The sequence below is a fragment of the Streptomyces sp. NPDC048643 genome (genome assembly GCF_040650615.1).
Lineage (GTDB): Bacteria > Actinomycetota > Actinomycetes > Streptomycetales > Streptomycetaceae > Streptomyces.
The window spans coordinates 56,796-241,095 of sequence record NZ_JBEZHO010000010.1 but is presented as its reverse complement, the minus strand read 5'-3'; the positions used below and the strand labels follow the sequence as shown (position 1 = coordinate 241,095).

General features: G+C 72.5%; 151 protein-coding genes, 1 other RNA gene, 2 pseudogenes and 1 riboswitch. Of the genes and pseudogenes, 70 read left to right on the top strand and 84 right to left on the bottom strand.

What is annotated here, in order from left to right; all coding sequences use genetic code 11:
* Positions 1-69: 69 nt before the first annotated feature.
* Entirely contained in the window at positions 70-984 is a 915-nt protein-coding gene (locus tag AB0C62_RS13475; RefSeq protein ID WP_362972530.1) for a 2-dehydropantoate 2-reductase, read from the bottom strand.
* Between the two features lie 167 nt (positions 985-1,151).
* On the opposite strand from AB0C62_RS13475, the gene AB0C62_RS13470 reads away from it, so the two are divergent.
* Entirely contained in the window at positions 1,152-1,382 is a 231-nt protein-coding gene (locus tag AB0C62_RS13470; protein ID WP_355877186.1) for a DUF2277 domain-containing protein, read from the top strand.
* A 12-nt stretch (positions 1,383-1,394) separates the two neighbouring features.
* Here AB0C62_RS13470 and AB0C62_RS13465 read toward each other — a convergent pair whose 3' ends face one another.
* From AB0C62_RS13465 to AB0C62_RS13445, 5 genes are all read right to left on the bottom strand, one after another.
* Positions 1,395-2,027, bottom strand: coding sequence for a VTT domain-containing protein (locus tag AB0C62_RS13465; protein WP_362972528.1), 633 nt, complete (start codon positions 2,025-2,027; stop codon positions 1,395-1,397).
* A 248-nt stretch (positions 2,028-2,275) separates the two neighbouring features.
* The gene (locus AB0C62_RS13460; protein ID WP_362972526.1) at positions 2,276-2,731 is read right to left on the bottom strand and encodes a DoxX family protein; all 456 of its coding nucleotides are present in this window, start codon (positions 2,729-2,731) and stop codon (positions 2,276-2,278) included.
* Positions 2,732-2,815: 84 nt separating this feature from the next.
* On the bottom strand, positions 2,816-4,834 hold the full coding sequence (locus tag AB0C62_RS13455; RefSeq protein WP_362972557.1) for an FAD/NAD(P)-binding protein: 2,019 nt from the start codon (positions 4,832-4,834) through the stop codon (positions 2,816-2,818).
* A gap of 111 nt (positions 4,835-4,945) precedes the next feature.
* A complete protein-coding gene (locus tag AB0C62_RS13450) occupies positions 4,946-6,616 on the bottom strand; it encodes an alkaline phosphatase D family protein (RefSeq protein WP_362972524.1) in 1,671 nt (556 codons plus the stop codon).
* A gap of 147 nt (positions 6,617-6,763) precedes the next feature.
* Positions 6,764-7,408, bottom strand: a complete 645-nt coding sequence (locus tag AB0C62_RS13445) for an HNH endonuclease family protein (protein ID WP_362972522.1) — start codon at positions 7,406-7,408, stop codon at positions 6,764-6,766.
* A 595-nt stretch (positions 7,409-8,003) separates the two neighbouring features.
* On the opposite strand from AB0C62_RS13445, the gene AB0C62_RS13440 reads away from it, so the two are divergent.
* Both AB0C62_RS13440 and AB0C62_RS13435 read left to right on the top strand, forming a co-directional pair.
* The gene (locus tag AB0C62_RS13440) at positions 8,004-8,585 is read left to right on the top strand and encodes a TMEM165/GDT1 family protein (protein ID WP_362972520.1); all 582 of its coding nucleotides are present in this window, start codon (positions 8,004-8,006) and stop codon (positions 8,583-8,585) included.
* Positions 8,586-9,170: 585 nt separating this feature from the next.
* Positions 9,171-9,833, top strand: coding sequence for an HAD-IA family hydrolase (locus tag AB0C62_RS13435; RefSeq protein ID WP_362972518.1), 663 nt, complete (start codon positions 9,171-9,173; stop codon positions 9,831-9,833).
* A 231-nt stretch (positions 9,834-10,064) separates the two neighbouring features.
* Here the strand turns inward: AB0C62_RS13435 and AB0C62_RS13430 are convergent, their stop codons facing one another.
* Positions 10,065-10,253 (bottom strand): peptidoglycan-binding domain-containing protein, encoded by a 189-nt coding sequence (locus tag AB0C62_RS13430; protein ID WP_362972516.1) that lies wholly within the window; start codon positions 10,251-10,253, stop codon positions 10,065-10,067.
* A gap of 61 nt (positions 10,254-10,314) precedes the next feature.
* Here AB0C62_RS13430 and AB0C62_RS13425 point away from each other — a divergent pair, with 61 nt between their 5' ends.
* From AB0C62_RS13425 to AB0C62_RS13410, 4 genes are all read left to right on the top strand, one after another.
* A complete protein-coding gene (locus AB0C62_RS13425; RefSeq protein ID WP_362972514.1) occupies positions 10,315-11,064 on the top strand; it encodes a hypothetical protein in 750 nt (249 codons plus the stop codon).
* Positions 11,065-11,394: 330 nt separating this feature from the next.
* Positions 11,395-13,629, top strand: coding sequence for an MFS transporter (locus tag AB0C62_RS13420; RefSeq protein WP_362972512.1), 2,235 nt, complete (start codon positions 11,395-11,397; stop codon positions 13,627-13,629).
* Between the two features lie 194 nt (positions 13,630-13,823).
* Positions 13,824-14,510 carry a hypothetical protein gene (locus AB0C62_RS13415; protein WP_362972510.1) on the top strand — a complete coding sequence of 229 codons (687 nt, stop codon included), beginning with the start codon at positions 13,824-13,826 and terminating at the stop codon, positions 14,508-14,510.
* A 162-nt stretch (positions 14,511-14,672) separates the two neighbouring features.
* On the top strand, positions 14,673-15,611 hold the full coding sequence (locus AB0C62_RS13410; protein WP_362972508.1) for a hypothetical protein: 939 nt from the start codon (positions 14,673-14,675) through the stop codon (positions 15,609-15,611).
* 130 nt (positions 15,612-15,741) lie between these two features.
* On the opposite strand, the gene AB0C62_RS13405 is transcribed toward AB0C62_RS13410, so the two are convergent.
* Entirely contained in the window at positions 15,742-16,194 is a 453-nt protein-coding gene (locus AB0C62_RS13405) for a DUF1992 domain-containing protein (protein WP_362972506.1), read from the bottom strand.
* A 121-nt stretch (positions 16,195-16,315) separates the two neighbouring features.
* Here AB0C62_RS13405 and AB0C62_RS13400 point away from each other — a divergent pair, with 121 nt between their 5' ends.
* Positions 16,316-16,711, top strand: a complete 396-nt coding sequence (locus AB0C62_RS13400; protein WP_362972504.1) for a hypothetical protein — start codon at positions 16,316-16,318, stop codon at positions 16,709-16,711.
* A gap of 43 nt (positions 16,712-16,754) precedes the next feature.
* Here the strand turns inward: AB0C62_RS13400 and AB0C62_RS13395 are convergent, their stop codons facing one another.
* Both AB0C62_RS13395 and proP read right to left on the bottom strand, forming a co-directional pair.
* Positions 16,755-17,426, bottom strand: a complete 672-nt coding sequence (locus AB0C62_RS13395) for an O-methyltransferase (protein ID WP_362972502.1) — start codon at positions 17,424-17,426, stop codon at positions 16,755-16,757.
* Positions 17,427-17,626: 200 nt separating this feature from the next.
* Positions 17,627-19,018: a glycine betaine/L-proline transporter ProP gene (proP, locus tag AB0C62_RS13390; protein WP_362972500.1), complete on the bottom strand. Its 1,392-nt coding sequence runs from the start codon at positions 19,016-19,018 to the stop codon at positions 17,627-17,629.
* Positions 19,019-19,421: 403 nt separating this feature from the next.
* Here proP and AB0C62_RS13385 point away from each other — a divergent pair, with 403 nt between their 5' ends.
* The gene (locus AB0C62_RS13385; protein ID WP_362972498.1) at positions 19,422-21,470 is read left to right on the top strand and encodes a bifunctional glycosyltransferase 87/phosphatase PAP2 family protein; all 2,049 of its coding nucleotides are present in this window, start codon (positions 19,422-19,424) and stop codon (positions 21,468-21,470) included.
* A 148-nt stretch (positions 21,471-21,618) separates the two neighbouring features.
* Here AB0C62_RS13385 and AB0C62_RS13380 read toward each other — a convergent pair whose 3' ends face one another.
* Complete coding sequence (locus AB0C62_RS13380; RefSeq protein WP_362972496.1) at positions 21,619-22,863, bottom strand: cytochrome P450; 1,245 nt, start codon at positions 22,861-22,863, stop codon at positions 21,619-21,621.
* 374 nt (positions 22,864-23,237) lie between these two features.
* Between AB0C62_RS13380 and AB0C62_RS13375 the strand changes: the two genes are divergently transcribed.
* Positions 23,238-24,407, top strand: coding sequence for a steroid 3-ketoacyl-CoA thiolase (locus AB0C62_RS13375; RefSeq protein WP_362972494.1), 1,170 nt, complete (start codon positions 23,238-23,240; stop codon positions 24,405-24,407).
* A 431-nt stretch (positions 24,408-24,838) separates the two neighbouring features.
* Here AB0C62_RS13375 and AB0C62_RS13370 read toward each other — a convergent pair whose 3' ends face one another.
* The 6 genes from AB0C62_RS13370 to AB0C62_RS13345 form a co-directional block, all read right to left on the bottom strand.
* Positions 24,839-25,258, bottom strand: a complete 420-nt coding sequence (locus AB0C62_RS13370; RefSeq protein WP_362972492.1) for a transglycosylase SLT domain-containing protein — start codon at positions 25,256-25,258, stop codon at positions 24,839-24,841.
* A 371-nt stretch (positions 25,259-25,629) separates the two neighbouring features.
* Positions 25,630-26,484 carry an ECF transporter S component gene (locus AB0C62_RS13365; RefSeq protein ID WP_362972490.1) on the bottom strand — a complete coding sequence of 285 codons (855 nt, stop codon included), beginning with the start codon at positions 26,482-26,484 and terminating at the stop codon, positions 25,630-25,632.
* Positions 26,481-28,253, bottom strand: coding sequence for an ATP-binding cassette domain-containing protein (locus AB0C62_RS13360; RefSeq protein ID WP_362972488.1), 1,773 nt, complete (start codon positions 28,251-28,253; stop codon positions 26,481-26,483). Before AB0C62_RS13360 ends, AB0C62_RS13365 begins: the two co-directional genes overlap by 4 nt.
* Positions 28,250-29,500 carry an energy-coupling factor transporter transmembrane component T gene (locus AB0C62_RS13355; protein ID WP_362972486.1) on the bottom strand — a complete coding sequence of 417 codons (1,251 nt, stop codon included), beginning with the start codon at positions 29,498-29,500 and terminating at the stop codon, positions 28,250-28,252. The genes AB0C62_RS13360 and AB0C62_RS13355 overlap by 4 nt, the downstream gene beginning before the upstream one ends.
* Positions 29,501-29,509: 9 nt before the next feature.
* The gene (locus AB0C62_RS13350; protein ID WP_362972484.1) at positions 29,510-30,166 is read right to left on the bottom strand and encodes an SCO2322 family protein; all 657 of its coding nucleotides are present in this window, start codon (positions 30,164-30,166) and stop codon (positions 29,510-29,512) included.
* Positions 30,163-31,398, bottom strand: coding sequence for a prenyltransferase/squalene oxidase repeat-containing protein (locus AB0C62_RS13345; RefSeq protein ID WP_362972482.1), 1,236 nt, complete (start codon positions 31,396-31,398; stop codon positions 30,163-30,165). Before AB0C62_RS13345 ends, AB0C62_RS13350 begins: the two co-directional genes overlap by 4 nt.
* A gap of 134 nt (positions 31,399-31,532) precedes the next feature.
* A riboswitch (cobalamin riboswitch) is annotated at positions 31,533-31,596 on the bottom strand.
* A 99-nt stretch (positions 31,597-31,695) separates the two neighbouring features.
* Between AB0C62_RS13345 and AB0C62_RS13340 the strand changes: the two genes are divergently transcribed.
* Positions 31,696-32,364, top strand: a complete 669-nt coding sequence (locus AB0C62_RS13340; RefSeq protein WP_362972480.1) for a phosphotransferase — start codon at positions 31,696-31,698, stop codon at positions 32,362-32,364.
* Positions 32,365-32,602: 238 nt separating this feature from the next.
* On the opposite strand, the gene AB0C62_RS13335 is transcribed toward AB0C62_RS13340, so the two are convergent.
* Positions 32,603-33,745 (bottom strand): serine hydrolase domain-containing protein, encoded by a 1,143-nt coding sequence (locus tag AB0C62_RS13335; RefSeq protein WP_362972478.1) that lies wholly within the window; start codon positions 33,743-33,745, stop codon positions 32,603-32,605.
* Between the two features lie 293 nt (positions 33,746-34,038).
* Here AB0C62_RS13335 and AB0C62_RS13330 point away from each other — a divergent pair, with 293 nt between their 5' ends.
* Positions 34,039-36,111 carry an NB-ARC domain-containing protein gene (locus tag AB0C62_RS13330; protein WP_362972476.1) on the top strand — a complete coding sequence of 691 codons (2,073 nt, stop codon included), beginning with the start codon at positions 34,039-34,041 and terminating at the stop codon, positions 36,109-36,111.
* 106 nt (positions 36,112-36,217) lie between these two features.
* On the opposite strand, the gene AB0C62_RS13325 is transcribed toward AB0C62_RS13330, so the two are convergent.
* On the bottom strand, positions 36,218-37,297 hold the full coding sequence (locus AB0C62_RS13325; protein WP_362972474.1) for an MBL fold metallo-hydrolase: 1,080 nt from the start codon (positions 37,295-37,297) through the stop codon (positions 36,218-36,220).
* A 198-nt stretch (positions 37,298-37,495) separates the two neighbouring features.
* Here AB0C62_RS13325 and AB0C62_RS13320 point away from each other — a divergent pair, with 198 nt between their 5' ends.
* The 3 genes from AB0C62_RS13320 to AB0C62_RS13310 all read left to right on the top strand — a co-directional run bounded on the left by AB0C62_RS13320 (position 37,496) and on the right by AB0C62_RS13310 (position 40,132).
* Entirely contained in the window at positions 37,496-38,953 is a 1,458-nt protein-coding gene (locus AB0C62_RS13320) for an aldehyde dehydrogenase (protein WP_362972472.1), read from the top strand.
* A 2-nt stretch (positions 38,954-38,955) separates the two neighbouring features.
* Positions 38,956-39,189 (top strand): ferredoxin, encoded by a 234-nt coding sequence (locus AB0C62_RS13315; RefSeq protein ID WP_081216971.1) that lies wholly within the window; start codon positions 38,956-38,958, stop codon positions 39,187-39,189.
* A 79-nt stretch (positions 39,190-39,268) separates the two neighbouring features.
* On the top strand, positions 39,269-40,132 hold the full coding sequence (locus AB0C62_RS13310; RefSeq protein WP_362972470.1) for a tetratricopeptide repeat protein: 864 nt from the start codon (positions 39,269-39,271) through the stop codon (positions 40,130-40,132).
* A 62-nt stretch (positions 40,133-40,194) separates the two neighbouring features.
* Here the strand turns inward: AB0C62_RS13310 and AB0C62_RS13305 are convergent, their stop codons facing one another.
* Positions 40,195-40,908, bottom strand: coding sequence for a TetR family transcriptional regulator (locus tag AB0C62_RS13305; protein ID WP_362972468.1), 714 nt, complete (start codon positions 40,906-40,908; stop codon positions 40,195-40,197).
* Between the two features lie 238 nt (positions 40,909-41,146).
* Between AB0C62_RS13305 and AB0C62_RS13300 the strand changes: the two genes are divergently transcribed.
* Genes AB0C62_RS13300 through AB0C62_RS13290 form a run of 3 tightly spaced genes read left to right on the top strand, consistent with a single transcriptional unit; the run spans position 41,147 to position 44,456 of the window.
* Positions 41,147-42,616 carry a glycosyltransferase family 4 protein gene (locus AB0C62_RS13300; protein ID WP_362972466.1) on the top strand — a complete coding sequence of 490 codons (1,470 nt, stop codon included), beginning with the start codon at positions 41,147-41,149 and terminating at the stop codon, positions 42,614-42,616.
* Positions 42,610-43,383, top strand: a complete 774-nt coding sequence (locus AB0C62_RS13295) for a class I SAM-dependent methyltransferase (protein WP_362972464.1) — start codon at positions 42,610-42,612, stop codon at positions 43,381-43,383. The genes AB0C62_RS13300 and AB0C62_RS13295 overlap by 7 nt, the downstream gene beginning before the upstream one ends.
* Entirely contained in the window at positions 43,380-44,456 is a 1,077-nt protein-coding gene (locus AB0C62_RS13290) for a prenyltransferase/squalene oxidase repeat-containing protein (protein ID WP_362972462.1), read from the top strand. Before AB0C62_RS13295 ends, AB0C62_RS13290 begins: the two co-directional genes overlap by 4 nt.
* Before the next feature lie 58 nt (positions 44,457-44,514).
* Here the strand turns inward: AB0C62_RS13290 and AB0C62_RS13285 are convergent, their stop codons facing one another.
* Complete coding sequence (locus AB0C62_RS13285) at positions 44,515-44,808, bottom strand: hypothetical protein (protein ID WP_266613361.1); 294 nt, start codon at positions 44,806-44,808, stop codon at positions 44,515-44,517.
* Between the two features lie 160 nt (positions 44,809-44,968).
* Here AB0C62_RS13285 and AB0C62_RS13280 point away from each other — a divergent pair, with 160 nt between their 5' ends.
* Positions 44,969-45,541, top strand: coding sequence for a hypothetical protein (locus AB0C62_RS13280; protein ID WP_362972460.1), 573 nt, complete (start codon positions 44,969-44,971; stop codon positions 45,539-45,541).
* Positions 45,542-45,570: 29 nt separating this feature from the next.
* Here the strand turns inward: AB0C62_RS13280 and AB0C62_RS13275 are convergent, their stop codons facing one another.
* The 5 genes from AB0C62_RS13275 to AB0C62_RS13255 all read right to left on the bottom strand — a co-directional run bounded on the left by AB0C62_RS13275 (position 45,571) and on the right by AB0C62_RS13255 (position 51,315).
* Positions 45,571-46,581 (bottom strand): LLM class F420-dependent oxidoreductase, encoded by a 1,011-nt coding sequence (locus tag AB0C62_RS13275; protein WP_362972458.1) that lies wholly within the window; start codon positions 46,579-46,581, stop codon positions 45,571-45,573.
* Positions 46,582-46,695: 114 nt separating this feature from the next.
* Positions 46,696-47,505, bottom strand: coding sequence for a hypothetical protein (locus AB0C62_RS13270; protein WP_362972456.1), 810 nt, complete (start codon positions 47,503-47,505; stop codon positions 46,696-46,698).
* Between the two features lie 174 nt (positions 47,506-47,679).
* Positions 47,680-48,663, bottom strand: coding sequence for an N-acetylmuramoyl-L-alanine amidase (locus AB0C62_RS13265; RefSeq protein WP_362972454.1), 984 nt, complete (start codon positions 48,661-48,663; stop codon positions 47,680-47,682).
* Between the two features lie 109 nt (positions 48,664-48,772).
* Entirely contained in the window at positions 48,773-49,423 is a 651-nt protein-coding gene (locus AB0C62_RS13260) for a class I SAM-dependent methyltransferase (RefSeq protein ID WP_362972452.1), read from the bottom strand.
* Positions 49,424-49,569: 146 nt separating this feature from the next.
* Positions 49,570-51,315 (bottom strand): MFS transporter, encoded by a 1,746-nt coding sequence (locus AB0C62_RS13255; protein ID WP_362972450.1) that lies wholly within the window; start codon positions 51,313-51,315, stop codon positions 49,570-49,572.
* Between the two features lie 303 nt (positions 51,316-51,618).
* Here AB0C62_RS13255 and AB0C62_RS13250 point away from each other — a divergent pair, with 303 nt between their 5' ends.
* The 5 genes from AB0C62_RS13250 (at position 51,619) to AB0C62_RS13230 (ending at position 58,113) form a co-directional block, all read left to right on the top strand.
* Positions 51,619-53,910 carry an acyl-CoA dehydrogenase gene (locus AB0C62_RS13250; protein WP_362972448.1) on the top strand — a complete coding sequence of 764 codons (2,292 nt, stop codon included), beginning with the start codon at positions 51,619-51,621 and terminating at the stop codon, positions 53,908-53,910.
* Positions 53,911-53,950: 40 nt separating this feature from the next.
* Complete coding sequence (locus AB0C62_RS13245) at positions 53,951-55,144, top strand: lipid-transfer protein (protein WP_362972555.1); 1,194 nt, start codon at positions 53,951-53,953, stop codon at positions 55,142-55,144.
* Positions 55,145-55,237: 93 nt separating this feature from the next.
* The gene (locus AB0C62_RS13240) at positions 55,238-56,665 is read left to right on the top strand and encodes an MFS transporter (RefSeq protein ID WP_362972446.1); all 1,428 of its coding nucleotides are present in this window, start codon (positions 55,238-55,240) and stop codon (positions 56,663-56,665) included.
* A gap of 51 nt (positions 56,666-56,716) precedes the next feature.
* Positions 56,717-57,256: a SigE family RNA polymerase sigma factor gene (locus AB0C62_RS13235; protein ID WP_362972444.1), complete on the top strand. Its 540-nt coding sequence runs from the start codon at positions 56,717-56,719 to the stop codon at positions 57,254-57,256.
* Positions 57,256-58,113 (top strand): hypothetical protein, encoded by an 858-nt coding sequence (locus AB0C62_RS13230; RefSeq protein ID WP_362972442.1) that lies wholly within the window; start codon positions 57,256-57,258, stop codon positions 58,111-58,113. The genes AB0C62_RS13235 and AB0C62_RS13230 overlap by 1 nt, the downstream gene beginning before the upstream one ends.
* A gap of 30 nt (positions 58,114-58,143) precedes the next feature.
* On the opposite strand, the gene AB0C62_RS13225 is transcribed toward AB0C62_RS13230, so the two are convergent.
* The 4 genes from AB0C62_RS13225 to AB0C62_RS13210 form a co-directional block, all read right to left on the bottom strand.
* Positions 58,144-58,776, bottom strand: a complete 633-nt coding sequence (locus tag AB0C62_RS13225) for a response regulator transcription factor (protein WP_362972553.1) — start codon at positions 58,774-58,776, stop codon at positions 58,144-58,146.
* Positions 58,777-59,038: 262 nt separating this feature from the next.
* Positions 59,039-60,286 carry a histidine kinase gene (locus AB0C62_RS13220; RefSeq protein ID WP_362972440.1) on the bottom strand — a complete coding sequence of 416 codons (1,248 nt, stop codon included), beginning with the start codon at positions 60,284-60,286 and terminating at the stop codon, positions 59,039-59,041.
* A 14-nt stretch (positions 60,287-60,300) separates the two neighbouring features.
* The gene (locus AB0C62_RS13215; protein WP_362972438.1) at positions 60,301-61,020 is read right to left on the bottom strand and encodes an ABC transporter permease; all 720 of its coding nucleotides are present in this window, start codon (positions 61,018-61,020) and stop codon (positions 60,301-60,303) included.
* A complete protein-coding gene (locus tag AB0C62_RS13210; protein WP_362972436.1) occupies positions 61,020-61,931 on the bottom strand; it encodes an ABC transporter ATP-binding protein in 912 nt (303 codons plus the stop codon). Before AB0C62_RS13210 ends, AB0C62_RS13215 begins: the two co-directional genes overlap by 1 nt.
* 297 nt (positions 61,932-62,228) lie before the next feature.
* On the opposite strand from AB0C62_RS13210, the gene AB0C62_RS13205 reads away from it, so the two are divergent.
* The 3 genes from AB0C62_RS13205 to AB0C62_RS13195 all read left to right on the top strand — a co-directional run bounded on the left by AB0C62_RS13205 (position 62,229) and on the right by AB0C62_RS13195 (position 65,277).
* Complete coding sequence (locus AB0C62_RS13205; protein WP_362972434.1) at positions 62,229-63,086, top strand: MaoC/PaaZ C-terminal domain-containing protein; 858 nt, start codon at positions 62,229-62,231, stop codon at positions 63,084-63,086.
* Positions 63,087-63,138: 52 nt separating this feature from the next.
* Positions 63,139-64,215 (top strand): Zn-dependent alcohol dehydrogenase, encoded by a 1,077-nt coding sequence (locus AB0C62_RS13200; RefSeq protein WP_362972432.1) that lies wholly within the window; start codon positions 63,139-63,141, stop codon positions 64,213-64,215.
* Between the two features lie 105 nt (positions 64,216-64,320).
* Positions 64,321-65,277, top strand: coding sequence for a 3-oxoacyl-ACP reductase (locus AB0C62_RS13195; protein WP_362972430.1), 957 nt, complete (start codon positions 64,321-64,323; stop codon positions 65,275-65,277).
* A gap of 183 nt (positions 65,278-65,460) precedes the next feature.
* Here AB0C62_RS13195 and AB0C62_RS13190 read toward each other — a convergent pair whose 3' ends face one another.
* Both AB0C62_RS13190 and AB0C62_RS13185 read right to left on the bottom strand, forming a co-directional pair.
* Positions 65,461-65,643, bottom strand: a complete 183-nt coding sequence (locus AB0C62_RS13190; protein WP_362972559.1) for a hypothetical protein — start codon at positions 65,641-65,643, stop codon at positions 65,461-65,463.
* Between the two features lie 1,362 nt (positions 65,644-67,005).
* A pseudogene (locus tag AB0C62_RS13185) lies at positions 67,006-68,112 on the bottom strand (hypothetical protein); the annotation flags it as partial.
* A gap of 321 nt (positions 68,113-68,433) precedes the next feature.
* Between AB0C62_RS13185 and AB0C62_RS13180 the strand changes: the two are divergent.
* Genes AB0C62_RS13180 through AB0C62_RS13170 form a run of 3 tightly spaced genes read left to right on the top strand, consistent with a single transcriptional unit; the run spans position 68,434 to position 71,590 of the window.
* Complete coding sequence (locus AB0C62_RS13180; RefSeq protein WP_362972428.1) at positions 68,434-69,285, top strand: Nif3-like dinuclear metal center hexameric protein; 852 nt, start codon at positions 68,434-68,436, stop codon at positions 69,283-69,285.
* Positions 69,282-70,025: a C4-type zinc ribbon domain-containing protein gene (locus AB0C62_RS13175; protein WP_362972551.1), complete on the top strand. Its 744-nt coding sequence runs from the start codon at positions 69,282-69,284 to the stop codon at positions 70,023-70,025. Before AB0C62_RS13180 ends, AB0C62_RS13175 begins: the two co-directional genes overlap by 4 nt.
* 35 nt (positions 70,026-70,060) lie before the next feature.
* On the top strand, positions 70,061-71,590 hold the full coding sequence (locus AB0C62_RS13170; protein ID WP_362972426.1) for a bifunctional RNase H/acid phosphatase: 1,530 nt from the start codon (positions 70,061-70,063) through the stop codon (positions 71,588-71,590).
* Positions 71,591-71,640: 50 nt separating this feature from the next.
* Here AB0C62_RS13170 and AB0C62_RS13165 read toward each other — a convergent pair whose 3' ends face one another.
* Entirely contained in the window at positions 71,641-72,447 is an 807-nt protein-coding gene (locus AB0C62_RS13165; protein WP_362972424.1) for a helix-turn-helix transcriptional regulator, read from the bottom strand.
* 164 nt (positions 72,448-72,611) lie between these two features.
* Here AB0C62_RS13165 and AB0C62_RS13160 point away from each other — a divergent pair, with 164 nt between their 5' ends.
* Entirely contained in the window at positions 72,612-73,628 is a 1,017-nt protein-coding gene (locus AB0C62_RS13160) for an NAD(P)-dependent alcohol dehydrogenase (protein ID WP_362972422.1), read from the top strand.
* 40 nt (positions 73,629-73,668) lie between these two features.
* Here AB0C62_RS13160 and eda read toward each other — a convergent pair whose 3' ends face one another.
* On the bottom strand, positions 73,669-74,313 hold the full coding sequence (eda, locus tag AB0C62_RS13155) for a bifunctional 4-hydroxy-2-oxoglutarate aldolase/2-dehydro-3-deoxy-phosphogluconate aldolase (RefSeq protein ID WP_362972420.1): 645 nt from the start codon (positions 74,311-74,313) through the stop codon (positions 73,669-73,671).
* Positions 74,314-74,411: 98 nt separating this feature from the next.
* Complete coding sequence (gene yaaA / locus AB0C62_RS13150; RefSeq protein WP_362972418.1) at positions 74,412-75,212, bottom strand: peroxide stress protein YaaA; 801 nt, start codon at positions 75,210-75,212, stop codon at positions 74,412-74,414.
* Between the two features lie 135 nt (positions 75,213-75,347).
* Here yaaA and AB0C62_RS13145 point away from each other — a divergent pair, with 135 nt between their 5' ends.
* The 4 genes and pseudogenes from AB0C62_RS13145 to rnpB all read left to right on the top strand — a co-directional run bounded on the left by AB0C62_RS13145 (position 75,348) and on the right by rnpB (position 79,163).
* Positions 75,348-76,781, top strand: coding sequence for an RNB domain-containing ribonuclease (locus tag AB0C62_RS13145; RefSeq protein ID WP_362972416.1), 1,434 nt, complete (start codon positions 75,348-75,350; stop codon positions 76,779-76,781).
* Positions 76,782-76,937: 156 nt separating this feature from the next.
* Positions 76,938-77,789, top strand: coding sequence for an AraC family transcriptional regulator (locus AB0C62_RS13140; protein WP_362972414.1), 852 nt, complete (start codon positions 76,938-76,940; stop codon positions 77,787-77,789).
* Between the two features lie 75 nt (positions 77,790-77,864).
* Positions 77,865-78,644, top strand: a pseudogene (locus tag AB0C62_RS13135) (DMT family transporter); the annotation flags it as partial.
* Positions 78,645-78,762: 118 nt separating this feature from the next.
* An RNA gene (gene rnpB, locus AB0C62_RS13130) (RNase P RNA component class A) lies at positions 78,763-79,163 on the top strand.
* Between the two features lie 116 nt (positions 79,164-79,279).
* Here the strand turns inward: rnpB and AB0C62_RS13125 are convergent.
* Positions 79,280-82,285 (bottom strand): AAA family ATPase, encoded by a 3,006-nt coding sequence (locus tag AB0C62_RS13125; protein WP_362972412.1) that lies wholly within the window; start codon positions 82,283-82,285, stop codon positions 79,280-79,282.
* 227 nt (positions 82,286-82,512) lie between these two features.
* Between AB0C62_RS13125 and AB0C62_RS13120 the strand changes: the two genes are divergently transcribed.
* Entirely contained in the window at positions 82,513-83,154 is a 642-nt protein-coding gene (locus AB0C62_RS13120; protein ID WP_362972549.1) for a response regulator transcription factor, read from the top strand.
* 443 nt (positions 83,155-83,597) lie between these two features.
* Here the strand turns inward: AB0C62_RS13120 and AB0C62_RS13115 are convergent, their stop codons facing one another.
* The 3 genes from AB0C62_RS13115 to AB0C62_RS13105 all read right to left on the bottom strand — a co-directional run bounded on the left by AB0C62_RS13115 (position 83,598) and on the right by AB0C62_RS13105 (position 86,319).
* The gene (locus tag AB0C62_RS13115) at positions 83,598-84,920 is read right to left on the bottom strand and encodes a hypothetical protein (RefSeq protein WP_362972547.1); all 1,323 of its coding nucleotides are present in this window, start codon (positions 84,918-84,920) and stop codon (positions 83,598-83,600) included.
* Between the two features lie 329 nt (positions 84,921-85,249).
* Positions 85,250-85,711 carry a MazG-like family protein gene (locus tag AB0C62_RS13110; RefSeq protein ID WP_362972545.1) on the bottom strand — a complete coding sequence of 154 codons (462 nt, stop codon included), beginning with the start codon at positions 85,709-85,711 and terminating at the stop codon, positions 85,250-85,252.
* Positions 85,712-85,773: 62 nt separating this feature from the next.
* Entirely contained in the window at positions 85,774-86,319 is a 546-nt protein-coding gene (locus AB0C62_RS13105) for a DoxX family membrane protein (RefSeq protein WP_362972543.1), read from the bottom strand.
* 132 nt (positions 86,320-86,451) lie between these two features.
* On the opposite strand from AB0C62_RS13105, the gene AB0C62_RS13100 reads away from it, so the two are divergent.
* Complete coding sequence (locus AB0C62_RS13100) at positions 86,452-86,778, top strand: nuclear transport factor 2 family protein (RefSeq protein WP_362972410.1); 327 nt, start codon at positions 86,452-86,454, stop codon at positions 86,776-86,778.
* Between the two features lie 111 nt (positions 86,779-86,889).
* A complete protein-coding gene (locus tag AB0C62_RS13095; RefSeq protein WP_362972408.1) occupies positions 86,890-87,882 on the top strand; it encodes an aldo/keto reductase in 993 nt (330 codons plus the stop codon).
* 145 nt (positions 87,883-88,027) lie between these two features.
* Here the strand turns inward: AB0C62_RS13095 and AB0C62_RS13090 are convergent, their stop codons facing one another.
* A complete protein-coding gene (locus AB0C62_RS13090; RefSeq protein ID WP_362972406.1) occupies positions 88,028-88,801 on the bottom strand; it encodes an ABC transporter ATP-binding protein in 774 nt (257 codons plus the stop codon).
* Between the two features lie 90 nt (positions 88,802-88,891).
* On the bottom strand, positions 88,892-90,361 hold the full coding sequence (locus tag AB0C62_RS13085) for an ABC transporter permease (protein ID WP_362972404.1): 1,470 nt from the start codon (positions 90,359-90,361) through the stop codon (positions 88,892-88,894).
* Positions 90,362-90,751: 390 nt separating this feature from the next.
* Between AB0C62_RS13085 and AB0C62_RS13080 the strand changes: the two genes are divergently transcribed.
* Positions 90,752-91,942, top strand: a complete 1,191-nt coding sequence (locus AB0C62_RS13080; RefSeq protein WP_362972402.1) for a serine hydrolase — start codon at positions 90,752-90,754, stop codon at positions 91,940-91,942.
* A 388-nt stretch (positions 91,943-92,330) separates the two neighbouring features.
* Here AB0C62_RS13080 and AB0C62_RS13075 read toward each other — a convergent pair whose 3' ends face one another.
* On the bottom strand, positions 92,331-93,107 hold the full coding sequence (locus AB0C62_RS13075) for an SDR family oxidoreductase (protein ID WP_362972401.1): 777 nt from the start codon (positions 93,105-93,107) through the stop codon (positions 92,331-92,333).
* Positions 93,108-93,252: 145 nt separating this feature from the next.
* Here AB0C62_RS13075 and AB0C62_RS13070 point away from each other — a divergent pair, with 145 nt between their 5' ends.
* On the top strand, positions 93,253-94,899 hold the full coding sequence (locus AB0C62_RS13070; protein ID WP_362972399.1) for an alkaline phosphatase D family protein: 1,647 nt from the start codon (positions 93,253-93,255) through the stop codon (positions 94,897-94,899).
* Here the strand turns inward: AB0C62_RS13070 and AB0C62_RS13065 are convergent.
* Positions 94,886-95,914, bottom strand: coding sequence for a Gfo/Idh/MocA family oxidoreductase (locus tag AB0C62_RS13065; RefSeq protein WP_362972397.1), 1,029 nt, complete (start codon positions 95,912-95,914; stop codon positions 94,886-94,888). The two genes, AB0C62_RS13070 and AB0C62_RS13065, sit on opposite strands and share 14 nt — an antisense overlap.
* 82 nt (positions 95,915-95,996) lie before the next feature.
* On the opposite strand from AB0C62_RS13065, the gene AB0C62_RS13060 reads away from it, so the two are divergent.
* The 3 genes from AB0C62_RS13060 (at position 95,997) to AB0C62_RS13050 (ending at position 99,701) form a co-directional block, all read left to right on the top strand.
* Positions 95,997-97,373, top strand: coding sequence for a multidrug effflux MFS transporter (locus AB0C62_RS13060; RefSeq protein ID WP_362972395.1), 1,377 nt, complete (start codon positions 95,997-95,999; stop codon positions 97,371-97,373).
* Positions 97,319-98,500, top strand: coding sequence for a serine hydrolase domain-containing protein (locus tag AB0C62_RS13055; protein ID WP_362972393.1), 1,182 nt, complete (start codon positions 97,319-97,321; stop codon positions 98,498-98,500). Before AB0C62_RS13060 ends, AB0C62_RS13055 begins: the two co-directional genes overlap by 55 nt.
* A gap of 208 nt (positions 98,501-98,708) precedes the next feature.
* Positions 98,709-99,701, top strand: coding sequence for a small ribosomal subunit Rsm22 family protein (locus tag AB0C62_RS13050; RefSeq protein ID WP_362972391.1), 993 nt, complete (start codon positions 98,709-98,711; stop codon positions 99,699-99,701).
* Between the two features lie 70 nt (positions 99,702-99,771).
* On the opposite strand, the gene ddaH is transcribed toward AB0C62_RS13050, so the two are convergent.
* On the bottom strand, positions 99,772-100,593 hold the full coding sequence (ddaH, locus tag AB0C62_RS13045; RefSeq protein WP_362972389.1) for a dimethylargininase: 822 nt from the start codon (positions 100,591-100,593) through the stop codon (positions 99,772-99,774).
* A gap of 344 nt (positions 100,594-100,937) precedes the next feature.
* Between ddaH and AB0C62_RS13040 the strand changes: the two genes are divergently transcribed.
* Both AB0C62_RS13040 and AB0C62_RS13035 read left to right on the top strand, forming a co-directional pair.
* A complete protein-coding gene (locus AB0C62_RS13040) occupies positions 100,938-101,600 on the top strand; it encodes a TetR/AcrR family transcriptional regulator (protein ID WP_356165961.1) in 663 nt (220 codons plus the stop codon).
* Between the two features lie 182 nt (positions 101,601-101,782).
* Positions 101,783-102,520: a bifunctional DNA primase/polymerase gene (locus tag AB0C62_RS13035; protein WP_362972387.1), complete on the top strand. Its 738-nt coding sequence runs from the start codon at positions 101,783-101,785 to the stop codon at positions 102,518-102,520.
* Between the two features lie 40 nt (positions 102,521-102,560).
* On the opposite strand, the gene AB0C62_RS13030 is transcribed toward AB0C62_RS13035, so the two are convergent.
* The 7 genes from AB0C62_RS13030 to AB0C62_RS13000 all read right to left on the bottom strand — a co-directional run bounded on the left by AB0C62_RS13030 (position 102,561) and on the right by AB0C62_RS13000 (position 110,129).
* Entirely contained in the window at positions 102,561-103,583 is a 1,023-nt protein-coding gene (locus tag AB0C62_RS13030; protein ID WP_362972385.1) for a hypothetical protein, read from the bottom strand.
* Positions 103,540-104,415 (bottom strand): iron uptake transporter permease EfeU, encoded by an 876-nt coding sequence (gene efeU, locus AB0C62_RS13025; protein WP_362972383.1) that lies wholly within the window; start codon positions 104,413-104,415, stop codon positions 103,540-103,542. Before efeU ends, AB0C62_RS13030 begins: the two co-directional genes overlap by 44 nt.
* Positions 104,416-104,417: 2 nt before the next feature.
* Complete coding sequence (gene efeB / locus AB0C62_RS13020) at positions 104,418-105,701, bottom strand: iron uptake transporter deferrochelatase/peroxidase subunit (RefSeq protein WP_362972381.1); 1,284 nt, start codon at positions 105,699-105,701, stop codon at positions 104,418-104,420.
* A 22-nt stretch (positions 105,702-105,723) separates the two neighbouring features.
* Complete coding sequence (gene efeO / locus AB0C62_RS13015) at positions 105,724-106,860, bottom strand: iron uptake system protein EfeO (RefSeq protein ID WP_362972379.1); 1,137 nt, start codon at positions 106,858-106,860, stop codon at positions 105,724-105,726.
* Positions 106,861-107,050: 190 nt separating this feature from the next.
* Complete coding sequence (locus tag AB0C62_RS13010; protein WP_362972541.1) at positions 107,051-107,878, bottom strand: heme ABC transporter ATP-binding protein; 828 nt, start codon at positions 107,876-107,878, stop codon at positions 107,051-107,053.
* A gap of 53 nt (positions 107,879-107,931) precedes the next feature.
* Positions 107,932-108,951 carry an iron ABC transporter permease gene (locus AB0C62_RS13005; protein WP_362972539.1) on the bottom strand — a complete coding sequence of 340 codons (1,020 nt, stop codon included), beginning with the start codon at positions 108,949-108,951 and terminating at the stop codon, positions 107,932-107,934.
* A 125-nt stretch (positions 108,952-109,076) separates the two neighbouring features.
* Positions 109,077-110,129, bottom strand: a complete 1,053-nt coding sequence (locus AB0C62_RS13000) for an ABC transporter substrate-binding protein (RefSeq protein ID WP_362972377.1) — start codon at positions 110,127-110,129, stop codon at positions 109,077-109,079.
* A 72-nt stretch (positions 110,130-110,201) separates the two neighbouring features.
* Between AB0C62_RS13000 and AB0C62_RS12995 the strand changes: the two genes are divergently transcribed.
* The 3 genes from AB0C62_RS12995 (at position 110,202) to AB0C62_RS12985 (ending at position 114,151) form a co-directional block, all read left to right on the top strand.
* Positions 110,202-111,848, top strand: a complete 1,647-nt coding sequence (locus tag AB0C62_RS12995) for an HtaA domain-containing protein (RefSeq protein ID WP_362972375.1) — start codon at positions 110,202-110,204, stop codon at positions 111,846-111,848.
* A 64-nt stretch (positions 111,849-111,912) separates the two neighbouring features.
* Positions 111,913-113,406, top strand: coding sequence for an HtaA domain-containing protein (locus tag AB0C62_RS12990; protein WP_362972373.1), 1,494 nt, complete (start codon positions 111,913-111,915; stop codon positions 113,404-113,406).
* A 100-nt stretch (positions 113,407-113,506) separates the two neighbouring features.
* The gene (locus AB0C62_RS12985; protein ID WP_362972371.1) at positions 113,507-114,151 is read left to right on the top strand and encodes a PhzF family phenazine biosynthesis protein; all 645 of its coding nucleotides are present in this window, start codon (positions 113,507-113,509) and stop codon (positions 114,149-114,151) included.
* A gap of 231 nt (positions 114,152-114,382) precedes the next feature.
* Here the strand turns inward: AB0C62_RS12985 and AB0C62_RS12980 are convergent, their stop codons facing one another.
* Positions 114,383-115,075, bottom strand: coding sequence for a biliverdin-producing heme oxygenase (locus AB0C62_RS12980; protein WP_362972369.1), 693 nt, complete (start codon positions 115,073-115,075; stop codon positions 114,383-114,385).
* 211 nt (positions 115,076-115,286) lie between these two features.
* Positions 115,287-116,144, bottom strand: coding sequence for a type I methionyl aminopeptidase (gene map, locus AB0C62_RS12975; protein ID WP_362972367.1), 858 nt, complete (start codon positions 116,142-116,144; stop codon positions 115,287-115,289).
* 58 nt (positions 116,145-116,202) lie between these two features.
* Here map and AB0C62_RS12970 point away from each other — a divergent pair, with 58 nt between their 5' ends.
* On the top strand, positions 116,203-116,439 hold the full coding sequence (locus tag AB0C62_RS12970; protein WP_081216914.1) for a hypothetical protein: 237 nt from the start codon (positions 116,203-116,205) through the stop codon (positions 116,437-116,439).
* 363 nt (positions 116,440-116,802) lie between these two features.
* On the opposite strand, the gene AB0C62_RS12965 is transcribed toward AB0C62_RS12970, so the two are convergent.
* Both AB0C62_RS12965 and AB0C62_RS12960 read right to left on the bottom strand, forming a co-directional pair.
* Complete coding sequence (locus AB0C62_RS12965) at positions 116,803-118,128, bottom strand: MFS transporter (RefSeq protein WP_362972365.1); 1,326 nt, start codon at positions 118,126-118,128, stop codon at positions 116,803-116,805.
* 121 nt (positions 118,129-118,249) lie between these two features.
* A complete protein-coding gene (locus tag AB0C62_RS12960) occupies positions 118,250-118,852 on the bottom strand; it encodes a hypothetical protein (RefSeq protein WP_362972363.1) in 603 nt (200 codons plus the stop codon).
* Between the two features lie 114 nt (positions 118,853-118,966).
* Here AB0C62_RS12960 and AB0C62_RS12955 point away from each other — a divergent pair, with 114 nt between their 5' ends.
* The 3 genes from AB0C62_RS12955 (at position 118,967) to AB0C62_RS12945 (ending at position 121,212) form a co-directional block, all read left to right on the top strand.
* Positions 118,967-120,130 carry a sialidase family protein gene (locus AB0C62_RS12955; RefSeq protein WP_362972361.1) on the top strand — a complete coding sequence of 388 codons (1,164 nt, stop codon included), beginning with the start codon at positions 118,967-118,969 and terminating at the stop codon, positions 120,128-120,130.
* 68 nt (positions 120,131-120,198) lie between these two features.
* Positions 120,199-120,903 (top strand): NADPH-dependent F420 reductase, encoded by a 705-nt coding sequence (gene npdG / locus AB0C62_RS12950; protein WP_362972359.1) that lies wholly within the window; start codon positions 120,199-120,201, stop codon positions 120,901-120,903.
* 120 nt (positions 120,904-121,023) lie between these two features.
* The gene (locus AB0C62_RS12945; RefSeq protein WP_362972357.1) at positions 121,024-121,212 is read left to right on the top strand and encodes a hypothetical protein; all 189 of its coding nucleotides are present in this window, start codon (positions 121,024-121,026) and stop codon (positions 121,210-121,212) included.
* Here the strand turns inward: AB0C62_RS12945 and AB0C62_RS12940 are convergent.
* Positions 121,202-122,002 carry a site-2 protease family protein gene (locus AB0C62_RS12940; protein ID WP_362972355.1) on the bottom strand — a complete coding sequence of 267 codons (801 nt, stop codon included), beginning with the start codon at positions 122,000-122,002 and terminating at the stop codon, positions 121,202-121,204. The two genes, AB0C62_RS12945 and AB0C62_RS12940, sit on opposite strands and share 11 nt — an antisense overlap.
* Before the next feature lie 578 nt (positions 122,003-122,580).
* On the opposite strand from AB0C62_RS12940, the gene AB0C62_RS12935 reads away from it, so the two are divergent.
* Positions 122,581-126,129: a BTAD domain-containing putative transcriptional regulator gene (locus tag AB0C62_RS12935; protein ID WP_362972353.1), complete on the top strand. Its 3,549-nt coding sequence runs from the start codon at positions 122,581-122,583 to the stop codon at positions 126,127-126,129.
* A gap of 55 nt (positions 126,130-126,184) precedes the next feature.
* Here the strand turns inward: AB0C62_RS12935 and AB0C62_RS12930 are convergent, their stop codons facing one another.
* From AB0C62_RS12930 to panB, 3 genes are all read right to left on the bottom strand, one after another.
* Positions 126,185-127,009, bottom strand: a complete 825-nt coding sequence (locus tag AB0C62_RS12930) for an ABC transporter permease (protein ID WP_362972351.1) — start codon at positions 127,007-127,009, stop codon at positions 126,185-126,187.
* Positions 127,006-128,040 (bottom strand): ATP-binding cassette domain-containing protein, encoded by a 1,035-nt coding sequence (locus tag AB0C62_RS12925; protein WP_362972349.1) that lies wholly within the window; start codon positions 128,038-128,040, stop codon positions 127,006-127,008. The genes AB0C62_RS12930 and AB0C62_RS12925 overlap by 4 nt, the downstream gene beginning before the upstream one ends.
* 256 nt (positions 128,041-128,296) lie before the next feature.
* Positions 128,297-129,184, bottom strand: coding sequence for a 3-methyl-2-oxobutanoate hydroxymethyltransferase (gene panB / locus AB0C62_RS12920; protein ID WP_355870320.1), 888 nt, complete (start codon positions 129,182-129,184; stop codon positions 128,297-128,299).
* A gap of 259 nt (positions 129,185-129,443) precedes the next feature.
* Between panB and AB0C62_RS12915 the strand changes: the two genes are divergently transcribed.
* From AB0C62_RS12915 to AB0C62_RS12900, 4 genes are all read left to right on the top strand, one after another.
* Positions 129,444-131,054, top strand: coding sequence for an MFS transporter (locus tag AB0C62_RS12915; protein ID WP_362972346.1), 1,611 nt, complete (start codon positions 129,444-129,446; stop codon positions 131,052-131,054).
* A gap of 104 nt (positions 131,055-131,158) precedes the next feature.
* Positions 131,159-131,779 carry a TetR/AcrR family transcriptional regulator gene (locus tag AB0C62_RS12910; RefSeq protein ID WP_362972344.1) on the top strand — a complete coding sequence of 207 codons (621 nt, stop codon included), beginning with the start codon at positions 131,159-131,161 and terminating at the stop codon, positions 131,777-131,779.
* Between the two features lie 200 nt (positions 131,780-131,979).
* Positions 131,980-133,017 (top strand): endonuclease/exonuclease/phosphatase family protein, encoded by a 1,038-nt coding sequence (locus AB0C62_RS12905; protein ID WP_362972342.1) that lies wholly within the window; start codon positions 131,980-131,982, stop codon positions 133,015-133,017.
* Between the two features lie 168 nt (positions 133,018-133,185).
* Positions 133,186-134,406, top strand: coding sequence for an MFS transporter (locus tag AB0C62_RS12900; protein WP_362972340.1), 1,221 nt, complete (start codon positions 133,186-133,188; stop codon positions 134,404-134,406).
* A 106-nt stretch (positions 134,407-134,512) separates the two neighbouring features.
* Here AB0C62_RS12900 and AB0C62_RS12895 read toward each other — a convergent pair whose 3' ends face one another.
* The 4 genes from AB0C62_RS12895 to AB0C62_RS12880 form a co-directional block, all read right to left on the bottom strand.
* Positions 134,513-136,567: an NAD(+) synthase gene (locus AB0C62_RS12895; RefSeq protein WP_362972338.1), complete on the bottom strand. Its 2,055-nt coding sequence runs from the start codon at positions 136,565-136,567 to the stop codon at positions 134,513-134,515.
* A 175-nt stretch (positions 136,568-136,742) separates the two neighbouring features.
* The gene (locus tag AB0C62_RS12890) at positions 136,743-138,647 is read right to left on the bottom strand and encodes a S53 family peptidase (RefSeq protein ID WP_362972336.1); all 1,905 of its coding nucleotides are present in this window, start codon (positions 138,645-138,647) and stop codon (positions 136,743-136,745) included.
* Positions 138,648-139,023: 376 nt separating this feature from the next.
* Entirely contained in the window at positions 139,024-139,647 is a 624-nt protein-coding gene (locus AB0C62_RS12885) for a DUF305 domain-containing protein (protein ID WP_362972334.1), read from the bottom strand.
* Positions 139,644-140,312, bottom strand: a complete 669-nt coding sequence (locus AB0C62_RS12880; RefSeq protein WP_362972332.1) for a DUF3105 domain-containing protein — start codon at positions 140,310-140,312, stop codon at positions 139,644-139,646. Before AB0C62_RS12880 ends, AB0C62_RS12885 begins: the two co-directional genes overlap by 4 nt.
* A gap of 333 nt (positions 140,313-140,645) precedes the next feature.
* On the opposite strand from AB0C62_RS12880, the gene glnA reads away from it, so the two are divergent.
* The gene (gene glnA / locus AB0C62_RS12875; RefSeq protein ID WP_081216896.1) at positions 140,646-142,007 is read left to right on the top strand and encodes a type I glutamate--ammonia ligase; all 1,362 of its coding nucleotides are present in this window, start codon (positions 140,646-140,648) and stop codon (positions 142,005-142,007) included.
* 96 nt (positions 142,008-142,103) lie between these two features.
* Here the strand turns inward: glnA and AB0C62_RS12870 are convergent, their stop codons facing one another.
* From AB0C62_RS12870 to AB0C62_RS12855, 4 genes are all read right to left on the bottom strand, one after another.
* The gene (locus AB0C62_RS12870) at positions 142,104-143,123 is read right to left on the bottom strand and encodes a TolB-like translocation protein (protein WP_362972330.1); all 1,020 of its coding nucleotides are present in this window, start codon (positions 143,121-143,123) and stop codon (positions 142,104-142,106) included.
* Positions 143,120-144,628, bottom strand: coding sequence for an MFS transporter (locus AB0C62_RS12865; RefSeq protein WP_362972328.1), 1,509 nt, complete (start codon positions 144,626-144,628; stop codon positions 143,120-143,122). The genes AB0C62_RS12870 and AB0C62_RS12865 overlap by 4 nt, the downstream gene beginning before the upstream one ends.
* 1 nt (position 144,629) lies before the next feature.
* On the bottom strand, positions 144,630-145,517 hold the full coding sequence (locus AB0C62_RS12860; protein WP_362972325.1) for an alkaline phosphatase family protein: 888 nt from the start codon (positions 145,515-145,517) through the stop codon (positions 144,630-144,632).
* A 199-nt stretch (positions 145,518-145,716) separates the two neighbouring features.
* Complete coding sequence (locus AB0C62_RS12855) at positions 145,717-146,154, bottom strand: VOC family protein (RefSeq protein ID WP_362972323.1); 438 nt, start codon at positions 146,152-146,154, stop codon at positions 145,717-145,719.
* 147 nt (positions 146,155-146,301) lie between these two features.
* On the opposite strand from AB0C62_RS12855, the gene AB0C62_RS12850 reads away from it, so the two are divergent.
* On the top strand, positions 146,302-149,307 hold the full coding sequence (locus tag AB0C62_RS12850; protein WP_362972321.1) for a bifunctional [glutamine synthetase] adenylyltransferase/[glutamine synthetase]-adenylyl-L-tyrosine phosphorylase: 3,006 nt from the start codon (positions 146,302-146,304) through the stop codon (positions 149,305-149,307).
* 10 nt (positions 149,308-149,317) lie between these two features.
* On the opposite strand, the gene AB0C62_RS12845 is transcribed toward AB0C62_RS12850, so the two are convergent.
* Both AB0C62_RS12845 and AB0C62_RS12840 read right to left on the bottom strand, forming a co-directional pair.
* On the bottom strand, positions 149,318-150,178 hold the full coding sequence (locus tag AB0C62_RS12845; RefSeq protein WP_362972319.1) for a phosphatase PAP2 family protein: 861 nt from the start codon (positions 150,176-150,178) through the stop codon (positions 149,318-149,320).
* A gap of 108 nt (positions 150,179-150,286) precedes the next feature.
* Positions 150,287-151,321, bottom strand: coding sequence for a LacI family DNA-binding transcriptional regulator (locus AB0C62_RS12840; RefSeq protein WP_362972317.1), 1,035 nt, complete (start codon positions 151,319-151,321; stop codon positions 150,287-150,289).
* 467 nt (positions 151,322-151,788) lie between these two features.
* On the opposite strand from AB0C62_RS12840, the gene AB0C62_RS12835 reads away from it, so the two are divergent.
* The 7 genes from AB0C62_RS12835 (at position 151,789) to AB0C62_RS12805 (ending at position 164,708) form a co-directional block, all read left to right on the top strand.
* Complete coding sequence (locus tag AB0C62_RS12835; RefSeq protein ID WP_081216868.1) at positions 151,789-153,063, top strand: extracellular solute-binding protein; 1,275 nt, start codon at positions 151,789-151,791, stop codon at positions 153,061-153,063.
* Positions 153,064-153,167: 104 nt separating this feature from the next.
* A complete protein-coding gene (locus tag AB0C62_RS12830) occupies positions 153,168-154,172 on the top strand; it encodes a sugar ABC transporter permease (protein ID WP_351427624.1) in 1,005 nt (334 codons plus the stop codon).
* A gap of 13 nt (positions 154,173-154,185) precedes the next feature.
* Positions 154,186-155,094 (top strand): ABC transporter permease subunit, encoded by a 909-nt coding sequence (locus AB0C62_RS12825; protein ID WP_362972314.1) that lies wholly within the window; start codon positions 154,186-154,188, stop codon positions 155,092-155,094.
* Positions 155,095-155,373: 279 nt separating this feature from the next.
* Entirely contained in the window at positions 155,374-157,053 is a 1,680-nt protein-coding gene (locus tag AB0C62_RS12820; RefSeq protein WP_362972312.1) for a glycoside hydrolase family 13 protein, read from the top strand.
* Between the two features lie 229 nt (positions 157,054-157,282).
* Positions 157,283-158,665 carry an alpha-amylase family protein gene (locus tag AB0C62_RS12815; RefSeq protein ID WP_362972310.1) on the top strand — a complete coding sequence of 461 codons (1,383 nt, stop codon included), beginning with the start codon at positions 157,283-157,285 and terminating at the stop codon, positions 158,663-158,665.
* A 138-nt stretch (positions 158,666-158,803) separates the two neighbouring features.
* Positions 158,804-164,209 carry a pullulanase-type alpha-1,6-glucosidase gene (gene pulA, locus AB0C62_RS12810; protein WP_362972308.1) on the top strand — a complete coding sequence of 1,802 codons (5,406 nt, stop codon included), beginning with the start codon at positions 158,804-158,806 and terminating at the stop codon, positions 164,207-164,209.
* 142 nt (positions 164,210-164,351) lie between these two features.
* On the top strand, positions 164,352-164,708 hold the full coding sequence (locus tag AB0C62_RS12805; RefSeq protein ID WP_362972306.1) for a 5-carboxymethyl-2-hydroxymuconate Delta-isomerase: 357 nt from the start codon (positions 164,352-164,354) through the stop codon (positions 164,706-164,708).
* 21 nt (positions 164,709-164,729) lie between these two features.
* Here the strand turns inward: AB0C62_RS12805 and AB0C62_RS12800 are convergent, their stop codons facing one another.
* From AB0C62_RS12800 to AB0C62_RS12780, 5 genes are all read right to left on the bottom strand, one after another.
* Positions 164,730-165,431 carry a TetR/AcrR family transcriptional regulator gene (locus AB0C62_RS12800; RefSeq protein WP_362972304.1) on the bottom strand — a complete coding sequence of 234 codons (702 nt, stop codon included), beginning with the start codon at positions 165,429-165,431 and terminating at the stop codon, positions 164,730-164,732.
* Positions 165,432-165,488: 57 nt separating this feature from the next.
* The gene (locus tag AB0C62_RS12795; RefSeq protein ID WP_362972302.1) at positions 165,489-166,538 is read right to left on the bottom strand and encodes a PDR/VanB family oxidoreductase; all 1,050 of its coding nucleotides are present in this window, start codon (positions 166,536-166,538) and stop codon (positions 165,489-165,491) included.
* The gene (locus AB0C62_RS12790; protein ID WP_362972300.1) at positions 166,538-167,458 is read right to left on the bottom strand and encodes a metal-dependent hydrolase; all 921 of its coding nucleotides are present in this window, start codon (positions 167,456-167,458) and stop codon (positions 166,538-166,540) included. The genes AB0C62_RS12795 and AB0C62_RS12790 overlap by 1 nt, the downstream gene beginning before the upstream one ends.
* Before the next feature lie 139 nt (positions 167,459-167,597).
* The gene (locus AB0C62_RS12785; RefSeq protein ID WP_362972298.1) at positions 167,598-169,526 is read right to left on the bottom strand and encodes a hypothetical protein; all 1,929 of its coding nucleotides are present in this window, start codon (positions 169,524-169,526) and stop codon (positions 167,598-167,600) included.
* 50 nt (positions 169,527-169,576) lie between these two features.
* Entirely contained in the window at positions 169,577-170,086 is a 510-nt protein-coding gene (locus AB0C62_RS12780; protein ID WP_362972296.1) for a tetratricopeptide repeat protein, read from the bottom strand.
* Positions 170,087-170,243: 157 nt separating this feature from the next.
* On the opposite strand from AB0C62_RS12780, the gene AB0C62_RS12775 reads away from it, so the two are divergent.
* Positions 170,244-170,681 carry a hypothetical protein gene (locus tag AB0C62_RS12775; RefSeq protein WP_362972294.1) on the top strand — a complete coding sequence of 146 codons (438 nt, stop codon included), beginning with the start codon at positions 170,244-170,246 and terminating at the stop codon, positions 170,679-170,681.
* Positions 170,682-170,777: 96 nt separating this feature from the next.
* Here AB0C62_RS12775 and AB0C62_RS12770 read toward each other — a convergent pair whose 3' ends face one another.
* The 9 genes from AB0C62_RS12770 to AB0C62_RS12730 all read right to left on the bottom strand — a co-directional run bounded on the left by AB0C62_RS12770 (position 170,778) and on the right by AB0C62_RS12730 (position 180,374).
* Complete coding sequence (locus AB0C62_RS12770; protein ID WP_362972292.1) at positions 170,778-172,355, bottom strand: DUF1996 domain-containing protein; 1,578 nt, start codon at positions 172,353-172,355, stop codon at positions 170,778-170,780.
* A gap of 212 nt (positions 172,356-172,567) precedes the next feature.
* Complete coding sequence (locus AB0C62_RS12765) at positions 172,568-173,224, bottom strand: response regulator transcription factor (RefSeq protein WP_362972290.1); 657 nt, start codon at positions 173,222-173,224, stop codon at positions 172,568-172,570.
* A complete protein-coding gene (locus AB0C62_RS12760; protein ID WP_362972288.1) occupies positions 173,209-174,480 on the bottom strand; it encodes a sensor domain-containing protein in 1,272 nt (423 codons plus the stop codon). Before AB0C62_RS12760 ends, AB0C62_RS12765 begins: the two co-directional genes overlap by 16 nt.
* Positions 174,481-174,620: 140 nt before the next feature.
* On the bottom strand, positions 174,621-175,607 hold the full coding sequence (locus tag AB0C62_RS12755; protein ID WP_362972537.1) for an NAD-dependent epimerase/dehydratase family protein: 987 nt from the start codon (positions 175,605-175,607) through the stop codon (positions 174,621-174,623).
* 131 nt (positions 175,608-175,738) lie between these two features.
* Positions 175,739-176,335, bottom strand: a complete 597-nt coding sequence (locus tag AB0C62_RS12750; RefSeq protein WP_362972286.1) for a winged helix-turn-helix domain-containing protein — start codon at positions 176,333-176,335, stop codon at positions 175,739-175,741.
* A gap of 328 nt (positions 176,336-176,663) precedes the next feature.
* A complete protein-coding gene (locus AB0C62_RS12745) occupies positions 176,664-177,593 on the bottom strand; it encodes a hypothetical protein (protein ID WP_362972284.1) in 930 nt (309 codons plus the stop codon).
* Between the two features lie 105 nt (positions 177,594-177,698).
* A complete protein-coding gene (gene glnII / locus AB0C62_RS12740; protein ID WP_362972282.1) occupies positions 177,699-178,727 on the bottom strand; it encodes a glutamine synthetase in 1,029 nt (342 codons plus the stop codon).
* A 411-nt stretch (positions 178,728-179,138) separates the two neighbouring features.
* A complete protein-coding gene (locus AB0C62_RS12735; protein WP_362972280.1) occupies positions 179,139-179,825 on the bottom strand; it encodes a hypothetical protein in 687 nt (228 codons plus the stop codon).
* Positions 179,826-179,990: 165 nt separating this feature from the next.
* A complete protein-coding gene (locus tag AB0C62_RS12730) occupies positions 179,991-180,374 on the bottom strand; it encodes an ArsC/Spx/MgsR family protein (protein WP_362972278.1) in 384 nt (127 codons plus the stop codon).
* Between the two features lie 209 nt (positions 180,375-180,583).
* On the opposite strand from AB0C62_RS12730, the gene AB0C62_RS12725 reads away from it, so the two are divergent.
* Complete coding sequence (locus tag AB0C62_RS12725) at positions 180,584-180,892, top strand: hypothetical protein (protein ID WP_362972276.1); 309 nt, start codon at positions 180,584-180,586, stop codon at positions 180,890-180,892.
* A 128-nt stretch (positions 180,893-181,020) separates the two neighbouring features.
* On the opposite strand, the gene AB0C62_RS12720 is transcribed toward AB0C62_RS12725, so the two are convergent.
* Positions 181,021-182,217 (bottom strand): winged helix DNA-binding domain-containing protein, encoded by a 1,197-nt coding sequence (locus AB0C62_RS12720; RefSeq protein ID WP_362972274.1) that lies wholly within the window; start codon positions 182,215-182,217, stop codon positions 181,021-181,023.
* A 185-nt stretch (positions 182,218-182,402) separates the two neighbouring features.
* Here AB0C62_RS12720 and AB0C62_RS12715 point away from each other — a divergent pair, with 185 nt between their 5' ends.
* Positions 182,403-182,930 (top strand): hypothetical protein, encoded by a 528-nt coding sequence (locus tag AB0C62_RS12715; RefSeq protein WP_362972272.1) that lies wholly within the window; start codon positions 182,403-182,405, stop codon positions 182,928-182,930.
* Positions 182,931-182,935: 5 nt separating this feature from the next.
* Entirely contained in the window at positions 182,936-184,294 is a 1,359-nt protein-coding gene (locus AB0C62_RS12710; RefSeq protein WP_362972270.1) for a DUF2252 domain-containing protein, read from the top strand.
* Positions 184,295-184,300: the final 6 nt, after the last annotated feature.

The following is a 184,300-nucleotide window of genomic DNA, read 5'->3' as shown; positions in this document are numbered from 1 at the left end:
CTCTCGCGCCGCAACCAGTCCCTGATCGAGGCCGGCCACGGCCCGGGTGTTCGGGGCAGGAGCGCGCGGCTAGCCGGCTGATCCGGAGGACGGCGTCAGGTCCCGTACGAGACCGGACGCCACCGGCACCGGCACCCCGGCGCGATCCGCGGCCCGCAGCAACGCGCCGCCGATGGCGTCGAGTTCGAGGGTGCGGCCGGTCTCCGCGTCGCGCTGCATCGACGACTTGGCGCCCGGCGGGAACGCGTCGTAGCGGGCCAGGGCGGCCGCCGGATCGACCGGGGCACCGGACGCCCGGCTGACCGCCGCCGTCTCCTCGACCAGCGCGGTCAACTCGTCGCGGTGCAGCGTGCGTACGTCACCCAGCGGGAGTCCGTAGCGCGTCGTCAGCAGCGCGAACGGCGCGAGGAACGACATCTTCGCCCACAGCGTCGCCGCCTCCTCGGCCTCGACCCGGACGCCCACCCCGGCCTGTGCCAGCGCGGCGGCGAGCGCGTCGACCCGGGAGCGGGACGCCGTCTCGGCGGTCAGGTCGACATCGGCGAACGGACTGCCGTGCTCGATCACTCCCGGCGCGGTTCGCGTCGACTCCACGCGGATCACCGCGGGGGCCACCTGCTCGGGGCGGTGGCGCTCGCGCAGCAGGGCGGGGTGCTCGACGCCGTTCAGGAACGGGACGATCAGGGCCTCCTCGCCCAGCACCTTCGCCGGGACCCGCTCCAGGGCGGCGTCCAGGGAGGTCGCCTTGACCGCGATCAGCAGCGCGTCGACCGGCTCCCGCAGCTCGGTGTCCGCGGACACCCGGGCCGTGAAGTCCCCGAACAGGGCGCTGCGCACCTCGATGCCGTCGTCTGCCAGGACCCGCCCGGTGTCCTCCCCGGCCAGGCAGATCACCCGGTGGCCCGCGCGGGCCAGCACCGCCGCGAGGAGTCCGCCGACCCCTCCCGGACCCAGTACCGCCACGGTCAGCCGGTCGTTCGCCATAGGTCCTCGATCCTCCGTACGGGACCCGAGGAGAGCCACCGGGTCATGATCAACACAATCCGCGGGACCGGTGACGCTATTCCCGGGCCTGCGGGTTTCGCGTTCCCCGGGCCCGCGGGTTCGCGCGGGGGGCCACACGATCGCGCCGTCCGCGCGACACTGGACTCATGTGCCGCAGCATCAAGACACTCCGTCCGCCGTCGATCCCCGAGGAAGCGACCGACGAGGAGATCCGCGCCGCCGCTCTGCAGTACGTGCGCAAGGTCTCCGGGTTCCGCGCCCCGGCCGCCCACAACCAGGAGGCCTTCGACCGCGCCGTCGAGGCGGTCGCCGCCGCGACCACCGACCTCCTCGACAGCCTGGAGGTACGGGGCGTGCCGGCCCGGCGGGCCGGATAGCGTGCCGGACGCTCAGGCGCCGGTGCCCTGCTCGCGTACGGCGGGCTTGCGCACGAGGTAGGCCGCGCCCGCCCCGGCGATGAACAGCGCCCCGAACGAGACGCCCGTCGCCAGCCAGGTGGCACCCAGCCACTGGCCGCCGAAGTAGCCGAGGCCCACGCTGTACCCGGCCCAGGCGACGCCCGCGAGCACCGACCAGGGCAGGAACTCGCGGATCCGGCGGTGCGCCGCCCCCGCGCCGAGCGAGACGACCGACCGCCCGGCCGGTGCGAAACGGGCGACGACCACGAGCACACCGCGCGCCCCGCCGCCGCGCGCCAGTACGTCGCCGAGACGTTCCTGCGCCTGCGTGAGGCGGCGCGAGCGGGCGATGGCGCGGTCCAGGCGTTCGCCGCCGCGCCAGGCGAGGCGGAACGCCACCAGGTCGCCGAGCACCGAGGCCGTGGCCGCGCAGAGGGTCAGCACCAGCAGGTCGGGGACGGCGTGCGGAACGGCGCCGGTGGCGGAGCCCGCCGCGGCCGTGGCCGCGGTGATCACCAGCACCCCGCTCGGCAGGACCGGCAGGAACACATCAAGGACGACGGACATGGCGACCGCCGCGTAGATCCATGGGCTGCCCGTCAGCGACCCCACACTCTCCAGCACCGAAACACTCCCCCGGAATCCCCCGTAGGCACGGACCTTGCCGCGACGTCGCGGGGAGCGGCAGGGGCGGCCAGTACAGCCATACAGCGTACGCCGCGGGCCCGGCCGGAGATCCACGGGGGCCGCATGTGTCGGTCACATCACGTTCACCTTCCCGCACGCTCCGGTCACGGCCGGGCACGGCGGCGCCCGCCTCCCGTGACCGGGGGCGGGCGCTGTCGTGCGGGTGAGGGCGCGGTGCCCGTGGGTCAGACGGTGACGGGCTCCGAGGCCCGCTGCTCCTCCACGGCCGCGGAGGTGCGGGCGGTGAGCAGCCGGTCGAGGCCGAGCGCGCCGGAGCCGGTGAAGACGAGCAGGAGCATGGCCCAGCAGAACAGCGCGGAGAGTTCGCCGCCGTTCTGGATCGGCCACAGGGCGGCCGACTGGTGCACGTCGAAGTAGGCGAACGCCATCGAGCCCGAGGCGACGAACGCGGCGGCGCGGGTGCCGAGGCCGAGGAGGACGAGGGCGCCGGCGACGAGCTGGATGACGGCCGCGTACCAGCCGGGCCAGGTGCCCGCGTCGACGGTGCCGCCGTCGGTGCCCGCCGCGCCGCCGAGCACGCCGAAGAGCGAGGCGGTGCCGTGCACGGAGAAGAGGAGGCCGACGACGATGCGGAACAGGGCTATGGCGTACGGCTGGGCGCTGTTGAGGCGTCCGGTCATGTGGGGAACTCCTTCGGTCTGATCCGGCCGCGGCGGGCCGGACCGTGGGGACGGAACCGAGTGAGTCACCTACGTTAGGTGAGCCTAATCTATGCTTGCAAGTTCAACATTCGGCCACGGCCGGGCCTCCGTTTGCGGTTCCGCTTCGGCCGTCGCCGCACGTAGCGCGGCTCGCGCCACCGCGTCGGCGTCCGAGAGCGTGACCGAATCCACTCCAGGTCTCGCGCCCGCCGCCGTCACCCAGTGCACGCCCTCCGTGGGCACGCCGAACGCGAACCGCCGCGCGTGCGACCGGCCCTGACGATCCATCAGGCGATATGGTCGCTCGGTCACGTCCAAGCCGCCGGTCTCGTAGCCGTCCACGGTGTGCGGCCGGCACTCTCCCGTCTTCAGCAGCCGGGCCAGGAGTTCGTCGCCGGTCCGCCGCACATCCGGTTCCGGTAGCCGCGCCTCCACGAGAGCCGTCGCGCGGACGGCGGAGCCCGGCACGTCGGGTGAGTGCGCCACCCACGCGCCGTCCTCGGCCCGCACGTCGAGCCGCGGGCCGAGCACCTCCACGACGCCCGCCTCGATCAGGGCGGCCAGCTCCTCGACCCGGCGCCGGGGCGGCCCGATGGAGAGGAAAGCGTTCAACGGCGTATACCAGCGGTCCAGATGGGACCGGCGCGACGCTCCCGCCAGGCCGCCGTGGTCCACGATCCGCCGCAGCTCGTTGCGCAGGTCCCGCAGCACGTCCAGCGCCGCCTTCAGCGGGCCGGCCACGTTCCCGAGCGCGGCCTGCGCGGCGTCCTCGCGCAGGTGGCCGAGCAGCCACTCCCGCCACTGCGCGCGATCGGCGAAGTCCCGTCCCGCGTACGGGCGCGAGACGCGGTCCCAGGACCAGCGCTCCGCCTCCCCGATCCCGAACGCGCCGAGCACGGCCGCCTCTTCGGCCGCGCGATGGGGGGCGGCCAGGAAACGGTCCCGGAAGGAGCCGGCCCGTCCCGAGGACGCCAACAACCGCTCGTAGTAGACCGTCTCGACCTCCTTGGCGACCAACGGCCATATCTCCCGGAGGAAGTCCGGCGCGTCACCGGAGTCCGCGCGCTTGCGGAACCCCCCGATCACCTCGTCGGTCAGGACGAGCGGAACGTGCCGCCCGTACGGGCCCTTCGCGTTGTCACCGCGCGCCTGGTACGGGATGCCGCGCCGCGAACCCGCGTACACCCGCGGCTCGTCACCCGACGGCACATAGCGCAGCCCCCCGCCCTCGCGCACGAAACGCCCGCCGCGGCCCTCCGTCAACAGGGCCATGTGGTCGAAGAAGTTGAGTCCGAGTCCCCGCAGCAGGACCGGCTCGCCCGGTGCGACGGGGGAGAGGTCGACGTCGGCGGGGTTGGCCGGCGGGACGTGCAGCAGACCGTGCCGCAGCGCGTACGCGGAGAGCCGCTGCTGCGCCGCGTCCGGGACCACCGGCAGATGTCCCTGGGCGAGCACCACGGCGGCGAGGTCGTCAAGCGTGCGGCCGCCGGACAGGGCCAACGTCTGACGGCCGCCCTGACCGTCGGTGAGCCGCAGTGCCCGGGCCGCGTGCACCTCGACCCGCACCTCGGGCGGCGCCCCGCGCACCACCTCGCCGAAGACCCACTCCAGATAGCGGCCGTACTGGGCGCGGGTCGGATACACGTCCGGGCCCAGCTCGCCGCCCGCCCAGGTGTGCAGGCTCGGCCCCGGCCGGATCGGCCCCGAACAGTCCACGCTCTCGTCGGTGAACAGGGTCACCTGCGAGGCCACGGTGTTCATCAGCAGATGCGGGGACTGGCCGGTGCGCCAGACCCGGCCGGGGCCGGGTGGCGAGGGGTCGACGACATGGACCGTCAGCCGTGCGCCCGGCGCGAGGAGCTCGGGGGCGGACGCGCAGAGGCGCTCCAGGACGCTCGTACCGCGCGGGCCGGCGCCGACGAGGGCCACGGAGACCCGCGGGGACCCGGCGGGCGCCGGGAACCCCGCCGCGACGGGCGCGGCGGAGCACTGGGGGGACGGCTCTGCAGACAAAGGTGTGACTCCCGGGCGTGGGGGCGCAGGACGGCGGACCGCCCACTGGAAGCGGACGGTCCGCCTCATCATGCCGCCGGGCGCTGTGCGAACCGAGCCCCGGAGCGAAGGATCGGCACCCGGTGTGGGATGCGTCACGATCATCGGGGACAAACGGCACAACAACCGTGCGAAAAGGCCCTATTGCGGGGCGAGTACGGACTCCCGCACCGTCCGCAGCCGGACGCCCCCGACCGTCCCGCCGGCGCTGTCGCCGCGACTCCGCACCGCCTTCTCGAGACGCAGCGACGCCGAACGCCCCCGCAGGGTCAGCGTCATCAGCTGATTGCCGAACCAGGGGCCGCCCGACCGGTTCCAGTCGACCGAGGGGCGCGCGCAGCGGCCGTGCCGGGCGAGGCGGTTGCCGAGCCCCCGCGCGAGGCGGCTCCAGCCGAAGCGGAAGCCGAGCCGTATCTGCGGCGGGACGGAGTTGTGGACGGGGGAACAGGTCAGCTGGACCACCCGGGCCGCCGGCTGCCGTGCGGGTTCGGCCCAGACCGGCTCGGCGACGTAGGCGTGGTGCACGTCTCCCGACAGCACGCAGACGGTCGCGGGAGCGTGTTCCCCGGACCCGACGTCGGCGATCAGGTCGGCCAACTCCTCGAAGGACTCCGGGAACGCCGCCCAGTGCTCCAGGTCCGCCGTGCGCCGCAGCCGCTCGCCGAACCGCGCCCAGCGCGCGCCCCGCTCCCCGCGGCACAGCGCGGCGTCCCACGCCTCCGCCTGGTGGATCAGCGGGGGCAGCAGCCAGGGCAGCGACGTGCCGATCAGCAGGTGGTCGAGGCTCTCCGGCGCGTCCAGGGCCTGTTCGCGCAGCCAGGCCGACTCCCCGGGGTCGAGCATCGCGCGGTTCTGCTCGTCCAGGACGCGGGCCGCCCGGCTGTCGACCATCAGGACCCGGGTCCGACCGAAGTCACGGCGGTAGCTCCAGCGGACCGAGGCCGCGTCGGCGTCCGCCTGCGCGGCGAAGGCCCGCAGCACGTCCGTGCCGTCGGGCGTCTCACGCACCGCCGCGTACAGCGGGTTGTCCGCGAGCTCGTCGGGGGAGAGGTTGCCGAGGTGCTGGTGGACCCAGTACGACATCAGGCCGCTCAGGATCCGCTCGCGCCACCACGCCGTGGCGCGGATGTCCTTGAGCCAGGCGTCGCTGGTGTTCCAGTCGTCGATGACGTCGTGGTCGTCGAAGATCATGCAACTGGGCACGGTGGACAGCAGCCAGCGGATCTCGGGGTCGAGCCAGGACTCGTAGTAGAGCCGGGTGTACTCCTCGTAGTCCGCGACCTGATGGCCCGGCGGATCCGCCAGACCCCGGCGGGAGGCTATCCACGCGCGGGTCGCGTCCGAGACCTCGTCCGCGTACACCTGGTCGCCCAACAGCAGCAGCACGTCCGGGCGTTCGCCGTCCGGGTCCGCGGCGATGCGGGCCGCGAGGGTGTCCAGCGCGTCGGGCCCGACCGGGTCCTTCTCGTCCGCGGGCGGCGCCGCCCAGCGGCAGGAGCCGAAGGTGACCCGGACCGCCGCCTCGTCTCCCGCGAAGGTGCGGACCACCGAGGGAGGGAAGGGGGAGTCGGGCAGCGGCCACACGGTCACGTCGTCGAGCAGCACCTCGTACGCGGTCACCGTGCCGGGCGTCAGCCCGCTCACCGCCACCAGCGCGTAGTGGTGGCCCGCGACCTGGAACGTCGGGGCCGATCCCGAGGCCCCGTCCGCGCAGCGCACCTCGGCGGTGCACGGGCGGCTCGCCTCGACCCAGAAGGTCGCGGACGAGCCGTCGACGTACCTCAGCAGCGGCCCCAGGCGCAGCTCGGCCATGATGATCACCCTCCTCCGTCGCCCCGTACGGTACGGAACGACGGAGGCCGATGGCGAGCTTCCGGACACCGCGGGGGTGCCGTGGGGGGAGCGGTGCCCGGAATCTCACGGGGAGGCGGGCGTCCGGGACGGCCCTGCCGGCTCGGGTCAGCAGCCGCTCAGGACCGAGCTGAGCTTGGACTTCTCCGCGGAGTCGACCTTGAGGTTGTAGTAGTACTTCACCTGCACCCAGGCACGGACGTACGTGCAGGCGTACGAGCTGAGCGGGGGCATCCACTCGGCCGGGTCCTTGTCGCCCTTCGACTGGTTCACGTTGTCCGTGACGGCCAGCAGCTGCGGGCGGGTGACGTCGTTGGCGAAGCCCTGGCGCTGCGCGGTGGTCCAGGCGCCGGCGCCCGAGTCCCATGCCTCGGCGAGCGGCACGAGGTGGTCGATGTCGAGGTCGGAGGCGGCGGTCCAGTTGGCGCCGTCGTAGACGGAGTGCCACGACCCGCTGGTCGCCGTACAGGCCGAGTTGGTGACGACGCTCGTGCCGTCGCGCTTGAGGACGTACTCACGGGTGTCGCAGGTGCCGCTGATGGTGATCCAGGTGGGGAACAGATCGCGGTTGTAGCCGGTGCGGTTCTCCGTCGCGACGGTGAGGGACGCGAGGTAGGTGCGCGCGGTGGCCGCGCTGACCGGGGTGGGGAGGGCGGCGGAGGCGGTCGGGCCGTTGAAGACACCGGCCAGGGCTATCAGTCCGGTGGCGGCCGCGAGTATGCTCAGCCGTCGACGCGCGTAGACCTTTGGCATGCGAACTCCCTTGGGGTGTGGGGGCGTTGGAGTGCGAGCGAACGAATGCTCGCGGGGGTGTGTTACCGGGAGGTGAGTACGCGGTTAGAAGTTAGTGACGCGTACATGACATGACAAGGTGTGCGGCGGAAGTTTCGGCGGGCGCGGGTGGGGGCGTTCGCGCTTTTCGCGGTTTCGCGGCGTTCGGGGGCTTGCTCACCTCTTGCGGTGATCGCCGCGCTTGTGCCGCCGGGGTGGTTTCCGGGGGGAGCTTCCTCGGGGTGTTCCCAGGTCGCGGGACCTTCGGCCCTGCGGGGTCGCTGCGCGGGTCGCGTATGATGAACGGCGCAGAAGGGGAGTAGCTCTTCGCCGGACCGTCGACATACTGCTCAGCTCGTCTGAGCCGGCGCCCGGAGGCAGACCTCGTTCACGAGGCCGGCCAGCGAGACCTTCGGCAAGCAGTGCACATGCCCGCGCCGGGCCTTCCGGCAAGGGTTCTTCCGCTCGCGCCTCTCGGTGCGGGCGCCGCTGTGCGCTGCCGTGCCGAGGTGTCGCGCAGTCACAGCACGCGCAGTCGCAACACTCTCGGCGGGGCAGCCCGACCGATTGAGGAATTTTGATCAGCTTCAGCGTGATGGCGCTCGTCTTCGGTGTCGTCTTCCTTGCCGAGCTGCCGGACAAGACCGCCCTCGCCGGCCTCGTCCTCGGCACGCGCTACCGCGCCTCCTACGTCTTCGCCGGTGTCGCCGCCGCGTTCGCCGTGCACGTGGCCCTCGCCGTCGCGGCGGGCAGCGTGCTGACCCTGCTGCCGCAGCAGATCGTCCACGCGGTCACCGGTGTGCTGTTCCTCGGTGGTGCGGCCGTGCTGCTGATGAAGAAGGACGAGGACGAGGAGGAGGTCCGCAATCCGGAGAACCAGAGCTTCTGGAAGGTCTCCGGGGCGGGCTTCATGCTCATCCTCGTCGCCGAGTTCGGCGACCTCACCCAGATCATGACCGCGAACCTCGCGGCGCGTTACGACGACCCCCTGTCGGTGGGTCTCGGCGCGGTGCTGGCCCTGTGGGCGGTCGCGGGGCTCGGCATCGTGGGCGGCAAGGCGCTGATGAAGAGGGTGCCGTTGTCGCTGATCACCAAGGTGGCCGCGTTGCTGATGGTGGGGCTGGGGGTCTGGAGCCTGTACGAGGCCGTCGCGGGCTGAGGTGCGGCTGCGCGCCGGGCGGTGCGGGTGCCTCCGGCTGGGGTCCGGTGGGTGGGTCGGGGCCGTGCCGGTACATCCGCCCGTCGCCGTTGGATCAGACCTGGGTCATCAGCGCCAGGCTGCTCGATCCGGACGTGAGCGACGGGCATCCGATGTACCGGCACGGTCCCTCCCGCCGGACGCCGAGTGCGGGCCTTGGGGCTGGGGTGCGTCCCTTCCGTCGGATGTCGGGTTCGGGCCGTGCGTCCATCCCTTCGGTGGGAAGGTCCGGCGGGGAAATTCGGCCACCCAGCTCCTCGAACGCCGGAGAGCCCCGGGCGTGGGTCGGCCACGGGCGGAGGGGGCGAGGGGCGCTTCGGGTTCGTGTCCGGTGGGTGGCCGGGGGGTGTCGTTTTGGGGGGTCGGGGGTTGACCCTGTGGGCCGCATGACATAAGGGCAGGTCAGGGGCGGTGGCGCCGAGGGGGTCTTGTTTTGTATCGTGAAGGAACAAAGTGGCTCCCGCCCGCACCTCCCTGACCGGTGGGCGGGGCCGCCTTGTTCCCGGGGGATTCTTGAACCCCCTACCTGCACCCTGGAGCATGCCGATGACGACGGCCACGACCGTTCTGACCGCCCGCGCCCTCCTGCTCGACATGGACGGCACCCTCGTCAACTCGGACGTCGTCGTCGAGCGCTGCTGGCGCCGCTGGGCCGACCGGCACGGGCTGGACGGGGACGAGGTCATGCAGGTCGTCCACGGCCGCCAGGGCTACGCCTCGATGGCCGTGCTCCTGCCGGACCGGCCCATGGAACAGAACTACGCGGACAACACGCGGATGCTGGCCGAGGAGACCGCCGACATGGACGGCGTCGTCGAGATCCCGGGTGCCACCGAGTTCCTCGCCTCGCTTGCCGGCGTCCCCCACGCGCTCGTCACCTCCGCGGACGTGGCCCTCTCCAACGGGCGGATGGCCGCCGCCGGTCTCGAACTTCCCGACGTGCGGGTCACCGCCGAGTCGGTCGGGGCCAGCAAGCCGGATCCCGAGGGGTTCCTCAAGGGGGCGGCCGAGCTGGGGGTCGCGCCCGAGGACTGCATCGTGTTCGAGGACTCCGGGGCGGGGATCGCCGCGGGGCGGGCCGCCGGGATGCGGGTCGTCGGGGTCGGGCCCCGGGCCGGGTTCCACGCGCCGGACGTGCTCGTACGTGACCTCACCCAGGTGCGGGTCGAGTCCCTCGGCGACGGGACCCTTCGCCTTCACATCGGCTGAGGGGGTCGTTGGGGGAGGGGTGTGCCGGGTGCGTGGGTGGGTTTTTTCGCCCCCTCCGCCCCTACCCTTCCCGTACCTGGGGCTCCGCCCCAGACCCCACTCCTCAAACGCCGGAGGGGCTGAAATCCACGCACCCGGCCACGCGCGGCCCGCACCCGGCGTCCGGCACAGCCCCGCCCCACCCACCGGACCCCGGCCGCGGGGCGCCCGCCGTCGAGGGCGAGCCCCGGTTCACGGTGGGGACGTCTCCGACTCCAGGCTGGTGCGCGTGGCGGTGCCGTAGACGCCCGACGGGTCCGACGTGATGCCTCGCGCCCACTGGTACCAGCGCACGGCGTCTTCGAGGTGGCGGTCGAAGTGGCCGTCCGCATCGCCCATGTACATCCTCAACTGGCGCATGCGCAGCTGGAGTTCGGTCACCTCGGGACCGTTGTCGCCGCGTTGCAGGGTAGGTGCGGGGCCCAGGCCCTGCTGTCCCCCCGTGTCCCCCGCGGACCCCGTCGCGGTGGCCGACGCGGTCGGAGGAGTGGACGAGGGGGACGACGAGACCGACGCCGACGCCGACGCCGACGCGCTCGCCCCGGACGCCGACGGCGAGGGGCTCGCGCTCAGGGACGACGCCGGAGCCGCCGGTGCCGACACCGTGGGTGACGCGCTCGCCGACGGGGCCACCGACGCCGCCTTCGGCGACACGTCCGGCACGCTCGCCCGTACGTCCTCGGGCAGGGCCCCGTCCCGCGCGGGAGTGTCGTACGAGAGCAGGCCGCCCGCGAACCCCGCGGCCGCCACCATCGTCACCACGACTCCGGCCGCGGCCAGGATCCCGTTGCGCCGCCTGCGCCCCGGCCCGCCGGCCGCCGCGGCCGCCGCCCGGGACTCCGAGGGGCGCTCCTGGAACAGCCGTACGTCGGCGGCCCGCGGCTCCGACGGCAGCGCCTGCAGCCGCATGGTCGCGTCGGCCGGCAGGACCGCGTCAGCCGGTACGGCCGCCAGTCGCATGGTGGACGAGGGGTCCTCCCCTCCGGGCGGCGGTACGACCCCGGAACTGGTGGCGGCGTCCGTCGGCCCGGGCCGCGCACCGGAACCGTCTACCGGCCCGGCGCCCCCGCCCGTTCCCGCAAGCCCGCTTCCGCTCCCCGCGACACCCGCCGCCGTCGTCCCGGTCGGCTCCGGCCGCGGTGCGCCCCCCGGCACACTTCCGGCCGTACCGTCCCGGCTCAGCTCCACGTAAGGGCGTATGCGCAGTGGGTCGAAGTCCTCCGCCGCCGCGGCCTCCGCCGTGCGGGCGTCGCGGAGGGCGTCGGACGCGTGGCGGGTGCAGGCGCAGGACGGGGTGCCGTCCGGTGCGCGGTGGGCCGCGCACCGGGGGCAGACATGCCCGGTCTCTTGAGTCACGTGTGGGTCCCTCCCCCTGAGAACTCCAGAGATTATCCGGAGATCCTTCACGCAACCTTCAACGAGCCCCCCGGAATCCCGGATTCCGGACGCCTCGACAGGCCATAACCGGACACACCGATCAGGATGGGGGGTGATCGAGACCCTCGGGGCGCAGGGAGGCCGAATGACCGGGGACGCGCACGGTTCGCAGACGCCCGCCGGCCGCGGCACGGACGGGCCGGACGGGCCGACCGGTGCCACCGGCACGGGCGCCGGTGGCACCGGCGGCGACGGCGACGGGCAGGACGGCGGGAGCGACTTCACCGGTCCGATCAACCCGCACGAGTCCGTCGAGGCCAGTGAGTCCGCCGTGCGGCGCCGTACGGCGGCGGCCACGGACGCCCGCGACAGCGTGCACGGCAGTGTCGTCGTCTCCATCGGCGCGCTGCTGCTCGGCATGCTGCTCGCCGCGCTGGACCAGACGATCGTGTCGACCGCGCTGCCGACCATCGTCAGCGACCTCGGCGGCCTGGAGCACCTGTCCTGGGTGGTCACGGCCTATCTGCTCGCGTCGACGGCGGCCACTCCGCTGTGGGGCAAGCTGGGCGACCAGTACGGCCGCAAGCGGCTGTTCCAGACGGCGATCGTGATCTTCCTCATCGGGTCGGCGCTGTGCGGCATGTCGCAGAACATGGGCGAGCTGATCGGGTTCCGGGCGTTGCAGGGACTCGGCGGCGGCGGCCTGATGGTGCTGTCGATGGCGATCGTCGGCGACCTCGTCCCGCCGCGCGAACGAGGCAAGTACCAGGGCCTGTTCGGAGCGGTCTTCGGCGCGACGAGTGTGCTCGGGCCGCTGCTCGGCGGGGTGTTCACCCAGCACCTGAGCTGGCGCTGGGTCTTCTACATCAACCTGCCCGTCGGCGCCGTCGCGCTCGTGGTCATCGCCGCGGTGCTGCACATCCCGAAGAAGTCGGCCCGCCATGTCATCGACTACCTCGGTACGTTCCTGATCGCCGCGGTCGCCACCTGTCTGGTCCTGGTGGCCTCGCTGGGCGGCACCACCTGGGACTGGAACTCGCCGCAGATCATCGGTCTCGCGGTGCTCGGCGTGGTCCTCGGCTTCGCGTTCGTCTCGGTGGAGCGGCGGGCGGCCGAACCCGTCCTTCCGCTCAAGCTCTTCCGCGTCCACACCTTCACGCTGTCGGCGATCATCAGCTTCATCGTCGGCTTCGCGATGTTCGGCGCGCTGACCTATCTGCCGACCTTCCTCCAGGTCGTGCAAGGTGTGACGCCCACGTTGTCGGGTGTGCACATGCTGCCGATGGTCTTCGGACTGCTGCTGTCGTCCACGGTCTCCGGGCAGATCGTCAGCCGGACCGGCCGCTGGAAGGTGTTCCCGGTGGCGGGCACCGGCATCACCGTCATCGGCCTGCTCCTGCTGCACCAGATGGACGAGAACAGCAGCACCGGCGAGATGAGCGCGTACTTCTTCGTCTTCGGCCTGGGCCTCGGCCTGGTCATGCAGGTCCTGGTGCTGATCGTGCAGAACGCGGTGTCGTACGAGGATCTGGGCGTCGCCACGTCCGGCGCGACGTTCTTCCGGTCCATCGGCGCCTCGTTCGGCGTGGCCATCTTCGGCACGGTCTTCGCGAGCCGTCTCGGCGACAACCTGACGAAGGCGCTGGCGGGACAGAAGTTGCCGCCGGGCATCACGACGGATTCACTGAAGGCCGACCCGAAGGGGATCGGCGCCCTGCCCTCCGACCTGCGGCCACCGGTCCTGCACGCGTTCGCGACGTCGATCACCGACGTCTTCCTGTACGCCGCCCCGGTCGCCGTGGTCGGCTTCGCGCTGTCCTGGTTGCTGCGGGAGGACAAGCTGCGCGGCTCGGTCACGGCACCCGACGTCACGGAGACGCTCGCCAGCAATCCGGTCGAGCGGTCGTCGTACGACGAGGTGTGCCGGGCGCTGTCCGTGCTCGGAACCCGGGAGGGGCGGCGCCAGATCTACGAGGAGATCACCGAGCGGGCGGGCTACGACCTGCTGCCGGCGGCGAGCTGGCTGCTGCTGCGCATCAAGAAGTACGGGTGGGCGGAGCCCGCCCTGCTCGCCGAGAAGAGCACCGTGCCGCTGGGCGTCGTGCTGGCCGGCACCCGCCAGATCGAGGAGCGCGGGCTCGCCCGGCGCGAGGGTCTGGACCTGGTGCTGACCGACGAGGGACGCGCCGCCGCCAGGAAGCTGTCGCTGGCCCGTGAGGAGTCGCTCGCCGCGCTCCTCGGCGACTGGTGGAGTCCGGACCGGCCGACCGACCTCACCCAGCTGGTGGTGGAGTTGAACGAGGAGATGTGCGGCTCCGACGCGGAACGCCCGCACGAGGACGGGCCGACACCGGTCCGGCGCCTGGGAGAGCCGGCCTGAGTCGCCGGTCCGGTCGTGGCGGGTGACGGCTCCGGGCGGGTGACGGCTCCGGGCGGGTGGTGGCGGAGGGGCGGGCGGGAGCGCGGGTGGAGGCCCGGGCCCTACGCGCCGTGACCGACGCCGTTTGAGGAGCGACTTCCGGGCAACCCGGGTGAAGAACCGGCCCGTTGGGTCGAGAACCCCGGAAGGCATCCATGTCCACAGGCGTGATCATCGCTCTGATCGTGATCGTGGTGGCCGTTGCCGTCGTCGCGGCCGCCCTGACCCTCCTCAACCGACGGCCGCCCGGCGGCCGTACCCTTCGGCGGCGCTTCGGCCCGGAGTACGACCGTGCCGTCGCCCGGCACGACGGTGACACCAAGGCCGCCGAGGCCGATCTCGCCGAGCGGGTGAAGCTGCACGGCGGACTGCGTGAGAAGGCCCTCGACCCCGCGGACCGCGAGCGGTTCACGGCCGGCTGGACCGCCGCGCAGGAGCGCTTCGTCGACTCCCCGAGCGAGGCGGTGGCCGAGGCCGACCGGCTGCTCGGTGACCTGGCCGGAGCACGCGGGTTCCCCGACGTGGAGCAGTTCGAGGAGCAGGTCTCCGCCCTGTCCGTGCACCACGGACACCACGTCCACGGCTACCGCACGGTGCACCGGGCCGCGCTCGCCCGTACGGACAAGGACGGCACCGTCGACACCGAGCAGATGCGCGAGGCGATGCTGGAGGCCCGCGTCCTGTTCGAGGACCTGATGAGCTCGAACCGCGAGGACAAGTCCACCGCTCACGTGCGGGACACGGACGGCGCGGACGACGTGAGCGAGTCCCAGGACGACCGCTCCAAGCGCACCCGGCGGTTCGGCATGACCAAGGACGACCGGCACACCGAGCCCGCGTAGCCCGTCCACAGCGACGCGAGCACGCGAGCCCGCAGAGCACCGGGAGCACGGCGGACCCGCCGCGCACCGACAGCCCAGAGACCCTCAACCACGACACTCGCTCCCACCTGCCCTGGTCCTTCACCAGGCTCCAGGCGAAGGGAGTTGAGGAAGGTGAACGCGATGAAGCCCGAGCAGGACCCTGAGCGCAACCAGTCCGGCGATGCGGCCATGAAGGGCCGTGTCACCCCGGTGCCCCCCGAGCGTCCCGCGGACGACCGGGCGAAGGCGGCCGACAGCGCCTCCGACGAGGACGTGTCGCGCCGTGAGGCACTGAAGGGTCACCTGGACCCCGCGGCCGACGAGCAGACCCCGGGCGACCGGGCGAAGTCCGGCGGCGCCGCCGCGGTCCGGTCGGCCACGACGAGTGACGAGGCGAAGGCCCGCACCACCACCGGCACCACCACCGGCACCGGCGCCACCACCGGCACCGGCATCAGTGACGAGGCGAAGGCCCGCGCGGCCCGGACCGGCGACGACACCGCCGCCCGGACGACCGGGACCGGCACGCCGGCCCGCGAGAGCGCGGACGTCCGTACCGGCGAGCGCGCCGCCTCGCACGACGACCGGACGAGCCGCACCGGTACGGGCCCCTCCGTCACCTCCCGTGACACGGACCTCGACACCGACAACGTCAAGCCCGGTTCAGTGCAGCGCAACAGCGACACCGGGCGTGGTGACACCGCGGGAGCGCTCCCCACGAGCGGCTCCGCGGACACCGGGACCCGTACGGACGGCAAGGTCGGCCAGGACTCCGCCAAGGACTCCGCGAAGCACGGGGAGCGGCTGCTCCCGGGGGACGAGTACGACAAGTTCTCGCAGCGGATGCGGCACGCGGTCGGCGGGTTCGTCGACGGGCCCGAGGCGTCCGTCGAGGAGGCCGACCACGTGCTCGAGGAGCTCGCGAGCCGGTTCACGGAAGCCGTGTCCCAGCGCCGCCGTTCCCTGCGGACCGCCTGGCAGTCCGGCGGTGAGGGCAAGGCGTCGGCCTCCGACACCGAGAAGCTGCGGCTCGCCCTTCAGGACTACCGCGAGATGGCCGAACGGCTGCTGCACATCTGAGCCGCCCTCGGACACCGTAGGCACCGTGAGGCCGCGTCCCGGACCATGTTCCGGGACGCGGCCTCACGGCGTTCGCGCGGCCGGGACGACCGCGCCGTTCCTGCCGCCCGGGCCGCGGGCGTCCGCGGTCTCAGGCGGTTCCGCCGCTCTTCCGCCGCTCCGTCTCCACCCCGGTACTCCGGCCCTCGCGGGCCGCGCGCCACTCCTGGACGATCTTCTCAACGTCGTAGGGCTTGAGCCCGAGAGGTGGACCCGGCGGCGGCTTGAACATGACCTCGCGGATCTTGGCGTTGACGTCCTCGACGATCCGCCGCACGGTCCGCTCCGAGGGGGCCGCGGCCGCCGCGACGAGGGCGTCCTCCGCCTCCTTGCGCAGAGCCAGCGTGGGAGGCAGCACCGACAGGCCCTCGCGGGCCATCTTCCGCTTGATCCACCAGAGTTCGTCGTACGGCGTGTCGGTGACCGCAGGCAACGGCTTCCCCGCGCCCGGGAGTTCGTCGAACTCGCCGCGGGCCTCCGCCTCGCGGATCTGCCGGTCGACCCAGGACTCGAAGCTGACACCGGGTGGCTTGCGCTCCGTCATGGATCCATTGTGCCGGAGGCCGCACCAGGACGGGAATGGTCGAATTATCATGCGGCGGCGGCGTGGGAACCACACCGCGTGTCAGGACGCTGGGACCAGCACCCTTCACGAAGGAGCGCGCGTGCTCGAACTCACCATGGCCACGATGTCCGGCGGGGACGCCGGCGCGACGGCCGGGATGCTGATGGCCGACGCGCCGAGCGACCCCGGGGCCATGCTGCGGGTGGGCCGGGACCGGGCCGTGTGCCGGCTCGCGACCCCCGACGACTGGCTGTTCGTCTCCCGGGTCCACCTGGAGTTCCTGTGCGGACCCGACGGCTCCTGGCAGGTCACCTGGCTGCAGGGCTCCCACCCCGAGCCGTCGTCCGAGGTCCGGCTGGCCCTGGTGGGCCTGCAGCCGCAGCCGCTGCCGTACGGGGGCACGGCCCGGCTGCCCGCGGGCGGCTCCGGCGAACTCGTCATCCAGGACCGCACCGGACCCCGCACCGTGAACGTGGGTTTCTACCACGAGCCCTAGGGGGTGCGGGGCCGGCGGGATCGGCAGGGGCGGGCCGGGCGGTTCAGGCGCGTACGCGGGCCAGTGCGAAGCCGTCGTAGCCCTTGCTGCCCACCGTCTGGACCGCCGTGCCGTCGAGCCGGGGGTGCGCGGCGATGAGTTCGAGCGCGGCCCGGGTGCCCCGCACGCTCGGGTCGGTGCTCGTGGCGTCGGTGACCGCGCCGCCGCGGACGACGTTGTCGAGGACGATCACGCTGCCGGGCCGGGTGAGCCGGACCGCCCAGTCGAGGTAGTGCGCGTTGTTCACCTTGTCCGCGTCGATGAAGACGAAGTCGAAGGGCTCGGGGTTCTCGTCCGCCAGTTTCGGCAGGGACTCCAGTGCGGGGCCGACCCGCACCTCGGCGAGCTCGGCCAGGCCGGCCCGGGCGAGGTTGCCGCGGGCCACCTCGGCGTGCCGGGGGTCGTACTCCAGGGTGACCAGCCGGCCGTCGGCGGGCAGGGCGCGGCCCAGCCAGATCGTGCTGTAGCCGCCGAGGGTGCCGATCTCCAGGATGCGGCGGGCGCCCTGGATCTCGGCGAGCAGCCGGAGCAGCTTGCCCTGGTTCGGGGCGACGTTGATGGGGGGCAGTCCGGCCGCGTCGCTGTCGCGCAGCGCGGCGGTCAGCGTCTCGTCGGCGGGGGCCAGGAGGGTGGTGAAGTGGTCGTCGACGTCGATCCAGACCTGCGACTCGCTCATGCACCGGGCCTTTCGTATGCCTAGTTAGATGCGCTAAGTATCTCAGGGGAAACCTAGTCGCCCGCACCGGTGCCTGCCAGCCGGTTTCGGGCCCGGCGGTTCGACGGCGGCCGACGGGGGGACGCACGGCGAAGGCCGCGGTCGCGGGGCGTGGTGCCCCGCGACCGCGGCCTTCGGGATCCGGCCGGTGGAACGCGGCGTCAGTGGCGCGCGGGCGCGGGCTCCACCGCGGGCGCGGAACCCGGCAGCGGGCGGCCCGCCGACTCCGACATGAACCAGACGGCCACACCACCGATGACGGCGGCGGCCATCATGTAGTAGGCGGGCATCATCATGTTCCCGGTCGCGCCGATGAGGGCGGTGACCACCAGCGGGGTGGTGCCGCCGAAGAGCGAGACGGAGATGTTGAAGCCGATGGACAGCGAGCCGTAGCGGACCCGGGTCGGGAAGAGCGCCGGGAGCGCCGCCGGCATCGCGGCGGTGAAGCAGACCAGCAGCAGGCCGAGGGCGCCCATGCCGAGGGCGATCGCGACCAGGCTGCCCTGGCGGATCAGCAGCAGCGCCGGGACGGACAGGGCGAGGAAGCCCACGCAGCCCGCGGCGATCACCGGGCGGCGGCCGATCCGGTCGGTCAGCGCGCCGGCGAAGGGCTGCACGATCATCATCAGCGCCATCACACCGAGGACCACGAGCAGACCGTGCGTCTCGTCGTACTTGAGCTCGCTGGTCAGGTAGCTCGGCATGTAGGACAGCAGCATGTAGTCGGTGACGTTGAAGACGAGGACCAGGCCCACGCACAGCAGCAGGGCGCGCCACTGGCCGGTGATCATCTCGCGCAGCGGCACCTTGGGGCGGTCGGCCTCGGCCTTGTCCAGCTCGGCGGTGAACGCCGGGGTCTCCTCCAGGCGCATCCGCAGGTAGAGGCCGATGATGCCCATCGGGCCGGCGATCAGGAACGGGATGCGCCAGCCCCAGGAGAGCAGGTCGTCCGTGGAGAGCAGCGCGGTCATCAGGGTCACCAGACCCGCGCCGCCGATGTAGCCGGCGAGCGTGCCGAACTCCAGCCAGCTGCCGAAGAAGCCGCGCTTCTTGTCGGGCGCGTACTCGGCGATGAACGTCGAGGCACCCGCGTACTCGCCGCCGGTGGAGAAGCCCTGCACCAGACGGGCCGCGAGGAGCAGGATCGGGGCGCCGACGCCGATCGAGCCGTACGACGGGATCAGGCCGATCGCGAACGTGCCCGCCGCCATCATGATCATCGTGAGGGCGAGGACCTTCTGGCGGCCGATGCGGTCGCCGAGCGGGCCGAAGACCATGCCGCCCAGCGGTCGGACCAGGAAGGCCGCGGCGAAGGCGCCGAAGGTCGACAGGAGCTGGGCGGTCGGGTTGCCGGAGGGGAAGAAGACCTTGCCCAGGGTCACCGCGATGTAGCTGTAGACACCGAAGTCGAACCATTCCATCGCGTTGCCGAGCGCTGCCGCCTTCACAGCGCGCTTGACCAGCGCGGGGTCGGTGACGGTGACCTCTGGTGATGCCGGGCGGGCGGGGGCCGGGACGGATGTCGCGGGGGCTACGGGGGTCGCGGTGGGCAAGGGCCTTCCTTCCGCAGGGGACAGGGACGCGGCCCGCCCGGAGGCGGAACCGGGGCCTGCCCGGAGGCAGGCCGAAAAGCGACCTTAGAGCCACTCGTCCGGATGACGTGGAGTGGGCGCCCGGTCACCGAATGCGCCTAAAGGCGGTGTATGCAGGCAGGACGCGGCGCCCCGGGAGGCCCGGCGGACGCCCCGTCTGTGAGGTATGTCGCGGCCCCCGGACGGAACCGGCCTCTCGGACGACTATCGTCATTCGGACAAAAGGGAGCAGGGTGTCGGGTGGAGCGGGGGCCGCCTGCGTCTCTCGGCGGGGGCGGTGCAAGCCTCATAGGGTCCTGATAAGGACTGACGTACAGGGCGCACGTGACATAACGGAACAACGGGGCGGGAGGGTCGACGGGGCGTGGCGAACGTGGAGCACGGCGGACGAGCGGGAAATGCCTTCGCGGCAGGAGCGCAGACGGCCGGAGCCCGGCTGCGCGCGCTCCGCGTCGGACTCTGGGTGATCGCCGCCCTCCTCGCCGCACGACAGGTCGCCGCCGTCCTCGGCACCCCCAAGGCCGACCGGCTGACGGACCTGGAGACCTGGGTCGGACCCGACGGCGTCCTGCACGTGAAGGGCTCGCTGTACGACTCGACGCAGTTCACCGGCACCCCGTTCGGCGGACTCGTCCTCAAGCCCCTCACCCGGGCGGCCGAACAGGCCCTCGGCTGGGGCTGGACCTTCGGCACCCTGCTGCTGGTCGTCGCCCTCGGCCTGGTCACCGCACGCGCCCTGCCACGGCCCGTCAGCCGCCGTACGTCGTTGCTCGCCGCGCCCGTCGCCATCAGCCTGCTGATGCTGTCCCTGCCCGTGCGCAACGCCCTCTACCTCGGCCAGACCAGCATCATCCCGGTCCTGCTCGTCCTCCTCGGCTGCTTCGCCGTCCGCGGGGAACGGGCCTGCGGCGTCCTGATCGGTGTCGCGGCCGCCCTCCAGCCCACCGTGCTGCTCTTCGCCCCGCTGCTCTGGTTCACCGGCCGGCGGCGGGCCGCCGCCTCCACCGGCGTCACCTTCGCCGCCCTCACCGCGCTCGCCTGGGCGGCGATGCCCCACGACTCGAACACCTACTGGGTGCACCACCTGGCGGGCGTCGGCCTCGGCCGGGCCGCCGACGACCTCGCCAACCAGTCCATGCACGGCGCGCTGCTGCGCTTCGGCCTGACCGGCCCCCTGGAGATCGGGCTCTTCCTGGCCCTCGGCGCGGCCGTCGCCGTCCTCGGACTGCGCCGCGCGGTGTTCTACGCCCGCGACGGGCAGCTCCTCCTCGCCGTCGCCATCACCGGCTGCGTCGCCGTCGCCGTCTCACCCACCACCTGGCAGTACCAGCTGCTGTGGGTGCTGCTCGCCGTCGTGGGCCGGGTGGGCAGGAAGACCTCGGACCGCTCCATGTGGCCCGTCGCCGTCGTCCTGGTCATGACCCTGCCCGGGAAGATGATGCTGCCGAACATGGCGGCGCTCCACCCGGTGCGCGACAACGTGGTGCTGATCGCCGCGCTGGCCGCCGCCACCCTCGTACCCTTCCTGTCCCGCACCTCCGCGTACTACCGGGCGCCGGTCCCCACCGAGTACGCCGAGCCCGCGCCCACCCGGTGGAAGCGGGTGCCGCTGCTGCCCTTCCCCGGCCGCGTCCTCGCCCGTCCGAACCTGCTGGTCGAACTGCTCCTGATCCGCGTCGGCTACTCGGCCTACCAGCAGGTCAGGCTCGCCGCGACCGGCGGCACCAACGCGGGTGGCCGGGCCGCCGCCGAGCACCACGGCGACCAGATACTCGCCATCGAGCGGTTCCTGCGCATCGACATCGAGCGCTGGGTCAACCACGCGGTGTTCACGATCGGGTTCCTGCGCGACTTCTTCGACTTCTACTACGAGTCGTTCCACTTCTTCGTCCCGCTCGCCGTCCTCGGCGTGCTCTACGTCCGCCGCCCCGCCGACTACCGCTGGGCCCGCTCCGCCCTCGGCTTCGCCACCCTGCTCGCCCTCGTCGGCTTCTGGCTCTACCCGCTCGCCCCGCCGCGCCTGATGCCGGGCCTCGGCGTCATCGACACCGTGCACGGGGTGCAGGACTTCTCCAAGCCGGACTACGGCACGCTGACGGCGCTCACCAACCAGTACGCGGCGATGCCCTCGCTGCACTTCGGCTGGTCGCTCTGGTGCGGGCTCGTCATCGCGATCCTGGCGCCGAAGTGGTGGATGAAGGCGCTGGGCCTGCTGCACCCGTTCTTCACGGTCTGCGCGATCGTCGCGACCGGCAACCACTGGGTCCTGGACGCCGTCGGAGGCGCAGCCGTGGTCGCCGCGGGCTTCGGACTGACCTACCTCCTCCAGGGCCCCCGGCCCCGGACCCTGATGAATCCGGTCGAGGTCGGCGGTGAACAGCCGGTCCCGGCGACGGGCCGTCCCCGGAGCTGACGGCGGCCCGGAGCCGATCCCGCGCTCGACCTCGACCTCGGCGTCCGTCGCGGGGGAGGCAGGGGCAGGGCGTAGGGGATGCCCCTGCCTCCCGCGATACGGGCCGGCGGATGCCGGGAGGCCGCCGGCCCGAGCGATGCGGCGACCGCTACGCCCGTCGGACCTGGAGCTCCTTGACGCCGTTCAGCCAGGCGGAGCGGAGGCGGCGCGGGTCGCCGGAGAGCCGCAGGTCCGGCATCGCGTCGGCGATCGCGTTGAAGATCAGGTCGATCTCCAGGGTGGCCAGCGACTTGCCGAGGCAGAAGTGCGGGCCGCCGCCGCCGAATCCGAGATGCGGGTTGGGATCGCGGGTGATGTCGAAGTCCTCGGGGTTCTCGAACACCTCGGGGTCGTGGTTGGCGGAGGAGTAGAAGATGCCGACGCGGTCGCCCTTGGCGATCCGTTGCCCGCCCAGCTCGGTGTCCTGGGTCGCGGTGCGCTGGAAGGCCACGACGGGGGTCGCCCAGCGGACGATCTCCTCGGCGGTGGTCCTCGGACGCTCCCGCTTGTAGAGGTCCCACTGGTCGGGGTGGGTGAGCAGGGCGTGCATCCCGTGCGTGATGGCGTTGCGGGTGGTCTCGTTGCCGGCGACCGCCAGCAGCAGGACGAAGAAGCCGAACTCGTCGGAGGCGAGGTTGCCCTCGTCCTCCGCCGCCACCAGCGTGCTGACGATGTCCTTCGCCGGGCACTGCTTGCGGTCGGCGGCCATGTTCATCGCGTACGAGATGAGTTCGGTGGCCGAGTCGGCGCCGATCTCCTCCGTGATCGCGTACTCCGGATCGTCGTACGCCACCATCTTGTTGGACCAGTCGAAGATCTTGACGCGGTCCTCCTGCGGGACGCCGATCAGCTCGGCGATGGCCTGCAGCGGCAGTTCGCAGGCCACCTGGGTGACGAAGTCGAACGCTCCGTCGGGGCCGGCCTGCGCGAGCGCGTTCGCGACGATGGAGCCGGCCCGGTCGCGCAGCGCGTCCTCCAGCGAGCGGATGGCGCGCGGGGTGAAACCGCGCTGCACGATCTGGCGGACCCGGGTGTGCTCCGGCGGGTCCATGTTGAGCATGATGAGCCGCTGGACCTCGATCTGCTCCCGCTGGATGCGCTCGTTGAAGCGGATGACGGCCGTGTTGAGGAACGAGGAGAAGAGTTCGGGGTGCGTCGAGACGTACTTGACGTCCGCGTGCCGGGTGACGGCCCAGTAGCCGTCGTCCCCGAAGCCCGCGACGCCGTGCTGTTGCGGGATCCAGTGGACCGGTTCGGCCCGGCGCAGCTCGGCGAACTCCGGGAGGGGTACGCGGTGGTGCAGTACGTCGGGGTCGGTGAAATCGAACCCGTCGGGCAGCGCTGGACAGGGCATCGGCAACTCCAGGTCTCGCGCCTACGGTGGTGACGGCCCGATGCTTCGGGCGGCTCCGGTGGTTCTGAGGGCAGTTCTGACCGCAGTCCTGGCAGCAGTCCTGACGGTCCATCAGGAACAGGGAATCGCCGTGAAGGTAGTAACGGGTTCTACAAGTGGCAAGAGGCGCGGGGCCCCCAATTCCGTGCGGGATTCGTGCAGATCACGACTTCGGGAGCTGCACGACCCTTGCGGCGCGGGGGGTCCGCTCAGCAAACTGCACGCAGAACTGGTACGCGTTCTAGTTCTGCGCGGTGGGTGGGCCGGGACGCCCCGCGCTGCGCGGGTCAGCTGGGCCTGGCCGCCGGGCAGGCCTGAGGAGAGGACGAGCCCCCATGGCCGCGGAACCCGTGATCGTCGAAGCCGTACGGACGCCCATCGGCAAGCGCGGTGGCGCGCTCGCCAATCTGCATCCCGCCTATCTCCTGGGCGAGACCTACCGTGAACTCCTCGGCCGCACCGGCATCCACGCCGACTGCGTCGAGCAGATCGTCGGCGGCACGGTGACCCACGCCGGCGAGCAGTCGATGAACCCCGCGCGCACGGCCTGGCTGACCATGGGGCTGCCCTACGAGACGGCCGCGACGACCGTCGACTGTCAGTGCGGCTCCTCGCAGCAGGCCTCGCACATGGTCGCCAACATGATCGCGGCGGGAGTCATCGACGTCGGCATCTCCTGCGGCGTGGAGGCGATGTCACGGGTGCCGCTCGGGTCCGGCTCCAAGCACGGGCCGGGCAAGCCGTTCCCCGACGAGTGGAACGTCGACCTGCCGAACCAGTTCGAGGCGGCCGAGCGGATCGCGCGGCACCGCGGGCTGACGCGGGAGAACGTCGACTCCCTCGGGCTCATCTCGCAGGAGCGCGCCGCGATCGCGTGGTCGGAGGAGCGGTTCAAACGGGAGACGTTCGCCGTGCAGGTGCCCACCACCGAGGACGAGCAGGCGGCCGGGCAGGGCATGTGGCGGCTCGTCGACCGGGACGAGGGGCTGCGGGACACGTCGATGGAGGCGCTGGCGCGGCTGAAGCCGGTGATGCCGACCGCCGTGCACACGGCCGGCAACTCGTCGCAGATCTCGGACGGCGCGGCGGCGATCCTGTGGGCGTCCAAGCGGATGGCGCGGGCGCTGAAGCTGCGGCCCCGGGCGCGGATCGTGGCGCAGGCGCTGGTGGGGTCCGATCCCCACTTCCACCTGGACGGGCCGATCGACGCGACGCGGGCCGTGCTGGGCAAGGCCGGGATGTCGCTGAAGGACATCGACCTCGTCGAGATCAACGAGGCGTTCGCTTCCGTGGTGCTGAGCTGGGCGCAGGTCTTCGAGCAGGACCTGTCCAGGGTGAACGTGAACGGGGGCGGGATCGCGCTGGGGCATCCCGTGGGGGCCACGGGGGCTCGGCTGATCGCCACGGCGCTGCATGAGCTGGAGCGTCAGGACAAGGAGTTCGCGTTGGTGACGATGTGTGCGGGTGGGGGGTTGGCGACGGGGACGATCCTCCAGCGGCTGTAGGCGCCTTCTGGTGTGCCGCCGCCTCCGGCTGCGATCCGGTGGGTGGGCTCCGGTGGGGGGCGGGGCCGTGCCGGTACATCCGCCCGTCGCCGCTGGATCGGACGTGGGTCGCGAGGCGTGAGCTGCTCGCTCCGGACGTGAGCGACGGGCATCTGATGTACCGGCACGGCCCCTCGCGCCGGATCCCGGGTGCAGGTGCGAATATCTTGCTGCTCAGGCGCCGGTTTCAGCCCCTCCGGCGTGTGAGGAGCTGGGTCCGGGGCGGAGCCCCGGGGGTGGGAAGGGTAGGGGCGGAGGGGGCGAAAAACGCTTGTGGCCCGGGCGGGAGGGCGGTGTCGGGGCTGGGGGCGAGGAGGTGTGCCCGGACCCCGGGTATGCAGAAGGCGGCGGCCCCGGGGATCGGGGGTCGCCGCCTGCCTGGGTGGGGCTGATCAGTACCAGCCGTTGGCCTGCCAGAAGTTCCACGCGCCGGCCGGGCTGCCGTAGCGGGACTTCATGTAGTCGAGACCCCACTTGATCTGGGTCTTGGGGTTGGTCTTCCAGTCGGAGCCGGCAGACGCCATCTTCGAGCCGGGCAGGGCCTGGACCAGGCCGTACGCACCGGAGGAGGAGTTGGTCGCGCTGGGGTTCCAGCCGCTCTCGTGCTCGACGATCTTGCTGAAGGCGTTGAACTGACCGGCGTCCGGGATCATCTTGTGCGCGATCGTCTTCGCGGAGGAGGCGCTGGTCGGCGTGGCGGCCTGGGCGGGCGCCGCGGCCAGGACCATGCCGGCGGTGGCGGCGGCCACGGCGGCACCGGCGAGGGCCTTCTTCGGGGAGGAGACGGCGCGGCGGATGACAGAGACGGACACGGAGAACCTTTTTCCTCGGGGACATGAGGTCGCTCGCATGCCGTGACCACGTGAAGCGGTGGGGCGTACGTCGGCGCCGCGACCCGGGTGGGCCATCGGCGCCTGGCGACTGCTCCAGAGAAACAGGCTCAGCGGCTGTCCGCAATGACCCTTTTTACTAGTGGTGGTCGCATCCGCGATGAAAGTCCCCTGTGTGACCTGGCTCTCAAACCCCAGGTCGGAAGGGGTTTCGACGCGTCCATGCCATGAGGTGGGGCTACGAGGTCGCTTCGTAGGTGACCTAAGTCCTGTGGGCCGCCTCACTCCGGGTCTGACGGAGGGTGCGCGGGTCCCCACGGGGTGTCGTGCGCCGGTGTGACGTGGGTCGCCGATCAGCGGGGGTCGAACGTGACGGGGCTCTCGAAGGCGGCCCGGCGGGTGGCCCGGCGCAGTGCTTTCAGGAGGGTCGCGCCGAGCGTCAGGGTCAGCACGACGGTGACGACCGCGCGCCCCAGGTCCCAGCCGAGGGACGTGGCCAGGCAGTACGCGAGGAACCGTGCGAGGTTCGCGGGCAGGGCGGCGTGCGGGTCGAAGGCGACGTTCGAGGCCAGCGCGTCCATGAAGGGCCAGCCGGACAGGTTCATGACGGTGCCGTACGCGAAGGCGGCGAGGAACCCGTACCCGGCGAGCATGAACAGCTCCCCGCGGCCGCGCAGCCGGTCGGGCCCCGGCAGCAGACCCGCCCCCATCGTGAACCACCCCATGGCCAGCATCTGGAACGGCATCCAGGGCCCCACCCCGCCCGTGAGCAGGGCCGAGGCGAACATCGTCACGGAGCCGAGCACGAACCCGAAGCCCGGCCCGAGCACCCGCCCGCTCAGCACCATCAGGAAGAACATCGGTTCGATGCCCGCGGTCCCCGCCCCGACCGGGCGCAGCGCGGCGCCGGTCGCGGCCAGCACGCCGAGCATGGCGACCGCCTTGGGGCCGAGCCCCGACTCGGAGATCGTCGCCGCGACGACCGCGACCAACAGGACCAGCAGCCCCGCGAACAGCCACGGGGCGTCCTGGGCGTGCGCGCCGACCCGCGAGCCGGGTCCCGCGAGGAGCGGCCAGCCGAACCCGGCGACTCCGGTCGCGCTGACCAGGACCAGGGCGGCGACGGACCGCGGGCCGAGCCGGACGGCCCTGGCCTGCGGCTGCTGTACGGGCCGCGCGGTGGTTCCGGCCGTCTCCGGGGCGCTCATGCGAGGGCCTTTGCGACCTGGGCGACGGTGAGCCACGGCTCGGGGGCGAGGATCTTGGCGACCTGCGGGGCGAAGGACGGTGACGCGACGACCACCTCGGCCGTCGGCCCGTCGGCGACGACCTCGCCGTCCGCGAGGATCACCACGCGATGGGCCAGGTCCGCCGCGAGTTCCACGTCGTGGGTGGCCAGCACGATGGCGTGCCCCTCGGCGGCCAGCCCCCGCAGCACGGCGACCAGCCGGGCCTTCGCCGCGTAGTCCAGGCCGCGGGTCGGCTCGTCGAGCAGCAGCAGCGGGGGCCGGGCCGTGAGGACCACGGCCAGCGCCAGGGCGAGCCGCTGCCCCTCCGACAGATCACGGGGGTGCGTGTCGTCGCCGATGTCCGGCAGCAGCTCCGACACCAACGCCCGGCAGGTCCCGGCCGTGGCCCCGGCGTCCTCGTCGGCCGCCGCGCACTCGGCGGCGACCGTGTCCGCGTAGAGGAGGTCCCTCGGCTCCTGCGGTACGAGTCCGACGCGGCGTACGAGATCGCGCGGCGCCGTGCGGTGCGGTACCGCGCCGCCGACCCGAACGGACCCCGCCGCCGGTTCGACCAGCCCGACCAGCGCCCCGAGCAGCGTCGACTTCCCGGCACCGTTGCGGCCCATCAGCGCGATCGTCTCGCCGGGGGCCGCGGTGAGGTCCACCCGGCGCAGCGCCTCCACGCGTCCGCGCCGCACGGCCAGCGAGCGGACGACGGCCACCTCGGCCGGGGCGGAGGACACGGGGGCGGGGTTCGTGTCGGGGGTGCGCCTGCCGAGGAGACGGGCGAGGAGGGGGCGGGAGGGGGCCGCCGGTGCGGCGACCGGCGGGTGCCCCGTCGGCCCGTGCGGTGCCGTGACCGCCGTGACCGCCGTGACCGCCGTGACCGACGTGGGCGCTCCGGCGTCGGGAGACTCCCGGGTCGCGCGGATCGCGGCCAGGCGCTCGCGCAGGGGTTCCGCCAGGCGGCGGGCGTCGCGGACGGTCAGGGGGAGCGGGGACCAGCCGGCCAGGCGGCCCAGCTCCACGACCGGCGGGCGGACCGGGGAGACGGCCATGATCTCCGCCGGGGTGCCCAGTGTCAGGGGCGCTCCGGGCGCCGGGAGGAGGGCGAGCCGGTCGGCGTACTGGACGACGCGTTCCAGGCGGTGCTCGGCCATCAGGACCGTCGTGCCGAGGTCGTGGACGAGGCGCTGGAGGACCGCGAGGACCTCCTCCGCGGCGGCGGGGTCCAGGGCCGAGGTGGGCTCGTCGAGGACCAGCACCCGGGGGTGCGGGGTCAGCACGGAGCCGATCGCGACGCGTTGGCGCTGGCCGCCGGACAGGGTGGCGATCGGACGGTCCCGGAGGTCCGTGAGGGAGAGCAGGTCGAGGGTCTCCTCGACGCGTCGCCGCATCACCGTCGGTGCGAGGCCGAGCGACTCCATGCCGTAGGCGAGTTCGTCCTCCACGGTGTCCGTCACGAAGTGGGACAGCGGGTCCTGGCCCACCGTGCCCACCACGTCGGCGAGTTCACGCGGCCGGTGGGTGCGGGTGTCCCGCCCCGCCACGGTGACCCGGCCGCGCAGCGTTCCGCCCGTGAAGTGCGGGACCAGTCCGCTCACCGCGCCGAGCACCGTCGACTTGCCGACCCCGGACGGGCCGACGAGCAGCACGAGTTCACCCTCCGGGACGTCGAAGTCCACCCCCTGGACGGCGGGTCCGGCCGCGCCGGCGTACGTCACGGAGACGTCCTCGAAGCGGATCATGAGGGCTCCTCGGGGGCCGGGGTTCGCTGGGGGGTAGGGGCCACGAAGGCGGGAAACAGGCCCAACAGGACCGCCGCCGCGGGCCCGAGGGGCAGGGCGGGAGCGACCAGGGGGACGACACCGGGGCGCAGGGCGGCGGGGTCGCCGGACGCGGCCAGGATCATCAGGGCCGCCACGGCCACGCCCGATCCGGCGACCAGCCAGGCCCGTGCGCCCCACGCGTCGGGCCGGTAGCGGGTGCGCAGGGAGCGCCGGCCGCCCAGCCACAGGCCGCCGAGCGCCGCGGCGAGTCCGGCCAGCAGCACCGGCAGCCCGTACGTGCAGCCCTCGGCGGTCAGCAGCCCGTAGGTGCCCGCGCAGACGCCGAGCAGGCCGCCCAGGGTGAGGGCGCCGGTCGTGCGGCGGACGGCGGGCGGGACCTGGGCCGTCCGCCCGTATCCACGCGCGTCCATCGCGGCCGCCAGCGCGACCGAACGCTCCAACGCGCCTTCGAGGACCGGCAGTCCGACGTGCAGCAGGCCGCGCAGCCCCCGGTCGGGACGCCCTCGGAGCCGGCGCCCGGCGCGCAGCCGCTGGGCGTCGGCGATCAGATGCGGTGCGAAGGTCAGCGCGACGACCACCGCGACACCTGCCTCGTACAGCGCCCCCGGCAGCGACTTGAGCAGCCGCGCCGGGTTCGCGAGGGCGTTCGCCGCGCCGACGCAGACGAGGAGGGTGGCCAGCTTCAGGCCGTCGTACAGCGCGAAGACCACGCCCTCGGCGGTGACCCGGCCGCCGATGCGGATGCCCTGCGCCCAGTGCGGCAGGGGGAGTTCGGGGAGGGTGACGATCACGTGCGTGCCCGGAATGGGGGAGCCGAGGAGCACCGCGAAGACCAGCCGGATGAGCAGGACCGCGGCGGCCAGTTTCACGAAGGCGGCGTAGGAGCGGGCCCAGGGCGCCTCGCTGCGGTGGGTGGCCACCACATAGCCCGCGACGCCGATGAGGAGGGCGAGCAGCAGGGGGTTCGTGGTGCGGGAGGCCGCGGTGCCGAGGCCCAGGGCCCAGATCCACCAGGCTCCGGGATGCAGGGCGCCCGCGCGGGCCGACCACGGCGCCCGGGCGGGGGAACCCGGGGGCGCGGTCGGTCCGTCCTCGGTGTGCCGGCCCTGTTCCGGCAGGCCGGCGTCCCGACGGCCCGTGGGGCGTCGGAGGCGGCTCCGGTCCGTGGCCGCGGCGGTGGGACGTGCGCGATCGCCGGTGTTCATAGTCGGTGCTCAGCCCCTGCGGCGGCGGGCCTGCCAGACGGCCGCCGCGCCGAGCGCCGCCACCGCGGCCACGCCCGCCCACAGGCCCACCGAAGGGCCGTGACCGGCCGGCTCGGCGGCGCCCGGACGGGCGGACGCGGTGGGCTCGGACGCCGAGACCTGGTCGCCGCAACCCGTGCGCGGATAGCCGGAGATCGCGCACAGCAGGGCGTTGGTGTCGTAGCGCAGCGGCTTGGCGACCGCGGCCAGCGCCTCCGCGGTGCTGGCGTCCGGGGCGACGCGGGCGCAGGCGGTGCGCGGGGCGGGCGGCCGCTCGCCGGACGGCGCGTCCGCGGCCGTACCGGAGTCGATGACCAGCGCCACGCGCTTCTTGCCCCGCTCGGCGGCCGTGCCGCCGCAGATCGCGGCGAACTCCCGCTCCCCGCGCGGCTGCACCGCGTGCCGGGAGTCCTCGCTCACGGCGAAGCGGAAGCCCTCGACGGCACCGTCGGACGGCCGCGCGGTCGACGGGCCCTGGGTCGCGTACGTCCACTTCCCGCCGGCCAGGTCCCAGAAGGACCAGTAGCGGTAGCCGACCGCCCGGGCCTGCCCCGCGCCGCCGAGGACGAGGAGCAGGAGGGCGAGGGCGAGCGCCAGGGCCGGCGCGGTCGTCCGGCGGACGGTCACAGCTGTCGGTTCTTGTTGCGGCCGCTGATCAGGAAGCCGATGCCGACACCGGCGACCAGGCCGACACCGACGATCCACCACACGCCGAGGCCGCCGTCGTCGTCCTTCTGCTGGTCGTCCTTCTTCTCGCTCGGCGTGGCCGAGGCGCCCGCCGTGCTCGGCGCCGGGCCCGTCGCGTTCAGCTTCGCGACCAGGTCCTGGCCGCCGAAGTCACGCGGGTCGGTGCCGGTGCTGTGCGCGGCGAAGATCAGCTGCGCGTACGCGGCGGGGCCGGACTTGGCGGCCCAGGCGGCGGAGTTCTTCTCCAGCCAGGCGAGCGGCTTCTTCGCCTCCTTCGTCGCACCGATGGACGACAGGGCCACGACCGCGTCCGCCGTGTTGCCGTAGTCGGGCTGGTCATCGGCACCGGGGAGCGAGGACTTCAGGTACGAGGTCTTCGCCAGCGCCCCGGCGAGGTAGTTGGCGCCGTTTCCCGCCGCGTCCGCCCGGTTGGGGGTCTCGGGGGCGACGCATCCCGTGAGGGCGTTCGTGTATCCGGTCTGCGCGACGAAGCCCTGGCCCATGCCGGCCGTCACGCCCGCGGCGGTCGCGTCCGCGTTAGCCGCGAGCCCGCCCTTCTTGTCGGGCTGGTAGGCGAAGGCGCCGCCACCGTCCCCCTTGCACGGCATCGACAGCTTCAGCAGCGCGTCATAGGGGGACTTGCCGTCCTTGGAGACGCTCTGGGGCTTCTTGCCGACCGCGTGCAGCGCGCCGATCACGACGGACGTCGAGTTGGTGTCGCTGGGCCCGCCGGCCATGTAGCCCCAGCCGCCGTCCTTGTTCTGCGCGGACCTCAGCCAGGTCACGGCCCGGCCGGTGGCGTCGTCGTGCCCGCCGAGCGCGGCCAGCGCCTGGACGGCGGCGGCGGTGCTGTTGGTGTCGACCTGCGTCTTGGCGTCGCACGCGGCGGAGGCGTCGGCGCGGAACGCGGCGAAGGCGCCGTTCGCGCACTGCTGCCCGGTCAGCCAGTCCACGGCCTTCGCGGCGGGACGCACCCCGGCGGTGTCCTGGGCGAGCAGGGCGAGGGACTGCCGCCACACGCCGTCGTACGTCGGGTCGGTGGAGCCGTAGAGGCCGGAGGGGATCGCCGTCGACGGCGAGGGGGAGGAGTCCGCCGCGAGGGCGGCCGGTGCGAGCACCGCTCCGATCACGGTGGTGGCGGCCAGTACCGCGGCGGTGCGGCGAACGAACATGACTCTCCCAGTGGGGAGCCGGGCAGCACCGGGCACGACGAGGCATCCCGGGCGGCTCCGGCTCCGTATCCCTCGACGGTGCCGGCCGTCGGCGGACTGCCGAGGGCACGAGCCGGTCACATCCCGGGCGAGGCGATCCGGCTCACCGCCGAAGCGGCTCACGGTTGCGGGTCAGCGCCGGATTTGCACCGGCTTCTCCTCGTACGGGTGTGATGACGACGGGCTCACTCTACCGGCCGTACGAAAGAACTTTCGTGCCGCCTGTGCGCCCGCCGGGGGTCGGGTTAGGTTCGGGCCATGCGGACGGGGAGACTGCTCGGTTCGGGGCGTTCGGCGGACGTCTACGAGATCGACGAGGCGTGGGTGCTGCGGCGGGACCGTGGCGGCTGGGGCGACGCGACCGCCGAGGCCGCCGTCATGCCGCACGTCCACGAGCACGGCTACCCGGTGCCGGGTGTGCGGGCCGCGACCCGCGCCGATCTGGTCATGGAGCGGCTGTCGGGGCCGACCATGCTGGAGGCGTTCGGGCAGGGGCTCCTCTCCCCGCCCGAGGCGGGTCTCGTCCTCGCCCGGCTGCTGCGGCGGCTGCACGCCGTGCCCGCGCGGTTCTCCGCCGATCCCGCCGTCCGCGTCCTGCACCTGGACCTGCACCCCGACAACGTGATGCTCACCCCGGACGGACCGAAGGTCATCGACTGGGCCAACGCCGAGGAGGGGCCGCCCGGCCTCGACTGGGCCACGTCCGCGGTGATCCTCGCCCAGGTCGCCGTGGGCGGCGGACCGATCGGCGACGTGGCGGGCGAGACGCTGGACGCCCTGCTCGACGCGAACGAGGACCAGGTGACGGACAGCGCGCTGGCCGAGGCGCTGCGGCGCCGGGCGGCCAACCCGACGATGAGTGGGCGTGAGGTCGAGCTGCTCGGGGACGCGGCCGCCCTGATACGGGCGGTGCTCGGCGGGCGGTGAGGCGGCGCCCGCCTCGCCGGACCGTGCCATCCACGCCCGCCTCGCCGGGCCGTGGCCGCCCGCGCTCGCCCCACCCGGCTGCGACCAACCTGCTGCCGCACCCGTGACGGGTACGGCCGTGCTGTCCGCTCGCGGTCGACCATGAGCCTTCTTCGCCCCCTCGGCCCCTGCCCGACCCGAACCCGGGGCGCCGCCCCGGACCCCGCTCATCAAACGCCGGAGGGGCCGAATCCGGGCTTCATCCCGCCGTCGTGCGCCAGAAGTCGCGCATCAGTGGGGTGGGCGTCGGGCCCGTCATGCCGGTCTGGGTGAGCAGCAGGGCGACCGTGCCGGTGGACGGGACGAGGTGGCCGGTCGTGCCGGTGCCGCCGGTCCAGCCGTAGCGGCCGGGGACGTTCCACGGGTCGGTCGGGGCGATGTCGACCTGGGCGCCGTAGCCCCAGCCCTGGCCCTCCAGGAACAGCGCGCCGACGTCGCGCTGGGCCGGGGTGAGGTGGTTGGTGGTCATCCGGCGTACGGAGTCGGCGGACAGCAGGGAGCGGCCGGCCACCGTGCCGTCGGCGAGCAGCATCCGGGCGAAGGCCAGCCAGTCGTCCGCGGTGGAGGCCAGCCCGCCGGCGCCGGACGGGAAGGCCGGTACGGCGCTCCACTCCCCGTCGGGGCCGTCGGCCAGGGTGAGGCCGCCCTTCTCGTCGGGCCGGTAGTAGCTGGTGAAGCGGCCGCGCTCGGCCGCCGGCACGTCGAACGCGGTGTCCTTCATGCCGAGCGGCTCCAGGACGCGCTCCGCGAGGAACTCCGGCAGCGGACGGTCGGCGACCCGGGAGATCAGCACGCCCTGCAGGTCGGAGCAGGTGTTGTACAGCCAGGCCTCACCCGGCTGGTAGAGCAGCGGAACCCGTGCGAGGTCGGCCAGCCACGCGTCCGGGGAGGGGAGGGCGTCGGGCTTGCGGCCGTCCGGCTGGACCGTGAACAGTGCCTGCACCTGCGGCAGGGTGAAGTCGGAGGGGAAGCCCCAGCCGGCCCGGGAGGAGAGCAGGTCGGCCACGGTGATCGGCCGCCGCGCCGGGACCACGTCGTCGACCGGGGAAGCCGGCGTCCGGACGACCGTCGGCTTCGCCAGCTCCGGCAGCCACGCGTCGACCGGGTCGTCCAGGCCGATCGCGCCGTCGTCGACCAGCATCATCACGGCGGCGGCGACCACCGGTTTGCCGATGGAGGCGATCCGGAAGATCGAGTCCCGGGCCATCGGGGCACTGCCCTCGACGTCCAGCGACCCGACGGCCTCGACGTCGACCCGGTCGCCGCGGGCCACCAGGGCCACCGCTCCCGGCACCGTGCCGTCGTCGACGTATCCCTGGAGCAGGTCGCGCAGGCTGTTCATCGGTTCGCACCTTCCGTACCGGACCCCGGTTCCGTCCTCTGTCGGTACTGAGACTCCCGCGGCGCGGGGGAATCATCGGTGCGGCGCGCGCCGGGGAGGCGGACGGACGGGATCGCTGACGGACGGCCCGCGCCGCGGCTCGTGGCGGCCGGTTCCGGTGATGGCGTCCGTCCGGCGGGGAGCCGACCGCATCACGCCCGAAGGTGCCCGGAAGTGGCGTCCGCGTGCGGCCTTTCTGTCCGAGTGGGCGGAGCGGGACACCGGGCGCGTGTCCTGTGGTCACACTGGTGCGCGTGTCCGACAAGACGACCGGGGGGCGGCCCGGCAACCTGACCCCGCAGACGCGGAGCTTCATCGGCCGGAGCAAGGAACTCGAACTGCTGGCACGGGAGTTGGATCCGGGAGTCGGGATCGATCGGCTGGTCGGCCTGGTCGGTGTCGGCGGGGTCGGCAAGACCGGGCTCGCCCTGCGGGCGGCGGGACGGGCCGAACACCACTACCCGGACGGTGTCTGGCTGGTGGAGTTGTCCCCGCTGCACACCGCGGGTCTGGTCGGCCTCGCGGTCGTGGAGGCGCTGGGTCTCTCCGACCGGTCCACCCGGCCCGTCACCGAGGTCGTCGCCGAATGGGCCGTGGGCAAGCGGCTGTTGCTGGTCCTCGACTCGTGCGAGCACGTCCTCGCGGACTGCGTGGCCCTCGTCGAGACGCTGCTGCCCCTGTTGCCGAACCTGCGCGTCCTCGTCACCAGCCGGGAGCCGCTCGGCCTGCCCGGCGAACGCGTCCTGCGGCTGGACCCCTTGCCGGTCACCGACGACGCGGTGGCCCTGTTCGCCGACCGCTCGGCCGACGCCGGCTTCACCCTCGACGCCGCCGACCGCCCCGTCGTGGAAGCCGTCTGCCGACGCCTCGACGGCATCCCGCTCGCCCTCGAACTCGCCGCCGCCAGGCTCGCGGACCTCACCCTGGACCAGTTGTCCGCCCTGCTCGGTGAGCGGCTGCCGTCCCGGCTCGACCTGCTCGCCGCCCGCGACGGCGACGGACCGCCCCGCCACCAGACCCTGCGCACGGCCATCGGCTGGAGCCACGAGCTGTGCGCACCACTGGAACGGCTGCTCTGGGCCCGGCTGTCGGTGTTCGCGGGCGGCTTCTGCGCGCGGGCCGCCGAGGACGTCTGCGCGGGTGGCCCGCTGCCCGCCGGGCGGATCCCCGGACTGCTCGCCCGGCTCGTCGAGCAGTCCATCGTGCGCCGCCACCGCGACGACCCCTCCCGCTACCGACTCCTCGACACCGTGCGGGAGTTCGGCGCCGACTGGCTGCGCGCGCTGGGCGAGGAGCACACCGTACGACTGCGGCACCGGGACCACTACCGGAGGCTGGCCCGCGAGGGCTGCGCCGAGTGGAACACCGGGCGCCAGGCGGCCTGGTGCGAGCGCACCCTCACCGAGCACGCCAATCTCCGCGCGGCCGTGGACTGCGCCCTCACCGAACCCGACGGACCGGTCGCCCTCCAGATGGCGGCCGACGTCGCGTTCCTGTGGCGGCACTGCGGCGCACTGCGCGAGGCCCAGCACTGTCTCGACCTCGTGCTGGCCACCGACGCGCCTCCCGGGCCCGACCGCACCCGCGCCGCGTGGACCCGGGGAGCGGTCGCGCTGCTCCAGGGCGATCTGGAGGCCGCCGCCAACTGGGCGGTGCGCTGCGCCGACGCGGCGAAGGCACAGGGCGACCCGGTGGCGGTGGTGGCCGCCGTGTACGTCAGGGGAGGCCAACTCGCGCTGAGCGGACGGCTGTCCGAGGCGATCGAGGTGCTGGACGCGGCGCCCCGGCTGCCGGTGCGGCGGGACGCGTTCGGAGCCGCGCAGCTCCAGGTCCGGGTGGCGCTCGCCTTCGCGCACCTGTTGCGCGGCGACGACGAGCGGGCTCGGGCGGTCGCCGAGGAGGTGCGCGCGGCGAGCCGGGCGTGCGGGGAGACGTGGGCGGGGGCCTTCGCCGACGGCATCGTGGCCCAGGCCGACCTGACCCGCGGCGATGTAGCCGCCGCCGTCGCGAACGCCCGCACCGCGCTGGCCGGACACGCCCTGCTGCACAACACGGTGGGTGCCGCCATGGCCTTGGACGTGCTCGCCGCCGGGGTCGTCGCGGCGGGCGACGGCCGGCGCGCGGCCCGCCTTCTCGGCATCGGCGAACGCGTGTGGGAACTGACCGGGCGCGCCCAGATGGACTCGCCGGACCTGATCGCCACCCGCCGCTCGCACGAGCTCCGCGTCCGCGGCGAGATCGGCGACCGGGCCTACGAGCAGGCGTACGCGCGGGGGCGGGCCATGCCGTACGAGGAGGGCCTGGACTTCGCCGCGCACGGTGGCTGAGGACGGTGCGGCCGAGGTCCGAGGGCCGGGGACGCGGACAGGGCCGCGCGCGAGCCGGGGGCGGGGACTGGGGACTCGGGGTCGGACGGGTGCGGGCGCCGGGGTGTCAGACCGTCACGTACGTCACCGGATCGGTGCCCGCCACGGCCTCGGCCCGGCCCAGTTTCACCAGGCGCCGTACGTGCGCCTCGGCCTCCGAGACGGCGATGTTCCGTGACCCGTAGGGAATGTCGGCCCAGGGGCGGTTCCACTCCATGCGCTCGGCGATCTGCCAGGGGGTGAGCGGGGTGGCGAGGAGGGTGAGCAGGCCGGTCAGGCGCTCCTCGTGGTGGGTGAGCAGCTCGGCGACGCGGGCGGGCGCGTCGGTGAACACGTGCTGGTGGGCCGGGAGGACCTCGGCGGGGCCGAGCCGGCCGACGCGCTCCAGGGAGTCGAGGTAGTCGCCGAGCGGGTCGGCGATCTCCGCGAGGCCCTCGTCGCCGTCCGCGTACGGGGGGCGGCCGTGGGTGTCCGGGTCCTCGTACAGGCCGATGTGCGGGGTGATCCTCGGGAGCAGGTGGTCGCCGGAGAACAGGCGTCCGTTGCCCGCCAGCCGGGCGGGGTGTTCCTCCTCCAGGTGGAGGCAGACGTGGCCCGGGGTGTGGCCGGGGGTCCAGACCGCGCGCAGCCGGCGGCCGGGCAGGGGGAGGAACTCGCCGGGCACGATCTCGCGGTCGGGCAGGGCGGGGGAGAAGCCCGGCAGGGTGCTGGGGCGGCGCAGGGAGGTGCCCGCCCCGCGCAGGGGGGCGATGTGGTCCTCCGGGGCGCCGGACGCCTCCAGCTTGGCCACCATGTAGGCGAACCAGCGCTCGGGGCGGTTCTCCCGGGTGCGCCGGACGATGGCGGTGTCGGCCGCGTGCATCGCGATCCAGGCGCCGGACGCCTCGCGGACGCGCCCGGACAGGCCGTGGTGGTCGGGGTGGTGGTGGGTGATGACGACGCCGTGGATCTCCTCGACCGACGTGCCGCAGTCCGTCAGGCCCTCGGTGAGGGTGTCCCAGGAGGCGGGGTCGTCCCAGCCCGTGTCGACGAGCACCGGCCCCGCGTCGGTGTCGAGCAGGTAGACCAGCGTGTGACCGAGGGGGTTGTCGGGGATGGGGACGCGGATCGACCGTACGCCCCCGCCGTGATCGCTCACCTGCGCCATGCGCTCCCACCCATCGCCGAGTTGCGGACACTATAACTAGAACGGGTTCCAATGGGAGCCCAAGTCGACTGTCCGGTACGTGGTGTTCACCGGTCGGGTCCGCGCCGTGGACTCATGTCACCGGAACTGGTATCAGTTCTCGTATCTGATGAAGCGTCAGAAGTGCTGGCAGTGAGTGTCCCTGGGAGGCAGTCGGCCATGACCGAGCTCGTGGAACACGGACAGCTGTTCATCGGTGGGGAGTTGACCGACCCCCTGGGCAAGGACGTCATCGAGGTGATCTCGCCGCACACCGAGGAGGTCATCGGGCGGGTGCCGCACGCCTCGACGGCGGACGTCGACCGGGCCGTCGCCGCGGCGCGCGAGGCGTTCGACGAGGGGCCCTGGCCGCGCATGAGCCTCGACGAGCGGATCGCGGTCGTCACCCGCATCAAGGACGCGATCGCCGTACGGCACGAGGAGATCGCCCGCGTCATCTCCTCCGAGAACGGCTCCCCCTACTCGTGGAGCGTCCTCGCGCAGGCCCTCGGCGCGATGATGGTCTGGGACGCGGCGATCACGGTCGCGCGCGGTTACACGTACGAGGAGGCGCGCGACGGGGTCCTCGGCAAGCTGCTCGTGCGGCGGGAGCCGGTGGGGGTGGTGGCGGCCGTCGTGCCGTGGAACGTCCCGCAGTTCGTGGCGGCGGCCAAGCTCGCGCCCGCGCTGCTGACCGGCTGCACCGTCGTCCTCAAGCCGTCGCCCGAATCGCCCCTGGACGCCTACCTGCTCGGGGAGATCGCGCAGGAGGCCGGGCTGCCCCAGGGGGTGCTGTCGATCCTCCCGGCTGACCGCGAGGTCAGCGAGTACCTGGTCGGACACCCCGGCGTCGACAAGGTCTCCTTCACCGGCTCGGTCGCGGCCGGCCGACGCGTGATGGAGGTCGCCTCGCGTCATCTCACCCGCGTGACCCTGGAGTTGGGCGGCAAGTCGGCGGCCGTCGTGCTGCCGGACGCGGACCTCGACACGGCGGTGCCGGGGATCGCCTCGGCGGCCTGGATGAACAACGGCCAGGCCTGTGTGGCCCAGACCCGCATCCTCGTCCCGCGCTCGCGCTACGACGAGTTCGCGGAGGCGTTCGCCGGCGCGGCGAACGCCCTGGTCGTGGGCGACCCGCTCGACCCGGCCACCCAGGTCGGCCCGCTCGTCGCCGAACGGCAGCGCCGCCGCAACCTCGACTACATCCGCATCGGTCAGGAGGAGGGCGCCAAGATCCTGGCGGGCGGCGGGCGTCCGCAGGGCCTCGACCGCGGCTGGTACGTCGAGCCGACCCTCTTCGGCGACGTCGACAACTCGATGCGCATCGCCCGCGAGGAGATCTTCGGCCCGGTCATCTGCCTGCTCCCGTACGGCGACGAGACGGAAGCCGTGAAGATCGCGAACGACTCCGACTACGGGCTGAGCGGCAGCGTCTGGACCGCGGACGTCGCCCACGGCATCGACATCGCGCGCCGGGTCCGCACCGGCACCTACTCGGTCAACACCTTCAGCCTCGACATGCTCGGCCCGTTCGGCGGCTACAAGAACTCGGGCGTGGGCCGGGAGTTCGGACCCGAGGGGTTCGGCGAGTTCCTGGAGCACAAGATGATCCACCTGCCGGCCGGCTGGGAGGCGTGAGGATGGGCGACCGCTGGCAGGTCGAGGTCGACCGCTCCGTCTGCATCGGCTCCGCCCAGTGCGTCCACCACGCCCCGGACGCCTTCCACCTCGACACCGCCCGCCAGTCCCACCCCACCACCCCGGAGACCGACGCCACCGAACAGATCCTGGAAGCAGCCGAGGGCTGCCCGGTCGAAGCCGTCATGATCACCCTGCTGGGCAGCGGGGAGCCGGTGTTTCCGCCGGAGGAGTAGGGGACAGGGCGCCAGGCGGGGCTGCCCGGCCCTCGGTTACGCTCCACCGGTTTCGACCGATCGACCGGGGTGGGCAAGCGTGCACAAGTCCGAGGCCAAGGTGCTGCTGGAGCAGGCGAGGGCGGCCTGGGAGGCCGAGGAGTGGCTGCGGGCCGCCGACCTCTACGAGCGGGTCCTGGAGCACTTCCCCGACGAGCGGCCGAGTGCGGTGTGGTGGTACGACGCCGCGCTCGCCCACAAGTTCCTCCGGAACTGGGGCAAGGCCCTCGACCTCGGCCGGGAGGCGGCTGCCCGCGCCCCGCGCGGGGAAGGCGATCCCGCCTACTGGAATCTCGGCATCGCCGCCACGATCCTGCGCGACTGGACCACGGCACGCGAGGCCTGGACCGGCTTCGGCATCGAACTCCCGGAAGGCGAGGGCGAGATCGACGGCCGTTTCGGGGTCGCCTGTGTACGGCTGGACACGGACGGACAACGGGAGGTCGTGTGGATCGAGCGGTTGTGCCCGACCCGGGGGCGCGTGGTGAACGTGCCCGTGACGGGCGGCCGGCGGTACGGCGAGATCGTCGTGCACGACGGCGAGCCCACGGGCGAGCGTGTCTTCCGCGGCACGACCTGTCCCGTCTTCGACGAGCTCGATCTCTTCGAGCCGTCCGAGCTGCCGACGTGGGAGGTGACGGTCGGCGCGGGCGACCAGGCAGACCTGGAGACGCTGTTGGCCCTGTTCGCCGAGCACGGTCTCGGCGCCGAACCCGCGAGCGCGGTGCGGATGCTCTGCGCCTGTTGCAGCGAGGGCACCCATCAAGTGGACCGTGCGGTGCGGGCGGGAGCTCAGGCGGTGTCGCTGGCGGCTCCCGAACAGGAGGCGCGCCGCCTCCTGGACCTCTGGGCCGGGGAGAAGGCGATCGGTCGCAGTTGGAGCGGGCTGGCGCGGCTGGGCTAAGCCCGCCCGGGCTCGCCGGGCGGCCCGTGAGCCGCACGGTCCCGTGTGCGAACGGCCGGTCCCTATGGTTCTTCGGGGGCCGTCAGGTCGATCAGGCGGCAGACCGTTTCGATGTCTATCTTGACCTGGGCGATCGAGGCGCGGCCGGAGAGCCAGGTGATCAGGGCCGAGTGCCAGGTGTGCTCGATGACGCGGACCGCGGACAGCTGTGCCGGGGTCGGGTCGTCGAGGCCCATCGCGTCCAGGATGATCACGGTCGTCTGCCGGGACACCTGGTCCACCTCGGGGCTGACGCTGCGGTCGGCGAAGGTGAGCGCGCGGACCATGGCGTCGGCGAGGTGCGGCTCGCGCTGGAGGGCGCGGAACGCGCGCATCAGGGTCTCCGCCACCCGCTCCGCGGCGCTCTCCCCGGCCGGCGGCCGCTTGCGCAGCGTTCCGTGCATGTGCTCCAGCTGGTCCTGCATCGTGGCGACCAGCAGATGCACCTTCGAGGGGAAGTACCGGTACAGCGTGCCGAGGGCGACCTGCGAGGACTCCGCGACCTCGCGCATCTGCACGGCGTCGAAGCCGCCCCGGCTGGCCAGCTGCGCGCTCGCGTGCAGGATCCGGCGGCGGCGCGCCTCCTGCCGCTCGGTGAGCGGCGGAGACGCGGGGCGGGAGGTGACGTGCGGGGTGGAGCGCGCGGGCGAGTGCCCCGCGCCGGAGGGCGTGGCAGGCGTGCCGGCCCCCGGCGCCGGTCGCGCGTTCTTCGAGTCCGCCTTGGCTTCCGCAGACATGGGTCCGTTCCGTGACATCAGCTAGGGAGCGAGGAGTCGGCACGGCAGGGCCGTCCGCCGCGCCGCGGACCAGCCGACCCCGCCGCGCGGTCGTGGCGTGAATCACCTGATCCACCGCTCACAGTGGCGCTACCTGCCGGTAGATTCAATGCTCCTTGAACGATCAAGTCTGAAACTTGTTCTAGATTAGCGTCCCGGCGTAATCTCGCGGGAAAGTGCAGGGAGAAGGGGGCCGGAAGTGACCGCTGAGGCCATGGAGGCGGGCCCCGGGGAGGGTGCGGCAGCCGACGGGGAACGACCCCTGAGCATCGCGCTCCTCACGTACAAGGGAAACCCGTTCTGCGGCGGCCAGGGTGTGTACGTACGGCACCTCTCGCGCGAACTCGCCCGTCTCGGGCACCGGGTCGAGGTCATCGGCTCGCAGCCCTACCCCGTCCTCGACGAGGGCCTGCCCGACCTGAGCCTCACCGAACTGCCCAGCCTCGACCTCTACCGCCAGCCCGACCCCTTCCGCACCCCGGCGCGCGACGAGTACCGGGACTGGGTCGACGCCCTGGAGGTCGGCACCATGTGGACCGGCGGCTTCCCCGAGCCGCTGACCTTCTCGCTGCGTGCCCGCCGCCATCTGCGGTCCCGCCAGGGCGAGTTCGACGTCATCCACGACAATCAGACCCTCGGGTACGGCCTGTTGGGCGACGTCGGCGCCCCGCTGGTGACGACGATCCACCACCCCATCACCGTCGACCGGCAGTTGGAACTCGACGCCGCCGAGGGCTGGAAGCGCCGCGCGTCCGTCCGCCGCTGGTACGCCTTCACCCGGATGCAGAAGCGCGTCGCGCGCCGCCTCCCGTCGGTGCTCACCGTCTCCGGCACCTCCCGCCAGGAGATCGTCGAGCACCTGCGCGTCGAGCGGGACCGTATCCACGTCGTCCACATCGGCGCGGACACCGACCTTTTCTCGCCGGATCCGTCCGTGCCCCAGGTGCCCGGCCGCATCGTCACCACCTCCAGCGCGGACGTGCCGCTCAAGGGTCTGGTCTTCCTCGTCGAGGCGCTCGCGAAGGTACGCGCCGAACACCCGGCCGCCCACCTCGTCGTCGTCGGCCGCCGAGCCGAGGACGGACCGGTGGCCCAGGCCATCGAGCGCTACGGCCTCGACGGCGCCGTCGAGTTCGTCAAGGGCATCTCCGACGCCGAACTCGTCGACCTCGTCCGCTCGGCCGAAGTCGCCTGCGTGCCCTCCCTGTACGAGGGCTTCTCGCTGCCCGCCGCCGAGGCGATGGCCACCGGCACGCCCCTGGTGGCCACCACCGGCGGCGCGATCCCGGAGGTCGCGGGCGCCGACGGCGAGACGTGCCTCGCGGTCCCGCCCGGCGACTCGGGCGCCCTGGCGGCCGCCCTGAGCCGACTCCTCGGCGACGCCCCGCTGCGCACGCGGCTCGGTGCCGCCGGGCGCGCGCGGGTCCTGGAGCGCTTCACCTGGGCCCGGGCGGCCGAGGGCACGGTGGCCCACTACCGCGCGGCCATCGCCCTCGCCGCTCCCCGGCGCCCGGCCCGTCGGGCGACCCCCGCGGTGACGCGGGCCGCGGCCGCCGCCCCGGACACCGACCGGGCGGCCGCCCCGGACGCCGGGCCCGCCGACGCCGCGGCACAGACTCCCGCCACCGAACCCGTTGCAGCCAATCGCGAAAGCAGGGCCACGTGCTGACCGTCGACTTCTCCCGGTTCCCGCTCGCCCCGGGCGACCGTGTCCTGGACCTCGGATGCGGGGCCGGCCGGCACGCGTTCGAGTGCTACCGGCGCGGCGCCCAGGTCGTGGCGCTGGATCAGAACGGCGAGGAGATCCGCGAGGTCGCGAAGTGGTTCGCGGCGATGAAGGAGGCCGGCGAGGCGCCCGCCGGGGCGACCGCCACCGCGATGGAGGGCGACGCGCTCCATCTGCCCTTCCCCGACGAGTCCTTCGACGTCGTCATCATCTCCGAGGTCATGGAGCACATCCCGGACGACAAGGGCGTCCTCGCCGAGATGGTCCGCGTGCTCAGGCCGGGCGGCCGGATCGCCATCACCGTCCCGCGCTACGGGCCGGAGAAGGTCTGCTGGTCCCTGTCCGACGCCTACCACGAGGTCGAGGGCGGCCACATCCGCATCTACAAGGCGGACGAACTGCTCGCCAAGATCCGCGAGGCGGGACTGCGGCCCTACGGCTCCCACCACGCGCACGCCCTGCACTCGCCCTACTGGTGGCTCAAGTGCGCGTTCGGCGTCGACAACGACAAGGCGCTGCCCGTGCGGGCGTACCACAAGCTCCTGGTCTGGGACATCATGAAGAAACCGCTGGCCACCCGGGTCGCCGAACAGGCGCTGAACCCGCTGATCGGCAAGAGCTTCGTGGCGTACGCGACCAAGCCCCACCTACCGCGCCTCGCCGGCGCGGCGGACTCCGGCGCGACCACCCCCGAGGCGGACGCCACGTGACCACTCCCCGGACAGAACACCTCGTCCTGCCCGGGGTCCTGACCGCGGAGGAGGCCGCCGTCACCGTGCGCGGCATCCTCGCGGTGCAGCGCCCCGACGGAGCCATCCCGTGGTTCCGCGGCCACCACCTCGACCCGTGGGACCACACCGAGGCGGCCATGGCGCTCGACGCGGCCGGGGAGCACGAGGCCGCCGAACGCGCCTACGAGTGGCTGGCCCGGCACCAGAACGCCGACGGATCCTGGTACGCGGCCTACGCCGACGGGCAGTTCGACGACGTCACCGACCGCGGCCGGGAGACCAACTTCTGCGCGTACATCGCGGTCGGCGTCTGGCACCACTACCTCGCCACCGGCGACGACGTGTTCCTGGACCGGATGTGGCCCGCCGTCTACGCGGCCGTCGAGTTCGTGCTGCGGCTCCAGCAGCCCGGCGGACAGATCGGCTGGAAGCGCGAGGACGACGGGACGGCCGTCGACGACGCGCTGCTGACCGGGAGTTCGTCGATCCACCACGCCCTGCGCTGCGCACTGGCCATCGCCGAGCAGCGCGAAGAGCCGCAACCCGACTGGGAGTTGGCGGCCGGCGCCCTGCGCCACGCGATCCGGTGCCACCCGGAGCGGTTTCTCGACAAGAACCGCTACTCCATGGACTGGTACTACCCGGTGCTCGGCGGCGCGATGACCGGCGCCGAGGCCACGTCACGTATCGAGGAGGGCTGGGACCGCTTCGTGGTACCCGGCTTCGGGGTGCGCTGCGTGGTCCCCAACCCGTGGGTGACCGGCGGCGAATCGGCCGAACTCGCCCTCGCCCTGTGGGCGGTGGGCGAGTCCGACCGTGCCTTGGAGATCCTTCAGTCCATCCAGCACCTGCGCGATCCGAAGTCCGGCCTGTACTGGACGGGGTACGTGTACGAGGACCGGGCCGTCTGGCCCGAGGAACTCACCACCTGGACGGCGGGCTCCGTGCTGCTCGCCGTCGCCGCACTGGGCGGCGACGAGCCCACCTGCGCCGTCTTCAGCGGTGAACGCCTGCCGACGGGACTGGACCCCGACTGCTGCGCCCTGGCCTGACCGGCGGATCAGGCCAGGGACCCGCTGGACATCCGGACCCTCCGGATGTCCCCGGTCGTCAGTGCCGGTGCATGCGGTTCGCTATGGCGTGCCCGATGAACAGGTAGACGACGGCGGCGAGGCCGTAGCCTGCGACGACACGCGCCCACTGCTCGTCGAAGGTGAACAGGTCACGGGACCAGCCGGCGAGCCAGCTTGCCACGTTGTGGATGAACTGCACGAGGTCGTTGCCACGATTGGCGTCGAGCAGATACATCAGAATCCAGAGACCGAGGATGACGGCCATAACATCCGCGACGATCGCGATGACCGTCCCCGCAGAATTCGAGCCGTTGCGATATCGAGGGGACATGACCAGCGTGTTGCCCGGCCTTGCCGGATGAAACCCGAACGGCTTCGGTCAAGTGGCGCAGGTGTGCGAACCGGGTGAGGCTGCCGTGGAGAGCCGTGTCGCCCTGGGACCGGTGAGAACCGGCGGACCAGGGAGAACCGTTCCCCACCCGGAGGATCCCGTGCCCGTACCCCTACGGCGCCTGTTCGTGGCGCTGACCCTCTGCTGTGCCCTGATCGGCGGTGCCACCGCCTGCGGCAGCGACAGTTCCAGTTCCTCGCAGCAGGACACCGCCGCCGTCGTCCCCGCGAAGGGCACGCCCACGCCGACGACCTCCGCCGAGAAGCAGAAGTTCGCCAAGACCCGCTTCGTGGCGAACGCGGGGCTCGCGGCCGGCGCGACCTACCAGTGGATCGTCAAGCCGTACAAGGCGGGCACGTTCAAGAAGGGCGCCAAGGGACGCAAGCTCGCCCTGGTCAAGGCCGGACTCGCGGGCGCCTTCGCGTACAACCGCCTCAAGGCCGCCTCGAACAACGCCAAGGGCGACCCGACGCTCGCCAAGGCCGTCGCCCCGCTCACCGCGGGCATCGACGCCCTGAAGGGCCTGCCGGCCAAGCTCCGCAAGGGCGACTCCACCGACTCCGTCGCGAACTCCTTCGACGACGTCATCAACAAGGTGAAGGAAGCAGGCAAGAGCGCGGGCGCCGAGGTCAAGGACAAGGTGCCGTCGGCCTCGCAGCTCAGCGGCGGCTGACCGTCGCGGGCCCGAACTGCCTCTCTTGCCTAGGAGTTCAGCTCCGCGAGGACGTGCAGGGTGCGGGGGTCCGGGGACAGGACCAGCAGGTCGGTCACCGGGCCCTTGCGCCACGACTCCAGCCGCTCGGCGATGCGTTCACGTGGTCCGACGAGCGAGATCTCGTCCGCGAAGGCGTCCGGCACGGCCAGCACGGCCTCCTCGCGGCGACCTTCGAGGAACAGCCGCTGAATCCTGCGGGCCTCCTCCTCGAACCCCATCCGGGCCATCAGGTCGGCGTGGAAGTTGCGGGCCGCGTGCCCCATTCCGCCGATGTAGAAGCCGAGCATCGCCTTGACCGGCAGCAGCCCCTCGGCCACGTCGTCGCAGACCTGCGCGCGGGCCATCGGCGCCACCAGGAAGTCCTCGGGCAGGTCGTCGAGCGCCGCCCCGTACGCCTGCGGCCGGTTCGGAGCCCAGTACAGCGGCAGCCACCCGTCGGCGATCCGGGTCGTCTGCGCGACGTTCTTCGGGCCCTCGGCACCGAGCAGGACGGGCAGGTCGGCCCGGAGCGGATGCGTGATCGGTTTCAGCGCCCTGCCCAGCCCCGTGCCGTCCGCTCCCCGGTACGGGTGCGAGTGGAAGCGCCCGTCCAACTCCACCGGTCCCTCCCGTCGCAGGACCTGGCGTACGACGTCGACGTACTCCCGGGTCGCGGTCAGCGGCGACTTCGGGAACGGCCGCCCGTACCAGCCCTCGACGACCTGCGGACCCGACAGACCGAGTCCGAGCATCATGCGCCCGCCGGACAGATGGTCGAGGGTGAGCGCGTGCATCGCGGTGGTCGTGGGGGAGCGGGCGGCCATCTGCGCGACGGCGGTGCCCAGCCGGATGCGTGAGGTCCGCGCCGCGATCCAGGTGAGCGGCGTGAACGCGTCCGAGCCCCACGACTCCGCGGTCCACACCGAGTGGTAGCCGAGCCGCTCCGCCTCCTGGGCGAGCGGCACATGGTCCGCCGAGGGGCCGCGCCCCCAGTAGCCGAGCGCGAGACCGAGCCGCATGTCGCCTCCAGAGCAAGCGTTCTGATGGATCGTCAGTTCACGGGGTGCTGCGACTGTACGACAACGGCCCCCCGCCGGAAAGGGCGAGGGGCCGGTGCGAGGGCGAAGCGACGATCAGCCGCGCTGGATCCCCGACGTGTCCTGGAGGACGCCACGACGGCCGTCCTGCGTCTGTGCCACCAGGGCCGCGCCGCGCTGCTCGACGGCCAGGTACCAGGTGCCCGGCGCCAGTTCGGCGATCGGCGACTGCGCGCCGTCCTCCGAGAACAGCGGACGCGCGACCGGCACGGCGAACCAGAACGGAGAGAAGTCCTGGGAGGGCTGCTGCGGCGGCGGGGTCGACGACTGCGGCTGCTGCTGGCTCGGCTGTCCGCCGAACGGCTGCCCCTGCTGCGCCGGCTGAGCACCGTACGGCTGCCCGGGCTGCCCCGGCTGGCCGGCGCCCGGGTACCCGTAACCACCCTGCGGCTGACCGCCGTAGGGCTGGGGGGTGGGGGGCTTGGGGGCGCCGACGAGGGCGGCCTTGAGGGCGGGGACGAGGGGGGTGGCGATGGCGGCACCGGCCAGGATGAGGGCGGCGATGAACCCGAGGATGGTCCCGGCGCCCGCGCTGGCGCCCTCGGGGACGTCCACCAGTGACCAGAACGTGATCCACGCGGTGAGAACGGTGAACGCCACGCCGACCGTGCCCAGGTCGAGCCCGACGACCTGGCGCGGCTGCGGCAGGCAGCGGCCGACGACGATCAGGGCGGCACCGATGACCCCGCCGAGGTAGATGCCGAGGCCGACGCCGAGGTTGGTCCATCCCGTCGTGTCCACGGTGAACCCGGAAACGGAGTAGAGCTTCAGGAACGACGCGATGAACAGCAACACCGCTGCTCCGATCACCACGCCGTCGCCTCGAGTGAGGGAGCGGATATTCACTTCAGGTCCTTCGTCAGTCGTCTCGTCATCGGGTGGAGGCATCGCTTTCCACCGTGTCGCCGTCATGGTGTCGCCGTCGGGTCCCGGTGTGCAGCGCGGGGGCGGCCCCTCATCGTACGGACGACACTATCGCCCGTCCTATGGGGGTGTCCGCCGGGTTGGACGCGTCGATCACTACCCGTGCAGGAAGCTCACGATTCCCTCAGAGATCCCCCGTGCCGCCTTCTGTCGCCAGGCGCCACTGGTGAGCAGCGCGGCATCCTTGCTATCGCGCATGTTGCCGCACTCGATGAACACCTTCGGAACCGTTGACAGATTGAGACCACCGAGGTCCGTCCGCACGTCAAGGCCCGTGCCGTCGCCGATGTAGTTGGAGGGGGCGCTGCCCGTCTCGCGGACGAAGAGACCCGCGATGCGCTCGCCCAGTTCGCGCGAGGACGCGACGATCGGGCGGGTGTCGGCGCCGCCCGCGTGCACGGACCCCGGCAGGATCACGTGGAAACCGCGGTTGCCGGACGCCGAGCCGTCGGCGTGGACGGAGACGACCGCGTCGGCGTGCGCCTTGTTGCCGATCCGGGCCCGCTCGTCGACGCAGGGGCCCCAGGAGCGATCGCCGTCCTGGGTCAACTTCACGGTGGCGCCCTCGTGTTCGAGGATCGTCCGCATGCGGTTGGCCACATCGAGGGTGAAGATGGCTTCGGCGTAACCCGCGTTGGTCGACGTGCCGGTCGTGTCGCACTCCTTGCGGTTCGTGCCGATGTCCACCGTGCGGTTGATCTCGGACGTGTGCTGGAAGTTGCCCGGGTTGTGCCCCGGGTCGATCACGACGACCTTGCCCTTGAGAGGGCCGGAACCGGCGGGCTTCGCGCCGGAGGCGGAGGCCGACGGGGAGGGCTTCGGGGACTTCCCCGGTTTGCCGTCGTCCCGCGCGGTCGCGGAGGCGGAACCCGCCGCGGAGGGGGCTCCGGAGCCGGGCGCCGAGGACGACGCGGCGGGGGCGGCCCGGTCGGACCCGCCTCCCGAGTCGTTCCCCACGGCCAGCCACACCAGCCAGCCGGCCAGTGCGCCCGGGACGAGCGCGGCGACCGCGACGGTGAGGGGTCCGCGCCGGAAACGGCGCGGCTGGGGCGGATCGAAGTCAGGACCTACGTACGACACGTCAGCCACCCTAGCGGGCGCCCACCGTGTCCACGGGGTCCGCACCGATGCCGGGACGGGTCGCGCGGAGGCCCCGCCAGGCGCGGGGCCCCTTTCCCCACCGCGCCGTTCAGATCCCGGCCCCCGTCCGCCGCAGCACCCTCAGCGAGTCCGTGACTCCGATCTCGGTGAACGCGCCCGATTCCAGGGCCCGGAGGTAGACCCGGTACGGGGCCTGGCCGGTGAACTCGTCGGCGGGGTCCGGGAAGACGTCGTGGATGACGAGGAGGCCGCCCTCGGCGACGTGGGGTGCCCAGCCCTCGTAGTCCCCGCTCGCGTGCTCGTCGGTGTGGCCGCCGTCGACGAAGACGAGACCGAGGGGAGTGCGCCAGAACGCGGCGATCTGCGGCGAGCGGCCGACCAGCGCGACCACGTGGTCCTCCAGGCCCGCCCGGTGCAGGGTCCGGCGGAAGGTGGGCAGCGTGTCCATGCGCCCGATCTCCGGGTCGACCGTCGACGGGTCGTGGTACTCCCAGCCCGGCTGCTGCTCCTCGCTGCCCCGGTGGTGGTCCACCGTGATGGCGGTCACGCCCGCCTCGCGTGCCGCGTCGGCGAGCAGGATCGTCGAACGGCCGCAGTAGGTGCCGACCTCCAGGAGAGGCAGCCCGAGCCGGCCTGCCGCGACGGCGGCCTCGTACAGCGCGAGCCCCTCGGCCGTCGGCATGAACCCCTTCGCGGACTCGAAGGCGGCGAGGATCTCGGGCTCGGGGGCCGCGGGCATGGGGGTCCTCCATCGGTGCGAACAGCGTCAACGGCGTCAACGGCGCGGACTCGCGAGCGGTGCACGCGAAAGGCCGACCCATCGTGCACCACACCCCCGCCGCGTGGGCGACGGGGGTGTGCGTGATCACGTACGGAGGAGCGGGGTCAGGCGGTGACGCCCGCGTTCTCGCCGGGCAGCGCCAGGTCGAGGTCGACCGGCCGGTCGTCGCCCGCGTGCGTCGCCGACGAGGCGAGCGGGCCGTGGCCCGTGGCCCGGGCGGCGAGCACGTACGCGCCCTGCGCCGGGACGGCGAGCGCGTAGCCGCCGTCCTCGTCGGAGAGCGTGGCGCCCGCCTGGCGGCCGCGCCGGTCGATCAGGGTGACCTTGGCGCGGGCGACCGGGTCGCCGGCCGCGTTCAGGACCCGGCCGCGGAAGCCGCCGAGCACCTCGTGCGCCCGCTCCAGCGCGGCGTCCTCCTCGCTGCTCGCGCGCAGCTGCGGCGCGGAGGCCTGGCGCTGGCGGGGCAGGAAGAGGGCCAGGACCAGGCCGACCGCGACGGCGCCGGTGGCGATCATGAACGACACCCGGAAGCCGTGCATGGTCGGGATCGCGGCGCCGCCGACGTGGTTCGCCGTGTTGGCGAGCACCATGCCGATGACGGCGCTCGACACGGAGGTGCCGATGGAGCGCATCAGGGTGTTCAGCCCGTTCGCCGCACCCGTCTCCGAGGCCGGGACGGATCCGATGATCAGGGCGGGCAGCGAGGAGTAGGCGAGGCCGATGCCCGCGCCGAGCACCACGGCGATGACCAGGGACTGCCAGGCGGCGCTCATCAGGCCGAGGCCCGCGCCGTAGCCGATCCCGATGATCACCATGCCGAGGATGAGGGTGACCTTGGGGCCGTACTTCGCCGACAGCCGCGCGTACACGGGGGCCGTGACCATCATCGTCAGGCCGAGCGGCATCACGAGCAGACCCGCGCTGACCATCGACTGGCCGAGGCCGTAGCCGGTGGACTTCGGGAGCTGGAGGAGCTGCGGCAGCACCAGGGAGACGACGTAGAAGGAGACGCCGACCATGATCGAGGCGAGGTTGGTGAAGAGGACCGCCGGGCGGGCCGTGGTGCGCAGGTCGACCAGCGGGGCCTTCAGGCGCAGCTCCATCACGCCCCACAGCAGCAGCACGGCGACGGACGCGCCGAACAGGCCGAGCGTGGTGGGCGCGGTCCAGCCCCAGTCGCTGCCCTTGGTGATCGGCAGCAGGAAGAGCACGAGGCCGATGGACAGGCCTATCGCGCCGAGCACGTCGAAGGTGCCCTTGGCCCGCATCGGGGACTCCGGGACGACGAGCAGGGTGAGGACGATGGAGATGACGCCGAGGCCGGCGGCGCCGTAGAAGAGGGCGTGCCAGTTCGCGTGCTGGGCGACGAGGGCCGCGGCGGGCAGCGCGAGACCGCCGCCGACGCCGATCGAGGAGCTCATCAGCGCCATCGCGGAGCCGAGCTTCTCGCGGGGGAGCATGTCGCGCATCAGGCCGATGCCCAGCGGGATCGCACCCATCGCGAAGCCCTGGAGCGAACGGCCCACGATCATCGGCAGCAGGGTGCTGGTCAGCGCGCTGATGAGGGCGCCGACCACCATGATGGACAGGCTGGTCAGCAGCATGCGCCGCTTGCCGAAGAGGTCGCCGAGGCGGCCCATGATCGGGGTGGCAACGGCGCCCGCGAGCAGGGTCGAGGTCAGGACCCAGGTGGCGTTGCTGGGCGCGGTTCCCAGCAGTGCCGGCAGATCCTTGATGACCGGGACGAGCAGGGTCTGCATCACCGCGACAACGATGCCCGCGAACGCGAGCACCGGCACGGTCGCGCCGCTCGGCCTCCGCGCGGGCTGGTCGGTCGTCGTGTGCGTCATTGCGTGGGGCCTCCAGGCCGTAAGAAAGCGAGCACTCCGAAGAGTGGTGGAGCGGAAAGGGGTGATCCGTGCGGATTCGAGGGACGGTCGGTCGGGCTGATCCATGCGGATGCGGGGACGTCGGTCGGCTGATCCGTGCGGGATACGTGCAAGAAGAACCCGGTGTGCCCGGGCAACTATTCCGATGCTTCGGCGTACTAACGAATTCTTGACCGTTCCATGAGGATCTGACCTACCGTCAGAATGGAACGTGTTCTAGTCTGGCGCCCGATCCACGCACCTTGGGCCTTCGGGGAGGCACGCATGGGCATCGCGATCACGCCGGAACAGCGGGAGCTGGCAGAGGCCGTCCGCGGCTGGATCGCCCGCGCCGTGCCACCCGCGGAGGTCCGCAAACTCCTCGACGCCCCGGGCGCCGGCCGCCCGCCGTTCTGGGACGCGCTCGCCGCGCAGGGGCTGCTCGCCGTGCACCTTCCCGAGGCGTACGGCGGAGGCGGCGGCGACCTCCTCGACCTCACCGTGGTCGTGGAGGAGGCCGCGCGGGCCGCACTCCCGGGCCCCTTCCTCGCGAGCGTCCTCGCGGCGGCGGTCCTCGCGTCGGCCGTCCCGGAGTCCGCGACTCCGGCCGCCGGGGACCCCCGCAGGGCCGGCGACCGGGGCGCGAACGGGCTCGGCGACCTCCTGCGGGACCTCGGATCCGGGGAGCGCGTCGGGGCCGTCGCGTTCGGTGCCGGTTCCCTGACCGCCGTCGCCGCGGCCGGCGGCGGATACGTGCTCGACGGGGTCGCACCCCCGGTCCTGTCCGGAGCCGACGCGGACGTCCTGGTCCTCGCGGCGGCTGTCGTGACCGGCGAGGTCGACGGGTCTCCGAAGGCGACCGACGCGACGGCGGGCCGTGCGGGGGCCGACGGAGGGGCCGCGTCCGGAGGCGGGCTCGTCCATCTGGTCGTCGACGCCCGGGACCTCGTCGTACGGCCGCACGAGAGCGCCGATCCGACGCGGGGGACCGCCGAGGTACGCGCCGAGGGCGTCCGGGTCGGCGCCGACCGGGTGCTCGCGGCGGGCCCGTCGACGGTCCGGGACCTCGCCGCCGTCGTCCTCGCCGCCGACGCCTGCGGTACCGCCGCGTGGACGCTGGACACGGCGGCGGGGCACGCCCGGGTCCGCGAACAGTTCGGCCGGCCCATCGGACGGTTCCAGGGCGTGAAGCACCTGTGCGCCGGCATGCTCGTCCGGCTGGAACAGGCCCGGGCCCTCACCTGGGACGCGGCACGCACCGGGCGGGAACCGTCCCCCGTAAGAGAACTGGTGACGTCCCTCGCCGCCGGCACCGCCCTCGACGCCGCCCTCACCTGCGCCGAGGACTGCGTCCAGATCCTCGGCGGCATCGGATTCACCTGGGAGCACGACGCCCACCTGTACCTGCGCCGCGCCCTGGTGGCGCGACAGCTCTACGGGGCCGGGAGCGGACACCTGCGCCGGGCCGCCCGGCTCGCCCGGGACGGCGTACGACGGGAACTGCGCCTCGAACTCCCGCCGGAGGCCGACCGGTACCGCTCCGAGGCCCGCCGGGTGATCGACCCGGTGCGCGGTCTCGACCCCGCGGCGGTACGCCGGTCGCTGGCACCCACCGGCTACGCAGCCCCGCACCTGCCCCCGCCATACGGCCTCGGCGCGGGACCCGTCCGGCAGCTCGCCGTGCAGCAGGAGCTGGCGGCGGCGGGCGTACGGATCGGCGACCTCGGGATCGCCACCTGGGTCGTGCCGTCCCTCATCGCCCACGGGACCGCCGCCCAGCAGGAGCGCTATCTGCTGCCCACACTCAGCGGCGACCTGCTCTGGTGCCAGCTCTTCTCCGAGCCGGGCGCCGGTTCCGACCTCGCTTCGCTGCGCACCCGGGCCGAGCGCACCGCGGACGGCCGGTGGCGGATCAACGGACAGAAGGTGTGGACGAGCGCGGCGCAGTGGGCCGACCACGGCATCCTGCTCGCCCGGACGAACCCGGACGCGCCCAAGCACCGGGGGCTCACCTACTTCCTCGTCGACATGAAGTCCACGGACGGCATCGACGTCCGACCGCTGAAGGAGATCACCGGGGACTCCCTGTTCAACGAGGTCTGGTTCGACGACGTGCTGCTGCCCGCGGACGCGGTCGTCGGCGAGGTCGACGACGGCTGGCGGGTCGCCCGCAACACGCTCGGCAACGAACGCGTGCACATGGCGGACCAGTTGACCTTCGACACCGGTCTGGAGGCGCTGATCCCGGCCGACGTCGACGGAGCCCGGCTGGGCGCCCTCCTCGCCGAGGCGCACGCGCTGGCCTGCATCGGGCTGCGCACCACGCTTCAGCAGGTGTCCGGCACCGAACCGGGCGCGGGCGCCTCCGTGCGGAAGCTGGTGCAGACCGCCCACCAGCAGCGGGTCGCCGAACTCGCCCTCGAACTCCTGGGCCCCGAGGGTGCGTTGAGCGAGGGCCCCGGCGAACGGGCCGTCCACGGCTTCCTGCTCTCCCGCTGCCTGACGATCGCCGGCGGCACCACGCAGGTCCAGCTCAACGTCGTCGCCGAACGCATCCTCGGCCTGCCACGAGACTAGGAGCGCCACTGCCATGACCGCCACACCCGCCAGGAACACCGTGAAGTCGTACGTCGTCGGGGTCGGCATGACCCGGTTCGAGAAGCCCGAGACCCGGGACTGGCAGTACTGGGACATGGTCCGGGAGGCCGGTTCCAGCGCCCTCGCGGACGCGGGGATCGCCTACACCGACGTGGAACAGGTCCCCGTCGGCTACTGCTTCCAGGCCTCCACAGCCGGGCAGCGCGCCGCCTACGAACTCGGCCTGACCGGCGTACCCGTGTACAACGTGAACAACAACTGCTCCACCGGGGCGACCGCGTTGATGCTCGCGCGGCAGTTCGTCGAGGGGGGCCTCGCGGACTGCGTCCTCGCGCTGGGCTTCGAGAAGATGAAGCGCGGCGCGCTCGGATCGGGCGCGGACGGCGGGGACTTCTCGACCTCGCCCGTCGCCCGGCACTACGGGATCATGGCCGCCCGGCACGGCTTCGAGATGACCCCGCCCACCGCGCAGATCTTCGGCGACGCCGCCCGCGAGCACATGGAGCGGTACGGCACCACCGAGGCCCAGCTCGCCGCCGTGGGCGCCAAGAACCACCGGCATTCGCAGCACAACCCGTACGCCCAGTTCCAGGACGTGTACTCGGTCGACGAGATCCTCGCCGCCCGGACCGTGCACCGGCCGCTGACCAAGCTCCAGTGCTCGCCCACCTCGGACGGGGCCGCCGCCGCGGTCGTCGTGTCCGAGCGGTTCGTCGACCGCCACGGACTCGGGGAGCGGGCCGTCGAGATCGTCGCGCAGGCGATGACCACCGACACCGAGGAGTCCTTCGCCTCCGGCTCCTGCATCGACGTCGTCGGCCGGCCGATGTCACGCGAGGCCGCGCGCCAGGTGTACGAGCGCTCCGGACTCGGCATCGAGGACGTGGACGTCGTCGAACTCCACGACTGCTTCTCCGTCAACGAGTTGCTGACCTACGAGGCGCTCGGCATGTGCGAGGAAGGCGAGTCGGGCAAACTCGTCGAGTCGGGCGCGACGACGTACGGCGGACGCTGGGTGGTGAACCCCTCGGGCGGCCTGATCTCCAAGGGACATCCGCTGGGCGCGACCGGCATCGCCCAGGTCGCCGAACTCGTCTGGCAGGTGCGGGGCGAGGCGGCGGCCCGCCAGGTGCCGGGCGCGCGCGTCGGACTCGCCCACAACATCGGCCTGGGCGGCGCGGCCGTGGTCACCCTGCTGCGCGCGGGAGCGTGAGCCGCCCTCCGCCGGTACCCCGGGGTCCTAGGTCCGGCGGCCACGCCGGCTGCGTCGAAATCCCGATGCCGGCAGCGTCCGCCGGTTGAGAACATGGCACCCATGCTCCGAGCCGCTGAAGACACCCGTATATCCGCACCGGTCACGCCACCCACCTGGGTGGTGATCGCGCTCGCCTGCGCCGGACAGTTCCTCGTCGTCCTCGACGTGTCCGTCGTCAACGTGGCGCTGCCGTCCATGCGGGCCGACCTCGGGCTGAGCGCGCCGGGACTGCAGTGGGTGGTGAACGCCTACTCGATCGCCTTCGCCGGGTTCATGCTGCTCGGCGGCCGGGCCGGAGACCTGTACGGCCGCAAGCGGATGTTCCTGGTGGGGCTCGCCCTCTTCACCCTCGCCTCGGTCGGCGGAGGCCTCGCGCAGGAGGGCCCGCAGCTCCTGGTGGCGCGGGCCGTCCAAGGGCTCGGGGCCGCCGTGCTCGCCCCCTCGACGCTGACGATCCTGACGTCCGCGGTCCCGGCGGGCGCCGCACGCGCGCGGGCCATCGCCACCTGGACGGCCGTCGGGGCCGGGGGCGGCGCCGCGGGCGGACTCGTCGGCGGCCTGCTGGTCGACGGGCTGTCGTGGCGCTGGGTCCTGCTCATCAACGTGCCCGTCGGCGCCGTGGTCCTGGCCGGCGCCGCCCGCTGGCTGGTGGAGAGCAGGGCCGGGAACGGGCGCCGTCTCGACCTGCCGGGCGCGCTCCTCGTGACGGCCGGTCTCGCCACCCTCGCCTACGGGATCGTGCAGACGGAGGCCGAGGGGTGGACGTCCGCGGCGACCCTGGTGCCGCTCTGCACCGGACTGGGCCTCATCGGAGCCTTTCTGGCCGTCGAGGCGCGGACCAAGGCACCCCTGATGCCGCTGACGCTGCTGCGGGTCCGGTCGGTGTCGTCGGCGAACGCGGCGATGTTCGTCAGCGGCTCCGCCATGTTCTGCATGTGGTTCTTCATGACCCTCTACGCGCAGAACGTCCTCGGCTACTCGCCCCTCGGCGCCGGTCTCGCCCTGATGCCCAGCTCCCTCGCGGTGGTCCTCGGCTCGAAACTGGCACCCCGGCTGATGCCGGTGATCGGACCGCGCACCGTGGCCGTCCTCGGCACCCTGCTCGCCGCGGCCGGCTTCGGCTGGCAGTCCACGATGACGGCGGACGGCACCTACCTGACGGCGATCATGCTCCCGGGCATCCTGATGATGGCGGGCGCGGGCCTCGCGCAGACACCCCTCGCCTCCCTCGCCACCTCCGGCGCGACCCCGCAGGACGCGGGCCTGGTCTCGGGGCTGGTGAACACCTCGCGCGTGATGGGCGGATCCCTGGGCCTCGCCGTCATGTCCACCATCGCGGCGGGCCGCACGGGGGACAGTCTCTTGGCCGAGTCCCTCACCGCCGGCTACGCCCTGGCCTTCCGCACCAGCGCCGCCCTGCTGCTGGCCGGCGCCGCCCTGATGCTCGTATGGCTGCCACGGAGAACGCCACGCGGATGAGGCAACGGGATCGGGCCCTCGTGGACTCCTTCACGCATCGAGGAGGTGTTCATGGGGGATCGGAAGCAGTCCCGGGACGAGGAGTTCCACCGTTTCGTCCTCGGCCGCTGGCCGCGGCTGATGCGTACGGCGTTTCTCCTGACCGGGGAGCAGCACGCCGCTGAGGACCTGGTCCAGACGACACTGGAGCAGGTGTACGTCGCCTGGCGCAGGATCGCAGCGGCGGACGAACCGGAGGCGTACGTACGGCGCGTGATGATCAACGCGCACGCGCGCAGACACCGCAGGAAGCTCAAGGAGTTCCTCGCGCCCCGGGACGACTCGGGCCTGACACACGAGGTCCCCGACCGCGCGGACCCGATCGGGCGGGCCGACGACCGCGGCGCCCTGCTCACCGCGCTCGCCCAACTGCCCCCGCGGCAGCGCGAGGCGGTCGTCCTGCGCTACTGGGAGGACCTGAGCGAGATCCGGACGGCCGCGGCGATGGGCTGCTCGGTGGGCGCCGTGAAGAGCAACGCGGCCAAGGGAATCGCGAAACTCCGTGTCGTACCGGGCCTGGCCGACATGGTGACCTACGGAGGGCGGGCGTGATGGGCGGGAACGGGCGGACGAACCACGACACGGCGGCGGACCGGGACATCGCCCTGCTGCTCGCGGAGGCGGCCGACGGGGTGAGGATCGGCGCCGTCCCGTACCGGGAGCTGGTGCGCGGTGGACGCCGGCGCCGGGCACGCCGCTGGACCCTGGTCGCGGCGGCGGCCCTCGTCGTCGCCGGTTCCGCGGGAACGCTGGCGCTGGCCGGCGGGACGGACGGCGAAGGACGCCGGGTCGCGCCGGTCGCGACCACCCCGGCGAGCCCGGACTCCCGGCAGGTGGACAAGCCGCGGAGCACGGCCGTGGCGCGCGGGACCGACCACGGCGAGGACTGGACCGTGGAGGCCCTGGTGTGGGGGGCGCCGCGCAACGTGCCGGAAGCGCGGGCCCAGTTGAAGACGATGAGGGGGTACGCCCTCATCCCCGCCGGCATCCACGCTCCCTCGGATCTGGTCGGCAAGGGCTGGTACTACGGCCGTCTGCTGCGGGACGGCGGGTTGGTGTCGACGTTCATGAACGCCCCGGTGGAGAAGGGAGGCATGCCGCCCGACGGACAGGTCGAGGACGCCGCGACGACGCTGGCCCCGGAGAACCCGGAGGCAGCGGACGACTCGCGTCGGCTCGTCGTCGGCCGGGTCGCCCCGACCGCGCTGGAGGTCACCTGCACCTGGGACGACGGCACGAAGGTGAAGGCCGCTCCGGCCGCTCCGGGGACGGGTCTCGTCGGCGACTTCGAGGACCTGGTCCGGCCGGTGGACGGGTCGCGGGCGAACTGGTTCACCTGCGTGGCGCCGAAGGGCGAGGACTACCGCTCGGGAGTGGCGAAGGTGACGAAGGTGGCGAAGGGGTCCTGACGGGGTCGGCGGCGGGACCGGCCGTCCGCGCTAAAGCCACCCCTGCTGGCGTGCCTCGCGCATCGCCTCCATGCGGTTGCGGGTGCCCGTCTTGCCGATGGCGGAGGACAGGTAGTTGCGGACCGTCGACTCCGAGAGATGGACGCGGGCGGCGATGTCCGCGACCGTCGCGCCGTCGGCCGACGCCTTCAGGACGTCGCACTCGCGCGGGGTGAGCGGACTGGGCCCCGCGCTGAGTGCGGCGGCGGCGAGCGCCGGGTCGATGACGGTCTCGCCGGTCAGCACCCGGCGGACCGCCTGCGCCAGCTCCTCCACGGGGCCGTCCTTGACGAGGAACCCGGCCGCGCCCGCCTCCATCGCCCGCCGCAGATAGCCGGGGCGGCCGAAGGTGGTGAGGATCAGCACCCGGCAGTCCGGCGCCTCCTCACGCAGCGCGGCGGCGGCCTCCAGTCCGCTCATCCCGGGCAACTCGATGTCCAGCAGGGCCACATCGGGCCGGCTGACGAGCGCGGTGTCCACGATCTCGTCGCCCGCGGAGACCTGGGCGACCACCTCGATGTCCGCCTCCATCCCGAGGAGCAGGGCGAGCGCCCCGCGCATCATCCCCTGGTCCTCGGCGAGCAGCACGCGGATGGACTTGGCGGGGCGGTGGTCCCGCGGCATCTCGTTCACGGGCCAAGGGTAGGCGGCGGCGACCGTCACCGGCCGGTCATCAGCCCTTCCGCGGTGAGGAGGCGTGGTGACGGCGGCCGCGCGGGCCCACCGAGGGCACCGACCGCCCGACTCCCGGCCGGGCATCGATTCCCTCCCGGGCGACCGGCCCCGCGCAACCGGGTCCCGTACGACCGGCCGCCCTACGGTCGGTGACGCCGGCCTCCGGCGTCACCCTGCGCTGCCCGCCCGCGGGGCCGAGGACCCGCCGGTCCTAGCCCGCGATCCCCGTCAAGTCCACCGCCTCCACCGGCAGTTCCGCTCTCACCCGGAAGCCTCCGCGAGGCGTCCGGCCCGCCTCCAGGGAGCCGCCCGCCGCCGCGAGACGTTCGGTGAGGCCCTTGAGGCCGGTGCCGCCGCCCGCGTCGGGCGCGGCCGGGGCCGCCTCGGTGCCGTTGTCGGAGACGGTCAGGCGGACCAGGTCCGGGGTGCCGTCGACGGTGATCTCACAGCCGGTCGCGTCGCTGTGGCGCACGATGTTGGTGACGGCCTCCCGCAGTACCCAGCCGAGCAGGGCCTCGGTCTGCGGGACGAGGGGCGGCCCCGACTGGCGTACGACCGGCTCCACCCGCGCCGCGGCCAGTGCCGAGCGGGCGCGGTCCAGCTCCGTGGCGAGGCTGCCCTCCCGATATCCCGTCACCGCCTCCCGGATCTCCGTGAGCGCCTGTCGCCCCACCGACTCGATGTCGGTGACCTGCACGAGCGCCGCGTCAAGGTCGCGCGGAGCCAGCCGGCGGGCCGCCTCCGACTTGACCACGATCACGGACAGCGTGTGTCCGAGCAGGTCGTGCAGGTCCCGGGAGAAGCGCATCCGCTCCTTCTCGACCGCCTGCCGGGCCAACTCCTCACGCGCCGAACGCAGTTCACGCACGGCTTCGGAGAGCGAGAGGATCGCCGCCGTCACCATCGTCGACAGGAACGTGCCGTACGCGACGTTCAACGCGTCCCAGCCCGCCTGGACGGACGACACCACCGCCGCGAGCGCCGTCAGGGCGAGGCCCGTCCTCCCGAGCCACGGACCGCGCAGCACCGCCCCGGTGGCCAGCCCGAGCAGCGGGAAGAAGTACAGCCAGCTCCCGCCGTACCCGATGGCCAGTCCGCAGGTGATGAGGCCCATCACGACGAGCGCCACCCGAGTGGAGCGGGACTCCCGCTTGTCCTTCACGAACGCCCGGAAGGTCACGTAGATGTAGAGCGAGTTGAAGGCGAACAGGCCCACGGCGCCGATCCACGGCTGGGCCGTCTTGCCCTGGAGGAGGTTCGAGAAGGAGCCCAGCCCCATCAGCAGCCACGGCAGCAGCGCGAAGCCGGTGGGCGGCGGCCCCGGGTTCTCGGGCACCTTCCCGCCGCTGCGGCGCGCCGCCCGCCGGTCGGCCTTGAACCGCTCCATGTCGGCCTTCCAGAGGGCCCGCTCGGCCCGCCATGCCCGCACCTGGCAGGTGACGCCTCTCATCCAGGACATGTCCCGCTCCCCGTTCAGACGGTTCGTGCGGATCGACGGTACGAGACGACGGCGTACGAACCGAAGGCCAGCAGCCAGGCCGTCAGCACCGCCACCGCCGCGAGCGACGGCGCACGGCCCTCCGTGACCGCCACACCCAGCTGCGCGAACCGGTTCGTGGGCGTGTACGCCGCGACCGAACGCAGCCAGCCGGGGAAGAGCGCCAGCGGGAACCACAGCCCGCCGACCACCGACAGCCCCAGGTTGCACACCATGTTCGCGACGCCGGTGGTCTGCGCGGTGAGGCGGTAGCCGTTGCCGAGGCCCAGCAGCGTGAAGGGGACCGAGCCGATCCACAGCAGCAGGGCGGTCGCCGCCCACTGCCAGGCATCCAGCCGTACGCCGTTGACCAGACCGCCCGCCGCCAGTACCGCCACGATCGCCGGGAGCACCGTCACCGAGCCGGTCAGTGCCCGCCCGAGCACCACCTGGCGCGACGTCATCGGCGTGACCCGCAGCTGCCGCAGCCAGCCGGTCACCTTGTCCTCGGCGACGCCACCCCCGGTGTTGAGCGCCGACCCCACCGCGCCGTACGCGGCCATCCCCACCATCGACGCCGTCTTCCACGCGCCGTCGTCCCCGCCACCCAGGTTGGTGAACAGCAGATACATCATCACCGGCATCGCCACGCCGCCGATCACGAAGCCGGTGTCGCGCAGCGTCCGGCGCACTTCGAGCCGCAGATAGTCGATCATCACACCGTCTCCAGGGCGTGCGAGGTGAGGGCCAGGAAGGCGTCGTCCAGGGAGGCGGGGGCGACTTCGAGGCCGCGTATCGCCCCCAGCTCCGCCAGTGCGATCACGGTCGCGTCCGGATCGTCCGTGCGCAGCCGGGCCCGGTCCCCGCGCACCTCGACGGCCACCACGCCGGGCAGCAGCGCCAGACCCTCGGTGCCCCGCCCCGCCAGGTCGAACGCGACCAGGCCGCCGCCCGCCGACCGCCTCAGCTCCTCCCCGGTCCCGTCCGCGACGAGCCGCCCCCGGTCGAGGACGACGATCCGGTCGGCGTGCGCGTCGGCCTCCTCCAGATAGTGCGTGGAGAAGAGCACGGTGTGGCCGCGCAGCGCGTAGGCCCGCATCGACTCCCAGAACGCGTGCCGCGCCTCCACGTCCAGCGCCGCCGTCGGCTCGTCGAGGACGATCAGCGCGGGGTCCCCGGCGAGCGCCAGGGCGAACCGCACCCGCTGCGCCTGGCCGCCGGACAGCCGGTCCACGCGCCGCGCCGCCAGCTCCTCGACACCCGCGAGCCGCAGGGTCTCGGCCACCGGCAGCGGCGCCGGATAGCGGCCCGCCACGAAGGAGACCAGCTCCTGGACGGTGACGCGCGACACCGGCCGGGTGTCCTGGAGCATCGCCCCCACACGTCCGGCCCGCACCGCCTCCTCCGGACGGCCGCCGAACAGCGCGACCTCGCCCGCGTCCGGTTCGTTCAGGCCGAGCAGCAGCGAGATCGCCGTCGACTTGCCCGCGCCGTTGCGTCCCAGCAGCGCCACCGTCTCACCGCACGCCACGTCCAGGTCGATGCCGGCCACCGCGCGCACCGCGCCGAACGTCTTGACCGCCCCCGTGAAGGACACGGCCGGTGGTGTCCCCGTCGTCTGTGTCATGGCAACGACGCTAGAGGTCCGGCGAAGCCACCGGCAGATGCAGTTGTCAGCAGTCGCCCGGGACAAATGTCACGGTCGCCGTGGCGGGGGCCCGGCGCCCTCCAGGCCGCGCCACGACGCGATCTGACATGACGTCAGGAGTCTTCACAAGTGCTGGGAGCTGGGCTATACAGGGGTTCGCCGGACTGGAACGCGTTCTAGAACGGGCGGGTTCCCCGGCCCCGGTGTCGACCTCGGTGCGGCCGACGGTGCGGACGGCCGCACCGAGGTCTTTCGCGCAGTCGAGTCAGGAGCCCCATGCCCATTGACGCCGCCAAGGCCGTCGCCGCCGAACCGCGGACCGGCGAGATCGCCTGGAACCGCAAGGACGTCCAGCTCTACCACCTCGGCCTCGGCGCGGGCGTTCCCGCGACCGACCCCGACGAGCTGCGCTACACCCTCGAATCCAGGCTGCACGTCCTGCCGAGCTTCGCCACCGTCGCGGGCGCCGGCTCACCGGGCGTGATCAGCGGCCTCTCCATGCCCGGCGTCGACGTCGACCTCGCCCGCGTGCTGCACGGCGGCCAGACCGTCCGGCTGCACCGCCCGATCCCCGCCGAGGGCACGGCGACCGCCACCGGCCGGATCGCCGCGGTCTACGACAAGGGCAAGGCGGCCGTCCTCGTCATGCGCACCGAAGTCGCCGACACCGAAGGCCCCTTGTGGACGAACGACGCGCAGATCTTCGTACGGGGCGAGGGCGGCTGGGGCGGCGACCGAGGCCCCTCCACCCGTCTCGCGGCGCCGGCCGGTGAACCCGACCGGACCGTCGAACGCCCGGTCCGTGAGGACCAGGCGCTCCTCTACCGGCTCTCCGGCGACTGGAACCCGCTGCACGCCGACCCCGAGTTCGCCAAGCTCGCCGGGTTCGACCGGCCGATCCTGCACGGGCTGTGCACGTACGGCATGACGCTCAAGGCCGTCGTCGACACCCTCCTCGGCGGCGACGTGACCCGCGTCCGCTCGTACACCACCCGTTTCGCCGGCGTCGTCTTCCCCGGCGAGACCCTGCGCATCCGGATGTGGCGCCACGACGGCGCGGTCCGGGTGGCGGTGAGCGTGGCCGGACGGGACGACGCGCCGGTCCTCGCCGACACCACCGTCGATCACACCTGACCGCCGAACCCACGTGACCCGTCGTACGAACCATCCCGAGGGGAGCCGCACCATGCGCGCAGCCGTACTGCACGAGATAGGCCAGGACAAGCTCGAAGTCCTCGACGACGTCGAGGCGGTGGGCTTCGGGCCCGGAAAGGTGCGCATCCGGGTCCGCGCCACCGGGCTGTGCCACTCGGACCTGTCCGCGATGAACGGCGTGCTGCCGCAGCCCGCGCCGTTCGTCCCCGGCCACGAGGGCGCCGGCGAGATCATCGACGTCGGCGACGGAGTGGGGCACCTGAAGGCCGGCGACCGGGTCGTCGTCTGCTGGCTGCCGGCCTGCGGCGTCTGTCCGGCCTGCAAACGCGGCCAGACCGAACTGTGCCTGGCCGGCTTCATGAACGCGGGCACCCCCAACTTCCGGCGCCCCGGCGGCGACGTCTTCGGCTTCGCCGGCACCGGCACCTTCACCGAGGAGGTCGTCGTCGACGCGGGCTGCGCCGTCCCCATCCCCGACGACGTGCCCTTCGACATCGCCGCTCTGATCGGCTGCGGCGTTACCACCGGACTCGGCGCCGCCCTCAACACCGCCGACGTGGAGGCCGGTTCGTCGGTCGCCGTCATCGGCTGCGGAGGCGTCGGCATCTCCGCGATCCAGGGTGCCCGGCTCAAGGGGGCCGCCGAGATCGTCGCCGTCGACCCGGTCGCCTCACGCCGCGAGGCCGCCCTCCGCTTCGGCGCCACCCGGGCCGTGTCGCCCGAGGAACTCGGCGACGCCAAACAGTCGGTGACCGCGGGCGAGGGCTTCGACTACGTCTTCGAGGTCGTCGGCAGGTCCGCCACCGCCCGCACCGCCTACGACCACACCCGCCGCGGCGGCACGCTCGTCGTCGTCGGAGCCGGCGCCATGGACGACTTCCTCCAGCTCAACATGTTCGAGCTGTTCTTCGACGAGAAGCGCATCCTGCCCTCCATGTACGGCGGCGGCGACGTCCTGCGCTCCTACGAACGCACCATCGCCCTGTGGCGCGCGGGACGCATCGACCTGGAGAGCCTGATCACCCACCGGGTACCGCTCGCCGGAATCAACGAGGCTCTCGACCAGATGCGTTCGGGCACCGCACTGCGGACGTGCATCGAGATCTGACCCGCTCCGAGACCGCCGAGGGCCCGCCGAGTGCGCGGGGAGCCGGGTGTCCCGCGGGACACCGCCCCTCCCGGAGGCCCTCCACGACAACCGCTAAGGACCCTGATGTCACTGCCACTTGACGGGCTGACCGCGATCGTCACCGGCGCGGGCCGCGGCCTCGGCCGGGCCGAGGCACTGGAGCTCGGACGGCTCGGCGCGGCCGTCGTCGTCAACGACTTCGGACAGCCCGGACGGGACGGTTCGGGCGAGGCCTCGGCCACCCCGGCGGAGCAGGTCGCCGCGGAGATCCGCGCCGCGGGCGGCCGGGCCCTCGCCCACACCGGAGACGTCGCCGACCACGAACAGGCCCGCGAACTCGTCGAGTCGGCCGTCGCCGAGTTCGGGAAACTCGACATCCTCGTCAACAACGCGGGCATCCTGCGCGACCGCATGGTCTTCTCGATGACCGAGGACGAGTGGGACTCCGTCATCCGCGTCCATCTCAAAGGACACTTCAACACCACCCACTTCGCCTCCGCACACTGGCGGGCCCGCTCCAAGGCCACCGGCGCACCGGTCTACGGGCGGATCGTGAACACCTCCTCGGAGGCCTTCCTCGCCGGATCCGCCGGACAGCCCAACTACGCGGCGGCGAAAGGGGGGATCGTCGGGCTGACGACCTCGACGGCCCTGGCGCTCGCCAAGTACGGCGTCACGGCCAACGTCATCTGCCCGCGCGCCCGTACCCGCATGACCGAGGACGTCTTCGCCGGATTCGGCAGGCCGGACGAGGGACTCGACCCGCTCGCCCCCGAGCACGTCGCCCCGCTCGTCGGCTATCTGGCCTCGCCCGCCGCCGCGGACGTCAACGGACAGCTCCTCGTGGTGCACGGCGGCATGGTCGCCGTCGTCGAACGGCCGCGGGTGGCCGCCCAGTTCGACAGCAAGCAGGACACCTTCAGCCACGACGAACTCGACGCGCTGCTCACCCCGTACTACGCGGACCGGCCGCGCGGTGAGACGTTCGCGGCGGCCGAGGTGCTGGGGCTCAAGAGGGACAGGGGCGGCGCCGCTCACTGAGCGGTGCGGCCGCTGGTCGGCGGAGCGTTCGGCTCGGGAGTCGCCACCCGGACACGGACGCACGGACACGAATGCCGACACGGACACGGACACGGACACGGACACGGAACGGCCCCGCTCGTCATGGTGCGAGCGGGGCCGTGTGCCGTCGGATCGTGGACGTGACGAGAGCCGTCGGAGCCGTCAGATCGCCGTGCCGGACGGGCCGGACGGCCTGCGATGACGCCCCTGGGGGCTCGCCTCGTCGTCGTGGCCGGAGACCGGTCCACGGTGCTTGCCGTGGCCATCCGACCGGCCCGTCGACGTCTCGTGGACGTCCGAGCCCCGCGTTTCCGTGGTGTTGATGTCGTTCATTGAAGTGTTCACCCCGTATGCAAGATCCTTCTTTTCAGCCGGGGGAGTCTAACGTGCCGTCATCGCCCGGGTGGCGGAGGGTGACGTTTCTTCATCCTCTCCGCCCGTTTCCTCCCCGCCTCCGGGAGCGACCGCCGCCGGATCCCCGGGAACGGCCGCGTCCGGGGTCACGGCGACGGGCGGCGCGATCTCTCCCCCGGGAACCGGCTCGACGGGCACGGGCGGGCCGGCGTGCAGCGGGCGGCGGTGGGTCGCAGGCGTTCTACGGGCGGGGACCTCCTGGTGTTCCGGGCGCCCCGGTGACTCCGTACGGTCCGGGCTCGTGGGGCTCTCCGGGTTCTGCACCGCGTGGTGCGCGGGTGCCTGAGGGTGGGCCGGGGGCGCGGCGCCCCACGGCTGTTCGGGCGGGAGGGTCTCGGAGGTGAAGCTCCGCAACGGCGTCTCGCCCCGGAACACGGTGAAGTCCCTGAAGCTCCCGGAGCCGGGGGAGTCCGCGATCTTCGTGAAGCCTGTGAACTCCGGCGCGCCTGTCAACTCCGGTGCGCCCGTGAACTCCGGCGTGCCCGTGAACTCCGGCGTGCCCGTGAACTCCGGTGCGCCCGCGAGCTGGGCGGAACCGGGGAACGGCTGGTGGTCGGGAAGGGGGGCCGAAACGGGGAGCGGCCGGTGGTCGGGAAGCTGCTGGTGATCCGGAAGCTGCTGCTGGTCGGGAAGTTGCGGCGGTCCGCTGAATTCGGGCTGCTCCAGGGGAAGTTCGACCCCGCCGAGCCCCGGCTGCTCCAGCGGTGTTTCGGTCTCTGCGAACTCGGTCTGCTCCCGGGGTGGTTCGGCTCCGCCGCCCGGGACCGCGGGGCGCACCTCGACCTCCAGGGGCAGCGCCGCGACGAACCCGGCGCCGAGGCTTCTGCCGGGCGGGGGTGTCGCGGCGACCTTGGTCCAGAGGCCCGGCCTCGGCCGACGGGGTCCCGCCGGCTCGGGGGCGACCGGCGGGACGGGCCGCTCCGGCTCGACCGACCCGGCGTCGGCGCCGAGGTCGGCATGGGCGTGCGGGGCCGACGCGCGCTGGGCCTCGACCGGTACGGCGAGGAGACGCGGCCCGGGACTCGGCACCCCCGCTGCGGGCACTCCGACAGCCGACGTCCCCGCACCCGACGTCACCGCCCCCCGTGCCTCCGCGCCGGGTGCCTCCGTACCGGGTGTTTCCGCGCGCCGGGGTTCCGGGGCGGCGGCGTTCTGGCGTACCCCGACGGCCGGGGTCGCGTGGTCGGTGCCGATGTGAGGGGGCTGCCGGGTGGCGTCCGTGTGCCGGGCCGGGTGGGCCGAGGACGTGCGGACCACCGGGCCCGCGTTCACCGCCGGGTTTCTGGAGGTGGTCAACCGGCCGTTCAGAGAGGCCTGTTGGAGAGGGACCGGCCGAGGTGCGGGGCGCTCCGGGGGAGTCGGGTCCCCCCGGTCCGGTTCCCTCGCCTCGGTGGACACCTGCAGCCGGGCGACACCGCACGGCACGCCCCCGTTCGCGTACGGCAGGTGGAGCGCGCCCTCCCTGGTCCACAGCCCGGTGCCCGCCAACCAGCCCTCGGGTGCGGGCCGGTGGTCGATCCGGCGCTCGGACGGGCGCCACATCCCCACCCAGGTGCCACCGGGACCGTCGATGCGCAGGGCGACCGCGCAGGCCTCCGGGGTCAGCACCTGGCCCGGCTGGATGGCGAACGGCGTGATCGAGCAGCCCGTCGCCGTCAGGCACTCCGGGAAGCGGACCGGCAGCGTGCTGCCGAGCACACCCCAGCCGAGCCGCTCCCGGCCGGGCGAGGGGGCGTCGGAGCGGATCAGCAGAAGTCCGCTGTCCGCGTCCGCGAGGAGCAGCCGGTCGTTGCTGCGCTCGGCGATCTGGAGGAGCGGCGAGACCTCTCCGCCGCGCTCGAGGTCGACGACCACGGCCTTGGTGCGGCCGCCGTGGACGCGGTCCAGCGCCAGCAGTCGGCCCGTGCCGTCCAGCCACACCCCGCCCGAGCAGTGGCCCGGGACCTCGGCGAGATGCTCGGGGCCGAACGCGCCGCCCGCCACCAGCCACACCGCCGTGGACCCCCGTCCCACGGCGAGCGCGTACGCCCGCTCCCCGTCCGGCGCGGGCGGCAGCAGCCGCAGCCGGGTGCCCGGGTCGGGGCACTCGACCGCTCCCAGGGGCAGCTCACCGGTGCCCGGCCCGGTGGGGTACAGGAGCGAGAACGTGTGGCGTCCGTCGGCGACCCGATGGATCAGCACCCTCCCGTCCGTCAGCGGCAGCACCTCGGTGCCGGGCTCCTCGGGCTGGTGGGAGGGCAGCGGCACGGCGTACGGCTCCGGCCCGTCCAGCGTCCAGCGCTCCGGGTACCAGGACTCGCCGTCGCTGGTCAGCCGCGCCCCGTAGGTCCCGTCCGCGGTGATGACACAGGCGGGCGGAGCGGCCCACCCGCTCGCGACGTCGTCGTCCCCTTCGCCCATCCCGCCCTCGTTCGCCACCACGGGCTCCGTCGCACCGGCCGTCATCGTTCGGTCACCTCCGGCGACGAAGCTAGTTTTCGCACGCACAGACGGGGGACCGACGGGCGGCGGCTTCACACATAAGGGTGGCCATGTCGGGATTCGCCTGAGGGAACGGGGGCGGATGTGCTGAACGGTGCCGGGAGGGGAGGGGTGAACGCGCCCGGCGACGGGGGTGGGCGGAGCCGGTGCGGCGGCGGCCGGGGCCGGCCGGGGGCCCGGGCACGGGCCCGGTGGTCCGCGGCCGGTCGGAGAGGCACCCGGGCCAGGTAGCCTTTCCCCGTGCCCCGTCTGTCTGAAGTCATCACCGCGCTCGAATCCCTCTGGCCTCCTCAGCAGGCCGAGAGCTGGGACGCGGTCGGCACCGTCTGCGGCGATCCGGACCAGGACGTCACGCGCGTGCTGTTCGCCGTCGACCCGGTCCAGGACATCGTCGACGAGGCGGTGAAGCTGGGCGCCGACCTGCTGGTCACGCACCACCCGCTCTATCTGCGCGGTACGACGACCGTGGCGGCGGGCACCTTCAAGGGCCGCGTCGTGCACACCCTGATCAAGAACGACATCGCGCTGCATGTCGCCCACACCAACGCCGACCGCGCCGACCCCGGCGTCAGCGACGCCCTCGCCGGAGCGCTGGACCTGCGGGTCGTACGGCCGCTCGTGCCCGACCCCACGGACCCCGAGGGGCGCCGGGGCCTCGGCCGCGTGTGTGAACTGGACCACCCGCTGACCGTGCGCGAGCTGGCTGCACGGGCCGCCGAGCGGCTGCCCGCCACCGCGCAGGGCATCCGCGTCGCGGGCGACCCCGAGGCGCTGGTGCGCACCGTCGCCGTCAGCGGCGGCTCGGGCGACAGCCTCTTCGACGACGTGCGCGCCGCGGGCGTGGACGCCTTCCTCACCGCGGACCTGCGCCACCACCCCGTCTCCGAGGCGCGCGCCCACAGTCCTCTCGCGCTGCTCGACGCGGCGCACTGGGCCACCGAGTGGCCCTGGTGCGAGCTGGCCGCCGCCCAGCTCGACGAGATCTCCGACCGGAAGGGATGGGGACTGCGCGTCCACGTCTCCCGGACGGTCACCGACCCCTGGACCGCTCACGCGGCCTCTCACAACGACACATCAGGAGCCCCCAACTGAACGCCGAGCCCGCCGACCAGATCCGACTTCTCGACGTCCAGGCATTCGACGCCCGCCTGCAGCAGCTCGCGCACCGGCGGAGGTCGCTTCCCGAGCACGCCGAGATCGAGTCGCTGAACAAGGACCTCACCCAGCTGCGTGACCTGCTCGTCGCCGCGCAGACCGAGGAGAGCGACTGCGCCCGCGAGCAGACCAAGGCCGAGCAGGACGTGGACCAGGTGCGCCAGCGTGCCGTCCGCGACCAGCAGCGCCTCGACTCGGGTGCCGTCACCTCCCCCAAGGACCTGGAGAACCTCCAGCGCGAGATCACCTCGCTCGCCAAGCGCCAGGGCGACCTGGAGGACGTGGTCCTGGAGGTCATGGAGCGCCGTGAGTCCGCGCAGGAGCGGGTCGCCGAGCTGACCGAGCGCGACGGGTCCGTCCAGTCGAAGATCGACGACGCCACCGGGCGCCGCGACGCCGCGTTCGAGCAGTTCGACACCGAGGCCGCCACGGTCACCAAGGAGCGCGCGGTCATCGCCGCCAGCGTGCCCGCCGATCTTCTCAAGCTGTACGACAAGCTGCGCGAGCAGCAGGGTGGCGTGGGTGCCGCCCGGCTGTACCAGCGCCGCTGCGAGGGCTGCCGCCTGGAGCTCAACATCACCGAGGTCAACGAGGTGAAGGCGGCGTCCCCCAGCACCGTGCTGCGCTGCGAGAACTGCCGTCGCATCCTGGTGCGTACGTCCGAGTCCGGCCTGTAGCAGTTTCGGCCCGTAGCAGTCAGGGAGTCCGTCGCGTGCGGGAGTTCATCGTCGAGGCCGACGGAGGTTCCCGGGGCAACCCGGGGCCCGCGGGCTACGGGTCCGTGGTGATCGACGCGGTCACGGGGGAGACGCTGGTGGAGCGCGCCGAGTACATCGGGGTCGCCACCAACAACGTCGCGGAGTACCGCGGTCTGGTCGCCGGGCTGCGGGCCGCCCGCGACCTCGACCCCGCCGCGCGGGTCCGGGTCCGCATGGACTCCAAGCTGGTCGTCGAGCAGATGTCCGGCCGCTGGCAGATCAAGCACCCCGACATGAAGCCCCTGGCCGCGGAGGCGGCCCGGGTCCTTCCCCGCTCGCAGGTGACCTACGAGTGGATCCCCCGCGCGGAGAACAAGCACGCGGACCGCCTGGCCAACGAGGCGATGGACGCGGGCAAGCGCGGCGAACCCTGGACCCCACCGGGCGACGAAGCCGCGAGCACCGGCGCGCCCGTCCAGGGACGCGGGACCCCCACCGAAGCCGCGAGTGCAGGGGCGCCGGTCGAGGGGCGCGGGGAACTGCGCGACCAGCCACAGCGGCCCGGCACCGGGACGACGGCCCCAGGCCGCACCCGGTCATCCGGCGGCGAACCCGCGAGTCCGGGGGCGCCCGTCGAGGGGCGCGGGGAACTGCGCGACCAGCCACAGCGCCCCGGCACCGGGACGACGACCGAGGCCCCCACCCCGTCATCCGGCGGCGAAGCCGCGAGTGCAGGGGCGCCGGTTGAGGGGCGCGGGGAACTGCGCGACCAGCCACAGCGCCCCGGCACCGGGACGACGACCGAGGCCCCCACCCCGTCATCCGGCGGCGAAGCCGCGAAGGTCACGGACGACAGACGCGCCGCGCAGAACGTGGCGACCCCCACCCCCTCGGTCGGCTGGGGCGCAGCCCCCGACATGGGCGCCCCCGCAACCTTCGTCCTCCTCCGGCACGGCGAGACCCCCCTGACCCCGCAGAAGCGGTTCTCGGGCAGCGGCGGCAGCGACCCGTCGCTCTCCGACGTGGGCCGGCAGCAGGCCGAGCGAGCCGCCACGGCGCTGGCCGCCCGCGGCACGGTGCAGGCCGTCGTGGCCTCCCCGCTGGCCCGTACCCGCGAGACCGCGGCGGTCGTCGCGGCCCGTCTCGGCCTCGACGTGGTCGTCGAGGACGGCCTGCGCGAGACGGACTTCGGCGCCTGGGAGGGGCTGACCTTCGGCGAGGTCCGCGAACGGTACCCGGACGACCTGAACGCCTGGCTCGGCGCGCCGGACGTCGAACCGACCGGCGGCGGCGAGAGCTTCGCCGCGACGGCCCACCGCATGGCGGAGACCCGCGACAGGCTGACCGCCGCCTACGCGGGCCGTACGGTCCTGCTCGTCACGCACGTCACCCCGATCAAGACCCTGGTACGACTGGCCCTGGGCGCCCCGCCGGAGTCCCTGTTCCGGATGGAGCTGTCGGCGGCGTCCCTCTCCGCGGTCGCCTACTACGCGGACGGCAACGCGAGCGTCCGGTTGTTCAACGACACCTCGCACCTGCGCTGAGCCTCGCCGACGACGACCGCACCGGCGTCGCGAGAACGGGCCCGGAGGGTTCAACCCCGCCGGGCGGCCCGCCTCCGGAGGATCTCGGCGCTCTCCCGGTCCGCCGGTAGGAACGCCTCCAGGTGGAGTTCGGCGAGCGTCACGTCCACCGCCGTCGCGAACGACGTCAGCGTGGTGAGCAGCCTCAACTCGCCCTCCTCGCACCGCAGTCGCAACGGCACCGCGAATCCGAGGTGATCGGCGCCGGGCTCACCCTCCGGCACGTACCGGGCCAACTCCTCGGCCAGCGCGTCGAGCCGGGGATCGGGACTGCGTGCGGACCGGCCCCGCAGGTTCTCGAGGATGTGCCGCCCCCACGCGTCCAGGTTGCCCACCCGGGACGCCATGCCGCGTGGATGCAGGGCCAGCCGAAGGACGTTCACCGGCGGTGCCAGCAGGTCGGGCGCGACCCCCTCGGTCAGTACGTCGAACGCCGCGTTCGCCGCGACCAGTTCACCGCGCGGACCCGCCACCACCGCCGGATACGGCAGATGCCCTTCGAGGATGCCGTCCAGCGCCTCCCGTACGGGCTTCAGGACCTCCGCGTCGAGCGGCGACTCGGCGAACGCCGGCGCGTAACCGGCCGCCAGCAGCAGCGCGTTGCGCTCCCGCAGGGTCAGGTCCAGTGATGCGGCGAGCCTGATCACGATCTCCCGGCCGGGCACCGACCGCCCCCGCTCGATGAAACTGACGTACCGCTGCGTCGTCCCGGCCCGCGAGGCCAGCTCCAGCTGACTCACCCGGCGCGCGGTCCGCCAGCGCAGCAACTCCCGTGCGAAGGGGGAAGGTTCGCCGGAGAGCGAGGTGCCGGTCGTCATGGGGTCAGTTGTACGGCAGGGGACCGGGAACCGGCGCCGGGACCCGCCTCCCGGGCTGACCCGGCGGTGACCCCGACCCGTCATACCCAGCCGGGAATTGAGCGGCACTCCCGCCCCGACCAGCATGGACGCGACCACACCGGAGCCCATACAGGGAGCGGGACATGCGCGCGTACCACCTCGAAACCCCCGGCACCGTCGACGGCATCGTCCCGCGGGAGCAGGCCCGGCCCGAACCGGGGCCCCGGGACATCCTCGTCCGGATCCACGCCGCCTCCCTCAACAAGCGCGACCTGCTGATCCTGAAGGGGACCTACCCCCTGAAGGCCGTACCGGACGTGATCCCGGTGAGCGACGGAGCGGGGGAGGTCGTCGCGGTGGGCGCGGAGGTGACCCGGTTCGCCGTGGGGGACCGGGTGGCGGGCACGTACTTCCCGAACTGGCTGGACGGCCGGATCACCCCGGACCGGTTCGACCAGCCCGGCGCCACCCTGGACGGCATGCTCACCGAGTACGCCCGCCTCCACCAGGAAGCCGCGGTGCGCGTCCCGGACCATCTGACCTGGGAGGAGGCGGCCTGCCTGCCCTGCGCGGGGGTGACCGCCTGGCACTCCCTGACGGGCGGCGAGCCGCTCGCTCCCGGCCACACCGTCCTCACCCTGGGCACCGGAGCGCTGTCCCTGTTCGTCGTGCGGTTCGCCAAGATGCTGGGCGCCGAGGTCGTCGCGACGACGTCGAGCGCGGCGAGGGCCGACCGGTTGAGGGCGCTGGGCGCGGACCACGTCGTGAACTATGCCGAGAACCCCGAATGGGGCCTGGAGGTGAAGGAGTTGACCGGTGGTCGTGGCGCCGACCTCGTCGTCGAGACCAACGGACCCGAGACCATCGAGCAGTCGGTGCGGGCCGCCGCCCTGTACGCCCAGATCGTCCTTCTCATCACCGGCAGCCCGCGCAGGCCGGGCATCGAGATCTCCAACGCCGCGTACGCGGGGAGCCTGGCCACGATCCGCCGGGTGTTCGTCGGCAGCCGCGCCCACTTCGAGTCGATGAACAGGGCGCTGCGGCTGCACGGCGCGCGGCCGGTCGTGGACCGCGTCTTCGGCTTCGACGAGGTGCGGGAGGCGTACCGCTACTACGAGAGCGGCGCGGCCTTCGGCAAGGTGGTCGTCCGGGTGGGCTGAGGCGGGTCCGGGCGCGGTGAGCCGTGCGCCCCGGCTCGTTCTAGCGGCGCAGGGCCGAGGCCTCCCGGGCCAGTTCCTCCACCCGCTGCCAGTCCCGCGCGGCGATCGCGTCCGCCGGGAGCATCCAACTGCCGCCCACGCAGCCCACGTTCGGGAGGGCGAGATAGTCCGGCGCGGTGTCGAGGCCGATGCCGCCGGTCGGGCAGAACCGGGCCTGCGGAAGCGGCCCCGCCAGCGACCTGAGATACGGCGTACCGCCCGCGGCCTGCGCGGGGAAGAACTTCATCTCGCGCACCCCGCGTTCCAGCAGCGCCACGACCTCCGACGTGGTCGACACCCCCGGCAGGAACGGCACTCCGGACGACTTCATCGCGTCGAGCAGCGCGTCCGTCCAGCCCGGGCTGACCAGGAAGCGGGCGCCCGCCGCGACCGACTCCGCCACGTGCTCCGGCGTCAGCACGGTGCCCGCGCCGACCACCGCGTCCGGCACCTCCGCCGCGATGGCCCGGATCGCGTCGAGCGCGGCCGGGGTCCGCAGCGTCACCTCGATCGCGGGCAGCCCGCCGGCGACCAGCGCCCGCGCCAGGGGAACGGCGTCGGCGACGTCCGCGACCACGACGACGGGGACGACGGGCGCGAGATCCAGGACGGAGGCATGCGGAGACGGGGGCAGCGGCGAAGTCATGCCCACATCCTGCCCGGGGTGTGCAGCATGCGCAAAGGTCGTTGCGCATGCTGCAACGAGAGTGGATGGCCCTCAGTGGATCCGAGAGCGAGGGGCCCTCAGTGGATCTCCGTCACCACCACGTCGAGAGCCCAGGGCCGGCCCGCCCGCCCGGGGGCCTCCGCCTCGACCGTGTACCCGAGGTCCCGCAGCGCCTCGACCAGCGCGGCGGGATTCTTCGGCGCCGCACCCGTACTGAGCAGGCTCCGGACGATCTTTCCCTTGGTCGCCTTGTTGAAGTGGCTCACGACGGACCGCTTCTCGACCCCGTCCACCATGTGGGCGTGCAGCACCCTTACCGTCGCCGTCCGCCCCGCGACCTCGCCCTTCGGCTTCCAGGCCGCCGTGTACGCCGAGGAGCGCAGGTCCAGCACGAGCCCGTCGCCCGCCGCCTCGGGGAGCGCGGTCGCCATCGGCGTACGCCAGTGCGCGCCCAGTGCTCCGAGGCCGGGCAGCTTCACACCCATCGAGCAGCGGTACGAGGGGATCCGGTCCGTCACCCGCACCGCGCCCCACAGCCCGGAGAACACCAGCAGCGAACGGCCCGCGCGCCGCTTGGCCGCGGTGTCCAGCGACGCCAGGTCCAAGGAGTCGTACAGGACTCCGGTGTAGATCTCCCCGGCCGGACGCGCGCCCGCGGTCCGCAGCTCGGTGTTCTTCGCGATCTCCCCGCGCAGCCCCTCGCTCAGCCCGAGCACCTCACGCGCCTTCTCCTCGTCGGCCACGCACAGCTCGACCAGCTCGTCGAGAACCGCCTGACGCGCCTCCGTGAGGCCGGGCAGGGACAGCGACTCCAGCTTGAGCGGGGTTCCCCGGCCGGAGGAGGCCTTGCCTTCGGAGGGGGGCAGCAGCACGAGCACGGTTGGATCTCCTCACGGTGGAAACGGCCCGTCGCCAGCCTAAGGGGTGTGCCGGGGCCGTCCGGACGGCCCGAGCGTGCCCGGCCGGCGCCCCCTCGGGGTGCCCATCGAGGACCCCCGGCCTAGGCTCGACGCATGCCTCGCCGTCGCGTCCGTGTCACCGGTGCACCGGAGGCTCCGCTGCGAGCCGCCCTCAGCGCGTTGCGGACGGAACTCGGCGTGCCCGAGACCTTCCCGGCCGAGGCGCTCGCGGAGGCCGCACAGCCGCCCCGGCTGCCCGCGTACGACGCGACGGACATCCCGCTGTTCACCATCGACCCGCCGACGTCCGAGGACCTCGACCAGGCGATGCACCTGTCGCGCCGCGACAAGGGCGGTTACCGCGTCCGTTACGCCATCGCCGACGTGGCCGCCTTCGTCACCCCCGGCGGAGCACTGGACGCCGAGGCCCACCGCCGCGTCATGACCCTCTACTTCCCCGACGAGAAGATCCCCGTCCACCCGCCCGGACTCTCCGAGGGCAGGGCCAGCCTCCTCCCGGACCAGACCTGCCCGGCCGTCCTGTGGACGATCGACCTCGACGCCGACGGCCGCACCGAGGCCACCGACGTCCGCCGCGCCCTCGTCCGCAGCCGCGCCAAGCTCGACTACGCGCACGTGCAGCGGCAGATCGACGCGGGGACGGCGGAGGAACCCCTCGCGCTCCTCAAGAACGTCGGCACGCTCCGTGAGGCCCTGGAGGTGGAGCGCGGGGGCATCTCGCTGAACGTGCCCGAACAGGAGATCGTCGAGAAGGACGGGACCTACGAACTCGCCTACCGCGCCCCGCTGCCCGCCGACGGCTGGAACGCCCAGATCTCCCTGCTCACCGGCATGGCCGCGGCGGACCTGATGCTCGCGTACGGCACGGGAGTGCTGCGCACCCTGCCCGCCGCGCCCGACGGCGCGGTCGGACGGCTGCGCCGCACCGCCAGGGCCCTGCGCATCGACTGGCCGCACCACGTCTCGTACGCGCAGCTCATCCGCTCCCTCGACCCCCACCGGCCGCACCACGCGGCCTTCCTCCAGGAGTGCACGACCCTGCTGCGCGGCGCCGGCTACACGGTCTTCCGGGACGGCGCCCTGCCCGAGGCCACCGCGCACGCCGCCGTCGCCGCGCCCTACACGCACTGCACGGCCCCACTGCGCCGGCTCGTCGACCGCTACGCGGGCGAGATCTGCCTCGCGGCCGTCGCCGGGCAGGCGCCGCCCGAGTGGGCCCTCGCGGCTCTGGACGCCCTCCCCAAGGAGATGGCGGACGGCGGCCGACGCGCGGGGACCGTCGAGCGCGAGTGCGTCGACATCGTGGAGGCCGCCCTGCTCAAGGACCGGGTCGGTGAACTCTTCGAGGGCTGTGTGGTCGACGTACAGGAACACGAACCCACTGTCGGAACCGTCCAGTTGGAGTCCCCGGCGGTCTTCGCCCGGATCGCCGGCGGCACCGCCCGGCTGCCCCTGGGCGAACGCCTCCGGGTCCGCCTCACGCAGGCCGACCCGGGCACGACGAAGGTCCAGTTCGCCCCGGCCTGACCGTTCCGGAGAGAGAAGGGCTCCGCTCGCCGGCGCCCGTCGGCGTACCGACGGCCACCGCCGGGCACTGCCGGGCATGGAAACGGCTCCCGTCCGCGTTGTCCCCCCAGCGGTACCGACCCACGGCACCGGGCTGACACGGGGGAGTGCGGGACGGTGACGGACAACGCCGGCACGGTGCCGCCCCCGACCCGCCGGGAGGAGGCGCGCTGGACCCGGGCCACCCTCGGGCGGGACGGACAGCCGCTCGACCTGCTGACCGCCCGCTTCGACCGGCACCGCTACGCACCGCACGCCCACGAGGAGTTCACCATCGGGGTGTGCGTCGGCGGCTCCGAGATCATCGACTACCGTGGCGGCCACATCCGCGCCGTCCCCGGATCCATCGTCGTCCTCGCGCCCGGCGAGATGCACACCGGCGGGCCGGCCGCCTGCGACGGCTACGCCTACCGCGCCCTGTACGCGCAGCCGTCGCTCCTCACCGAGGCCACCGTCGGCCCGCCGCCGCACTTCCGCGAACCCCTCCTCGACGACCCCGAACTCGCCGCCGCGCTGCGCACCGCGCACACCGAACTGAGCGCCTGCCCCGACCCGTTGGAGGCCGAGTCGCGCTTCCCGTGGCTGCTCGCCGCGCTCGTCCGACGCCACTCCACGGCCCGCCCGGACCGCGACGAGATCCCGGGCGCCGCCGGCGTCGCCGCCGTCGTACGGGACCGCCTGGCCGACGAGCTCCAGGCCCCGCCGTCCCTCGCCGTCCTCGCGACCGACCTCGGCCTGTCCCGCTACCAGCTCCTGCGCGCCTTCCGTACGACCGTGGGCATACCCCCGTACGCCTGGCTGGCCCAGCACCGCGTCCAGCGGGCCCGCCGGCTCCTGGAGTCCGGGCTGCGCCCCGCCGAGGTGGCCGGCCTCGTCGGCTTCGCGGACCAGGCGCACCTGACGCGCTGGTTCCGCCGGGTGCTCGGGGTGACCCCGGCGGCGTACCGCGCGAGCGTGTTCGCGCGATGACAGGGGGCGTCGGCCGGTGACGGCGGCGCAACAACGTTCAAGACAGTCGACCCCCGACAGCCCGAGACTGCGCGTATGACTGCACGTGGCTGGTTCCTGTTCTCCCTGATGGGAGTGGTCTGGGGCATCCCCTACCTGATGATCAAAGTGGCGGTGGACGAGGTGTCCCCGTCGGTGGTGGTGTTCACGCGCTGCGCGATCGGCGCCGCGCTGCTGCTGCCCTTCGCGATCCGCCAGGGCGGCCTGACCCGGACGGTACGGACCCACTGGCGCCCGATGCTGGCCTTCGCGTGCATCGAGATCATCGTCCCCTGGTGGACCCTCACGGACGCCGAACGCCACCTGTCCAGCTCCACCGCCGGTCTGCTGATCGCCGGGGTGCCGATCGTCGGCGTCGCCGCGGCCCGCCTCCTCGGAGACACGGAGCGCCTCGGCGCCCGGCGCGTGATCGGCCTCGCCCTCGGCCTGTCCGGCGTCGCGGTCCTCACGGCCCCGCACCTCACCGGCGGCGACACCCGCTCGCTCGCGGAGGTGCTGCTGACGGTCGTCGGCTACGCGACGGCGCCGGTGATCGCGGCCCGCCGCCTCAAGGACGTGCCCTCGCTCCACCTGACGGCGCCGTGCCTGGCGCTGGCGGCCCTGGTCTACGCCCCCGCGGCGCTGCTCACCCGCCCCGACGAGGTCCCCTCCGCCCATGCCCTGGCCGCCCTCGCGGGCCTCGGCGTCATCTGCACGGCGATCGCCTTCGTGGCCTTCCTGGAGCTGATCAGGGAGGCGGGCCCGACGCGGGCGACGGTGATCACGTACGTCAACCCGGCGGTGGCCGTGGCGGCGGGCGCGCTGTTCCTGCACGAGTCGCTGACCACGGCCGTGGTGGTCTCCTTCACCCTCATCCTGGCCGGCTCGGTCCTCGCCACGGCGGCCGCCGGTCCGCGCCGCCCCGTCCGGCCGGTACCATGGTCGACACGGCAGACGAGCCGGGCGGGCGGCCGCGTGGAGGTCCTTGTGGACCTTCCCGAGGAACGTCCGGGCTCCACAGGGCAGGGTGGTGGCTAACGGCCACCCGGGGTGACCCGCGGGACAGTGCCACAGAAAACAGACCGCCGAGAACTCCGGTTCCCGGTAAGGGTGAAACGGTGGTGTAAGAGACCACCAGCGCCTGAGGTGACTCAGGCGGCTAGGTAAACCCCACCCGGAGCAAGGTCAAGAGGGAGCACCTCGGTGCTCCTGCGCGGACGTTCGAGGGCTGCTCGCCCGAGTCCGCGGGTAGACCGCACGAGGCCGGCGGCAACGCCGGCCCTAGATGGATGGCCGTCACCCCGACGTCCGCGAGGACCCGGGGCACAAAACCCGGCGTACAGCCCGACTCGTCTGCCGCTCTCCTCGACCGGCCGGGCGCAGGCGATCCCTGCCCTCGGCCGCACCGAGAGGCCATCGCCACCGAGCGTCCACCCCCCGGCAGTTGACGGGCGCGGGGCGACTCCTGTCGGTCATCCGGCCCCCTGCGTGTGATGCACCAGATGCCCCGCTGCCTCGTGGTCGTGGCGGCCGGCACCGTCCAGCTGGGATGCCTTGCCCGCGTGCGGCCCCTGCCCCAACGCCCCCGCCAGCTCCCCCCGCCCCCGGATCCCCAGCTTGCGGAAGGTGCTCGTCAGGTGGGTTTCCACCGTGCGGCGGGCCAGGTGGAGGAGGGTGGAGATTTCCGGGTTGGTGCGGCCGTTGGCCGCCAGGGTGGCTATGCGGCGTTCGCTCGGGGTGAGGGCGTCCGTGCCGGTGCGGGGGGCCGCCGCGCGGCGGGCGCCGGCCTCGCGCAGGGCCTGTTGGGCCTGGGTGTGCAGGCGGACCGCGCCGAGGCGCTCCGCGCGTTCGGCCGCCTCGCGCAGGGGCTCGCGCGCGCGTGTCCGTTCCCCGGCCGCGGCCAACTGGCGTCCCTGGGCGATCAGCGCGGCCGGCAGTTCCGTACCGGCGGGTGCCTCGCGCAGCAGGCGTACGGCGCGGTCCGCCAGGTCCAGGCCCTGCCTGCCGCCGGTCGCGGTGCCGAGCGTGCTCAGTGAACGCCCCACCAGCCGGGGCGTGTTCCAGACGGTGGCCAGACGCAGCTCCTCCCGCGCCAGCGCGAGGGCCTCCTCCGGCCGGCCCAGGGCCACCCTGCACTCCGCCGCCGCCGTCCGCCAGGGCGTCACCACGGGACTCAGCACCTCCCGGGCCGACTGCCGCCGTCCGCACTCCAGGAAGTCGTCCAGTGCCGCTCCCGGATCACCGTCGGCCGCGCGCAGGACCCCGCGTGCGTAGAGGAAGCGGTTCGCCTCCCAGGAGTCGGGGGCGTCCCGCAGCTCGAAGTCGCCCGCGAGGGCGGTGGCCGTCTCCGTGCGGCCCTGCCCCACCAGGGCGAGGACCGCGAGCGCGTCCTGGTTGCCCGGGGCGCGACCGACGGGTCCGGCCGGACGGGCGGCCGGGGCGACGCCCTCGTGGGCGCCGCGGGCCGCCGCTATGTCCGCCCGGACGTTCAGCAGGGCCGCGTGCATCGGATGCAGGAGCGAGGCACTCTGTCCCGCCAGACCCCGTTCCACCAGGCGTTCCGCCTCGTCCAGTTCGTCGGCCCACTGGGTGACGGCGGCGGCCGTGCCCAGGAGGAACGGCTCGCCGAGCGGGTCGGACGGCTCCTCCAGGAGGGCGCGGACGCGTCGCACGGCGGTCCGTGCCGACGTCAGGCCCGCCGTCGCCTCGTACCGCACCAGCAGTGCCCGGCCCGCCGCGCCGACCAGGTGGGGGGAGCGGTCGGCGGTCTCGCGCAGCCAGCGGTACATCTCCCGCCGTACGTCCGGGTCCTGGTCCGAGAGCAGGGTCGAGGCCGTCTGGACGGTACGGACCAGGTCCGGGTGGTCGCGCAACTGCTCGTCCAGGGACCGCAGTACGCCGATCGCGGCCCGCGTCTCGCCCTGCCCGGTGAGCGCCGTGCCGAGCGCCACCGCCGCCCGCACCCGGTCACGAGGCGCACCCGGCAGCCGTACGGCCTCGGCGAGCCGGGACATCCCCGCGGCCGGCCGCACGGTCACGAACTCCAGCGAGCCCAGCTCGGTGAGGACCGCGGAGCGGCGTTCGGGCGTCAGGGGTTCCTCCAGGGCGCGGCGCAGGAAGGCCGGTGCGTCGCCGGCCCTGCCCGACCGGACCGCCGCGGACGCGGCGTCCAGCAGCGCGCCGACCGCCCACGCGGCACCGATCACGGGCGCCCGCAGGACGTGCCCCGCCACCGCCTCCGCCGGATCGCCCCGCCGCAGCATCGTCTCCGCCGCCGCCCGGTGGGCCGCCTGGCGCCGGGCTCCCGGCCAGCCGCTCGACACGGCGTCCCGGAGGAGGGGATGGACGTAGTCGGGGTGGCCGCCGTCGGGGGAGGTGCGCAGCACTCCGAGGCGGGTCATCGACGTCAGCCAGCCGGGAACCCGGGCGGCGTCCGCGCCGGCCATCCCCGCCAGCAACTCCGCGTCGACGTACGGCCCGTGGCCGGCGGAGTCCGCCGTCGCGAGCGCGAGTGAACGGGCCACGTCGGCGGTCGCCCGGCCCGCGCAGTCCAGCCACCACGACACGGCCGCCGGGTACGCGCCGGGGTAGAGGGCCGCACAGGTCGTCGGGACGGGAGCGGGGGTCCGCGCACCGGGTACCGCACGCAGGTCGTCCAGGAGGGCGTGCAGCAGCAGCGGGCTGCCCGCGCAGGCCCGTACGCAGTCGTCCACCCAGGAGTCCGGAGGAGCGTCGGCGAAGGCCGAACGCACCAGCCCCGCCGCCGAGTCGGCGCTCAGCGGGGCCAGGGTGTGGGTACGGACGAGGTCGGGCGAGAGCGTGTGGGCGAGGCCGGGGCCGGCCGGGTCGACGTCGTACTGTGTGCGCTCGGTCACCACCAGCAGCACCGGCAGGCGGTCGATCTGCCGGGCGGCGGCGGTGAGCCACTGCCGGGACTGCTCGTCGGCGCGGTGGACGTCGTCCACGGCCACCAGCAGCGGCGCGTCACCCGCGTGCGCGAGCAGCAGACGCCACAGCCGGGCGCCCGCCCGGCCGTAGTCATGGGCACGGCCATCGTCGTGCGTGTGCGTGTGCGTGTGCGTGTGGGGATGGGATCGAGCACGTGCGGGGGCGAGGGCGTGAGCGGGCGCTGTCGCACCGGCCCCGACGGTCCCTCCGACCCCTGCCCCGACCCCGGCCTCCGCCCCGGCCCTCGACCCGCGCCCGCTCTGCTGCCACAGTGCGTCCTGGTCCAGGGACAGCAGTTGGAGCACGGCGGCGAAGGGCGCGTTCGGGTCCGGGGAGCAGCGGGCCCGCAGGACCCGCATCCCGTGCGTCTCCCCGTGACCGGCGGCGGCTTCGAGGAGGGCGGTGCGTCCGGTGCCGGTGGCGCCCGACAGCAGGAGCAGCCGGCCGGTGCCGCTCCGGGCCCGTGCTGCCTCGGCGGCCACCAGCTCCAGCGCGTCCCCGCGTTCGCGAAGAGGTCCGCGTACGGACATCCCTGCCTCCCGCCGTCGTGGATCCGCTGACGCCGATCTCGTGGTGTCTCTCGTGGTGCTCCACGATTGTGCGGACCTCTGTTGGCACAGGAGTGTGATTTCAGCCCTTTGTCACCGACCCCACATCGACGGAGGGCACGTTGACTCGGGAGCCTCGGTTGCACAGTTCAGCCCGGACGACAGACATCGACCCGTACCCGGAATCCCCACACGAACCGGGCACGGAAATCGACTCCGCGGGCCCGCCCCACCGCATCCCGGTCGTGGTCCACACGTCGGACCCCATCTCCCGGGCGGGGGCGCTGAGCCAGTTGCGCGGCAACCCGTTGATCGACCTTCGCGACGAGCGCGAGGCCGGGCCCGACACCGTGGCGGTGCTCATCAGCGAGACGCCCGACGCCAGAACCCTCGCGCGGCTGCGCCGGCTGGTCCGCAGTGAGGGCGCCCGTGCCGTGCTGGTGGTGAGTGCCGTCCGGGAGGCCGAACTCCTCGACGTCATCGCCTGTGGTGCCGGTGCGGTCGTCTGGCGCCACGAGGCCACCGCGCAGCGGTTGTCGCAGGCCGTTCTCGCCGCCGCACGCGGTGACGGGGACCTGCCCGCCGACCTGCTCGGACGGCTGCTCAGCCAGGTGGGCACGTTGCAGCGCTCCGCGGCGGGCAACTCCGGCGCGCCCGTGTCGGGGCTCACCCCGAGGGAGGTCGACGTGCTGCGGCTGGTGGCCGAGGGGCTCGACACCGCCGAGATCGCGAGCAAGCTCTCCTACTCGGAACGCACCGTCAAGAACGTCATGCACGGGCTCACCACCCGTTTGCACCTGCGCAATCGGGCCCACGCCGTGGCCCATGCCCTGCGGGAGGGCTACATCTGACCGGCGGGGCACGCGGGGCTGCCCGTTCGGGCGGCGGAACCCCTCCCGGGCGGCCGATCGGGCACGCGGAGTCCCCTCACCGGAGCCACCGGAGGCTCGGACCGGGCGCCGGCTCCCTCGGCCGCCGGCGACGGGATGGCGTGACCCCGACCCCCGTCCCACCTCGGAGAACGGCCGATTTACGCCCCACGGACCGCTGTGCGCATCCTGTGTCCCAGGGGTCTCAAGGGTCCCAGGAGTTCCACGTGCCCTCGGCGTCCCTGGCCCCCATGCTTCGCGTGGCCCACGAGGAACGGCCCTGTGCCCCGCGGTACGGGGGCACAGGGCCGTTCGGGTGGGTCTCGTGGTCCACGGCGGACCACGTCACGGGCCATGCGAGCACAACGCCGTTGCCCGTACGGGCCGTTGACGGTGACCGCGACCCTTCGCTGCCGGTTTCGGTGTCAGTTGGTGACCGTGAACCAGGTCGCCCGGGACTTCTGCCACTCCGGGTGGTCGAGGTCCTTGGCCTCGGTGCCGTCGCCGTACAGGTCGGCCGAGCCGTCGTCGGTGATCAGCTGGGCGCGGGCGCCGGGCACGCTGAGGTCGGGGACGTCCACGACCGCCTCCCAGCCGCCGGGGTCCGAGGTCGGCAGGTCGAGGCGCTTGACCGGCGCGTGCGCCGCGTTGCCGTCCCAGGAGTAGAGCGCGTACGGATCGGAGTTGTCGTCCGCGGCCCAGGAACCGGCGACGATCAGGTACTGGTTCGACGCGTTCTTACGGATGTCACGGATCGCCAGGCCGCCGAGGTCCAGCTCGATCGGCGTGCCGAAGACCGCCTTCGAACCGCTGCTCAGCACCTTGTCGAAGTTGGTGACCGGCACGATGAGCGCCTTGCCGCCGGGCACCGCGGGAGCGAGCGGCGCACGGAAGCCGAGGTAGGCGGTGGTCGTCGAGCCCGGCGCGAACTCCAGGCCCTCCACGTTGAACCCGTCGATCTGCTTCGGTATCTGACCGTCCTCGGTGCCGTCCGCGAAGCCGTAGCGGTCGCCGTTCGCCTCGTCCCAGGCGACGAGGTCGTCCCGCAGCTTCTTGTACGAACGGCCGTAGGTGAGGCCGGTGGAGGCGCCGGAGCCGGTCACCGTCGTGGTGAAGACGGTGTTGCGGTCGGCCTTGTACTCGCCGTCCTTGTTGTTGCCGAGCGATCCCGTCCAGTAGATCGTGTCGCCGACGCGCGTGGCGCCCTCGATGTCGATCTCCTTGGACACGCCCGCCTTGGAGCCGAAGTCCCAGGTCTTGACGGGTGCGCCCGACGCCGAACGGTCGTACAGGCGCAGTGTGTTGGACTCGTCGTCCGCGACGACCGCGTAGCCGCCGCCGACGTCGACGGCCGCCGAGGCGTCACTGGAGCCGGTGAAGTACCGCGTTTCCGTGGGGAGCTGCACGGAGGCCGAGGCGGCGTAGTGCAGCGTCTTGGTGACCTTCTTGCCGTCGACCCCGGTGACCTGCACGGTGAGGTCCGTGTAGCCCCGGCCGCGTGCGGCGACCGCGACCTTGCGGGTGGCGCCCGTCCCGGTGACCGTGACGTCGGTGGTGGTCGCCACCGCGGTCTTGCTGCTCTTGGTGACCGTGACGGCGAGCGCGCCGGCGTCGGCCCCGCTCTGCGCGACGGTCACGTTCACGGTCGGATCGCCGGTCGCGCCCACCGCGCCCGACAGATACGTGGCCGACAGGGAGAGGCTCGGCGTGCCGTAACTCGCCGCGCGTGCCTGGCTTCCCAGCCCCATGGCCGTGAGCGTCAGCACGCCGCCGATCACGGCGGTGGTCCGGCGGCCTCTGGGGAAAACGTTGTCCTGCACGGGGGCCCTTTCGTCGACGCGATGTCGACGAGAAGGCTGTGCCGCGTCCGCCAACTCCCGGCGGCGTACCCCTGTCCGGGAGGTGAACAGATGCGGTCACCGTGTGCGCGGTCGAAGAACGCCTCGACGCCGGCCGCCAACTCCCCTGCCTCGTCGCAGGGATGGAGGCGGAGCGGGAGGGGTCGGCGCAGCGCGCCGGACGGCGGGGGAGGTGAGGGGAGCGGGGCGAGTGGGCGCGCAGGTTGGGGGGGGCAGGGTCAGGGGCCCACGTCGGACAGGGGCGGCCCCGCAGCCGGTTCGGCACCAGGGGAAGAGTCCGGGCGCAGCGAGCGGTCGGTGACCGACGCGAGGTGGGCGGTGAACACCTCGCGCGCGTCGGGCGTGAGCTCCCGCAGCGCCACCATCGCCGTGATCACGACGTCGCACAGCTCCGACCGGACGTCGTCCCAGGTGTGGCTCACGCCCTTGCGGGGATTCTGGCCCGTCGCTCCGATCACCGCCTGGGCGACCTCGCCGACCTCCTCCGACAGCTTCAGCACCCGCAGGAGCAGGCCCTCCCGGCCGCCGTGCGCCCGGTTGGCGTCCAGCCAGCCGTGCAGCCGGTCGATCGCCTGCCACGGGTCCGCCCCGGCGGAGGGGCCCGCCCGGTGGGCCGGGTCCGATGAGCCGGGCGTGGTGCCGGCGGTGTCCGCCGGGCCGGTCGGGTCATCGAGGTCCATCGGGTCGTCAAGGTCCTGGTCAGCCATGGGAGCAGCCTCCCCCGAGGCGGGCCGGCCGACTCCTACTCCTCGAACAGGGCTTCCTGCTCGCCCTGCTGCGCCGTGCGGAGCCGTGAGTTGCGGGTGCTGATGACGACCGCGGTGACCGCGGCCGTGACGCCGAGCGCGGTCGGCACCATCCAGCCGCGGTTCACGGCGTGGCCCAGCGCGTGGTCGAGGGACAGCCGCCCGGGGCCCGTCACCGCGAGGCCCGCCGCGGCCAGTCCGAGCGACGCCGCGTACTCGTAGCCGCCGCTCTGCGCGAAGAAGCCGTTCGGCGCGTGCACCGCCGCCGCGCCGGCCATCGCCCCGGCCGCCGCGGCACCGGCCGCGGGGGTGGCGAGACCGAGGGCGAGGAGGGTGCCGCCGCCCGCCTCGGCGAGGCCCGCCGCCGTGGCGCTGGCCTTTCCGGGGGAGTAGCCCATGGCCTCCATGGCCGCTCCGGTTCCTTCGAGGCCGCCGCCGCCGAACCAGCCGAACAGCTTCTGCGCTCCGTGCGCGGCCAGTGCGCCGCCCGTGCTCAGACGGAGCAGCAGCAGTCCCAGATCACGCCGGTCGAAACAGGTCACGGTGACTCCCAGTGCAGACAACGGCAACGGTTCCCTCCCGGGTCTCCACCGTCGCACCGATCACACGTGTCCGGTGTTCCCGCGCGGCCGTTCGGGTGGCGGGCCCCGGGGACCGGTGTGAGTCTGCTTGCCATGACGATTCAGGTAGCGAAACTCAGCGATCCGGCCGTCCGGGCCTTCGTCACCGCCGTGAACGCGCACGACCGTGACGCGTTCCAGTCGGCCCTCGCGCCCGGCGCCACCATGTCCGACGACGGCTCCGACCGGGACGTCGCCGACTGGACCGACCGGGAGATCTTCTCCTCCCGGGGCCACATGGACGTCGACAACGAGTCCGACGGCGGCCGCTCCCTCGTCGTGCGGTACCGCAACGACGCCTGGGGCGAGATGAAGACCAGGTGGACGTTCACCGTGGACGACGGCGGCCGGATCAGCCGCTTCGAGACCGGCCAGGCCTGACCAAGGCCGGCCGGGCGCGCCGGTCGGACGTGGCGAAGTCCGGCCGTTGCCCGGGAATCCCGACCCGAGGGCTTGTGTTCGCGTGCGCTCCAACTCCTAGCGTCCCGGGACATGGAGAGCTTCGGGAACAGGACACTGGGAAGCAGCGGCATCGAGGTGAGCGCCCTCGGCTTCGGCTGCTGGGCCATCGGCGGTGAGTGGGCGACGCCGGACGGGCAGCCGCTCGGCTGGGGCGCGGTCGACGACGAGGAGTCCGTACGGGCCGTCCGCCGGGCCCTCGACCTCGGCGTGACCTTCTTCGACACCGCGGACGCGTACGGCGCGGGGCACAGCGAACGGGTGCTGGCGCGTGCCGTCGGCAAACGGCGGGCCGACGTGGTCCTCGCCACCAAGTGGGGCAACGTCATCGACGAGGACCACCGGCTCCTCACCGGCGCCGACGACTCCCCGGCGTACGCGCGACGCGCCCTCATCGCCTCGCTCCGCCGCCTGGACACCGACTGGATCGACCTCTACCAACTGCACCTCTCCGACGCGGAACCCGAGCGGGCCGTCGAACTCCGCGACACCTGCGAGGAGTTCGTGAGGGAGGGACTCGTCCGGGCCTACGCGTGGAGCACCGACGATCCCCACCGTGCGGCCGTCTTCGCCGAGGGCGAGCACTGCGCGGCCGTGCAGCACCGGCTGAACGTCCTCCAGGACGCCCCCGAACTCGTCGCGTTCTGCGAGGAGTCGGGGCTCGCGAGCATCAACCGGAGTCCGCTGGCGATGGGGTTGCTGACCGGCCGGCACGCTTCGGGCCGGGCCCTCGCCGCGGGCGACATCCGCAGCGCGCCGCCCGCCTGGCTGCCCGGCTTCACCGGCGAGGGCGGCGCCGACCCGGCATGGCTCACCCGCGTGGACGCCCTCAAGGAGATCCTGACCGGTGGCGGGCGCACCCTCGCCCAGGGCGCCCTCGGCTGGCTGTGGGCCCGCAGTCCCCGGACCGTGCCGATCCCGGGCTTCCGCTCGGTCGCCCAGGCCGAGGAGAACGCGGGTGCGATCGCCCGAGGGCCGCTCACCGCGGCGCAGATGGCCGAGGTCGACCAGGTGCTCGGGCGGTGAACGGCCCCTCGGGCGACCACGGGAGTGGGCGGGCGCCCGACGCCCAGGTCCCCCGACCGACCCCGAACCGCCGGGTCGTACAGGGCTCCTGGGCGGCGTCGTCCGGTGTGTACGGCGCCGAGGCGGGCCCTGGGCGCCGTACTGACTACGGGACGGCGGGCCGGGAGTCGTACGGCCGCTCCGCCGACTGCGGTGCGGCGTGCTCCTGTCGGGCGGACTGCCGCGGGGCCGCGCGACGCGCGCCGCCCTGCTCGGTCAGGGTGATCCGACCGGCCCGGATGGTGGCGAGACGCGGCGCGCGACGGGCGATGGACGAGTCGTGGGTGACCATGACGAACGTCAGCCCGTACTCGTGCCACAGCCCTTCCAGCAGGCCCATGATGTCGTCGCGGGTGCCCTCGTCGAGGTTGCCGGTGGGCTCGTCGGCGAGGAGCACCTTCGGCTTCTTGACCAGCGCGCGGGCGATGGCGACGCGCTGCTGCTGGCCGCCGGACAGCTCGGTCGGCACGTGCGCCAGCCGCTCGCCGAGTCCGACCGAGCGGAGCGCCTCGGCGGCCCGCTCGCGTCGGTCGGCGGGCTTCACGCCGAGCGGCACGAGGGCGGTCTCGACGTTCTCCTGAGCGGTCAGCGTCGGGATGAGGTTGAACGACTGGAAGATGATGCCGATCTTCTCGGCCCGCAGCCGGGTCAGCTTCGCCTCGCTGATGGAGGCGAGGTCCACGCCGTCCAGTTCGACACTGCCGGAGGTCGGCCGGTCGAGGCCGCCGATCATCTGCAGCAGTGTCGACTTGCCGCCGCCGGTGGGGCCCTGGATGACGAGCTGGTCGCCGTCCTCGATGGCGAGGTCGACGCCGCGCAGCGCCTCGACGGTCTCCTTGCCCCGCGTGTAGCGCTTCGTGACGCCGGTGAGCTTGTACATGAGGTTCTCCGAGGATGAAGGGGGTGGGGCGCCGCGGCCCGGGGGAGTGGACGCGGCGCCCCGGCTCTTGGGGTGTGGCCCGGGGGCGGGTTACGAGACGCTGCGCAGCGCGTCGGCCGGGCGCATCCGGGAGGCGCGCCAGCCGCCCATGGCGCCGGCGATCAGACCGCCCGCGATGGCGAGGCCCGCGGCGAGCGCGATGGTGGTGACCGAGACCGGCGCCGAGAGCGCGATGTCGACGGTGTTCGTGGCCGCGGAGGCGGCCTGCCGGCCGGGACCACCGCCACCGGGGCCGCCGCCCATGCCGCCCGCTCCGCCGGTGGAGCCGAGCTGCGCCGTCAGTGTCGGGCTGATCGCGGTGACGACGGCGGCCGCGCCGAGGCCGAGGGCGATACCGAGGGCACCGCCGAGCAGTCCGTTCACCATGGACTCGCCGACGACCTGCCGGGTCACCCTGCGGGAGGGCCAGCCGAGCGCCTTCAGGGTGCCGAACTCGCGCACCCGGCGGGAGACGGCGGACGAGGTGAGCAGCGCCGCCACCAGGAACGCGGCGACGAGGACGGCGATCGACAGCCACTTGCCGACGCTGGTCGCGAGGTTCGAGGCCGTCGACAGCGAGCCGGAGACGGTGTCCGCGAGGTCAGCGGAGGTGGTGACCGTCGTGCCCGAGATGTTCTTCCGGATGGCCGCCTTGACCGTGTCGATCTGCTTCGAGTCGGTGGCCTTGACGTAGATCGTGGTGACCTTGTTCTTGGCGTCCCCGAGCGTCTGGGCCTGCTTCAGCGGCAGGTAGACGTCGGTGGTCGACTCACTGCTGTCGGGTGTCGCGATCCCGATGATCTTGTACGTGGTGCCGGAGATCTTGAAGGTCTTGCCGACCGTGTACTTGTTCTCCTTGGCGTACGACGTGGCGAGCACCGCGACCTTCGCGTCGCTCTGCGCGGAGGTGAACGTCGTGCCCGTGGTGATCTTCGAGGTGGCGAGCGGGCCGAGATCCTGGTCGGTGACGTCGACGCCCGCGACGGAGTACGAGTTCACGTCGAAGGAGGCTCCGCCGCCCTGTACCTGCGGGGCGCCCGTGCCGCCGTTCTGGCCGCCGCCGGGTCCGCCCTGCTGCCCCGAGCCCGAGGTGGAGGACTTCGCCTTGCCCTGGGTGAAGGAGCCGTCGACCTTGGTGACGTTCAGGCTCAGCGCGCCGACCGCGCTCGCGACGCCCTTCTGCGCGGCGACCCGGGTGACGAGTGACGACTTCAGGGACTGCCCGCCCTGGGTCATCACCCGGTCCGAGCTCTGGCTCTTGCCGCTGTCCGCCTTGGCGTCGAAGTCGAATGTCGGCCGGCCGGAGGAATTGCCCGTCGGTGCCGCCTGGGCCTTGGTGACGGTCATGTCGGTGCCGAGTCCGTACAGCGACTTCAGGACCTTGTCCTGCGCCTGCTGCATTCCGGCCGACACCGAGTTGACGGTGATGACCAGCGCGATTCCGAGCGCCAGACCCAGGGCGATCACCAGCGCCGCCTTCTTGCGCCGGCTCAGCTCACGCTTGAGATAGATGCCAAACATCCCGTTCCTCAAAGGTTCTTGGCGCCCGCTGTGGGCGCGGCCACACGCTAGGGAGGAACCTTTGATCCGGGCTGAGTGCCGGATGTGCGCGAACTGAGAAATCCGGGCCTTGCATCATTTTTGGGTCAGACAGCCCATTCCTGAGAGGGAAAGGGGCTGTTGACAGGAAAGGCGTGTTGGATGGCGGACGGTCACGGTCGGCGGGCCCGTCCGCCGCGCACTTCTCCCGGTGGGACGGCGGACGGTGGGCGGGCGGGCCCGCGCATTTCCCCCGTGCGAGGCGTTCGCCCCGACGTTCCGGGGTGTCTTTGCCGCCCCTTTGGAATCGGCTTCCCTTCCCTTTGTCACCCCGCTGTCGGGGCCCGCGGAGCGGCTTTGTACGGTCCCGGGATGCGTGATTCTTCCGGGCTCTCCCGCCGTGCCGCCCTGGGCCTCGCGGCCGCCGTGCCGCTCGCCGCCGCGACGGCCACCACCGCGTCCGCCGCCACCACGATCGGCGGTGCGCGGCTGGGCCGTACCGGGGTCCAGGCGAGCGGCGGCACGGCGCTGCCCAAGCACCTCACGGCCCGCTCCTGGCTGATCGCGGACCACACGACCGGCCAGGTGCTCGCCTCGTACCGCGCGCACCAGCGCCTCGCGCCGGCCTCCACCCTGAAGATGCTGTTCGCGGACACCGTGCTGGCGAAGTTCGACCGGACCGAGACGCACCGGGTGACCGACGTCGAGATCGCGGACGTCCCCGCGGGGTCCAGCCTGGTCGGCATCAAGCCCGGCATCACCTACACCGTCGAGCAGTTGTGGCAGGGCGTCTTCCTGCGCTCCGGCAACGACGCGGTGCACGTGCTCAGCCACATGAACGGCGGCGTCCCGGCGACGGTCGCCGAGATGCAGGCCAAGGCGAAGGACCTGCAGGCCCTGGACACGCACGTGGTCAGCCCGGACGGATTCGACCACCCGGGCCAGCTGTCGTCCGCGTACGACCTGACGCTGTTCGCCCGGCACGGCCTCGCGAGCGCCGACTTCCGCGGCTACTGCGCGACCAGGACGGCCGACTTCCCGGCCGGCGGCAAGAAGACCTTCCAGATCCAGAACACCGACCGCCTGCTGACCGGCGCGTGGGGTCTGAAGACGTACGACGGCCTGATCGGCGTGAAGAACGGATACACCAGCCATGCCGGCAACACCTTCACCGGTGCCGCGACGCGCGACGGACGCACCCTCCTCGTCACGGTGATGCATCCGAAGAGCGGCGGCAACGGTGTCTACGAGGAAACGGCCCACCTGCTCGACTGGGGCTTCCGGAACGCCACGGTCGACCCGGTGGGGACGCTCGTCACCCCGATCAGCGAGGGCGGCGCGAGCGCGGCCCCCTCGCACAGGGCGACGGCGAAGCCGGCGGCGGGCGCTCCGGCCGCCGCCGCGAAGGGCGACGGGCCGCCCTGGGGACTGGTCGGCGGGGCCGGGGGAGCGGTCGTGCTGCTCGCGGGTGGTGCGCTGGCGCTGCGCAACCGCCGTCGCCGCCCGGCGGAGGACCCGGCCGAGGTGTCCGCGGAGGGACGCGGGCGTCGCCGCGAGAGCTGACCGAGGGGCCGCGTGCGCGGCCCACACAGCACGGCACCGCACAGCCCTGACAGCTGTGCGGTGCCGGCAATGACGGCGACAGCCGCTCCGTGGTCCGGTGCTTTCCTCGCGCTTTCGCGCGAGGCCCGCCCCCACCCGGACCGCGGAACGACGGTCGCCTCCCCCCTCGGTGCGGACCATCGGTCCTACCGAAGTCTCTTCCTCCGAGTGTGAAGCTCTCGTGGAGGAGGTGTTGAGCATAAGCCCATCACCGGCTCGTATGGTCCGGAGAGTCAGCTTCCGTTTGTGTAGGTTGAGGGCTTGACCAGATGCGGTGAACGCTCGGCCCGCTCCCTGCGTACACGAAGGACGGGCCACCCCCGACGGTGACGGTGGGGCCGGGCGCGGGTCAGCCGCGTCCGACGTAGGGCATCGCGGACGCCAGGACGGTCGCGAACTGCACGTTCGCCTCCAGCGGCAGCTCGGCCATGTGCCGTACCGTGCGGGCCACGTCGGCCACGTCCATCACCGGCTCGACCGCGAGTTCCCCGTTCGCCTGGAGCGTCCCGGTCCGCATCCGCTCCGTCATGTCGGTGGCCGCGTTGCCGATGTCGATCTGGCCGCAGGCGATCCGGTACGGACGGCCGTCCAGGGACAGCGACTTGGTCAGGCCCGTCAGCGCGTGCTTCGTCGCGGTGTACGCGATCGACTGCGGCCGGGGCGTGTGCGCCGAGATCGAGCCGTTGTTGATGATCCGGCCGCCCTGCGGGTCCTGCTCCTTCATCTGCCGGTACGCCGCCTGCGCGCACAGGAACGCGCCGTTCAGATTCGTGTCCACGACGTGCCGCCAGGCGTCGTAGGGCAGTTCCTCGACCGGCACCCCGCCGGGGCCGAACGTCCCGGCGTTGTTGAAGAGCAGGTCCAGCCGCCCGAACCGGTCGCGTACGGCCGTGAACAGGGCGGCCACCTCGTCGGGGCGCGAGACGTCCGTGCGGACGGCGATCGAGGGCGCCTCGGGCACGAGGGCCGCCGTCTCCTCCAGGGTCTCGGTCCGGCGCCCGGCCAGCGCCACCGACCAGCCGGCGCGCAGCAGTTCGGCGGCCACCGCGCGGCCGATGCCGGAGCCCGCTCCGGTCACCACCGCGGTCTTCGTCTCCAGGGGATGCAGGGGATTCATGGCGTTCATGGGCCCGCAGCGTACGGGAGGGGCTTTTGACGGGGCCGACGTCCGGAACTCATCCCCCCGCCATGTTCCTGTTGTGTACGCGCCAAGCAGCCGTCGATCCTGACCACTCCAATGCCGTGTACCACCACCGTCAGGGGAGGGCCAGATGACACCCGCAGGCCAGCAGCATCCGTCGCAGCACGCCCCCGAACTCCGCGCCGTGGCGCGTCACATCGGGCGCCGCCGCTTCCTCACCGTCACCGGCGCGGCCGCCGCGCTCGCCTTCGCCGTCGACCTCCCGGCCGCCGGCACGGCGAGCGCCGCCGAACTCGACGCGGCGAGAATCACCGAGAACCCCTTCACGCTCGGTGTCGCCTCCGGCGACCCGCTGCCCGGCTCGGTGCTCCTGTGGACCCGGCTCGCGCCCGCTCCCTACCAGCCCGACAGCGGTCTGCCCGCCGAACGCGTCACCGTGCACTGGGAACTGGCGCACGACGACCGCTTCCGCCGTGTCGTCCGGCGCGGCACCGTCACCGCACACCCCGAGTACCACCACGCCGTGCACGCCGAGGTCGGCGGGCTCGCCCCCGACCGGGTCTTCTTCTACCGCTTCAAGGTGGGCGGCTGGATCAGCGAGACGGGCCGCACCCGCACGGCGCCCGCCCCCGGCGCCCGTGTCTCCGCGCTCACCCTGGCCGCCGTCTCCTGCCAGGCCTACCACGACGGCTACTTCACCGCGTACCGCCACCTCGCCGAGGAGGACGTCGACGTCGTCTTCCACCTCGGCGACTACCTCTACGAGTACGCCGTCAGCTCCGTCGGTGGCGCCCGGAACTACACGGACCGGACACTCCCCGACCTGTTCAACCACGAGACCGTGACGCTGGAGGACTACCGCCTGCGGTACGCCCTCTACAAGTCCGACCCCGACCTGCGGGCCGCGCACGCCGCGCACCCCTTCGCCGTCACCTGGGACGACCACGAGACGGAGAACAACTACGCCGACGACATCGACGAGAACGACGACCCGCCGGAGGAGTTCCTGCTGCGCCGTGCCGCCGCCTACCGCGCGTACTGGGAGAACCAGCCACTGCGCCGCGCACAGCTCCCGGTCGGCCCGGACGCCCAGCTCTACCGCAGGCTCCGCTGGGGCCGGCTCGCGCAGTTCGACATCCTCGACACCCGCCAGTACCGCTCCAACCAGGCCTACGGCGACGGCTCGCACGTGCCCGGCCCCGAGTCGGACGACCCGGCGCGCACCATCACGGGCGCGACGCAGGAACGCTGGCTGATCGACGGCTGGCGGGACTCGCGCGCCCTGTGGAACGTCGTACCGCAGCAGGTCACCTTCGCCCAGCGCAAGCTGGACCTGAACCCGGTCGCCAAGGTGTCCATGGACGCCTGGGACGGCTACCGGGCCTCGCGGCAGCGGATCCTCGCGGGCGCCCGGGCCACCGGGACCGACAACCTGATGGTGCTCACCGGGGACGTGCACGTCGGGTACGCCTTCGACATCCTCGACGACTTCGACGACCCCGCGTCGGCGGTCCTCGGCACCGAGATCGTCGCCACCTCGATCACCAGCGGCAGGGACGGCGCCGACCGGCCCGCCAACTGGGCCACCTACACGCAGGCCAACCCGCACCTGAAGTTCTACAACGGCCGGCGCGGCTACGTGACCGTCGAACTGGGCAGGGAGGTGGCGCGGGCCGACTTCAGGACCGTGTCCGCGGTGACCACCCCCGGGGCGCCGGTCACCACGGCCGCGTCCTTCGTGACGGAGGTCGGCGACCAGGGGCTCAAGCAGGCCTGACGTCCGGTCCGCCGGCCTCGCCGGGGTAGCGGACGCCGACGCGGTCCCGGATCGTGTCGAGCGTCCGCATCACGGCGAGCGTGCCGTCCAGCGGGACGAGCGGGGACTCCTTCTCGCCGGCCCGCAGCGCGCGCATCACCTCGGCGGCCTCGTGCCGCAGGCTGTTGCGGGGCCCCGCCGACGGCTCCGCGCGGAACGTCTCGGGCTCGCGGCCGTCGCGGTGCACCACGAAGTGGTCCGGGAAGAAGAAGCCGTCGGGGACGTCGATGCGGCCCTCGGAACCGGTCACGGACGCGGCCACCGGAGTACCGCCGTTGATGGAGCAGTGCACCGAGGCGAGAGCGCCGCTCTCCCAGGAGAGCAGTGCACCCGTCTGGAGATCGACGCCCTCGTCGGAGAGCACCGCTCGCGCGACGACGTCCGAGGGCTCCCCGAGCAGCAACTGCGCGAACGACACCGGATAGACACCGAGATCGAGGAGCGCGCCGCCGCCCTGCGCGGGGTCCCGCAGCCGGTGCGACGGCGGGAAGGGCCCCGCGAGACCGAAGTCGGCCTGCACGGTGCGGACCTCACCGATCACCCCGTCGTCGACCAGCGCCTTCAGCTGCCGGACCAGTGGATTGCAGTACATCCACATGGCCTCCATCAGGAAGCGGTCGTGCCGCCGGGCGAGGGCGACGAGCTCCTCCGCCTCCGGTGCGTTCAGCGTGAACGCCTTCTCGCACAGCACATGGCGCCCCGCCTCCAGACACATCCCGGCGGCCTGCCGGTGTGCCGCGTGCGGGGTGGCGACGTACACGACGTCGACGTCCTCGTCCGCCGCGAGCGACGCCCAGTCCCCGTACGCCCGGGGAATCCCGAACCGTTCGGCGAACGCCTTCGCCGAGGCGTCCGTCCGGGACGCGACCGCCACGACCTCGGCGTCCGGCATGTCCACCAGGTCCGCCGTGAACGCCGCGGCGATCCCGCCGGTCGCCAGAATCCCCCACCGCACGCGTTCGCGCTCGCCCGTCATGCCCGCACCTCGATCTGTGACCCCGAACACGCTGTTCGAACTGAGAGCATAGGGGGCGCATCACTCGGAGAGGGAGGGGCACATGCCCGAGCGTGGCCGCACCACGCGGGAACAGGAAAGCCCGCACGGGCACATACCGGACGCGACCGCCACGGACACCGCACCGGTGTCCGCCGCCGAACCCCGGCCGGCCCGGGGTCGGGTGGCACGACCGGCCACCGGGCCAGGCTCCGCGGGCCGCACCGGACTCCTCGTCACCCTCGTCCTCGGCGGACTCACCGCCACACCCCCGCTCGCGATGGACATGTACCTCCCGTCGCTGCCGGAGGTCACCGGAGCCCTGCACGCACCCGCGGCGACGGTGCAGCTCACGCTCACCGCCTGCCTCGCGGGCATGGCACTCGGCCAGCTCGTCGTCGGGCCGATGAGCGACCGCTGGGGCCGCCGGCGCCCGCTGCTCTCCGGACTCGCCGTGTACGTCCTCGCCACCGTGCTGTGCGCGCTCGCCCCCACCGTCGAACTCCTCGTCGCCTTCCGCCTCGCCCAGGGGCTCGCGGGCGCGGCCGGCATCGTCATCGCCCGGGCCGTCGTGCGCGACCTGTACGACGGCGACGCCATGGCCCGCTTCTTCTCCACCCTCATGCTGATCTCCGGGGTCGCCCCGGTCGTCGCGCCGCTCATCGGCGGCCAGATCCTGCGCGTCACCGACTGGCGGGGCGTCTTCGTGGTCCTCACCGCCGTCGGCATCGCGCTGACCGCGGTCGTCTGGGCGAAGCTGCCCGAGACGCTGCGGCCCGAGGACCGGCACGTGGGCGGCGTCGGCGAGGCGCTGCACGCCATGCGCGGACTGCTCGCCGACCGGGTCTTCGCGGGCTACATGCTCACCGGCGGCTTCACCTTCGCGGCCCTGTTCGCCTACATCTCCGCCTCACCGTTCGTGATCCAGGACATCTACGGCGCCTCCCCGCAGACCTTCAGCCTGCTCTTCGGCGTGAACTCCGTCGGCCTCGTGATCACGGGCCAGATCAACGGCAAGGTACTGGTCGGCCGGGTCCCGCTGGAGAAGGTCCTCGCCACCGGCCTCGGCCTCGTCGTCCTCGCCGCGACCGCGCTGCTCCTCATGTCCACCGGCGTCCTCGGGAACGTCGGACTCGTCCCCGTGTCCGCCGCGCTGTTCGTCCTGATGTCCGCGATGGGGCTCGCCCTGCCCAACACCCAGACGCTCGCCCTCCTGCGGGTACGGCACGCGGCCGGTTCCGCCTCCGCGCTCCTCGGCACCACCTCCTTCCTCATCGGCGCGGTCGCCTCACCGCTCGTCGGCATCGCGGGCGAGCACACCGCCGTCCCGATGGCCGTCGTCCAACTGGCGGCCGTACTGGTGGCCGTCGCCTGCTTCGTGGGACTGTGCCGTCCCCGGCGCACGGGGCCCACACCGGACGGAAAGGCGGCGGACAGCTGAGCGCTCCGAGACTGCGGATCGACACACCGGAACGCGCCGGACTCGACGCCGGAGAGCTGCGACAGCTCGCCGGCGAGGTCCGCGCCCTCACCACCGGGCCCGACCCGTGGGCGGCGGGCGTCGTGCTGGTCGCCGGGCGCGGCCCCGTCATCGCCGTCGAGGAGGCGGCGGGGTGGGCGGTCCGCTACGCGGCCTACGACGAGAAGACCGACGCCGGGACCGAGCTGGCGGCCGGGGCCCGTGTGCCGGTGACCGTGCACACGCCCTTCGACCTGGCCTCGCTCACCAAGCTGTTCACGGCGGTCGCCGCGGTGCAGCAGCTGGAGCGCGGCACCCTCGGCATCGACGCGCGGGTCGGCGCCTACCTGCCCGAGTTCCGCGGTGCCCGCGAGCACGGCGTGACCGTACGGCAGCTGCTCACCCACACCTCCGGGCTGCGCCCCGAACTCCCGCTGTACGACTGCCCGGACGACGCGACCCGGCTGGCGATGCTGCGGGCCGAGGCCCCCTCGTCCGAGCCCGGGCTGTACGTGTACTCCGACCTCAACCTGCTTCTCCTGCAGTTCGTGCTGGAGCGGGTCAGCGGACGGTCGCTCGACGTCCTCGTCCGGGACGGCATCACCCGCCCGCTCGGCATGAACGCCACCGCCTTCGGCCCCTGCCCCGGCGCCGCCGCCACCGAGGACCAGCGCCGGCCCTGGGGCAAGGCGGACCGGGGCATGCTGCGCGGGGTCGTGCACGACGAGAACGCCTGGGCGCTCGGTGGCGTGGCCGGTCACGCGGGCCTCTTCTCCACCGCCCGCGACCTGGCCGTCTTCTGCCGCGCGCTGCTCGCCGGCGGCAGTTACGGACCCGCGCGCATCCTCGGCCCCGACTTCGTCGAACTCCTCCTCACCCCGCCCGGCCTCGGGTTCGCCCTCGACCAACCCTGGTTCATGGGCGCCCTCGCGGGCGGCGGCGCGGCCGGCCACACCGGCTTCACGGGTACGTCCCTGGTCCTCGACCCGGTGACCGGCACCTTCCTGGTCCTGCTCGCCAACACCGTCCACCCCCGCCGCCGCCCACCGAACAACGCACCCCGCGCGGCAGCGGCCACCCGACTGCGCCGGGCGGTCCGCGGCACCTGAGCCTCCGGGTGCCGCGTACGCGTCGCTACCGCGTGCCGCCGACGGCGGGGAGTCCCTACGGGCGAGCCGAGGTTGTCGGACGACGGTCACGGGTGGTGCGCGGCCGGGGAGACGCCCCGGCCGGAGGCCGGGGGATGCGCGCCCGCCCCGGGTCGGGGAAGACCGCCCGTGCCACGGGCGACCCGCCGTACCTGAGAGAATCGGCCCCGTGAACGCCCCCGTACCCACCGCCGACACCCTGCGCAGCGCCCTCGCCGGGCTGCTCGACGGTCTGCCGCCGAAGGCCGCCGCGCAGGCGGTCGAGCGGCTGATCGTGAACTACCGGGGGACCACCCCGACCCACGCGCCGATCCTGCGGGACCGCTCGGACGTGGCGGCGTACGCCGCGTACCGGATGCCGGCGACGTTCGAGGCGGTCCGCGCGGCGCTGGACGCGTTCGCGGACGCGGTGCCCGGCTGGGCGCCGGGAAGCCATGTGGACGTCGGCGGCGGCACGGGCGCGGCGACCTGGGCGGTGAACGCCACCTGGGAGGGCGCCCGCCCGGTGACCGTGCTCGACTGGGCCGAGCCCGCGCTCGCGCTCGGCCGGGAGATCGCCGCCGCCCATCCCGAACTGAGCGGCGCCGCGTGGCAGCGAGCCCGGATCGGAGCGGCGCTCACCATCGAGAGCACCGATCTCGTCACGGTCTCCTACGTGCTCGGCGAACTGACCGAGGACGACCGGGCCTCGGTCGTGGACGCCGCCGCGGGCGCCGCGCAGGCCGTCGTGATCATCGAGCCGGGCACGCCCGACGGCTACACCCGGGTCCTCGCCGCCCGCGACCGGCTGATCGGCGCCGGCTTCCACGTCGCCGCCCCCTGCCCGCACAGCGCGGCCTGCCCGATCGTCCCCGGCGAGGACTGGTGCCACTTCTCCGCCCGGGTCTCCCGTTCCTCCCTGCACCGTCAGGTCAAGGGCGGCTCCCTGCCCTACGAGGACGAGAAGTTCAGCTACGTCGCCGCGACCCGCTTCCCGCCCGAGCCGGCGCCCGCCCGCGTCGTGCGCAGGCCGCAGATCCGCAAGGGCCAGGTCCTGCTCGACCTGTGCGAGCCGGACGAGTCCCTGCACCGCGAGACGGTGACCAAACGCCACGGCCCGCTCTACAAGGCGGCCCGGGACACGACCTGGGGCGACGCCTGGCCGCCGCCCGAGGAGGTCTAGGAACGGCCCGGACGGCTCAGGTCGCGGGCAGGGCGGATCGGGGGCCCGGGCGGGTTCTGGGTAACCCGGCTCACCCCCGGAGTTCCTGCGTGCAGCACTTCACGCTGCCGCCGCCCTTCAGGAGTTCGCCGAGGTCGATGCCGATCGGAGTGAAGCCGCGGTCGCGGAGGGGGCCGAAGAGGCCTGCCGCCTCCTGGGGGAGCAGGACGTTCAGGCCGTCCGAGACCGCGTTCAGACCCATCGCGGCGGCGTCCTCGTCCGTGGCGGTCAGCGCGTCCGGGAACAGCCGGCGCAGCACCTCGCGGCTGCCGGGGGAGAACGCCCCCGGGTAGTACATGACCTCGTCCGTCGTGTCGTCGAGGACGGCGAGGGCCGTGTCCAGGTGGTAGAAGAGCGGGTCGACGAGGTCCAGGCCGATCACCGGACGGCCGAAGAACTCCTGCGCCTCACCGTGCGAGAGCGGGCTCGCCCGGAAGCCGCGGCCCGCGAGGAGGTACGAGGCCGTGACCGCGAAGTCTCCCTCGCCCTCGTTCACGTGCACGGGCTCCAGGACCTCCGCGAACCCCCTCTCGCGGAACCACTCCAGGTGCGCCGCCGCCTCCGGCTCACGCTCCCGGAAGGCGAACCGGGCGCCGAGCACCCGACCGTCCACGACCGTCGCGCCGTTCGCCGCGAAGACCATGTCCGGCAGGCCGGGGCGGGGGGCGAGTTCCTCGACGGTGTGGCCGAGGGAGCGGTAGCGGTCGCGGAGGTCCTCCCACTGGGCGAGGGCGAGCGGCACGTCGACCGGCTTGGCGGGGTCCATCCACGGGTTGATCGCGTACGTGACGTCGAAGTGCGCCGGGGGGCACATGAGGTATCGCCGGGGCGTGGCACGACGGAGAGGGTGCAAGGAAGGCTCCTTACGCAACCGCAGGGGCAGTTGATGCTCATGGTGCGCCGTGCGCCCCTCCGCCGCCCGCAGGCGGACGGGTGGTGTCCGCCGTCCGCGTCACAGGCGCCCCGCCCGGCCGACGGAACGCCCGCGGGAACCGCCACGGGACCCCGGCCGGGACGCCCGGGGGAATCCCGACCGGTGGGTACGTCGCCTACGTCGGAACCCCGACCGTGCGGCCCGCCGGAACGCCGACCGGAACCTCGACCGGGATGCCCGCCGGAACCCCCGCCGGGACGCCCGCCCACGGGTGCCCGCCGGACGCGAGACGCGCCGTATCGCGGTCCTGGTAGGTTCGCCCCATGGCCGAGAAGCCCAGCTCCAGCCCCGATTCCGCCCCGGACCCCGGCCCCGCCGGGCGGCCCGCACCCGACGCGACCCGGCGGAGCGAGAAGTCCCGCCGCGCGATCTTCGCCGCGGCCCTGGCCCTGGTCGGCGAGAGCGGCTATCCGAAGACCACGATCGAGGGCATCGCGGCCCGGGCCGGGGTCGGCAAGCAGACGATCTACCGCTGGTGGTCGTCCAAGGCGGAGGTGCTGCTGGACGCCTTCATGGACCTCGGCGAACAGGCCGCGCGGGCCGCCGGACAGGAGCCGTACACCCTCCCGGACACCGGTGACCTGGCCGCCGACCTCAAGCTGGTGCTGCGCGCCACCGTCGACGAGCTGCTCGACCCCGCCTTCGAGGTGCCCTCCCGCGCCCTGGCCGCCGAGGGCCTGGTGAACGACCGGCTCGGCGCCGAGTTCGTCGCCAAGCTGCTCGAACCCCAGCTCCAGCTGTACGTCCGGCGCCTGCGCTCCGCACAGGACCAGGGCGACGTCCGCCCGGACGTCGACCCCCGGATCGCCCTGGAACTGTTCGTCTCCCCGCTCGCCCAGCGCTGGCTCCAGCGCACCGCCCCGATCACGTACGACTACACGGACACCCTCGTCGACTACGCACTGCACGGCCTCGCCCCGCGCTGAACGACTCCGTCACCCGCCGAGCGGTCCTTAAATCGTCACACATCATGCAATAACGCCTGATCAGGGCCCGGCGAACGCATCGCCCCACCTACCCCGGTTGTCGGCTCCGGCAACCCGGGGCGCAGGATGGTGGGACCATGGGCAAAGGACGACGAGTGCACTACGGCTTGGCGAGGGGATAGATGAGCGCAGAGTTCGGAAGCCGCCCCGGCGCGCAGGGCAGGATCTCCCGGTGGCTGCGCGGACGCCGGCCGAAGCCTCCCGCGGAGACGTCCGACGCCCGGCGTGAGGCCCTGCTGCTCGCCGCCGCCGACGCGGGACTGCCGCTCGCGCAGGCCGCGTACCCCGCCGGCCACCGCTGCTCCTGCGACCGCGTCGGCTGTCCCACACCCGCGCGTCACCCCGTCTCCTTCGCCTGGCAGACCCAGTCCACCACCGACCGCGCCCAGATCGAGCGCTGGGCCCGGCACCAGCCGAAGGCGAACTTCATCACGGCGACCGGCATGACGCACGACGTGCTCGACGTGCCGCTGGAGGCCGGCCACGAGGCGCTGGAGCGGATACTGGCGGCCGGCGTCGACGTCGGCCCGGTCGCCGAGACCGGCGACGGCCGCATGCTGTTCTTCACCCTCACCCGCGGTACGCCCGAGGACGAGGACGAGTGGTGGCCCTGTGAGCTGGACTGCCACCCCGAGACCATGGACGAGCACCCCGGGTTCCGCTGGCACTGCCGCGGCTCGTACGTCCTCGTGCCGCCGGCCCAGCTGCCGGGCGGTCTGGGCGTGGACTGGGTGCGCGGTCCCGAACACCCGCTGCCCGACCCGCTCACGCTCCTGGAACACCTCACGGACGCGTGTGCCCGCTACGCCGGGGAGAACGGCGGAGCGGAACAGCTCGCCGCCTGGCCGCACCGGGGCTGAGCGCGGACCCGGTCCGGCCCGCCCGGGCCGGACCGCGCCGCTACTCGCCCTTCGCGCCGGTCAGCCCCTCGACCCGTCCGAGGACGGACACCCGCTGGTCGTCCGCGCTCTTCGCCGGGTCCAGGGCCACCTGGTTGGAGACGAACTCCAGGGTCAGTGACTGCTTGATCTCACCGGTCGTCAGCGCCCGGACGTCCGCGCCGGGCGTGGGGATCGCGGTGCCCTCCGCGGCGGTCTGCTTCTCGAAGCGGTGCGTCGTGAAGAACACCAGCGCCCCGCCGTCCGCGGTGCGCAGACCCACCGGGGCGTAGTCGCCCGCGGTCAGCGGCTCGTCGATGTACTGCCGTGCGAGGCCCGGCCTGTTGGCGAACTTCTTGCGCTGGGCGCGCCACAGCGAGGTGTGCGTACCCGCCGCGAACGTGTCGCCGCCCGCCCGCAGATAGGTCGCGTAGGTGCTGCCGAGCTTCTCCGGCTCGACGGCGAGCGCCGCGTCGTCGGCCGTGACGGGCTGCGCCCAGCCGTCCTTGTCCCGGGTGAACTTCGGTACCTCGTCGGCGGTGAGAACCGTCAGGTACGCGGCCTGCCACACCTCGGTGGCGCTGCCCCGGGTGAAGACCATCAGCCAACGGCTGCCCGGCGCGCCCTTGTTGGCCGCCGTGTTCGCCACGAACCAGCGCGGCCACGCCGCCTTCGCGGGTATGGAGAACTTCGCGTCCCGGAACTCCAGCGCCGAATGCGCGGGATTCCCACCGGGGTTGTTCTTGTGCCCGGCCTTCAGCTTGGCGGCGTCGATGTCCGCGAGCGGACCGGTCACCCGGTCCGCGTCCTGCGAACGGTCGTACGTCTTGTCCGCCTTGTTGTAGGCGGTGGTGAAGTCCTCGAGCGCACGGGCTGCTTCGGCGCGGGTCGCCGCCGGGACGACCTCCCGCTCGCCGTGCACCACCACGCAGCCGCTCGCGGCGACGGACAGAGCGGTCACCGCTCCCGTCGCCAGGACGAAACGGCGGAGGCTGCCGGAACTACGAGGCCTTCGTGGGCTGCGACCCGTGTGATCCCTGCTCATCAGGTGCCTTCACCTTCCCCTTCCCGGAGGCGAACCCTACCGGGGCGAGGAAGATCGCGAGGGTCGGGACCAGGTAGAGCGCCCACACCGTGACCTGGAGGACGGTGGGGTCGGGCTGGAAGTTGAAGACGCCCTTGAGGAGGGTGCCGTACCAGCTGGTGGGGTCGATGGTGCCGCTGATGTCGAAGGCCAGGCTGGTGAGGCCGGGGATGAAGTCGGCTTCCTGGAGGTCGTGGACGCCGTAGGCGAGGACGCCGGCGGCGACGACGACGAGCATGCCGCCGGTCCAGGTGAAGAACTTGGCGAGGTTGATCTTCAGGGCGCCGCGGTAGAAGAGCCAGCCGAGGAGGACGGCGGTGGCGAGGCCGAGGGCGACACCGACGAGCGGGCGGGGTGTGCCGTCGCTGGCGGCGTGGACGGAGGCCCACACGAACAGGGCGGTCTCCAGGCCTTCGCGGCCCACCGCGAGGAAGGCGGTGGCGACGAGGGCGCCGGTGCCCATGGCGAGCGCGGCGTCCAGCTTGCCGTGCAGTTCGGCCTTGAGGTGGCGGGCGGTGCGCCGCATCCAGAAGACCATCCAGGTGACGAGACCGACGGCGACGACCGACAGGGAGCCGCCGAGGGCTTCCTGGGCCTGGAACGTCATCTCCTGGGAGCCGAATTCGAGGGCGCAGCCGAAGCCGAGGGCGACGACGATCGCGACGGCGATGCCGATCCAGATCGGCTTCAGGGCGTCCCTGCGGTCGGTCTTGACCAGGTAGGCGATGAGGATGCAGACGACGAGGCTGGCTTCGAGGCCCTCGCGCAGGCCGATCAGGTAGTTGGAGAACACGGTCAGGCCTCCTTGGAGAACAGCGTGCGGCCCCACCAGTCGTCCTTGTCGCGGACGCCGGGCGGAACCGCGAAGACCGCCGAACTCACGTGCTGGATGTACTCGTTGAGGGCGTCGGCACGCGACAGGCTGCGCTGCACGGGGATGAACCCCTTGCGCACGTCACGCTGGTACGCCAGGAAGAACAGGCCCGCTTCGAGCCGGCCGAGACCGTCGGTGCCGTCGGTGAAGGAGTAGCCGCGGCGCAGGATCGTCGCCCCGTGGTTGGCGTCGGGGTGCGCGAGCCGGACGTGCGCGTCGGGCTTCATCGCCTTCAGGAACGGCGCGTCGTGCTCCTTGGCCTTGCCGACGGGAGCGCCCTCGCCCTTGTCGCGGCCGAAGACGTCCTCCTGCTCCTGGAGCGAGGTGCGGTCCCAGGTCTCGATGTTCATGCGGATGCGCCGGGCGACGAGGTAGGAGCCGCCGGTCATCCAGTCGCTGCCGTCGCCGTCGCCGACCCACACGAACTTCTTGAGGCGGTCGGTCTCGGTGCCGGCGATGTTGCGGGTGCCGTCCTTGAAGCCCATCAGGTTGCGCGGGGTCTGCGCGTCCGGGGTGGTCGAGGAGGTCTTGCCGAATCCGAGCTGGGACCAGCGGATGGCGACGGTGCCGAAGCCGATGCGGGCGAGGTTGCGGATGGCGTGCACGGCGACCTGGGGGTCGTCGGCGCAGGCCTGGATGCACAGGTCGCCGTTGCTGCGGTTCTTGTCGAGGTTGTCGCCGGGGAACTGCGGCAGGTCGACGAGGGCGTCGGGCCGCCGGTCCGCGAGGTCGAACTTCTCGAACAGGGACGGGCCGAAGCCGATCGTCAGGGTCAGCCGGGAGGGGCTGAGCCCGAGGGCCTCGCCGGTGTCGTCCGGCGGTGCCTCGGCGAGACCGCCGTACGCGCCCTCGCCGACGGTGTGTCCGGCGGTCATGCGGGCGGCCGCACGGGTCCAGACCTTCAGGAGCTGGACGAACGAGGCGCGGTCGTCGGTCTTCACGTCGAACGCGGCGAAGTGCAGCCGGTCCTGGACGGCCGTGGCGATGCCGGCCTGGTGGGGGCCGTGGAAGGCGACCGGGCCCGAGGCGTCCGATCCGGCCGGGTCGACGTCGTTGCCGGTGCGGGTCATCGCGACGGCACCGCCGGCCGCGGCGGCACCGAGCGCGAGCCCGGCACCGCCCCAGCCGATCAGCGAACGCCGGGACGGCGCGGAGCCGCCTGCGGCAGGTCCGGTGCCCTCTGTGCTGTCCGGGGCGTTCGTCATGATGGTGTTCCTCCGTCCGTGACTACTTGACGACGGCGGCGGCGAGCTTCGACAGGGGCTCGGCGAGCGCGTTGACCGCGTCCGACAGCTCCTTGGTCTGCGCCTTGGTGAGCGTGTCGTACGACACGAAGCCGTCCGAGGTCTTGTCGGTGCGGTACTTGTCGAGCAGCGTGTTCAGGGCCGCGAACTGCTTGTCCAGGTTGGTGGTCAGCGCCTTGTCGTTCTGCTCGGCGACCGGCTTGAGCAGCTCGTACGCCTCCCGGGCGCCGTCGACGTTGGCCTTGAAGTCGCTGAGGTCGGTGTGCGAGTAGCGGTCCTCCTCGCCGGTGACCTTGCCGGTGGCGACCTCGTCCAGCAGCTCCTTGGCGCCGTTGGCCATGGAGGTCGGCGTGATCTCGGCCTTGCCGACCCGCTTCTGCCAGTCCTTCAGGTCCGTGACCAGCTGGTCGGCGAGCGTCTTCTGCTCGGCGCCGATCTTCTTGTCCTTCCAGAGGGACTTCTCCAGCGCGTGCCAGCCGGTCCACTTCTGGCCCTTCTCCAGGCCGTCCGCGCGGGTGTCCGTCTTCGGGTCGATGTCACCGAAGGACTCGGCGATCGGCTCGGTGCGCTCCCAGCCGACGCGGGACGGGGCGAAGGCCTTCTTGGCGGCTTCGAGGTCGCCGGCCTTGATGGCGTCGGCGAACGTCTGCACCTTGGGAATCGTGGCGTCGGCCTGCTCCTGCGCGTACTCGCGGTAGGCGGCGACGGCCTTGTCGAGGCGCGGGTCGCGCTGGGCGACCTTGCCGCCGGTCACGGTGAGCTTCTGGCGGACGCCGAGACCCTTCATGCCCGGGCGGCAGGCGATCTGGTACGAGCCGGCCTTCACCTCGGCGGTCAGCGTGTACTTGGTGCCCGGACCGATGTTCTCCTTCTCGGAGACGATCCGGTCGTCGGGGAAGAGGATCTCGACCTCGGTCGCCTTCGACCCCTTGTTCTCGATCTTCAGCGTGACCTGGCCGGCCGGCACCGACTTCACCGAGGTGTCGCACTTCGCGTCGGCGGCGGTCACCTGGATCGCGTCGCCGTTCTTGGCGTCGCTCTTCTCGGTGCAACCCGTGACGGCGGCCAGAGCTGCCGCGGTGGCGGCAGCGGTGACAACAGAGAGTCGGACGGCTCGCATTCAGGCTCCAAGAGAAGTCGGACAAACCGCACGGTGATCCCCGCATCGGCATGGTGAGGCTGGCCTAACTTATCTGAGGCTTGCCTTGGTGATACCCGGTCGTCCGGTGATTCAGCTCTCACAGTCGCCGTACAGAAACGGCGAGATCACGGTGACTCAAAACAGGCCCCACGGGAGGGTAAAGGGAGAGTCAAGCGTCACGTCTCGGGGTGATGAGCGCGGCGCCGGTGCGCGGATGCTGGAGCACCTCGACCGGCTGCCGGTAGACGTCGGTCAGCAGTCCGTCGGTGAACACCTCCGCGGGCGGACCGTGGGCCGCGACCCGGCCGGCGCACAGCACCGCCGTCCGGTCCGCGTAGGCCGCCGCGAGGCCCAGGTCGTGCAGCACCACGACCACGGCGTCCCCGGCGGCCGCCCGTTCCCGGCACACCCGCAGCACCAACTCCTGGTGCCGCAGGTCGAGTGCGGCCGTCGGTTCGTCGAGGAGGAGCAGCGGTGCGCGCTGCGCGAGCACCCGGGCGAGCGCCACTCGCGCCCGTTCGCCGCCGCTGAGCGCGGCGAACGAGCGGGGCGCGAACCCGGCGACCTCGGTGGCCGCCATGGCGGAGGCGACCGCCGCGTCGTCGTCGTGCGGGGTGTGGGCCCAGGGCGCCCGGCCCATCCGGACGACCTCCTCCACCGTGAACGGGAAGGACAGGGCCGCCGCCTGGGGCAGCACGGCCCGGCGCAGGGCGAGTTCGGGTGCCGTCCACTCCGTCGCCGGACGCCCGTGCAGCCGTACGACCCCCTCGGCGGGCGGCAGATCGGCCGCCAGCGCGGACAACAGGGTGGACTTTCCTGCCCCGTTGGGTCCGACCAGGGCGAGCACCTCTCCGGCACGGGCGGTGACGTCGACGCCGCGCAGCACCTCCTGGGCGCCCAGCCGGACGTGCAGGTCCTCGGCCTCGGCCAGGACGTCGCCCGGGGCGGGCCGGGGAGGCGGCACGGGGCGCGCCGTCCCCGGCAGCAGCAGACGCAGGGCCGTGCGCGGGAACCGCGGGGGTGTCGGCCCGGACCTCGTACGAGCGGTTCTCACGCCCAACCTCCTTGCTTGCGGCGGGTCCTGCGCAGCAGCCACAGGAAGAACGGGCTGCCCAGCAGGGCGGTGAGGACCCCGAGGGGGAGTTCCGCGGGCTGGGCGATCGTGCGGGCGGCGAGGTCGGCGGCGAGCAGCACGGCGGCGCCGCCGAGCGCGCTGCCCGGGATCAGGAACCGGTGCCCGGGACCGGCCGCCATCCGCAGCAGGTGCGGGACGACGAGACCGACGAAGCCGATGATCCCCGAGACGCTGACGGCCGCCGCGGTGAGCAGCGCGATGACCAGGACCAGGACGATCCGCAGCCGCTCGACGTCCACGCCCAGGTGCCGGGCCGGGCGTTCGCCGAGGGCCAGCAGGTCGAGTCGGCGGGCGTACAGCGGTGCCAGCGCCAGGCCGGCCACGGCGCAGGGCAGCACCGCGAGGACCTTCGGCCACGTCGCCTGCGCCAGCGATCCGAGCTGCCAGAAGGTGATCTGGTTGACCGCCGCGGAGTCCGCGAAGAACAGGAAGAGTCCGATCAGCGCGCCCGTGAAGGCGTTCAGGGCGATGCCGGTGAGGATCAGCGTGACGACCTCGGTGCGGCCGCCCGAGCGGGACATCGCGTAGACGATCAGCACGGTCGCGAGGCCCGTCACGAAGGCGACGGCGGGGATCGTCCAGCTGCCGATGAAGTCCAGACCGAGCGCGATGGCCGCGACCGCGCCGACCGCCGCGCCCGACGAGACGCCGATGACGCCGGGTTCGGCCAGCGGGTTGCCGAACACGCCCTGCATCAGGGCGCCGGCGCAGCCCAGCGAGGCGCCGATGAGCAGCGCGAGCACGATCCGCGGGAACCGTACGTCCCACAGGACCGACTCCGGGACCCGGTCCAGCGTGCCGCCGCCGAGTCCGATCCGGTGCGCCACCGAGCCGAGCACGTCGCCGACGGGGATCGGGTACGCGCCGATGCCGGCCGCCACGGGTATCAGGACGAGCAGGGCGGCGACCAGCCCGCCGGTCAGGAACCAGGGCACACCCCGAGGCCGCTTCCGCGCGGGAGCGGTGGGGAAGGGCGCGACGGCGACAGGACCCGTGTCCACGGGGCGGACGGTGTCGGCGGCGGGTGCGACGGCCGTCTCCGGGGCCGGCCGGGCGGCGGTCACGCGGCGTTCCCGTACAGCTGACGCACCATCGACTTCAGCACCTGGTCGGTGCGCGGGCCGTAGTTGAGCAGGACGCCGTCCTCGATGGACACGATCCGGCGCTCCATCCCGGCCGGGGTCTGCGCGACTCCCGGGATCGTGACGAGCCCGTCGACGCCGCCGACCGACGCGAGGCCCTTGGACATCACGAGGATCGCGTCGGGCGCGGCCTGCGCCAGCGCCTCGGTGGTGATGGCGGTGAAGTCCTTGCTCAGGCCCGACTCGGCGCCCGCGTCGACCGCTCCGGCCGCTTCGAGCAGCGAGGTCGCACCCGAGCCCCGGCCGCCGATCAGATAGACGGAGGCGGAGCCGCGGAGGTAGAGGAAGGCGACGCGCGGATGATCCGCGTGGGCCGGAATCGCCGTGCGCACGGCGGCGATCCGGTCCTCTGACCGCTGCGTCAGCCGCTTCCCGGCGCCGGGTACGCCGAGGGCGTCGGCCACCGCCCGGATGCGCGGGCCGACGTCCTGGAGGCCCTGCGCCGGGTCCACGACGAGGACCGGGACCCCGGCGTCGCGGATCTGTTCCATGGCCTCGTCGGGCCCGGTCGTCCTCTCGGCGAGGACGAGGTCGGGGCGCAGCGAGAGGACGCTCTCGGCCGAGACGTCGTGGTTGCGGGTGACGACCGGCAGCTTCTTCGCCTGGTCGAAGGTGGCGGTGATGTCGCGGGCGACGACGTGGTCGCCGAGACCGAGCGTGAAGACGATCTCGCTGAGGCTGCCGGACAGCGGCACGATCCGGTCGGCCTTCTCGACGGTGACCTTCCTGCCGCCGGACGAGCGCACGGTGACCGGGAGGCGGGGCTTCTCCGGCGACGCCAGAGGCTCGACGCGGTTGGCTCCCGCCGCTCCGTCACCCCCGGCCGCCCCGGTGGCGGCCGCCGGTGCGGGACCGGCCGAGCCGCCGCACGCGGTCAGGGTGAGGGCGAGCGTGGACAGCAGTGCCCCCGCCAGTCGTCTGCGCAAGCGTTGCACTGTCCCGTCATTCCTCTCGGTACTCTTCCGACCCATCCGAGCGATAGTTTAGGTTAGCCTTACCTAAGCCGCTACGCCTCTTCAGGCACCGGAATCCGGAGGACATCCATGCCCGCGCGATCGAGGGCTCTGGCCGCCGTGGTCTGCGCGGCCGTGCTGGGCGCTCTGCTCACCGCCACGGCCGCCCACGCCGCGAGCCGCACCGTGCAGGGCGGCCGGCTCGACTGGGGCATCAAGTCGTCCTTCCAGAGTTACGTCACCGGTCCCATAGCGAAGGGGAGTTTCTCGCTCACCGGCGGCGCGGCCACGGTCGGCGCGAGCCAGTTCCGTTTCCACTCGGCCACCGGCTCGTACGACGGCGCCACCGGTGCCTTCACCGCTTCGTACTCCGGCGGAGTCCACTTCGTCGGACACCGGAGGAGCAGCGGCGGCCACGAGCTCGACATGACGATCAGCCGCCCCACCGTCCGCCTCTCCGGCGGCCGCGGCACGCTCTACGTCGACATCACCAGCAAGGCGAAGGGCACCGGGGCGGTCACGACGTCCACACAGGTGCCCTTCGCCGCCCTCTCCCTCGGCGGCATCGACATGAAGGGCGGCGGCACCGCCGTCCGGCTCAACAACCTTCCCGCCACGCTCACTTCGCAAGGGGCCCGGTCGTTCGCCGGGTACTACACCGCGGGCACCGCCCTCGACCCGGTGAGCCTGGAGGCGGACGTACGGGCCGCGCCCTCGCCCGAGCCGCCGAACACCGCCCCGCCCAAGCCGACGTCGACGCGTCCGGCCACGAGGCCGGCGTCGGGCGCGATCGAGGACGGCGCCGTCGACTGGGGCGTGCGCCGCACCTTCCGCGAGTACGTCACCGGGTCCGTCGCCGACGGGAAGTGGACGCTGACCGACGGCGCCCAGGACGGCGGCGCGCTCTTCCGCTTCCCCCGGGGCGAGGGCACGTACGACAAGAAGAAGCACACCCTGACGGCCGCCTTCGACGGTGCCGTGCGCTTCACCGGACACCAGGGACTCGACCTGCGGCTGAGCGGACTGCGCGTCTCCGTCGCCGACGGCAGGGGCACGCTCTCCGCCGATGTCGCGAGCGCCGAGCTCACCGGCAAGAAGGTCCCCCTCGTGACCTTCGCCGCCAAGAACCTGACTCCCAAGGGCGGGCTGCTCCAACTGGCCGAAGTGCCGACCGAGTTGACCTCCCGCGGCGCGAAGGCCTTCGGCGGGGTGTACCGGGGTGGCACCGCGATGGACCCCCTGACCCTCTCCGTCGCCCTCACCGACGACGCGCGACTGCCCGCCCTGCCCGACCTCGGCACCTCCCCGTCCCCCACGCCGGGGGCCTCGAAGGCGGCCGGCGACAAGAAGGCCGTCGCCGCGCCCGGGACGGAGAACACCGCGAGCGACACCTCGGACGGCGGGTCCGCCCTGTCGCTCGGCATCGCCGCCGCCGTCCTGCTCGTCGCCGCCGCGGCCCTCGCCCTCGTCATCGTGCGCAGGCGCCGTCGGCGTCCCGCACCCGACGCGACGCCGGGCACGGAAGGAGCCGCCGACGAGGCGGAGTCCGGACCGGCTGCGTCACCCCGGACCACCACCACGCCCGACACCGGCAACAGCGCCGGCGCCAGTCCCGCGTCCACGAAGGCCCCGGAGGCCGCAGCCGCAGCGGAGACGACGGATGCGTCGGACGCTTCGCAGGCATCCCCGCCCGCGGCCGGACCGGCGACCGCGCCCCCGGCCGCGGACAAGGACTGAGCCCACCCCGTCGAATCCCTCCGCCCCCGGCGGAGGGTGCCCACCCCTGAGGAGACCCACGATCATGGCCGCCATCAGCCGCAGCCGCCGCCCCCTCGCACTCGCCGCCGCCGTCGCGGTCGCCCTGGGGGCCGGTGCCCTCGCCGTGACCAGCGCGTCGGCCGCCGAAGCCCCGCTCAAGGACTACGAGTTGACCTGGGGCATCAAGCAGTCCTACCGCTCGTACGTGACCGGCATGGCGGCCGGTTCCTTCACGCCCTCCGACGGAGCGACCCAGGCCGCCGACAACGGAGCGTTCACCTTCGTCGGAGGCAGCGGCACCTACGACTCCGACACCCACGCCGTACGGCTCGGCTTCGCGGGCGGCCTGAAGGTGGCCTCGAAGCTGCACGGCTTCGAACTCACCCTTTCCGACGTCAAGTTCGACAGCGGCGCCGCCGAGATCACCGCCGACGTGACGAGCGGCGGCACCACCCGGGACGACGTCCCGCTCGCCGACGTCACCGTGACCCGCACCATGACGGACATGGAGACCAAGCTGACCAAGGAGGCGGCGACCGTCCTCGGCAGCGCGAGCTACGAGGGCGCCGCGGGCGACCCCCTCACGGTGGTGCAGAAGACGCCCCCGACGCAGTCGCCGTCGCCGAGCGCCAGTCCCTCCACCTCCACGTCCCCCGAACCGACCACGTCGACCTCCCCGAAGCCGACGGGTTCCGCCTCGTCCACGGCGTCGCCCTCTGCCTCGCAGACCGCGAGCCCGAGTGCCTCGGCCTCCGAGACCGGTTCAGCCGCCAAGGGCGACATCGCCGACGGCACCCTCGGCTGGGGCGTCAAGCAGTCCTTCCGCACGTACGTGGTGGACGGCCCGGCGAAGGGCAGGATCACCGCGTCCGGCGGCGCGACGCAGGCCACCGGCAACGGTGTCTTCACCTTCACCGAGGCCGACGGCAGTTACGACACCGACGCCGACACACTCAAGGCGGCCTTCAAGGGCGCGGTGAACTTCAAGGGCCACGAGGCGAACGGCACGTACGGGCTCGACCTCACCCTCAGCGGACTCGCGGTCGAACTCGACGGCGGCAGCGGCGAACTGACCGCCGACGTCGAGAGCCTCGGCAAGACGACCGACGACGTCGTCCTCGCGCACCTCACCGCGGCCACCTCCGACCTGAAGGCCAAGGACGACGTCCTCACCCTGGACGACGTCACCGCCGAGCTGACGAAGGCGGGCGCCCAGGCCTTCGGCGGCTTCTACACCGAGGGCGCCGCCCTCGACCCGGTCGACCTCTCGGTGGCCCTCAGCGACGACGCCCAACTCCCGGACGGCGAAGCAGACTCGGGCAACGGCTCCGGCACCGGGGGCTCCGGCGGCACCGGCACGGCGTCCGGTACCACCGGCGGCACCGGCACGACCGGCTCCACGACGGGCGGCGTGACCGGCGCCCTCGCCTCCACCGGCTCGGACGTCCCCACCGGCGCCCTCGGCGCGGCAGCCGCGGTCACGGTCGCGGCGGGCGCGGGCGTGGTCATAGCGGTCCGCAGGCGCCGCCAGGCCTGAGCCGCGACCACGAGACCGCCCGCCCCGCACGCCGCTCCCCCGAAGGGGGGAACCGGCCGGGGGCGGGCGGTCTCGTGCCCGCGAATGTTTGAATGCCGGAGTGACTGACTACGACGTGCTGCGGGTCTTCTGTGGGCCCGGCGGCGGGTATGGCAACGAGCTGGGTGTCGTGCGCGAGGGCTCGGTGATGCCGGATCGGGCGGAGCGGCAGGAGTTCGCCGCGAAGCTCGGGTTCAGCGAGACCGTGTTCGTGGACGACCCCGAGCGCGGGGTCATCGACATCTACACGCCGACCCTGCGGCTGCCCTTCGCCGGGCACCCCTGCGTCGGGGTGGGCTGGCTGCTCGACGTGCCCGAACTGGTCACGCCCGCCGGGGTGGTGGGAGTCCGGCAGGACGGCGAGTTCAGCTGGATCGAGGCACGCGCCGAGTGGGCGCCGCCGCGCACCCTGAAGCGGTACGCGTCCGCCGCCGAGGTCGACGAACTGGCCGTGCCCGCGCCGGGGGAGTGGATCTACGCCTGGGCCTGGCAGGACGAGGCCGGCGGCCGGGTGCGGGCCCGGGCCTTCCCCGGCCGCGACGACGGCATCGACGAGGACGAGGCCACCGGGGCGGCAGCCATCCTCCTCACCCAGCACCTCGGCCGGGCCCTCAACATCACCCAGGGCAAAGGCTCCCAGATCCTCACGGCCCCCCAGCCGAACGACTGGGTAGAGACGGGCGGCCGAGTCCACCTGGAACTCTGAGAGGGCGTCGACGACGTCAGGCCATGGGCCCGGCAGGGCCCTCCAGGGGCACGGGGAACGGCGCGAGCATCCCCCAGGCCCCGCAGGGGCTTTCAGGGGCGCGGGGAACGGCGCGACCAGCCCCCACGGACCCGCACGCACGCGGTGAACATCAAGCCCCCGAACCCGATGCCCCCCGCAGGGGAGACGAAAAGGGGGCCCAGGGGGAAACCCCGGGCCCCGAAATGACGATCACGCCGAGAGCGGGAACTCCTCGCCGAGGTCCCGGAACACCCCGGTGTTCAGGGCGAACGCCCGCTTGCACTCCGCCACGATCCGCTGCTTCTCCAGATCGTCCGCGAGGACCCCGTCCAACAGCTCCCGGTAACTCCGCTTGAACGCGGCCGGGTTGGAGATGTCCTCGAACACGTAGAACCGGACCCCGTCACCCTTGCGGCTGAAGCCCCAGGTCTGCTCCGCCTTGCCCCGGATGATCTGACCGCCGGAGAGGTCGCCGAGATAGCGGGTGTAGTGGTGGGCGACATAACCGCCGGGCCACTCGCGCGCGCACTCCGCGACCCGGTCCGCGTACGCCCGGGTCGCGGGCAGCGCGGTGAGCGTGGCCCGCCAGTCCGGACCCCGGAGATGGGCGAGGTCGCGCTCCAGGGCCGCCCGGCGCAGCAGCTCGGGGCGGATGAAGGGGCCCGCCACGGGATCGGCGGCCAGCCTCGCGGTGGCCGCCTCCGACTCCAGTGCCTCGTAGACGAACCACAGCTGCTCGGTGTAGCGCGCGTACGCCTCGACACCCAGCCGGCCGCCGAGCAGGTCGCTCATGAACGTCGAGGTCTCCGCCTCGGTGTGCTGCTCGTGCGACGCGGTGCGGATGAGCGTCGAGAAGGGCGTGGTCGCCGGCGTCATCGTGTCCGACGTGTCCGACGCGTTCATGGGGCCTCCGAGGCCGAGGAGAAGGGCGGGAACTGGTGCGGGGTCCCTCGTATCTTCTATGGTTAGGCTTACCTAAGTCAACAGCCTTCCCGACACCATGTCGGTAAAACCGTACCCCGATTTCCACCCCGATCCACATGGAAAAGCCCGCCCTGTGGACAGGGCGGGCTCAAAGGGCTCGAAAGCCGGACGACCACGGCAGCGGCAGCGGCTACGGCAGGGTGAGGATCTCCGTGCCGGTGTCGGTGACGACGAGCGTGTGCTCGAACTGCGCCGTCCGCCTGCGGTCCTTGGTCACCACGGTCCACCCGTCGTCCCACATGTCGTACTCGTGGGTGCCGAGCGTCAGCATGGGCTCGATGGTGAAGGTCATCCCGGGCTGGATGACGGTCGTCGCGTGCGGACTGTCGTAGTGCGGGATGATCAGCCCGGAGTGGAACGACGAGTTGATCCCGTGCCCGGTGAAGTCCCGTACGACCCCGTATCCGAACCGCTTGGCGTACGACTCGATGACGCGCCCGATGATGTTGATCTGCCGCCCCGGACGGACCGCCTTGATCGCGCGGTCGAGGGACTCACGGGTCCGCTCCACGAGCAGCCGCGACTCCTCGTCCACGTCACCGACCAGGTAGGTCGCGTTGTTGTCGCCGTGCACCCCGCCGATGTACGCCGTCACGTCGAGGTTCACGATGTCGCCGTCGTGCAGCACCGTGGAGTCCGGGATGCCGTGGCAGATGACCTCGTTGACCGAGGTGCACAGCGACTTGGGGAAACCGCGGTAGCCGAGGGTCGACGGGTAGGCGCCGTGGTCGCACATGTAGGCGTGCGCGACCCGGTCCAGCTCGTCCGTCGTGACGCCGGGCGCGATGAGCTTCGCGGCCTCGGCCATCGCCTGCGCGGCGATCCGTCCGGCGGTCCGCATCGCCTCGATCGTCTCGGGCGTCTGCACCTCCGGGCCGGTGTACGGCGTGGGGGCGGGCTTCCCCACGTACTCGGGGCGCCTGATGTTTCCCGGCACGGGACGGGTGGGGGAGAGCTCCCCTGGTACGAGCAGCGACTGGCCAGACATGCCAGCGAGTCTAACCAGCGGTCATGGGGGAACATGTCTCTGGCGAAAGGAGCTGGTGATGGCCCTGTTCAAGAAGCGGACGGTCGGTAAGCCCGGCGAGTGGTACTACTGCCTCGAGCACAAGAAGGTCGAGGAGGGCCCCGACTGCCCGGCCAAGGACCGCTTCGGCCCGTACACCTCCCGCGAGGAGGCCCAGCACGCGATGGAGACCGCGCGCGAACGCAACCTCGAATGGGAGACGGACCCGAAGTGGCACGACGCGTCGGAGAAGGCCCCGGGCTCCGAGGACGACTGAGCGGGACCGGGAGCCGAACGGCGGGGCACCGGCCACCCGGGCGTCCCGGCGTCCGAGCGCGGCCTCGACCGGCCGCCCCGGTTCACCTCGTTCCCCCACTCGGCGCGCGACCGCCCGCCGGCCGCGTCCGCCGGAGCACCGGCAGCCCTCATCGGGGCGACCGGATGCGGACTCGACCGGCCGCAGGGTCCATCGGCTGCCCGGTTCGCCCGCCCGGCACCCTCACCGGCCCTGTGCGGCGCGCGACCGTCCGGCGGCCGGCGGGCCGACACCACCCGGCCTCCCGCTTCGGGGCCCCGTCAGGCCGTGCCCTCGGAGCGGGAGCGGGTCCGGCCGTGGACGGCGTGCCCGCCGCCCGGGGACTCAGGAAGCCGTCACCGGCGGCTGCTGCGGCAGCTTCTCGGCCTGGGCGGCGCGGGACTCCCGCATCCGGCGCGCGTGCTCGTTCGTCCGCTCGTCGTAGCGCATCAGCTTCGGCAGGCCCACGGCCAGCAGCCCCACCGCCGCGACACACAGCGCGCCACCGGCCCACACCGACGTCCGTACGGTCGTCCACGCGGCCATCCCGCCCGAGCGCACCTGGCCCAGCTGGGGCCCGACCGAGTACGACAGCAGCTCGATCCCGGCGAGGCGTCCGCGCAACTCGTCCGGGATGGTCTGGTTCCAGATGGCCGCCCGGAAGATCCCGCTGACCATGTCGCAGCTCCCCGCGAGGGCGAGGAAGAACAGCACCAGCCAGACGTTGTGCACCAGGCCCGCGCCGACCATCGCGAGGCCCCAGCAGACGGCCGCCAGCGCCACCATCCGGCCGTGCCGGTGGATCCGTGAGGTCCACCCGCTGGTCAGGCTGACGACCAGGGCGCCCGCGGGCAGGGCCGCGTACATCAGGCCCAGCGACCAGGCGGCGTCCAGGTCGTCCGCGAGGAACGGCAGCACCGCGAGCGGCATCGCGAAGAACATCGCCGCCAGGTCGATCGCGTACGTGCCGAGGAGCTCCTTGCGGCTCCACGCGTACCGGGCGCCCTCCGCGATGGACCGCAGCGACGGCTTCGCCGCCTCGTGGGAGGCGGGGGACGCGGCGATCCTGGCGATCATGACCACCGACACGGCGAAGGTCACCAGGTCGACGGCGTAGGCCCAGCCCAGTCCCGCGTACGCCACGACGACGCCCGCGAGCGCGGGTCCCGCCACGCCGCCCACCGTCCAGCGCAGCGAGTTGAGCGCGGCGGCGGCCGTCAGGTGCTCGTGGGCGACGATCCGCGGGGTGAGGGCGTCCATCGCGGGACGCTGCACGGCGCTGAGGGCCGCGGACAGCGCGGCGATCACGTAGAGGGGCCACACCGCGGGGTGCGGCAGGGCCGCGTTGAGGAGCAGCGCGCCGCTCAGCACGCCCTGGCCCGCCTCCGTGGAGACGATCAGCTTGCGCTTGTCCAGAGCGTCGGCGAGGGCACCGCCGTACAGCCCGAAGACGATCAGCGGGATCAGCTCGGCGGCACCGATCGCGCCGACGGCGGCCGTCGACCCGGTGAGTTCCTTCATCTGCACGGGCAGTGCCACGAACGTCAGGAAGCTGCCGAAGCCGGTGACGAGACCCGCCACCCACAGCCGACGGAAGTCGACGGAGGTCCGCCAGGGCGCGAGATCGGGCAGCAGGGCGCGCAACGGGGAGGTGGGGGTGTCATCACTCACGACGGGCCATGCTCTGCGGAAAGGGGGAGTTGGGCAAATCCTTTTCCCCGGCTGAGAGCGGCGACGGCCACCGGCGTCGGGCCGGCCGGTGCCGCCGGGACCGGGGTCGGCGGTGCGTCGGCTACCAGCGGTAGGACGGTGGCGCCGTCAACTGGTCGGCCAGCCGGGACAGCCGGTCGCGGAGGCGGCGGCGGCCCCGGGGCGAGGGCAGGGCGTTCTCCCCGGCCGCCGCGCTGACCAGATGCTGCACGGTGTCGAGGTCCAGCTCGGGATCGGGCGGCACGGCGAGCGACTCGTGGGCCAGCGCGGGCAGCTCGCCGCATCCGGCCGACAGCGCGAGGACCGTCGCCCCGGCCCGGCGGGCGTCGTGCACCCGCTCCAGCAGCGGGGCCCCGGGCGCGTCCGGCGCCACCACCAGCAGCGTCTCCCCGCGTCGCGCGGCCTCGATCCGGCCGAGCCCCACCGCCAGGTGCGCCGGATCGGACTCCCGCGCCTCGTGCCGCACCAGCGTCGGCGCCAGCTCCGGAGTCCCCGACCAGGCCGCCTCGTCGACCAGATGAGCCGCGAGATGCCAGGGCTCGTACCCCTCGGATCCGACCAGCAGCAACCCGCCGCCGTGCGACACCACGGACCCCCGCAGCGTCCCCCCGAACCGGCGGGTGGCCCCCAGCCACTCGGTCCCGGCAAGCACCTCGCGCAGCAATGCGACCCGTACGGCGTCCATGGCCGCATCCTCGCGCAACCGGCGCTTCGTGACCCGGAGTTCACCCCGAATTCGCCCGACATGGGGACATGCCCGCACCACCGACCCCACCGGCCACGGCGAAGGAGCCCGACCATGACAGATCCGAGCGGCACCGGGCCCGACACCGGGACGGACACGGAGACGGGACCGCGGACCGGCACCGACGGCCCGCCCGCCGCCGCGGACCCGGCGGTGAGCGTCCCCTTCCGGGGCGGCCGGGAGGGCTACGCGAGCCACCGGATCCCCGCCGTCGTCGTGACGGCAGCGGGCACGCTCCTGGCGTTCTGCGAGGGCCGGGTCGGCTCCGCGAGCGACCACGGACACATCGACATCGTCCTCAAGCGGTCCGTGGACGGCGGCCGCTCCTGGGGCCCGCTGCGGGCCGTCGCCCGCAACGGCGTCAACCTCGCCGGCAACCCCGCACCCGTCGTCCTCGACACCGGCCGCGTCCTGCTCGTCCACGTCCGCGCCGCCGCGACCGCCACCGAGGACGCCCTGCTGCGCGGCAAGGTGAAGGCCGCCGACGGGCGGCGCGTGTGGGTGCAGCACAGCGACGACGACGGACTCACCTGGTCCGGACTCAGGGAGATCACCGGACAGGTGAAGAAGACGGGCTGGCGCTGGTACGCCACCACGCCCGGGCACGCCCTCCAGCTCCGCTCCGGCCGGGTGGTCGTCCCCGGCAACCACACGCTGCCGCCCACCGGTACGGACAACGGCACCGAGGCGAAGTACAACAGCGGCCACTGTCTGCTCAGCGACGACCGCGGCGCGACCTGGTACCTCGGCTACCTCGACGAGAACACCGACGGCTACGTGAACGTGAACGAGACCACCGCCGCCGAACTCCCCGACGGGAGGCTCTACTTCAACACCCGCAACGACTCCCCGTCGCCGGGCAACCGCGCCGACGCGTACTCCCGGGACGGCGGCCGCACCCTGGAGAAGCCGTTCCGCCCGCAGGCCGGTCTCGTCACACCCGTCGTCGAGGGCAGCCTGCTCCAGCTCCGCGACCCCGACCTGCTGCTGTACTCCGGGCCCGCCGACCCGGAGTTCCGCGCCCTGATGACCATCCGTGCCTCCGCCGACGGCGGCATCACCTGGCGCACCGCGCACACCGTGGACGGACTGCCCGCCGCGTACTCCGACCTCGTCCGCGTGGACGCCGGGACCGTCGGACTCCTCTACGAGACGGGCGACTTCGGCGCGTACGAGACCGTGACCTTCCGGCGCGTCCCGGTGAGCGTGCTCGGGTGACCGCGCTCACCCGGGACGCACCGCCATCTGACACGCGAGGCCCCCGTCCCCGCACGTAAGGTCGGCCCATGACCTCTACTGACAGTGCACAGAAGGCCCCCGCCAAGGACCCCTGGGATCTGCCCGACGTGTCCGGGCTCGTCGTCGGCGTGCTCGGTGGCACCGGCCCGCAGGGCAAGGGCCTCGCCTACCGGCTGGCCCGGGCGGGACAGAAGGTGATCATCGGCTCGCGCGCCGCGGACCGCGCCCGCGGCGCCGCCGACGAGCTCGGCAACGGCGTCGAGGGGGCCGACAACGCGGAGACCGCGCGCCGCAGCGACATCGTGATCGTCGCCGTGCCGTGGGAGGGCCACGGCGACACCCTCGCCGCGCTGCGCGAGGAACTGTCCGGGAAGCTCGTCGTCGACTGCGTCAACCCGCTCGGCTTCGACAAGAAGGGCGCGTACGCGCTGAAGCCGGAGGAGGGCAGCGCCGCCGAACAGGCCGCCGCCCTGCTGCCCGACTCCCGCGTCACCGCGGCCTTCCACCACCTCTCGGCCGTGCTGCTCGCGGACCCGGAGATCGAGCAGATCGACACCGACGTCATGGTCCTCGGCGAGGAGCGGGCCGACGTCGAGATCGTGCAGGCGCTCGCCGGCCGCATCTCCGGCATGCGCGGCGTCTTCGCGGGCCGGCTGCGCAACGCCCACCAGGTCGAGTCCCTGGTCGCCAACCTGATCTCGGTGAACCGGCGCTACAAGGCCCACGCGGGCCTGCGGGTGACGGACGTCTGAGACGAGGGCCCCCGGGACGGCGAGGTCCTTACGGGGGACGCGGACGATCCGGGGGCGGGGCGGGCGAGGTGCGTGGGGGACACTGGTGGCAAGCAGTGTCCCCCCGAAGGAGCCGACCCCATGCCCCGCCTCGCTCTCTACGCCCTCGCCGTCTGTGTCCTCTCCGTGGCCGCGGCCGTCGTCTCGTTCGTCCAGGGCAGCTGGCTGGGCGTCGTGTGGGTGCTGCTCGCGGGCCTGTCCTCGAACATGACCTGGTACTACGCGCGCCGCGGCCGGGTGCGCGCGGACTCCGGTCCGGTCAGCGGCTGACGGTGCAGAACTCGTCGACGCCGTCCCAGAAGCGGTAGAGGTCCTGACCGCAGTACCGCTGCACGTCGTCGATGCCGAGGCCGCCCAGGATCGAGTAGATCGCGTCGAAGAACGCGGTGTTCACCGACGGGATCCACAGCACGGCGAACACCGCGAGCAGGCCGAACGGCGCGAACGGCTCGACCTGGCGCCTGATCCCGTACGACAGCCACGGCTCGATCACTCCGTAGCCGTCGAGGCCCGGGACCGGCAGGAAGTTCAGGATCGCGGCCGTCACCTGGAGCAGGGCGAGGAACGCCAGCGCGTAGCGGAACGCGTCCGGGACACCGTCCAGGGCGCCGAGCCAGAACGGCGCCGTGCACACGACGGCGAACAGTACGTTCGTCAGCGGACCGGCCGCGGAGATCAGGCTGTGCTTCCAGCGGCCCTGGATGCGGTTCCGTTCGATGAAGACCGCGCCGCCGGGCAGGCCGATCCCGCCCATGATCACGAAGATCACCGGCAGGACGATGCTCAGCAGGGCGTGCGTGTACTTCAGCGGGTTCAGCGTCAGATAGCCCTTGGCGCCGATCGAGATGTCGCCGCTGTGCAGGGCGGTGCGCGCGTGCGCGTACTCGTGCAGGCACAGGGAGACGATCCAGGCGGCCGTCACGAACAGGAACACGGCCAGCCCGGGCTGCTCGGCGAACCCGGTCCAGGTCGCCCAGGCGGTCACCGCCATGACGGCCACGATCCCGACGAAGACGGGGCTGATCCTCCGGTCGCTGCGGCGGGTCGCGGCGGTGGTCATGGGGCTCCCTGGACTGGCTGGACTGACGGCACGTGTGCTCGGGCCTGCCCGACCGTACCGGGCTCACGCGGAAAACGTCTCGCCAAGGGCCATTGGTTCCGGGGAGGGTGGGGGCGGACGCCCGTTCCGGCGTCACCGGCCGGGCAGGGAGGGGGCGCCCCCGGGCGGGCCTGCGCCGGGCGGCCGCCGGACCGCCGTACCCGGGCGGCTGTACCTCGGCGGCGGCGGACGGACGCGGCGGAGGGAGACGGGGGCGGAGACGGGGGGCGGGGGCGGGGCAGGCTATGAAGCGGCCCGGACCGGAGAACATGACCGGTGGCCCGGACTTGGCGGTGGCCTGGATCGGGACGTGTCTTGGGCCGGGCGGTGGCCCGGTTCGGTTGGCGGCCCGGTTCGGGCGGTGGCCCGGACCCGAGCCGCCCGAGTTCCGCCGGGCCTGTGCCGAACCCGCGACGTGCCGACCCGTGCTCTGCCTCTCTCGCCCCGGCCCGCCGGCCCGCCGACGCCACGCCCCCGCCGCCCCCGGTCCCCGCCGAACTCGACGGACCCCGACCCCGCACCCCACGCCACCGGAGACAATGGACCCCGTGCGCTACCGCATCCTCGGAACCACCCAGGCACTCCGCCCCGACGGCACGGCCGTCCCGGTCGGCGGGGCGCGGCTGCGCGCCCTGCTGACCGTCCTCGCGCTGCGGCCCGGACGGACCGTCTCCGCGGCCGTGCTGGTCGACGAGGTGTGGGACGGCGACCCGCCCGCGGACGCGCCCGGCGCGCTCCAGGCACTGGTGGGCCGGCTGCGCCGGGCTCTCGGAGCGGGCGCCGTCGAGTCGGTGGACGGCGGCTACCGGCTGGCCGCCGCCGCCGACGACATCGACCTGAACCGCTTCGAGCGGCTCGCGGGGGAGGGCACCCGCGCCCTCGCGGACGGCGACCCCGCCAAGGCCGCCGCCGTCCTGGACGACGCCCTCGCCCTGTGGCAGGGCCCGGCCCTCGCCGATCTCCCGGACCGCACCGCCGAGTCCGCCCGCTGGGAGACCCGGCGGCTCGACGTGCACCGGGCCCGCCTGGCCGCGGCCCTCGCGCTGGGCCGGGCCGAGCAGGTGCTGCCCGAGCTGAGCGCCCTGTGCGATCTGCATCCGCTCGACGAGCCGCTGCACGTCCTGCGGCTGCGCGCCCTGCGCGACGCCGGCCGGCCCGCCGCAGCCCTCGCCGCCTACGAGTCCGTCCGCGCCCACCTCGCCGACCGGCTGGGCTCGGACCCGGGCCCTGAACTGCGCGCCCTGCACGCGGAACTCCTGACCTGGGACACGGCTCCCGGACCGGCCGGAACCCGGGGGCGGACCCGGTCGGGCCCCGTGAACCCGGCGGCGCCCGGCCCCTCCCGGCACGCTCACACCACCGGCCCGGCGCGCGGCACCGCGGGCCCGCGGGGCACGGCCGACGGCCGGCCCGGCCCGGCGGGCGGGTCCCTCCCCTTCTCCCCGAGCACCGCCACGACGGCCGCCCCGGGAACGGCCACCACCGGCCCGCGCGGGGCCGCGCCCTCCCGGAACGGCGCGGGACCCGCCACGGGCGGCGCCGTCCGTGAGCCGGGTGCGGGGAGCCCGCTTCCTCCCGCCGCCCTGCCGCCCGGCAACCTGCGCGCCCGGCTCACCTCCTTCGTCGGCCGCGAGTCGGACATCGATGCCATCCGCGGGGACCTCGCGGGCGCCCGCCTCGTGACGCTGCTCGGGCCCGGCGGAGCCGGCAAGACACGGCTCTCGCAGGAGGTCGGCGAGGCCCTGGCCCCCGCGCTGCCGGACGGCGTCTGGCTGGCCGAACTCGCCCCCGTCGACGACCCGAAGGCCGTGCCCGAGGCCGTCCTGACCGCCGTCGGCGCCCGCGAGACCGTGCTGCGCGGCGCCGGAGCCGAGGAGATGCGGGCCGTCGCCGACCGGCACGACGACCCGCTGACCCGGCTCGCCGAACACTGCGGCAGACGCCGCATGCTGATCGTCCTCGACAACTGCGAGCACGTCGTGGACGCCGCCGCCCACCTCGCCGAGGCACTCCTGGAACGCTGCCCGGGACTGACCGTGCTGGCCACCAGCCGCGAACCCCTCGGCGTACCGGGGGAGTTGGTGCGCCCCGTGGATCCGCTGCCGGAGCCCGTCGCGCTGCGGCTGCTCGCCGACCGGGGCGCCGCCGCCCGCGCCGGCTTCCGCGTCGAGGACGATCCGGAGGCGGCCGCGGAGATCTGCCACCGCCTCGACGGCCTCCCGCTCGCCATCGAACTCGCCGCCGCCCGGCTGCGGATGCTCAGCCCCCGGCAGATCGCCGACCGGCTCGACGACCGCTTCCGGCTGCTCACCTCGGGCAGCCGCACCGTACTGCCCCGCCAGCAGACGCTGCGCGCCGTCGTCGACTGGTCCTGGGACCTGCTCGACGAGGCCGAACGGGACGCCCTGCGAAGGCTGTCCGTCTTCGCCGGAGGCTGCGACCTGGCCGGCGCCGAGGCCGTCTGCGGTCCGGCCGCACTGGACGTCCTCGGCTCGCTCGTCGACAAGTCCCTTGTCGTCGCGGCCCCTTCGGGCGAGGGCGGGATGCGCTACCGGCTGCTGGAGACCGTCGCCGAGTACGCGGCGGAACGCCTCGACGAGTCCGGCGGCCGCGAGCCCACCGAGCGAGCCCACCTCACGTACTACCGCGAACTCGCCCGCACCACCGACCCGTTGCTGCGCGGCCCCGAGCAGCGGGCCGCCATCGAGGTCATCGAGCGGGAGTACGAGAACCTGCGCACCGCCCTGCGCCGCGCGGTCGCCGCACGGGACGAGCAGGAGTCCCTGTGCATGGTCCTCTCGCTGGCCTGGTACTGGCAGATCCGCGACCAGCGCGTCGACGCCCGCGCCTGGTCCAGCGAGGTGATGGCACTGGGACCCGACCCCTTCCTGCCGCCCGCCGCCCTGGTCGCCCCGTTGTACGAGCGGTGCACGGACGCGCCGCCGCCGATGCGCGCGGAGATCCTCGACGAGGCCCGGCGCGGCGTCCATCTGTTCCATCTGGCCTACATGGACATGGACATGGACGCCTGGCAGACCCCCGAGGCGCGGGAGAAGCTCCGCACGATCGCCGCGACCTACGAACCGGGCACGCCGCAGACCTGCCGCAGCCCCGGCAACCTCTGGTTCTACGCGGTGCTCCTCACCGGCACCCTGGAGCAGGTCACCGCGGTCATCGACGCGTCGGTCCGCACCTGCCGCGAACTCGGCTACGAGTGGGAGCTGGCCGCCGCCCTCCAGATGCGGGCCAACATCCACGCCAACCGCGCCGACCTGGCGGGCGACGCCACCGCGGACGCGGACGACGCACTGGCGATCTTCGTCCGGATCGGCGACGCCTGGGGAGCCGCCGAGTCGCTCTCCGCCCGCGGCGAGTCCCACGAACGCACCGGCGACTACGCGGCCGCCGCGGCGGACTACGCGGAGGCCGCCCGGTACGCGGAGCAGCTCGGCGCCCGCGCCCAGCAGGCGGTCCTGACCGTCCGGCTCGCCAGCATGCACATCGAGCTGGGGGACACCGAGCGGGGCGAGCGGATGCTGCGCGAGGTGCTGGCCGACGGCAACGGCGCCCACAACGAGGCCATGCCCGCGGCCCGGCTCTTCCTCACGACCTGGCTGGGCCGCAGCGACCGCGTCAGCGAGGCACGCGAACAACTGCGTTTGCTGCGCGAGCAGTTCGGGGCCAGCACCTTCATGGTCTTCGACGGGTTCGTGGTCGGTCTCGAGGCCTGGCTCGACACGATCGAGGGGCGGCACGCGAGCGCGCTGGACAACGCCCGCCGCGCGGTGGAGCAGTCCATCGACCCGCTCGCCAAGATGATCGCCCCGCACATGGTCTCCGCGCACCTGACCACCGCGGCCATCGCGCTCACGGGCCTGGACGACGGTCGCCGGGTCCGTGACGCGGCGCGGCTGCTGGGCGCCGCCGACGGGCTGCTGCCGCCGGGGCACTTCGCCGGCCCGATGGAGGCGGAGGTGCGCCGGCAGGCCGAGACGGGCGCGCGCGCCCTGCTGGACGACGCGGACTTCGCGGCCGCGTACGCGGAAGGCGACGGCCTCTCCGCGGAGGAGGCCGCCGCCCTCGTCTGAGACGCGACGCGAACCGGCGGGCCATGGCTCCGGAGGCCGTGGCCCGCTGTGAACGTCAGCTCTTGGTACGGAACTTGTGGATCGCGATCGGCGCCATCACCACCGTCAGTCCGGCGGTCCAGGCCAGCGTCACCCACAGGTCGTGGGCGACCGGGCCGCCGACCATCAGGCCACGTGCGCTGTCCGCGAGCGCGGACAGCGGGTTGTAGTCGGTGAAGTTCTGCAGCCAGCCCGGCATGGTCTGGGTGGGCGAGAAGATCGACGAACCGAACTGGAGGGGCATCAGGACCAGGAAGCCCATCGCCTGGACGGACTGGGCGTTCTTCATCGTCACGCCGAGGACCAGGAAGATCCACATCAGGGCGGAGCCGAACAGCGTCGCGAGTCCGACGGCGGCGAACAGGCCAGGCCAGTTCTCGATGTCGAAGCCGACGAGCACGCCCACGATCAGGAGGATCGTCGTGGCGACCAGCATCCGCATCAGCTCCACCACGATCTTGGCGAAGAGCACCGATCCCTGACCGATCGGCAGGGTCCGGAAGCGGTCCATGACGCCGGTGTGGAAGTCCTGGTTGAAGCCGGTGCCGACGGCCGTGGCGATGTTCATGCCCATCATGGCCAGCAGGCCGGGCACGACGTACTGCACGTACTGCTGCTGTCCGCCGCCCAGCGACTGGCCGATGGAGCCGCCGAAGACGTACACGAAGAGCAGGGTGAAGACGACCGGCATCAGGACGGCGTCGAACATCGACTCGGGGTCCTGACGGATCCACAGCAGGTTGCGGCGTACCAGGGCGCCGATGTGGCGGGCGTGCGCGCGGGGCGAGATGCGGGAGTCGCCCTCGGCGGCGAGGGGGGCTTCCAGAACGGCGGTACTCATGCGGAGACCTCCTCGTAGGCGCGGGCGGGGATCTCGTCCTGCGGGGCACTGGCCTTGTGGCCGGTGAGGGACAGGAACACCTCGTCCAGACTGGGCAGTTCGGTGGAGATGGCGGCGATGGTGATGCCGCGCGCGGTGACCGCGCCGACGACGGCGGTGAGCTGCTCGTCGCTGAGGATCGGGACCAGCACGCTGCCGGTCTCGCTGTCCACGATCGTCGTGGCGAGGCCGGTGAGCCCCATGTCGTCGAACATGGCGGCCAGCGGGCGCAGTTGCAGCGGGTCCAGCGGGCGGATCCGCAGCGTGCGGCCGCCGACGCGGGCCTTCAGCTCGTCGACCATGCCGTTCGCGATGACCTTGCCGCGGTCGATGACCGTCAGCTCGGAGGCCAACTGCTCGGCCTCCTCCATGTACTGGGTGGTGAGCAGCACGGTGACGCCGTCGGCGACCATGCGCTTGACCTCCTGCCACACCTCGTTGCGGGTGCGCGGGTCGAGGCCGGTCGTCGGCTCGTCCAGGTACAGCACGGCCGGGCTGCCGATCATCGAGGCGGCCAGGTCGAGCCGGCGGCGCATACCGCCGGAGTACGTGGACGCCGGGCGCTTGGCGGCGTCGGTGAGGGAGAAGCGCTCCAGGAGCTCGTCGGCCCGCTTGCGGGCGTCCTTGCGCGGCAGGTCGAGCAGCCGCCCGATCATGTAGAGGTTCTCCCAGCCCGGGAGCTTCTCGTCGACCGAGGCGTACTGGCCGGTCAGCCCTATCACCCGGCGCAGCTGCCGGGGCTGCTTCAGTACGTCGTACCCGGCGACCGTGGCCTGGCCGGCGTCCGGGGTGACCAGGGTGGACAGGCAACGGACGAGGGTGGTCTTGCCGGCGCCGTTGGGGCCCAGTACGCCGAGGACGGTTCCCTCGCGCACATCCAGGTCGACCCCGTCCAGCGCCTTGGTCTCGCCGTAGTGCTTGACCAGACCCCGTACGGTGACGGCGCTGCGGCCGGTCGCAGCTTGTCGGGGCGTGTTGTCGATTCGCGTCATGTCCACAAGGTGTCAGCCACCACCGACAAACGACCGACAGGATGCCTACAGCTCCCCGACTGCTACCGATAGGTCGCCGACAGTCGGCCGACAGGACGGGGGAGAACGGGCGGCGGAGTGCCGAGGAACCCGGAAAAGGCGACAACCCGCCGACGGGGGAAGATCGGCGGGTTGCCTTGGTGCCGCAGTGGCTCGGGGGGCCCGGCGAGGACACCCGGGGCACAGGGCGCCGAGTCCTCGCCGGACCTCGGTGGGGCTAGTGGACGGAGTGCTCGTCGAGCGGGAACGTCCCGCCGACCACGTCCTCGGCGAACGAGCGGGCCGCGTCGCCCATGACCTGGCGCAGGTCGGCGTACTTCTTGACGAACTTCGGCACCTTGCCGCCGGTCAGACCGAGCATGTCGGTCCACACCAGGACCTGCGCGTCGGTCTCCGCGCCCGCGCCGATACCGACGGTCGGGATCTGCAGCGTGCGCGTCACCTCGGCCGCGAGCTCCGCCGGGACCAGTTCGAGGACGACGGCGAAGGCGCCCGCGTCCTGGACGGCCTTGGCGTCCCGCAGCAGTTGCTGCGCGGCCTCCTCGCCCCGGCCCTGCACGCGGTAGCCCATCGAGTTCACGGACTGCGGGGTGAGGCCGATGTGCGCCATCACCGGGATGCCCGACTCCACCAGCAGCTCGATCTGGCGGTGCGAACGCTCGCCGCCCTCCAGCTTGACCGCGCCCACCCCGGCCTCCTTGACCAGCCGGGTCGCCGAGCGCAGCGCCTGCACCGGACCCTCCTGGTAGGAGCCGAACGGCAGGTCGCCGACGATCAGGGCACGGCTGGTGCCCCGGACGACCGCGGCGGACAGCATGGTCATCTCGTCCATGGTGACGGGGACGGTGGTCTCGTACCCCAGGTGGCAGTTGCCGGCCGAGTCGCCGACGAGCATGACCGGGATGCCGGCCTCGTCGAAGACGGACGCGGTCATCGCGTCGTAGGCCGTCAGCATGGGCCACTTCTCGCCGCGCTCCTTGGCGGCGGTGATGTCGCGCACCGTGATACGGCGGGTGCTCTTTCCTCCGTACAGCGCCTTGCTGCTGTCGGTGGCCTTGAGGGCACCTTCCGCAGGCTGCTTCTGGGCAGCCGAAAGCTGCGTCATCGCAACGGCTCCTTCTGTCATCTCGTGGCGCCCTGACGGCGTCCCCGGATCACCTCCATGGTGGCATCTCGTGCCACGCTCGGCTAGACCGGGCCCGCCGCCCCCGGTGTCTGCCGCGCCACTACCGCTCTCCGAGGGGCCCGGCTCCGACCCGAGACCTGGGTCGTCCAGGGCGCGGCCCGGGTCCGTTCGTAAGTTCTGCGTAAAGCCTTTCCGATACGAGACGGTGCCGTATCGAATATCCTCTAGGGTGTTCGTCATGACAACTTCCGCTCCTCCGTCCGATCGGCGTGTGCCCGAGGCGGTGCACCGGCGCCGCTGGGCGATCCTCGGCGTGCTGATGCTCAGCCTGCTGATCGTGGTGCTCGACAACTCGATCCTGAACGTCGCGATCAAGACGATCTCGACCCCGGCGCCCACCGGTCTCGGCGCCACCCAGGGCGAGCTGGAGTGGGCCATCAACGCCTACACGCTCGTCTTCGCCGGACTGCTGTTCACCGCGGGCCTCCTCGGCGACCGGCTCGGCCGCAAGAAGGTCCTGCTCGCCGGTCTCGCCGTGTTCGGCATCGGATCCGCGCTCGCCGCCGAGTCCGGCTCGCCGGTCCAGCTGATCGTGTTCCGCGCGCTCATGGGCTTCGGCGCCGCCTTCGTGATGCCCGCGACCCTCGCCGTCCTGATGAACGTCTTCGAGCGCGACGAGCAGCCCAAGGCCATCGGCATCTGGGCCGGCGGTGTCGGCCTCGCCATCGCGATCGGCCCGATCACGGGCGGCGTCCTGCTCGACCACTTCTGGTGGGGCTCGGTCTTCCTGATCAACGTACCGATCGTGATCCTCGCGATCGGCCTGATGATCTGGCTGGTCCCCGACTCACGCGACCCGAACCCCGGACGCCTCGACCCGGTCGGCGTCGTCCTGTCGGTCGTCGGCCTCGTCCTGCTCGTCTACGGCATCATCAAGGGCGGTCAGCTCGCCGACTTCACCGACCCGCAGGTCCTCGCGACCATCGGCGCCGGTCTCGTGGTCCTCATCGGCTTCGTCATCTTCGAGAAGCGCAGCGACCACCCGTCGATCGACGTCTCGTACTTCCAGAACAAGGTCTTCTCCGCGGCCATCTCGGCCATCGCGTTGGTCTTCTTCGCGCTCATGGGCGTGACCTTCTTCTCGGTCTTCTACACCCAGAGCGTGCGCGGCTACTCGCCGCTGCAGACCGGCCTGCTGATGCTGCCGCTGGCCGCCGCCCAGATCATCTTCGCGCCCCGCGCCCGGCTGGTCGTCGACCGCTTCGGCAACCGAGCCACCTGCACCGCCGGCCTCGTCATCATCGCCGCGATGCTCGCCGCGTTCGCCACGCTGGACGCCGACACACCGATCTGGATCCTGGAGGTCATCTTCTTCCTGATGGGCACCGGCATGGCGCACATCATGACCCCGACCAGCGTCGTCATCATGCAGGCGCTGCCCCGAGAGAAGGCGGGCTCCGCGTCCGCGCTCAGCAACACCTTCCGCCAGGTCGGCGGCGCCCTCGGTATCGCCGTCCTCGGCTCCGTGCTCTCCACGGCCTACCGCAACGGCATCGAGGACAAGCTCTCCCTCGTCCCGGCGCCGCTGCGGCACACCGCGGGCGAGTCCATCGAGGCCACTCTCGGCGTCGCCGCCAAGCTCGGACCGCAGGGCAGGGCCCTCGTCACCCCGGCGAACGACGCCTTCCTGCACGCCATGCACGTCACCGCCCTGTGCGGCGCGGGTGTCGCGGTCATCGGCGCGGTGGTCGTCGCCCTGTTCCTGCCGGGCCGCCCGCCGGCCCAGCAAGCGGGCGAGGACGAGGCCGAGTTGGTGACGGCCACCCCCGCACCGGCCGGACAGGACTGATCACGGCGTACGGAACCGCGGGCACCCCCACCGGGCGGGTGCCCGCCGTCGCCGTACACGGGGGGACAATGACAGCAGGTCGACCGATGGGAACGGAGTTCGACGTGAGTCTCGCGGAAAGCCGTGACGGGCAGGGGTGCCCCAACCGGGGAAGGCCCCGCAGCGAGGCCGTGGAGCGCGCCATCATCGAGGGCGTGATGAAACTCCTGGAAGAGGGAGTTCCGCTCGCGGACATCTCCATCGAGCGCCTCGCCCGCACCGTCGGCGTCGGCAAGGCGACCATCTACCGCCGCTGGAGCGGCAAGGACGAGCTCTTCGTCGACGTGATGCGCGCCGCCGAACCCCAGGACCCCGAACTCCCCGGCGTCTCCATGCGCGACGACCTCGTCGTCCTGCTGGAATCGCTGCGCCGCCGCGGCCTGGCCAGCCGCTCCTCGGCGATCCTGCACAACGTGCACGCCCAGATGAAGAGCAGCCCCAAACTGTGGGCCGCGTACGACGCCACGGTCATCTCCCCCCGCCGTCGGCTCGGCTACGAGGTGCTGCGCCGCGGCCAGGAGAACGGCGAACTCCGCGCCGACGTCGACATCGAACTCCTCAACGACATGTTCGTCGGCCCGCTGCTCGTGCGGACCGTGCTGCGCCCCGACACCCATCTGCCCGAGGGCCTCGCCGAACAGGTCGTCGACACGCTGTTGGAGGGCCTGCGCCCCGCCCGGCCGTGAACCGGACTGTTTCTGACGGTGCGAATGTGCGCGTTTCGTCACAGAGGGCATGCCACGGGCCTCCGAACGGAACTCCGGACGCGAAGTTGTACGTCCCCTTGCCTGTACGGCCGTCCCGGACGGCGAGAACGACACCGAACATCCCCTAGGGTCGTAGTCGAGGGGCAGACGGTGCGCACGGCAGTTTGTGAGGCGACGGTATGGCGCAGGCGTATATGACGGAGACGGGCAGCGGCGGCCACGGGCCGGACCGCAGAGGATCCCGGTTCCGGCGCCTGTTCGACGGCTGGCGCGGGGACCGCGGCATCTGGCGGCGTGGCCTGGTCCTCGCCGCGATCGCGATCCTCCTCGCCCTGGTGATGCTCACGCACGCGCAGATCCCCAACCGGATCGGCAACCTCGGCAGCCTCACCGAGACGTTCCTGCCCTGGGCCGGACTCCTCATCCCGGTCCTGCTGGTCCTCGCCCTGGTGCGCAAGTCCGTCACGGCCCTGATCGCCGTGCTGCTGCCCGCGGTCGTCTGGCTGAACGTCTTCGGCGGGCTGCTCACCGACAAGACCGGCAGCGGCGGCGACCTCACCGTCGCCACCCACAACGTCAACGCCGACAACCCGGACCCGTCCGGCACCGCCCGCGACGTGGCCGCCTCCGGCGCCGACGTGCTGGCCCTGGAGGAGCTGACGGCGTCCGCCGTGCCGGTGTACGAGCGGGCGCTCGCCCCGACGTACAAGTACCACTCGGTGCAGGGCACCGTCGGGCTCTGGAGCAAGTACCCCCTCAGCGGTATCCGGCCCGTGGACATCAAGCTGGGCTGGACGCGCGCCATGCGCGCGACCGTGACCGCACCGGCCGGCCAGGTCGCCGTGTACGTCGCCCACCTGCCGTCGGTGCGCGTGAAGATGGAGGCCGGGTTCACCGCCCGGCAGCGCGACAAGAGCGCCGACGCGCTCGGCGAGGCCATCGCCGACGAGCCGCTGAAGCAGGTCGTCCTGCTCGGTGACCTCAACGGCACGATGAACGACCGCGCCCTGAACGCCGTCACCGCGCAGATGCGCTCCACCCAGGGCGCGGCGGGCAGCGGGTTCGGATTCAGCTGGCCGGCGTCGTTCCCGATGGCCCGGATCGACCAGATCATGGTCAAGGGCATCGAGCCGGTGACCTCGTGGACCCTGCCCGAGACCGGCAGCGACCACCTCCCGGTCGCCGCCCGCGTCACGATGGACGCAACCGCCTCTTAACCTCCTGGAATATTGGGCCCGGCAGACTTTGTTCACCGGCTGAACTTAACGTTCGATCCGCGACCCGCACACATGGCCGTGTGCGGGTCGAGCCGTGCGCCCGCGACCCCGTACGCCCCCGCGTGCGCACGCGACCCGCTCGTCCCCGCTTCTTGTGAAAGGCCTCTCATGCCTCTGGCCCTGCTCGCCCTCGCCGTGGGCGCCTTCGGCATCGGCACCACCGAGTTCGTCATGATGGGGCTGCTGCCCGACGTCGCCGACGACCTGCACATATCCATACCGACCGCGGGACACCTCGTCTCGGCGTACGCGCTCGGAGTCGTGATCGGCGCCCCGCTGCTCGCCGCGGCCACCGCCCGGATGTCGCGCCGCACCGTCCTCATCTCCCTGATGGGCCTCTTCGTGGTGGGCAACGCGCTCTCCGCGTTCGCCCCCGACCACCACTGGCTGCTCGCCGCCCGCTTCCTGAGCGGTCTGCCGCACGGTGCCTTCTTCGGCGTCGGCGCCGTCGTCGCCACCGGCCTGGTCGCCCCCGAACGCAAGGCCCGCTCCGTGTCGCTGATGTTCCTCGGCCTGACCGTCGCGAACATCGTCGGTGTCCCGGTCGCCACGGCGATGGGCCAGCACCTGGGCTGGCGCGCCACCTTCCTCGGCGTGAGCGTGATCGGCGTCGCCGCCATCGCCTCGCTGTTCCTGCTGATCCCGCACGACCGCGCGCACGCCTCCGAGGGCGGCCTGCGCGGCGAGCTGGCCGCGCTGCGCTCGCTGCCCGTCTGGCTCGCCCTCGGGACGACCGTGGCGGGCTTCGGCGCGCTCTTCTCCGCGTACAGCTACATCACGCCCATGCTCACGGACTCCGCCGGATACGCCGAGGGCAGCGTCACCCTGCTGCTGGCGCTCTTCGGTGTCGGCGCGACCGCGGGCAACCTGCTCGGCGGCCGGCTCGCGGACCACTCGCTGCGCGGCACCCTCTTCGGCGGCCTGGTCTCCCTGGTCGCGGTCCTCGCGCTCTTCCCGGTCCTCATGGGAGCCCAGTGGAGTGCCGCCGTGGGCGTGACCCTGCTCGGCACGGCGGCCTTCGTCACCGGCTCGCCGCTCCAGCTCATGGTCATGGAGAAGGCCGCGGCGGCACCGTCCCTCGCGTCCTCCGCGAACCAGGCCGCGTTCAACCTCGCGAACGCCGGCGGCGCCTGGATCGGCGGGCTCGCCCTGGCCGCGGGCTTCGGCGCGACGTCGCCGGCCGTCGCCGGGGCCGGGCTCGCGGTCCTCGGCATCGCGGTGGCGGGCACGGCCTACGCGGTGGACCGGAGCCGCACGACGCGGCCGGTCCCGCACGCGCGCGTGGTCGCCGCGGGCGTGCCCGACCGGCAGGAGGCGCTGCGCCGCTGAGACGGACCCGAGGGCGCGGCGCCGCCGGAACCCGCCCGGGGCGCGGCGCCCGCCCAACGGCCGGCCCCGGTCGCCGGGAGACCGGCCCCCGGTCTTCCCGGAGGGGTCAGTCCTCGGTCTCCGGGGGGTCGAAGCGGGCCAGGTCGCGCAGCCACGTGCGGGCCGAACTGTCGGACGGCGCACGCCAGTCGCCACGCGGTGAGAGCGAACCACCCGCCGAGACCTTCGGCCCGTTCGGCATGGCCGAGCGCTTGAACTGCGCGAACCCGAAGAAGCGGCGGCAGAACACGTCCAGCCAGCGCCGGATCTCCGGCAGGTCGTACGCGCCCCGCTTCGCCGCCGGGAAGTTGGGCGGCCAGGCGCCCGCGTCCGGGTCGTGCCACGCGTGCCAGGCCAGGAAGGCGATCTTCGACGGCCTGAAGCCGTAGCGCAGCACGTAGAACAGGGTGAAGTCGTGCAGGGCGTACGGGCCGATCCGCGACTCGGTGGACTGCATCTCCTCGCCCGGTACGAGCTCCGGGCTGATCTCCGTGTCGAGGATCGCGGCGAGCGTCCGGTCGGTGTCCTCGCCGAACTGGCCGCTGCCGATGACCCACCGGATCAGATGCTGGATCAGGGTCTTGGGCACACCCGAGTTGACGTTGTAGTGGCTCATCTGGTCGCCCACGCCGTACGTGGACCAGCCGAGCGCCAGCTCCGACAGGTCACCGGTCCCGAGCACGATGCCGCCCCGCTGGTTGGCGAGCCGGAACAGGTAGTCGGTGCGCAGCCCCGCCTGGACGTTCTCGAAGGTGACGTCGTACACGGGCTCGCCGGAGGCGAAGGGATGGCCCATCTCGTCCAGCATCAGCCGGGCGGTCGGCGTGATGTCCAGCTCGGCCGCGGTGACACCGAGGGAGCGCATCAGCTCGTGCGCGTTGCCCTTGGTGTGGTCGCTGGTGGCGAAGCCGGGCAGGGTGAAGGCGAGGATGTCGCTGCGCGGGCGGCCGGCCCGGTCCATCGCGCGGGCCGCGACGATCAGCGCGTGGGTGGAGTCGAGACCGCCCGACACCCCGATGACCACCTTCGGGCCACCGATCGCCGCGAGCCGCTGCTGGAGCCCCGCGACCTGGATGTTGTACGCCTCGTAGCAGTCCTGGGCCAGCCGGTCGGGGTCCGCGGGCACGAACGGGAAACGTTCGACGCGGCGCCGCAGGCCCAGGTCACCGGTCGGCGCGTCGAGCCGGAACGACAGCGTCCGGAACTCGGCGGTGCGGGTGGCGTGGGTGCGCCGGTTGTCGTCGAAGCTGCCGGTCCGCAACCGCTCCTGCCGCAGCAGGTCGAGGTCGACGTCCGCCACGGCGAACTGGTCGTCGAGCGGGAAGCGGTCGGACTCGGCCAGCAGCGCCCCGTTCTCGTAGATCATGGTCTGGCCGTCCCAGGACAGGTCCGTGGTCGACTCGCCCAGCCCGGCCGCCGCGTACACGTACGCGGCGATGCAGCGTGAGGACGCCGAACGGCACATCAGCTTGCGGTCCTCGGCCCGGCCGACGGTGATCGGGCTGCCGGAGAGGTTGGCGAGGACGGTGGCGCCCGCCAGGGCCGCCTCGGCGCTCGGCGGCACCGGCACCCACATGTCCTCGCAGATCTCCGCGTGCAGCACCAGGCCCGGTACGTCGTCGGCGGCGAACAGGAGGTCCGTGCCGAACGGCACCGTCTCGTCGTCGAGCCGCATCGTGCCGCCGCGCTCGTCGTCGCCCGCCGCGATCTGCCGGCGTTCGTAGAACTCCCGGTAGTTCGGCGGGTACGACTTGGGCACGACACCGAGGACCCGGCCCCGGTGCACGACCACCGCGCAGTTGTAGACGCGGTTGCGGTGACGCAGCGGGGCGCCCACGACCAGGACCGGCAGCAGTTCCGCCGACCCCGCCACCACCGTACGGAGCGCTTCCTCGACCTGGTCGAGCAGCGCGTCCTGGAGCAGCAGGTCCTCGATCGAGTAGCCGCACAGCCCCATCTCCGGGAAGACGGCGACGGCGACCCCCTCGTCGGCGCACCTGCGCGCCTGGCGCAGCACCGCCTCGGCGTTGGCGTGCGGGTCCGCGATGACGGTGTGGCCCGTGCAGGCGGCGACGCGTGCGAAGCCGTGCTGATAGAGCGACCGGAAGTTCAGAGGAGGCACCCGGCCAGTGTAATCGTCAGAGCGACGCGATGGCGTGGGGGTGGCCGGTGGACCACGTCTTCGGTGCCCGCCGGACGCCCGAGCGGCGGGCGTGGGTCCCTCGGACGCGGATCCGGGAGAAAGCGCGATGCGCCCGCCTCCCTGGAGAGGCGGGCGCATCGCGTGTGCGTGCCGGTCAGTGACGGCTGTACGAGCTGACGTAGCCCGGGGCGGGGGAGCCCACACCGGTCACGTCGTCGTAGCCCTTCACGGCCTTCAGCGAGCTGTCCGCGCCGAGCGTGCGCACCGAGGTGAGCAGACCGTCCGCCGCGTCGATGCCGTTCGCGAAGTCGACGCGCGCCACGGCGAGTCCGGAACCCTTGACGGGGTGGTCCGTGACGTCGTGGTACGCCTTCGAGCCGGCCCTGGAGTAGATCGACGGGTTGGCGAAACCGATCGCCTTGCCGCCGCGCGCCTCCTGGGCGAGCGCCTGGACCGCCGCGATCACCGGAGCGGCGAGCGAGGTGCCGCCGATGCGGTACTCGCTGTACTGCTCGGTCCCGTCCGGGAAGGTCTGCGTCTGGCCGACCTTGAAACCGGTGTTGGGGTCGGCGATCGCCGAGATGTCGGGGACGACCCGGTTGCCCGCGGCGTTGTTCGCCTTGGCCAGCGCGTTCGGGACGACGCCCTTCTGGTAGTACGGCTCCGCCACGGTCTTGCTCGTGCCGCCGCCGGCGCCCGAGGTGAACGCGCCCGGGAACCCGGTCCAGCTCTTGCCGTCCTCGGACAGCGAGGCCTTCTCGGTGCCCCAGCCGGTCTCCCACAGGTACTTGTCGCCCTTGCCGACCGCCAGCGAGGTACCGCCGACCGCCGTCACCCAGGCCGAGTTGGCCGGGGTGTCGACCTGCTTCGTGCCGGTGTTGGCGACCTCGTCGCCGTTGTCACCGGAGGAGAAGTAGAAGCCGATGCCCTCGACCGCGCCGAACTGGAAGACCTGGTCGTAGGCGGCCGCGAGGTCCGGGGTCTGGTTGGCCTCGATGTCGCCCCACGAGTTGGAGACGATGTCGGCCAGGTGCCCGTCGACGATCTTGCTGAGCGAGTCGAGCAGGTCGTCGTCGTAGCAGGACGCGGCACCCACGTACGTGATGCTCGCGCCCGGCGCGACGGCGTGCACGGCCTCGACGTCGAGGGTCTCCTCGCCGTACCAGCCGGCCGCCCCGCACTCCTCGGTCTTCGTGTAACCCGCCGGCAGCACCTGACGGAGCTGGCTGGTGGAGTACTTCGCGTCACCGTGCTTGTTGGCGTAGGTGGCCGCGTCGTAGGCGATGGTCGGCGAGGCGTACGCGTCCGTGATGGCGACGCGGACGTTCTTGCCGGTGCGGCTGCCCGCGCCGTACGCGGCACGCAGCTGCTTGCCCGTGTATCCCTGCACGGCGTACGGGATCTTCTTCCCGTAGGCGGAGGGCAGGGCACTCGCGGTGTTCGAGCCGTAGTACGAGGAGAACGGCCCGGCGTTCTTGAACACCGCGTCCGGCGGCGGCAGTTGGTCCGCGTGCTGCGCCTTGTGCGGGGCGTTGTCCAGGCCGGTGACGGTCAGGACGGCGCCGTTCAGGGCGGCCGGCGCGGAAGCCGTCCTCGACGGCGCGCGGTAGGTCTTCTTGCCCTTGGTGAAGTTGTGCAGCTGCGTGCCGAACGCCTTCTCGGCGGCGGCCACGTCACCGGTGACGGAGACGTAGTGCTGCGTGGTTCCGGTGACCTTCAGGCCCGCGGACCGCAGCCACGAGGTCACCGCGGTGACCTGCGCCTTGGTGGCGCCGAAACGTGCCTGCGTCTTCTTGGCGCTCAGGTACTTGCCGTACGAGGCCGAGTTCGGGTCGGACACGGACCTGGCGTACGCGGCCAGACCCTTGGCGTCCCGGCCGGCGAGGTAGACCCGGGCCGAGACCTGGGAGCCGTCCGAAGCGGCGCCCTTGTCGGCCGTGGCGGTGGCCCACGCGGGCTTGGTGCCCGAGAGGGTGTCCCGGCTCGGACCGTCCGCGGCGTGGGCCGCGGGTATGCCGAACGCCAGCGCACCGGCGAGCAGCGGCAGTGTTGCTGCCATGCTCACTCCGGCACGCCTGGTGGCGCGATTGGATCTCATAGAACCCCCTGCGATGCGGTTCGTCGCATGTAGTGGTTGGTCGGTGAACCACGTGGGACCCCACGCCCTACCAGGGCGGGAGGAATGGATCACAGATGGGGGCCACTCTTTCGATGAACCGTTCATGCCAGGGGAATGAAAGAGCCAAGGAAACCCCAAGTGGCCGTGATTCACGGGTGTTTGGGGCGATTTGATGGATCTTCATGCCCAAGATCGAGGGTTTTCCCTCGGTCTGTCGGGATCGAGGGCAGGGTCGGAGCCAGGGCGCATGAAGGGGACGGTGCGACAGGGCGCGGCGGAACCGGCCGAAACGCAGGCCGGCGGCGGCGCCGTCCTCCTAGTCGCGCGGCTTGGCGCCCCGCTGCTTGAGCAGGCCGGCCATCAGGTCGAGCTCCGACTGCTGCGAGGCGACCATGCCCTGTGCGAGCCGCTTCTCCACGCCGACCGTGCACTTCTCGACGCAGCCCTCGGCCATGTGGATGCCACCCTTGTGGTGGTCGGTCATCAGCTGGAGGTAGAAGACCTCGGCCTGCTTCCCGTCCAGCGTTCCGAGCCGCTTCATCTCGGTGTTGGTGGCCATGCCCGGCATCAGCGAACCGTCCTTGCCGGAGGCCATGTCACCCATGCCCATCCAGGTCATCGGCGGGTCGGCCGACACCTTCGGCAGCTCCCACAGGTCGAGCCAGCCGAGCAGCATGCCCCGCTGGTTGGCCTGCGTCTGCGCGATGTCGTACGCGAGCCGCCGCACCTCCGTGCTCTTGGTGCGGTCCCGCACGATGTACGACATCTCGACGGCCTGCTGGTGGTGGACCGCCATGTCCCGGGCGAACCCCGCGTCGGCCGAGTCGGCGGCGGGCGCCCGTGTCCCCGAGTCGTCGCCGTCGGCCACCGCGTAGGTGATCGCCCCGGCCGCGACCAGCACGGCCGCGGCGCCGCCCGCGATCCACCCGAGGTGCCTCACTGGGAGAGACCGTTGGTGCAGGCTGCACCCGGCTCGGGCGTCTGCTTGCCCTGCACGAACTCCGAGAAGAACGCGTCGACGTTCTTGTCGGACGCGCTCGTCACCGTGCGCTGCTTGCCCCAGGCGCTCAGCGTGATCGGGTCCTTCTGGTCGTCGACCGGGCTCATCAGCGTGTACGGGGTCTTCCTGACCTTCGCGGCGAGCGCCTTCACGTCGGCCGCGGACGCCTTGCCGTTGTACGTCACCCACACGGCGCCGTGCTCCAGCGAGTGCACGGCGTTCATGTTGTTGATCGCCTTGGTGTAGACGTCGCCGTTGCAGTTCATCCAGACCTGGTTGTGGTCACCGCCGACCGGGGGCTCCATCGGGTAGGACACGGTCTTCGTGACGTGGTTGCGCGCGAGGGTGCCCTTCCAGGTCTTCACGCCGTCCGCGCCCGCGACGAAGTGCCCGGAGGCCTGCTTCGCGTCGCTCGCGGTGGTGTCCTTGTCGTCGGACTGGGACTGGACGAGCACGACACCGCCGACGGCGAGGCCGGCGACGACGACCACGCTGGCGGCGATCACCAGGATCCGGTTGCGCCGGTCGCGGGAGCGCTCGGCGCGGCGCAGCTCCTCTATGCGTGCCTTGCGCGAGCCGGTGCTGGTGTTCTTGGCGGAACCCATGGTGAGTCCTTATGAGGATGGGACGGTCGGTGCGCTGATCGTAATCGTGCGGGGAGCGTTGTCGGCAGAGCGGGCGCGGGATTGGCCGAAGCCGTACGGGACCGGTCGCAGAGTGGGTGAGGGTCGGCCCTTACAGGTGGGGCCGTGAGCAGGCAGTATGGGCACCGGAGCAGGACACCTCCCGTACGCGAGGCGTTCAGACCGAGGTCGCCCGGCCGATCAAGGTCCGCAACGCGCATGAAATGGTGTTGTGGTGGGATGCTCAGGAGCCCCGATCGTCTCCGAGGCGTGGGAGCAGGCGGCCTGACCAGCAAGGATGGGTGGAAGCGGAAGATGGACAAGCAGCAGGAGTTCGTGCTCCGGACGCTGGAGGAGCGTGACATCCGGTTCGTACGTCTGTGGTTCACGGACGTACTCGGCTTCCTCAAGTCGGTGGCCGTGGCCCCGGCCGAGCTGGAACAGGCCTTCGACGAGGGCATCGGCTTCGACGGCTCCGCCATCGAGGGCTTCGCCCGTGTCTACGAGTCCGACATGATCGCCAAGCCGGATCCCGGCACCTTCCAGGTCCTGCCCTGGCGCGCCGAGGCCCCCGGCACGGCCCGGATGTTCTGCGACATCCTCATGCCGGACGGCTCCCCGTCCTTCGCGGACCCGCGCTACGTCCTCAAGCGCGCCCTCGCCAAGACGTCCGACCTGGGCTTCACCTTCTACACCCACCCCGAGATCGAGTTCTTCCTGCTGAAGGACCGCCCGCTGGACGGCTCGCGGCCCACCCCCGCGGACAACTCGGGCTACTTCGACCACACCCCGCAGAACGTGGGCCAGGACTTCCGGCGCCAGGCCATCACGATGCTGGAGTCGATGGGCATCTCGGTCGAGTTCAGCCACCACGAGGGTGCCCCGGGCCAGCAGGAGATCGACCTGCGCTACGCCGACGCGCTCTCCACGGCCGACAACATCATGACGTTCCGGCTGATCATGAAGCAGGTCGCGCTGGAGCAGGGCGTGCAGGCCACCTTCATGCCGAAGCCGTTCTCGGAGTACCCGGGCAGCGGTATGCACACCCACCTCTCCCTCTTCGAGGGCGACCGGAACGCGTTCTACGAGTCCGGCTCGGAGTACCAGCTCTCGAAGGTCGGCCGCTCCTTCATCGCCGGCCTCCTCAAGCACGCAGCGGAGATCTCCGCCGTCACCAACCAGTGGGTCAACTCCTACAAGCGCATCTGGGGCGGCTCGGAGCGCACGGCGGGCGCCGGCGGCGAGGCTCCCTCGTACATCTGCTGGGGCCACAACAACCGCTCCGCCCTCGTCCGCGTCCCGATGTACAAGCCCGGCAAGACCGGCTCGGCGCGGGTCGAGGTCCGCTCCATCGACTCGGGCGCGAACCCGTACCTGGCGTACGCGCTGCTCCTGGCCGCGGGCCTGAAGGGCATCGAGGAGGGCTACGAGCTCCCGCCGGGCGCCGACGACGACGTCTGGGCCCTCTCCGACGCCGAACGCCGCGCGATGGGCATCGAGCCCCTCCCGCAGAACCTGGGCGAGGCCCTGGCCCTCATGCAACGCAGCGAACTCGTCGCCGAAACCCTCGGCGAACACGTCTTCGACTTCTTCCTCCGCAACAAGAAGTCGGAGTGGGAGGAGTACCGCAGCGAGGTCACGGCGTTCGAGCTGCGGAAGAACTTGCCGGTGCTGTAGGGGGCACACCGGGGCGGGGCTCTCGCGGGGGGCCCGGGAAACGGCGCACAGGGCCGGCGGTCACCGACCGTCGGCCCTGCCGCGTGTCTGACTCGGTCAGCCGATGTACGCCGGGGACACCGCGGCCGTGCTGATGCGGTGCGGGGCGCCCGTGCCGTCGGACGGGAGTGTGTAGAGGTCGGCGCCGTAGTCGCCGGGGAGGGCGTAGACCAGGGTGTGGGTGTCGTGCCAGACCGCCTGGTCGTCGACGCTGCGGGGCTCCGCCAGGGGGGTTTCGTGGCCGGTCCGGAGGTCGAGGACGTACAGGTGCCACGGGGCGTCCGCGGGCAGGCCCTTGACGCGTTTCTTGTAGGCGACGCGGGTGCCGTCGGGGGACAGGGACGGGCACTCGACGTTGGTGTGCACGGTGGTGACGGTGCGGGCCCGCAGGTCGCCGCGGACCAGGTAGGTCGAGCCGTGCGTGGCCATCGTGGCGTAGAAGGTGCGGTCGTCCGAAGCGAACGTCACGCCCCAGAAGTTGACGTCCGCCGCGTGATAGGTCCGGCCGTCCTTGATCACCCGGTACGCCTCCAGTGACGGCGTCAGCCGGCCCGTGCGCGTGTCGACGATCGCCGCCCGCGTCGAGAAGTTCGTGCCCGCGTACGAGTCACCGCCGACGAACGCCGTCCAGGCCGCGAACCGCCCGCTGGGCGAGACCCGCGCCCGGGACGGGATCCCCGGCACGTCGTAACGGGCCCTCTCGCGCAGGCCTGCGTCCAGGATCACCGCCCGGTAGGTGTCCTGGACCGCGCCGTGCGCCGCCTGGAGGCACACGCCCGTGCCCGAAGCCGCGTAGAAGCGGAGGCACTTGACCTTCGACGCGACCCGCGGGCCCGACGGGTCCGACGCCGGGACGGACGTCAGCTCGTCGCGGTGCGGACCCCACGCCATGTTGCGGAACACCAGCCGCCGGGAGTCGGTCAGGGACACCGGCCCGGCGGTGATCCGCGGGCCGCCCGGCCGGGCCTGGTTCCTGCGGTCCGCGCGCGCCGAGGCGTGCAGGACGGACGCCACCGCGACGCCCGCGAGGACGACCAGGGCACACGCCAGGACCAGGATGCGGTTGCGCAGCGTCATACGAGGCCTTCCGAGGGGACGGAGGGGCGAATGGGACGGAGGCCGAGTGCGAGGACGGCGCACAGGGCGAGCAGTACGGCCGACGCCGTCAGCGCCGTACGGTCGCCCCACGCCGTCCATGCCGCCCCGAACCCGAGCGAGCACACGAACCGGGCCAGCGCCTGGCCCGTCTGGACGAGCGCGAGCCCGGACGAGCGCAGCTCGCTCGGCACGCTGTCCGAGGCGGCGGCCATCAGGACGCCGTCGGTCGCCGCGTAGAAGCCGCCGTGCAGCAGCAGGACGGCACAGGCGGCCGCCGTGCCCTGCCAGGAACTGAGCAGCAGGGCGTACGCGAGGAGCAGGGCGCCGTGTCCGCCGAGGAACACCCGCCACCGGCCGGTCCGGTCCGCGAGCCGGCCGAGCGGAACGGCGAGGAGGAGGAAGGCGGCGGCGGTGCCGAGGGGCAGGAGCGCGAACCAGCGGTCCGGCACGCCGAGACGCCGTTGGAGGAGCAGGAACACGAAGGAGTCGCTGACCGTGGCGAGCCCGAGCAGCAACGCGCAGACCGTGATGCGCCGCAGCTCCGGCCGGTGGAGGAGGGCCAGCGCGGCCCGCAGGGTGGGGCGGGGTGCGGGGGCCGGTCCGGCCGGTGCACCGGCGCCGGGAGCGAACTCCAGGCCGGCGGCCCCGGACTCGGACTCGGCCCCGGCCCCGGCCCCGGACTCGGACCCGGACCCGGACCCGGGGCCGGACCCGGACCCGTACGCGGGCCCGGAGCCGGAGTCGGAAGCGGGCCCCGACATCGCCCCCGACCCCGCGCAGGCCCCCGTGTCGGAAGGCCGCGCGGCGCCGGCCTGCGCCGCCGCGCCCCCCGGCACGAACAGCACAAGCACCAGCACACCCACCACCGCCACGCAGAAGCTCACCATGAACACGGCGTCGTAGCCGTCGACGGTGGCGCGCAGGATCAGGAAGGCGGCGAGCGGGCCGAGCAGCGCGCCCGCGGTGTCCATCGCGCGGTGCACGCCGAACGCGCGGCCGCGGTTCTCCGGGGTGCTCGACAGGGAGATCAGGGCGTCGCGCGGGGCGGTGCGCAGCCCCTTGCCGGTGCGGTCGGCGGCGAGGACCAGCCCGATGGGGGTGAGCGTCTGCGCCACCAGGAGCAGTGGTTTGCAGGCGGCCGAGAGCGCGTAGCCCGCGCCCGCCACCCACTTGTGACGGCCGCCGCCCCGGTCGGCGAGATGGCCGCCGACGAGGCGGACCAGGGCCGAGAAGCCGTTGTAGATCCCGTCGAGGAGTCCGAAGCCCAGCGGGGACAGGCCGAGGCCCGCCACCAGGTACAGGGGCAGCACCGCCGTCACCATCTCGGAGGAGACGTCGGTGATCAGACTGACCGTGCCGAGGGCCAGCACCGTGGGCGCGACCGCGGCACGGCGCCGCCCGGCTCGGGGCCGGGCGGCGCTGTCCGCGGACGGGGCCGTCGCCGGTGTCTCCGGAGCGACGGCGCGGCTGTCCGCTACGTACATGTCAGGACGTCCAGATGCCCGTGATGTCCTTGGCGGAGGCGGCGTTGCCGGCGTGCGTGAGGCCGTGCATGTCCTCCAGCGTGCGCAGCAGGTCGTAGTGGTTGTAGGTGGTGGCCGAGGAGGAGCCCGGGGTCACCTGCTGGCCGTACAGCACGGTCGGGATCTTGTTGCCGGCCAGGCGGTTGTCCTCGTCGAAGGTGACGACGAGGAGGCTGTTGTGGGTCTTGGCCCACGTGGCGTACGCGCCGAGCTTGTTCTTCAGCCAGGTGTCACCGGTGGACACCGAGCAGTCGTGCATGTCGCTGCACAGGTTCGGGACGACGAAGGAGACCTGCGGGAGCGTCGTGTAGTCCGTGGGGAACTGCGCGAACGTCTTGGCGCTGGACGTGGGCACGTTGCTGAACCCGAACCAGGGGTTGTGCTTGCGGGCGTAGGTGCCGCTGCTGCAGGTCGTCGAACCCTGGCTGGGCAGCGTCTCGTTGTAGCTGCCCCAGGTCTTGCCCTTGGCGATCAGCTCGGAGGCGAGGTTCGGGGCCGAGGAGAAGCCGGGTGTGTAGCAGCTGTCGTCCGTGACCCCCTGGGTGGAGCCGGAGAACAGGGCGAAGTAGTTGGGCTGGCTGGGGTGCGTCTCGGCGTACGACTGGGAGAGGTTGGCCCCGCCGGTCTTCAGCGAGTTGACGTAGGGAGCGCTGGAGGAGCCGATCACCTGGCTGTACGCGTGGTTCTCGAAGACCACGACCACGACGTGGTCCGGGGTCGGGACGGCCGCCGCGGCGTGCGCGGGGGCCGAGCCGGCGAAGCCGGTCCAGACCCCGGCCGCTGCCGCGGTGAGGGCGAGGGCGGATGCCACGACGGCACGACTGCGGCGGTACACGTTTCTGCCGGGCACTGCAGACCTCCGGTGAGGGGGTGAGGGCGGGGGCGGTGCGGACAGAGCATGCACACGCCAATATTCCCGGGGCCCACGTCCCTCAACCGGCTGGGTGAAGAGAGGATGAACGGCTGCCGTCGGAGCCGGCCGCCGTCAGGGCTCGCTCCGGGCAGGGCTGCCTGCCGGCAGGGCTCGGCGCCGGCGGAGCCCGCTGCCGTCAGCGCTCGCGGGCGAGTTGGCCGAGCACCTGGTGGAGCGGCTCCGTCGCCCGCTTGCGGTACTCCTGGATCGCCCAGCCGTTGCCGTCCGGGTCCTTGAAATACATGAAGGTGGCACCGTCCCGCGGCGCGAACGCCACCGGCTCGCTCACGTCGAGGCCGCGCGCGGTCAGCTCCTCGTACGCCGCCGCCGCGTCCTGCACGCACAACTGCATGCCGTGGTAGGTCCCCGGCCGCGGCGTTCCGGTCGGGATCTGCAGGCCGTCCACGAGGGCGATCGAACATCCGGACCCCGGCGGCGTCAGCTGCACGATCCGGACCCCCTCCATCACCTCGCCGTCCAGATCGACGTGGAAGCCCACCTTGTCGCGGTAGAACTCCTTGGCCCGGTCCACGTCGGAGACCGGCAGCACGATCACTTCGAGGGTCATGTCCACGGTTCGACTCCCTTGTCGTACGGCACACGGCTCTGTCCACAGAAGCCCAGACCGGCGCGGGGCGCCACCCCGCCGACCGGGGTTAGGCTCGCATCGCACGACCTTGATCCGAAAGCGGTGCGGGGTCCGATCCGACGGGAGGCCGGGATGACGGCACCGGGGCGCAGGAGCAGCACCTTCTCACGGCTGCTGCGGCACGGTTTCACCGATCCCTCGGCGGCCGAGCGTCTGCTGGAGGGCCCCGAACTGGCGCCCATAAGGGTCGACCCGGTCCTCCTGGACGCCCTCGGCGCCACCGCCGATCCGGACCTCGCCCTCCTCGGGCTCGTCCGGCTCGTCGAGGCGCAGGCCGGTGACTCCGCCCGGCGCGAACTGCTCGACACCCTGATCGCGGCCAAGCCGCTGCGGGACCGGCTCCTCGGTGTCCTCGGCGCCTCCGAGGCACTCGGCGACCACCTCGCCCGGCACCCCCAGGACTGGCAGGTGCTCGTCACCTACGAGGCGCAGGATCTGCACCCCGGCGTCGCGGAGTTCGAGGCGGGGCTCGCCGACGCCGACGACCCCGTCGCCCTGCGCGTCGCCTACCGCCGTTGCCTGCTCTCCATCGCGGCGCGCGACGTGTGCGGCACCACCGACCTCGCGCAGACCGCCGCCGAGCTCGCCGACCTCGCCACCGCGACCCTGCGTGCCGCGCTCGCCATCGCCCGGGCCGCCGCGCCCGAGGACGCCGCGCTGTGCCGGCTCGCGGTGATCGCGATGGGCAAGACCGGGGGACACGAGCTGAACTACGTGTCCGACGTCGACGTCATCTTCGTGGGGGAGGCCGCCGAGGGCACGGACGGCGCCGACGAGTCCAAGGCCGTGCAGGCCGCGACCCGGCTCGCCTCCCACATGATGCGGCTCTGCTCCGAGACCACGGTCGAGGGCAGCATCTGGCCGGTCGACGCCAACCTCCGCCCCGAGGGCCGCAACGGCCCGCTGGTGCGCACGCTCAGCAGCCACCTCGCCTACTACCAGCGCTGGGCGAAGACCTGGGAGTTCCAGGCGCTCCTCAAGGCCCGCCCGGTCGCCGGTGACCTGGAGCTGGGCGAGGACTACGTGGCCACGCTGGCCCCGCTGGTGTGGCACGCCGCCGAGCGGGACAACTTTGTCGCCGACGTGCAGAAGATGCGGCGCCGGGTCGTCGAGAACATCCCGGCAGCCGAGATCGAACGCGAGCTGAAGCTCGGACCCGGCGGCCTCAGGGACGTCGAATTCGCCGTGCAGCTCCTCCAGTTGGTGCACGGCCGGGTCGACACGTCGCTGCGCAGCGGCACCACCCTGGACGCCCTGAAGGCACTCGCCACCGGCGGCTACGTGGGCCGCGCCGACGCCGTACAGCTCGACGACGCCTACCGTTTCCTGCGCTCGATGGAGCACCGCATACAGCTCTTCCGGCTGCGGCGCACCCACCTGGTGCCGGAGGACGACGCCGACCTGCGGCGCATCGGGCGGTCGCTGGGTCTGCGCGTCGACCCCGTCAAGGAACTGAACCGCGAGTGGAAACGGCACGCCTCCGTGGTGCGCCGGCTGCACGAGAAGCTCTTCTACCGGCCGCTGCTCGACGCCGTCGCCCAACTCGCGCCGGGCGAGACCAGGCTGAGCCCCGGCGCGGCCCGGGAGCGGCTGGTCGCCCTCGGCTACGCCGACCCGGCCGCGGCACTGCGCCACCTGGAGGCCCTCGCCTCCGGGGTGTCGCGCAAGGCCGCCATCCAACGCACCCTGTTGCCGGTCCTGTTGGGCTGGTTCGCGGACTCCGCCGATCCCGACGCCGGACTCCTCAACTTCCGCAAGGTGTCGGACGCGCTCGGCAAGACCCCGTGGTACCTGCGGCTGTTGAGGGACGAGGGAGCCGCCGCGGAGAACCTCGCCCGGGTGCTCTCTGCGGGGCGGCTCGCCCCGGACCTGCTGCTGCGCGCGCCGGAGGCCGTCGCGCTGCTGGGCGACGGCGAGGGCGGCGGCCTCGAACCGCGCGACCGTGCCCACCTGGAGCAGGAGATCCTCGCCGCGGTACGCCGGGCCGACGGCGGCGAGCAGGCCGTGACCGCGGCGCGCGGGGTGCGGCGCCGGGAACTGTTCCGCACGGCCGCCACGGACATCGTCGCCTCCTACGGCACCGAGGAGACCCCGGCCGTCGCCGACCAGGGCGCCCTGGTCGACCTCGTCGGCGGCGCGGTCTCCGACCTGACGGCGGCGACGCTCGCCGGGACACTGCGGGCCGTGGTGCGCGACGGCTGGGGCGACACCCTGCCCACCCGTTTCGCCGTGATCGGCATGGGCCGTTTCGGCGGCCACGAGCTCGGCTACGGCTCCGACGCGGACGTCCTCTTCGTCCACGAGCCCCGCGAGGGTGTCGACGAACAGGTGGCCTCGAAGGCCGCGAACGCGGTGGTGTCCGAGATGCGGCGGCTGCTGCAGATCCCCAGCGCCGACCCGCCCCTGCTGATCGACGCGGACCTGCGCCCGGAGGGCAAGTCCGGCCCGCTGGTGCGGACACTGAAGTCGTACGAGGCGTACTACCGGCGCTGGTCCCTGGTGTGGGAGTCGCAGGCCCTGCTGCGGGCGGAGGTCGTCGCGGGCGACGCGGACCTGGGGAGCCGGTTCATCGAGCTGATCGATCCGCTGCGGTACCCGGCGGAGGGGCTGGGCGAGGAGGCCGTACGGGAGATCCGGCGGCTGAAGGCCAGGATGGAGTCGGAGCGGATGCCGCGCGGCGCCGACCCGACGCTGCACAGCAAGCTCGGGCGGGGCGGCCTGTCCGACGTGGAGTGGACCGTGCAGCTCATCCAGCTCCGGCACGGCTGGGCCGAGCCGGGTCTGAGGACCACCCGGACGAGGGAGGCGCTGGCGGCCGCGTGTGCGGCGGAGCTGCTGTCGACGGAGGACGCGGCCATCCTGGACGAGGCATGGGTCCTCGCCACCCGCGTACGGAACGCCGTGATGCTCGTGCGGGGCCGGGCCGGCGACACCTTCCCCTCCGACGGCCGCGAGCTGGCCGCCGTGGGCCGCTACCTGGGCTACGGTCCCGGCCACGTCGGGGACATGCTCGACGACTACCGGCGCACCACCCGCCGGGCCCGTGCCGTCGTGGACGAGCTGTTCTACGGAGCGTGACGCCCGGGCCTCAGGTCTTCGCCGGCAGGTTCTGCGCGGCGCCGGTGTCCGGGACCCACTGCGGCAGCCGGTAGGGCAGCGCCCCGTACCAGAGGCGGGCCACCAGGAAGCCGAAGGCGAGGCACAGCATGCCGCCCACCGCGTCCAGCCAGAAGTGGTTGGCCGTCGCGACGATCACCATGAGGGTGGCCGCCGGGTAGAGCAGGCCGAGGATGCGGGCCCAGGGGGCCGAGGCCAGGGCGAAGATGGTCAGGCCGCACCACAGGGACCAGCCGATGTGCATGGACGGCATCGCGGCGTACTGGTTCGACATGTGCTTCAGATCGCCGGAGGCCATCGACCCCCAGGTCTCGTGGACCGTGACGGTGTCGACGAAGGTCCCGCCGGTCATCAGTCGGGGTGGCGCGAGGGGGAAGAAGTAGTACCCGAGAAGGGCCACCGCCGTGGTCGCGAAGAGCGCGAGACGGGCGGCGGCGTACCGGCCGGGATGGCGACGGTACAGCCACACGAGAACACCCAGCGTCACCACGAAGTGCAGCGTCGCGTAGTAGTAGTTCATCCCGATGATCAGCCATGTCGCCGAGTTGACGGCGTGGTTGACCGACTCCTCGACGGCGATGCCGAGGTGGTGCTCCAGCCGCCAGATCCAGTCCGCGTTGCGCAGCGCCTCGCGCCTCTGTTCCGGCACGGCGTTGCGGATCAGCGAATAGGTCCAGTAACTGACGGCGATGAGCAGGATTTCGAACCAGAGGCGGGGGCGACGCGGGGCCCGCACACGACGCAGGAGGTTGTGACCCGCCTTCTCCTCCGCGACGGGTTGTGGAGTGGCCTCATTCCGGCCTTCCAGTGTCGTCACGGTCGTATCACCCATAGGCGCAGAGTCTGCCAGAAAAGCCTTCGACCACCGATCATCCACCGGATGGGGTCGAATCGCACTTTCTACGCCCAGGGCGGGCCGTAAACCCGCAGATCATCCTGCTCAGGGACGAATCCGGTCCCCCGGAGCCGAAGCGGTCGAACCGCGCACCACCAGTTCCGGCATGAAAACGAACTCGCTGTGCGGAGCGGGCGTCCCGCCGATCTCCTCCAGCAGCGTGCGCACCGCCGCCTGCCCCATGGCCGGTACCGGCTTGCGGACGGTCGTGAGCGGCGGGTCGGTGAACGCGATGAGCGGCGAGTCGTCGAACCCCACGACCGAGACATCCGTGGGAACCTCCAGGCCGCGCTGGCGCGCCGCCCGTATCGCGCCGAGCGCCATCATGTCGCTGGCGCAGACGATCGCCGTGCAGCCGCGGTCCATGAGGGCGCTCGCGGCGGCCTGGCCACCCTCCAGCGTGTACAGCGAGTGCTGGACCAGTCGCTCCTCGACGTCCGCGGGGAGCAGACCCAGCTGCTCCTGCATCGTGCGCACGAAGCCCTCGATCTTGCGCTGCACCGGCACGAACCGCTTGGGGCCGAGCGCGAGCCCGATGCTCGTGTGTCCGAGGGAGGCGAGGTGGGTGACGGCCAGGGCCATCGCCGCGCGGTCGTCCGGGGAGATGAACGGCGCCTGCACCTTGGGGGAGAAGCCGTCGACGAGGACGAAGGGGACACCCTGGCCGCGCAGTTGCTCGTAGCGCTGCATGTCCGCGGAGGTGTCGGCGTGCAGTCCGGAGACGAAGATGATGCCCGCGACCCCGCGGTCCACCAGCATCTCGGTCAGCTCGTCCTCGGTGGAGCCGCCCGGGGTCTGGGTCGCGAGGACGGGGGTGTAGCCCTGGCGTGTCAGGGCCTGCCCGATGACCTGCGCGAGCGCGGGGAATATCGGGTTCTCCAGCTCGGGGGTTATGAGGCCCACCAGGCCCTCGCTGCGCTGCCGCAGACGGACGGGGCGTTCGTAGCCCAGCACGTCGAGCGCGGCCAGGACGGACTGGCGGGTGGTCGCGGCGACGCCCGGCTTCCCGTTCAGGACGCGGCTGACAGTCGCTTCACTGACCCCCGCCTGGGCTGCGATGTCGGCAAGCCGTGTGGTCACGGGATTGGACTGTACCGGTCGTGTCCCGCCCTGCCCACCAACCGGACGCCGTGTGCGGGCGGTTGTACGGCCCGCTGCGGGCTGCTGCGTCATCGCGCTCCCTCGTGTTCCGGTCGGATCGGCGTCCCGGGCGTGCGCCGCGGGAAAGGGTGGCTCCTGCAAGGCGCTGACGGCCCGATGATCCCCGTGCGCGACATCCATGGCAAGAGCTTGCAGAGTCTTGCACAGCGGCCCCGAAGTCCGCTGAGCGGCCTCATACAAGGGTTTCGGGGCGGTGCGGGGGAGGTCACGGCGCCGTAACTCTCGGCAGCTCTTGCACTTTTTTGCTGCAAGGTCTTTCGCGCCGCTTACAACGCTGTTACGTTCACGTCGCCCGGCGGACGCAACGGCGCAGTCGGCAAGTCGGCAAGGGGATCGGGCGGGACCGCATCCCCACCTACTCGGGCTTTCACCCTCAAGGAGATCTCATGCGGCGTGGCATAGCGGCCACTGCGCTGGTGGCGTCCCTCGCCCTCGCGGCGACGGCCTGCGGCGGCAGTGACAGCGGCAGCGACAAGTCGGACGGCCCCACCACCATCACCTGGTGGGACACCTCCAACGCCACCAATGAGGCGCCGACGTACAAGGCCCTGGCCCAGCAGTTCGAGAAGGCCAACCCCGGTATCAAGGTCAAGTACGTCAACGTGCCCTTCGACCAGGCGCAGAACAAGTTCGACACGGCCGCCGGCTCCAAGGGCGCCCCGGACATCCTGCGCTCCGAGGTCGGCTGGACCCCGGCCTTCGCCAAGAAGGGCTTCTTCCTGCCGCTCGACGGCACCGCGGCCCTCGCCGACCAGGCCAAGTTCCAGCCCAGCCTGATCGAGCAGGCCAAGTACGACGGCAAGACGTACGGTGTCCCGCTGGTCACCGACACCCTCGCGCTCGTCTACAACAAGGCGCTCTTCAAGAAGGCCGGCATCACCGAGGCCCCGAAGACCTGGGCCGACCTGAAGACCGACGCCGCGAAGATCAAGTCGAAGACCGACGTCGACGGCTACTGGGGCTCGACCCAGGCCTACTACGCGCAGTCCTTCCTCTACGGCGAGGGCACCGACACGGTCGACGCCACCGCCAAGAAGATCACCGTGAACTCGGCCGCCGCGCAGAAGGCGTACGGCACCTGGCAGGGGCTGTTCTCCGGCAAGGGCCTGCACAAGGCCGACACCACCGCCGACGCCTACGCCCACATCCAGGACGCGTTCGTCAACGGCAAGGTCGCCGCGATCGTCCAGGGTCCCTGGGAGATCACGAACTTCTACAAGGGCTCGGCCTTCACGGACAAGTCGAACCTCGGTATCGCCACCGTCCCGGCCGGCTCCAGCGGCAAGGCGGGCGCCCCGACCGGCGGCCACAACCTCTCCGTGTACGCGGGTTCGGACAAGGCCCACCAGGAGGCCTCGCTGAAGTTCGTGAAGTTCATGACCTCCGCGAAGTCGCAGGCGACCATCGCGCTCAAGAACTCCACGCTGCCGACGCGTGACGACGCCTACACCTCCGAGGTCAAGGCCGACCCGGGCATCGCCGGCTACCAGACGGTGCTCTCCGCCGCCCAGCCGCGCCCGGCGCTGCCGGAGTACAGCTCGCTGTGGGGCCCGCTCGACACCGAGCTGCCGAAGATCGCGGGTGGCAAGGAGTCCCTGGACAAGGGCCTGAGCAACGCCGAACTGGCGATCGCCAAGCTGGTCCCGGACTTCAGCAAGTGAGCCCGTGTGGCCGCCGGTTCCGAACCCCTGCCGGACGGGGGAACGGTTCCGGCGGCCACCGGCCGTGTGCGCCCAACTCCTGATCTTGCAGAAGGTGTCGAACCATGACAGTCGCCATCGACCGAGCGACCGGCAAGCGCCGCGGTGACCGAGCACCGCGCCCCGGCCGGATGCAGCGTCTGAAGCACTCGTACCAGAAGTACTGGTACGCGTACGCGATGATCGCCCCGGTCGTCGTCGTACTCGGCGGATTGGTGCTCTATCCCCTGGTACGGGGCCTCTACCTGACGCTCACGGACGCCAACAGCCTCAACTCGGCCCGCACGATCGGCGTCAACCACATCGACGCCACCTACAAGTTCATCGGCCTCGACAACTACAAGGACATCCTCTGGGGCCCGACGTCGTACGACCGCTTCTGGTCGCACTTCATCTGGACCATCGCCTGGACCGTCCTGTGTGTCGCCCTGCACTACTGCATCGGCCTCGGCCTCGCGCTGCTGCTGAACCAGAAGCTGCGCGGCCGCACCGTCTACCGGCTGATCCTCGTGCTGCCGTGGGCCGTGCCGACGTTCGTCACCGTCTTCGGCTGGCGGTTCATGCTCGCCGACGGCGGCATCATCAACGCCATGCTCGACGCGGTGCACCTGCCCTCCCCGGCGTGGCTGGAGGACACCTTCTGGCAGCGGTTCGCCGCGATCATGGTCAACACCTGGTGCGGTGTGCCGTTCATGATGGTCTCGCTGCTCGGCGGACTCCAGTCCATCGACTCCACGCTGTACGAGGCCGCCGAGATGGACGGCGCGAACGCCTGGCAGCAGTTCCGTTACGTCACCCTGCCGGGCCTCAGGTCGGTCAGCTCCACCGTCGTGCTCCTCGGTGTGATCTGGACCTTCAACCAGTTCGCCGTGATCTTCCTGCTGTTCGGCAACACCGCCCCGGACGCGCAGATCCTCGTCACCTGGGCCTACTACCTCGGCTTCGGACAGCAGCCGCGCGACTTCGCGCAGTCGGCCGCCTACGGCATGCTGCTGCTGGCCATCCTCGTCGTCTTCACCTCCTTCTACCGCCGCTGGCTGAACCGCAATGACCAGCAGCTCGCGATCTGAGGCGGGAGTCTCCATGAGCACCACCACCCTGCGGACGCCGCCGGCCGAAGAGGCCCCCGTCCCCGACGCGTCGCCGCGTCCGGCCCGGAGGCGCGGCGAGCAGAGCCGCGCCGGCTCGCTCGCCTCCCACGGCATCCTGACCGTCGCGAGCCTCGTCGCGCTGTTCCCGATCGCCTGGCTGGTCTTCCTGTCGCTCGGCCCGGACAAGGACGACTACCTGCACCCCGGACGCATCTGGGACACGATGACGTTCGACAACTACTCCTTCGTGCTCCAGCACACGAACTTCTTCGACTGGATGAAGAGTTCGCTCATCGTGTCGTTGGGCACCACGGTGATCGGCGTGATGGTCGCGGCCACCACCGGATACGCGGTCTCGCGCATGCGCTTTCCCGGCTACCGGAAGTTCATGTGGGTCCTGCTGGTCACCCAGATGTTCCCGATCGCCGTGCTCATCGTGCCGATGTACCAGATCCTCTCGGACCTGCAGCTCATCGACTCCTACCTCGGCCTGATCCTCGTCTACTGCTCGACGGCCGTCCCCTACAGCGCCTGGCTGCTCAAGGGGTACTTCGACACCATCCCGTTCGAGATCGACGAGGCCGGACGCGTCGACGGGCTGAGCCCCTTCGGCACCTTCTTCCGGCTGATCCTGCCGCTCGCCAAGCCGGGCCTCGCGGTGGCCGCGTTCTACAACTTCATCACCGCGTTCGGCGAGGTCGCCTTCGCCTCCACGTTCATGCTGGACGACTCGAAGTACACCTTCGCCGTCGGACTCCAGAGCTTCGTCAGCGAGCACGACGCACAGCGCAACCTGATGGCCGCGACCGCGGTCCTGGTCGCGATACCCGTGTCCGCGTTCTTCTACCTCGTGCAGAAGAACCTGGTGACCGGACTGACCGCCGGCGGCACGAAGGGCTGACCCGCGCGGGACGCCCCAGAACGCCCGCCACCGAAAGACTCCCGCGCGCCCCTGGCGCGCGGGTGGCGGCCGCGGTGCCCATCCGACCCCGCCGGTACCGCGGCCGCCTCATCTCCCCACCTTCCACACCGACTTCGTCATCGCCCACACCGACTTCGTCGGCCCGGACCTCCACCGCCCGTGCTCCGCGTCCCGCGCGAGCAGGGGCCGCCCCCACCGAACTCCTCCGCACGACCGGCCGCGCCCGGGCCGCGGGGAACCCATCGCATCAAGGACGCCATGAGCCAGCACTCCGCCGACCAGGCCCCGAACTCCGTTCTCGCCACCGTCGCCGCGCACCGCGACTGGTGGCGCGACGCGGTGATCTACCAGGTCTATCCGCGCAGCTTCGCCGACAGCAACGGCGACGGCATGGGCGACCTGGAGGGCGTACGCTCCCGACTCCCGTACCTGCGTGACCTCGGCGTGGACGCCGTGTGGCTCAGCCCCTTCTACGCCTCGCCGCAGGCCGACGCCGGCTACGACGTGGCGGACTACCGGGCCGTGGACCCCATGTTCGGCAACCTCCTGGACGCCGACGCGCTCATCCGCGACGCCCACGGACTCGGCCTGCGGATCATCGTCGACCTGGTGCCCAACCACTCCTCGGACCAGCACGAGTGGTTCAAGCGCGCTCTGCGCGAGGGCCCCGGCTCCGACCTGCGCGACCGCTACCACTTCCGTCCCGGCAAGGGCGCGGACGGCGAACTGCCGCCCAACGACTGGGAGTCCATCTTCGGCGGGCCCGCCTGGACCCGGGTCACCGAGCCGGACGGCACCCCGGGCGAGTGGTACCTGCACCTCTTCGCGCCCGAGCAGCCCGACTTCAACTGGGAACACCCCGCCGTCGGCGACGAGTTCCGCTCCATCCTGCGGTTCTGGCTCGACATGGGCGTCGACGGCTTCCGCATCGACGTCGCGCACGGCCTGGTCAAGGCGGAGGGCCTGCCGGACCTCGGCGACCACGACCAGCTGAAGCTGCTGGGCAACGATGTCATGCCGTTCTTCGACCAGGACGGCGTGCACGAGGTCTACCGGCAGTGGCGCACCATCCTCGACGAGTACTCCGGTGAGCGCATCTTCGTCGCCGAGGCGTGGACGCCGACCATCGAGCGCACGGCGAACTACGTGCGTCCCGACGAGCTGCACCAGGCCTTCAACTTCCAGTACCTGGGCACCCACTGGGACGCGGCCGAGCTGCGTTCGGTGATCGACCGCACCCTCGACGCGATGCGTCCGGTCGGAGCCCCCTCCACCTGGGTGCTGTCGAACCACGACGTGACCCGGCACGCCACCCGGTTCGCCAACGAGCCCGGCCTCGGCACCCAGATCCGCACCGCCGGTGACCGGCAGCTCGGCCTGCGCCGGGCCCGCGCGGCGAGCCTGCTGATGCTGGCGCTGCCCGGCTCCGCCTACCTCTACCAGGGCGAGGAGCTCGGCCTGCCGGACGTCGTCGACCTGCCCGACGAGGTGCGCCAGGACCCCGCCTACTTCCGGGGCGCCGGACAGGACGGCTTCCGTGACGGCTGCCGGGTGCCGATCCCGTGGACGCGCGCCGGCACCTCGTACGGCTTCGGTGACGGCGGCAGCTGGCTGCCGCAGCCGGCCGAGTGGGCGGAGCTGAGCATCGAGGCGCAGACCGGGGTGGAGGGCTCGACCCTGGAGCTGTACCGGGAGGCGCTCGCGGTGCGCCGTGAGCGGGCCGACCTCGGCGCGGGCGACTCCGTCGAGTGGCTCGACGCGCCCGAAGGCGTCCTCGCCTTCCGGCGGGGTGACGTCGTCTGCACCGCGAACACGGGCGGCGCGGCCGTCACCGTGCCGGTATACGGCCGGGTGCTCGTCGCGAGCGGCGAGGTGACCGTGGAGCGGAACGGCGAGGCGAAGCTGCCCGCCGACACGACCGTGTGGTGGGCAGCCTGACCCTGCCCCACCACGGCTGAGCGGTGCCCCGGTCCTCCAGGACCGGGGCACCGCTTTTTCACGCCCTGAAATCTCTTACGACATCTTGCTGAAACTTGTTGGCAAGAGATACGTTCCGGCACACGCCCGACTGATTTACCGGGCAACTTCCTTCCAGGGCCCCCCACTTGCACCCCGGAGCCCCGGTCACCCGCACACCCCCACCGCACAACGACGTGCAGGAGATGACATGGCCAAGAGAACTCTTGCCACCGCGCTCGCGCTGGCCGCAGGCATGGCCGCCTCGGTGGTCCTCCCCGCCGGTACCGCCGAAGCCACTCCGCCCGGCACCAAGGACGTCACCGCCGTCCTCTTCGAGTGGAAATTCGACTCGGTCGCCAAGGAGTGCACCAACACACTGGGCCCCGCCGGATACGGCTACGTCCAGGTGTCCCCGCCCGCCGAGCACATACAGGGCTCGCAGTGGTGGACCTCGTACCAGCCCGTCAGCTATCGGATCGCCGGGCGGCTCGGTGACGCCACCGCCTTCAAGAACATGGTCGGCACCTGCCACGCGGCCGGCGTGAAGGTCGTGACGGACACCGTGATCAACCACATGTCCGCCGGCTCGGGCACCGGCACCGGCGGCTCGTCGTACACGAAGTACAACTACCCCGGTCTGTACTCCTCGTACGACATGGACGACTGCACCGCCAGCATCAGCGACTACACCAACCGCTCCAACGTCCAGAACTGCGAACTCGTCGGCCTCGCCGACCTGGACACCGGCGAGGAGTACGTCCGCTCCACCATCGCCGGGTACCTGAACACCCTGCTCGGCTACGGCGTCGACGGCTTCCGCGTCGACGCGGCCAAGCACATCCCGGCGGGCGACCTCGCCAACATCAAGTCCCGGCTGAGCAACCCGTCGGCGTACTGGAAGCAGGAGGTCATCTACGGCTCCGGCGAGGCCGTCCAGCCCACCGAGTACACCGGCAACGGCGACGTCCAGGAGTTCCGCTACGCCTACGACCTCAAGCGGGTCTTCAACGACGAGAACCTCGCCTACCTGAAGAACTACGGCGAGGGCTGGGGCTACCTGAACAGCTCCGTCGCCGCCGTCTTCGTCGACAACCACGACACCGAGCGCAACGGCTCGACGCTCAACTACAAGGACGGCGCGAACTACACCCTCGCCAACGTCTTCATGCTCGCCTACCCGTACGGCGCCCCCGACATCAACTCCGGCTACGAGTGGTCGAACGCGGACGCCGGACCGCCCAACGGCGGCACCGTCAACGCCTGCTGGCAGGACGGCTGGAAGTGCCAGCACGCCTGGCCGGAGATCAAGTCGATGGTCGCCTTCCGCAACACCACCCGCGGGCAGGCGCTGAGCAACTGGTGGGACAACGGCAACGACGCCATCGCCTTCGGCCGTGGCAGCAAGGGCTTCGTCGCCATCAACCACGAGACCTCGTCGCTGAGTCGGACGTACACGACCTCCCTCGCGGCGGGCACCTACTGCAACGTGCAGAACAACACGCAGGTCACGGTGAACAGTTCGGGGCAGTTCACGGCAACCCTGGGCGCCAACACAGCACTCGCGATCTACGCGGGCAAGTCCAGCTGCTGAAAAGTCTTTCCGCATGTTGCAAGACTCTTGCTGTAAACCTTGCGTGAGCGATACGGTCACGCGGGCGTTCGGCACCGAAGCCGGAACGCAGCGCGGGGTCGGACCCGAGTACGCCGTCATCGCTAGGAGTTCACTGCTGTGGACCTGATACCGAGAGGGTCGGCGCGCCGCTTCGGCCGCCCCAGGCTGCGCGCAGCCGTCCTCGCCGCCGCACTGGCCGTATCGCTCGCGCAACCCCTCGCGGCGCGGGCCGAGACCCCGCCCGCACCCCCGTCCGACGCGAAGCTCGCGGCCGAGCCCGCGCGGCACGACGCCACCCGCGACCAGTTCTACTTCGTGATGCCGGACCGCTTCGCCAACGGCGACACCTCCAACGACGAGGGCGGACTGACCGGTTCCCGGCTGTCGACCGGATACGACCCGACGGACAAGGGCTTCTACCAGGGCGGCGACCTCAAGGGCCTGACGAAGCGGCTCGACTACATCAAGGGCCTCGGCACCACCGCCATCTGGATGGCGCCGATCTTCAAGAACCAGCCCGTGCAGGGCACCGGCAAGGACGCCTCGGCCGGCTACCACGGCTACTGGATCACCGACTTCACCCAGGTCGACCCGCACTTCGGCACCAACAAGGACCTGGAGAAGCTGATCTCCACGGCCCACGCCAAGGGCATGAAGGTCTTCTTCGACGTCATCACCAACCACACGGCCGACGTCGTCGACTACCGGGAGAAGTCCTACGGCTACCTCTCCAAGGGCGCCTTCCCCTATCTGACCAAGGACGGCCGGCCCTTCGACGACGCCGACTACGCGGACGGCGCCCACGGCTTCCCGTCGGTGGACACCGACTCCTTCCCGCGGACGCCGACGGTGCCCGCCGAGAAGAAGAACGCCAAGGTCCCGTCCTGGCTCAACGACCCGACCATGTACAGCAACCGCGGCGACTCCACCTACGCGGGCGAGTCCACCACGTACGGCGACTTCTCCGGCCTCGACGACCTGTGGACCGAGCGTCCCGAGGTGGTCAGCGGCATGGAGAAGATCTACCAGCGGTGGGTGAAGGACTTCGGCATCGACGGCTTCCGGATCGACACCGTGAAGCACGTGAACATGGAGTTCTGGACGCAGTGGGCGACCGCCCTCGACGCGTACGCCGCCCGGCACGGCCGCAAGGACTTCTTCATGTTCGGCGAGGTCTACTCCGCCGACACCTCGGTCACCGCGCCGTACGTCACCGAGGGCCGGCTCGACGCCACCCTGGACTTCCCCTTCCAGGACGCGGCCCGTTCGTACGCCTCCCAGGGCGGCAGCGCGAAGAAGCTGGCGTCGGTGTTCGGGGACGACTACAAGTACACGACCGACAAGGCCAACGCGTACGAGCAGGTCACCTTCCTCGGCAACCACGACATGGGCCGCATCGGGTACTTCCTGGACCAGGACAACCCGAAGGCGACCGACGCCGAACTGCTGAGGAAGGACAGGCTCGCCAACGAGCTGATGTTCCTCAGCCGCGGCAACCCGGTCGTCTACTACGGCGACGAACAGGGATTCACCGGCTCCGGCGGCGACAAGGACGCCCGGCAGACGATGTTCGCCTCGAAGGTCGCCGACTACCTCGACGACGACGAGATCGGCACCGACCGCACCCACGCGAGCGACGCCTACGACACGAACGCCCCGCTCTACCGCCAGATCAGCGCTCTCTCCAAGCTCCGCAAGGCCAACCCGGCCCTCGCCGACGGCGTCCAGACGGAGCGCTACGCCGCCGACGGCGCGGGCGTGTACGCCTTCTCCCGCACGGACGCGAAGTCCGGCACCGAGTACGTCGTCGCCGTGAACAACGCCGACGAGGCCAAGTCGGCCACGTTCGCCACGGGTTCGGCGGGCATGGACTTCCGCGGGATCCACGGCACCTCCGCCTCCGTGCGCAGTGACGCCGACAAGCAGGTCACCGTCACGGTCCCGGCCGGTTCGGCGATCGTCCTCAGGGCCGCGGGCCGGATCGCCGCTCCCGCGACGAAGCCGACGCTGACCGTGAAGGCCCCCGAGGCCGGCGCGACCGGCACCGTCGAGATCGGCGCCGACGTCACCGGCGGCCGGCTCGACCGGGTCGTCTTCGCCGCCCAGGTCGGCACCGGCGCGTGGCGCACCCTCGGCTCCGCCGACCACGCCCCGTACAAGGTCACCCAGACCATCGGCAAGGACGTACCGGCCGGAACACCCCTGCGCTACAAGGCCGTTGTCGTCGACTCGGCGGGCCGCACCGCGAGTGCCACGGCCGCCTCGGTCACCGGCACCCCGCCCGCCGCGGAGATCCCGACGGCCACCTCCCGTGACTACGCGATCGTCCACTACAAGCGCACCGACGACGACTACACCGACTGGCGGCTGTACGCCTGGGGCGACCTCGCCGACGGTGAGGCCACGACCTGGCCCGCCGGCCACGACTTCGTCGGCCGCGACGCCTACGGGGCCTTCGCCTACGTCAAGCTGAAGCCGGGCGCCTCCAGTGTCGGCTTCCTCGTCATCGACAAGGACGGCAACAAGGACGTCGCCACCGACCGCACCATCGACGTCACGAAGACCGGCGAGGTCTGGCTCGAACAGGGCAAGGAGCCGGTCCTCACCGAACGGCCCGACTACCCCGCCCAGAACAGGACCAAGGCCGTACTGCACTACCACCGCGCCGACGGCGACTACACGGGCTGGGGCCTGCACACCTGGACCGGGGCCGCGACGCCCACGGACTGGACGAAGCCCCTGGAGCCGGTGCGCACCGACGCCTACGGAGCCGTCTACGAGGTGCCGCTCGCCGAGGGCGCGACCAGCCTCAGCTACATCCTCCACAAGGGCGACGAGAAGGACCTGCCCAGCGACCAGTCCCTCGACCTGACCGCGAACGGCCACGAGGTGTGGCTGCTCGGCGGCCAGGAGAAGTACCTGCTCCCGCAGCCCGCGGGCAGTGCGGCCGCCCTCGACCCGACCACCTCCAAGGCGGTCTGGATCGACCGGGACACGGTCGTCTGGAACGGCTCCGACGCCGCCGTCTCCACCCAGCTCCTGTCCTCCCGCGACGGCTCGATCGCTGTCAAGGACGGGACGCTGACCAGCGACGACGAACGCTGGCTGCGGCTGGAGAAGACCACCCTCACCGACGCGCAGAAGGCCGCGTTCCCGCACCTGAAGACGTACACCGCGTGGTCGGTCGACCCGCGCGACCGCGACCGGGTCCGGGCCTCGCTCGGCGGCCAGCTCGTCGCCTCGCAACGCGCGGCCAACGGCGCCGTGCTCGCGGCGACCGGCGTCCAGACCGCCGGCGTCCTGGACGACCTGTACGACGCGAGGAAGGCGCGGCTCGGACCGGTCTTCCACGACGGAGTCCCCACCCTGTCCGTGTGGGCCCCGACCGCACAGTCGGTGAACCTCGACCTCGACGGCACCACCGTCGCGATGCGACGGAACGACACCACCGGCGTCTGGTCCGTCACGGGCAGGCCGTCCTGGAAGGGCAAGCCCTACCGCTACGTCGTGAAGGTGTGGGCGCCGACCGTCGGCAAGCTCGTCACCAACAAGGTCACCGACCCGTACTCGGTCGCCCTGACCACCGACTCGGAGCGCAGCCTGGTCGTCGACCTGGACGCCCCCTCCCTCGCCCCGTCCGGCTGGTCCTCGCTGAAGAAGCCCAAGGCCGTGCCGCTGCGGGACGCGCAGATCCAGGAACTGCACGTCCGCGACTTCTCGGTGGAGGACGAGACCGTCCCCGCGAAGGACAAGGGCACCTACCTCGCCTTCACCGACAGGAACAGCGACGGCTCGAAGCACCTGAGGAAGCTGGCCGCGTCCGGCACCTCGTACGTGCACCTGCTGCCCGCCTTCGACCTCGCGACCGTCCCGGAGAAGAAGGCCGACCGGGCGAGCACCGACTGTGATCTGGCCTCCTATCCGGCCGACTCCGAGAAGCAGCAGGAGTGCGTGGCGAAGACCGCCGCGAAGGACGCCTACAACTGGGGCTACGACCCGTACCACTACACGGTCCCCGAGGGGTCCTACGCCACGGACCCCGAAGGCACCGGGCGCACGGTCGAGTTCCGGAAGATGGTCAAGTCGCTGAACGAGGACGGCCTCAGGGTCGTCATGGACGTCGTCTACAACCACACCGCCGCGAGCGGCCAGGCCGACACCAGCGTCCTCGACCGGATCGTCCCCGGCTACTACCAGCGGCTCATGGCCGACGGCGGCGTGGCCACCTCCACCTGCTGCGCGGGCACGGCTCCCGAGAACGCCATGATGGGCAAGCTCGTCGTCGACTCGATCGTCACCTGGGCCAAGGAGTACAAGGTCGACGGCTTCCGCTTCGACCTCATGGGACACCACCCCAAGGCCAACATCCTGGCGGTCAGGAAGGCGCTCGACGCGCTCACCGTCGCCAAGGACGGCGTCGACGGCAGGAAGATCGTCCTGTACGGCGAGGGCTGGAACTTCGGCGAGGTCGCCGACGACGCCCGCTTCGTCCAGGCCACCCAGAAGAACATGGCCGGGACCGGGATCGCGACCTTCTCCGACCGCGCCCGCGACGCCGTGCGCGGCGGCAGCCCCTTCGACGAGGACCCCGGCGTCCAGGGCTTCGCGTCCGGCCTGTACACCGACCCCAACTCCTCGTCCGCCAACGGCACACCGGCCGAGCAGAAGGCCCGCCTGCTGCACTACCAGGACCTCATCAAGGTCGGCCTGACCGGGAACCTGGCCGCGTTCCGCTTCACCGACTCCGCGGGCAAGGAGGTCACGGGCTCCGAGGTCGACTACAACGGTCAGCCGGCCGGCTACGCCGAGGCGCCGGGCGACGCGCTCGCCTACGCCGACGCACACGACAACGAGTCGCTGTACGACGCGCTGACGTACAAGCTGCCCGCCACGACCGGCGCCGCCGACCGGGCCCGGATGCAGGTCCTGGCCATGGCGACGGCCACCCTCTCGCAGGGACCGTCCCTCTCCCAGGCCGGATCCGACCTGCTGCGCTCCAAGTCCCTGGACCGCAACTCCTTCGACAGCGGTGACTGGTTCAACGCCATCCACTGGAACTGCCAGGACGGCAACGGGTTCGGGCGCGGGCTGCCGCCGGCCGCGGACAACGCCGCCAAGTGGCCCTACGCCAAACCGCTGCTGACGACCGTCTCGGTCGGCTGCGCCCAGATCGACGGCACGTCCGCCGCCTACCAGGACCTGCAGCGCATCCGTACGGGCGAGGACGTCTTCTCGCTCTCCACGGCCGCGCAGGTGCAGTCGAAGCTGTCCTTCCCGCTGTCGGGCGAGGACGAGACCCCCGGAGTGATCACCGCGCGCCTCGGCGACCTCGTGATCGTCTTCAACGCGACTCCGGAGAAGCAGGAACAGAAGGTCGGCTCCCTCGCCGGGGCGGCGTACGCGCTGCACCCGGTGCAGGCCAAGGGCGCGGACCCCGTCGTCAAGTCCTCGTCCTACGCGCGGACCTCGGGCACCTTCACGGTCCCGGCGCGGACGGTGGCGGTGTTCACCCGGACCCGGTAGCCGGGAGTCGACAGCCGCACCGACGCTGGGGCTCCGGGGACCGCACCCCGGAGCCCCGGGGACCGCACCCGCCCTGCCCGGCCTCCGTCGCCGGGCAGGGCTAGGGTGTTCGGGACCTTCCCGCCCGGACCAGGAGCGCCCCATGCCGCAGATCACCGTCGACTACTCCGCGTCGCTCGACGACGCCTTCGACCGGCAGGGTTTCGCCCGCGCGCTGCACGACGAGGTGGTCGTGACGGCCGCGGCGAAGATCGGTGCCTGCAAGACGCAGTTCCGCCGCACCGAGGACACCGTGGTCGGCGCGGACACCGCCGGGCACGCCGTCGTGCACGTCACCCTCGGGCTGCTCGCCGGGCGGACCGATGAGGTCAGGACGAAGCTCGCCGAGGCGACCCTGGAGCTGCTGAGGACCTATGTGAAGCCGGCCGGGGGAGTGGAACTGCACGCCTCCGCCGAGGTCCGCGACCTCGACCCCTCGTACCGCAAGTTCGAGGCGTAGACCGGGCTCCCGTGCTCGCCCCTACGGCGCGGGCGGGGTGGCCAGCGAGATGAGCCGGACGGCGAGGTCGGTGAACGGGCCGTCGCCCGGCTCGCCCTCCAGCCCCCTGCGCAGCAGAGCGGCCACCTCGTCGTCGTAGGCCGCGCTCACCGCGGCCAGCGCCGCGAAGTCGTGCACGAGCTGGACCTCCAGCTCGCCGCGCGGGATGCGCCGGCCGTCCAGCCAGATCAGCGCGGTCGACTCGACCAGCGAGATCCAGGAGCGGACCACGAGCTCCAGCCGGGCCGGCGGGTTCTGCACGTTCAGATGCGACAGGACCTGGAGGTACGCGGCCTGCCGGACGGAGTCGACCAGGGCGTTGGTGGTGGAGGAGCCGACGGCCGGCCCGCCCCGCATCAGGGCCGCGAAGCCGGGCCCGTGATCGTCGACGAAGTCGAAGAACCGGCGCATCACCCGCAGCAGCCGCGCCCCGAGCGGTCCCTCGTGGGCCTCCACGAAACGGCCCGCCAGATCGTCCGCCGCCCGCTGCAACGCGGCCTCGTACAGGCTGAGTTTGCCCGGGAAGTAGTGGTACACGAGCGGACGTGAGATGCCCGCGGCGGAGGCTATCTCGTCGATGGAGACCTCGTCGGGCGAGCGTCGGCTGAACAGGTCGAGGGCGACGCCGATGAGCTGCTGCCGTCGCTCCTCGACACCCATCCTGCGGCGTACCCCGGTTGTCATGCGAACACCTTACCGATCGGATCCGGCCCGGAACGGGCCGGTCCGGGCCGCCGGCGCTCACATGTCCAGGACGATGCGCTCCCCTCGCGCGCGGGAGACACAGATCAGCATCGAGTCGTCACGCTCCGCGTCCGTCAGCAGTTCGTCCCGGTGGTCGATCTCGCCCTCCAGGACGCGCTGTTGGCACGTCCCGCAGAACCCCTGCTCGCACGAGTACAGGGTGTCGGGGAACTCCGCGCGGACGGCGGCGAGGACCGTGGAGCCCGCCGGGACGGTCACCGTACGTCCGCTGCGCCGCAGTTCCACCTCGAAGGAGCTGTCGCCCGACCCGGGCGCCCGCGCCGTGAACCGTTCCAGGTGCAGGGTGCGGCCCTCGGGGACGCGGGCCTCGACCGCGGCCATCAGTCCGTCGGGACCGCAGCAGTAGACGGCCGTGCCCGCGGGAAGGTCCGCGAACAGGGCGTCCAGGTCCGGCAGTCCGTCCTCGTCCTCGGCGACCACGGTGACCCGGGTGCGGTCGAGCTTCTCGATCTCCTCCAGGAACGGCATCGAGGCACGCGTCCGGCCGCCGTACAGCAGGCGCCAGTCGGTGCCCTCCCCGACGGACCGCAGCATCGGCAGGACGGGGGTGATGCCGATGCCGCCCGCGACGAACACGTAGGCCGGGGCGTCCACGAGCGGGAAGCGGTTGCGCGGCCCGCGCACCTCGACCTCCGTGCCCTCCTGGAGCTGCTCGTGCACCTCCCGCGACCCGCCCCGCCCGTCCTCGACCAGCCGGGTCGCGACGGTGTACGAGGAGCTGTCCTCCGGGTCCCCGCACAGCGAGTACTGCCGGACGAGCCCCGAGGGCAGCACCAGGTCGAGATGGGCGCCCGGCTCCCAGGACGGCAGATCCGTTCCCTCCAGGCGCAGTTGGACGACGCCGTCGGCGACCCACTCGTGCCGGGTGACCAGGAGCCGCAGCGCCCGTGACCGGGGCCGGCCGGAGACCGGTTCCTCCAGGGCGGGCAGCGGCCACAGCGGCGACGCCCCGATCCGGCGCCGCAGCGCACGCCGGACCAGCAGGGCCGTACCGGCGACCGCGACGACGGTCCGCAGCCTGGGCATCACGCGGCACCAGCACCCTTCTCGGCGAGGGAGGCCGCCACGGCGGCGGGGGAGGAGGCCAGATAGGCGACGGCCTGTTCGGTGGAGCCCTCCTGAGAGGGGTGGTAGGTGCGGCTCAGATAGCGCGGGATCGACCGGAGCATCGCCCCGGTGGACGGCAGCACACCGCGCTTGCCGCTGACGTAGAAGTCCTTGAACGTGGCGCGGCCGTCGGCGAGCGTCGGATCGTTCTCCATGAAGAACCGGGACCCGCGCTGCCACAGGAACACCAGCGCGGTGAAGGCGGTCGCCCAGGTGCGCGCCCGCCGCCGGTAGCTCCCGTCGACGTGCTGGAACAGCTCGAAGGCCACCGAGCGGTGCTCGACCTCCTCGGCGCCGTGCCAGCGCAGCAGGTCCAGCATGGTGGGGTCGGCGCCGCGCCGGTCCAGCTCCTTCGCGTTCAGCACCCAGTCGCCGAGGAAGGCGGTGTAGTGCTCGATCGCCGCGATCAGGGCGACCCGCTCCAGCAGCCACCACCTGCGTGCCCTGCCCGGCGGCAGGGTCCGGTCGCCGAGCAGCTTCTCGAAGAGCCAGTCGACCTGCGCGGTGTACGGCGTCGGGTCGAGCCCCAGCTCCTTGAGGTGCGGCAGCACCTCGTCGTGCGCCTGCGAGTGCATCGCCTCCTGGCCGATGAACCCGATGACGTCCGCGCGCAGCCGCTCGTCGCGGATGAGCGGGAGGACCTGCCGGTAGACGTGCACGAACCACCGCTCACCAGCGGGCAGCAGCAGATGCAGCACGTTGATGGTGTGCGTGGCGAACGCATCGTCCGGCACCCAGTGCAGCGGTGTGTCCTCCCACGAGAACGACACCTTGCGCGCCTTGAGCGCCGTCCACTCGGACTCGACCGGCAGGGGCAGCCGGGCCTGCGTGTTAGACATGGCGTCAATGTACTGACGGGTAGGCGTGTGGAGAACCCCTGTGCGCCCACTTATTTACGTACCCGTCAGCAACGGGTGGTCGAAACGACGCTGCCGGCCACCCCGCCCGAGGTGGCCGACAGCGTCGAGGCGTCCGGTTTCAGCGAAGTCCGCTGATGCCCCGGCCGTCCTCCAGGGTCCCCTTCAGCTGGGCCTGCGCCCCCTGCTTCGTCCGTACGGCGAGCAGCGGTCCCTGGGCCGAGCCGCGTACCCCGCCGCTCGCCGCGACCGACGCCGTGTCCTTGGTGCCGGCCGCGAGCAGGTACCAGGACCCGGCGCCCGACTTCCACAGCACACCGGCCAGCACGTGCGGGTCGCGGGAGCCGCACGCGGGGGAGTTCTCGGCCTTCGCCGCGACCGCCCCGTACGTCCCGCCGGGCGTGCGGAACTGGGCCAGCACCCGGGTGCCGCCACCCCGCCAGGTGTCGGCGCGGGTGCACACCCAGGTCGCCGAGCCGCTCGCGTCGGGCAGCGCCTGCTGCGCGAACTGCCAGGCGTTCACCGACCGCACGCCCTGCGAGCGCACCGAGGCCAGCGAGCACGCGAAGGGCGCCCATCCCCGCAGGTTCGCTGCGCCCGTCGCCTCCCTCGGGGCGGCGGGCCGGCCCACGGTCAGGTGGGCCGGGATCAGCTCACCGAGGTCGCTCAGCAGCCGGGTGCCCGAACCGTCGTCGACCTGGAGCACGTTCCACGACGTGCACGCTCCGGTCTGCGGCGGGCCCGCCAGTGGCGAGGTGGAGCCGTCGGCGGACAGGGTGAGGTCCATCGTGCCGGTGTTCGGCTTCAGCAGGTCGCGCTCGGCGGCCTTCTTCACCCAGGGCGCCGTCAGATAGCGGACGTTGCCGTCGGCGCGGCTCAGCACCACCGCGCTCGCCTCGGCCCCGCGCGCCCCGTCCACCCGGGCGAAGTCGAGGGCCGCACCGCTCGTGCCGTCCTTCGGCTCGGCGTAGCGGGCGATGCGCAGACCGTCGTAGAGGAGCACCACCCGCGCCTGGTCGACGGTGCCCGCGTACAGCAGCTGGGGCGGTCCGGGCGGGGCGCCCGACGGGGTGCCGGGCGTCGCCGACACCTGGACGGACTCCCCGGGCCTCGCCCACACCGCGAGCGCGCGGCGCAGCAGCCCGCTGTCCTCGACGAGGTCGCCGCGCGCGGGCCACACGGAGAAGTCGGTGCGCGCGGACGACTCCCAGGCGGCGGGCGCCACCCGCTCCAGCCGGGCCGGGTTCAGCGCGGCCTCGGCGGCCGGGTTCTGCGCGTACGAGGGGGCCGCGGCACCGTCCGGGCCCCAGCCGTCGCCCGGCAGCCCGAGCAGCGCGCCGCACACGGTCAGCGCGGCGGCGGCCGCGAGGGCGGCCCGCAGGTGCTGCCTGCGCCGCATCAGGTCGGTGGGCCGCGCGTGCAGCGAGCAGGGATCGAACTCCGGGGAGGCGAGCAGCGCGTCCCGCGCCTCGACGCCGGCCGCCTCCGTCAGCGCCGCCGCCGGGTCCGCCACGCCCGCGGCCGCCAGCACCTTGCGCAGCTGCGGGTCGGGCAGTTTCTCCAGGCCGCGCAGCACGTACGCGGCGCGGGCGGGGCCGGAGAGCGCGGACAGCCGCTGGTCCAGGGCGAGTTCGTCGGCACCGCCCGAACGCGGGAACAGCCGCAGGCCCCACACATGGGGGAGCAGCGGCGGCAACTGGGACCGCTTCGGCCAGGCCCGCCGCTTCAGCGGCAGCCCGGCCTCCAGCGCCGAACGCACCACCTGGAGGCGGACGAACGCGTAGCCCGGGTCGCCGTCACGGCCGCCGCCGTTCTGCTGCGCCGGGATGACCGACGCGTCGCCGGACGCCCGGCCGCGGGGCAGCGCGCGCTGGGTGAGGGCGTGCGCCGTCAGGACCCGCCGGTTGCGGCCGAGGCTCGGCGGCAGCACCAGATACGCGAGCCGGACCAGCCGCGGGTAGTGCTCGACGAGTGCCGCCTCGGCCTGCTCGACGTCGATGACCGTTCCGGAGGAGGCTGCGGGGCGTTTGGCTACATCCTGTGACTGCACGTTCAGCAAAACGAGCGAACGGGTGGATGGTCACCGGCCCCGCCGGGGGCTCAGGAGCCGGACTCCTCCGGCTCCACCAGCAGGCGGGCGTAGTTCGCCATCGACCGCTGGTAGCGGGGCAGATGAGGGGCCAGGGCGCCGATCACCAGGGCGAGGCCCTCGCGTTCGCGGCCGAGGTCGGCGAGGCAGAGCGCGAGGCAGGCACGTACCGCGTCGTCCAACTCGTCCGAGGGCGCGACCAGTTCGGGGGTGAGGAGCTTGACGCCCTCGTCCGCCTGTCCGATGTTGCGCAGCGAGCTGGAGAGCTGGATCTTGGCGCGGCGGCCCTTGTACCCGCTCAGGCCGTGGGCCAGGGCCTCGCGGTACAGCGGCACGGCCCGGTCGGAGTGGCCCGTCGAGTCCCAGGCGCAGGCCTGCTCGAAGGGGCCGAGGGGGCTGTCGGCGGGCAGTTCGGCGACCAGGGCGTCGATCACCGCCCGGAAGTCCGCCGCCCGCTCTTCCTCGTAGGTGTCGAAAGTGGCCCAGGCGGCCGCCGTACGCTCTTCCCAGTCTTCGTTCACGAGGGACACCCTCGCACAGCCGTGCCACCAGCGGTATCGGGTTCCGCGTGCGAAAACGGCGTCCCGTTGAGCACGGGGCGCCCCGGAGCCGTATCGAGGACAGAGCCCTTGCCGGGGCTCGCTTCGGCGTGAGCGCCGACAGGTACCGGAGGAACGTATGAGGGTGACACGCGAGAGGCTTCTGGCCGGGGCGGCCGTGACCGTCCTGCTGACGCTGACCGGCTGCGGCGGCGGATCGGACGACAAGGCGGCCGCCGCGCGGGAGACCGTCCCGGCCACGGCGACCGGCAGCCTGGAGGATCTGGCGGCCGAGGTGAAGTGCCGTCCGGACATCCAGACCGACGCGGACGAGATCCGCCAGGGGGTCTGCAAGGTCGACGCGGGCAAGTTCATCCTGGCGACCTTCGCCACCGACCGCGGTCAGCGCGAGTGGCTCAACGGGGCGAAGGACTACGGCGGTTCGTATCTCGTGGGCGCCAAGTGGGTGGCCGTCGGCGACCAGAAGATGGTCACGTCCCTGCGCGGCCGGCTCGGCGGAACGCTGGAGGAAGGGACCTCGCACGGAGCGCACGCCGGTCACGAGCACAGCGGCTGACCTCGCCGACCCGGTCCCCGGTTCGACGGACCGGCGACGTGAGGACACAAGAAAGCCGGTGGCGGGAGAATCCCGCCACCGGCTTCCTCATGGGGGTCACTTACAACGCTGGCCCTTGTTGATGCAGTTGACCATCTTGTTCATCAGGTTGTCGTCGAAGACGTTGATGAAGTCGTCGTGGTCGGTTGCCGCCTTGTGCAGCTGCTCGGGGAATCCGTCCACCGCGTAGGCGTTCTTGATCTGCCCGTTCTGCAGGGTCGGTGCCCGGAAGCCGTAGACGAGGCGCATCGTCAGCTGCGGAACGGCCTTGAAGCCGTTGGCGCAGTTGCCCTGGGCGTCCGCGAAGGCCACGTGCGTACGGTGGTTCGCGCTGTCGATGTTCACCCCGTCCCAGCAGCTCTGGAAGGCGAAGGTGCGGACCACGGTGCTGCCGCGCGGGCAGATCGGGTACTGCTGCGTGAGCTGCACCTTGTTCTCGAAGCCGGTGCAGGACCAGTGGGCGTTGGCGTTCGCCAGACCGTTGGTCGTGGTCTTCGCGTCACCGGTGATGATGCGCAGGAACTTCGGCATGGCGACGACCTTGCTCTTCGCGCTGCCGACGAACTTGATCTGTGCCTGCTTGACCTGCTGGATCTGGCCGACGTTTCCTTCCTTGCCACCGCCGTCGTTGTTCTGGTCGAAGTCCTGCGTACCGTTCTGGATACGCACGACCGGCCAGTAGTACGTCGACTTGTCACCCTGGTTGGCGCAGGTGGTCTTGGCCGCGGCGAACGTGTCGTTGTTGGCGAACGCGTCGTTCGACTGGTTGCCGACGTAGTCGTGCAGGTGGTGCGCGCCGTTGCTGACGCCGGGCGCCACGATGACGTTGTCGGTGTTGAACTTCTTGTTCGCGTTCACGCCGCAGGACGTGGTGAACGTGCCCGTCGAACCACCGGCCCGGGTCCGTGCCTTACGGGGCACGTTCGCCTGGACCTTCGTGATGTCGACGAAGTCCGAGGCGAGCGGCCCGTTGCCGGCCTGACCGCCGTTGCCCGTCTGCTGGCCTCCGCCCTGCTGGCCTCCGCCCTGCTGGCCTCCGCCCTGCTGGCCGCCGGCGCTCGCGCTGGCGGAGGGAGCCGGACTGGCCGTCCCGCCGTTGTTCTGGCCACCGTTGTTCTGACCGCCGTTGTTCTGGCCGTTGTTGCCCCAGCCGGCGTTGGTCTGGTTGGCGGGCGTCCCCGTGCAGGAGGACAGGCCGTCGAGCGAGGACGGTGCCGAACCGCCGACCCGGCTGATCTCCAGCTTGATGCGGTCGATGATCACCGACCGGTTGTTCTTCAGCGGTCCGAGGATGGAGTTCTGGACGAAGCTCGCGTCCCTCGTCTGCGCGTCACGGGTGGTGGCGAGCCGCTGGTAGGCGGCGGTGATCTGTTCGTCCAGCGTGGCGAGTTCGCCGTCGACCTCACCGCGAGCCTTGTTCGGCACGTTGGTCAGCTTCTGACCGACGTCCGGACAACTGATGGTGGCCACCTGAGCGGTGGCGGCCTTCGTGGTGTTGGGAGAAGAGTTCTCCTCGTGCGCCGAGGCGTAGAAGTTCGCCCAGACCAGTCCACCCCCGCCGATCGCGAGCGCTGCCGACGCGGCGATGGCCCGAACGGCCAGCGGCGAACGGCGTTTTCGTATGTTGCGTCCCATGGAACTCCTCTGACTTCCTTGCGGGGCATCGAGGGCGCCCGACAGGAGTGAAGCGGCTCCATTCCATACGCACGGGGCGGGTGGGGTGTTCAGAAACCCCGGAAAATCTTAGAGGTTCGTGAGACCAATTCGGGCACAATGGGCTCAGAAGCCCCCGAATTCACGGGAGTTGATCTCGCCCAAAAGGTTTGAGGGCGCTTTTTGACTGAAATTCAGTGGGCGTCCCGGTCCAAATAGGCGAGCACCGCGAGAACGCGCCGATTGTCGTCGTCCGACACCTCAAGGCCGAGCTTGGCGAAGATGTTGGAGGTGTGTTTGGCGATCGCCCTTTCCGTCACGACGAGGTGCGCCGCGATCGCCGCGTTGGACCGGCCCTGCGCCATCAGGTCCAGCACCTCCCGCTCCCGCGGGGTGAGCCGTCCGACCGGCTGGTCCCCGACCCTCCGCCGGGCCAGCAGCTGCTGGATCACCTGCGGGTCCATGGCCGTGCCTCCCGCCGCCACCCTGCGTACGGCGTCAATGAACTGGTCCGCGTCGAACACCCGGTCCTTCAGCAGATAGCCGACCCCGCCGCTGCCGTCGGCGAGCAGCTCGCGCGCGTACAGCTGCTCGACGTGCTGCGACAGGACGAGCACCGGCAGCCCGGGCCGCTCGCGCCGGGCCCGCAGCGCGCACTGCAGCCCCTCGTCGGTGTGCGAGGGCGGCAGTCGTACGTCCACCACCGCCACGTCCGGCTGCAACTCCCTCAGCGCCTTGGTGAGTTCGGGCCCGCTCTCGACCGCCGCGGCGATCTCGAAGCCGTAGGCCTCCAGCATCCGGACCAGGCCGTCGCGCAACAGGAAGAGGTCTTCGGCTAGGACGACACGCAAGGGATCTCCAGGGTGACCCGGGTGGGACCGCCCGCGGGGCTGCTGACGGCGAGGACGCCGTCGAATGTACCGAGCCGCCGCTCGATCCCGTCGAGCCCGGATCCGGCGCCGACGCGGGCGCCGCCCCGGCCGTTGTCGATGACGGTGATCCGGAGCGTGCCGTCCCGGTGGTGCACGTCGATCCAGAGCCGGTCGGCGCCGGAGTGCTTGACCGCGTTGGCCAGCACCTCGCTCACCGCGAAGTACGCGGCCGACTCGACCGGCGCCTCCACCCGCCCGGCCAGGTCCACGTCGACCTCGCTCACCGGCGGCAGGCTCAGCGCCAACGCCCTGATCGCGTCACCGAGTCCGCGTTCCGCGAGCACCGGCGGGTGGATGCCGCGGACGAGGTCGCGCAGCTCGGTGAGCGCCTCGGCGGACGACTTCCGTGCCTGCGCCAGCAGGTGTTTCGCCCGTGCGGGGTCCTTCTCGATGAGCGCCTCGACGGTTCCCAGGTCCATGCCCACCGCGACCAGGCGGGCCTGCGCGCCGTCGTGCAGGTCCCGCTCGATGCGCCGCAGTTCGGCGGCCGAGGTGTCCACCGCGTCCCGCCGCGTCTCGGTCAACACCCGTACCCGCTCGGCGAGTTCTCCTTCGCCGGGGGCCAGGACGGCACGGGTGACGCGGAAGTGGAGCCGCAGGAGGAGAGGGGAGAGGACGAGGGAGGCGGCCAGGAGCGCGGCGCCGAGCACACCCGCCGCCAGGGCCGACGCCTGGCCGGAGACCGGCACGAACCCGTACCACCAGCCGACGTGCGTGCCGTCCGTGAACACCCGCCACAGGCCGAGCGCGAGCGCGAAACCCTCCAGCGGATACAGGACCAGCGCGGCGGGCAGCACCGCGGTGAGGAATCCCGCGGTCATGTCGAACAGCAGCCAGCGCACGTCCCGCCAGGTGGCCGGGTCCCTGAGCATCCCGAAACAGCGCGCCCAGGGGTTCGCCCCCTCGGGCAACGGCCGGTAGGCCGCCGGGATCCGCACCCCGCACCACCGGGCCGCGACCAGCCGCCGCGCGTCCGCGAAGGCCCGGACGGCGGTCAGCACCCGCGGTGTCGTGACGATCCCCACACCGACCGGCACCAGCAGGACGGACACGACGGTCAGGACGAACAGCCCGACCGACCCGGCCAGTCCCGTCACGGCGACCGCCAGCCCCCGCGCCCCGGCCACCAGGGCTTCCCGCCCGCGGGCCCGGGCCTCCAACCTCTGCGACTCCATGCCCCGAGTCTCGCCGACCGACGGAACCACGTCACTGGGCCGAACCCCCTGCCGGAGGGTGGTGCCAGCAGCACCCCCCCGGGAGAGACGGGGGTGGGGGGCGGGGCCGATCCGCCCTGTCCCGAGCGGCGCCGTGGGTCTCAGACGCCGAGGACCTTGGCCTCGACCGCGGGGTCGAGGCCCACCGCCGGTCGGTCGGGCCGCAGCGGCGCCGTTCCGCCGCGCGACCGGAGCCACTCCCAGGTGTCGGCGACGGTCTCCCGCACGGGCCGGCAGCGGAGCCCGGCCGCGACCGCCCGGGAGACGTCCGCCGAGTGCAGGGCGGCGTGCAGCTCGCTCGCGGGCGGCACCCACACCGGCAACTGCGTCCACGGCTCGATTCCCGCGGCCAGGACGGTGTCCGGGTCGGTCCAGCGCAGCTCCGCGTGCCCCCCGGTGACCTCGGCGCACGCGTCGAGCAGCGCCCCCATCGTGCTGTGGCCCTGCGGACTCACCAGGTTGTACGCGCCGCCGAGCCCCGCCTCCGCCGCCGTGAGCGTCCACTCCGCGAGGTCCCGCACGTCGACGTACTGGAGCGGCAGTTCACGCGGTCCCGGCGCGAGGACGGGACCGCCCGCCGCGACCCGGTTCAGCCACCACGGCAGCCGCCCGATGTTCTCGTACGGCCCGAGGATCAGCCCGCACCGCACGAGCAGGGAGCCGTCCGGGCCGAAGGCGTCGAGCGCGGCCAGTTCGCCGCCCCGCTTGTCCCGCGCGTAGTCGGTCGCCTCCGCGTCGGCCGACGCCCCGTCCACGACCCGCGCGTCCTCGCCGTACCCGGCCTCCGGCGCCCACGCGTACACGGAACAGCTCGACACGTACACGTACCGGGACACCCGCCCGGCCAGCAGGCGCGCGCTGTCCCGGACCACGCGGGGCGCCCCCGACCAGGTGTCGACGACGAGGTCCCACGTGTCGGAGGTACCGGCGAGCGCCGCAAGCCCGTCCGGGGCGGTGCGGTCGCCCAGCAACGACCGCACCCCGGAGGGGGGTTCGTGCCGCCCGCGGTGGAAGACGGTGACCTCCCACCCCCGGCCGAGCGCCGCCTCCACGACGGCGCGCCCCACGAACTCCGTCCCGCCCAGCATCAGAAGTCTCCGTGTCATACGGACGACTCTGCCCGCCGCACCCGGCCGGCGGAACACGAATCTGCTGACAGAAGATGCGGCCGGGGCGGCGGCGGACGGGTCACGGGCGAGCGGGTCGACCCGCGGTCAGGTCAACGGCCGTTCGACGGAGCGTACTTGTAGCCCACGCGGCGCACCGTCTGGATGGACTGCCGGTGCTGCGCCCCGAGCTTGCGGCGCAGTCGCGCGACATGGACGTCGACGGTCCGGCCGTCCCCCACGTGGCCGTACCCCCACACTGTGGAGACCAGCTGGTCGCGGGTGTGCACGCGGTGCGGGTGCTGGACGAGGTGCGCGAGCAGCTCGAACTCCAGATAGGTGAGGTCCAGGATCCGTCCGTCGACCTCGGCGGTCCGCTGCACGGTGTCGATGCGCACCAACGGGTCACCGGCGCCCGAGGCGGTGGGCGACGGCTCGGCGCTGTCAGGCGCCGCCCGGTCCGGTACGGCCACGGGCAGCAGGGGCTGCTGGTCCGCCGGCACGAGGACCAGGTAGCCGATCATCGGCGGCTGTCCCGGCAGGACCGGCAGGGTGTGCGGGGGAGCGGGCAGCCAGGTGGCGCCCGGCGGCAGGAAGCCGGCGACGTCGACCACCTCGTCCCGGTCGACGGCACGCAGTCGGTGCCGTCCCGGGGAGGTCGAGGGGGTGGGAGCCGTCGCTACGGAGGAGAAGGAACGAGTGGTCGCCATGAGAGGTCAGCTCTTTCGCGCGAGGAGTCCGTCGGGTGGTCGACGACCGCGGGTTCGTGGCCGGGTCGTCGAGGACGTACGTCGTGCGCGCTGGCCGAAGGCCGGGGTGTACGGCTTTAGAGGGCCGGCGCGTTCGTCGCGCGGCAACACACCCGGTCGAAGTCGTGGTGCTGACGGGAAGGCCAGAAGGGCTCGAGGTCATGGCGACCCGTCGCGATGCACTTCTGGTAGCTGGCCATGCCCCCATTGAAGCAGAAGGCGGAGCGCGGCAGGAGACTCCTTCCACGGACCGGACGCATCCTTGGCGTGAACGTGACGCCGGGGGGCCCTATCCGACCAGGCGCTTGTGCCACGTCAGGCCGGTGACGTTGATGGCGGTGTCCGGGGTGCCGTCCCACTGGGCGGACAGTCCCGCCGCGTCCAGCGCCGCGACGACCTCGCGGCCGACGGACGCCGTGGTCGCGGCCGAGCCGTCGAACCCGCCGTACAGCAGCGTCAGTCCGTGGCCCGCGGCGGCGCCCTCCGTGCACTGGGAGTGGAAGTAGACGAAGCCGCGCGCTCCCTCACCGCGCTCGGCACCTATCTCGGCGGTGCCGCAGGTGCGGCAGCAGGTGAAGTTCTCCCGGGCGGTGATGCCGCCCGCGTCGAGCGTCTCGAAGACCTCGGTGAGGCGCTCCGGGTCCGTCACCCCCTCCCAGAGGGCCTGCTCGGCCAGCCGCTCGGTCCACAACCGGTCGACCAGTTCCCGGGCCTGGGCCCGGGAGACCGGCCGGTGGTCGCCGTCGACCAGATACTCCTCGGCGTCCTCGGTGAGCCGGGCCCGGTCGTCGTACCCGCAGCGCAGCAGCTCCCTGATCCGTGGCTCGATCTCGCCCCGTACGTCCGCCGGCAGTTCCGGGACGTCCTGCGGGGCGTCGTGGCCGAGCGGCTCCCACGCGAGGCCCGCGTCCCAGCCGTCCTCGCCCCGGGCCCAGCCCACCAGGGCGTCGGCCACCCGGTCGGCGTCGCCCGCGCCCAGCGTCGTGCCGAAGAAGCGTGCGCGGCTCTCGCGGTGCTCCAGGCGGTAGTCACCGCCCCGCTCGTGCCACACCTGGGCGAAGACGTCCGGCACGTCCGGTATCCGGTTCAGGACCAGGAAGCGGTCACCCGCGCCGCCGATCCCGCGCACCAGCGTCCGCAGCGTGTCCGCCGGAATCCGCTGGTGGCTCCGCCCGTTCTCCGTCTTGACCTTGACAGCGAGCTGTTCGTCGTTCCCCATGGGGCAACTCTGGCACGTCCCACCGACAACGCCCCGGCAGGTCCGGGGAACGCGGAAGGGGCGCCCGCCGGTCCGGCGGGCGCCCCTTCACGGGTGTGCGGTGGATCAGACCTGGCCGGCCTTCTCCAGGGCGGTGCAGCAGGTGTCGACGATGAGGCGCGTCACGACGTACGGGTCGACGTTCGCGTTGGGACGGCGGTCCTCGATGTAGCCCTTGCCGTCCTTCTCGACCTGCCACGGGATGCGGACCGAGGCGCCGCGGTTGGAGACACCGTAGGAGTACTCGTTCCACGGGGCGGTCTCGTGCAGGCCCGTCAGACGGTCGTCGATGCCGGCGCCGTAGTTCTTGACGTGGTCCATGGGCTTCGAGCCCTCGCCCAGCGACTCGCACGCGGTGATGATCGCGTCGTAGCCCTCGCGCATCGCCTTCGTGGAGAAGTTGGTGTGCGCGCCCGCGCCGTTCCAGTCGCCCTTCACCGGCTTCGGGTCGAGCGTCGCGGAGACACCGAAGTCCTCGGCGGTGCGGTAGAGCAGCCAGCGGGCCACCCACAGCTGGTCCGAGACCTCCAGCGGCGCCAGCGGGCCGACCTGGAACTCCCACTGGCCGGGCATGACCTCGGCGTTGATGCCGGAGATGCCGAGGCCCGCCTTCAGACAGTTCTCCAGGTGCGCCTCGACGACGTCACGGCCGAAGATCTCGTCCGATCCGACACCGCAGTAGTAGCCGCCCTGCGCGGCCGGGAAGCCGCCCTCGGGGAAGCCGAGCGGGCGGGTGCCCTTGAAGAACGTGTACTCCTGCTCGATGCCGAAGATCGACTCCTGGGCGGTGAACTTCTCGGAGACCTCGGTGAGCGCGGCACGGGTGTTGGACTCGTGCGGCGTCATGTCGATGTTCAGGACCTCGCACATGACGAGGACGTCGTCGCCGCCGCGGATCGGGTCCGGGTAGGTGGCCACCGGCTTGAGTACGCGGTCGGAGGCGTGGCCCTCGGCCTGGTTCGTGGAGGAACCGTCGAAGCCCCAGATCGGCAGCTCCGCGCCCTTGGCGTCGTCGCCCAGGATCTTCGTCTTGGAACGGAGCTTGGCCGTCGGCTCGGTGCCGTCGATCCAGATGTACTCAGCCTTGAAGGTCACGGGCCACATCCTTCGGGGTGTGTCTTGAGGCGCACTTGCGGGTGCTGCGGCGCTGCGGCACCGGGACGCCGCTGGGGATGCCCGGCAGCCTGTCAACCGGCGATTTCCCGGCCATTGCCCCCAGGTGAACCCCGTGTTACCCGGCCTGTGTGTGCCCCGTCTCACGCGGGCCGCACCGATGCCCGTGTCCGCGCGACGGTGTTCGCAACCGCGATCCGCCACCCCGCCGCCCGGTCCCCTCCGGCGCGCCCCGGCCCGCGGCCGGCTCGTATGCGATGGGCGTGGAGTGGATACGGGCGATGTGATGCGGTTGCGCCCCGGTTGCCCGACCGTGCGAAGGCCCTGTCCCCACCGGTCCGGAGGAACCGGCGGGGACAGGGCCTCGACCCGTTGCGTCCGCTACCCGGGGGGCTAGCCCACCTTCTCGATGCGGGCCTTGCGGATCAGGAACTTGCCGGGTTCCCTGACCTGTTCGAAGGCCGCGTTGTTCAGCAGGACACAGCTTCCGGAGACCGAGGTGACCTCCACGGTCGTGGACTTGTTGTTGTCCAGGTTGGTGACCTTCAGCTTCGTCCCGGCCGGGAACTGGTTGCTGGACGCGGCCGGTGCGCCGCCCTCGCCGGAGAGCGTCACCGTCGAACCGGTGCAGACCTGCTGACCCGTGGCGGCGCCCGCTCCCGCGTCGTCCGCGGGCGCGGTCTGCGCCGGGTCCGCCTGCGCCGGAGCGGAGGGGGCGGGCGCGGCCTCGGCCGGCGCGGACCCGCCCGGCTGCGGAGCGGTCTGGGAGTCCTGAGCCGACTCCCCGACCTCGCAGCCGGACGCCTCCTGCTGAACCTTGATCTGCGCGATGACGGCGTCGCGGTTGGCGATCCGGGCCGCCGACTGCGCGTCGGGCGCGGCCCGCTGGTCCGCGATGAACTTCTGGTTGTTGCCGAGCGCGGTGGCGAGACCCTTGCAGACCGTCGAGGTCTGCGCGTTCTGCACCGACGCGGCGTTCGAGGTGGCGGCGAGGGCGAACGCCCCGCCTCCGGCCACGAGCGCCGCGCCGGTCAGCAGGGCGATCTTCTTCTTGGTGCTGAGCGTTCTCCTACGCGACATGCGCGCCTCCAGTGCGGGGGGAGCGTTACGCCGTTATGTACGGGATACCGAACGGAGTTGCTCAACGGTGACAGCGGCCTCGTAAGTAACCTGGATCACAGGGGAGTTGACGCGAAGTCGGGCGGCCGGTGCCGAACCCCCTTGCCGCGCGGACCTGTTGGACGGTCACGGCCCGTCCGCTCGCGGCTGTCGCCGGGACAGCGCGTCCCGTACCGCCTCGTCCGTGCGGGCCACGATCGCCGTGCCGTCGTCCGCTGTGATGATCGGCCGCTGGATCAGCTTCGGATGCTCACTGAGCGCCGTGATCCACCGGTCCCGCGAACCGGCCTCCCGCGCCCACTCCTTGAGCCCCAGCTCCTCGGCCACGGCCTCCTGGGTCCGCGTGATGTCCCACGGTTCGAGTCCGAGACGGTCGAGCACGTCGCGGATCTCGTCCTCGCCCGGCGCGTCCTCCAGGTAGCGGCGGACGGTGTAATCGGCGCCTTCCGCGTCGAGCAGGCCGACCGCGCCGCGGCACTTCGAACAGGCCGGATCGATCCAGATCCCCATGCAGCCCACGCTACCCGGTGTTCGATTTCTTGCCACCTCATGCGTCACTCCCGGATCGGGGGTGGAACGACGTCAATTCCCTTACTCACCTGGTGCTTTGGTGTCCGTCCGGGCTCCCTGAATGTCAGTGCGGCGCAGTAGACTGGTAGCAGTGTTCGAGGATCCCGCCGGGCGGTCCGGTGGGGTCCTGACGCGACAGGAGGATGCTCGTGCCCGCTGCCGCACTGAAGCCGCTGCCCACCCAGTCCACCGCGAGGAGGCCGGTCCAGCTGGACCTGCCGTACGAGCCCGTGGAGAAGCGCCCGCTCCCGCCGGGCCGCCCCCGCGACTGGTACGTCACGCACAACCGCCGGCTCAAGGCGATGCGCCTGGCCATCGCCCTGCTCGACTCCGGTGTGTACGTGCCGAACCAGGCCCGCAACGAGACGATCCACAGCGCCGCCCGGCTCATCGGCGTCCACCCGCCGTCGGACACCACGTGCCACATGGTGCGCGCGCTGATGAGGTACGCGCGCTGAGGCGTCCCACCCGCTGAGGGGTCGGGTGCGCCGAGTCGCTACTGCCCGGCGCCCTCGTCGCACGACGAGGGCGCCCGGCCCGGCACCGGTACCCGGTGTGGGTCCGCCCGGCGCGGCCGCCGTTGCCCTCAGCCCGCCGCCAACTCCTTTTCCAGGGGCGTCCGGAAGCGAGGGGTGACGCGGGTCGTGCCCACCCACTGCCGGAGGCGTTCGGCCTCCGCCGTGATCGCGGTCCGGGCGTCGCGGCCCACGCCCTCCGGGGCGAGCAGCCGCCAGACGATCTCGCCGTCGGGCCGCTGCGCCCAGCCGCCGACCACCCGGCCGTCCCACCACACCGTCGGCCCGACGTTGCCACTGCGGTCGAACAGGGCGGCCCGCAGCGACGGTTCGAGATACCAGTCGCGCTCCTGGCGGCTCATCGGCGTCGGGTCGAGGCCGGGCAGCAGCGCGGCCCAGGGTTCCGCGGGTCCGTCGACCGGCTCCTCGTCGCCGGTGGCCACGTACGCGGTGACCCCGTCGTCGAGCGTGACGGCCACCGCGCCGATCGCGGCCAGCGTCCGCCGTACGTCGGTGACCTTCCAGCCCGTCCACCACTTCAGGTCGGCCTCGGTGGCGGGCCCGCACGCGGTGAGCCAGCGGGCCAGCAGCTCGGATCTGGCCTCGGCGGGCGGGAGTTCGGGGTGCGGCGGCGCCACCGCCCAGCGGAACTGGCTCGACGTCCAGGATCCCAGCGGACGCCCCCGCACGACCCGGCCCTCGACGCCCAGCACCCGCATCAGCCGGGACGACACGGTGTGCGGACTCTCGTAGCTCTTGCCGGCGCCGTAGGTGAACTGCTCCTTCAACCGCGGTTCCTCCCGGCTGAGTTCGTTCACCGTCGCCTGTCCGCGGCGGGCCAGCGCGGCGAGCGCCGACTCCTCGACCCGGGTGAGCCACTCCTCGGTCAGCCGCCCGTCGCTCCCGGTGACCATGTCCTTGACGAGTCCGGCCCGCGCCTTCGCCGCGATGTCCAGCCCGGTCGAGGCGTGCACCACGCCGGCGAGAGCGGTGGGGAACACGAACACCGTGTGCCGCATGCCGTGCATCCGGACGAGCGTCCGGTCCTCGTACAGGGCCCGGTCGACCTCGGCGACCGTCACCCCGGCGTCCACGAGCCGCGCGCCGACCGCCAGGTACACCGTCGACGGATCGGTCCCGTGCAGCGCGACCAGCGCGTCCGCGACCTCCTCGGGGCCGGCCGCCCGCGCGGACGGCGCGAGCCGCTGCCGCAGCCCCAGCCGTGCCCGTCGCTCCGCCACCCCGATGTGCCGCGGTCTGCCCGTCACGCCGCCTCCGCTCCCGACCCCCGGCCTTCGTGGCGCTCATCCTCCCGGACGGCGGCCCGGCACGGGGCGCGGCTCACCCGTTCGTCCTACCCGGGCATGCGGCGGACCCGCCCGCGGCCTTGACTGGGGCCACCGCGAGGAGCGGAGCCCGGAGGCGAGCCAGGACCACCACAACAGGAGACGCGATGCAGAGCAACGGCGCACGAGGACCGGCCCGGCTGATCCTGGCCGTGGCCGCGGTGGTGTCGCTGGCCGTGTCGCTGACCGCCTGCTCCGACGACAGCAGCCCCTCCGACGCGGCCTCCAAGGCCGCCTCCGCCGCTTCCAGAGCCGCTTCCGCGGCGTCCCGGGCCGCGTCCGCCGCCACCCGGGCCGGCGACTCGCTCGCCTCCGCGACCGCCGAGGCGGGCCGGAAGTTCGACGAGTTCAAGAACGGCGCGGACGCCAAGGACGAGGTGAAAGTCGACGGCTCCGCGAGCCCCGACTCCGACGGCCGGGCGACCGTGAAGGTGACCGCGTCGAACCCGACCTCCTCGGCGCGGTCGTACGTCGTCCAGGTGGACTTCCGCGACAAGAGCGGAAACCTCCTCGACACCACCGTCGTGACCGTCGACGACGTCGCGGCCGGCGGGTCCAAGGACGCGACCGCCCGCAGCAACCGCGCTCTCACCGGCGACGTCGACACCACCGTCGCCCGCGCCGTGCGGCACTGACGGCCGTGCTCCGCAACGGCGTCACGGCCACCTCGACGGACCGGGCCGCGCGCGGACGGGCGGCCCGCAAGCGCGTCTCCCGCTCCGCGCACGGCAGTTGGATCCCCGCCGCGGACCGCCCCGATCCCGTCGGCGTCCTGCAACAGCAGGGCAGGGACCGGCTCCAGGAACTGCTCCCCATCCGGTACGGGCGGATGGCCGCGTCCCCGTTCGCGTTCCTGCGCGGAGCCGCCGCCGTCATGGCCGCCGACCTGGCGGCCCAGCCGCACACCGGGCTCACCGTCCAGCTGTGCGGCGACGCCCATCTGCTGAACTTCGGCCTCTACGCCTCCCCGGAACGCTCGCTGCTCTTCGACCTCAACGACTTCGACGAGACGTTCCCCGGCCCCTTCGAGTGGGACGTGAAGCGGCTCGCGGCCAGCGTCGCCGTCGCCGCCCGCGAGAACGGACACAAGGAGGAGCACGTCTTCGCCGCGGCAAGGGCAGCAGCCGGGCACTACCGCGAGACGATGCGCCGGCTGGCCCGGCAGGGCGAGTTGACCGTCTGGTACCAGCACATCGACGCCGACCTGCTGCTGCCGCTGGTCCGCTCCGGACGCAGACGCCGGCGCGCCGAGGCGACCCTCACCCGGGCCCGCCGCCGCACCAGCCTGCACGCGCTCGGCAAACTCACCGAGACCGTCGACGGACGCCCCCGCATCGTCCACGACCCGCCCCTGCTGGAGCCGGCCGGCACCCTCGACATGGCCACGCTCCGCAAGATCTTCAGTGACTACCGCTCCACGCTCACAGAGGAACGCCGCCTCCTCCTCGACCGGTACCGCTTCGTCGACGCCGCCCGCAAGGTGGTCGGTGTGGGCAGCGTCGGCACCCGCTGCTTCATCGTGCTGCTCGCCGGCCGGGACGCCGACGACCCGCTGTTCCTGCAGATCAAGCAGGCCGGACGCTCCGTACTCGAGGAGCACCTGCCGACCGGCCCGTACCTCCACCCGGGACGCCGCGTCGTCGCCGGGCAGCGGCTGATGCAGGCCGCCGGCGACATCTTCCTCGGCTGGACGACCGGGCCCGAGGGGCGCGCGTTCTACTGGCGCCAGCTGCGGGACATGAAGGGCTCGGCGGACATCGCCGGCATGGACCCCGGTGAGCTGCGCGGATACGCCGGACTGTGCGGCACCGCCCTGGCCCGTGCCCACGCCCGCTCGGGCGACCGCATCGCCATCGCCGCCTACCTCGGCGGCGCCGACACCTTCGACCGCTCCCTCGCCCACTTCGCGCTGCGCTACGCGGACCGCACCGCAGCCGACCACGCGGCACTCGGCGCCGCGGTGATGGCGGGCGTCGTCCTGGCGGCCCCCGGCGTGTGACAGCCC

Coding starts and splice junctions, on each gene's coding strand:
- AB0C62_RS13475 (WP_362972530.1), bottom strand. CDS start 984: ATGGCGAACGACCGGCTGACCGTGGCGGTACTGGGTCCGGGAGGGGTC.
- AB0C62_RS13470 (WP_355877186.1), top strand. CDS start 1,152: ATGTGCCGCAGCATCAAGACACTCCGTCCGCCGTCGATCCCCGAGGAA.
- AB0C62_RS13460 (WP_362972526.1), bottom strand. CDS start 2,731: ATGACCGGACGCCTCAACAGCGCCCAGCCGTACGCCATAGCCCTGTTC.
- AB0C62_RS13455 (WP_362972557.1), bottom strand. CDS start 4,834: ATGAGGCGGACCGTCCGCTTCCAGTGGGCGGTCCGCCGTCCTGCGCCC.
- AB0C62_RS13450 (WP_362972524.1), bottom strand. CDS start 6,616: ATGGCCGAGCTGCGCCTGGGGCCGCTGCTGAGGTACGTCGACGGCTCG.
- AB0C62_RS13445 (WP_362972522.1), bottom strand. CDS start 7,408: ATGCCAAAGGTCTACGCGCGTCGACGGCTGAGCATACTCGCGGCCGCC.
- AB0C62_RS13435 (WP_362972518.1), top strand. CDS start 9,171: ATGACGACGGCCACGACCGTTCTGACCGCCCGCGCCCTCCTGCTCGAC.
- AB0C62_RS13420 (WP_362972512.1), top strand. CDS start 11,395: ATGACCGGGGACGCGCACGGTTCGCAGACGCCCGCCGGCCGCGGCACG.
- AB0C62_RS13415 (WP_362972510.1), top strand. CDS start 13,824: ATGTCCACAGGCGTGATCATCGCTCTGATCGTGATCGTGGTGGCCGTT.
- AB0C62_RS13410 (WP_362972508.1), top strand. CDS start 14,673: ATGAAGCCCGAGCAGGACCCTGAGCGCAACCAGTCCGGCGATGCGGCC.
- AB0C62_RS13405 (WP_362972506.1), bottom strand. CDS start 16,194: ATGACGGAGCGCAAGCCACCCGGTGTCAGCTTCGAGTCCTGGGTCGAC.
- AB0C62_RS13395 (WP_362972502.1), bottom strand. CDS start 17,426: ATGAGCGAGTCGCAGGTCTGGATCGACGTCGACGACCACTTCACCACC.
- AB0C62_RS13380 (WP_362972496.1), bottom strand. CDS start 22,863: ATGCCCTGTCCAGCGCTGCCCGACGGGTTCGATTTCACCGACCCCGAC.
- AB0C62_RS13375 (WP_362972494.1), top strand. CDS start 23,238: ATGGCCGCGGAACCCGTGATCGTCGAAGCCGTACGGACGCCCATCGGC.
- AB0C62_RS13365 (WP_362972490.1), bottom strand. CDS start 26,484: ATGAGCGCCCCGGAGACGGCCGGAACCACCGCGCGGCCCGTACAGCAG.
- AB0C62_RS13360 (WP_362972488.1), bottom strand. CDS start 28,253: ATGATCCGCTTCGAGGACGTCTCCGTGACGTACGCCGGCGCGGCCGGA.
- AB0C62_RS13355 (WP_362972486.1), bottom strand. CDS start 29,500: ATGAACACCGGCGATCGCGCACGTCCCACCGCCGCGGCCACGGACCGG.
- AB0C62_RS13345 (WP_362972482.1), bottom strand. CDS start 31,398: ATGTTCGTTCGCCGCACCGCCGCGGTACTGGCCGCCACCACCGTGATC.
- AB0C62_RS13340 (WP_362972480.1), top strand. CDS start 31,696: ATGCGGACGGGGAGACTGCTCGGTTCGGGGCGTTCGGCGGACGTCTAC.
- AB0C62_RS13335 (WP_362972478.1), bottom strand. CDS start 33,745: ATGAACAGCCTGCGCGACCTGCTCCAGGGATACGTCGACGACGGCACG.
- AB0C62_RS13325 (WP_362972474.1), bottom strand. CDS start 37,297: ATGGCGCAGGTGAGCGATCACGGCGGGGGCGTACGGTCGATCCGCGTC.
- AB0C62_RS13320 (WP_362972472.1), top strand. CDS start 37,496: ATGACCGAGCTCGTGGAACACGGACAGCTGTTCATCGGTGGGGAGTTG.
- AB0C62_RS13315 (WP_081216971.1), top strand. CDS start 38,956: ATGGGCGACCGCTGGCAGGTCGAGGTCGACCGCTCCGTCTGCATCGGC.
- AB0C62_RS13305 (WP_362972468.1), bottom strand. CDS start 40,908: ATGTCTGCGGAAGCCAAGGCGGACTCGAAGAACGCGCGACCGGCGCCG.
- AB0C62_RS13285 (WP_266613361.1), bottom strand. CDS start 44,808: ATGTCCCCTCGATATCGCAACGGCTCGAATTCTGCGGGGACGGTCATC.
- AB0C62_RS13275 (WP_362972458.1), bottom strand. CDS start 46,581: ATGCGGCTCGGTCTCGCGCTCGGCTACTGGGGGCGCGGCCCCTCGGCG.
- AB0C62_RS13260 (WP_362972452.1), bottom strand. CDS start 49,423: ATGCCCGCGGCCCCCGAGCCCGAGATCCTCGCCGCCTTCGAGTCCGCG.
- AB0C62_RS13255 (WP_362972450.1), bottom strand. CDS start 51,315: ATGACGCACACGACGACCGACCAGCCCGCGCGGAGGCCGAGCGGCGCG.
- AB0C62_RS13250 (WP_362972448.1), top strand. CDS start 51,619: ATGGGCATCGCGATCACGCCGGAACAGCGGGAGCTGGCAGAGGCCGTC.
- AB0C62_RS13240 (WP_362972446.1), top strand. CDS start 55,238: ATGGCACCCATGCTCCGAGCCGCTGAAGACACCCGTATATCCGCACCG.
- AB0C62_RS13235 (WP_362972444.1), top strand. CDS start 56,717: ATGGGGGATCGGAAGCAGTCCCGGGACGAGGAGTTCCACCGTTTCGTC.
- AB0C62_RS13230 (WP_362972442.1), top strand. CDS start 57,256: ATGGGCGGGAACGGGCGGACGAACCACGACACGGCGGCGGACCGGGAC.
- AB0C62_RS13225 (WP_362972553.1), bottom strand. CDS start 58,776: ATGCCGCGGGACCACCGCCCCGCCAAGTCCATCCGCGTGCTGCTCGCC.
- AB0C62_RS13220 (WP_362972440.1), bottom strand. CDS start 60,286: ATGTCCTGGATGAGAGGCGTCACCTGCCAGGTGCGGGCATGGCGGGCC.
- AB0C62_RS13215 (WP_362972438.1), bottom strand. CDS start 61,020: ATGATCGACTATCTGCGGCTCGAAGTGCGCCGGACGCTGCGCGACACC.
- AB0C62_RS13210 (WP_362972436.1), bottom strand. CDS start 61,931: ATGACACAGACGACGGGGACACCACCGGCCGTGTCCTTCACGGGGGCG.
- AB0C62_RS13205 (WP_362972434.1), top strand. CDS start 62,229: ATGCCCATTGACGCCGCCAAGGCCGTCGCCGCCGAACCGCGGACCGGC.
- AB0C62_RS13200 (WP_362972432.1), top strand. CDS start 63,139: ATGCGCGCAGCCGTACTGCACGAGATAGGCCAGGACAAGCTCGAAGTC.
- AB0C62_RS13195 (WP_362972430.1), top strand. CDS start 64,321: ATGTCACTGCCACTTGACGGGCTGACCGCGATCGTCACCGGCGCGGGC.
- AB0C62_RS13165 (WP_362972424.1), bottom strand. CDS start 72,447: ATGACGACCGGCACCTCGCTCTCCGGCGAACCTTCCCCCTTCGCACGG.
- AB0C62_RS13160 (WP_362972422.1), top strand. CDS start 72,612: ATGCGCGCGTACCACCTCGAAACCCCCGGCACCGTCGACGGCATCGTC.
- eda (WP_362972420.1), bottom strand. CDS start 74,313: ATGACTTCGCCGCTGCCCCCGTCTCCGCATGCCTCCGTCCTGGATCTC.
- AB0C62_RS13145 (WP_362972416.1), top strand. CDS start 75,348: ATGCCTCGCCGTCGCGTCCGTGTCACCGGTGCACCGGAGGCTCCGCTG.
- AB0C62_RS13125 (WP_362972412.1), bottom strand. CDS start 82,285: ATGTCCGTACGCGGACCTCTTCGCGAACGCGGGGACGCGCTGGAGCTG.
- AB0C62_RS13115 (WP_362972547.1), bottom strand. CDS start 84,920: ATGGGGCTGGGAAGCCAGGCACGCGCGGCGAGTTACGGCACGCCGAGC.
- AB0C62_RS13110 (WP_362972545.1), bottom strand. CDS start 85,711: ATGGACCTCGATGACCCGACCGGCCCGGCGGACACCGCCGGCACCACG.
- AB0C62_RS13100 (WP_362972410.1), top strand. CDS start 86,452: ATGACGATTCAGGTAGCGAAACTCAGCGATCCGGCCGTCCGGGCCTTC.
- AB0C62_RS13095 (WP_362972408.1), top strand. CDS start 86,890: ATGGAGAGCTTCGGGAACAGGACACTGGGAAGCAGCGGCATCGAGGTG.
- AB0C62_RS13090 (WP_362972406.1), bottom strand. CDS start 88,801: ATGTACAAGCTCACCGGCGTCACGAAGCGCTACACGCGGGGCAAGGAG.
- AB0C62_RS13085 (WP_362972404.1), bottom strand. CDS start 90,361: ATGTTTGGCATCTATCTCAAGCGTGAGCTGAGCCGGCGCAAGAAGGCG.
- AB0C62_RS13080 (WP_362972402.1), top strand. CDS start 90,752: ATGCGTGATTCTTCCGGGCTCTCCCGCCGTGCCGCCCTGGGCCTCGCG.
- AB0C62_RS13075 (WP_362972401.1), bottom strand. CDS start 93,107: ATGAACGCCATGAATCCCCTGCATCCCCTGGAGACGAAGACCGCGGTG.
- AB0C62_RS13070 (WP_362972399.1), top strand. CDS start 93,253: ATGACACCCGCAGGCCAGCAGCATCCGTCGCAGCACGCCCCCGAACTC.
- AB0C62_RS13065 (WP_362972397.1), bottom strand. CDS start 95,914: ATGACGGGCGAGCGCGAACGCGTGCGGTGGGGGATTCTGGCGACCGGC.
- AB0C62_RS13060 (WP_362972395.1), top strand. CDS start 95,997: ATGCCCGAGCGTGGCCGCACCACGCGGGAACAGGAAAGCCCGCACGGG.
- AB0C62_RS13040 (WP_356165961.1), top strand. CDS start 100,938: ATGGCCGAGAAGCCCAGCTCCAGCCCCGATTCCGCCCCGGACCCCGGC.
- AB0C62_RS13035 (WP_362972387.1), top strand. CDS start 101,783: ATGAGCGCAGAGTTCGGAAGCCGCCCCGGCGCGCAGGGCAGGATCTCC.
- AB0C62_RS13030 (WP_362972385.1), bottom strand. CDS start 103,583: ATGAGCAGGGATCACACGGGTCGCAGCCCACGAAGGCCTCGTAGTTCC.
- efeB (WP_362972381.1), bottom strand. CDS start 105,701: ATGACGAACGCCCCGGACAGCACAGAGGGCACCGGACCTGCCGCAGGC.
- efeO (WP_362972379.1), bottom strand. CDS start 106,860: ATGCGAGCCGTCCGACTCTCTGTTGTCACCGCTGCCGCCACCGCGGCA.
- AB0C62_RS13000 (WP_362972377.1), bottom strand. CDS start 110,129: ATGGGTCGGAAGAGTACCGAGAGGAATGACGGGACAGTGCAACGCTTG.
- AB0C62_RS12995 (WP_362972375.1), top strand. CDS start 110,202: ATGCCCGCGCGATCGAGGGCTCTGGCCGCCGTGGTCTGCGCGGCCGTG.
- AB0C62_RS12990 (WP_362972373.1), top strand. CDS start 111,913: ATGGCCGCCATCAGCCGCAGCCGCCGCCCCCTCGCACTCGCCGCCGCC.
- AB0C62_RS12980 (WP_362972369.1), bottom strand. CDS start 115,075: ATGAACGCGTCGGACACGTCGGACACGATGACGCCGGCGACCACGCCC.
- map (WP_362972367.1), bottom strand. CDS start 116,144: ATGTCTGGCCAGTCGCTGCTCGTACCAGGGGAGCTCTCCCCCACCCGT.
- AB0C62_RS12970 (WP_081216914.1), top strand. CDS start 116,203: ATGGCCCTGTTCAAGAAGCGGACGGTCGGTAAGCCCGGCGAGTGGTAC.
- AB0C62_RS12960 (WP_362972363.1), bottom strand. CDS start 118,852: ATGGACGCCGTACGGGTCGCATTGCTGCGCGAGGTGCTTGCCGGGACC.
- AB0C62_RS12955 (WP_362972361.1), top strand. CDS start 118,967: ATGACAGATCCGAGCGGCACCGGGCCCGACACCGGGACGGACACGGAG.
- npdG (WP_362972359.1), top strand. CDS start 120,199: ATGACCTCTACTGACAGTGCACAGAAGGCCCCCGCCAAGGACCCCTGG.
- AB0C62_RS12945 (WP_362972357.1), top strand. CDS start 121,024: ATGCCCCGCCTCGCTCTCTACGCCCTCGCCGTCTGTGTCCTCTCCGTG.
- AB0C62_RS12940 (WP_362972355.1), bottom strand. CDS start 122,002: ATGACCACCGCCGCGACCCGCCGCAGCGACCGGAGGATCAGCCCCGTC.
- AB0C62_RS12935 (WP_362972353.1), top strand. CDS start 122,581: ATGGACCCCGTGCGCTACCGCATCCTCGGAACCACCCAGGCACTCCGC.
- AB0C62_RS12930 (WP_362972351.1), bottom strand. CDS start 127,009: ATGAGTACCGCCGTTCTGGAAGCCCCCCTCGCCGCCGAGGGCGACTCC.
- AB0C62_RS12925 (WP_362972349.1), bottom strand. CDS start 128,040: ATGACGCGAATCGACAACACGCCCCGACAAGCTGCGACCGGCCGCAGC.
- panB (WP_355870320.1), bottom strand. CDS start 129,184: ATGACGCAGCTTTCGGCTGCCCAGAAGCAGCCTGCGGAAGGTGCCCTC.
- AB0C62_RS12915 (WP_362972346.1), top strand. CDS start 129,444: ATGACAACTTCCGCTCCTCCGTCCGATCGGCGTGTGCCCGAGGCGGTG.
- AB0C62_RS12905 (WP_362972342.1), top strand. CDS start 131,980: ATGGCGCAGGCGTATATGACGGAGACGGGCAGCGGCGGCCACGGGCCG.
- AB0C62_RS12900 (WP_362972340.1), top strand. CDS start 133,186: ATGCCTCTGGCCCTGCTCGCCCTCGCCGTGGGCGCCTTCGGCATCGGC.
- AB0C62_RS12890 (WP_362972336.1), bottom strand. CDS start 138,647: ATGGCAGCAACACTGCCGCTGCTCGCCGGTGCGCTGGCGTTCGGCATA.
- AB0C62_RS12880 (WP_362972332.1), bottom strand. CDS start 140,312: ATGGGTTCCGCCAAGAACACCAGCACCGGCTCGCGCAAGGCACGCATA.
- glnA (WP_081216896.1), top strand. CDS start 140,646: ATGGACAAGCAGCAGGAGTTCGTGCTCCGGACGCTGGAGGAGCGTGAC.
- AB0C62_RS12870 (WP_362972330.1), bottom strand. CDS start 143,123: ATGACGCTGCGCAACCGCATCCTGGTCCTGGCGTGTGCCCTGGTCGTC.
- AB0C62_RS12865 (WP_362972328.1), bottom strand. CDS start 144,628: ATGTACGTAGCGGACAGCCGCGCCGTCGCTCCGGAGACACCGGCGACG.
- AB0C62_RS12850 (WP_362972321.1), top strand. CDS start 146,302: ATGACGGCACCGGGGCGCAGGAGCAGCACCTTCTCACGGCTGCTGCGG.
- AB0C62_RS12845 (WP_362972319.1), bottom strand. CDS start 150,178: ATGGGTGATACGACCGTGACGACACTGGAAGGCCGGAATGAGGCCACT.
- AB0C62_RS12835 (WP_081216868.1), top strand. CDS start 151,789: ATGCGGCGTGGCATAGCGGCCACTGCGCTGGTGGCGTCCCTCGCCCTC.
- AB0C62_RS12830 (WP_351427624.1), top strand. CDS start 153,168: ATGACAGTCGCCATCGACCGAGCGACCGGCAAGCGCCGCGGTGACCGA.
- AB0C62_RS12825 (WP_362972314.1), top strand. CDS start 154,186: ATGAGCACCACCACCCTGCGGACGCCGCCGGCCGAAGAGGCCCCCGTC.
- AB0C62_RS12820 (WP_362972312.1), top strand. CDS start 155,374: ATGAGCCAGCACTCCGCCGACCAGGCCCCGAACTCCGTTCTCGCCACC.
- AB0C62_RS12815 (WP_362972310.1), top strand. CDS start 157,283: ATGGCCAAGAGAACTCTTGCCACCGCGCTCGCGCTGGCCGCAGGCATG.
- AB0C62_RS12805 (WP_362972306.1), top strand. CDS start 164,352: ATGCCGCAGATCACCGTCGACTACTCCGCGTCGCTCGACGACGCCTTC.
- AB0C62_RS12800 (WP_362972304.1), bottom strand. CDS start 165,431: ATGACAACCGGGGTACGCCGCAGGATGGGTGTCGAGGAGCGACGGCAG.
- AB0C62_RS12795 (WP_362972302.1), bottom strand. CDS start 166,538: ATGCCCAGGCTGCGGACCGTCGTCGCGGTCGCCGGTACGGCCCTGCTG.
- AB0C62_RS12790 (WP_362972300.1), bottom strand. CDS start 167,458: ATGTCTAACACGCAGGCCCGGCTGCCCCTGCCGGTCGAGTCCGAGTGG.
- AB0C62_RS12775 (WP_362972294.1), top strand. CDS start 170,244: ATGAGGGTGACACGCGAGAGGCTTCTGGCCGGGGCGGCCGTGACCGTC.
- AB0C62_RS12770 (WP_362972292.1), bottom strand. CDS start 172,355: ATGGGACGCAACATACGAAAACGCCGTTCGCCGCTGGCCGTTCGGGCC.
- AB0C62_RS12760 (WP_362972288.1), bottom strand. CDS start 174,480: ATGGAGTCGCAGAGGTTGGAGGCCCGGGCCCGCGGGCGGGAAGCCCTG.
- AB0C62_RS12755 (WP_362972537.1), bottom strand. CDS start 175,607: ATGCTGGGCGGGACGGAGTTCGTGGGGCGCGCCGTCGTGGAGGCGGCG.
- AB0C62_RS12750 (WP_362972286.1), bottom strand. CDS start 176,335: ATGGCGACCACTCGTTCCTTCTCCTCCGTAGCGACGGCTCCCACCCCC.
- AB0C62_RS12745 (WP_362972284.1), bottom strand. CDS start 177,593: ATGGGGAACGACGAACAGCTCGCTGTCAAGGTCAAGACGGAGAACGGG.
- AB0C62_RS12735 (WP_362972280.1), bottom strand. CDS start 179,825: ATGTCGCGTAGGAGAACGCTCAGCACCAAGAAGAAGATCGCCCTGCTG.
- AB0C62_RS12730 (WP_362972278.1), bottom strand. CDS start 180,374: ATGGGGATCTGGATCGATCCGGCCTGTTCGAAGTGCCGCGGCGCGGTC.
- AB0C62_RS12715 (WP_362972272.1), top strand. CDS start 182,403: ATGCAGAGCAACGGCGCACGAGGACCGGCCCGGCTGATCCTGGCCGTG.